Annotated in this window: 204 protein-coding genes, 3 tRNA genes, 3 rRNA genes and 1 pseudogene (2 of these 211 running past the window's edge); 65 read left to right on the plus strand and 146 right to left on the minus strand. The window is 53.1% G+C overall.

The features are described 5' to 3' along the window. Positions 1-383 carry the 5' portion of a DinB family protein gene (locus G9Q38_RS11630; RefSeq protein ID WP_166131116.1) on the minus strand. It extends 163 nt beyond the left edge of the window, so 383 of the gene's 546 nt are visible here — the first part of the coding sequence; its start codon is at positions 381-383; its stop codon lies beyond the left edge, outside the window. 65 nt (positions 384-448) lie between these two features. Here G9Q38_RS11630 and G9Q38_RS11635 point away from each other — a divergent pair, with 65 nt between their 5' ends. From G9Q38_RS11635 to G9Q38_RS11650, 4 genes are read left to right on the plus strand one after another with little or no spacing between them, the layout of a single operon-like run. Continuing rightward, positions 449-772 (plus strand): YnfA family protein, encoded by a 324-nt coding sequence (locus G9Q38_RS11635; RefSeq protein ID WP_166131119.1) that lies wholly within the window; start codon positions 449-451, stop codon positions 770-772. A gap of 8 nt (positions 773-780) precedes the next feature. Continuing rightward, positions 781-1,806, plus strand: a complete 1,026-nt coding sequence (locus G9Q38_RS11640) for a lysylphosphatidylglycerol synthase transmembrane domain-containing protein (protein ID WP_166131121.1) — start codon at positions 781-783, stop codon at positions 1,804-1,806. Positions 1,807-1,810: 4 nt separating this feature from the next. Next, positions 1,811-4,030 carry a glycosyltransferase gene (locus tag G9Q38_RS11645; RefSeq protein ID WP_166131124.1) on the plus strand — a complete coding sequence of 740 codons (2,220 nt, stop codon included), beginning with the start codon at positions 1,811-1,813 and terminating at the stop codon, positions 4,028-4,030. Positions 4,031-4,062: 32 nt separating this feature from the next. Then, a complete protein-coding gene (locus G9Q38_RS11650; RefSeq protein ID WP_166131126.1) occupies positions 4,063-5,028 on the plus strand; it encodes a zinc-binding metallopeptidase family protein in 966 nt (321 codons plus the stop codon). Here G9Q38_RS11650 and G9Q38_RS11655 read toward each other — a convergent pair. From G9Q38_RS11655 to ilvD, 4 genes are read right to left on the minus strand one after another with little or no spacing between them, the layout of a single operon-like run. Beyond that, entirely contained in the window at positions 5,025-8,114 is a 3,090-nt protein-coding gene (locus G9Q38_RS11655) for an efflux RND transporter permease subunit (RefSeq protein WP_166131129.1), read from the minus strand. The genes G9Q38_RS11650 and G9Q38_RS11655 overlap by 4 nt on opposite strands. Continuing rightward, positions 8,107-9,324 (minus strand): efflux RND transporter periplasmic adaptor subunit, encoded by a 1,218-nt coding sequence (locus G9Q38_RS11660; protein ID WP_166131132.1) that lies wholly within the window; start codon positions 9,322-9,324, stop codon positions 8,107-8,109. Before G9Q38_RS11660 ends, G9Q38_RS11655 begins: the two co-directional genes overlap by 8 nt. After that, positions 9,321-10,721, minus strand: coding sequence for an efflux transporter outer membrane subunit (locus tag G9Q38_RS11665; RefSeq protein ID WP_166131134.1), 1,401 nt, complete (start codon positions 10,719-10,721; stop codon positions 9,321-9,323). The genes G9Q38_RS11660 and G9Q38_RS11665 overlap by 4 nt, the downstream gene beginning before the upstream one ends. Before the next feature lie 2 nt (positions 10,722-10,723). Beyond that, positions 10,724-12,406: a dihydroxy-acid dehydratase gene (gene ilvD, locus G9Q38_RS11670; protein WP_166131137.1), complete on the minus strand. Its 1,683-nt coding sequence runs from the start codon at positions 12,404-12,406 to the stop codon at positions 10,724-10,726. A gap of 182 nt (positions 12,407-12,588) precedes the next feature. On the opposite strand from ilvD, the gene G9Q38_RS11675 reads away from it, so the two are divergent. Next, positions 12,589-13,602 (plus strand): serine hydrolase domain-containing protein, encoded by a 1,014-nt coding sequence (locus tag G9Q38_RS11675; protein ID WP_166131140.1) that lies wholly within the window; start codon positions 12,589-12,591, stop codon positions 13,600-13,602. Positions 13,603-13,607: 5 nt separating this feature from the next. Here the strand turns inward: G9Q38_RS11675 and G9Q38_RS11680 are convergent, their stop codons facing one another. The 8 genes from G9Q38_RS11680 to G9Q38_RS11715 form a co-directional block, all read right to left on the minus strand. After that, the gene (locus G9Q38_RS11680) at positions 13,608-13,925 is read right to left on the minus strand and encodes a hypothetical protein (protein WP_166131142.1); all 318 of its coding nucleotides are present in this window, start codon (positions 13,923-13,925) and stop codon (positions 13,608-13,610) included. 17 nt (positions 13,926-13,942) lie between these two features. After that, a complete protein-coding gene (locus G9Q38_RS11685) occupies positions 13,943-14,926 on the minus strand; it encodes a tetratricopeptide repeat protein (RefSeq protein WP_166131145.1) in 984 nt (327 codons plus the stop codon). Between the two features lie 126 nt (positions 14,927-15,052). Then, positions 15,053-15,505: an SRPBCC family protein gene (locus G9Q38_RS11690; RefSeq protein WP_166131147.1), complete on the minus strand. Its 453-nt coding sequence runs from the start codon at positions 15,503-15,505 to the stop codon at positions 15,053-15,055. Positions 15,506-15,589: 84 nt separating this feature from the next. Then, on the minus strand, positions 15,590-15,958 hold the full coding sequence (locus G9Q38_RS11695) for a YciI family protein (protein WP_166131150.1): 369 nt from the start codon (positions 15,956-15,958) through the stop codon (positions 15,590-15,592). Beyond that, entirely contained in the window at positions 15,955-16,767 is an 813-nt protein-coding gene (locus tag G9Q38_RS11700; protein WP_166131153.1) for a VOC family protein, read from the minus strand. Before G9Q38_RS11700 ends, G9Q38_RS11695 begins: the two co-directional genes overlap by 4 nt. 38 nt (positions 16,768-16,805) lie before the next feature. Beyond that, positions 16,806-17,177 carry a DUF1428 domain-containing protein gene (locus G9Q38_RS11705; RefSeq protein ID WP_166131155.1) on the minus strand — a complete coding sequence of 124 codons (372 nt, stop codon included), beginning with the start codon at positions 17,175-17,177 and terminating at the stop codon, positions 16,806-16,808. Between the two features lie 78 nt (positions 17,178-17,255). After that, positions 17,256-18,509 carry an RNA polymerase sigma factor gene (locus G9Q38_RS11710; protein ID WP_166131158.1) on the minus strand — a complete coding sequence of 418 codons (1,254 nt, stop codon included), beginning with the start codon at positions 18,507-18,509 and terminating at the stop codon, positions 17,256-17,258. A 3-nt stretch (positions 18,510-18,512) separates the two neighbouring features. After that, positions 18,513-19,190: a type 1 glutamine amidotransferase domain-containing protein gene (locus tag G9Q38_RS11715; RefSeq protein ID WP_166131160.1), complete on the minus strand. Its 678-nt coding sequence runs from the start codon at positions 19,188-19,190 to the stop codon at positions 18,513-18,515. A 171-nt stretch (positions 19,191-19,361) separates the two neighbouring features. Here G9Q38_RS11715 and G9Q38_RS11720 point away from each other — a divergent pair, with 171 nt between their 5' ends. Further along, entirely contained in the window at positions 19,362-21,128 is a 1,767-nt protein-coding gene (locus G9Q38_RS11720) for a monovalent cation:proton antiporter-2 (CPA2) family protein (RefSeq protein ID WP_205962295.1), read from the plus strand. On the opposite strand, the gene G9Q38_RS11725 is transcribed toward G9Q38_RS11720, so the two are convergent. The 15 genes and pseudogenes from G9Q38_RS11725 to G9Q38_RS11790 all read right to left on the minus strand — a co-directional run bounded on the left by G9Q38_RS11725 (position 21,080) and on the right by G9Q38_RS11790 (position 38,602). After that, a complete protein-coding gene (locus tag G9Q38_RS11725; protein WP_166131163.1) occupies positions 21,080-21,646 on the minus strand; it encodes a dihydrofolate reductase family protein in 567 nt (188 codons plus the stop codon). The two genes, G9Q38_RS11720 and G9Q38_RS11725, sit on opposite strands and share 49 nt — an antisense overlap. A 21-nt stretch (positions 21,647-21,667) precedes the next feature. Next, positions 21,668-23,254: a glutamine-hydrolyzing GMP synthase gene (gene guaA / locus G9Q38_RS11730; protein ID WP_166131165.1), complete on the minus strand. Its 1,587-nt coding sequence runs from the start codon at positions 23,252-23,254 to the stop codon at positions 21,668-21,670. A gap of 82 nt (positions 23,255-23,336) precedes the next feature. Next, positions 23,337-24,800: an IMP dehydrogenase gene (gene guaB / locus G9Q38_RS11735; RefSeq protein ID WP_166131168.1), complete on the minus strand. Its 1,464-nt coding sequence runs from the start codon at positions 24,798-24,800 to the stop codon at positions 23,337-23,339. A gap of 61 nt (positions 24,801-24,861) precedes the next feature. Next, positions 24,862-28,896 carry a phosphoribosylformylglycinamidine synthase gene (purL, locus tag G9Q38_RS11740; protein WP_166131171.1) on the minus strand — a complete coding sequence of 1,345 codons (4,035 nt, stop codon included), beginning with the start codon at positions 28,894-28,896 and terminating at the stop codon, positions 24,862-24,864. 40 nt (positions 28,897-28,936) lie between these two features. Continuing rightward, the gene (gene greB / locus G9Q38_RS15300) at positions 28,937-29,497 is read right to left on the minus strand and encodes a transcription elongation factor GreB (protein ID WP_228276230.1); all 561 of its coding nucleotides are present in this window, start codon (positions 29,495-29,497) and stop codon (positions 28,937-28,939) included. A gap of 102 nt (positions 29,498-29,599) precedes the next feature. Further along, positions 29,600-29,893 (minus strand): annotated as a pseudogene (locus G9Q38_RS15305) (DUF192 domain-containing protein); the annotation flags it as partial. A 3-nt stretch (positions 29,894-29,896) separates the two neighbouring features. Then, positions 29,897-30,799, minus strand: a complete 903-nt coding sequence (locus G9Q38_RS11750; protein WP_166131176.1) for a type II secretion system F family protein — start codon at positions 30,797-30,799, stop codon at positions 29,897-29,899. Beyond that, a complete protein-coding gene (locus G9Q38_RS11755) occupies positions 30,796-31,641 on the minus strand; it encodes a type II secretion system F family protein (protein WP_166131179.1) in 846 nt (281 codons plus the stop codon). The genes G9Q38_RS11750 and G9Q38_RS11755 overlap by 4 nt, the downstream gene beginning before the upstream one ends. Before the next feature lies 1 nt (position 31,642). Continuing rightward, positions 31,643-33,394 (minus strand): TadA family conjugal transfer-associated ATPase, encoded by a 1,752-nt coding sequence (locus G9Q38_RS11760; protein ID WP_166131183.1) that lies wholly within the window; start codon positions 33,392-33,394, stop codon positions 31,643-31,645. Then, a complete protein-coding gene (locus G9Q38_RS11765) occupies positions 33,384-34,724 on the minus strand; it encodes a type II and III secretion system protein family protein (protein ID WP_166131186.1) in 1,341 nt (446 codons plus the stop codon). The genes G9Q38_RS11760 and G9Q38_RS11765 overlap by 11 nt, the downstream gene beginning before the upstream one ends. Further along, positions 34,725-35,720: a Flp pilus assembly protein CpaB gene (gene cpaB, locus G9Q38_RS11770; protein ID WP_166131189.1), complete on the minus strand. Its 996-nt coding sequence runs from the start codon at positions 35,718-35,720 to the stop codon at positions 34,725-34,727. Then, positions 35,717-36,235, minus strand: a complete 519-nt coding sequence (locus G9Q38_RS11775; RefSeq protein WP_166131192.1) for a hypothetical protein — start codon at positions 36,233-36,235, stop codon at positions 35,717-35,719. Before G9Q38_RS11775 ends, cpaB begins: the two co-directional genes overlap by 4 nt. Next, positions 36,232-37,011, minus strand: coding sequence for a hypothetical protein (locus G9Q38_RS11780; RefSeq protein ID WP_166131195.1), 780 nt, complete (start codon positions 37,009-37,011; stop codon positions 36,232-36,234). The genes G9Q38_RS11775 and G9Q38_RS11780 overlap by 4 nt, the downstream gene beginning before the upstream one ends. Then, entirely contained in the window at positions 37,011-38,333 is a 1,323-nt protein-coding gene (locus tag G9Q38_RS11785) for a hypothetical protein (protein WP_166131198.1), read from the minus strand. The genes G9Q38_RS11780 and G9Q38_RS11785 overlap by 1 nt, the downstream gene beginning before the upstream one ends. Then, entirely contained in the window at positions 38,330-38,602 is a 273-nt protein-coding gene (locus tag G9Q38_RS11790; RefSeq protein WP_166131201.1) for a hypothetical protein, read from the minus strand. The genes G9Q38_RS11785 and G9Q38_RS11790 overlap by 4 nt, the downstream gene beginning before the upstream one ends. A gap of 186 nt (positions 38,603-38,788) precedes the next feature. On the opposite strand from G9Q38_RS11790, the gene G9Q38_RS11795 reads away from it, so the two are divergent. From G9Q38_RS11795 to pcaCD, 7 genes are all read left to right on the plus strand, one after another. Beyond that, on the plus strand, positions 38,789-39,478 hold the full coding sequence (locus G9Q38_RS11795) for a TetR/AcrR family transcriptional regulator (RefSeq protein WP_166131203.1): 690 nt from the start codon (positions 38,789-38,791) through the stop codon (positions 39,476-39,478). 68 nt (positions 39,479-39,546) lie between these two features. Beyond that, positions 39,547-40,551: a Rieske 2Fe-2S domain-containing protein gene (locus G9Q38_RS11800; protein WP_166131206.1), complete on the plus strand. Its 1,005-nt coding sequence runs from the start codon at positions 39,547-39,549 to the stop codon at positions 40,549-40,551. Then, positions 40,548-41,759 (plus strand): FAD-dependent oxidoreductase, encoded by a 1,212-nt coding sequence (locus G9Q38_RS11805; protein WP_166131209.1) that lies wholly within the window; start codon positions 40,548-40,550, stop codon positions 41,757-41,759. Before G9Q38_RS11800 ends, G9Q38_RS11805 begins: the two co-directional genes overlap by 4 nt. After that, complete coding sequence (locus G9Q38_RS11810; protein WP_228276126.1) at positions 41,756-42,766, plus strand: ABC transporter substrate-binding protein; 1,011 nt, start codon at positions 41,756-41,758, stop codon at positions 42,764-42,766. The genes G9Q38_RS11805 and G9Q38_RS11810 overlap by 4 nt, the downstream gene beginning before the upstream one ends. Positions 42,767-42,906: 140 nt before the next feature. Beyond that, positions 42,907-44,544, plus strand: coding sequence for a methyl-accepting chemotaxis protein (locus tag G9Q38_RS11815; protein WP_166131211.1), 1,638 nt, complete (start codon positions 42,907-42,909; stop codon positions 44,542-44,544). 82 nt (positions 44,545-44,626) lie between these two features. Further along, on the plus strand, positions 44,627-45,994 hold the full coding sequence (gene pcaB / locus G9Q38_RS11820; protein WP_166131214.1) for a 3-carboxy-cis,cis-muconate cycloisomerase: 1,368 nt from the start codon (positions 44,627-44,629) through the stop codon (positions 45,992-45,994). A gap of 33 nt (positions 45,995-46,027) precedes the next feature. Further along, positions 46,028-47,293, plus strand: a complete 1,266-nt coding sequence (gene pcaCD / locus G9Q38_RS11825) for a bifunctional 4-carboxymuconolactone decarboxylase/3-oxoadipate enol-lactonase PcaCD (RefSeq protein ID WP_166131217.1) — start codon at positions 46,028-46,030, stop codon at positions 47,291-47,293. Here pcaCD and G9Q38_RS11830 read toward each other — a convergent pair. Further along, positions 47,259-48,242, minus strand: a complete 984-nt coding sequence (locus G9Q38_RS11830; RefSeq protein WP_205962296.1) for a LysR substrate-binding domain-containing protein — start codon at positions 48,240-48,242, stop codon at positions 47,259-47,261. The genes pcaCD and G9Q38_RS11830 overlap by 35 nt on opposite strands. A 108-nt stretch (positions 48,243-48,350) precedes the next feature. Here G9Q38_RS11830 and pcaH point away from each other — a divergent pair, with 108 nt between their 5' ends. From pcaH to G9Q38_RS11845, 3 genes are all read left to right on the plus strand, one after another. Further along, on the plus strand, positions 48,351-49,091 hold the full coding sequence (gene pcaH / locus G9Q38_RS11835) for a protocatechuate 3,4-dioxygenase subunit beta (RefSeq protein WP_114420817.1): 741 nt from the start codon (positions 48,351-48,353) through the stop codon (positions 49,089-49,091). Then, positions 49,091-49,723 (plus strand): protocatechuate 3,4-dioxygenase subunit alpha, encoded by a 633-nt coding sequence (pcaG, locus tag G9Q38_RS11840; protein ID WP_166131220.1) that lies wholly within the window; start codon positions 49,091-49,093, stop codon positions 49,721-49,723. The genes pcaH and pcaG overlap by 1 nt, the downstream gene beginning before the upstream one ends. Positions 49,724-49,936: 213 nt before the next feature. Next, positions 49,937-51,688 (plus strand): cytochrome c/FTR1 family iron permease, encoded by a 1,752-nt coding sequence (locus tag G9Q38_RS11845; RefSeq protein WP_166131222.1) that lies wholly within the window; start codon positions 49,937-49,939, stop codon positions 51,686-51,688. Positions 51,689-51,691: 3 nt separating this feature from the next. On the opposite strand, the gene G9Q38_RS11850 is transcribed toward G9Q38_RS11845, so the two are convergent. Beyond that, the gene (locus G9Q38_RS11850; RefSeq protein WP_166131225.1) at positions 51,692-52,489 is read right to left on the minus strand and encodes an IclR family transcriptional regulator domain-containing protein; all 798 of its coding nucleotides are present in this window, start codon (positions 52,487-52,489) and stop codon (positions 51,692-51,694) included. 106 nt (positions 52,490-52,595) lie between these two features. On the opposite strand from G9Q38_RS11850, the gene G9Q38_RS11855 reads away from it, so the two are divergent. Together G9Q38_RS11855 and G9Q38_RS11860 are read left to right on the plus strand one after the other, a co-directional pair. Next, complete coding sequence (locus G9Q38_RS11855; RefSeq protein ID WP_166131227.1) at positions 52,596-53,294, plus strand: 3-oxoacid CoA-transferase subunit A; 699 nt, start codon at positions 52,596-52,598, stop codon at positions 53,292-53,294. A 10-nt stretch (positions 53,295-53,304) separates the two neighbouring features. Then, positions 53,305-53,967, plus strand: coding sequence for a 3-oxoacid CoA-transferase subunit B (locus tag G9Q38_RS11860; RefSeq protein WP_114420822.1), 663 nt, complete (start codon positions 53,305-53,307; stop codon positions 53,965-53,967). Between the two features lie 22 nt (positions 53,968-53,989). On the opposite strand, the gene G9Q38_RS11865 is transcribed toward G9Q38_RS11860, so the two are convergent. Then, positions 53,990-54,892, minus strand: a complete 903-nt coding sequence (locus G9Q38_RS11865) for a helix-turn-helix domain-containing protein (protein ID WP_119442865.1) — start codon at positions 54,890-54,892, stop codon at positions 53,990-53,992. 307 nt (positions 54,893-55,199) lie between these two features. Between G9Q38_RS11865 and pobA the strand changes: the two genes are divergently transcribed. After that, on the plus strand, positions 55,200-56,381 hold the full coding sequence (gene pobA, locus G9Q38_RS11870; protein ID WP_166131230.1) for a 4-hydroxybenzoate 3-monooxygenase: 1,182 nt from the start codon (positions 55,200-55,202) through the stop codon (positions 56,379-56,381). Positions 56,382-56,477: 96 nt separating this feature from the next. On the opposite strand, the gene ppa is transcribed toward pobA, so the two are convergent. The 11 genes from ppa to recA all read right to left on the minus strand — a co-directional run bounded on the left by ppa (position 56,478) and on the right by recA (position 66,393). Continuing rightward, the gene (gene ppa / locus G9Q38_RS11875) at positions 56,478-57,014 is read right to left on the minus strand and encodes an inorganic diphosphatase (RefSeq protein WP_166131233.1); all 537 of its coding nucleotides are present in this window, start codon (positions 57,012-57,014) and stop codon (positions 56,478-56,480) included. Positions 57,015-57,075: 61 nt separating this feature from the next. Then, entirely contained in the window at positions 57,076-58,575 is a 1,500-nt protein-coding gene (locus G9Q38_RS11880) for a heme biosynthesis HemY N-terminal domain-containing protein (protein WP_166131236.1), read from the minus strand. After that, positions 58,572-59,840 carry a uroporphyrinogen-III C-methyltransferase gene (locus G9Q38_RS11885; protein WP_166131238.1) on the minus strand — a complete coding sequence of 423 codons (1,269 nt, stop codon included), beginning with the start codon at positions 59,838-59,840 and terminating at the stop codon, positions 58,572-58,574. The genes G9Q38_RS11880 and G9Q38_RS11885 overlap by 4 nt, the downstream gene beginning before the upstream one ends. 25 nt (positions 59,841-59,865) lie before the next feature. Continuing rightward, a complete protein-coding gene (locus tag G9Q38_RS11890) occupies positions 59,866-60,690 on the minus strand; it encodes a uroporphyrinogen-III synthase (protein WP_166131241.1) in 825 nt (274 codons plus the stop codon). A gap of 12 nt (positions 60,691-60,702) precedes the next feature. Next, positions 60,703-61,656 (minus strand): hydroxymethylbilane synthase, encoded by a 954-nt coding sequence (hemC, locus tag G9Q38_RS11895; protein ID WP_166131243.1) that lies wholly within the window; start codon positions 61,654-61,656, stop codon positions 60,703-60,705. A 5-nt stretch (positions 61,657-61,661) separates the two neighbouring features. Further along, complete coding sequence (locus G9Q38_RS15335) at positions 61,662-61,790, minus strand: hypothetical protein (RefSeq protein ID WP_255455236.1); 129 nt, start codon at positions 61,788-61,790, stop codon at positions 61,662-61,664. A 74-nt stretch (positions 61,791-61,864) separates the two neighbouring features. Further along, positions 61,865-62,746, minus strand: a complete 882-nt coding sequence (gene sucD, locus G9Q38_RS11900) for a succinate--CoA ligase subunit alpha (RefSeq protein WP_166131246.1) — start codon at positions 62,744-62,746, stop codon at positions 61,865-61,867. A gap of 21 nt (positions 62,747-62,767) precedes the next feature. Then, positions 62,768-63,928 (minus strand): ADP-forming succinate--CoA ligase subunit beta, encoded by a 1,161-nt coding sequence (sucC, locus tag G9Q38_RS11905; protein ID WP_166131249.1) that lies wholly within the window; start codon positions 63,926-63,928, stop codon positions 62,768-62,770. Positions 63,929-63,965: 37 nt separating this feature from the next. Then, entirely contained in the window at positions 63,966-64,538 is a 573-nt protein-coding gene (locus G9Q38_RS11910; RefSeq protein ID WP_114420832.1) for a DUF2889 domain-containing protein, read from the minus strand. Between the two features lie 162 nt (positions 64,539-64,700). Further along, positions 64,701-65,261, minus strand: coding sequence for a recombination regulator RecX (gene recX / locus G9Q38_RS11915; protein ID WP_166131251.1), 561 nt, complete (start codon positions 65,259-65,261; stop codon positions 64,701-64,703). Positions 65,262-65,295: 34 nt separating this feature from the next. Beyond that, on the minus strand, positions 65,296-66,393 hold the full coding sequence (gene recA / locus G9Q38_RS11920; protein ID WP_166131254.1) for a recombinase RecA: 1,098 nt from the start codon (positions 66,391-66,393) through the stop codon (positions 65,296-65,298). Positions 66,394-66,752: 359 nt separating this feature from the next. On the opposite strand from recA, the gene G9Q38_RS11925 reads away from it, so the two are divergent. Continuing rightward, the gene (locus tag G9Q38_RS11925; RefSeq protein WP_166131257.1) at positions 66,753-67,652 is read left to right on the plus strand and encodes a recombination-associated protein RdgC; all 900 of its coding nucleotides are present in this window, start codon (positions 66,753-66,755) and stop codon (positions 67,650-67,652) included. Here the strand turns inward: G9Q38_RS11925 and G9Q38_RS11930 are convergent. Together G9Q38_RS11930 and G9Q38_RS11935 are read right to left on the minus strand one after the other, a co-directional pair. After that, entirely contained in the window at positions 67,649-68,944 is a 1,296-nt protein-coding gene (locus G9Q38_RS11930; RefSeq protein WP_119442855.1) for an aspartate carbamoyltransferase, read from the minus strand. The two genes, G9Q38_RS11925 and G9Q38_RS11930, sit on opposite strands and share 4 nt — an antisense overlap. Positions 68,945-69,119: 175 nt before the next feature. Further along, on the minus strand, positions 69,120-69,731 hold the full coding sequence (locus G9Q38_RS11935; protein WP_166131259.1) for a SecDF P1 head subdomain-containing protein: 612 nt from the start codon (positions 69,729-69,731) through the stop codon (positions 69,120-69,122). Between the two features lie 124 nt (positions 69,732-69,855). Between G9Q38_RS11935 and G9Q38_RS11940 the strand changes: the two genes are divergently transcribed. Then, positions 69,856-69,993 (plus strand): hypothetical protein, encoded by a 138-nt coding sequence (locus G9Q38_RS11940; protein ID WP_158536691.1) that lies wholly within the window; start codon positions 69,856-69,858, stop codon positions 69,991-69,993. 52 nt (positions 69,994-70,045) lie between these two features. Further along, positions 70,046-70,124, plus strand: a tRNA-Ile gene (locus G9Q38_RS11945). A gap of 49 nt (positions 70,125-70,173) precedes the next feature. Here the strand turns inward: G9Q38_RS11945 and G9Q38_RS11950 are convergent. Then, on the minus strand, positions 70,174-70,353 hold the full coding sequence (locus G9Q38_RS11950) for a transposase (RefSeq protein WP_255455260.1): 180 nt from the start codon (positions 70,351-70,353) through the stop codon (positions 70,174-70,176). 53 nt (positions 70,354-70,406) lie between these two features. On the opposite strand from G9Q38_RS11950, the gene G9Q38_RS11955 reads away from it, so the two are divergent. Together G9Q38_RS11955 and G9Q38_RS11960 are read left to right on the plus strand one after the other, a co-directional pair. Further along, positions 70,407-71,114, plus strand: coding sequence for an ankyrin repeat domain-containing protein (locus G9Q38_RS11955; RefSeq protein ID WP_228276127.1), 708 nt, complete (start codon positions 70,407-70,409; stop codon positions 71,112-71,114). A 196-nt stretch (positions 71,115-71,310) separates the two neighbouring features. Then, positions 71,311-71,478, plus strand: a complete 168-nt coding sequence (locus G9Q38_RS11960; RefSeq protein ID WP_166131261.1) for a hypothetical protein — start codon at positions 71,311-71,313, stop codon at positions 71,476-71,478. A gap of 137 nt (positions 71,479-71,615) precedes the next feature. Here G9Q38_RS11960 and G9Q38_RS11965 read toward each other — a convergent pair whose 3' ends face one another. The 5 genes from G9Q38_RS11965 to G9Q38_RS11985 form a co-directional block, all read right to left on the minus strand. After that, a complete protein-coding gene (locus tag G9Q38_RS11965; RefSeq protein ID WP_166131264.1) occupies positions 71,616-71,777 on the minus strand; it encodes a hypothetical protein in 162 nt (53 codons plus the stop codon). 107 nt (positions 71,778-71,884) lie between these two features. Continuing rightward, the gene (locus G9Q38_RS11970) at positions 71,885-72,121 is read right to left on the minus strand and encodes a putative hemolysin (protein ID WP_166131267.1); all 237 of its coding nucleotides are present in this window, start codon (positions 72,119-72,121) and stop codon (positions 71,885-71,887) included. A gap of 451 nt (positions 72,122-72,572) precedes the next feature. Beyond that, positions 72,573-78,935: an autotransporter outer membrane beta-barrel domain-containing protein gene (locus tag G9Q38_RS11975; protein ID WP_166131270.1), complete on the minus strand. Its 6,363-nt coding sequence runs from the start codon at positions 78,933-78,935 to the stop codon at positions 72,573-72,575. A gap of 105 nt (positions 78,936-79,040) precedes the next feature. Further along, the gene (locus G9Q38_RS11980) at positions 79,041-79,736 is read right to left on the minus strand and encodes a response regulator transcription factor (protein WP_166131272.1); all 696 of its coding nucleotides are present in this window, start codon (positions 79,734-79,736) and stop codon (positions 79,041-79,043) included. Positions 79,737-79,771: 35 nt separating this feature from the next. Continuing rightward, positions 79,772-81,739, minus strand: coding sequence for a sensor histidine kinase (locus tag G9Q38_RS11985; RefSeq protein ID WP_166131275.1), 1,968 nt, complete (start codon positions 81,737-81,739; stop codon positions 79,772-79,774). A 154-nt stretch (positions 81,740-81,893) separates the two neighbouring features. Between G9Q38_RS11985 and G9Q38_RS11990 the strand changes: the two genes are divergently transcribed. Genes G9Q38_RS11990 through G9Q38_RS12005 form a run of 4 tightly spaced genes read left to right on the plus strand, consistent with a single transcriptional unit; the run spans position 81,894 to position 86,219 of the window. Continuing rightward, the gene (locus G9Q38_RS11990) at positions 81,894-83,063 is read left to right on the plus strand and encodes an ABC transporter ATP-binding protein (protein ID WP_166131278.1); all 1,170 of its coding nucleotides are present in this window, start codon (positions 81,894-81,896) and stop codon (positions 83,061-83,063) included. Positions 83,064-83,065: 2 nt separating this feature from the next. Beyond that, entirely contained in the window at positions 83,066-84,136 is a 1,071-nt protein-coding gene (locus tag G9Q38_RS11995) for an ABC transporter substrate-binding protein (protein ID WP_166131280.1), read from the plus strand. 3 nt (positions 84,137-84,139) lie between these two features. Beyond that, positions 84,140-85,384 (plus strand): ABC transporter permease, encoded by a 1,245-nt coding sequence (locus G9Q38_RS12000; RefSeq protein ID WP_166131283.1) that lies wholly within the window; start codon positions 84,140-84,142, stop codon positions 85,382-85,384. A gap of 4 nt (positions 85,385-85,388) precedes the next feature. Beyond that, entirely contained in the window at positions 85,389-86,219 is an 831-nt protein-coding gene (locus tag G9Q38_RS12005) for an ABC transporter permease (protein WP_166131286.1), read from the plus strand. 18 nt (positions 86,220-86,237) lie between these two features. Here the strand turns inward: G9Q38_RS12005 and G9Q38_RS12010 are convergent, their stop codons facing one another. The 6 genes from G9Q38_RS12010 to G9Q38_RS12035 form a co-directional block, all read right to left on the minus strand. Beyond that, positions 86,238-86,936: an RES family NAD+ phosphorylase gene (locus G9Q38_RS12010; protein WP_166131289.1), complete on the minus strand. Its 699-nt coding sequence runs from the start codon at positions 86,934-86,936 to the stop codon at positions 86,238-86,240. Beyond that, positions 86,936-87,322, minus strand: coding sequence for an MbcA/ParS/Xre antitoxin family protein (locus tag G9Q38_RS12015; RefSeq protein ID WP_119442844.1), 387 nt, complete (start codon positions 87,320-87,322; stop codon positions 86,936-86,938). The genes G9Q38_RS12010 and G9Q38_RS12015 overlap by 1 nt, the downstream gene beginning before the upstream one ends. Positions 87,323-87,529: 207 nt before the next feature. After that, the gene (locus G9Q38_RS12020; RefSeq protein WP_114420849.1) at positions 87,530-87,739 is read right to left on the minus strand and encodes a cold-shock protein; all 210 of its coding nucleotides are present in this window, start codon (positions 87,737-87,739) and stop codon (positions 87,530-87,532) included. A gap of 97 nt (positions 87,740-87,836) precedes the next feature. Beyond that, on the minus strand, positions 87,837-88,541 hold the full coding sequence (locus G9Q38_RS12025) for a potassium channel family protein (RefSeq protein WP_199532495.1): 705 nt from the start codon (positions 88,539-88,541) through the stop codon (positions 87,837-87,839). Then, entirely contained in the window at positions 88,534-89,862 is a 1,329-nt protein-coding gene (locus tag G9Q38_RS12030) for a TrkH family potassium uptake protein (protein ID WP_166131292.1), read from the minus strand. The genes G9Q38_RS12025 and G9Q38_RS12030 overlap by 8 nt, the downstream gene beginning before the upstream one ends. A 60-nt stretch (positions 89,863-89,922) precedes the next feature. Then, a complete protein-coding gene (locus G9Q38_RS12035) occupies positions 89,923-90,816 on the minus strand; it encodes a LysR family transcriptional regulator (protein ID WP_166132399.1) in 894 nt (297 codons plus the stop codon). A 162-nt stretch (positions 90,817-90,978) separates the two neighbouring features. On the opposite strand from G9Q38_RS12035, the gene metE reads away from it, so the two are divergent. Beyond that, positions 90,979-93,273 carry a 5-methyltetrahydropteroyltriglutamate--homocysteine S-methyltransferase gene (metE, locus tag G9Q38_RS12040; RefSeq protein ID WP_166131294.1) on the plus strand — a complete coding sequence of 765 codons (2,295 nt, stop codon included), beginning with the start codon at positions 90,979-90,981 and terminating at the stop codon, positions 93,271-93,273. Here the strand turns inward: metE and G9Q38_RS12045 are convergent. From G9Q38_RS12045 to G9Q38_RS12075, 7 genes are all read right to left on the minus strand, one after another. After that, positions 93,229-95,001 carry a methyl-accepting chemotaxis protein gene (locus tag G9Q38_RS12045; RefSeq protein ID WP_166131297.1) on the minus strand — a complete coding sequence of 591 codons (1,773 nt, stop codon included), beginning with the start codon at positions 94,999-95,001 and terminating at the stop codon, positions 93,229-93,231. The two genes, metE and G9Q38_RS12045, sit on opposite strands and share 45 nt — an antisense overlap. Positions 95,002-95,168: 167 nt before the next feature. Continuing rightward, positions 95,169-96,539: a group II intron reverse transcriptase/maturase gene (gene ltrA, locus G9Q38_RS12050; protein ID WP_166130386.1), complete on the minus strand. Its 1,371-nt coding sequence runs from the start codon at positions 96,537-96,539 to the stop codon at positions 95,169-95,171. Between the two features lie 464 nt (positions 96,540-97,003). Continuing rightward, on the minus strand, positions 97,004-97,990 hold the full coding sequence (gene dctP / locus G9Q38_RS12055; RefSeq protein ID WP_166131300.1) for a TRAP transporter substrate-binding protein DctP: 987 nt from the start codon (positions 97,988-97,990) through the stop codon (positions 97,004-97,006). 84 nt (positions 97,991-98,074) lie between these two features. After that, positions 98,075-99,367 (minus strand): metal-dependent hydrolase family protein, encoded by a 1,293-nt coding sequence (locus tag G9Q38_RS12060; protein WP_166131302.1) that lies wholly within the window; start codon positions 99,365-99,367, stop codon positions 98,075-98,077. After that, complete coding sequence (locus tag G9Q38_RS12065) at positions 99,364-100,434, minus strand: hypothetical protein (RefSeq protein ID WP_166131305.1); 1,071 nt, start codon at positions 100,432-100,434, stop codon at positions 99,364-99,366. The genes G9Q38_RS12060 and G9Q38_RS12065 overlap by 4 nt, the downstream gene beginning before the upstream one ends. 11 nt (positions 100,435-100,445) lie before the next feature. Next, positions 100,446-101,606, minus strand: a complete 1,161-nt coding sequence (locus tag G9Q38_RS12070; RefSeq protein WP_166131308.1) for a M24 family metallopeptidase — start codon at positions 101,604-101,606, stop codon at positions 100,446-100,448. Positions 101,607-101,636: 30 nt separating this feature from the next. Further along, positions 101,637-102,548 (minus strand): branched-chain amino acid transaminase, encoded by a 912-nt coding sequence (locus G9Q38_RS12075; RefSeq protein WP_166131311.1) that lies wholly within the window; start codon positions 102,546-102,548, stop codon positions 101,637-101,639. Positions 102,549-102,670: 122 nt separating this feature from the next. Here G9Q38_RS12075 and G9Q38_RS12080 point away from each other — a divergent pair, with 122 nt between their 5' ends. Further along, positions 102,671-103,582: a LysR family transcriptional regulator gene (locus G9Q38_RS12080; RefSeq protein ID WP_166131314.1), complete on the plus strand. Its 912-nt coding sequence runs from the start codon at positions 102,671-102,673 to the stop codon at positions 103,580-103,582. 23 nt (positions 103,583-103,605) lie between these two features. Here the strand turns inward: G9Q38_RS12080 and G9Q38_RS12085 are convergent, their stop codons facing one another. After that, the gene (locus G9Q38_RS12085) at positions 103,606-103,905 is read right to left on the minus strand and encodes an I78 family peptidase inhibitor (RefSeq protein WP_119442831.1); all 300 of its coding nucleotides are present in this window, start codon (positions 103,903-103,905) and stop codon (positions 103,606-103,608) included. Positions 103,906-103,937: 32 nt separating this feature from the next. On the opposite strand from G9Q38_RS12085, the gene G9Q38_RS12090 reads away from it, so the two are divergent. Then, positions 103,938-104,831, plus strand: coding sequence for a pirin family protein (locus G9Q38_RS12090; protein WP_166131317.1), 894 nt, complete (start codon positions 103,938-103,940; stop codon positions 104,829-104,831). Here the strand turns inward: G9Q38_RS12090 and G9Q38_RS12095 are convergent. Both G9Q38_RS12095 and G9Q38_RS12100 read right to left on the minus strand, forming a co-directional pair. After that, complete coding sequence (locus tag G9Q38_RS12095) at positions 104,795-105,565, minus strand: alpha/beta hydrolase (protein ID WP_166131320.1); 771 nt, start codon at positions 105,563-105,565, stop codon at positions 104,795-104,797. The two genes, G9Q38_RS12090 and G9Q38_RS12095, sit on opposite strands and share 37 nt — an antisense overlap. A 166-nt stretch (positions 105,566-105,731) precedes the next feature. Then, on the minus strand, positions 105,732-107,378 hold the full coding sequence (locus G9Q38_RS12100) for a Na+/H+ antiporter (protein WP_166131323.1): 1,647 nt from the start codon (positions 107,376-107,378) through the stop codon (positions 105,732-105,734). Between the two features lie 132 nt (positions 107,379-107,510). On the opposite strand from G9Q38_RS12100, the gene G9Q38_RS12105 reads away from it, so the two are divergent. Further along, positions 107,511-108,974, plus strand: a complete 1,464-nt coding sequence (locus tag G9Q38_RS12105) for an MFS transporter (RefSeq protein ID WP_166131326.1) — start codon at positions 107,511-107,513, stop codon at positions 108,972-108,974. Between the two features lie 21 nt (positions 108,975-108,995). Here the strand turns inward: G9Q38_RS12105 and G9Q38_RS12110 are convergent, their stop codons facing one another. Both G9Q38_RS12110 and phrB read right to left on the minus strand, forming a co-directional pair. Next, positions 108,996-111,155 carry a TonB-dependent receptor domain-containing protein gene (locus tag G9Q38_RS12110; protein WP_166131328.1) on the minus strand — a complete coding sequence of 720 codons (2,160 nt, stop codon included), beginning with the start codon at positions 111,153-111,155 and terminating at the stop codon, positions 108,996-108,998. Positions 111,156-111,229: 74 nt separating this feature from the next. Next, entirely contained in the window at positions 111,230-112,711 is a 1,482-nt protein-coding gene (gene phrB, locus G9Q38_RS12115) for a deoxyribodipyrimidine photo-lyase (protein WP_228276128.1), read from the minus strand. Between the two features lie 112 nt (positions 112,712-112,823). Here phrB and G9Q38_RS12120 point away from each other — a divergent pair, with 112 nt between their 5' ends. Genes G9Q38_RS12120 through G9Q38_RS12130 form a run of 3 tightly spaced genes read left to right on the plus strand, consistent with a single transcriptional unit; the run spans position 112,824 to position 114,616 of the window. Then, entirely contained in the window at positions 112,824-113,345 is a 522-nt protein-coding gene (locus tag G9Q38_RS12120; RefSeq protein ID WP_166131331.1) for a thermonuclease family protein, read from the plus strand. A 9-nt stretch (positions 113,346-113,354) separates the two neighbouring features. Beyond that, positions 113,355-114,368: an LLM class flavin-dependent oxidoreductase gene (locus G9Q38_RS12125; RefSeq protein ID WP_166131333.1), complete on the plus strand. Its 1,014-nt coding sequence runs from the start codon at positions 113,355-113,357 to the stop codon at positions 114,366-114,368. An 8-nt stretch (positions 114,369-114,376) separates the two neighbouring features. Then, positions 114,377-114,616 carry a DUF3820 family protein gene (locus G9Q38_RS12130; RefSeq protein WP_166131336.1) on the plus strand — a complete coding sequence of 80 codons (240 nt, stop codon included), beginning with the start codon at positions 114,377-114,379 and terminating at the stop codon, positions 114,614-114,616. On the opposite strand, the gene G9Q38_RS12135 is transcribed toward G9Q38_RS12130, so the two are convergent. From G9Q38_RS12135 to G9Q38_RS12155, 5 genes are all read right to left on the minus strand, one after another. Next, on the minus strand, positions 114,617-115,348 hold the full coding sequence (locus G9Q38_RS12135) for an ABC transporter ATP-binding protein (protein WP_166131338.1): 732 nt from the start codon (positions 115,346-115,348) through the stop codon (positions 114,617-114,619). After that, the gene (locus G9Q38_RS12140) at positions 115,338-116,078 is read right to left on the minus strand and encodes an ABC transporter ATP-binding protein (protein WP_166131341.1); all 741 of its coding nucleotides are present in this window, start codon (positions 116,076-116,078) and stop codon (positions 115,338-115,340) included. Before G9Q38_RS12140 ends, G9Q38_RS12135 begins: the two co-directional genes overlap by 11 nt. Further along, a complete protein-coding gene (locus G9Q38_RS12145; RefSeq protein ID WP_166131344.1) occupies positions 116,075-117,067 on the minus strand; it encodes a branched-chain amino acid ABC transporter permease in 993 nt (330 codons plus the stop codon). The genes G9Q38_RS12140 and G9Q38_RS12145 overlap by 4 nt, the downstream gene beginning before the upstream one ends. After that, a complete protein-coding gene (locus G9Q38_RS12150) occupies positions 117,064-117,933 on the minus strand; it encodes a branched-chain amino acid ABC transporter permease (protein WP_114420870.1) in 870 nt (289 codons plus the stop codon). Before G9Q38_RS12150 ends, G9Q38_RS12145 begins: the two co-directional genes overlap by 4 nt. A 90-nt stretch (positions 117,934-118,023) precedes the next feature. Then, on the minus strand, positions 118,024-119,247 hold the full coding sequence (locus G9Q38_RS12155; protein WP_166131348.1) for an ABC transporter substrate-binding protein: 1,224 nt from the start codon (positions 119,245-119,247) through the stop codon (positions 118,024-118,026). 227 nt (positions 119,248-119,474) lie between these two features. Here G9Q38_RS12155 and G9Q38_RS12160 point away from each other — a divergent pair, with 227 nt between their 5' ends. Continuing rightward, the gene (locus G9Q38_RS12160) at positions 119,475-121,004 is read left to right on the plus strand and encodes an MDR family MFS transporter (RefSeq protein WP_166131351.1); all 1,530 of its coding nucleotides are present in this window, start codon (positions 119,475-119,477) and stop codon (positions 121,002-121,004) included. A gap of 76 nt (positions 121,005-121,080) precedes the next feature. Here G9Q38_RS12160 and rpoD read toward each other — a convergent pair whose 3' ends face one another. From rpoD to ndk, 19 genes are all read right to left on the minus strand, one after another. Then, positions 121,081-123,381, minus strand: a complete 2,301-nt coding sequence (gene rpoD / locus G9Q38_RS12165; protein WP_166131354.1) for an RNA polymerase sigma factor RpoD — start codon at positions 123,379-123,381, stop codon at positions 121,081-121,083. A 291-nt stretch (positions 123,382-123,672) separates the two neighbouring features. Then, complete coding sequence (dnaG, locus tag G9Q38_RS12170) at positions 123,673-125,646, minus strand: DNA primase (protein ID WP_166131357.1); 1,974 nt, start codon at positions 125,644-125,646, stop codon at positions 123,673-123,675. Beyond that, positions 125,643-125,855, minus strand: coding sequence for a 30S ribosomal protein S21 (gene rpsU, locus G9Q38_RS12175; RefSeq protein ID WP_114420875.1), 213 nt, complete (start codon positions 125,853-125,855; stop codon positions 125,643-125,645). The genes dnaG and rpsU overlap by 4 nt, the downstream gene beginning before the upstream one ends. A 53-nt stretch (positions 125,856-125,908) precedes the next feature. Further along, on the minus strand, positions 125,909-126,454 hold the full coding sequence (locus G9Q38_RS12180; RefSeq protein ID WP_114420876.1) for a phosphoribosyltransferase: 546 nt from the start codon (positions 126,452-126,454) through the stop codon (positions 125,909-125,911). A gap of 87 nt (positions 126,455-126,541) precedes the next feature. Further along, a complete protein-coding gene (locus tag G9Q38_RS12185) occupies positions 126,542-127,837 on the minus strand; it encodes an adenylosuccinate synthase (RefSeq protein ID WP_166131359.1) in 1,296 nt (431 codons plus the stop codon). Positions 127,838-127,936: 99 nt separating this feature from the next. Beyond that, on the minus strand, positions 127,937-129,100 hold the full coding sequence (locus tag G9Q38_RS12190; RefSeq protein ID WP_166131362.1) for an ATP phosphoribosyltransferase regulatory subunit: 1,164 nt from the start codon (positions 129,098-129,100) through the stop codon (positions 127,937-127,939). Between the two features lie 169 nt (positions 129,101-129,269). Further along, positions 129,270-130,169 carry a protease modulator HflC gene (gene hflC, locus G9Q38_RS12195; protein ID WP_166131365.1) on the minus strand — a complete coding sequence of 300 codons (900 nt, stop codon included), beginning with the start codon at positions 130,167-130,169 and terminating at the stop codon, positions 129,270-129,272. Between the two features lie 12 nt (positions 130,170-130,181). After that, positions 130,182-131,543, minus strand: a complete 1,362-nt coding sequence (hflK, locus tag G9Q38_RS12200) for an FtsH protease activity modulator HflK (RefSeq protein WP_166131368.1) — start codon at positions 131,541-131,543, stop codon at positions 130,182-130,184. Further along, positions 131,518-132,615 carry a GTPase HflX gene (gene hflX / locus G9Q38_RS12205; protein WP_166131371.1) on the minus strand — a complete coding sequence of 366 codons (1,098 nt, stop codon included), beginning with the start codon at positions 132,613-132,615 and terminating at the stop codon, positions 131,518-131,520. Before hflX ends, hflK begins: the two co-directional genes overlap by 26 nt. A 76-nt stretch (positions 132,616-132,691) precedes the next feature. Beyond that, positions 132,692-132,931, minus strand: a complete 240-nt coding sequence (hfq, locus tag G9Q38_RS12210) for an RNA chaperone Hfq (protein ID WP_114420882.1) — start codon at positions 132,929-132,931, stop codon at positions 132,692-132,694. A 71-nt stretch (positions 132,932-133,002) separates the two neighbouring features. Next, entirely contained in the window at positions 133,003-134,100 is a 1,098-nt protein-coding gene (hisC, locus tag G9Q38_RS12215; RefSeq protein ID WP_166131374.1) for a histidinol-phosphate transaminase, read from the minus strand. Continuing rightward, complete coding sequence (gene der, locus G9Q38_RS12220) at positions 134,097-135,548, minus strand: ribosome biogenesis GTPase Der (protein ID WP_166131377.1); 1,452 nt, start codon at positions 135,546-135,548, stop codon at positions 134,097-134,099. The genes hisC and der overlap by 4 nt, the downstream gene beginning before the upstream one ends. After that, on the minus strand, positions 135,545-136,705 hold the full coding sequence (gene bamB / locus G9Q38_RS12225) for an outer membrane protein assembly factor BamB (protein WP_370523892.1): 1,161 nt from the start codon (positions 136,703-136,705) through the stop codon (positions 135,545-135,547). The genes der and bamB overlap by 4 nt, the downstream gene beginning before the upstream one ends. A gap of 1 nt (position 136,706) precedes the next feature. Continuing rightward, entirely contained in the window at positions 136,707-137,342 is a 636-nt protein-coding gene (locus G9Q38_RS12230; RefSeq protein WP_166131383.1) for a YfgM family protein, read from the minus strand. Between the two features lie 7 nt (positions 137,343-137,349). After that, positions 137,350-138,639, minus strand: coding sequence for a histidine--tRNA ligase (hisS, locus tag G9Q38_RS12235; protein ID WP_166131386.1), 1,290 nt, complete (start codon positions 138,637-138,639; stop codon positions 137,350-137,352). A gap of 34 nt (positions 138,640-138,673) precedes the next feature. Next, the gene (gene ispG, locus G9Q38_RS12240; RefSeq protein ID WP_166131390.1) at positions 138,674-139,957 is read right to left on the minus strand and encodes a flavodoxin-dependent (E)-4-hydroxy-3-methylbut-2-enyl-diphosphate synthase; all 1,284 of its coding nucleotides are present in this window, start codon (positions 139,955-139,957) and stop codon (positions 138,674-138,676) included. A 3-nt stretch (positions 139,958-139,960) separates the two neighbouring features. Then, positions 139,961-140,458 carry a helix-turn-helix domain-containing protein gene (locus G9Q38_RS12245; protein ID WP_119516366.1) on the minus strand — a complete coding sequence of 166 codons (498 nt, stop codon included), beginning with the start codon at positions 140,456-140,458 and terminating at the stop codon, positions 139,961-139,963. After that, the gene (rlmN, locus tag G9Q38_RS12250) at positions 140,455-141,609 is read right to left on the minus strand and encodes a dual-specificity RNA methyltransferase RlmN (protein WP_166131393.1); all 1,155 of its coding nucleotides are present in this window, start codon (positions 141,607-141,609) and stop codon (positions 140,455-140,457) included. The genes G9Q38_RS12245 and rlmN overlap by 4 nt, the downstream gene beginning before the upstream one ends. Positions 141,610-141,612: 3 nt before the next feature. Then, the gene (gene ndk / locus G9Q38_RS12255) at positions 141,613-142,038 is read right to left on the minus strand and encodes a nucleoside-diphosphate kinase (RefSeq protein ID WP_166131396.1); all 426 of its coding nucleotides are present in this window, start codon (positions 142,036-142,038) and stop codon (positions 141,613-141,615) included. 190 nt (positions 142,039-142,228) lie between these two features. Here ndk and G9Q38_RS12260 point away from each other — a divergent pair, with 190 nt between their 5' ends. Further along, entirely contained in the window at positions 142,229-145,078 is a 2,850-nt protein-coding gene (locus G9Q38_RS12260) for a valine--tRNA ligase (protein WP_166131399.1), read from the plus strand. 21 nt (positions 145,079-145,099) lie between these two features. On the opposite strand, the gene trmD is transcribed toward G9Q38_RS12260, so the two are convergent. The 13 genes from trmD to G9Q38_RS12325 all read right to left on the minus strand — a co-directional run bounded on the left by trmD (position 145,100) and on the right by G9Q38_RS12325 (position 158,512). Then, on the minus strand, positions 145,100-145,849 hold the full coding sequence (trmD, locus tag G9Q38_RS12265) for a tRNA (guanosine(37)-N1)-methyltransferase TrmD (RefSeq protein ID WP_166131402.1): 750 nt from the start codon (positions 145,847-145,849) through the stop codon (positions 145,100-145,102). An 8-nt stretch (positions 145,850-145,857) separates the two neighbouring features. Beyond that, positions 145,858-146,472, minus strand: a complete 615-nt coding sequence (gene rimM / locus G9Q38_RS12270) for a ribosome maturation factor RimM (RefSeq protein WP_166131405.1) — start codon at positions 146,470-146,472, stop codon at positions 145,858-145,860. Positions 146,473-146,479: 7 nt separating this feature from the next. Next, positions 146,480-146,734: a 30S ribosomal protein S16 gene (rpsP, locus tag G9Q38_RS12275; RefSeq protein WP_114420965.1), complete on the minus strand. Its 255-nt coding sequence runs from the start codon at positions 146,732-146,734 to the stop codon at positions 146,480-146,482. Positions 146,735-146,832: 98 nt separating this feature from the next. Next, complete coding sequence (locus G9Q38_RS12280) at positions 146,833-147,084, minus strand: sulfurtransferase TusA family protein (protein WP_166131408.1); 252 nt, start codon at positions 147,082-147,084, stop codon at positions 146,833-146,835. Further along, positions 147,081-149,702: an alanine--tRNA ligase gene (gene alaS / locus G9Q38_RS12285; RefSeq protein ID WP_166131411.1), complete on the minus strand. Its 2,622-nt coding sequence runs from the start codon at positions 149,700-149,702 to the stop codon at positions 147,081-147,083. Before alaS ends, G9Q38_RS12280 begins: the two co-directional genes overlap by 4 nt. Before the next feature lie 58 nt (positions 149,703-149,760). Further along, positions 149,761-150,708 carry a xanthine dehydrogenase accessory protein XdhC gene (xdhC, locus tag G9Q38_RS12290; RefSeq protein WP_166131414.1) on the minus strand — a complete coding sequence of 316 codons (948 nt, stop codon included), beginning with the start codon at positions 150,706-150,708 and terminating at the stop codon, positions 149,761-149,763. Continuing rightward, positions 150,701-153,049 (minus strand): xanthine dehydrogenase molybdopterin binding subunit, encoded by a 2,349-nt coding sequence (xdhB, locus tag G9Q38_RS12295; protein ID WP_166132401.1) that lies wholly within the window; start codon positions 153,047-153,049, stop codon positions 150,701-150,703. The genes xdhC and xdhB overlap by 8 nt, the downstream gene beginning before the upstream one ends. After that, entirely contained in the window at positions 153,049-154,506 is a 1,458-nt protein-coding gene (gene xdhA / locus G9Q38_RS12300; RefSeq protein WP_166131417.1) for a xanthine dehydrogenase small subunit, read from the minus strand. Before xdhA ends, xdhB begins: the two co-directional genes overlap by 1 nt. An 88-nt stretch (positions 154,507-154,594) precedes the next feature. Continuing rightward, a complete protein-coding gene (locus G9Q38_RS12305; RefSeq protein WP_166131420.1) occupies positions 154,595-155,119 on the minus strand; it encodes an ureidoglycolate lyase in 525 nt (174 codons plus the stop codon). A gap of 1 nt (position 155,120) precedes the next feature. After that, entirely contained in the window at positions 155,121-156,170 is a 1,050-nt protein-coding gene (gene alc / locus G9Q38_RS12310) for an allantoicase (RefSeq protein ID WP_166131423.1), read from the minus strand. Positions 156,171-156,289: 119 nt separating this feature from the next. Next, positions 156,290-156,811, minus strand: coding sequence for a 2-oxo-4-hydroxy-4-carboxy-5-ureidoimidazoline decarboxylase (gene uraD / locus G9Q38_RS12315; protein ID WP_166131426.1), 522 nt, complete (start codon positions 156,809-156,811; stop codon positions 156,290-156,292). Beyond that, positions 156,812-157,738, minus strand: coding sequence for an allantoinase PuuE (gene puuE / locus G9Q38_RS12320; protein ID WP_166131429.1), 927 nt, complete (start codon positions 157,736-157,738; stop codon positions 156,812-156,814). A 9-nt stretch (positions 157,739-157,747) separates the two neighbouring features. Then, positions 157,748-158,512 (minus strand): GntR family transcriptional regulator, encoded by a 765-nt coding sequence (locus G9Q38_RS12325; protein ID WP_166131432.1) that lies wholly within the window; start codon positions 158,510-158,512, stop codon positions 157,748-157,750. Positions 158,513-158,617: 105 nt separating this feature from the next. Here G9Q38_RS12325 and uraH point away from each other — a divergent pair, with 105 nt between their 5' ends. Together uraH and G9Q38_RS12335 are read left to right on the plus strand one after the other, a co-directional pair. Continuing rightward, positions 158,618-158,968 (plus strand): hydroxyisourate hydrolase, encoded by a 351-nt coding sequence (gene uraH, locus G9Q38_RS12330; protein WP_166131435.1) that lies wholly within the window; start codon positions 158,618-158,620, stop codon positions 158,966-158,968. A gap of 39 nt (positions 158,969-159,007) precedes the next feature. Next, positions 159,008-160,270, plus strand: coding sequence for a urate hydroxylase PuuD (locus G9Q38_RS12335; protein ID WP_166131438.1), 1,263 nt, complete (start codon positions 159,008-159,010; stop codon positions 160,268-160,270). A 44-nt stretch (positions 160,271-160,314) separates the two neighbouring features. On the opposite strand, the gene G9Q38_RS12340 is transcribed toward G9Q38_RS12335, so the two are convergent. From G9Q38_RS12340 to G9Q38_RS12375, 8 genes are all read right to left on the minus strand, one after another. After that, complete coding sequence (locus tag G9Q38_RS12340; RefSeq protein ID WP_166131441.1) at positions 160,315-161,388, minus strand: type II secretion system protein; 1,074 nt, start codon at positions 161,386-161,388, stop codon at positions 160,315-160,317. After that, positions 161,351-161,947: a type 4 pilus major pilin gene (locus G9Q38_RS12345; protein WP_166132402.1), complete on the minus strand. Its 597-nt coding sequence runs from the start codon at positions 161,945-161,947 to the stop codon at positions 161,351-161,353. Before G9Q38_RS12345 ends, G9Q38_RS12340 begins: the two co-directional genes overlap by 38 nt. A 67-nt stretch (positions 161,948-162,014) precedes the next feature. Then, positions 162,015-163,118: a type II secretion system F family protein gene (locus tag G9Q38_RS12350; protein WP_166131445.1), complete on the minus strand. Its 1,104-nt coding sequence runs from the start codon at positions 163,116-163,118 to the stop codon at positions 162,015-162,017. Further along, positions 163,115-164,818, minus strand: coding sequence for an ATPase, T2SS/T4P/T4SS family (locus tag G9Q38_RS12355; protein ID WP_166131448.1), 1,704 nt, complete (start codon positions 164,816-164,818; stop codon positions 163,115-163,117). Before G9Q38_RS12355 ends, G9Q38_RS12350 begins: the two co-directional genes overlap by 4 nt. After that, positions 164,815-165,345 carry a hypothetical protein gene (locus G9Q38_RS12360; protein ID WP_166131451.1) on the minus strand — a complete coding sequence of 177 codons (531 nt, stop codon included), beginning with the start codon at positions 165,343-165,345 and terminating at the stop codon, positions 164,815-164,817. Before G9Q38_RS12360 ends, G9Q38_RS12355 begins: the two co-directional genes overlap by 4 nt. Then, a complete protein-coding gene (gene pilO2, locus G9Q38_RS12365; RefSeq protein WP_166131454.1) occupies positions 165,329-166,636 on the minus strand; it encodes a type 4b pilus protein PilO2 in 1,308 nt (435 codons plus the stop codon). Before pilO2 ends, G9Q38_RS12360 begins: the two co-directional genes overlap by 17 nt. A gap of 8 nt (positions 166,637-166,644) precedes the next feature. Further along, positions 166,645-168,258: a hypothetical protein gene (locus G9Q38_RS12370; protein WP_228276129.1), complete on the minus strand. Its 1,614-nt coding sequence runs from the start codon at positions 168,256-168,258 to the stop codon at positions 166,645-166,647. Then, positions 168,255-169,073 (minus strand): TrbG/VirB9 family P-type conjugative transfer protein, encoded by an 819-nt coding sequence (locus tag G9Q38_RS12375; protein WP_166131456.1) that lies wholly within the window; start codon positions 169,071-169,073, stop codon positions 168,255-168,257. Before G9Q38_RS12375 ends, G9Q38_RS12370 begins: the two co-directional genes overlap by 4 nt. 520 nt (positions 169,074-169,593) lie before the next feature. Here G9Q38_RS12375 and G9Q38_RS12380 point away from each other — a divergent pair. From G9Q38_RS12380 to G9Q38_RS12390, 3 genes are all read left to right on the plus strand, one after another. Next, positions 169,594-169,875 (plus strand): hypothetical protein, encoded by a 282-nt coding sequence (locus G9Q38_RS12380; RefSeq protein WP_114420911.1) that lies wholly within the window; start codon positions 169,594-169,596, stop codon positions 169,873-169,875. Positions 169,876-169,954: 79 nt separating this feature from the next. Further along, positions 169,955-170,149: a hypothetical protein gene (locus tag G9Q38_RS12385; protein WP_166131459.1), complete on the plus strand. Its 195-nt coding sequence runs from the start codon at positions 169,955-169,957 to the stop codon at positions 170,147-170,149. A 64-nt stretch (positions 170,150-170,213) separates the two neighbouring features. After that, positions 170,214-170,573, plus strand: a complete 360-nt coding sequence (locus tag G9Q38_RS12390; protein WP_114420913.1) for a hypothetical protein — start codon at positions 170,214-170,216, stop codon at positions 170,571-170,573. Here the strand turns inward: G9Q38_RS12390 and purB are convergent. Further along, positions 170,570-171,946, minus strand: coding sequence for an adenylosuccinate lyase (gene purB / locus G9Q38_RS12395; RefSeq protein ID WP_166131462.1), 1,377 nt, complete (start codon positions 171,944-171,946; stop codon positions 170,570-170,572). The two genes, G9Q38_RS12390 and purB, sit on opposite strands and share 4 nt — an antisense overlap. Before the next feature lie 176 nt (positions 171,947-172,122). Here purB and G9Q38_RS12400 point away from each other — a divergent pair, with 176 nt between their 5' ends. Next, on the plus strand, positions 172,123-172,743 hold the full coding sequence (locus tag G9Q38_RS12400) for a glutathione S-transferase (protein WP_166131465.1): 621 nt from the start codon (positions 172,123-172,125) through the stop codon (positions 172,741-172,743). A gap of 7 nt (positions 172,744-172,750) precedes the next feature. On the opposite strand, the gene mnmA is transcribed toward G9Q38_RS12400, so the two are convergent. From mnmA to aroG, 3 genes are read right to left on the minus strand one after another with little or no spacing between them, the layout of a single operon-like run. Continuing rightward, positions 172,751-173,875: a tRNA 2-thiouridine(34) synthase MnmA gene (gene mnmA / locus G9Q38_RS12405; protein WP_166131468.1), complete on the minus strand. Its 1,125-nt coding sequence runs from the start codon at positions 173,873-173,875 to the stop codon at positions 172,751-172,753. Between the two features lie 2 nt (positions 173,876-173,877). Then, a complete protein-coding gene (locus G9Q38_RS12410; RefSeq protein WP_166131472.1) occupies positions 173,878-175,302 on the minus strand; it encodes an FAD-binding oxidoreductase in 1,425 nt (474 codons plus the stop codon). A 26-nt stretch (positions 175,303-175,328) separates the two neighbouring features. After that, positions 175,329-176,405: a 3-deoxy-7-phosphoheptulonate synthase AroG gene (gene aroG / locus G9Q38_RS12415; RefSeq protein WP_166131475.1), complete on the minus strand. Its 1,077-nt coding sequence runs from the start codon at positions 176,403-176,405 to the stop codon at positions 175,329-175,331. Between the two features lie 296 nt (positions 176,406-176,701). On the opposite strand from aroG, the gene ehuB reads away from it, so the two are divergent. From ehuB to ehuA, 4 genes are read left to right on the plus strand one after another with little or no spacing between them, the layout of a single operon-like run. After that, positions 176,702-177,562: an ectoine/hydroxyectoine ABC transporter substrate-binding protein EhuB gene (gene ehuB, locus G9Q38_RS12420; protein ID WP_166131478.1), complete on the plus strand. Its 861-nt coding sequence runs from the start codon at positions 176,702-176,704 to the stop codon at positions 177,560-177,562. A gap of 18 nt (positions 177,563-177,580) precedes the next feature. Continuing rightward, a complete protein-coding gene (gene ehuC, locus G9Q38_RS12425) occupies positions 177,581-178,255 on the plus strand; it encodes an ectoine/hydroxyectoine ABC transporter permease subunit EhuC (protein ID WP_166131481.1) in 675 nt (224 codons plus the stop codon). Continuing rightward, a complete protein-coding gene (gene ehuD / locus G9Q38_RS12430; RefSeq protein ID WP_166131484.1) occupies positions 178,239-178,931 on the plus strand; it encodes an ectoine/hydroxyectoine ABC transporter permease subunit EhuD in 693 nt (230 codons plus the stop codon). The genes ehuC and ehuD overlap by 17 nt, the downstream gene beginning before the upstream one ends. Next, positions 178,928-179,692, plus strand: a complete 765-nt coding sequence (ehuA, locus tag G9Q38_RS12435; RefSeq protein ID WP_166131487.1) for an ectoine/hydroxyectoine ABC transporter ATP-binding protein EhuA — start codon at positions 178,928-178,930, stop codon at positions 179,690-179,692. Before ehuD ends, ehuA begins: the two co-directional genes overlap by 4 nt. A 70-nt stretch (positions 179,693-179,762) precedes the next feature. Here ehuA and thpD read toward each other — a convergent pair whose 3' ends face one another. From thpD to G9Q38_RS12470, 7 genes are all read right to left on the minus strand, one after another. After that, positions 179,763-180,683: an ectoine hydroxylase gene (gene thpD / locus G9Q38_RS12440; protein ID WP_166131490.1), complete on the minus strand. Its 921-nt coding sequence runs from the start codon at positions 180,681-180,683 to the stop codon at positions 179,763-179,765. Positions 180,684-180,702: 19 nt separating this feature from the next. Then, positions 180,703-181,098: an ectoine synthase gene (locus G9Q38_RS12445; protein ID WP_114420924.1), complete on the minus strand. Its 396-nt coding sequence runs from the start codon at positions 181,096-181,098 to the stop codon at positions 180,703-180,705. Then, the gene (gene ectB / locus G9Q38_RS12450; protein WP_166131493.1) at positions 181,095-182,405 is read right to left on the minus strand and encodes a diaminobutyrate--2-oxoglutarate transaminase; all 1,311 of its coding nucleotides are present in this window, start codon (positions 182,403-182,405) and stop codon (positions 181,095-181,097) included. Before ectB ends, G9Q38_RS12445 begins: the two co-directional genes overlap by 4 nt. 92 nt (positions 182,406-182,497) lie before the next feature. Further along, on the minus strand, positions 182,498-183,046 hold the full coding sequence (gene ectA, locus G9Q38_RS12455) for a diaminobutyrate acetyltransferase (RefSeq protein ID WP_166132404.1): 549 nt from the start codon (positions 183,044-183,046) through the stop codon (positions 182,498-182,500). After that, positions 183,046-183,591 carry a MarR family winged helix-turn-helix transcriptional regulator gene (locus tag G9Q38_RS12460; protein ID WP_370523862.1) on the minus strand — a complete coding sequence of 182 codons (546 nt, stop codon included), beginning with the start codon at positions 183,589-183,591 and terminating at the stop codon, positions 183,046-183,048. The genes ectA and G9Q38_RS12460 overlap by 1 nt, the downstream gene beginning before the upstream one ends. Before the next feature lie 329 nt (positions 183,592-183,920). Further along, positions 183,921-185,378: a metalloprotease TldD gene (tldD, locus tag G9Q38_RS12465; RefSeq protein ID WP_166131499.1), complete on the minus strand. Its 1,458-nt coding sequence runs from the start codon at positions 185,376-185,378 to the stop codon at positions 183,921-183,923. Positions 185,379-185,437: 59 nt separating this feature from the next. Next, positions 185,438-186,256, minus strand: a complete 819-nt coding sequence (locus tag G9Q38_RS12470) for a carbon-nitrogen hydrolase family protein (protein ID WP_166131502.1) — start codon at positions 186,254-186,256, stop codon at positions 185,438-185,440. Between the two features lie 140 nt (positions 186,257-186,396). Between G9Q38_RS12470 and G9Q38_RS12475 the strand changes: the two genes are divergently transcribed. After that, positions 186,397-186,765, plus strand: coding sequence for an H-NS histone family protein (locus G9Q38_RS12475; RefSeq protein WP_166131505.1), 369 nt, complete (start codon positions 186,397-186,399; stop codon positions 186,763-186,765). Position 186,766: 1 nt separating this feature from the next. On the opposite strand, the gene G9Q38_RS12480 is transcribed toward G9Q38_RS12475, so the two are convergent. Continuing rightward, a complete protein-coding gene (locus G9Q38_RS12480; protein ID WP_166131508.1) occupies positions 186,767-187,399 on the minus strand; it encodes a DUF4136 domain-containing protein in 633 nt (210 codons plus the stop codon). 71 nt (positions 187,400-187,470) lie between these two features. Between G9Q38_RS12480 and pepN the strand changes: the two genes are divergently transcribed. Continuing rightward, entirely contained in the window at positions 187,471-190,167 is a 2,697-nt protein-coding gene (gene pepN / locus G9Q38_RS12485; RefSeq protein ID WP_166131511.1) for an aminopeptidase N, read from the plus strand. Positions 190,168-190,210: 43 nt separating this feature from the next. Then, positions 190,211-191,221, plus strand: a complete 1,011-nt coding sequence (locus G9Q38_RS12490) for a class 1 fructose-bisphosphatase (protein ID WP_166131514.1) — start codon at positions 190,211-190,213, stop codon at positions 191,219-191,221. Positions 191,222-191,249: 28 nt separating this feature from the next. Here G9Q38_RS12490 and G9Q38_RS12495 read toward each other — a convergent pair whose 3' ends face one another. Beyond that, positions 191,250-192,743 carry a helicase HerA-like C-terminal domain-containing protein gene (locus tag G9Q38_RS12495; RefSeq protein ID WP_166131515.1) on the minus strand — a complete coding sequence of 498 codons (1,494 nt, stop codon included), beginning with the start codon at positions 192,741-192,743 and terminating at the stop codon, positions 191,250-191,252. Positions 192,744-192,875: 132 nt separating this feature from the next. On the opposite strand from G9Q38_RS12495, the gene G9Q38_RS12500 reads away from it, so the two are divergent. The 9 genes from G9Q38_RS12500 to G9Q38_RS12540 are packed head-to-tail and all read left to right on the plus strand — an operon-like array spanning position 192,876 to position 200,478. Continuing rightward, positions 192,876-193,610, plus strand: a complete 735-nt coding sequence (locus G9Q38_RS12500; protein WP_166131518.1) for a YebC/PmpR family DNA-binding transcriptional regulator — start codon at positions 192,876-192,878, stop codon at positions 193,608-193,610. Positions 193,611-193,661: 51 nt separating this feature from the next. Further along, positions 193,662-194,951 (plus strand): phosphoribosylamine--glycine ligase, encoded by a 1,290-nt coding sequence (gene purD, locus G9Q38_RS12505; protein ID WP_166131521.1) that lies wholly within the window; start codon positions 193,662-193,664, stop codon positions 194,949-194,951. Between the two features lie 25 nt (positions 194,952-194,976). After that, positions 194,977-195,885 carry an oxygen-dependent coproporphyrinogen oxidase gene (gene hemF / locus G9Q38_RS12510; protein WP_166131524.1) on the plus strand — a complete coding sequence of 303 codons (909 nt, stop codon included), beginning with the start codon at positions 194,977-194,979 and terminating at the stop codon, positions 195,883-195,885. After that, positions 195,876-196,472, plus strand: a complete 597-nt coding sequence (gene nadD, locus G9Q38_RS12515) for a nicotinate (nicotinamide) nucleotide adenylyltransferase (protein ID WP_166131527.1) — start codon at positions 195,876-195,878, stop codon at positions 196,470-196,472. The genes hemF and nadD overlap by 10 nt, the downstream gene beginning before the upstream one ends. 35 nt (positions 196,473-196,507) lie before the next feature. Continuing rightward, positions 196,508-196,906, plus strand: a complete 399-nt coding sequence (rsfS, locus tag G9Q38_RS12520) for a ribosome silencing factor (RefSeq protein WP_166131530.1) — start codon at positions 196,508-196,510, stop codon at positions 196,904-196,906. Next, the gene (gene rlmH / locus G9Q38_RS12525; RefSeq protein ID WP_166131533.1) at positions 196,903-197,373 is read left to right on the plus strand and encodes a 23S rRNA (pseudouridine(1915)-N(3))-methyltransferase RlmH; all 471 of its coding nucleotides are present in this window, start codon (positions 196,903-196,905) and stop codon (positions 197,371-197,373) included. The genes rsfS and rlmH overlap by 4 nt, the downstream gene beginning before the upstream one ends. A gap of 29 nt (positions 197,374-197,402) precedes the next feature. Continuing rightward, on the plus strand, positions 197,403-198,839 hold the full coding sequence (gene pyk, locus G9Q38_RS12530) for a pyruvate kinase (RefSeq protein ID WP_166131536.1): 1,437 nt from the start codon (positions 197,403-197,405) through the stop codon (positions 198,837-198,839). Between the two features lies 1 nt (position 198,840). Beyond that, positions 198,841-199,446, plus strand: a complete 606-nt coding sequence (locus G9Q38_RS12535) for a Maf family protein (RefSeq protein WP_166131539.1) — start codon at positions 198,841-198,843, stop codon at positions 199,444-199,446. A gap of 39 nt (positions 199,447-199,485) precedes the next feature. After that, on the plus strand, positions 199,486-200,478 hold the full coding sequence (locus G9Q38_RS12540; RefSeq protein ID WP_166131542.1) for a serine hydrolase: 993 nt from the start codon (positions 199,486-199,488) through the stop codon (positions 200,476-200,478). A 70-nt stretch (positions 200,479-200,548) separates the two neighbouring features. Here G9Q38_RS12540 and rrf read toward each other — a convergent pair. The 5 genes from rrf to G9Q38_RS12565 form a co-directional block, all read right to left on the minus strand. Further along, positions 200,549-200,661, minus strand: a 5S ribosomal RNA gene (rrf, locus tag G9Q38_RS12545). Positions 200,662-200,856: 195 nt separating this feature from the next. Then, positions 200,857-203,742 (minus strand): 23S ribosomal RNA (locus G9Q38_RS12550). Positions 203,743-204,180: 438 nt separating this feature from the next. Beyond that, positions 204,181-204,256 (minus strand) — tRNA-Ala (locus G9Q38_RS12555). 12 nt (positions 204,257-204,268) lie between these two features. After that, a tRNA-Ile gene (locus G9Q38_RS12560) sits at positions 204,269-204,345 on the minus strand. A gap of 103 nt (positions 204,346-204,448) precedes the next feature. After that, a 16S ribosomal RNA gene (locus G9Q38_RS12565) occupies positions 204,449-205,987 on the minus strand. Together the 16S, 23S and 5S rRNA genes with 2 tRNA genes alongside form the textbook arrangement of a ribosomal RNA operon. Before the next feature lie 764 nt (positions 205,988-206,751). On the opposite strand from G9Q38_RS12565, the gene rng reads away from it, so the two are divergent. Next, positions 206,752-208,215 (plus strand): ribonuclease G, encoded by a 1,464-nt coding sequence (rng, locus tag G9Q38_RS12570; RefSeq protein ID WP_166131545.1) that lies wholly within the window; start codon positions 206,752-206,754, stop codon positions 208,213-208,215. Positions 208,216-208,239: 24 nt separating this feature from the next. Here rng and G9Q38_RS12575 read toward each other — a convergent pair whose 3' ends face one another. Both G9Q38_RS12575 and msbA read right to left on the minus strand, forming a co-directional pair. Beyond that, a complete protein-coding gene (locus tag G9Q38_RS12575) occupies positions 208,240-208,650 on the minus strand; it encodes a hypothetical protein (protein ID WP_166131550.1) in 411 nt (136 codons plus the stop codon). 53 nt (positions 208,651-208,703) lie between these two features. Further along, on the minus strand, positions 208,704-210,482 hold the full coding sequence (msbA, locus tag G9Q38_RS12580) for a lipid A export permease/ATP-binding protein MsbA (RefSeq protein ID WP_166131553.1): 1,779 nt from the start codon (positions 210,480-210,482) through the stop codon (positions 208,704-208,706). A 162-nt stretch (positions 210,483-210,644) separates the two neighbouring features. Here msbA and G9Q38_RS12585 point away from each other — a divergent pair, with 162 nt between their 5' ends. From G9Q38_RS12585 to G9Q38_RS12595, 3 genes are read left to right on the plus strand one after another with little or no spacing between them, the layout of a single operon-like run. Then, complete coding sequence (locus G9Q38_RS12585; RefSeq protein WP_228276130.1) at positions 210,645-211,571, plus strand: glycosyltransferase family 9 protein; 927 nt, start codon at positions 210,645-210,647, stop codon at positions 211,569-211,571. Further along, entirely contained in the window at positions 211,568-212,332 is a 765-nt protein-coding gene (locus G9Q38_RS12590; protein WP_166131559.1) for a YdcF family protein, read from the plus strand. The genes G9Q38_RS12585 and G9Q38_RS12590 overlap by 4 nt, the downstream gene beginning before the upstream one ends. Positions 212,333-212,334: 2 nt before the next feature. Next, the gene (locus G9Q38_RS12595) at positions 212,335-212,589 is read left to right on the plus strand and encodes a YkgJ family cysteine cluster protein (RefSeq protein WP_166131562.1); all 255 of its coding nucleotides are present in this window, start codon (positions 212,335-212,337) and stop codon (positions 212,587-212,589) included. Here the strand turns inward: G9Q38_RS12595 and G9Q38_RS12600 are convergent. Genes G9Q38_RS12600 through hrpA form a run of 8 tightly spaced genes read right to left on the minus strand, consistent with a single transcriptional unit; the run spans position 212,562 to position 225,662 of the window. Next, positions 212,562-213,728 (minus strand): glycosyltransferase family 4 protein, encoded by a 1,167-nt coding sequence (locus tag G9Q38_RS12600; protein WP_166131565.1) that lies wholly within the window; start codon positions 213,726-213,728, stop codon positions 212,562-212,564. The genes G9Q38_RS12595 and G9Q38_RS12600 overlap by 28 nt on opposite strands. Next, positions 213,721-214,428 carry a polysaccharide deacetylase family protein gene (locus G9Q38_RS12605; protein ID WP_166131568.1) on the minus strand — a complete coding sequence of 236 codons (708 nt, stop codon included), beginning with the start codon at positions 214,426-214,428 and terminating at the stop codon, positions 213,721-213,723. Before G9Q38_RS12605 ends, G9Q38_RS12600 begins: the two co-directional genes overlap by 8 nt. A gap of 23 nt (positions 214,429-214,451) precedes the next feature. Next, on the minus strand, positions 214,452-215,567 hold the full coding sequence (locus tag G9Q38_RS12610) for a glycosyltransferase (protein WP_166131571.1): 1,116 nt from the start codon (positions 215,565-215,567) through the stop codon (positions 214,452-214,454). Further along, entirely contained in the window at positions 215,564-216,325 is a 762-nt protein-coding gene (locus G9Q38_RS12615) for a glycosyltransferase family 2 protein (RefSeq protein WP_166131574.1), read from the minus strand. Before G9Q38_RS12615 ends, G9Q38_RS12610 begins: the two co-directional genes overlap by 4 nt. Beyond that, a complete protein-coding gene (locus G9Q38_RS12620; protein WP_166131577.1) occupies positions 216,322-217,173 on the minus strand; it encodes a polysaccharide deacetylase family protein in 852 nt (283 codons plus the stop codon). The genes G9Q38_RS12615 and G9Q38_RS12620 overlap by 4 nt, the downstream gene beginning before the upstream one ends. Beyond that, positions 217,173-218,282: a glycosyltransferase family 4 protein gene (locus G9Q38_RS12625; RefSeq protein ID WP_166131580.1), complete on the minus strand. Its 1,110-nt coding sequence runs from the start codon at positions 218,280-218,282 to the stop codon at positions 217,173-217,175. Before G9Q38_RS12625 ends, G9Q38_RS12620 begins: the two co-directional genes overlap by 1 nt. Beyond that, complete coding sequence (gene dnaE / locus G9Q38_RS12630; protein ID WP_166131583.1) at positions 218,279-221,770, minus strand: DNA polymerase III subunit alpha; 3,492 nt, start codon at positions 221,768-221,770, stop codon at positions 218,279-218,281. Before dnaE ends, G9Q38_RS12625 begins: the two co-directional genes overlap by 4 nt. Before the next feature lie 25 nt (positions 221,771-221,795). Next, positions 221,796-225,662, minus strand: a complete 3,867-nt coding sequence (gene hrpA / locus G9Q38_RS12635) for an ATP-dependent RNA helicase HrpA (RefSeq protein WP_166131586.1) — start codon at positions 225,660-225,662, stop codon at positions 221,796-221,798. A gap of 78 nt (positions 225,663-225,740) precedes the next feature. On the opposite strand from hrpA, the gene argA reads away from it, so the two are divergent. Next, positions 225,741-227,093: an amino-acid N-acetyltransferase gene (gene argA / locus G9Q38_RS12640; RefSeq protein ID WP_166131589.1), complete on the plus strand. Its 1,353-nt coding sequence runs from the start codon at positions 225,741-225,743 to the stop codon at positions 227,091-227,093. A gap of 68 nt (positions 227,094-227,161) precedes the next feature. After that, the gene (locus G9Q38_RS12645) at positions 227,162-227,434 is read left to right on the plus strand and encodes an oxidative damage protection protein (RefSeq protein WP_114421872.1); all 273 of its coding nucleotides are present in this window, start codon (positions 227,162-227,164) and stop codon (positions 227,432-227,434) included. An 87-nt stretch (positions 227,435-227,521) separates the two neighbouring features. Here G9Q38_RS12645 and phoU read toward each other — a convergent pair whose 3' ends face one another. The 5 genes from phoU to G9Q38_RS12670 all read right to left on the minus strand — a co-directional run. Then, on the minus strand, positions 227,522-228,244 hold the full coding sequence (gene phoU / locus G9Q38_RS12650; RefSeq protein WP_114421871.1) for a phosphate signaling complex protein PhoU: 723 nt from the start codon (positions 228,242-228,244) through the stop codon (positions 227,522-227,524). Between the two features lie 76 nt (positions 228,245-228,320). Further along, positions 228,321-228,998 (minus strand): ribose-5-phosphate isomerase RpiA, encoded by a 678-nt coding sequence (gene rpiA, locus G9Q38_RS12655; RefSeq protein ID WP_166131592.1) that lies wholly within the window; start codon positions 228,996-228,998, stop codon positions 228,321-228,323. Positions 228,999-229,001: 3 nt separating this feature from the next. Next, on the minus strand, positions 229,002-229,358 hold the full coding sequence (locus G9Q38_RS12660) for a Spx/MgsR family RNA polymerase-binding regulatory protein (protein WP_166131596.1): 357 nt from the start codon (positions 229,356-229,358) through the stop codon (positions 229,002-229,004). Next, positions 229,355-230,158: an ABC transporter permease subunit gene (locus G9Q38_RS12665; RefSeq protein ID WP_114421868.1), complete on the minus strand. Its 804-nt coding sequence runs from the start codon at positions 230,156-230,158 to the stop codon at positions 229,355-229,357. Before G9Q38_RS12665 ends, G9Q38_RS12660 begins: the two co-directional genes overlap by 4 nt. Further along, positions 230,155-230,686: the 3' portion of an ABC transporter permease subunit gene (locus G9Q38_RS12670; RefSeq protein WP_114421867.1), read on the minus strand. The gene runs 383 nt beyond the window's last position; only the last 532 of its 915 coding nucleotides appear in the window; its start codon lies off the right edge, out of view — the gene reads right to left on this strand; the stop codon is at positions 230,155-230,157. The genes G9Q38_RS12665 and G9Q38_RS12670 overlap by 4 nt, the downstream gene beginning before the upstream one ends.

The following is a 230,686-nucleotide window of genomic DNA, read 5'->3' on the forward strand; positions in this document are numbered from 1 at the left end:
GCAAAGTCCATGTCTTTAGGCTGCTGATCGAGCAAGCTCACGTAATGCAACCGTTCCGGCAACGGGTTACCCTGCAACCCCAGCGCCCACTGTTCAATCTCCTTATCTGTTTCGCTCCGTGCCTGATGAAGCTCATTGAAATCAGTGAATAATTCGGCGCTTAAGCTTTTAGCCGCATAAGGTCGACCCACAAAACGTGCAAACCACATTTGATCGCACAACAATAAATGATTCAGGGTTCCATGAATCGATTTGAAGAACAAACCGGTATCGGCTTTACGTTGCTCATCGCTTAACGCTGAGCAGGCATCATATAAATTGTCGTTCATCCACTGGTTGTACTGCGCCATGGTCAATGCATAAGTATCAATACCGAATGCCATGCTGTCTCCTGTTAATCCGTTATGCTTGCACATTTATACATTCTATCGTTATCCGGGTCGTATTTATGCTGAAAACAACCGGCTTGTTTATTGTGACTGCCCTGGCGGAAATTATTGGGTGTTATCTACCGTATTTATGGCTGAAAAAGAGTGGACCAATTTGGTTGTTGATCCCCGCAGCGATTAGCCTGGCTTTCTTTGCCTGGCTACTCACGCTGCATCCGGCGGCAAGCGGGCGCATTTACGCGGCGTACGGCGGTGTATATGTCGCAACGGCATTGGTATGGCTTCGGGTAGTTGACGGCGTTCCCCTGACCACCACCGATTGGGTGGGTGCCACCGTAGCGCTGGCAGGAATGGGTATTATGGTGTCAGGCTGGGAAGGGTGAAAATTCGCGTGATTACATTACCTTTCAACCGATTAAAAGTAGCCGGCTTTGCAGTGCTGTTTGTCGTGCTCAGCGCGCTGGTACCCCTTACTATTCAACAGGAATTAAACGGCAAGGCCGACCAGCTTTGGAGTGCCCTGTTCAGCCCATGGATGATTGTCTCAGCCTTGGCGCTGCTGACAGTTTATTATTTAAGTGATGCGCTCAGGTTGTGGTTCACCCTGCGCGCCCTTGGCCAACATCAGCGTTTGCGCGCCATGTTCCCTTTGGTGTTCATTAATATACTGTTTTCCAATATTACGCCCATGGCAACCGGCGGGGGCGTCGTACAGGTGTGGTTTTTACATCGGCGCGGAATACATATCGGTGCCGCAACGGCGGCAACGACATTACGCACGCTGCTGGCCAGCTTAATGATTTTCCTGCCGGCACCTTTTCTCATGATCGGCATCGACCACCTTATCGATAACCCGGCAATCAGCACCTGGGGCCCCTGGATGGGGCTGTTCGCTGCGCTCTATGTTGCCTTCTTTTTTGTCGTGCTCTTGCGTTTGCGCTGGTTTATGCATGCCGGTGCCACAATGCTGGCAATTTTGCGGCGAACTCATTTAATTAACGCAGCTCGTGAGCGTCGGTGGCGGTTTCGTCTAAGACGGGAAATAATTCGTTTTGATTACAGTTTTCGGGCTTTTTTTAAAGCCGGTCGGACGGATCGATTGGCGGCACTGATATCAACGGCTACATTTCTGGTTTCTCTTTTTTCCTTCCCGGCTTTACTCATGTGGGGCCTGGGATATCCAGTCGATTACCCGTTGATTCTGGCGCTGATGCTTGTCAACACGTTTATCATGTATTTTGCCCCTACACCTGGAGCAGCCGGCATTGCCGAGGGCGTATTTGCAATATTGTTCTCCACGCTGGCAGGGTCGGGCGAGTTACTGATTCTGGTATTGGGATGGCGGTTTCTTACCGTTCACCTGGGCATGTTAATTGGCGTACCCATTACGTTATATGCTCTGGGTCGCAAAGGTTAATGCCATGAATAGAAGAACACTTCATTGGTTGTACTGGTTCAGCGTCATGCTGGCGATTGCGCTCGTGGCGTATCAAGTCTACCTCAATTTCTTCGAAAAAGACTTCACAGCCGAACACACTATTCAAATTGAAAAAATAGAAAGCGCCCTGAAAGATCGTGAATCGTACCGTTTTGCCGTCCTGGGCAATATCAACAACTCGGTTGGTATTTTCGAACGAAAAATTATTCCCTTGCTAAATAAAGAGAAGTACGACTTCGTTGTGTCTGCGGGTAATGCCGTATCAAATGGCGGCGAAGACAAATACCGTGCGATTTATCGTACGTTATCGCGCTTGAATATGCCCTATTTGCTGGCCTTCGGACCTCAAGAGGAAAGCCGGATCGGCGGATTTCGCTTTTACGATCACTTCGGCCCCTACCACTTCAGCTTTAAAGCAGGAAACAGCCGCTTTATTTTTCTGGACAGCACCGGCACCACCGATTTTGGCTGGCAACGCCGCTGGTTAAACAAGGAGTTAAACAGCACGCAAGAGCCGAACCGCTTTGTGTTCAGCGCCCACCCGTTCTATCCGGTCGACAAGGCGGGTTTATTCGGCTTGACCGATGAATATCTGCTTGCCGATGACGCAGAACGTACACGTATTGCCGCGCTCATTGAACAGTTCGGTGTCGACGCCGTATTTTCCACCAATTTACCCCAGTTCGACCGCCAAACCCATAATGGCACGCATTACATTATTACCGGTGGCGCCGGCGGGTTAATCATTGATAATGAGCGCAGCCATCATCATTTTGTTTCGGTGGATGTTGAGGGCGGTCAAGTCACTATTGAACAACGGCAGCTCAACATTGCGCAGCCACCGTTTTGGCGCACCCTGGAAAGCTTCTGGTTTTTTGTTCATTCCCTGTTTTATGTCGGTTATCTCAACTTTATTCTGCTGGTAACCATTGTCGTTGCAATTGCCATTTGGTTACGCAACCGAATTTTTACGGAACAAGACTACTACCCCAATTTTGACATGGACCCCGACGCGCTGAAAAACGCCCGACTGCGCATTGTCATGTTTACCAATAATTATTTGCCGTTCATTGGCGGCGTACCCATTTCCATAGAACGACTGCGTCAAGGCCTCCTAGAGCAGCGACACAAAGTACTTGTTGTTGCACCGGCGTATCCCAAAGCCAACAAAACAAAGCATGGAATATTGCGTGTGCGTACCCTCATTCCTTTCGGAAAAGGCAAAAGCTTTCGTTTGGCAAATATATTCTCACCCGCACTGTATAAACAGGTGTTGCGTTTTAAACCCAACATCATTCATGTACACCATCCATTCTGGCTTGGCAGCGCAGGGCTCTTTATTGGTCGGCGTTTGAATATCCCGGTTATCTACACCTACCACACCCGGCTGGAGCATTACGCCCACTATGTTCCCCTGCCAAGCGCTTTGTTTCGGAACCTGGCGTCGCACGCTATCGTGCGCCGTTTCGCAAATCGATGTGACGGTGTCATCGTCCCAACCGAATCGGCTGAAGAGTATCTGCGTACCATTGGCGTAAAGCGACGTGTTCTGGTTCAACCCACCGGTATCGATTTGCAAAAATTCGATGGCGTCGCCGAAGATCGCATTAATGTATTGCGCCAGGAGCACGCGCCAAATGGCGAACGTATTCTAATCAGTATTTCCAGGCTGGGAAGGGAAAAGAATATCGACTTTTTGCTGGACGCCATTGCATTATTAAAAGAAAGTAAGTTGCCGCCGTTCAAGCTATTAATTCTTGGCGATGGCCCTGAAAGAAGCCGCATTCAGGGAAAAATTAACCAGTTGGGGCTGCGTAGTTCGATTTCTCTACTGGGGTCTGTACCACCCGAGCGCGTTCCGGAGTATTGCCGGGCAGGCGACTTGTTCTTATTCGCTTCGCGCTCAGAAACCCAGGGCATGGTCATACTAGAGGCGATGGCGTCGGGCATGCCGGTTGTTGCCGTGCGTTCAAGTGGTATTGACGATATTGTTGAGAACGGTGTGAATGGTTTTAAAACGCCGCCAAGCAAGCAACAATGGTGTGAACGTATTAAACAAATTTTAGACGACGAGCCTTTGCGCAAGCAGCTTTCACAAAACGCAAAGCTAACGGCCTCGAAATACAGTATTACGTGTTTCAGTGAACATGTGCACCGTTTTTACGCTCAAATTTTGACTGCTGCACGACAGAATGAAAAGTAGGTATGCTGGTACTCATTTGGAGGCTGTAACACATGCGTGTATTTTCCAATCCAGTCGGTTCGGGCTCTCTTTGGTTTGATAACCTGACCACTGCCGACGGCACCCCCGTTGCCTACGACCCGCAAGCACGTGCATTTCTACCGATGCCCCCTTTTTGTGCAAACCGCGAGCGGATTAACTGCAACTGGATTGCGCCTGAGCAAGGCGCCCTTTGTCGATCATGTGCCATGACGACGCTGACGCCCGACCCAAACATCCCCGACGCCATTTTCAACTGGGCGCTCACCGAAGCGGCCAAACGCTGGGTACTCGATAACCTGGGTCGATGGCATTGGTTCAGGCCGGAAGACCCTGGCACACGGCCCGTTTTCCATATGCTCGCCGAAGGCCTGATTCCTGTGCTTATGGGCCATGGTGACGGTGTCGTGACCATAAGCGTCGCCGAAGCTGATCCGGTGGTGGGTATTACCCGCCGCCAAACCCTTGCTGAACCTTACCGGACCATGATGGGTCACATGCGCCACGAAATTGCACACATGCTTTGGTGGCGGTTAAGTTTGCGCGACGATTTTCTTGAGGCCTTTCGTGCTATGTTTGGCGACGAACGCGCCAATTACACCGCCGCGCTTCAACGTTATTACAACGAAGGCCCACCGTCCGACTGGACCCAGCACTTTCTAACCTCTTACGCTACTTCACATCCGCATGAAGACTGGGCCGAGACGACAGCGCATTTATTACACCTGACTGATATTACCGACAGCTTCGTCGCGGCCGAATTGTCTTCCCCGGAATTACCAACTGGAGGCTGGGACCCCTACGCGGAACCAGATACCAACCGTCTGATACATATCGCCGCATCGCTGACGGTAGGCGTCAATCACGTTAACCGCTCAATGGGCTTGTCGGATCTTTACCCGTTTGTACTGTCAACCACCGCGCGCAATAAACTTGCTTTTGTGCATGATTGGTTGCGCCGTGGAGCTCAAGGCCTTTAATACGCCTTAATATCTTCCAGAACCAAGTACAGACAAGGCACCAGAAACAGAATCAAAGCGGTGGCAAACACAATACCAAACCCCAGTGACACCGCCATAGGAATAATATAAGTGGCCTGAAGCGAAGTTTCAGCAATAATGGGCGCAAGACCACCAAAGGTAGTCAATGTTGTCAGGACGATGGGTCGGAAGCGACGCAACCCCGCTTCGTAGATCGCCTGGGCCGGCCCCAAGCCCGCGTTTTGACGTCGGTTGGCATATGACACCATGATGAGCGAGTCATTCACCACGACGCCTGACAATGCCACAATGCCCATGATACTGACCAGTGAAAGCTCCATCCCCAGAATCATGTGGCCGATAATTGCCCCCACTGCGCCGAAGGGTATCGCCAATATCACCACCAAAGGTTGCAGATAGCTGCCGAAAGCGACTGCCAGCAATGCAAAAATAGCGATCATGGCCAGCCCGAAGCCGCCCCAAAGCGCCGCGGTGGATTCTCTGAGATCAGCCTGGCTGCCCTGAAAGCTCCAGGTCAGCCCTGGGAAATCCGCGCGCAGTTGCGGCAGTATTTCGGTTTGTACCAGTTCCAGCACCTGACCAACTGCCGGCTTGGGTTCGACATCCGTACCGACGGTAATGATCCGCCGACCGTCTCGACGATCGATCGAGCGAAAAGAGGTGCTAACTGTGATCTCTGCCACATCAAGTAACGGCACCTCCTGACCCGAAGGCGTACGAATCACCAAGTTGTTCAAGTAATAAAGATCCTGGCGCTGAAACTCCGGCAAACGCACCCGAATTTCATTTTCATTAATGCCGCGCAACTGACGCAAGGCAATACTGCCGTAGAAAGCATCCCGCAGTTGTCGGCCTATGTCGGCGCCTGTAAGGCCCAACGCCCGCCCTTCTGCTGTAAGACTAATATCGAACTGCGGTTTGCCGGGGCTGTAATTGTCGTTGACATTGCGGGTCTGATTAACTTGTTCCAGCTCTTCAACAAACCGTTGGCTGGCCTGGGCAAGGATATCGATGTCGATATGGCTTAGGTCGACGCTAATGTCATCACGCCAACTGCCCGGTCCTTGCTCGGCCTCGAAAGTGATTTGATCCACACCTTTAAAATCGCCCAACTCGTTGCGCCACAGGGCAATGATCTCGTTGACCGTCATATCACGATCCTGCTCCGGGCGCAGCACCAGTTCAACGTCGATAAACTGCTGTCCACCTCGCACATTCGTCTTGATGCCTTCGACATTGCGACTCAGATTATTCGCTTCGAACAGGCGTTGCGTGTCTTCAGTTATTGCCATGGCCAGCTCGCCGGCCTGACGAGCGGTCGTGCCAACCGGCAGTCGAACCGCCGCTTCGATTTCATCGGCCGGCGCCTCCGGCATCATAATCATGCCCATATGGTCGCTGGTGGCATAGGCGCCCGAGACGACCATAATGGTAAAGGCAGCGCTAAGCGTGAAATAACGAAACCGTAGCGCCATATCCAACAGTGGCCGGTAAACCCGGTTAACCAACGCCTCGAACCCCTGGGAAAACGCACGCTGTACACGATGCATCCCGCGACCATAAACAGTAACGCTGCCGCGTCCACTGCGAGCCAGATGCGCAGGCAGAATAAACAGAGCCTCCACCAGGGAAATCGCCAGCACCAGTATCACCACCATACCCAACGGCCACCAGAACTTGCCTGTTGTACCGGGTATGAACAGCAATGGCAGGAAAGCGACGATATTAGTAAGAATACTGAAGGTCACCGGGCCGGCAATATCGCGCGCGCCTTTAATGGCGGCCTCCATGAAACTCATACCCTTCTCACGGTACTCGTAGATGTTCTCTCCCACGACGATCGCGTCGTCAACCACAATACCCAACACCATGAGAAAGCCGAACATGGAAATCATATTAATACTGACCCCCATCGCCGGCAGGAACAATACACTACCAACAAAGGAAATGGTCATCCCCATCATGATCCAGAATGCCAGCCGATATTCCAGAAACAAGCTGAGGATCACCATGACGATGATCATGGCCATAACGCCATTACCAAGCAGCATGTTCATTCGCTCTTCAAACTGCTTGGCCCGGTTACTGTCTATGCGAACATCAACCCCCTCCGGTAGCGTGACAGACAGTTCAGCCATCACCTTTTCAACTGCATCGGCAATCTCCAGGGGCGACTGCTCACCCGTGCGGAAGATTTCAATCTCCACCGAATACTGGCCGTTAAACCGAGAATGAAACCCATCTTCCTCGAACCCATCGCGAACGGTGGCGATATCGCCAAGCGTAACCGTACCTCCCGAGTCCGCATTCAGGATCACAATGTCTTCAAACGCGTCAGCCCATTGCTTGCGCTCCTTAAGCCTTAGCAGAATATCGCCCTCTTCTGTGGCCATGGACCCTGCAGGAGTGTCGCGGCTGGACTGTTCGATTAGGCGGGCTACATCGGACAAAGTCAGGTCGTACTTTCGCAATGTCTCCTGGCTGATCTCGACACTGGTCATGTAATCGGGCACATCGTCGATGACGGCCTGCGTGATGGCGTCTTCCGAAAGTAACCGGTTGCGCACCTGCTCACCAAGCTGACGCAGTGTCCAGATATCCACATCGCCATATATCGTCAGTTCCATGACGTCCTGGGTTGGTACGACCAGTTGTACCCTTGGCTCCTCAGCCTCTTCAGGAAAGGTGCGTACACGATCCACCGCTTGCTGAATGTCCTGCAAGGCCTGCATCTGGTTACTGCCGGCAACCAGTTCCAGTAGGATGGTGCCGGTATCCTCACGGGCCGTAGAGGTCATCTCTTTAATGCTTTGGATACCCTGCACCGCCTCTTCGACGGGCAACAGAATACCCTTCTCCACTTCCTCGGGCGCGGCGCCAGGGTAATTAACCGTGACCTCGACAATATCCAGCTGAAATTCTGGAAAGACCTCTTTTTGCACCTGCAAAGCCATCCAGAAGCCGCCCACCAGCAACAGAATCATCATCAGGTTGGCGGCAATAGAGTTACGGGCCATCCACTCGATGGGGCCGACCCAACCCTTTCGGCCTGATTCGTCACTCATCGCGCTCACCTTCCAACCTTAATCGGGCTCCGTTGACGACAGAAGCCAAATCATTGGTGATAATCTGATCGCCATCCGCAAGCCCGGCACTAATGTAAGCGTATTCTTGATCCCGAAAGGCAATGTCGACATTGCGTATGGATAGCCGGTTGTCCTCCATGACCCAAACCGTGTCATTACGACGCACCAGATTTCGGTCAAGGCGAATCACGCTTTCCAACGGCCGTCCTTTTATCACCACCCGCACTTGAGTGCCGAGGATCAGCGGCGGTTTGCCTGCTGACTGCTCCAGCGCAAGCGGATCCTCCACCGTAATCAAGACCCGGGCCATGCGGGTATTGGCGTCCAGGTCACCCACCAGTTGCTGCAGTTCCCCTTCACGGGTTACCCCAGCCGGCCAGACCGTATCATGGCGCAAGGTAACCGGCGATTTCGGAGAATTGGGGTCATCGTTAAAATCCAACCACTGAAGCTTGGAAAGCGGAACGGTGGCCTCTACCCAGTATTGTTGGGTTCCCACCAACCGGCCGAGGGCCTGGCCGGGACTCACCTGTGAGCCTTCGGTGACCTCACGGCTGAGCACCCGGGCAGGGAAAGGCGCACGGATATCGGTTCGACCCAGATCCAATTCAGCCTGCCGCACAGCTGCTTCGGCCGCCATTATTTCAGCCTTCGCCTGTGCCATTTGCGGCTGGCGAAGCACCAGTGCTTTACTGCCGGGCTCTATCTCTTCGCCCAATAACTGGAATTCTTGCAAAGCGACAGCTTGCTGGCCCTCCTCAAGCGCCAAATTCGCTTGCGCCTGCTGAAGCTCACTACGACGTTGATCAAGCACAGTGCGATAATCTGCCGGATCGATTCTTAGTAACACCTGGCCTTCATCAACCCGATTTCCGGGGGAAAACGCTTCGGCCTGCTCGATGACCTGGCCACCTACCCTTGAGCTCAACGTTATTTCCTGGGCAGGCATCACCATACCCATTACCTCTACTGACGGCCTGAAATCAGCGCCGCTAACCGTTTGAACATCAACCAGCATCGCGGTTTCACGGACGGTGTCCGAGCGGGTGGCAGAGGGCTCCGTTTCGAAAATCAGCCAAATCAGGACGACACCCGTAAGCAGAATCAACAATGTTATAAAGCCGGTTTTTACGGGGCCGGCCCTGTGCGCTTCGGGACGGACAACATTTTCATCGACGGGGTGGCTCATAAAGAGTCATTCTCCGAATTTGTGGCATTCTGATTGTTGGATGGCTGTTCTAGGGTTTCGATACTGCCCGCCAGCGCCCGATACAGCGCGACCCGGCTAGAGAGCGACTGCTGACGGGTCGCCAGCTGTGTGCGCCTGAGGTTTTGCTGTTCCTGCAAAGCGTCCAGCACTTCGATATAACTGACGGCGCCATTCAGGTAGCGGTTACGCAACTGCCGGTAGGTCGCGTCAGCTAATTGAATTCGCGTTGCTAGATTTTCCAGGCGTCGGCGTTGTTCTTGCTCTCGGGTCAACGCATCTTCAACCTCTTGAATGGCGGTGAGAACCGCCTGGCCATATTCTCGCACCCGTTCCTCGCGCAAGGCCTGCGAGCGCCGCACCTCCGCTCGACGCTCTCCCCCATCCACCACCGGCATCACCAGATTGCCGGCCAAGGCAAGCAGCCAGTTATAAAAAAGGTCGCCGGAGCCGCGCGACTGAGAACTCAGTGATACATCGATGGAAAAACGGGGGAAGCGATTACTGATCGCGGCGGCCAATTCGCGATCTGCGGCCTGAATCAACCACCACGCCTGTTGCAGGTCTGGGCGCCGCTGAACAAGCTCAGCGGGTATCCCGGTTTCAGGCAACTCCGGGAGTGTGGGTAAAGCACCGTCGTCAGGTAACTGAACCCGGCCCGGCGATTGCCCGACCAGCACAGCCAGTTGATTTTCAAGGACACCGATCTGTGCGTTCGTTTCGTTAATACGATCAGCCGACGCCGCAACCAACTGGCGTTGACGCAAGACATCTGCACTGCTGCTCAGGCCTACGCCAAAGCGGGTTTCTATTACCTTGAGTACAGTACGATTAGTTTCAAGCTGACGCTGCGCCAGATCACGTTGCGCCCGCTGTTCCAATAACTGAAACCACGTATTGGAAATTTCCCCGCTCAGGGAAATGGCCGCCGCCTGGTAGTCTGCCAGACTCACCGACGCACGAAATTGATCTGCTTCTGTCAGAGACTGCACTCTACCCCACAGATCGACCTCATAACTCGCGCTTAGCCCAACACTAAAGAGGTTGGCGTCGGTATTGTCAGGCCCTTCTTGCCGTTCAGCGCTGCTAGTCGCGTCAAGTGACGGATACAACAAGGCTTCCTGGCGGCGGGCTACGGCCCGCGCCTGAAGCAAACGTTGATAGGCGGCCTGAAGACTCAAATTATCGTCCAGTGCCCGTCGCACAAGCTGATTCAAGTGCCGATCGTCAAACGATTTCCACCATGTATCGGAGACAGGTTGTTGCCCTGTCTCTGAAAATGAATCGGGCAGTGTCGTTGGTTGGTTCAACACAGGCTGTCGGGTAGAGCACGCAGCAAGAAACAACACCAGAATAAGGGGAAATAGCCGGTACGACATAACTATGTGTCGGTCACCGCACCACGGCTGGCCGTACCAACCAATTTTGCATATTTACCCAACACCCCACGCGTGTAGCGCGGCGCAGGCGGCCTCCAGGCGGCACGGCGTTGGGCGAGTTCTTCATCGGAAACGTCTACCTGAAGCAGCAGATGGTCCGCATCGATCGTGATCAGATCCCCTTCCTCGATGAGCGCAATGGTGCCGCCAACATAAGCCTCCGGCGCAACATGGCCGACCACCATCCCCCAGGTGCCGCCGGAAAAGCGGCCATCTGTGATCAGGCCAACGCTGTCGGTGAAACCCTTGCCGATCAATGCCGAAGTGGGGCTAAGCATCTCGCGCATGCCGGGGCCACCCTTGGGGCCTTCATAGCGAATAACAATGATGTCTCCATGGCGAATCTGGTCGGCCATAATTGCAGCCATTGTCTCGTCTTCTGAGTTGAACACCCGGGCGGGGCCCGTAATACTGCGCTTTTTTAACCCTGTGATCTTGGCCACACCACCCTCGCCGGCGAGGTTACCCTTAAGGATAGCCAAATGTCCTTGCGCATACAGTGGTTGATCAAATGGCCGAATGACTTCCTGACCGGTAGGCGGTACCTCGGGAATATGCTCAAGATTTTCGGCCACAGTGCGGCCCGTCATCGTTATGCAGTCGCCATGCAAAAGCCCGTTTGCCAATAGTACTTTCATCACCTGAGGGATACCCCCGGCTCGGTGTAAATCAACAGCAACAAACCGCCCCGAGGGCTTCATATCACACAGTACCGGAACCTTCTTGCGAATGATTTCGAAATCGTCAATCGTCAACGGTACGTCGGCTGCCGAGGCGATCGCCATCAGGTGCAGCACTGCATTGGTTGATCCACCGGTCGCCATGATTATTGCGATGGCGTTTTCCAGCGCCTTTCGGGTAACAATATCGCGTGGTTTGAGGTCGCTCTTGATCGCGTTTACCAACGCTTCAGACGATGCGGCGACCGAATCCGCTTTTTCCGGATCGGGGTTGGCCATGGTTGACGATGAAGGCATCGACATGCCCATGGCTTCAATCGCGGCCGACATGGTATTGGCGGTGTACATGCCACCGCAGGATCCATAGCTTGGGCAAGCGTTTCGCTCGATGCCGTCATAATCTTCCTTGCTCATCGTGCCGGCACTATAAGCGCCGACGGCCTCGAATGACGAAACGATGGTGAGTGGGACGCCTTTCCATTCGCCCGGTTTAATCGTGCCGCCGTAACAGAAAATAGCGGGGATGTTCATGCGTAGCATGGCCATCATCGCGCCGGGCATGTTCTTGTCACAGCCTCCGACTACTAACACACCGTCCATGAACTGGCTTTGCGTAGCGGTTTCTATGGCATCGGCAATCACTTCGCGCGACACCAGGGAATACTTCATTCCTTCTGTACCCATGGCAATGCCGTCGGTAACCGTCGGGAAACCGAACGTTTGCGGCATGGCGCCTGCCGCCTTAAGCGCGCCTTCCGCGCGCGCCGCCAATGGGCCAATGCCGGCGTTACACGGGTTCATCGTTGAATGGCCGCTGGCCACACCCACAATGGCCTTGTTGAAATCAGCATCGGTAAACCCGACGGCGCGCAGCATGGCACGGTTAGGGCTGCGGGATATGCCCTCGGTGATTGTTTTGGAGCGGCGGTTGAGCGGTGAATTCATAAAGATTCCCCTGATTCAGATGGAAAAAGGATACCCCCCTTTTCACCTACGTTCAGCGTTTAGCGATGAAATTCCGGGGCAACCATTAGAGTAACCTAGTGATCGTGTTATTTTTTGGATAGCGTTGTTTTGCGCGACTGAACGTGCGACCGCGTCTCAATCCTAAAAGGACTCACAAGCTTATGTCGTCACTCGCAAACCGAACCGGTGTCCTGCTGCTGATTTTTCTATTCCCGCTTGTTTGCGCAGCAAGCGAGCGGGACTGGCGCGTCGACATGAAGAATGACGCGGAACAACTGACACGCTTACATTCTTTAGTCATCATGCACCAGGGGCAGGAGGTAGCAGCAATGGACTTCAGCGGTACCGGCCTGGATACGCCGGTCAATATCAAGTCCTTATCCAAGACCGTACTGGCTGCACTGGTGGGCATCGCTATTGAAAAGGATGTATTCGAAGGCGTGGATCAGCCTGTGGTGGATACGCTTGGAGATCAGGTGCCAAATGCTGCAACTGACGGGGTCGAGCACATCACCCTGGGGAATTTACTGTCAATGCAGGCCGGCTTGCAGCGCACCTCGGGTGGCTATTACGGCGATTGGGTAAAAAGTAATAATTGGGTCGATTATGTGCTAACCCGCCCCTTTGTCGATGAACCTGGCGGACGCATGCTTTATTCCTCGGGTAATACTCATCTGCTCTCCGCTGCGCTCACAGAAAGCACGGGTCGAACGACGCTGGATTTGGCGCGAGACTGGCTAGGTGAGCCCCTTGGCATTACATTCCCGCCGTGGGACCAGGACCCTCAAGGCATCTACCTTGGTGGCAACAATATGATGCTTTCGCCACGCGCGCTGGCGCGTATTGGCGAGCTCTACCGCAGCGCTGGGAAGGTGGGGGAACGACGACTGTTTTCAGAACGTTGGGTAGATGAGTCCTGGCGTGGCCGAGGCCGCTCCGCCTATACCGACCACCCTTACGGTTACGGCTGGTTTCTGCACCCGCTCGCGGGTGAACCAGGTTATTACGGGCGCGGTTACGGCGGGCAGTTGCTTTATGTCATTCCCTCGTTAGAACTGACCGTGGTCATGACATCGGATCCGACACCGCCTTCTCCCGGTTCACGCTACTTAAGGCGCCAAGTTCAGTTGCTGGAAAAGCATGTTATTCCCGCCTTTCGCAGTCGCCTCAATTAAATTCATCACGCGCTACTCTGGCCTGGGCTTAAGAACCCAGCGGTCATCCGGCTATAAGGACGCTGAGCCAGGCGCTCGTTGACCAATGACTGGTGAATATCTCGGGCCCCACCACGACTCGCCGCTTCGATCAGCGTAAGGTCGATAATATCTCGCTGTGCATGGCTGCCTCCGAAAACACCACAAAAGTGGCGAACAGGTAGTAGAATTTCCACCGCTTTTCCGTCATTTTCATGCCAGAACGCTGTAAAACCCTGCACCAGCGGTAGCCCAATACGGTCGATCCACTCAGCGCAGGGAGAGTCTGCTGCGGATTGCTGCATTCGCATAACCAACGCATTCAGTTCAGAATCAAGTCCAGCGCCAAGAAATGCCATCGCCGCGTGCCAATCGTTAAAGGGATAGGTTTTTCCATCGGCATGATTACGCCAGACTTGCGCCAACTCTTTCCAGCGATCACCCACATCAACGTTACAAAGATGCAACCGCCACAAAAGCGCTGAAGCGTCGACCATTTCGAGCGCCCCGGGCTTTTACTATCACGAACGGCGCTGTCGTAAAGCGCTAAAGCTTGATCTGTTTGGCCAAGATCAAGATGAAATACCGCCCGATGCCACCAATTATGAACTTTGAAAAAATTAAGCTCACCGCTCCAGTATGGTTCACGGGCGAGCATCCAGCCAATACCGTCTTCGGGCCGTCCTTGCATTTCCATTACATGTGCCACGGCATGATGCGCCCAACAATCCAAAGGCTCCAGGGTAAGCGCGTTGCGACCGGTATCTTCCGCCTGCGCGTAGTGCCCATCTTCCTCAAGCCCAAACGCATACATGCCGAGCACCACCGAATAACCTGGCATCTGCTCAGACCAAAGGGGCATCGCCCGAGCGATGCGTTCGCGCATGTTGCGCGAATCAGCGCAGTAAAAATCCAACAAATGGCCCGTCTGCAACGCCAAAAGATCTCGCGGAAAATACATATTGTGCAAATTAAGCATCTGCGCTGCTTTAACCCAGTGTCCTGAAGACAACACCCTTGCCGCATCAAATAAGGAGCGTTCCCGACTGTTCATTTTCAGGTTGTGCGCCGTGGATAACTGACTAGTCGCCAGCTCGAATGCCGCCGGCTCTGATGACAACGCCAACATCAGCGCTTTGGCGATATGGGCCATAGGAAAATCCGGCGACACGGCTAAGGCACGATCAAGCAACGCAATCGGATCTCCGTGATACAGATTAAAAGCCGCAATTGCCTGTTCGTATGCATCCAGCGACTCACAGTTGGCGTTGGTCACTTCGTTACCCTGCATATCGCTGGTCATCATGACCTCCGGACGCAATTCACTTAAGCAAAAATTCTAAATCGCTTAGTTCCAATGGCATATCGTCCACATACCCGAGGCCATGATTCTTTCATAACAACCCTGGTTAGGGCTGTTTGCACGTGCTTCTTAGTCAGAAATGTTCGGCTCAACCAGTTTAGCCAGTTGGGCAAGAGACTCCTGCCAACCTAAATAGCAGGCCTCAATGGGAATGACAGAAGGAATCCCTTCCTGAACAATCCATAACTCGGTCCCGCATGACACCGGTTTGAAGTCAATCGTGACTTGCATTTCACCAGGAAGATTGGCGTCATCAAAACGATCGGTATGGCGAATACGTTCATTTGGCACCAGTTCAACGAAATTAACGGTAAATGAGTGGCTGTCGCCCGTACCAAAGTTGATGAACGACATTCGATAGCCGCCGCCAAGACGCACATCCATTTCATGAATCGTGCCTGTAAACCCGTATGGTGGTAGCCAGTACTCCAGCGCCTGTTTATCAGTAAATGCTTTATAGACGCGCTCAACCGGGGCCTTCAGGACGCGGTGCAAGCGAACGGTGCCGGTTTCTTCAGACATGTTTAATTCTCCCAAATATTAAGTTCGCGGCGTTTACTTGATAACGCGCTGATTCATTCACTAAAACTGCTTTTTTGCTCGTTATTAACGGTTGTTGTCTTGCGCCATTAGCTCCCGCACCGGGCGTATTTCCACACTGCCGTAGCGCGCCGGGGGAATCTTTTCCGCCAATCGAATGGCTTCATTCATATCCCGGGCTTCGAGCATGTAAAACCCGGCCAATTGCTCTTTGGTTTCGGCAAAGGGGCCGTCGGTAATGAGGGGTTTGCCATCGCGCATTCGCAACGTTGTAGCCGTTTCCGTTGAAAGCAAAGGCGCACCGTCCAGAAAATGACCACTTTCGGTTAAGTCGGCCACACACGCCATACACTCACGGTTCAGGGCGTCCCACTCTTCCTGCGACTTTTCCTGCATGGACTTTTCGTTGTAATACACCAAACATAAATATTTCATTTGGATGCTCCTGAATGATTTTCTCTGCCACCAACCAGTGCGAAGACGGCGCCTTGTGGATCGAGCCCCTTCACAATAAAGTCGCCGCCGGGGATGGCGTCGGGGCCATGAAGAACCCGCCCACCGTTATTGTTAATCTCGTTGAAAGCGGTATCGATATCGGCGCAACGAAAATAGTAATGCCACATTGGCACCGGCATCTCTTCGGGTTTAGTCATCACCGCGCCAATAACACCGTTATGACGGATGAACTCGTACTTGCCCAGCGGCCCCATTTCCATTTCGTCGTCTTTCGTCCAGCCAAATTGTGTGAAATAAAACGCTTTCGCTGCTTCAGGGTCGGTTGTAAGTAACTCGTTCCAGGCACAGTGCCCCACCCGTGGCTTGTCGGCGGCAAAAGCCAGGCTGGTCTGATTACCGGCGCCTCGCATGACGTAAAACGGCACCCCTTGTGGATCTGCAACCATGGCAAGACGGCCGACCTCTGGAATATCGGTCGGCGGCATGTGTACAGTGCCGCCGTCGGAAACCATATTGGCAACGGTTTGGTCAACATTGTCGACGCCGATATAACCTAGCCATATTGGCCTGGCGCCACCCTGGCGCATCTGTTCGGTTAATTGCATCACGTCGCCCACCTCGCGGCGCGCGCCGGTTTCATCATGAATGCTCAAGATGCGGTAGTCGATCTCGGGGTGACCGCTATTGGCCGCTTCCCAACCGAGTAGCTTGCTGTAAAAATGGATTGCGGCATTACTGTCGTCGGTTAAAAGTTCGTACCAGATAAATTCGCCGTGTTTGTTTGGCATGGCATTTTCCTTATTTTCAGAGGCTGATCAGCGATAGCCTATGCTTCCAGTGCCACTACGGGCGCAAAACCGCCGAAGACGACCCGAATACGATCAAAAGGCATGGGGTTGGTTTGCGGATCCAGGCGCGGATCACTCTTCATGGTTGTCTTCATTTTCTCCATGCCGGCATCGCGCGTTGCCTTGTCCGGCCACTCTATCCAGGAAAACACCACAGCCTCGTCGCCTGTGGCCTGCACCGCGCGACGAAAATCCGTAATTTTGCCGTCAGGTACATCGTCTTCCCAACATTCAAAAACACGAACGGCGCCCCATTCCATAAAGACTGCGCCTGCGGTTTTCGCATGCTGAATGAATTTGTCTTTGTTGGCTTTGGGTACCGCCAGAATAAAACCGTCGATATAACTCATGGGTAAGTCCTCCTTAATTAGCCGGTGGTTTACCTCTTAGTCGTTTACGCTTATGGAAAATCGACAGCTTTGCTATTTTTATTTTTGCTTTTGAAGTGTTGCCAAACGTTGCTGTATCAATCGCCGTTCCGGTGCCTGCTGGGTTAACCCCAATGCCTGTCGATAACAATGGGACGCTTCTTCAGGCCGATTCAGTCGGCGAAACAGATCGGCCCGAGCGGCATGCAATAGATAGTAGCCCTGCAAATCTTTATGATCCGCCAGTTCATCGATGGCTTTCAACCCTGCAAGCGGCCCATCACGCATTGCAATGGCCGCAGCGCGGTTAAGTGCCACTACCGGGGAAGGATTAACTTTAAGCAGAACGTCGTAAAGGCCAACTATTTGAATCCAATCGGTATCTTCGGCGGCAGACGCCTCTGCATGCACGGCGGCAATTGCCGCTTGCAAGGCATATTCGCCGACCGGCCCCGTTCGCAGCGCCTGCACCACCAGATCGCAACCCTCTTTAATCTGCGTTTGGTTCCAGCAGGTTCGATCTTGCTCTTCGAGCGGAATCAGATCCCCGTTTTCATTGGTGCGACCATCTCGCCTGGCATCATGCAACAGCATCAGAGCCAGCAAGCCCATCACCTCGGGGTCGGGCAATAAACCTAACAACAGGCGACCCAATCGAATCGCTTCTGTGGACAAATCGGGTTGCGTTAATTGCGTGCCGCTTGAGGCGGTATAGCCCTCGTTAAATACCAAATACACCACCGACAACACCGCCTCCAGCCGCGCGGGTAAATCGTCTTGCTCGGGCACTGCATAGGGTATTGCGGCACCGCGGATTTTATTTTTCGCCCGCACAATGCGTTGCGCCAACGTGGGTACAGGGACCAGAAAGGCAGCCGCAATGGCTTCAGTGGTTAAGCCGCACACTTCCCGCAGTGTTAGCGCCACGCGAGCCTGCATGGCCAGGCTGGGGTGGCAGCAGGTAAAGATCAATCGCAAACGATCATCTTCAATGGTGTCAGTTACGTCGAATGAATCAGCTTGTGTTTCGGTTTCCAACGTGTACGCTAGCTGCACCAGATAATCATCAAGACGGGCGTTTTTACGTATTCGGTCGATCGCCTTGAAACGCCCTGTCGAAACCAGCCAGGCTCGCGGGTTGTTGGGAATGCCGTCGCGCTGCCATTGCGACAGCGCTACAACAAACGCATCTTGCAGGGCTTCCTCGGCCAAATCGAAATTACCGTGCAACAGTCGAATCAGGGTAGCCCGCACCCTGCTCGATTCTTGTTTATAAAGATCGGCGATACGTTGTTCGACCGAAGATGTTTTCATGTTTTATTGAAGGAGTTTAAGCAATTGCCTGGCAGCGGCCTCTGACGAAGCGGGATTTTGCCCGGTCACGAGTTTGCCGTCGACGACAACGTAAGCATCCCAATCCGGCCCTTTCTCATAGACCCCACCATTCGCTTTAAGCATGTCTTCGACAAGAAACGGAACAACGCCTGTAAGCCCCACCGCCTCCTCCTCGGTGTTGGCAAAGCTGGTTATCCGGCGGCCTGAAACCAGCGACTTTCCGTGAGCATCTTTCGTATGCCTGAAGATGGCCGGTGCATGGCATACCGCCGCAAGAGGACGATTCCCTGTGACAAACGTTTCGATGATGCGTTGACTGTGCGCATTTTCCGCGAGGTCCCAAAGTGGGCCGTGTCCGCCCGGGTAAAAGACGGCGTCAAAACTATCGACATCCACCTCGGCCAGCCTTACGGTATTGCCAAGCGCTTTCTTTGCTGCATCGTCGCTATTGAAACGTTTGGTCGCTTCGGTTTGTGCATCAGGAGCGTCGCTTTGCGGATCAAGCGGCGGTTGCCCACCTGCAGGGGATGCCAACGTGATTTGTGCGCCGGCATCAACGAACACGTAGTAAGGGGCTACAAACTCTTCCAGCCAAAAGCCGGTCTTCTTGCCGGTGTCGCCCAGCCTGTCGTGGGAGGTCAGTATCATGAGAATTTTCATAGCGTCGCCTTGGGTGAATCAACCTGGAGGAGTTTCCTTGCACTTAAGATTGTGCCAGTTCCCCGGGTCGACCACAAAATCAACGATACCGACATCACTTTTGTGCTTCAATTGGATTTTCGTTTGTAACGAGCGATTTTTCTGGAAGCACAATATTAGAAAGGTAACGCAATGGCTGAAGCGAGCCTAGGACAGATAATTGGACCTGCCGTCGTCCTGATGGGCGCAGCAGTGGTTGCCGTACCCTTGTTTCGGCGGCTTGGGCTTGGTTCCGTTCTGGGCTATTTTGCCGCCGGCCTGCTTGTGGGCCCATCGGTTCTGGGCGTATTTACGGATGCCGAGTCGATCCTGCATTTTTCAGAACTTGGTGTGGTGATGTTCCTGTTCGTCATCGGATTGGAACTGCGCCCGACCAAGCTGTGGGCAATGCGAGGTCAAATATTCGGGCTGGGCCTTGTTCAGGTCGCTGCCGCAATCATTGCCCTTGCTTTAACGGGCATCTTAATCTTCGACTTTACGGCACCCGTTGCATTTATTGCCGGTGCAGGCTTTGTTCTTTCTTCAACCGCCGTCATCATGTCGGTGCTGCAAGATCGGGGGGAAATTTCGAGCACCGAAGGTCAAAAATCCGTTGCGATTCTCCTATTCGAAGACCTCATGATCGTGCCGCTTCTGGCGGTGGTGGCTTTCCTGTCACCCCTGTCAGATGGGCAGGCCCGATGGACTGACATCCTGCTGGCGCTTTCTGCGCTACTGGCACTGCTGATTGTTTCCCGTTGGGCGCTGAACCCGTTCTTCGCGCTGCTGGCGCGAACCCGGACACGTGAAGTATTAACGGCAGGCGCCCTGCTGGTGGTTCTTGGCGCGGCATTGCTCATGGACTTTGCCGGTCTTTCAATGGCGATGGGCACGTTCCTGGCAGGGGTCATGCTGTCGAACTCGAGCTACCGGCACCAGATCGAAAGCGACATCGAACCGTTCAAGGGCCTGTTCATGGGCCTGTTCTTCCTGGCAGTCGGCATGTCGTTGAATTTATCCATCGTTGCGCAGGAGTGGCGGCTTCTACTGCTCATGCTGATTGCGTTCACAATCGCCAAAGGCGCCGTGGTCTATGCCGTTGCCCGCCTGTTCCACAGTGCCAGGCACCAGGCATTACACCGAACATCCATGTTTCTGCAGGGCGGGGAATTCGCTTTCGTGCTCTATGCCGCGGCAACGTCGGGTGGCGTGATCGATGCACGGGAAAACGTGATGTTCGCGACCGTTGTCATCTTGTCCATGGTCATGACCCCACTGCTCATGATGGTGGCCGACCGTTTTCTGCGCAAGGAAGTGTCAATGGACGGCGTCGACGTGGCCTGCAATTTGGAAGGTCGCATTCTCGTCATCGGCTTTGGCCGTTTCGGTCAGATCGCATCACAGATACTGCTATCCCGAGGTGTGAATATTTCCGTGATCGACAAAGACCCTGATCGGATCCGTGATGCAGGACGATACGGATTCAAAGTATTTTTCGGTGACGGTGCCCGACTCGACACCCTGCACCACTCAGGCGCAAATGAAGCCAATGCCATCATGATTTGCATCGACGATCCAAAAACAGCGGTGCGAATCGTGGAATTGGCTCGACACGAGTTTCCTCAAGCTAAACTGCTGGTACGAAGCTATGACCGTGGGCACGCAATTGAACTGATTCGCGCCGGTGTCGAATATCAGATTCGAGAAACGGTTGAGTCTGCCTATTTAATGGGAGCGCAAGCGTTGAGGGCGTTGAATTATGCCGAGGTCGACATTGAAGAGGCCGCCGAGGATATTCGCAGCAGGGATGCCCAGCGCCTGTCGGAACAAGTACAAGGCGACCTGATGTCCGGCCGCGATCAACTGCATTTTCAGCCCGTTCCGGAACCGCTAAGCAAACCGCCCGCCCCCAAACGATAAGTAGATTGCACCAGTCCTGACGGAAAGCTGCGACTGGATACCAACGTCAGATCAATGTCTTGCGACAGTGACCCGAATAAAGGCCGTCCGGAACCGATCAGCACGGGAACGCAGGTGATCACCATATCATTGATCAGCCCATCCCTTAAAAATGATTGCACCAGCCGCCCGCCATCAACATAGACCCGCCGCACATTTTTCTTTGCAAGTTCCGCCATGGTGGATCTGGGCGAACTGTTAGAGAAGCGAACCTTGCCTTTAAGCGCATCGGGCACGGGAGTATTGGCCAATTGTTCAGACAGCACCAGTACCGGTTTATGGTAGGGCCAGGGGCCCAAGGTCAAAACCTTCTCGTAGCTGCCTCGCCCCATAACGATCATGTCTTTGTCGGCGATGAAGTCTGTATAGCCGTGATCTTCTGTTGGATCATCGCGCTCCAATAACCAATCAATGTCGCCGTCTTGCCGAGCGATATAGCCATCCAGACTAATGGCAATAAAAACATGTGCAGTGGTCATGCGTATCCCTATTAGCCGAATTCACTCCCACTCAATCGTCGCAGGCGGCTTACTCGACACATCATAAGTCACCCGGTTGATCCCCCGCACCTCATTAATAATGCGGCTGGATACCTTCTTTAGCAACGAATAAGGCAATTCCGCCCAGTCAGCCGTCATGAAGTCAGATGTTTGCACCGCGCGCAGCGCCACCACGTAGTCATAGGTGCGACCATCGCCCATGACCCCCACCGATTTCACCGGCAGGAAAACGGCAAAGGCTTGCGAGGTTAAGTCATACCAGTTCTTGCCGCTGTTGCTGTCTTCGGCCTTGCGCAGTTCTTCAATGAAAATAGCATCGGCGCGGCGTAGCAAATCGGCATACTCCTTGCGCACTTCGCCCAGAATGCGAACACCCAGGCCGGGGCCGGGGAATGGGTGGCGGTATACCATGGCCGGCGGCAAACCCAGTGCCACACCCAGCTTGCGAACCTCATCTTTGAATAGTTCACGCAAGGGTTCCAACAATTTCAGGTTCAGGGTTTCCGGCAATCCGCCCACATTGTGGTGCGACTTAATGGCCACGGCTTTACCGGTTTTCGCACCCGCCGATTCAATCACATCGGGATAGATGGTGCCCTGGGCCAGCCAGCGGGCATTCTTCAGGCGCGAGGCTTCCGCCTGGAACACTTCCACGAACTCGCCACCAATTATCTTGCGCTTGGCTTCCGGGTCGGACACCCCCTTCAGCTTACCCATGAATTGGTCGGTGGCATCGACATGAATAATCTTCATACCGAAATGATCGCCGAAGGTTTGCATGACCTGCTCGCCTTCGTTCAAGCGCAGCAAACCGTGGTCAACGAACACGCAGGTGAGCTGGTCGCCAATGGCTTTATGAATCAGTGCTGCCGCAACCGACGAATCCACCCCGCCAGACAGACCCAGAATCACTTCGTCGTCACCCACTTGTTCACGAATTGCCTTAACCGCTTCTTCAACGTAGTCGGGCATGTTCCAGTCGCCGGCGCACTCGCAAATTTCCCGCACGAAACGCGACAACATGGCGGTGCCCTGCAAGGTGTGCGTGACTTCCGGGTGGAACTGAACACCGTAAAACCCTTTTTCCTCATTGGCCATCCCGGCGATGGGGCAGGAATCGGTTGACGCCATGAGTTTAAAGCCGGGTGGCAATTCCGTAACCTTGTCACCGTGGCTCATCCATACGTGCAACATGCCATGGCCTTCGGGCGTAGAGAAGTCCTGAATCCCTTCCAGCAAGCGCGTATGGCCGCGGGCGCGTACTTCCGCATAGCCGAATTCGCGATGATCCGACCATTCCACCTTGCCGCCCATTTGCATGGCCATGGCCTGCATGCCATAGCAAATGCCCAGCACCGGGACATCGGCTTCAAACACGGCCGGCGGCACTTTCAGCGATTCTTCATGGTAGGCCGACGCATGGCTGCCCGACAAAATAATGCCTTTCAGGTTCGAATACGATTGAATGAAATCGTTATCGACATCGCCGGGATGAATTTCGCAATAAACGCCGGCTTCACGCACCCTGCGCGCGATCAACTGGGTTACCTGGGAGCCATAATCAAGAATAAGAATACGCTGGTGCATAATTGGGCAAGATGGTTAGAAGTAAAACGGTGTCATGCGACACCGTGAAATAAAAGTTCAGGTAACCCGTACAACGCGAATGCTATGAATCAGCGCGGTAGTTGGGTGCTTCTTTGGTGATCTGTACATCGTGAACGTGCGACTCGCGAAAACCCGCCGCCGTAATTTCAACGAACTCGGCTTTCTGATGCATTTCTTCAATGGATGCGCAGCCGCAATACCCCATGGAAGCACGCACACCACCCACCAATTGGTAAATAATGGCAATAACGCTGCCTTTGTACGCCACGCGCCCTTCAATACCTTCCGGTACGAGCTTGTCGGCGTTGTTGGCCGGGTCTTGAAAGTAGCGATCGGCCGAACCCTGTGCCATGGCACCCAGGCTGCCCATGCCGCGATACGCTTTGTAAGAGCGCCCCTGATACAGCACCACTTCGCCGGGTGATTCTTCGGTACCGGCAAACATGGAACCCATCATGCAGGTGGAAGCGCCGGCGGCCAGCGCTTTGGACACATCACCTGAAAAGCGAATACCGCCGTCTGCAATCAGCGGAATACCCGTGTCTTTCAAGGCTTCGGCCACGTCGGCAATCGCGGTAATTTGCGGTACACCCACACCGGCAACAATCCGTGTGGTGCAAATAGAACCGGGGCCAATGCCCACTTTCACGCCATCGGCGCCGGCATCGGCCAAATCACGCGCCGCTTGCGCCGTGGCAATATTGCCGCCGATAACCTGCACCTTGGGGTAAGTTTGTTTCACCCAGCGAACGCGCTCAAGTACACCGGCTGAATGGCCGTGTGCGGTATCCACCACCAGCACGTCGACACCGGCTTTCACCAGTTTTTCAACACGCTCCTCCGTGCCGTCACCCACACCCACGGCAGCGCCTACGCGCAACTGTCCTTGGCCGTCTTTGCTGGCGCTGGGGTGTTCCGTGTTCTTAACGATGTCTTTAACCGTTGCCAGCCCAGTGAGTTCAAAACGGTCATTCACAATCAGCACGCGCTCAAGCCGATGCTTGTGCATCAGTGCCTGGGCTTCATCCAGCGTGGCACCCTCTTTCATGGTGACCAGCCGTTCTTGCGGCGTCATGATGTCGCGCAGTGGCACGTCGAGCCGATCTTCAAAACGCAGGTCGCGGTTCGTAACGATGCCCACCACTTTGCCGCCTTCCACAACCGGCAAGCCGGAAATACCGTGCTTGCGTTGCAACTCAACGGCATCGCGCACTTTCATGTTGGGGGTAACGGTAACCGGGTCGATCACAATACCGAATTCATGACGCTTCACACGCGCCACTTCGTGGGCCTGTTCGTCCGCAGTCAGGTTCTTGTGAATAATGCCAATTCCGCCCTCTTGTGCCATGGCAATGGCCAACCGCGCTTCGGTCACCGTATCCATGGCGGCCGAAACCAGCGGGATATTCAGGCTGATGTCACGGGTAAGACGGGTGGCAAGAGACGTATCACGGGGGAGAACTTGGGAGTAGGCCGGCACCAACAACACATCGTCGAAGGTGAGCGCTTTTTTGATAAGACGCATTCAATAACTCCGTACACAAAGCAAAATTATACGACGCAAGGTTAACCCTAACCAAACGGCCCTAGCCTAAACGCATACGCGCGTTGCGGAACAGACGCAGCCAGGGTGTAAATTCACCCCCGGTGTCGTGATTTCCCCACCGTGTGGGCGCCCAGGACATCATGACATTACGCGTCACGCGCTCGGGGTGCGGCATCATAATGGTGAAACGACCATCTTCAGTAGTAACACCAGCCACGCCGCCGGGGCTGCCGTTCGGGTTGTACGGATAGGTATCCGTGGCAATGCCCTGGTTATCCACATAGCGCATGGCCACGTTTACATCTTGAATACTGCCCTGACGCTCGAAATTGGCAAAGCCTTCGCCGTGCGCGACCGCAATTGGTGCTTGCAAGCCCGCCATACCTTGCAGAAATAGCGAAGGCGATTCGGGAATTTCCACCATGGTTAAACGGGCTTCGTATTTTTCCGACTGGTTGCGGGTAAAGCGAGGCCAATTTTCCGCGCCTGGAATCATATCGGCCAGGGCCGCCATCATTTGGCAGCCATTGCACACGCCCAAACCAAACGAATCTTCACGCTCAAAGAAACGGGTGAATTGTTCAGCCAGGTTGTCATTGAAACGAATGGTACGCGCCCACCCTTCCCCGGCGCCCAGCACGTCGCCATAGCTGAAGCCGCCCACGGCCACCAGGCCGGTGAAATCGGCCAGGTCGGTGCGCCCGGCCAGCAGGTCAGTCATATGGACATCATGCGTTTCAAACCCGGCCTTGTCGAACGCCCAGGCCATCTCGATATGACTGTTGCAACCTTGTTCGCGCAAAATAGCCATGGCCGGCCTTGCGCCTTTGGAGATATACGGCGCAGCGATGTCTTCCTGAGGGTCGAAGGCCACCTTGGGCTGAAAGCCTGGGTCTTCCCGGTTTTGCCAAACGTCGAATTCCGCTTGCGCGCATTCAGGATGATCGCGCCGGTTCATAATACGGCGGCTGACCTCGCTCCATTGTTGTGCCAGATCGCGCCAACCCTGCTGGTATATGCATTTGCCATCACGGAAAATCTGGATTTCGTCTGCCTGATTCAAGCCGCCGATAACGTGGCTGTAGGGCGACAGGCCCTTTTCGCGCAATTTCTGTAAAACCGTATTACGCTCGGCCAACGGCACCTGAATAACAGCACCGGCTTCTTCATTGAACAAGGCTTTCAGCGTGATTTCATCACGCTGCACCGCGACTTGTTCAGGACGAATTTTGTAATCACCCCAATCAGCCGCATACGGATCAATCGTAAGCATGTCCAGATTCAGTGACACCCCAGTGTGCCCGGCAAACGCCATTTCACAAATCGTGGCCCACAAACCGCCGTCAGAGCGGTCGTGATACGCCAGAATATGGTTGTCGTCGGCCAGCAAACGAATGGCTTCGAAGAAGGCACGCATCATGACTGCGTCATCGATATCCGGCACCTCGTTGCCGACCTGGTTGAACGAGTGCGCCAACACAGAGCCACCCATGCGTTGTTGACCTTTGCCCAGGTCAATCAGAATGAGTGCCGTATCGCCGGCGTCGGTTCTTAACTGAGGGGTCAGGCTACGGCGTACGTCGGCCACCGGCGCAAATGCCGTGACGATCAGCGAAACAGGCGCCATGACTTCGCGATCCTGCTCATCTTCACGCCACGAAGTGCGCATCGACAATGAATCTTTACCCACGGGAATGGACAAGTCGAGCGCCTGACACCATTCACTCACGGCTGAAACCGTATCGTACAACGCGGCGTCCTGCCCTTTTGAGCCGCAAGCGGCCATCCAGTTGGCGGATAGTTTGATGTCGGTTAAGGCACGCACATCGGCCGCCACCAAGTTGGTCAGCGCTTCGGCCACCGACATACGCCCCGACGCCGGCGCGTTCATGACTGCAATGGGGGTGCGTTCACCCATCGCCATCGCCTCGCCCCGTGTGCTTTCAAAATCACTTAACGTGACCGCGCAGTCGGCCACCGGCACCTGCCACGGGCCCACCATTTGATCCCGGCTGCTTAGGCCACCCACGGTACGGTCACCAATGGTAATCAAGAATGTTTTATTGGCCACTGTTGGGTGTCGCAACACACGTTGCGTAGCCTCTTCCAGCGTAATCAGCGGTAAATCAACGGCGGGGGTTTCGAGTGTTTCGCGTTGCACATCACGCGTCATACGGGGTGGTTTACCCAAGATGACGTCAATAGGCACATCTACCGGATGTGGCAGGTCTTCCCCCAGCGTCACTTTCAACTGACGCTCTTCGGTTGCCACCCCCACCACCGCATACGGGCAGCGTTCTCGTTTGGCCAGCGCATCAAAGCGATCAAGGTCCTTAGGCGCAATAGCCAGCACGTAACGCTCTTGGGCTTCGTTACTCCAGATTTCAGCCGCCGACAAGCCACTTTCTTCCAGATGCACCTGGGTTAAATCGAACACAGCACCGCGCTCAGCGTCGTTCACCAATTCGGGGAAGGCATTCGACAACCCCCCTGCGCCCACATCGTGAATCGCAATAATAGGGTTGGCCGCGCCCAATTGCCAGCAGCGGTCAATGACTTCTTGCGCGCGCCGTTCAATTTCCGGGTTGCCCCGTTGTACGGAATCGAAATCCAGTTCGGCGGTGTTCGAACCTACCCCCATACTCGACGCTGCACTGCCCCCCATGCCAATGCGCATGCCCGGGCCACCTAACTGAACCAACAACGCGCCAGGGGGAATGGGATCTTTGTGTGTGAGACGGTCGTCGATATAGCCCAAGCCACCGGCAATCATAATGGGCTTGTGATAACCCCAACGAACGTCGGCAACGGTTTGTTCATAACTACGGAAATAGCCCAACAAATTTGGGCGACCGAATTCATTATTGAATGCGGCGCCGCCCAAAGGGCCGTCAACCATGATGTCCAGCGCACTGGCAATACGGTCGGGGCGACCATGGGTGTCTTGCTCCCAAGGCTCAGGCGCCTCTTCGAAATGCAAATGCGAAACCGTAAACCCGGTAAGACCGGCCTTAGGCTTGGAGCCACGCCCCGTGGCCCCTTCATCGCGAATTTCGCCACCTGCCCCGGTTGCGGCGCCGGGAAAGGGTGCAATCGCCGTGGGATGATTATGCGTTTCCACCTTCATTAAGGTGTGCACCGTGGCAGAATGAGAGCCATAAACCATAGCGCCGTTAGACGACGCCACGTGAAAGAGCGTGGCCTTGCCACCTTCCATAATGGCGGCGTTATCGGAATAGGCCACCACGGTGCCGGCCGGTTGCGCCGCATGTGTGGCACGAATCATGCCGAACAAGGTGTTGTTCTGAGGTTCGCCGTTAATAACCCACTGCGCATTGAAAATCTTATGACGACAGTGTTCGCTGTTCGCCTGGGCGAACATCATCAGCTCAACGTCGGTCGGGTTACGTTTCAGGCCCTTAAAAGACTGTTCCAGGTATTCAATTTCGTCATCGGAAAGCGCCAGACCCAATTCTTTGTTCGCCTGTTCCAGCGCCGCCCTGCCGTGTTCCAGCACGGGGATCAACGCCATGGGTTTGCCGGGTAGCGAGGCAAATAAAGCCTGCCCTTCAAACTGCGCGTCTACAACCGTTTCGGTCATGCGGTCGTGCAAACAAGCTGCAATTTGGGCCAGTTGCTCTTCCGAAACAGACTGTGTGCCCAGTAACCCTTTCGCAGGCTGAATTACATAACGAATCCCGCGTTCAATGCGCCTCACAGCGTGTAACCCACAATTGTGCGCAATGTCGGTTGCTTTGCTGGCCCAGGGGGAAACCGTACCCGGACGGGGAATGACACGTAATATCAGGGTGCGTTTATCTTCACTGAAAGCCGGTTCTTGAACGCCGTAATCGAGCAACTGGGTTAAACGCGCCTCACCGGCGGAATCAAGCGGCTGATCGACCCAAACAAAATGCTCGTAAAAGCCGTCGATATTGGCAACAGGCAACTTCAGACGGGAAAAAGTTTGCAGCAGGCGTTCGCGACGAAAATCAGACAGAACAGAAGAGCCGAGGAAATGCAAAAAGGAATTCACAGTGAGACGCGCTTGTTCAAGAGGAGAAGAAACACGCATTTTAACGCGCTTGCCCCTGCCTGCCTGCAAGCGGCGAAACCTAAGCCGGTTCGGGGTAAATGACTTCCAGAATATCAAGCTCATCAAGCCCGGCCGGGGTGCGCAAAGTAATGGTGTCGCCCTCCCGCGCTTTAAGCAACGCACGTGCAACCGGAGATATCCAGCTAATCATGCCGTTAAGCGGGTCGGCTTCGTCTACCCCCACAATGGTGACCCGGTGGTCTGTACCCGCTTTATCGCAATACAGCACAGTAGCACCGAAGAAAACCTGATCGCGATTAGGTTGCAAAGCCGGGTCTACGACCTCGGCCGCTTCAAGCCGCTTGGTTAAAAAACGAATACGGCGATCGATTTCGCGCAAACGTTTCTTGCCATAGATATAGTCACCATTTTCCGAACGGTCACCGTTCGACGCCGCCCAGGAAACCACCTGAACGACATTAGGGCGCTCTTCGTTCATTAAATGGGCCAATTCGGCACGCAAGCGCTGATATCCCGACTTGGTCATGTAATTTTTGCTGCCCTGAGGCAAGGCAATGGCTTCCGGCCCCAAGTCGTCGTCATCATCGTGATCGGATTCTTTAACAAATGCTTTATTCATGGTGGAAGGCACACTAAAAACAACACGCGGCAAACCTTTCGAAGGTTGACCCAGGAACACAGAACGGCCCGGCACAAACGCCTGAGGACGACGAGCACAATACCCGGCATTCAGTTCGATAACCGAGCGCGCCCGCCGGCATATGGAAACACGCGCAGGTGCCACATTGTGCACGATTTTCAGCACGCGGTTCCGCGAACAAAGAAATACCAGATCGAGTGGGTAACGCATACCAAAAGTATGCACCGCCCACGTGTCGAATAACCACATCGCCTCATGTGATTTGAGTCTACGGCGAAACAGCAGACCCCGCAATCGCTGCATGAGGCCGGTTGCTTTGTATACACGCAATGTTTCAATAGGGGCGCGCATCATCCTAATGCCTTGGCAGAACATGCGTCATACGACACCCGCAAAAAATTTTATTGCGATCGGAAAGCCAATAATTAAAAACGTACAAGGAAAAATGCACACCACCATGGGGAACAGCATTTTTACCGGCGCCTGCAAGGCCATTTTTTCTGCCCGCAGGAACCGCTCGGCACGACGCTGATCGGACTGAGCACGTAAGACTGGTGCCAGATTCATGCCCATCTGTTCGGCTTGCTCCAAAGTTTGCACCCATTGCTTGATTTCCGGTAAACCCGATCGATGCGCCAATGAGCTCAACGCCTCATGACGTGGTGTACCTGTACGCAATTCAGCCAGCGTAATTCGCAACAATTCAAGCAATGGGCCCGACGGCCCATGTTGTGACGCCTGTTGCAACGCGCCTTGCAAATTCAACCCTGCTTCTACGCAAAGCGTGACCATGTCCAGCAAAAAAGGAAAGTCCACCAACATCCGGCGTTGTCGATGGGAGGTTAAACGCTTTAAAAAATAGCCCGGTGCGGCCGCACCGGCTCCGCCGGTTGTTAAAGCCGCCAACCACGTTTCAAACGCTCCGGACAAACCCAAGATGCGCCCTACCACGAACCCGATTACCACGCCTACACCCAAACCCAGTAAGCGATAGGCTGTGATTCGCTCCGGTGTCCATGAACCGGACAACCCGGCGCGCTGCAAACGCAGCATGAGTTTCTTGCGCCCACGCCACCCCAACAACTGCCGCCCCAGTGGTTCCAACGCAACCACCCAGGGATCGAGGTAGCGTAACAATCGTGCAACGCCCTGCCCGCTTTCTTTTGATGAAAAAGCAGAATTGGCGTTTTGCTGAACAGTGTCAGCCCAAGGCCGAAACAACCACCATGTCGACACCGCCAGGCTCAGGCCCGCAAACAAACAGCTTAACCAGAATGTCATACCTGAATCCTGACGATCTTACGAATAAGGAAAATGCCACTTATTTCCAGCACACTGACCAACATCAGCACGCCCCACCCAAGAGGCGTGTGCCACAACACCTGCATGGCGTCTGGCTCGAGCCCGGTTAAAACCAGACCCAGCAGCAACGGCAAGCCTGCCATCACCCAGGCTTGCATTCGGCCCTGTGCAGTTAAGGCATCAATGCGGCCAAGCAAATGTAAACGTGCGCGTAAAGTGTGGCCGATACGTTCAAGCGTTTCGGCAAGGTTTCCCCCGGTATGCAAGGCAATAGTCAACGCGGACACAAGTAATTGTGTGCCTTCACCGGGCATACGCCGCCGCAAACTGGATAATGCTTGCTCCAGCGGCACCCCCACTCTTTGTTCTTTCAGCACCAGCCCCAATTCCTGGGCTAACGGCGCAGGCGATTGCGTCACTATCGTTTGCAGTGCCGACTGCAAACCAGCCCCGGCACGCAACGCACCTGCCAGACTTAATAGAAGATCCGGTAATTGACATTCGAACCGAGCGTGGCGGCGTTGACGCAGCCAGCGCATTAACCAGGGGGGGCAAAATAATGCAACACCGCTGATAATCAATGTCAGGGCAATACTTTGCATCAGTCCGTATGCCACCAATCCTAACGCCGCGGCCACAAACACCGTTAAAAACCAAAGCTGCACAGGATCCAGAAATAAAAAAACTTCACTCAATTGAATATGCGCCTGGTCGGTAAAGCCGGCGCGATAACGTGAATAAGCAAACCTCAGCCCCGCTTGCACGAACCAGGCCACACCAGTAAAGGCAATCCCCGTAAAAATAATGGTTAGCGTCTCCATGTTATGCGCCTTCGTTCGACAGCACACCGGTACTTTCATTGGCGATAGTGCGGGCGCTAAAAACCGCCGGTTCAAGGCCCGCATCATGCTGCATCTGTGCACTAAAACATTCCGGAATCAATCCACATCCTTGAAACACAGGCGGATTGCCTGGTTGAAATTCAAATAGAGTTTGCGTTTGAATGCGCCCGCTTTCAATGCCGGTGACTTCGACAATGGCAGTAATCAAGCGACGACCTGAGGCCAAGCGCGCTTGCTGCACGATTAAATCGATGCTACCTGCAATATGCTCACGCACTGCTGCCAGAGGCAGATCCATACCCGCCATCAGAATCATGGTTTCCAAACGACCCAATGCGTCCCGGGCAGTATTGGCATGCAATGTCGTTAACGATCCTTCATGCCCTGTGTTCATGGCGGCCAGCATGTCGAACGCTTCCGCCCCGCGACACTCGCCCACCACAATACGGTCGGGCCGCATGCGAAGTGCGTTGCGCACCAGGTCACGAATATCAATTCGACCGCGCCCCTCCAAGTTCGCCGGACGTGCTTCCAGGGTAACCAAATGCGCATGGGCCAGCTTTAACTCGGCGGAATCCTCAATCGTAACGATTCGTTCACCGTCAGGAATGCCGTTCGACAATACATTCAGCAGTGTTGTCTTGCCCGAACCCGTCCCGCCGGACACAAGAATATTGCGCCGGTATGTCACACAGGCCTGCAGAAAACGACTCATGGGTTCGCTCAGCGCCCCAACCCGCAGAAGGTCTTCCATCGCCAAGCGGCGCTCGGGAAATTTGCGAATGGTTAAACTGGCACCCCGCAAGGCAATGGGCGGTATCACCGCATTCACCCGCGATCCGTCTTTCAACCGGGCGTCCACCATCGGCGCGCTTTCGTCTATACGGCGGCCAATGGGCGACACAATGCGATCAATGACAGCCAATACGGCTTGCTCACTGCTGAATACAGTGGCATGACGTTGCAGTTTCCCGGATCGTTCAACAAAAATTTCATCGTGACGATTCACCATAATCTCCGTGATTCCACGATCGGACAGCAAACTTTCAAGCGGCCCCAAACCCACTGCTTCGTTCACGACATCGTTCACAAGCTGCGCCCGTTGCGTTACCGGCAGCACACTCTGTTCTGCGTCGACCAAACGCGTAACGATGGCACGAGCCTCGTCACGCAATGCCGTATCGCTTAACGCGGAAATGTCACGCCGCCGCAAATCGAGTGCTTCCAGCAACAAGCGATGCAATTTTTGTCGTTGAAGCAGCAAGCGTGATTGAACGATTGAAGCGTCCGGCAGAACCACTGTGTCAACATCGGATTCTGAGTCGATAGCCGGCTTGGCGTTCGGACCGACGTCTGTATTTGTTATGGCTGGCCCAGTTTCCACCTTGTTTCGCGGCTGAGTCGGCGTTACGGGCGCTTCATACCTTAAAGCAGGTTCGAGAGTAATACGCCCTACTTCGATAAGGCATGGGCCAATAATGATCTCGTCGCCATTCTGCAAAGCCGTTTGCGGACCCGCGCGCTTACCGTTGACCAGCGTGCCGGCCAGTGAGCCTGAATCTTCCAGATGTGCCGTATCCCCGACGCCAATAATACGGGCATGTTGACGTGCAACACGCCACCCTTTCAAACACAGTCCTGAAGCGGCATCCCGACCAATTATTAAGGGCAGATCGTAATGTACTTTCTGCGTTCGACCATCTTCATAGTGAATAGTAAGTTCAATTTTCATATTGGGAATTGGCCCATGTCGGCATAGGAAGTGGGTCTTCTGACGACACCAACGGCATATTCATTACCGGCGCCTCGGGAAAAGCCATATCAACATGTGCCCGCCCCTTTCTTATCCGTTCCGCCAACTGTATCTGGTTAGCACCCACCACACGAGGTGTCACAAAAATTGCCAATTCGGTCTCACGTTTTTGATAGCGCGTTGAGCGAAACAGTTCGCCCAGAATGGGAATACTGCCTAAACCGGGCACCGCATCAACGTTTTCAGACATCTCACGTGACAGAAAACCGGCCAACACCAAAGTTTGCCCGGATCGAACATTGAACTCAGTGGCTGCACGTCGTGTTTTAAGAGACGGCCCAGTGGGAATGGACAGTGCTGGGTCAATTGAGCTGACTTCGACCTCAATATGTGATCTAACTACGTCGTTGCCTTCGATTTGCGGCGTAATACGCAACGAAACCCCATAAGGCTTGAACGCCGTGTTGGTGTTGCCATTGGCGTCAACCGTTGAATAAGGAACTTCACCGCCCGCTAAAAACTCGGCCGTCGCCCCGCTGCGAGCCAATAACTGAGGCTGTGCCAGCACCACCGCCTCCCCGGTTTGCGCCATGGCTTTAACGCGTGCCGACAATAAGGCATTGGCGCCAAAGTAACCCGCCGCCACGGTAGCCGGAAAAGGCAACGTTAAAGGGTTTTCCGCCGGGCGCATTTCCAACCTTGAGGACGCGCCCTCCCAGGCCACGCCCGCGCTCAAACCGCCCTGTGTTTCCGTATCCCAGCGTACACCCAACTCCCTTAACTGAGACCGAGGCACCTCGACTACTTCCACATCGAGCAATACCATGCGGTCCCACCCAACATGGCTCGTGAAATCAACAAGCTGGGGGTAACGCTCCGCAAGTTCCGCCAGACGTCGGCGATCGCCATCCGATAAATCATCTCCTTCTACCACTAACTTGTCGCCCACCGCGGAAACCTGTGCGTTGGGAATGCGCTCAAGCACCAAGCGCAACTCTTGCTGAGTCTGTCGCGCGCCTTCAGGCGCTACATCGACTTGGTAGCCATGACGCACACCATTGGCCGACCAGATTTGCAAAGCACTAGACCCGGCATTGCGCGCGAAAACAATCACTTCTTTTTCCTCGGTTGTAACCGCATTCAACACATGACCATCGCCGACGGCAACACGTGCAACGTCTGGAACGGCCAGTACACGGACCTCCCCGACCTGCAATTTAAGCAACGTCTCGGTTGCCCCATAGGCAGGCCGGGCCTGTAACGCAATAAACAAGATCACACTGATTAACGGTAAATAACGCAAAAACATTCAAGGCTCCTGTTCAGGCTCAAGGGACGGTTCTGCATTACTTGCCCGCCAGGCACTCGTTAACCCAGGCACATAGGGCAAATCAAACAATCCACTGGTTTGTGGGTTCTTCGGAGGTGAGGGTTGCAAACTGGGTAAACCACGCGCTTTGGTGTTTCCGTAGATAACCGGTGCACGTTTACGGGCGAAGGTATAAGGCGCCGGGCGGGCCACGCCCAGCAAACTGGCCAGATCCCCCCGCACCGCACGTTGCGACGCATGAATGTCATCCTGGCGTCGAAGGACTGCGGTAATCGTTCCCCCTTGACGCGCCGCCACCAGCTTCACAGCATCTTCCGGCGAGGTATCCAGGGTGACGGTGGAAAAGCCTCCCAACCGCGAAACACCCGAACCCGCGGTGTACTCATCTTGCGCGAGCCCATTCCCCACCTGCTGCACCTGAGTACCCGTGGCTAATACCAAAACGCCTTGCAGTAACGGTGCAGTGATCCGTCGCCGCTGATAATCAAACGACACATACAAGTCAATTAAGTCTCCCGGGCTGAGTAGACCGGAAACCGAATTAATTACATCAACCGGCAACGTAATTGCCCGACGCCCTTTCTGAAGACGTGAAGAAAATGGCGCAGTTGACTGCAAACGCGTGTGCGCCTCAAGAACGGGATCTCCTGCCTGCAAATCGACCCGCAACGCCCGTCCCACCAGCAGCATATGTGTTTCCGGCGAAACGCTATCACTGGAAACAAGATGGGCGGGGTACGCACGAGTAGCCAAATGCTCAGATTCAATAATGACGCCGGCGGCCAAAGGGCGGGCTGCCACGACCCGTTGCACCATGGGCACAGCCGCCTGTTCCGCCAATTGGCGCTCCCGGCTATTCAGATGCTGCTTCGCCGTTAAAGCGGCCAGCACGCCGGAACCAATCGCGACGGCTAGAATGACCCAGGTGCGCAAAGAAATCGCACGCCGGCGCATAAATACAGGATGGTTCATCATGGCAGCTCCTGTGACGGCGCTTGCCTCAAACTTGAATAGGCCCTGGCCCAATCGTTCAAGATCGCAGCATGATCTGGGTTTATCGGCATATTGTGCGCCTCTGGTTTAAACGGTAAAACAGACAGCGTGCCTTGCACCTCCCTTTCCGCTGCATTCAAATGCAAAAGCCAATGACGCTCTTGCCGCCAGCCGGACAGCAGGACTTGATTGGCGCCAAACAAAATTAGCTCAAATGGAGAGTCTTTTCCGGTGAAAGCGTCAAGAACGGATGCAAGCCGGGCGCGCACCGTTACACGACTGAAATGGAACAACACCCCCTGGACCGCTATGGACTCAACAGGAGACCAACGCGCATCAGGCAAGCCGACGTACGCAATAAAACGCTCGACCTCAGTGCGTGCAGACGATGCGTCTAACCAGTTTGACGGCGTCGCCCAGCCGACCTGCAAGGGCATTAACATGCCCGCCATCCAAATATAGAAATGCCATTTAAGAGACCGATTGACGTATTTCATGGCCTCCCCTTTCCTGACGGCCACCAGGGTAAACCAGACGGAAATGAAGGGGCATGGTCTTGCAAATGAAGTGACGGCACCTCATGTTGCCAGGGCTTTAACCAGTCGAACGTGGGCTCCGGACGTGACCACGGGTCATCCAGCGGTTGCAACCGTGCCCCCATCGACTGCCCGACATAACGCGACGCCTGCTCCGTTTGTGCCCACGCCAAACCGGAAGCCCGAACCCGTCGAACTACATGTCCGTCATCGCTTGCATGCCCTGTGTTCACCGCGATAAAGGATTGTCGTTGAAGATGTTCAGGCTGATTCGCGATGCCGGTTTTGGGGGAGACAGTGACCGTCACTTCACGCACCCCGGTATCGGCCAATGCCCATTGCCAGCGTAAAGTTGAAGCCAACGCGTTGGCCCCGCCGGGCTGCGCCAACTCGGGCAGCGGCGTACCAAGCTCGCCGCTCAATCTAACAGCCCGTTCATTTGCCAACCACGAGCGACCACGTAAATCTCTCCATTGTTGCCCCAAACCGGAAAAGTAAACATGAGGTGAGGCGGCGAATTGAACGTGATCCGTATTTGCTTGACGGGCCAGGTCGAAAGCCGCATAGCGACTGGCGTTCGACGCTTGCAAAGCCAGATCTTGTAAGCGAATCAGCCACCCCGACATCACCCATAACAGCAGCAAGGCGGCCATGACCACCACGCCTTCAGTCAATGCCTGCCCTTCGTTTCGTCGCACGCAAAAGAACAGCGCTGCTGGAGGGAGAAAGCGCGCCATTAGAGCCCTCCCGACACGGGACCTTGCCGCGCCAGCCAATAAGGATTAAATAAGTTAGCCTTTTCATGACGGGCATCGTCACGCGGAGTCGGCCGTTCAAAATACGATTCGGCCGCACTGCTAACGGTGTATCGCAAGTTGTCATAACCAACGCGCTGAAGCTTCACCGAGAAACGAACACGACCCGATTGAGACGACGTAAATGGCGACCCGACTCCCTCATTAACCCCAAGTAATAACGGGCGCACATCGAAATAGCTCGCATAACCTCGGGTGGGCCAAACAACGCGTGAGGCGACCGCACGCGAATTCGCCATGGGGTTATCTTGTCCGGTGAAAATATCCCAATTGGTGGCGTCGGCCACCCAGCGCCAAAAATCCTGCGATGAGAAGTTGTCGGGCGGATTATTGACGTGCGGTGCGGAAAGTTTGCTGGTGCTTCTTGAGGCCAACCAACCCCAGCCCATTGCATACTCACGGTAATAACAGCCTATCCAACGGTTCGAGCGCAAAGCATGATAAGACTGAGTATCAGCCGCCTCCCAACGACCACTTGAATCAAGCACTGTGTTGCCGCGGCGACGCAATTGATGGCGCCTGGTCGGGCAACGCAGGCTTACTAGCCAGGCATTACGCGCAGTATGGTTGCGTTCCTGCAAAAAACCGTAGCCACCGGTAATTTGCTGCATAAAAGGATGTAGTGACGGCGCAGCGCGACGTTCCAGCCACTGGTTAACCGGTGGTGCCGTAATGGTTAAATCATATTGCGCATTTGCGTAATACCGGTTTAGAACCGCCTTGATCGCCGCCTCGCGCGTACCCGCCAGCGTTGAGACCACTTGTGACTGAACCACCGCCAATGTGTCGTGCACGCGGGACTCATGCTGCATAAAGCGCTGCCCCAGTTGGCCGCTTTGCATCGCTTCGCGCTGCAACCCACGGGCAGCCGATGAAGCGGCGTAAGCTGTTCCATGCTTTACACCAAACAACATACCGATAAGAAAAGCCGGCGGATTTGCGCGCAGACGCTGTTGCGCCTGATGTCCACCTAATTGGGCCCATGAAGCCAGCGTTACCAGATGTCCCATCGCAAGGTGATGCCCCACCATGGCCCGATTTGATAACGCCAACAAATTCAACGCGCGTGATTGCACGACCGCTCCGCTATAAGCAGCCGTATCTAATGCGTGAACCTGCCGGGTGCGTTCGGCCAAGACCTGCCCCAGCGAAAAATAATGCAGCAATGCCACCACCGCAACGCCACAGAGCAGCAAGCCCAACACTATGGCCTGGCCTTTTTCCGCTTTGAAATGCGTTTTCACTGACCCGCCCCGGCGTTACCCGTGAACGACTTGAGAGTTTTGGCTTCGCTTTGCAATGCACCCGCCTGGGCTGCACTTTGCGCCATTTGCGACTGTGCCGTCCCGTCTTCACCAGCCAGTTCTTGCGCCATTGCGGCCGTTTGCGCCCGAATGACCTGACCGAACGTTTGATACACCGCAATGGCGGCCACCGCCACCAACGCAACAATAATGATGTACTCAGTCATTCCCTGACCGCGCTCTCGGGCATGGCGGCAAATCGTTTTCATCTGGCTCTCCGGTCATCAACGAAGCTCCAGTCTGGCGATACTTGGTTAGCCCAACAATTCGCAAAAGCCGAGGCAGATAAAACCGTCGCGCTCCTATTGCAGACCCATTAATTATCTTATTAATGAATTATTTAATCACGTAGAATGAAATAAATTCCCTTTCTCAAGATAATTTCGTACAAAACTATGGCAACACAATCACCCCGTAAACCCCGTAAACCGCGTGCAAAGGGTCGGCCCGACGCCGTAGATGGTGTGGGCCCCGAAGCCCTGTTGGACGCAACCATTGAAGAACTGCGCCACACCACCCCCCAAGCACTTACCCTGGCCGCTGTGGCGCAGCGCGCGGGCGTTCACCCAGCCTTAATTCGTTATTACTTTGGCAGTAAAGACGGCCTGCTGACGCGCGCCACGCAGCGGCTGGTCGAAGGCGAGCATGAAACCGTACGCCCTTCGGTACAAAGCCACGCGCCGCTGCAAGACAAACTGAAATCGCGCCTAACCGGCATGATCGACCTTATTGAGGCCAACCCACACTTTCATCGTCTTGTGCTCGACCAAATCTACGGGAAATCGGCACAAAACCCGGAAAACGAGTTACTAAGCCGGGTCACCGCCCGGGGTTTAACGCTTACCGTGAGCATGTTGCACGACACGCCAAACACCCCCGTTCGTGCTGTCGACCCGCGTTTTCTACACGTTGCACTCATTGGGTTAACCGAGTTCTTTACCTCTGCCGAGCCGCTTCTGCGGGAGCTTTTCGGCCCGAACACCCCGCCCGAAGAAATTAAACAGCGTTATATCGACTTTCTAACAGACTTAATTCTGAACGGCGTTCAAAGCGAACCGGACAAACCTAGCGCTAACCCGAATTGACCCGTTTTTGCGACAGCATCATAATTCACGCTTTAGTGAATTAATAACTTTTAAGTTGAAACGAAGTCATGATGCTGAAAAACGTCTGGTATGTTGCATGCACCAGCCAAGAACTCCAGGCCGGCGCCACTCTTGCACGCGTCATCTGTAACGAGCCGGTTGTATTGTTCCGAACCGATAACGGCAGCCCATCCATCTTGCGCGATGTCTGCCCGCACCGTTTGGCGCCGTTATCAAAAGGCACGGTTGAGAACAACACTCTGCGCTGTATTTATCACGGCATGGCCTTTAACGGGCAAGGCCAATGCGTCTCCATTCCTTCGCAAGACGCCATCCCCCCGCGTGCTCATGTGCGCAGCTACCCATCACAAGAACGTTATGGATTGATCTGGATATTTCCTGGGAATCCTGAGCTCGCTTCGGATACAGCGCTTCCCCACCGTCCGTGGCGCGAATCAAGTCATTGGAATATCGACGTTGTTCAATACTTCAATGTACAAGCCAACCACAGTTACATGAGCGACAACCTTTTGGATTTGTCTCATGTGGCCTTTTTACACTCGGCGTCAATAGGGTTCGACGCCCGACGGTTGGGTAACGACCCCCTGGAAGTTCACACCGAAGGGCAATGTGTGCGTACCCAGCGTATTTTTCACAACACCCAACAGGCCCCGGCACATAAGGCATGGCACGAACTGGCGGCGCCTATTACCCGCACCCAGATGGCGGAATGGACGCCTCCCGGCAACGTGACAGTCCTTGTTCGCAACGAAAACGAGTCCGAACAGGTCGACCTCAGGGCCGATCATTTCATTACACCTGAAACCGATACCTCTCATCACTATTACGTGGCGCTTTCACGTAACTTTCGTGTGAACGACACCGCGTTCTCGGAACAGCTCGATCACGACACCCGTATCGTTCACATGGAAGACGTCGACATCACGCAAGCACAACAGCGCAACCAACAATGGGCGGCGAACGATCCCCCAATGGGCTTGAAAGCCGACAAAGCAGTGCGTGAAGCCCACGCAATTATGGCTTTGCTGGCGCAGGCGGAGGCCGGCCAATGAATCCGCAACCTATAAAAAAAGTACTTATCGTGGGCGCCGGCATTGCCGGCTGCTCCACCGCCATTACCTTGGCCGAACTGGGGTTAAGCATTACGCTTATTGAAAAACAAGACCAATGGCGTTTTCAAAGTTCCGGCATTTTCGTTTACAGCAACGGCCTGCGAGCCCTACAGCAGGTAGGCGTGCTGCCGCAAATACTGGACGCCGGTTTCGCCATTCCCGATGGCAAAAACATTTATCTGGATCACACCGGCGCACCCATTACCAACGTGTTTTACCCCAGCGTCTCGCCCGGCATCCCGCCTATTTTGGGCATTAAACGCAGCGAAATTCACCGCATTCTGGCAGGCAAGCTGGCCACTTTGGGCGTGAATATCAAACTGGCCACCACTGTTACGCGTTTGAACGCTTTGGACCCGTCCGCTCCGGCAAATGTCGTATTTAATGACGGCAACGAAGAAACGTTCGACTTGGTTATTGCCGCCGACGGCATTCGCTCTCAAATTCGCCAACTGATTTTCCCTGAAATATCCCCCCGAAATACACATTTCGGAGTCTGGCGCAGCGTACATGCGCGCCCTGCCCATTTACGCGACAAATACATGCAAATGGGTATCGGAAAACGACTGGGCATTATGCCTATTAGCGATGACAAGCTCTACATTTTCGGCACCGTGCCGGAGCCCGGCAACCCTTGGTTCGATCCACAAGACTGGCCGCGCATCATGCGCGAAAAATTCGCCGAATTTCAAGGCCCGGCACGTACCTTCCTTGACGAGGTTTCGGAACATACGGAAGTGCTCTACACCGTCGTTGAAGAGGTCGCCGCCGACCCCCCCTGGTATAAAGGCCGGGTCTTATTGCTAGGCGATGCGGCACACGCCTCCACGCCTTTCATGGGCCAGGGCGGCGCCATGGCAATTGAAGATGCGGTTGTTCTAAAAACACTTCTACAACAACATCAATTTCAAACATCGGTTCTGGAGGCATTCGGCACCGCCCGGTACCCGATTTGCCGTTTTGTTCAGGATGCCTCACGTAAAGTGGGCGAAGCCGGTGCCATCGAAGACGCCGCCAGTTGTCTGGCGCGCAACCACAACATGCAGCAAAAAGCACAACTACAAGTTGATCAGTTTTACCAGCAACTCGAAACACTTAACCCATTTAAAGGCGTAACGCCAAACCATCACCAGGAGACGACACAATGATCCAAAACCTGAAACGACTGCAACGCGGGGCCGCCATGGCACTGCTCACCACTTTTGCAACCATGGGGCTGGGCACCTCCAACGCCGCAGCCGGCACCACAGAAATGACTTACCTGTTACCAGCCCCTGCCGGCGTAATCGCATTTGCACCACTGATGCTGGCCCAAAACAAAGGCTATTACGACGATGAAGGCCTGAAGGTAAATTTCGTCACGGTGAAAGGCGGCGCCGATGTTGGCAAACAGCTGGGGGCCGGCAATGCCGAGCTCGGTGGCGCATTGGGCGATACCCCCATTATTTTGCGCCAGAACGATATCCCGGTTAAAGGCGTTGCCTTGCTGGGTGGCGGCGCCCTTCATCAAATGATGATGCGTAAAGACGCCAACATTAACGCCCCGGCCGATCTGAAAGACAAAAGCATTACGGTGATGTCGTATCAAGACACCTCGTTCTATGCCACGCTGGCCGTGCTGGCCCAAGCAGGCCTGACGCGTGCCGATGCCGATATTCAAGCGGCCGGCCCGGTAGGAATCTGGCAATTGGTTGCGTCGGGCAAAGCACAAGGCATGATTGGCGCCCCGGAAAACGGCGCGATGGTCGAAGCCGAAGGCATTCCCATGACCTGGCAATCCACCGGCGAATATTTCCCCGGCATGGCTCAGGCCGTATTGGCCTCTGAAGAAATGATCGCCAAGAACCCGGCGCTCGTGCAAAAATTTGTCAACGCCACCCTTAAAGCCTTTAAAGAAGTGCGCGATAACCCAGCCCAGGCCGCCAAAGAGTATGTGTCGTTCATGCCTTCGTACAAAGGCAGAGAAGCGTTTGTTGAAAAGGTGCTTACCTATTACGCCAACAACGTATATGCAGACCAGGAAACCGTTGGCCGCTTCGACCCCCAACGTGTATCCAGCCTGCAAGACTTTTACCTTGACCAGGAAATTATCCGCAACCGCATCGACCTGAACAACCTGTTTACCAACGAGTTCGTTCAAAACGCCGGCCAGTAACACCGAAACTAAACAATTCGGTTCAGCAGTCGTTAACGCCCTTGCCAGTGTGTATCTGGCAAGGGCGTTTTCTTTGCGCCCGTCAACCCGTCGTGTCATAAAAGGCGCGCATTGCGCCTGCAACATCAGAGTAATTATTTATGCGCAAAAATCTGCCGGTGACCAATGTAGAAACTGTTGTACGCGAAGATCAGTACCTGATCTCAAAAACCGACATGAAAGGACGCATTATTTATGCAAACCCGGCTTTCATCGAAGTCAGCGGCTTCACGCGCGACGAACTGATCGGCAAAGCGCACAATATTATTCGTCACCCCGATATGCCGCCCGAAGCTTTCGCCGATCTGTGGGAAACCCTGAAAGCCGGCAAGCCCTGGCTGGGGCTGGTAAAAAACCGGCGCAAAGACGGCGGTTTCTACTGGGTTCTAGCCAATGCCTACCCGGTAGTGGAAAACGGTGAGGTCACCTGCTATGCCTCGGTGCGCATCAAACCCAGTCAGGAACAGGTTGAGGCCGCTGAAGCGTTTTACGAAGCGATTAACCAGGGCAAAGCACGTTGGCACACCGTCCGCCAGGGCCAAAAAGTACCCAAGGGTGTACTTCGCCTGGTCGATTGGGTCGGCCGGCCTTTCAGCCGCAGTTTGCGATCCGGCATATTACGCACCAGTGCCATGGGCGTCGCTGCTATTGCCATCAGCGCGTATTACGCGGCAACGGGAGGAATTCCGGCATCTCATCAATACTATGCCTGGCCCGTTATTGGCCTACTAACCGCCGGCATGCTGGGGTATGGCTGGATCATCGCACAACGCATGCTTACCTCGTTAAACGACGCGGCCCGCCAGGCGCGTCAAATTTCCGCCGGTAACCTCACCCTTGAGCTCGAAGAAGGCCGGAGTCAGGAAGTCAACAACTTGAATTTCTATCTCGACATCATGCGCAAAAGTCTGATCAGCATTGCCAATGATGTTCAAAGTGGCATTACCGCCACCGGCCATACGGCGCAAGTTTTATATGCCAATAACGCCCATTTGTCGGCCCGCACGGAAGATCAGGCCGCCTCATTGCAGGAAACCGCCGCCGCCATGGAAGAAATTACGGTTACAGTTAAACAAAACACCGACAACGCCCACTTGGCCAATCGTCTGGCCGACGAAAGCATGGCAATTGCCCAGCGCGGGGGTGAAGTGGTGTCGGAAGTCGTTCAAACCATGAACGGCATCAGCGAAAGTTCAGGGAAAATCTCAGATATCGTCACCCTTATTGAAGGAATCGCTTTTCAAACCAATATCCTTGCCCTTAATGCCGCAGTTGAATCAGCACGTGCGGGGGAAGCCGGCAAAAGCTTTGCCGTTGTAGCCGGGGAAGTTCGCAACCTGGCACTGAAAAGTTCGCAGGCAGCCAAAGAAGTAAAAGGTTTAATCGACAACTCCAATGCACGCATCACCGCCGGCTCGCAACAAGCTGCCCGCGCCGGCGACACCATGCAGGAAATTGTTGAGTCGGTAAGGCGTGTTACCGACATCATGAACGAGATCACCACCGCGTCCGTAGAACAATCCACCGGGCTAAGTGAAATCAATCAGGCCATTGGCCAAATGGATGGGGTCACACAACAAAATGCCAATCTGGTTAATGATTTAAGCCAAACCGTACGCACACTTTCAGCGGAAGCCGACAACCTGGCCGAAGCCATTGCCGTTCTGAATACCGGCTTAAGAAGCCAGGGTCGACCCGCCATGGTGGGTTCCGACGAGCTGCGTTTGAGGGCTTCATAACCCCAACGCAGCAGTCTCACTCGCAACGCCGTACAATATCGGGGCCATAAAAGATGGCCCCGATTGTCTTTCTGGAGTGTCCGTGAGCCTGCCGTTATTTGAAAGCTTTCTTACCACCACTGAAATGAGTCAGGTTTTTGACGACGCCAATGTCGTTCAGGCCATGCTCGACTTCGAAGCCGCCCTGGCTCAGGCACAAGCCCAGGAAGGGTTAATCTCAAATGAAACGGCCGCACTTATTTCGAACCACTGCAAAGCAGAAAAATTCGATATTCCGGCACTTGTCATCGCGGCGCGGCGTGCCGGCAGCATGGCGATTCCACTGGTTAAAGAGCTAACCCTGTCCGTCGCCGGTGAAAACAAAGAAGCCGCCACTAAAGTGCATTGGGGCAGCACCAGCCAAGACGTCATCGACACCGGTTCGGTTTTGGTGACCCGTCAAGCGCTGAAGATTATCGATAACGACCTTGCGCCGCTATGCGCGCGCCTGCTTGATCTGGCCGAAGAACACCTGCGCACCCCGGTATTGGCCCGCACACTCATGCAGCCGGCCCAAACCACCACTCTGGGCTTCAAAATGGTGAACTGGGCGGCACCGCTGATCCGCAGCCGCCAGGCATTAATAGACCTGGCCGAGATGTCGTTACAGGTACAACTTGGCGGCGCAACCGGCACACTTGCGGTCATGGGTGAGAAAGGCCCCGCCGTTGCCCGGCGCGTCGCACATATTCTGAAATTAAGTCCCGCACAAGGCAACTGGCACACGCAACGCGACAACTGGATACGCCTCGGGCTGGAAGTGGCCATTCTAACGGGTAGCCTGGGCAAAATCGGCAAAGATCTGAGCCTGATGTCGCAGGGCGAAGTGGCCGAGCTGGCCGAACCCACAGGAAAAGGGCGCGGCGGCTCTTCGGCCATGCCGCACAAACGTAACCCGGTATCGGCCATGGTTGCCCTTGCCGCCGCAGCACGCACCCCCCAAAAAGCCGCAACACTGTTAGCGACTCTGCCGCAAGAACATGAACGTAGCCTGGGCAACTGGCAAGCAGAACTGGCAGAATGGCCCGGCCTGTTCCTAAGCGCCCACGGTTCAGTCAGCGCCTTGCGTGAGGCGTTTTCTGGTTTGGTTATCGATGCCGACCGCATGCGACGCAATATCGACAATTTACAAGGTCTTATTTTTGCCGAAGCCGTTTCGATCTATCTGGCCCAAGCCATTGGGCGGCCGGCGGCTCACCAACTTATGGAAGAACTTACCGGCCAAACATTGGCACAGCAATGCCATTTAGCCGATGTTGTCACTGAAACTGTACAAAAAGATCCCAACCTGTCCGGAAAGCTGGATGTCGACATCGTGAAAAGTCTGTTTGACCCTGTTAAAGCCAGCGTTTCAGCGCAGCAACTCACCTCGGCGCGGCTAGACGAATTGCGACAACAACTGCGCACTTAAACCAAAACTCACTCGCTATCTGGAAAGAACATCATGACTTTTGATCCTATCCGTCACGACTTCGAACGCGGCCTTAAAAATCGCCGCGAAATCCTGGGCGACGCCTGGGTCGATCGCTCTTTCGAGCGTGCCAACAACTTCAACGCGGAATTTCAGGAACTCATCACCCGATTTGCCTGGAAAGAAATCTGGGGCCGTCCAGGACTCGACAAGAAAACACGTCGCGCCATGGTATTGGCCATTACCATGGCGCTGGGCCGTTGGGAGGAGTTTGAGTTGCATGTGCGTGCAGGCCTTCAAGGCGGTGCGCCCGATACGCGCCTGACGCCGGACGAACTCAAAGAAATTCTTATTCAAACCGCCATCTATGCCGGTGTACCCGCGGCTAATACCGGCTTCAGCCATGCGCAGGCTATTTTGAAAGAAATCGGTGATGAAATTGGCTATGCCCTCACGCCCACTAACCCAGGCGACACCTGTCACCCCGGCTATGGCCACGAACGCGTCACCAAAAGCAAGCCAGCCTTGCATTACAGCGTTCGCCCCGCACGCAATAACCACACGCAACAAAAACAAACCATAGTATTGAGCCACGCACTCGGGTGCGACCTTACTATGTGGGATCGCCTGGCCACGACCCTCTCGGCCGACTTCAACGTCGTCACCTACGATCATCGTGGGCATGGTGCCTCCGATGCGCCGGCCGGCCTTTACTCAATGGCTGAACTGGCCGACGACGCTGCGCGCCTGGTGGAGGAACTGGATTGCGGTCCGGTAATCTGGATTGGCCTTTCCATGGGTGGGATGGTCGGCCAGGAATTAGCGATCCGCCGTCCGGAGCTCATCAGCGCGCTGGTAATTGCCAACTCCACCTCAGCCTACCCCGATAATGTCCGCGAAGTTTGGCAACAGCGCATTGCAACCGTTCAGGCTCAGGGAATCGAAGTGATCGCCGACGCGGTAATGGAACGCTATTTTCACGAACAATTTCGCCGTGAGCGGCCGGCTACCGTCGCCACGTTCCGCCGTCGGTTGATTACCACCGATGCAGAAGGTTATGTGGGCTGCTGCAACGCAGTGGGGACCGTCGACACCACGAATCGTTTAAACCAAATTAACGTTCCTACGCTGGTTATTGCCGGTGAACTGGATCAAGGCGCACCGGTTTCCATGTCGGAAACCATCACCAACGCCGTTCCCGGCGCAAAGCTTGTGGTCTTGAAAGACGCCTCGCACTTGGCGGTTGCCGAACAGCCTCAGGCTTTTACCGACGCCGTGCAGGCTTTTCTGGCGCGTTAAACGTTAACGCACCCTCTTTACGCCGGTTGGTATTGCGCAAAATACGAATCAACCCCTGTCCGGGCGCGTTCAGGGGTGCTTCGCTGCGGTATAACAACCCTACCGGTTCTTCCGTGCCCTCGAACGACAACGGCAGCACAGCCAGTAAACCACGCTGCAGATCATCGCGCGCCGCACCGGCCGGCGTGAACCAAACCGCATCTGACTGCAACACCACTAAACGGGCAACCGATACCGCCAGCGTTTCCAGACGATGCTCGGGCAAATGCATGCCGCGTTCCTTAAGATACGTCTCGGTATTATGACGTGGAACCGTTCCTGCAGCTGACACAACCAACGGATGCGCCACCACCTCCGACAATAAGGTTGCTCCTGCCGCATTTAACAAAGGATGGTCGACACGCACAACGGCTATCAACGGTTCTGCGTACAAAAATTCAAACGACACCCCCACCATCATTTGAGGATCCGCCATTCGCCCCACGGCAAGGTCCACTTCGCCCGCTTTCAGCTTTTCCAACAACAAATTATTTGTTGCCACCTGCACCTGCAAACGCGCCTGCGGATACTGCATACGAAAATCGGCCAGCGCCGCCGGCAACAGATCCGGCGCAACTGTCGGCAAAGCGCCCACGGATACCGACTCCTGGCTACCCGAAAAACCCCGGGAGAGCGATCGCTGTGCGCCCTCCAGCGCCTCCAGCATGGAAACGCAGTAAGACAAAAGCAGTTCCCCGTCGGGAGTTAAACGAGCACCAAAACGCCCTCGCTTTACCAGTACGGTATCCGCCATCTGCTCAAGCTCAACCAACGTTTTTGAAACAGCCGGTTGACTTAAATTGAGTCGTTCCGCCGCTTTGCCCAGATTACGCTCTTGTGCCACCGCCACAAAGCATTGAATATGGCGCAACCGGACACGGTTAAGAAAATAGTCTTTATTCATAACCATAGGTTATCCAATAATGTGCAGGATTTCAATTTACCGTGCTGATAGTCCGGCGCTATCATGACGCTACTGTGCTGTGAGATCACCCACACAGAACCAAGGAGAAACCTGATGACCACGCCTACCGAACAATTCGGCGAGTTCCTGATGCGCGACCGCACATGGCACCCGCCTGCCTACACGCCCGGTTATAAAACCAGTGTATTGCGTTCGCCCCAAAAAGCCCTGATTTCCATTGAAAACGACTTGTCTGACATTACCGGCCCCCTGTTCTCGCGAGATGAGCTGGGCGCACTGGACAACGACCTGATCATGAACTACGCCAAAGACGGCCTACCCATCGGAGAGCGCATTCTGGTGCATGGTTACTTGCGCGATGAAAACGGCCGCCCTGTGCCCAACGCCCTAATTGAAGTATGGCAAGCCAATGCGTCCGGTCGCTATCGCCATAAAAACGACAAATACATTGCACCCGTCGACCCCAACTTCGGCGGCTGTGGCCGCTGCATTACCGACGAGAACGGCTACTATTTTTACCGTACCATCAAACCAGGTCCTTACCCTTGGCGTAACGGCATCAACGACTGGCGGCCCGCGCATATTCATTACTCAATTTTCGGCAGCGGTTTTGCTCAGCGCCTGATTACCCAAATGTATTTCGAGGGTGACCCCCTCATTCCACATTGCCCCATCGTGCGATCCATCCCGAACGAAGACGCCGTGCGCACGCTCATCGCCCAAATGGATCGGGGCGCATTTGTTGCTCTGGACAGCATGGCCTACCGATTCGACATCGTCGTACGCGGCTCTCGTGCCACGCTGTTTGAAAACCACATTCAAGGAGGCAAATAATGCATCCGAGTACGCCCGTCTATCTGAAAGAAACCGCCTCGCAAACGGCCGGCCCCTACGTTCACATTGGTCTGGCACCCAAACAGGCCGGTTTCGACATTTTTGAGAATAACTTCGGCAATGTGCTGGTGACGCCCGAAACCAAAGGTGAGCGCATTCGTGTTGAAGGCCGCGTATTCGACGGCAGCGGCGCCATTGTGAAAGACGTGTTGCTGGAATGCTGGCAAGCGAACGCAGCAGGTCGCTACAACCATCCGGCCGACAAGCAGGAAAGCAAACCCATCGATCCGACATTCCGTGGTTGGGGCCGCGCCTGTTCCGATTTCGAAAGCGGCGTTTATCACTTCGATACCATCAAACCGGGCTCCGTTACCGGCCGTCACGGCAAACCCATGGCCCCCCACATTAACCTGTGGATCGTTGCTCGTGGCATTAATATTGGCCTGCAAACCCGTATGTATTTTTCCGACGAGGCCGACGCAAATGCAGCCGACCCCATTCTGAACGGAATTGAATGGGTGGAGCGTCGTAAAACCCTGGTTGCCCAACGCAACGAGAAAAACGGCCAGGTTGTTTATACCTTCGACATTTACCTGCAAGGGCCCAACGAAACCGTATTTCTTGACGCCTAAAAGTTTGAAGCACCGCTAATATCTCATTTTTGGTGCCTTAAACGTCTTTGCCTTATCGGCCTTGCTTTTGTTTGCAAGGCCGATTTTTTATTTGCATGCCGAACCGCTACGTTGTCCGAAGCGACCCATTACCATAGGTGCAAATCAAACCTATTTTGCATTATTAAATAATTGAGAATTATAATCATTATCTTTATAAGCTATTAGGTTGGTATGACGCGCCCGCTGGATTTTCGTTGGTTTTTTCGTGCACTGCTTCTTTCTTGTATTTTCTTTTCTGCTATTGCCTTAGCCCAAGATGTTCAAACACAAAGCCGCCAGCTGTGGCAATTGCTTGACTACATCGCGGTCGACTATCCCGGCGCGGTAAAAAACGGGCAAATCATCTCCGAAACCGAATATGCGGAGATGAAAGAATTCGGCGAGGTCGCTCAGTTTGAATTGCATAATTTGCCCGCTCATCCCGATAAGGCGGGCCTGCTTGATCAGGTCAAAACACTCCAACAAAAAATTCAGAATAAAAGTGCACCCACACAGGTTGCTCAAGCGGCCCGGCAATTGGCACAAGGCGTGCATAATGCCTACCCTTTTCCAACGGAACCTGAAATACCGCCCGATTTAACGGTGGGTCTAAAGTTGTATCAGGCAAACTGTGTTCAGTGCCACGGGGCCTCGGGTAAAGGCAATGGGCCTTTGGCGGCACAATTAGACCCAACACCCACGGATTTCACCGATGCAGCACGTGCCGCCCAGCGTAGCAAGCTGGCGCTATACCAGGTTATTAGTAATGGGGTCGACGGCACCGCCATGCCCAGTTTCGATGCGTTAAGCGACCAAGAACGATGGGCACTGGCTTATTTTGTTGCCGATTTTGCATCATCCTCCAATCAGGAAAACGCCTCGGGTCGGCTTTCACTGGCTCGCAGCCAGTTGAAAAAAAGCCTGAAAGCGCTTGAGCAAGGTCAGCAAGACACGGCCATTAAGTTGGCATTATCGGCTTACCTGGACGGCTTTGAAACAAATGAAGCGGCACTGGCAATACGCAACAATGCCTTAATGCGCCAAATCGAATCGGGAATGATCACTTTTCGTACCCAAGTCAGACGAAATGACATCACAGAAGCCAGAAGTACGGAAGCGCAGTTGCAAAATTGGCTGATCGACGCGGAAGCGGCGCTGAGCCCTTCAAAAGCAGATTCCGGTGCAACGTTCATCGCCGCTTTTACCATTCTGGTACGCGAAGGCCTGGAAGCGCTGCTGATTGTGGTTGCCATGCTGGCATTTTTGGTGAAAGCCAACCGGCGCGACGTAACGCCTTATGTGCATGCGGGCTGGGTCAGCGCTTTATTTGCCGGCGGAGCAACATGGCTGGCGGCAACGACCCTTATTAGCATCAGTGGTGCAGGCCGAGAACTTACGGAAGGCTTATCATCGCTCTTTGCCGCAATCGTCTTATTGTCGGTGGGGGCCTGGATGCATCACAAAAGTGTTGCCAACCGTTGGCAAACCTACCTTCAAAACAAGCTAAGCCACGCGTTAACACGCCGCACAGCGTGGTTCCTGTTCATTTTGGCTTTTATCGCCGTGTACCGCGAAGTATTTGAAACGGTTCTGTTTTACGCTGCGCTATGGCAACCAGAGCAAGCCTGGGCGTTCAGTGGCGGCATTTTGGCCGGTGTCATTGTTTTGGCTGTTATAGCAGGAACCTTGTTCAAAGGCAGTCAACGGTTGCCCATAGGTCGTTTTTTTTCCGCCAGTTCAATCATTGTGGCGCTATTGGCAATTGTGCTCACGGGCAAAGGCATTGTGGGGCTTCAAGAGGCGGGCGTCATCAACATTACGCCCATTCAATTCATTCGGGTTGACCTGTTGGGTATTTATCCCAGTGCTCAAAGCATTGGGGCCCAAGCCGTAATGTTAATAGTGATACTGTTTACCTACTGGATCAACACCCGTACAAAGTAACCTTTAGGCACCCTGCGCAGGCGCGCCGAGCAGCATATTAATGCGCGCCGCAGCCGCCAATAATTGCGGCAAACATTGGTCCAGCAAATAAGCGGCATCGGCTTTATCGGCCTGGCCGCTTATATTAATAGCGGCCACCACACGGCCGGAGATATCGCGAATGGGTGCCGCCATTGACACCAAACCCGGCTCAAGCTCCTCACGCACCAAACACCAACCCTGCGCGCGCACTTGCATTAACGTTTCAAATAATTGATTGGAGTCGGTAATGGTGCTGCGCGTAAAAGCCGTTAGGGTCATAGCGGCCAATCGCTCTTGTAAAAGGTCGTCAGGCAGGCCGGCCAACAGCACACGCCCCATTGAAGAACAATGCGCCGGCAGACGACTACCTACGCCCAGATTGATCGACATGATCTTGTGGGCCGGCACCCTCAGTACATACACTACTTCGTCGCCGTCCAAAACCGCAGCCGAACTGGATTGTCGCAAACGCTCAACCAAACCTTCCATCACCGGTTGCGCCTGGCTCCATACCGGTAGTGAAGTTAAATAAGCAAAACCTAATTCCAACACTTTAGGTGTGAGCCTGAACAACCGCCCTTCCGACGACACATAACCCAACGCCAACAACGTATGCAAAATACGCCGGGCGCCGGCGCGGGTAAGCCCCGTTCGGGCCGCCACGTTCGACAAGGTTTGTGCCGGCGCCTCGGCCCCGAAACTTTTCAATACCGCCAAGCCTCGTGCAAACGATTGCACGTAGTTGTCGCCCGGTTTATTGTGATCTGGCAAAGTTGACAAGAGACGTCCTGCTGATTAAGCTTTCGGTAGATAGTTCTATATACGAATAAAAGTTCATTATACGAACATTTACTCTTCTTATCTATATTCTGTTCGTAGGGAAAACATGATTAACAAAATCTCACCCTCGGTCGAAGAAGCGCTGGCCGGTATTTACGACGGCGCCACGATCATGATTGGTGGTTTTGGCGGAGCAGGCCAACCCGCCGAACTCATCGACGGCCTTATCGCCCAAGGCGCCAAAGACTTGGTTATTGTGAACAACAACGCAGGGAACGGCGAAGTTGGGTTGGCCGCACTGTTGAAGGCGGGCCGCGTACGCAAAATTATTTGCTCTTTTCCGCGCCAGGCGGATTCCTACGTATTCGACGAGCTCTATCACACCAAGAAAATCGAATTGGAACTGGTCCCCCAGGGGAACCTGGCCGAACGTATTCGCGCCGCAGGTGCCGGTATTGGCGCTTTTTTCACCCCCACCGGCTTCGGCACGGAATTAGCCGACGGCAAGGAAACCCGTGAAATCAATGGTCGTCAATATGTGCTTGAATATCCCATTCATGCCGACTTTGCGTTAATCAAGGCAGAAACCGGCGATCGCTGGGGCAACCTGACATATCGGAAAACCGCTCGTAATTTCGGCCCCATTATGGCCACTGCGGCCAAATGCACCATTGCGTCGGTTCACAACATTGTCGAACTGGGCGAAATCGATCCGGAAGTCGTTGTCACGCCCGGTCTCTTCGTCAAGCGCATCGTGAAAGTCCCACGCACGGCCACCGGCCCTGCCGGCTTCAAACAGGACTAAGGAAACTACCATGAGTGAACAAAATACGCTTCCAAGCTGGTCTCGCGATGAAATTGCCGCGCGCGTGGCGCAAGACATCCCCGACGGTGCCGTCGTTAACCTGGGTATTGGCCTGCCCACCAAGGTAGCCAACCACCTGCCCAGCGACCGCGAAGTCATTCTGCACAGTGAAAATGGTGTGATTGGCATGGGTCCCGCTCCGGCCGAAGGACAAGAGGACTACGATCTTATCAACGCCGGCAAACAACCCGTTACCCTGCTTCCAGGTGGTTGTTTTTTTCATCATGCCGACAGTTTCGGCATGATGCGTGGCGGCCATCTCGATGTATGCGTGCTGGGTGCGTTCCAGGTCTCGGCAACAGGTGATCTTGCAAACTGGAGTACCGGCGCACCCGATGCCATTCCAGCGGTTGGCGGTGCCATGGACTTGGCAATCGGCGCCAAGAAAACTTATGTCATGACGGAAATGCGCACCAAAAAAGGGGAGCCCAAGCTAGTGGAAAAATGCAGCTACCCCTTAACCGGCATTGGTTGCGTCAGCCGCATTTATACCGACGTGGCCGTGATCGACCTGGGCGCAGACGGCGCCAAGGTCATTGACATCATCGACGGCATGACCTTCGAGCAATTGCAAACGCTTACCGACGTGAAATTGCAAGACGCGCGGAAATAAAAAAAGCACCCGTCACAGGCCGCTACTCAACCAGAGTTGCGGCCTGTTTTCTGAATAATTTGGGTGATACGCCCACATGTCGTTTGAAAAACCGGGTGAAATAAGCGGGATCACTAAACCCCAATGTATATGACACAACGCTAATCGTCATCGACGTATACACAAGGCTGCGCTTGGCCGCTAACACGACACGCTGGTGAATCAACGCCAGAGCCGACTCTCCGGCCCACTGCCGGCACAACACATTCAAATAAACCGGCGTAATCCCGATTTTCCGCGCATACCGTTCAACCGACCACTGCTCGGGGTAGTGTTCTTCTATAAGCTGATTAAACTGGCGAAAATACTCTCGGCCGCGATCAACCTCCTGTACCTGCCCCAGCCGCCCGCGTACTGTACGCCGGCTCAACCACACAAAAATCGTCAGCAACAAAGACTCTAGCAATACATTCCGATGCAAGCCGCTTCTGCGGTACTCCTGGTCGAGCGTGTTAAACGCAAGATCGATCACTGCATCCTCTTGCGCATCAAGAGAGTAAATGCCCGCACCCAATGCACCCACGTCGACATCCCCCAAAAATCGACCCAGGCGCTCAAGCAACGGGAAAGCCAGCGTTACGACGTGCCCCTTGGCGTTGGGCGAAAAGCGAAAGCCGTGCACACACATTTGCGGCACCAACACAACTTGCCCCTGCATCATTTCATGATATTGGTCATCAAGACAAACGCGCGCCTCCCCTTCTTTCAGGTAAAGCAATTGCGTTAACCCATGATGTTGATGCAACTTGATTTCCCAGTCGTGCTGGCGACTGCGATCGGCGATTAATTCGCAATGCACCATATCGGGTGTAGGCCATTGCTCTCTTTCACCATAAAGCTGATAAACGGGAACACGAGGCGCGGCGGGAGAGGATAGGTAAGACATAAAGCGACTGATAACAGAAATAGGGACAAAATGTCGCCACAAAATATATAAGGCCCTTAAATTCAATAATACAAGGAAGCCTTTATAAAAACATTGAATAAACTTAATTTTTCAATGTTTTAGCGCTCATGAAAGAAAAATTATTTTCCAAAAGTGCAATTATTATACGAAATTATCCATTCTCAAGCGCCGACTTTCAGCGCAACATAACACCAACGGCCTATTCCTGCGGCCAATTCGAACATTTGAATCAACGTGGTCCGTTACACGCGTTCTTACCTGCGGATTCATGTAAAAGGAGCTTTTAATGAAAACACAAGTTGCCATTATCGGTGCCGGCCCCTCCGGTTTATTGTTGGGCCAATTGCTGCACCTGCAAGGCATCGACACCGTCATACTAGAGCGCCGCTCGCCCGAGTACGTGCTAAGTCGGATTCGCGCCGGTGTTTTGGAGCAAGGTACCGTAAACCTGTTGCGTGAAGCCAAAGCAAACCATCGCATGGACAAGGAAGGCATGATTCACGAAGGGGTGTTCCTTTCCTTCAATAACCAGCTAAAGCGAATTGATTTCACCAAATATGCCGATGGTAAAACCGTCATGGTCTATGGGCAAACAGAAGTCACCCACGACCTGATGGATGTTCGCGCCGAAACCGGTGCAGTCAGTATTTACGAAGCCGAAGACGTCCAATTACATGATTTTTACTCCGACAAGCCACGTGTCACGTTCGTTAAAGACGGGGAAAAAGTTGAATTGGAATGTGATTACATTGCCGGTTGCGACGGCTTTCACGGCGTATCGCGCCAATCTGTCCCGGAAGACCAGATCAAAACATATGAACGTGTTTACCCTTTCGGCTGGCTGGGCATCTTGTCTCGCACCCCACCGGTAAACGAAGAACTTATTTACGCCAACCATCCCAATGGTTTCGCCCTTTGTAGCCAACGTAACGCCAATTTAAGCCGTTATTATGTGCAGGTTCCACTGGAAGACAAAGTTGAAGACTGGTCTGACGACCGTTTCTGGGAAGAACTGAAAACCCGTATACCCAAAGAGTCCGCCGACGTTCTGGTAACCGGTCCTTCCATTGAAAAAAGCATTGCCCCGTTACGTAGCTTCGTAGCCGAACCCATGACCTACGGTCGACTTTTCCTGGTGGGTGATGCCGCGCACATTGTGCCGCCCACCGGTGCCAAAGGCTTGAACCTGGCGGCCAGTGATGTCTCTACCCTGTACCGCGTCCTTACCAAGGTATACAAAGAAGGTCGTACCGATCTGGTTGGTAAATACTCCGAACTGGCGTTACGCCGAATCTGGAAAGCCGAGCGCTTTTCATGGTGGATGACGTCGATGCTGCATCGTTTCAACGACGACGCCTTCGGCCAGCGCATGCAATTGGCCGAATTGGATTATTTCACCAACTCCGACGCGGGTTTGCGTACCATTGCCGAAAACTACGTGGGCCTGCCCTACGAGCCGGTAGAATAAAAAGCGTCATACAAAAACCCCCGAAGGTTGGATACATGTCCAACCTTCGGGGGTTTGTTAATGCGCCAGGTTCTTTATGAGCCTGATTTCTATATTTTACTTTGAGCCGGCCGTATAGCGCGCCGCACTTTCAGTAATTTCCTTGCGTGCGGCCTCGACACCTTCCCAGCCACGCACTTTCACCCACTTGCCTTTCTCAAGATCTTTGTAGTGTTCAAAGAAATGCTGAATACGGCGCAGATCTTCTTCCGGCAAGTCTTCCGGTTTTTGAATGTGTCGATACGGTGGGTAGAGTTTATCAACCGGGACAGCCAATAACTTGGCGTCACCACCCGCTTCGTCGTCCATGTTCAGCACACCAATGGCACGACAACGAATAACCGCACCAATTTGAATGGGAAACGGGGCAATAACCAGCACGTCAACCGGGTCGCCGTCGTCGGAAATGGTTTGCGGAATATAACCATAATTCGCAGGATAATGCATGGCGGTCAGCATGAAGCGATCAACAAACACCGCGCCGCTATCCTTATCGACCTCGTATTTAACCGGGTCGGCATTCATGGGAATTTCAATAATAACGTTGAACTCGTCGGGCAGGTTAGAACCTGCTGGAACACGATCTAAACTCATGTTTTAAACACCTGTGAATCAATGAACAGAAATAAAAATCGAAAGCAAAAAGAATGAAAGCTCAAGAGCCACGCCGGGTAGGACGATCAGACGTTTGCGAAAGGTCGACACCCGGGATGGGCGCGCTATCGAAATACTCGTGATAATCAGGGTCTTGCGGGTTTGGCTCAGACGTTTTGGCCGAACCAGCGGCAGAATCCGTTGAACCGACAGGCTCTTCAGACTCAAGATAGTCCGCAGCACTGGCAGCCACCGGAACCTCACCGAAAGCAGCTGCCTCGGTCGAAGAAGACTCCAGGTCCTGCACATCGATCAGGGTTGGATCACCCCGTGTATCTGCAGCGGGCAATACAGTACTACCGGGCAATACCGGCAACACCCCAGCTACACCTGACGCTAAACGCCAATGCTTCATTGCGTCGGCCTGCCGCCCCAGACGATCGTACAGATTACCAAGCAAAGCGTGAATGCGAACATCACTGCGAATCGCCATGCTACGCAGCAAATAACGTTCGCCCGAACCCCAGAGCTGGCCGGTAAGACACAAGTTACCCAAGGCAGCCAACAAGGCCGAGTTGTCGGGGTGGTTTTTCAACCAGCCTTCCGCTTTATTGATTCGACGAGAGACCTGATCAGCGGGGGCTTGGGAATAAGCATTCAACAAACGCGGCTCAAGTTGCTCATTCAGCGCTGCTTCCAATATTTTGCCCGCCTCATCGGCATGACCCGCTTGCTGTTGAACATGCGCGGCTGCCAACGCTATTTCAGGCAAGGTTTTCTCGTCGCCACGTAATTCGGCCCATACCGAGCGGAACCCTTCCGGCCCAGCCGCCCGCAGTCGTTCGGCAACAGACTGCGCAATAAGAGGCTGCGCCTTTTGTTTATCAATGGCGCCGCGCCGCAAAAGTTGTCGCGTTAGCTCAAAAACCTGATCCGCATTGTTCAATTGCTGATGCGCCTGCAGCAACAATCGAGTGGCATTCAAATGTTTTGCGCCGGTATCCTGATATGGCTGCAACAACGTTAACGCTTCCTGAGCACGATGTTGGTCGAGATACATTTCTGCCACGGCGGTAGCCCAAGATTCTTTCAGGCGCGAATCCGTCCCCACTGCCGAACGGGCTAATGTAAGGGCTTCATCACGGCGCTGCATTTGCCCCTGTTGATGACATGCCCGGGCCAGTGCAAGCCCAGCCAACACCCGCGTGTTGGCTGACCGCGTGCGAGCCAACAAGCGCGACAACTCTTGTTCGGCCTGTGGATAACGCCCCTCCAGCACATGCAACCATCCGCTCTCAAGCAGTTCGTGATCACGCTTGCGTGCACGCAAACCACGCCACTCACGGAAGCGTTCCGGGCCGGATAACAACCATGACAAACCTCGAAACAGCAGATACAGCACCACAAATGCAGCCAACAAGAGCAAGGCAAAGAGCGTCAGCGACATTTCAATTCGCCATGGTTGCGCAATAATGAGAACGTTCCCGCTATGCTCGCGCAGCACTACCCCCAGCCCAACGGCCAAAGCCAACAGTAATAGCATCCAGAACCAGGCTCTCATTGGGTCTCCTCGTTCTGATCAGAAGTTTCCGTTAAAGTCTGGGCACGCTCATGACGCAGAACCTCGATGGCTTCCAGGGTATTGCTTAAGGTGGGAAGCTTTGTATCGACAGGCGTTTCAATAAGTCGCGTAACCTGACGCACGGCACGTTGAGTTACGGATGACTGATTATCGTAATAGGTTTCCAGCGCCGTTAGCACGGCCTGCAACTCAGAGCGCCAGATTTCAGGTTGACGCATCATGAGGGCCAATTGCGCCGTCATGACTCGTAAACGCAAAGCCTGACGCAATTGCGTTGCCTGATCAGGTGAAATCAACAACGCCGCTTCGTTATCAACCCGACGAATATCAAAAAATCCAGCCAGATCATGACGAATCACCGCCCACGCCTCACGAGACCAAGTCGCGGTACTGTCCCAACTGCGTTCCAGCCAAGAGGCATTGGGATCTGCACCTGCTTCAGTACCCGAAGCTGAATCTGACGCCGCATCGCGCGGCGCGTTGCCAATTGCATTTGACGAAGCGGAAATACCATTCAACCCATTTGCCTGCACCGCCGATTCGGGAACGGCCTCATCGGGCACAAGCAATGGCGCCTGCCCAAGCAAACCATTAAGCTGATCAAGCTGGCGCGACAACACACTGACGTCGATTGTGGCTACCGCCCGCAGACGGTCAATATCGCCGTTCAGTGTTTGCTGCAATGAAGCAAGCGCCGGACGATTGGCACGCGCCAGGCGCGCCTGTGCCGCTTCCAGGGCCACCAACGAATTAGCCACATTTCCACCGAGCAACAACTGCTGATTGGCGATGGAAACAAGGTGATCAATGTCGTTCAAAAGCAATAAATCGGAACCGCTGTCCGTCATGATCTGGAAGGCCTGATCGAGGTCTGACACCTGACCTTGCATAGCCGCCAGCGACGACTGCATTTCGCGAACCCGCTCAGCTTGAGCTTGCGCGCTACTTTGCGCCTGCCGCGCCAATTCGCCCGCCTGCTGCGAGGCTGTTGTACTGCGCTGAATTTGGGCCATCAGGTCGCCCAGGAGCTTTTGATGCGTTTGATGTTGCCACCAAACAAAACCACCTAATGCAACGGCGACCAACAAAACCAAGACGAACAAACCCGGCCACACCGACTTGCCACTGCGCTTTACTGCTGCAGCGCGCGGCGGTTTGCCTGATTGCGCGTCGGGCTTGACGCCCGCCGACTGCTTGTCATCGTGTTGCTTTTCATTCTGCGAAGCGTTCTTTGATTCTGTCATGGCTAATATTCTTATTCCGGCCTTATTAAAGAGTGGCTGAAAGCATGATGGCCCGAAGCATGGATTCGTCGTCGGGAGCACATAGTTTAACCCCGGGCATGACTTGCGCGTCGGGAATACTGCGTAACTGTGATTGTAAACGTGCAGCAACGCGTTCGTGTATCACCACGAAGCGCATGGCTCCCAGTAAGTATGCCAGATCACCGGCTTTCAGATTAGCGCAAAACGCATCAACCGCCTCGGTACTGGTCAGCAACACGGTTAATCGTCCCCCCTCATGCACGCAATTCTTCAGTGCCTGCAGGCCGGTGTCAGACCAATTAACCGGATGTCTTTGGTACACGGCATAGCGATCAACCCGAATACCACGGGAGCTTAACTGTTCAGCAAGCCAGTTGCGCCCAGCCTGCCCCCTTACGATGACGGCCTTCGACACCGAGGACAAATCGGGTTCAAGCGTGGCCAGCAAACCTTCGGAATCGAAAGTGTAACCCTCGACCGGCGCCACAACCCTGGCCGAACGAAACAAAGGCTCATTGCGCAGGCGTGCAGCCGTTGAAGGGCCCACCGCCGCCAACGTGACTGAACCCAAATCAACCTGGCCGCGGGCGCCCGCCAACATCGCTTTTAAACGGGCGACATAAAAATCGACCGCATTGACACTAACAAAAACCATCAATTGATAGTCATCAGGCCACACAAACGATTCCACATCGTAAGGTAACGCCGACACGGCCAACACCGGCATATCAAGAACGTTGAATCCAGCCCCTCGCAAACTGGCCGACAGTATCTGGTTACGCCCCGCCGGCCGGGTTAAAACAATGCAGGAACGGGGGCGACCAGACATAAAACGACTCCGTCAGGTTTGCGGTGCGGCGTTTCCACCATCAGCCAGTCGGGCAAGAATGGGTTGAGCCCCTTTTGCCATGAGTTCCCGGGCAACGCTTTCACCCATTTGAAGCGCTTCATGTACCGGCGCGGTACCTGATGCACGAATAACGACCGTACCATCCGGCTCAGCAACCAAAGCATCCAGATGCACGGTGTCACCACTTAGTTCGGCGTAGGCGGCCAGTGGAACCTGACACGACCCACCTAAAACACGCGATACGGCGCGCTCGGCAACAGAACATGCCGTTGCTTTTGAGCATGCCAGCGGCGCCAACCATTGGGCCAGATCATGCCGTTCGGCCAAAATTTCGATACCCAGAGTACCTTGCCCTGCCGCAGGCAGGCTTTCCGACGGTTCCAGGCAACAACGAATACGCTCATCCAGCTTCAAACGCCGCAAACCGACGGCTGCCAGGATAATCGCCCCGTACTCGCCGCGATCGAGCTTGCCCAACCGCGTATCAAGGTTGCCTCGCAAAGGCTTAACGGTTAAATGCGGATACGCAGCCCGCACCTGAGACTCGCGTCGTAGGCTGGATGTGCCCACTACCGCGCCGACAGGCATATCTGCCAGGCTGCTGTACTCATTCGACACAAACGCATCGCGAGGATCATCGCGCTCCAAAATAACCGGAAGCGCAAAAGGATGAGTCAGCTCAACCGGCACGTCTTTCAACGAGTGCACCGCCAAATCGGCACGGCCGTCAAGCAGCGCCGTTTCGAGCTCTTTGACAAACAGGCCCTTGCCCCCCACTTTCGACAAAGTACGATCAAGAATTTGGTCGCCACGCGTGGTCATTTCCAGCAACGAAATCTCGCACAACGGGTAACGCTGCTGAAGCAAAGCACGCACATGTTCCGCCTGCCACAACGCCAGACGACTGGCACGGGTTGCAATAACAAGTTTTTCAGGGGTGTGCATACGACTCACGAAATAAAGTACGAGGAAACCAGCCAGCCCAAAATGCCCAGCACGGCCAAAATTAACAGCCCCTGCAACAAGGTGATACCCGGCCCCTTGCCGTCTTTGTCGTTGGGTGATTTAAACAGGCCCATAGACTTCCTTCCCCTTTCCAATTAACCAAAAAGGCCCGCCCTGAGGCGAGCCTTTTACCAAACTGCCAAACCGATTAAAGAACCGATTTAAGCAATTTACCCATTTCAGATGGGTCGCGGGTGGTACGAATGCCGCACTCTTCCATGACTTCAAGTTTTGCATCGGCCGTATCGGCACCGCCGGAAATGAGCGCACCCGCGTGCCCCATACGTTTTCCGGGAGGCGCGGTAACACCGGCAATAAAGCCAACAACCGGCTTCTTCATGTTGTCTTTTGCCCAAAGCGCTGCATCGACTTCATCGGGGCCGCCAATTTCACCGATCATGACAACCGCGTCGGTGTCAGGATCTTCGTTGAACATTTTCAGAACATCAACGTGCTTCAGGCCGTTGATGGGATCACCACCAATACCTACAGCCGTAGATTGACCCAGCCCCAGTTCGGTAAGCTGCGCCACGGCTTCATAAGTGAGTGTCCCGGAACGAGACACGACACCAATGCGCCCTTTACGCGAAATATGACCCGGCATGATGCCAATCTTCAGCTCGTCGGGTGTAATAAGGCCCGGGCAGTTTGGACCCAACAAGAGGGTTTTCTTGTTTTCGGCGCGCATGCGGTTACGCACTTCCAGCATGTCACGAACCGGGATGCCTTCTGTAATGCACACCACCAGATCGAGATCGGCGTCAACGGCTTCCCAAATGGCGGCAGCGGCCCCTGCAGGCGGCACATAAATAACGGAAACCGTTGCACCTGTGGCTTCCTTGGCGTCTTTAACGGTACCGAAAATAGGTACGCCTTCGAACTCTTCTCCGGCTTTCTTGGGGTGCACCCCGGCAACAAACGCATTCTTGCCATTGGCGTACTCACGGCACATACGGGTATGAAACTGACCCGTTTTACCTGTCATACCCTGGGTGATGACTTTTGTGTCCTTGTTGATCAAAATCGACATTTAAAAATCCTCGGCAAATTCTTATTTCGCGGCAGCGACAACTTTGGTTGCGGCTTCAGCCATGGTGTCAGCACTGATAATGGGCAAGCCCGACTCAGCCAGCAATTTCTTGCCCAACTCTTCGTTGGTACCCTTCATGCGCACCACCAGCGGTACGCTTAGGTTCACCGCTTTGCAAGCTGCAATCACACCTTCAGCGATCACGTCGCAGCGCATAATGCCACCGAAAATGTTAACCAGAATGGCTTTCACTTCCTTGTTCTTAAGCATGATCTTGAAAGCTTCCGTCACTTTCTCGGCCGTTGCACCACCACCAACATCGAGGAAGTTGGCAGGCTCACCACCGAACAGCTTAATGGTGTCCATTGTGGCCATCGCCAAACCGGCGCCATTCACCAGGCACCCGATATTACCTTCAAGTTGAATGTAAGCCAGATCAAATTTGCTGGCTTCAACTTCTGCAGGATCTTCTTCGTCGAGATCGCGGTAAGCCACAATTTCAGGGTGGCGGAACAACGCGTTGGAGTCGAAGTTGAACTTGGCGTCAAGCGCGATAATGTCGCCCGAACCAGTAAGAATAAGGGGATTGATTTCAGCCAAAGAAGCGTCGGTTTCCCAATAAGCCTTGTACAACTTCTGGAACTCGGCTGCCGCCCGGGCAACTGAGGCGTCGGGTACACCAATACCACGTGCCAGTTCAGATGCTTCCGCTTCCGTTAATCCGGTTTTGGGATCGACAAACACTTTCAGGATGGCGTCGGGGTTCTTTTCCGCAACTTCTTCAATTTCCATGCCACCTTCGCTGGACGCCATCACGCAAACGCGCTGAGAGCCGCGATCGGTAACAATACCGACGTAGTATTCTTTCTTGATGTCGGCGCCTTCCTCGACCAGCAAACGACGTACTTTCTGGCCTTCAGCACCGGTTTGGTGGGTAATCAGTTGCATGCCCAGAATTTCGGAAGCCAACTGACGCACTTCGTCGATAGAGCGTGCCAGCTTTACGCCACCACCCTTGCCGCGACCGCCTGCGTGAATTTGGGCCTTTACGACCCAAACCGGACCGCCTAATTTTTCAGCGGCTACAACCGCTTCATCGACGGAAAATGCAGGAAACCCGCGCGGCACTGTCACGCCAAATTGCTTTAGCAGTTCCTTGCCTTGATACTCGTGAATTTTCATTTGTTACCTGTCAGAACGTGGAAAATAAAAACTTGATTCAGGAATCGGAACCCTCTTCAGGCTCGATATACCATTCGGGATAAAACTTCTTTGTCATGGGGCTGTCGAGCCGTAAAGCGTGACACCCCCCAAGCTGGAAAGGCTTTTTCTTCTGCGCTTCGGGAGATTTTTCCTTTCGGCGACGCCCTGCCATAGACTGCACTGCGACCGTAGGCAACACATAGGACATTTCTGTCATGTGCGTGCAGCCCGCGGTACGCCCGAAACGCGCCTTAACGGCATGACGAAACCCCCGCAACAAATTCAGGCCGACAAGATCACCGTAATTAGGTGCAATCGAAGCACAATATTCGTTATAAGGGGCCGCATCGTAAGCAGCCTGTGCCGCCGTAATAGTGAACTCTTGGTTAAAAGTTACCCTTAGATGCATATGGTGCACAGGTTGCCCCGCCTTATGAATCACCCCACCATGTTTGGGGAAGTCGTAGCCTTTGATATCGATCAGCTCGGCTTCAAGATCCCACAGGCCATCTTCCCGGGCGAACGCATCGACACGGATGGTACGTGTGTGCAGGCGCTCACGATTTTGTTCGGAGTCTGGCAAAGGCATGAGAGGTGAAAATCAATAATGAAATTAAGGCGGTAAACTTTTCAAGTATAACGTACCCGACCCGAACAGGTACAACCAAAGGTTTGTACATTTGCGCTGCAAGACTTGGATATTTTCGCTTTGAGGCCTGGCCCGCTGTTAATTAAAGCTGATGCGCTGCAACTAGTCGCCAGTAGGATCAAGATTATTTAAATCGCCCAAAATTTTACCTAATGCTGCCGCGGAAAAGCCTCGCGACGCCATAAAACGAATTTGCCGTGCCTTTTCCCTTGGAGAAGCAGGCGGCACACCAAACTTTTTTTCCCAGACCGCTTGAGCGCGCTGCAGTTCAGTATCAACAAGTTGTTGGCGAATGGATTCAAGCTGACCCGAATCAAGCCCATGCTGTCGCAACTCGTGCATGACCGCAACCGTACCCTTCCCCGGAGCCCGGCGATTTACCAGACTTTGGGCAAAACGCTCGTTCGACAACCAATTGCCTTGTTCAAGCTCGTTCAGCACCAGGTCGAGCTCGGCAGGATCGTCTGGGCTGACATGAGGAGCCAACTTGCGAGCCAACTCGTGACGGGAATGCTCGCGCCGAGATAAATATCCAATGGCGCGCACCTTCAAAGAAGGCCCAGTTTTTGAGGATTTACCACTTTCCGGTGAAAAGCGCTCGTCAGAAGGGAGGCCGGCCTGCGCAGACGCGCCGGATTGCCCGGAAAAATCGCGTTTTCGCATAGCCTCCCCTTAACCCTTAACTTACACCCAATGTTTAAGCCAGATCGGCCTCGGAACCTTCGGTATCACCGGTAGGAGAATCACCCGATTCCGTATACGCCTTGGCCTGGGCACGCGACACAATACCCATTTGTTCCCGCACACGGTTTTCGATTTCAATTGCCATTTCGGGATGCTCTTTCAGGTACTCGCGAACATTATCTTTACCCTGGCCAATACGGGTACCGTTATAGCTGAACCAGGCCCCGGCCTTATCGACGATACCCGCCTGCACGCCCAGATCGATAATTTCACCTTCGCGAGAGATGCCGGCCCCATACATGATATCGAACTCGGCCTGTTTGAACGGCGGCGCGATTTTATTCTTGACCACTTTCACACGGGTTTCGTTGCCCACGACCTCGTCGCCCTTCTTGATTGAACCGGTGCGGCGGATATCAAGACGAACTGTGGAATAGAACTTAAGCGCATTCCCCCCGGTGGTGGTTTCGGGATTGCCAAACATGACGCCGATTTTCATGCGAATCTGGTTAATGAAAATAACCATGCAATTGGCGCGTTTGATATTAGCCGTAAGCTTACGTAAAGCCTGGCTCATGAGACGAGCCTGCAAGCCAGGCAGGGAATCGCCCATGTCGCCCTCGATTTCCGCCTTGGGAACCAGCGCGGCCACCGAATCGATTACCACCAAATCGACCGAGCCTGAGCGCACAAGGGCATCTGTAATTTCAAGTGCCTGTTCACCCGTGTCGGGCTGCGAAATGAGAAGATCGGACAAATTCACGCCCAAACGGCTGGCATACTGAACATCGAGAGCGTGTTCAGCGTCGACGAATGCACAAGTGCCGCCTACTTTTTGCATTTCGGCAATCACCTGCAGAGTAAGCGTGGTTTTGCCGGAGGATTCCGGGCCGTATATTTCAATAACGCGACCACGAGGCAACCCGCCCACGCCCAGCGCGATATCGAGCCCCAGCGAACCAGTGGAAACGACCTGGATGTCGTGTTCGACCTGGTTATCGCCATAGCGCATGACCGACCCTTTACCGAACTGCTTTTCAATTTGCGATAAGGCTGCGGCCAGTGCTTTGGCCCGTTCGGCGGAAGCGGCTTTGCTTTGTTTGGCGTCCATGTAGTTTCCTTGGCAAAAAAGTGAATTATTGCATTAAATTATACTGTATAAAAAAACAGATAAACAAGTTAATAATCTGCAACCGTTACTATGCCGTTTTCGCTTTGCGCTTACAATCGCCAACCGGATGAAAATGTCTGCCTCGCAACTTCAAGTAAAGTCTTAAGTTACGGTAAAGTTCACTGAATGACTGCTTGCCTTGCGGCAAAACGGGACGACATTGAAACAAACACATAAAAATAAAATATTATGATGTAATTTATTAAGTAATATTCATAAATAATTGAATTATTGATAAATTTTCAATTTTTTTTAATTGTTTTGGTTCTAATTTAAGTTATTTGTTAAAAAGATACTGTATGTGGTTTAAAAATATAAAGATTTTCCGGCTTTCAACCCATTTTAGTCTGTCGGCTGAAGCCATCGAAAGCGTCCTGGAAAAGGCACGCTTTACCCCGGGCAGCAGCCTGGACATGGTCAGTATGGGTTGGGTGTCGCCCACCGATGAAGGCGGCTTGGTTCACTCTCTGGCCGGCCAGTATCTTATTAGTCTGCGGGTCGATAAAAAACTACTGCCGTCATCAGTTGTCAACCAGGTCGCACGAGCGCGCGCCGCCGATATTGAAGAGCAGCAAGGGTACAAGCCCGGCCGCAAGCAAATGAAGGAAATCAAAGAACGGGTAACGGAAGAGCTATTGCCCAAAGCCTTCAGCGTGCACCGCGATACCCGTGTGTGGATCGATACCCGCAACCATTGGCTGGCTATCGATGCCGCCGCCGGCGCCAAGGCCGATGAAGTCATCGGCATGCTGGCGAAAGCGCTTGACCCCTTCCCAGCCACGCCCCTGTACACCGAAATTTCACCCGCCTCGGCCATGACGCAATGGTTACTGGAAAACGACGGTCCAGGCGCTTTCACGATCGACCAAGACACGGAATTGCGTTCAACCAGCGAAAACCGGGCCACTGTGCGCTATGTGCGCCATAGTATTGAGACCGACGAAGTGCGCAAACACGTCCAAAACGGCAAGCAATGTACCCGTTTGGCCATGACCTGGGCGGATCGCGTCTCGTTCGTGCTAACCGATGCACTAGACATCAAGCGGATATCTCCACTTGATGTCCTTAAAGAGAACCAGGAGGCGTTAAGTACTGCAGATGCCGATGCGTTCGACACCGATTTCGCCCTAATGACCGGGGAACTGGGCAAAATGCTGAACGACTTGGTCGACGCACTGGGCGGCGAGAAAAAAGTTTAATCAATACCGTGGAACACGCTGTCGTCGGGCCCAATATGCGTAGGCGGGCTCCAGGTCACGTCGCGTAGCGAGTGCTGTACCAGCGTTTCCACCCCCAGCAACACCGCAAAAATTGCCATCCGTACTGGAATTCCGTTATCTGTCTGACGGAAAATCGCCAAGCGCGAATCGTCGTTCAAGTCCACACTTAAATCATTGGCTCCTTCACGACTGTCACGCGGCAACGGGTGCATCACAATGACATCAGGCCCGCAGCACTGGTCCACCAGCGCTTTGTTCACCTGAAAATCGGCTGTGTAGCCTTCCAGGTCTTCACCCGAGAACCGCTCTTTCTGCACACGGGTCGCATAAATGACGTCAACCCCTACCAAACCCTCGCGCAATGAGTGTGTTTGCTCAATCACATGATCGGTGCCTTGCGTTACCTTATCGATAATATCCTGGGGCATTTCCAGCCCCCGCGGCGCAATTAATGTGAATTTCAGCCCTTTGTACAAAGCCAGCAACTTAATAAGCGAATGCACTGTGCGGCCGTACTTTAAATCTCCCACTACTGCAATATGCGCACCGTCGAGCAGTTTCCCCAAGCGCGAAAATTCCGTAAGAATGGTGTACAGATCCAATAACGCCTGGCTGGGGTGCTCACCCGGGCCATCCCCCCCATTGACCACTGGAATATTGGTGGCCTGCGCAAATTCCGCCACCGAACCTTGATCGGGATGGCGAATAACCATGGCATCAACGTAACCACTCATCACCCGACTGGTATCGTAAATAGACTCGCCCTTTGCCATAGAGGAGAACGTAAAGCCTGTGGTATCGCACACCGACCCGCCCAAGCGACAGAACGCCGCACCGAAACTCACCCGGGTTCGCGTACTTGCCTCGAAGAACAAATTACCCAAAACCGCCCCTTCCAGTACGCGCGAAACTTTCTGGCGACGTGCAATGGGTTGCATTAAATCAGCGATGCGAAACAACTCCTCAACCGACTCGCGTGTGAACTGATCCACCGACAGCAACTGATGCTTGCCCTCTACGGCAATACGATCACGCAGGGGACCGAACTGTGCGCTTTGCGCATATTTGCGCATTAAGGATTCATTTTCAACAATTTCGGTTACGAAACGCCCCACCACCTCGGGCATTGAACGCGCTTCTTGAGACCCTTCCGGCAACAACCATGTATCTAGCGCTCGGCGCTTTACCCCAATACGCGCCGCAAAAACGTCGCGCGTTAAATTCAAACGACGCATGGCATCGCGCAGAAAAACCTGTTGAGAAACAGACATGGGAGCCCCTTCCAATATAAATATACGCAAAGCGTATATTTTATTTTCTTGGGCGACAGATATCGATAATTTTTTGCATCTTTGGAAAAAAACAACGCCGGCCCGCTTTCGCGTGACCGGCGTTCATCTTATTTCCTGCAATGTAACAGCCTAACGGCTGCGATTTCAGTAACGACTAATTCGTCGTGGCCGCAGGTGTTAACTGTGCAGGAGGGTTACTTTCTTCACCCTCTTGCGCGCCGGCAATCGCCCGTGCAGCAGCGGTTGCATTGGCTTCACTACCCACGCCGAACACCAACTGATCGGTAGAAACTTGTGTGCTGTAACCCGGTGCGGCCAACATAGTGCGCCCCACGACCAATGCCAAACGCTTGTTTGGATTCGCGGCCGTAATGTTTTCAACCTTTTTACGACCAAGCTCAGATAGCCCTAACGCCAATAAACCATCACCTTGACGGCTCGTTCCCGCGCGCACATCAACCAAATCTTCACGCGTAATTACAGGCTGTGGATTAATGTAGAGCGTGCCCGACTGAATTTGAACAGCCCGCCAGCCGGCTTGCTCTTGTGTATCGGCCAGGAATACAGCCACTGGCGCACCTTGACGCGCAGCCTGCAGTGCTTCACTTTGTTGTTGTGATGCAGCCGAACCCGGTTCAGGCGCAGTGGTGGAGGGTGTTGTTGATGGCTGGGTTGACGTGGAGTCGCCCGGCATGGTTTGGCATGCAGCCAACGCCAGCAAACTCAAAGGCAATACAAGCCGACCCAATTTTTGTACGGTTTTCATGTTACCCCTTCCTTTATTGATGCTCGGCCCCCGATTTTAGCAGTTTGACCGGTATATAATTGGCGCTGCACTTAAAGTTAACCATTAAACAATTTATTACAGATTCACTCCGGAGGCCTTCAGTATGGCGAACGACACCCCGAAATTCTCTCCCGGCCTGGTCACTGCCGTTGTCACTCTTATATGGGTTGCGGTATTTATCGGGTTCATTGTTGTTGGCATGGAAGGTGTTGCCCAGCAAGCAGCGATGCTTGGCAATTAAATAAAGCGTCTTTTTTAGCAGCCCGTGTTTATGCCATAATAACGGGCTTCGTGCCCCTCTAGCTCATGCTTGGTTAGAGCAGCGGACTCATAATCCGTTGGTGCCGTGTTCGACTCACGGGGGGGGCACCAAGATTTCCTGGCTCGGCTCTACCCCACAAAAGGGGGGATGCAGCATTCATTAAACACGGTTAATCACACCGTTCCAACCGCACTGGGCCAAGACCCTCATGCGGTAATTTTCAAAATTCCTGAATCCATACGCTCTGCGCGAGATCATCTCCATCTTTGTATGGAATCCTTCGGTGATGCCATACGATTTGGAAAAATAGCCCTGTACAGATTGCTCTGACTGGGCTATTTTTTTGAACTGTAACTAACAAACGCTTAGCTTGATGTTTTTGTGGGAAAAATATGCGCCTAACTATTGAAATGGCAAGCAACCTGGGCAGGTTTTGCAACAAACTAGCAACGGCAGCCATCCTGGCTCTAGTATTTTTCTCACCTATTACCCTTGCCAATCCTATGGATCAATACCCTCTACATACAGCAGCGAAGCAGAACAATGTTAGTGAAGTAGAGCGGCTACTCTCTGCAAGCAGCCCAATCGAGGCGCGCGATCAAACTGGGGCGACTCCTTTGGTGGCCGCAACCAAAGCAAACGCGATTGACGCAGCTAGAGTACTCATTAATGCTGGTGCCGATGTAAATGTAAAAGACAACATTCAAGATAGCGCATACCTCTACGCAGGAGCCAGAGGACACCTTGAGATTTTGAAAATGACATTGGTAAACGGAGCCGACCTTAAAAGCACCAACCGCTTTGGCGGGACAGCGTTAATCCCAGCCGCGGAACGAGGGCACGTCGAAACAGTACAAACACTTATCGATGCCGGCGTGGCTGTCGACCATGTTAATCGACTTGGCTGGACAGCCTTGATTGAGGCCGTGATTTTGGGTGACGGAGGAAAACGACATCAAGAAATCGTAGCCATCTTGCTCAAGGCCGGCGCAAACCCAAACTTGGCTGACCGAGATGGCGTCACTCCGCTACAACACGCCCAAAAGCTCGGCTTCAAAGAAATTGAAGACATACTGCTGACATACCAAACCACCAAATAACAATCTCAGTGTTCAATTACCGACGAGGAAACAAAGCCATGAAAACCGTTCGTTTAGTCGTCGGAACCAGGCACTGCCAATAGAACCTATTCACCATTGAGATCAAATTAAGGCAAAAACAATTGCTAAATGACGCTCATGGTTTCCAACAATTGGGATCCCACCTTAAGTTACTTTGACTTTGCAAAGGAGACGCATGATGCAAGAGGGATTGGCCGGACTAGGCACAATAGTATGGCTCTTCGGAGTACTGATCGTAATTCTTTGGATCGCCCTGCCCTTTGCGGTGTTCGGCATCAAAAAAAGGTTGGATGAAATCATTAAGCAGTTGAGAATACTTAACCGGCAAGGCGGCCGGGAGTGATAAACCCAGGCCGATTCACTCCAATAGTTCGTCAATCTTAAAAAAGCACCCAACCTTAAATACCCCCTAAAGTATCGATCTTCGTGCTATCTTCTCGACAGACTGATCCTACCGACTTAGCGCTATAAGTCGCCCTCTCAACAACCACAAAGAGTCTGTATATGGATACGATCAAGATACTTGCTTTTGGATGTTTTTTCGGCGTCGTCGGTTTTGGCCTGGGTCGCCTGCGCCTTCATGCCGCCAACAAACGTATGGGCGCCAAGCAGAAACGCGCTAACAAATAAGTATCCATCCATACCCCGGTTATCCACACAAACTGTGCATAACCCACTGGAAAACTTGGTAGCAACCGAAAAAGGCTGTGATATGACGCCAGGTTACGTGTCATGGATCAATAATCACGCTACTCCTGCGGATGATCTCGCCTATAGAGTTTCCACTCTTCGATTCGAGTCCCGTCGGAAAGCACACAATACGTCACATCTCCGTTAGCATGCTCTTGAATATCCAAGGTGCCCCCACGCTCAATGCAATAAACAGAGGCAGGGTTTGGCATGCCAATCGCAAGCGTTGGATCAGGCCCCGACACCGTACACCCGGCAAGTAAAACTGTTAACGTTACAGCGCCAATTCTGTACATGAGCACTCCTTTTTTTAATTAAGTGCGATTGTACTTCGTGCCCTGCTCTTTACCGCATGTATGCAACGGGTGCCGCGCTCATCGTGCAAACACACAAAAGAAACGGGTGTGCAAAAAACAATTGCACACCCTGCTTCAAAATCTCACGACACGGTACCGGCTTTACCTTCCCCTGGGAGCACTGCGCCCGACCGGCTTGCGATCTTGCACCGCACTCCCCTTTTTAGGCATAGAGCCTTTGTCCTGGTTAGGCCAACCGGCCTCATTCAACGCCGGCGCAGGGCGTTGCGGTTTCTTCGGAGATTTACCTTTCTTGTCCATTTCGACCTCCATTGGTCAATGGATGGCCAGACGAAATTGCCGCGGCCATACGCAGAGCATATGCCAGTTATGGCAATAAAGCTTGTCCTACTTTTTTCCTGGGCCAAACGACCAGTTATTTAACACCGAATTAAAAACGATAGGTTAGCCGTGCATTCAGGTTCTGAGAACGATAGCCACCGCCCGCCTGCAGACCATATTCGGCGCTAAAGCTAAGATTATCTTCACGTGCAAACTCCACGCCCAGGCTTAAGCGGCCCAAAACAGAGGGTGTGTCTTGTTCAGACGTAAACGTTCCGCTTGATATTAAGGCTTGATTAAAGCGATTTTGACTGCTGTGCTTGGCATCGGAATACATTCTCACGCCGACGCCGGCATATGCCCGCATCAACGTTTCCGGGCCCACATCGAAAGACGCTCCCGTTTCAAGGGTGGGGCTGAACACGATTTGTGTCTGCTTGGCCGAACCCACCTCTAACTGCAGCGGCCCTGAATCCGACTCGGTAAATGAAGGGCTGCGGCTGTGTAATACATCCACATCCACCAACGGTCGCAGATAATAATTGTTGAAACTCATGTTGTATGCCGCACGTAAACGGACGCCCAACAAGGTTGTGCGAGAGCGGCTGCTATAGGTGGCGTTCAAGCCCCGAGACGCGCCGCCCGACCCAAAATCAACTGTACGGTCATTGTGGAATCGGCCATGCGCTGCCATCACCGCACCGGAAAACGTCCAGTTCCCCACATCGCGAGACAAGGAAACCGTTGCATCGAACGTATTGCCCTTGCTGCTGAACCCCGTGGAGGTGAGCCGGTTGCGGTTCACGCCAAAGGCCGACCCTAGGGTCACCACGTTGTTAAGCGCGCGTTGTGCGCCCATACGCACCCCGCCACCCTCGGAGCTGAATCCCAGGTTTTCAGATTGTTCAGTCTGACGCGTGTGATTACCCGTAGCTTCAGCCCACACACAACCCTGCGCACGGTGACGTACCCCCATGCCGTCACGCGGGCATCGCAAGGCGTCATTGAAACCATCAAAAGAGGAAGCGACCATCTGCTGGGTTTGCGCCTGAAACTGCTGACCACCCAACTGCTCCAGCGTTTCCTGATATTCCTCGCTTGATTCAACATGATGCAAATGGGCAAACAATGCCGCTTTGGCGATATCGGCTCTTTGCCAACCACGGGCAAGATAATCAGCTAGGCTGGCGGCCGTGCCCGTTAAATTCAAATGCACGCCATTGAAATTGGCGGTCGGGCCTGCCGAGAGGCCCGTTTTGCTCGCCACGGGGACCCAGTCGTAAATCAGGGAGTCGGCAAAGCGACCGGTAAAGTTCAAATTCGTGGCATCAATAAATGAATACGACCCGGGCAACAGCGTGTTTGCATAAACCTGGACCTCTCCACCAAGATTGGCCGTGCCGTCGACGATGAGTTTGTCATGCTTGGCACCACTGGCCGCTGCATCAACCGTAAACACCAGCCGCCCACCTTCATATTGATGCATAGTGCCATAAAGAGTGGTGGTGGAAACAGACTGCTCGGTCCCCACCTGCAGGGTGCCGTAATTATGCAGACTGTTGTTCCCCACCCGGTAAATATTGCCCATTTCCAACGTGCCGGTATGCTTATTGGTGAACGTGCCTGGCGTGGAACCCATGTCGACACTACCCGTTATAACGCCGGAATTATTGATATTGGTTAAGCCATGATCCGTTTTAATCGCGTATCCGCTTGAGGTGTTGCCGGACAATACCCTGCCATTGACGTTAATCGTGTTTGCAAAGCCCGAATCTTTTACCGCACCGCCCATCACCATAACGCCCACGCCGTCCAGATGATTCCCGGTAATCGGGCTGTTCCCCGTATGTCCGCCGATGACATCGCCATCTACCTGCACAGTGATGCCTTTTTTATCATGATTGGCATATTGGCCGGAGCTCTGGGCCAATATGCCAATGCCACCGGTTGCATCAGTGAAAACAGACGCATTATTTTCAACTGTGATGGTAATGGCGCCACCATAACCATCACTGACTGAATTGTTTTTACCGTCGAACACCAATTTATCACCGTCGCTGCGCAACCCACCCGCTGAACCCAGACTTTGAGCCACGATACCGTGCGCGTTGGCAACCGACGTCATGCCTGTACCCACATTAATATTGGACCCCGACCCGACCGTTATATTGATATCTCCACCGTGTTGCCCACTTTTGCGAGAGGAAGATATCCCGGTATTTTCAAATGTCACCTCACCCGCCAGGTCGGCCAACACACCACCGCCAGACCCAACCGACTGCGCCAATACACCCCAGGCGCCATGACCGCTCGTGTTAACGGTAACGTCGCGCAAATCAACCAGAATGTCACCGCCGGTACCGCCGTTGATCCCGCTAATGGTGGCACTCTCAATATGCTCGTTATGGGTGGTAATGTAACCGCCGCCACCTCCAATTGACTGGGCCATAAAGGCGGGGCTGCGGTTACCGCTAGTTGTATATGTACCTGCACCTGGAAGCAACGAGACGGAACCGCCATCACTCCAGGCGCCACCCTGAGGCGAAATATTCAACTTGTAGCGCTGTTGCCGATTCACAAACCGCTTCGGCACATCCGTAAATGGCGTGTCGGACGTCGCAGTCTCAGCATTCGTATGGCAAGCGCTGGTGGCTTGTGATGTACTTAATCCGCTATTCGTACAACCCATGGTAGCCGTGCCCCCAGCGCCACCCACGGATTGGGCAAAAATGGCGGCGGCATCGTCACCAGCAGTGGTTATCCAAGCCCGTTGGGAAGCGGGCTTGGAAGGAGCGCCATAATAAATTTCGCCCCCCTTACCGGATGCTCCTGAACTACTCGGCGCTTTACCCAACGTAATCGCTGGCACATCGGCGCCTGCCAATTTTTCACCAAGGCCGAAAATCGAGCCTTCATGCCCTACGCCACCGCCACCGCCTACCGACTGCATAAAAACAGCATGCGACGCATAGCCGGCCGTCGTAATAAAATTATCACGCTGATTGCTGCCAAAATTGCCGGTATGCACGGAAACCGCACCACCATCACCGGCAGCACCGCCACCACCCCCTACATTGATACCCAGGGAAAAATCAGCACCGGTCAACGGGCTTAACTCCGCATCGGCGTCCAGAATGGCGTCGCCTGTAGCTTCACCTGCTTCACCACCACCACCCCCTACTGATTGGGCAAAAATACCGTAGGAACGATGGCCTTGCGTAACGATTTGCGCACCTTTTTCCAGCGTCACCTCGACATCGCCGCCATTACCGCCGGCGCCCCCTGTGCCGCCTACAGCCAACGAAACGGAATACGATTTCGGGAACTCATGCTCCTTTTTCTCCCAATTCACAACACGGCTGGCAATCCACAAAATGGTGCCTTTCGCATCCATGATTTTATTGACATCGTCAATAATGGTTTCAGCCAAATCGGGCAGAATACTTTTTGCCGGGTCGGCATTACCAGCCATACCGCCACCCCCGCCAATGCTTTGCGCCACAATCCCATGAGAACTGCCGCCTAAGGCAATAGGAGTGGTCAATGCCGTTTTGCCTGAATCAGTTTGATATTGCACCTGGTAACGTCCGCCCGTTGTGATTTTGCCGGAATGCGAAACCGATACATTGCCACCATGATGCCCGGATCCGCCATCACCGCCCACAGAAACTTTCGTCGTAAGTTTGCCGCCAATGCCCTGGCTACCTGCATTTCCTGCCACACCACCACCGCCGCCCACGCTTTGCGCAACCAAAGCAGGCGCGCCCGAACCCAGGGTACTTAGAACGGCATCACTATGAGTGGTCGCCGTGATACTGCCGCCCGTAGCACCGCTGCCCCCATTGCCGCCGGCACTTAAATCCAGTTGGTAATTTTTTTCTTCCAACGGAATGGCCACCACGCTAGCCGCATTACCCACACCACCGGCACCGCCGCCGCCACCAATCGACTGCGCAAGAATCGCCAAAGCCCCATGACCGCGTGTGGCTTGGGTACCGGATAAACCCAGGACAATGGCGCCGCCTTTTCCACCCGCGCCACCGTCACCGCCTAAGCCCAACGTAGTATTCATGGTGAATTCATTGTTGGCCAGAATAGCCGCTGCACCTGCTGTGGCATCACCCCCGACGCCACCGCCACCCCCTACGCTTTGCAATACAAAGCCGTGGGAAAACGCACCGCGAGTGGTCATGTTGTTGGCAAGGTCAAAATTAATTTTGCCGCCATTGCCGCCCATGCCGCCGGTACCGCCAACCGCAATGCCCACGTTAATATTGGGCACTTCCGGAATCGACAACGTAGAAAAGGCATCGGCCGTAGAGGCGCCCCCAACACCACCGCCGCCGCCAATACTTTGCAGCAGCATGCCAATGGCATCGTGCCCCGTTGTAATAACGTCGCCGAAAGACGAAGCCGCCGACGTGTCACTAACGCCTTTAATATCGCCGCCGTTACCGGCATGGCCGCCATCGCCCCCCACACCCAGGGCCACGTTTAAACCGACACCGCCATCGTAACTGTGCGCCGCGCCACCCTTGCCACCACCGGAGCCAATGGTGTGCGCCACCACCCCGTGGGCGTGCCGCCCGGACGTGATAATGGTGCTGGTTTGATCTGACCCAGATGCCTTCAGACCTCCAAACTCAAGCGCTCCCCCGTTACCTCCAATACCGCCTCGGCCACCAATCGATGTCGACACAGGGGTCCCCATTGAATAAGAACTGGAATGCCCTCCGTTTCCGCCCCCGCCACCAATCGATTGCAGCACGACGCCTTGGGCGTAAGAACCTTCAGTTTTAATAATGGCGCCGTTCTGCTGTGAAAAACTAACTGTACCAGCGTCACCCCCATGACCGCCGTGCCCCCCTACGGCCACAAACAGGCCTCTGGCATTTCCGCCGTTACCACCACCGCCCGCAATAGATTGCATTAACAAACCCGTTGCGCCGGCACCTTTTGCGGTAATTTGGCCGCCATCGCCCTTATACGTTACCGCGCCGGCCGTACCACCCGCACCGCCGGAGTCACCAATAAACGACAACACGCCACCACTGGCACTGGCCCCATTGCCGGCGATCGACTGCGCCAGCACACCAATAGCGCCGCTGCCCAGTGCCGTAATACTGCCTTTGTTTTCTATAGTGACATTACCCACCTTGCCTGGACTCGACATCGAGCTGGGGGCCGTACCTAAAAATGGCTGGCTGCTCCAACCCACCGCACTGTTAGCCAGAATGCCGATCGTCGTATCCGTTGCGGTTACGGTGTCTGTCGTGTTCCCAACTGACACGGAACTGCCGGCGTCGAGCGATACCAGCACATCTCGATAGCTGTTACCCGATATGCGAAAGCCTTTACCACTGCTGGGATTCTGGGCCGTACTGGTAGCAACAAGCCCAATTGTGTTGGTGCTGCCAAGGTTAACGTGTGCCGCTTCCAGCTTAAGGGTCACGTTGCTGCCGCCGCCCGACGGGGAAGCGTGCAGATCGCTAATGTCAGACTGCGTGGCCGCACCCACGCTGGCGGCAACCAGGCCAATTGAGTAAGGCTTACTTCCTTTAATCGTTCCTTGGAAGGTGACATCCACAATGCCGCCCTTGCCATTACTGCCGGCACCACTGATGTAATTATTAATCGTGCCTTTACCGCCTTGCGACAAGGCCAGCAGCCCCACCATGGGAGAATTTGCAGAGGCATTGACATTCAATGTTAAGTTGTCGGCAGAGTGAACAGACACATTGCCGCCAAAAGCGCCATGCAACGCCACGGTGCCCTCATTAGTAGCCTGCCCGCCTTTGGACATGACCGTCACCAAAGCGCCGCCTGCTTCCCAAGGAAGGCTGCTGCTTCCCTGCGCCAAATTGCCTGAACCAGTAATAGACGAAGTGCCATACGACTCATAGGAGACGGCTCCACCATCATACCCACTGCCCACGCCATCTGAATGGCTGCCATCGGCCCCTTGCGATCGGAAGTGATAAACGCTGGTTGGACCGTTATTACCCGTCGCATCGAACTTGCCGTCGTCAAGCGACGCTTCAACCCGGATACTTTGCACCTCGATATCAAGATTAGGCCCCACACCACCGGTCGTATGATGTGAGTTCTGAACGCCACTACCAATGATGGACACGTAGTGATGCTGAGGTTTGCCTGTTAAGCGCGCAATCGAAACGTCGTTATATAAATTTGACAGCGTTGCACTCATCGACAAAGGCGCTTTTGCCGGGTCGTTTTGAAAAGTCAACCACTGCTTTTGAAAATCAGAGTTTTCATTCAGCGCCAACGTCGCAGAAAACCCTGAATTGACATCAATATTAGTATTCGGCGCAACAATTAAATTGTTAATCATCCACTGAAGCGAAGCGACAGACTCATCCGTTTCCACCTTGGCCGTCCCCGCCTGCACGCCGGCCGCATACGCAAACAAAGACATCAACACAACATTGGGCAACAACAACGGCTTTTTCATTCACATTCCAGCAACGATTTGCTGGAATGTGCCACAGCATGCACTCTAACGTCAGTCTCAATTATCTCAATTGTCTCAACGTGTGGTAACGACGACAGCGCGCAATTAATCCACCAGGAACACAATACCCTTGCCGAACACCACCCGAATCGGCAAAGGAAACTGCGCCTTGCGCGCCTTATTTCGCAAACGGCTTAACACTACGTCAATGCGGTGCGTGTCGGGCTCTTCATGAAAGCCGAAAAGATGTTCGTGCAAATACGTTTTATCGCACACTTCATTGGGATAGCGCATCAACGTTTCCAACAAGCGCGTTTCTTGCTCTGTTAACCGTAAATTTTGTCCTTGAGGCGCCACCAAGAACGAATCACGCAACGCCCACGCTAATGTTTCACTATTGCCGGCGCCGCCAAGATCGCTCTCGTGCGTTAATCGTTGCCACAACCGCGCCAGCACAATCGCCAAATCGGCAAAGTTCACTGGTTTCACCAAATAGGCATCGGCACCGAGCGCCAGTCCGCGTGCTCGATCGGCTTGAGCACCACGCGCACTCATCACCACCAAACCGTACGCCCCCAGTCCACGTAAATACTCCAGCACACTAAAGCCGTCTTCTCCCGGTAAACCAATATCGACCAACACAATATCCACCGGGGCGGCATGCAGGTGCCTCCAAAATGCCTCTGCACTAGGCACGGCCCAAACCGAAAACCCCTTCGACTCCAGGAAAAAAACCAGTTCCTCCTGAAGCCCCACGTTATCCTCAATAATTGCAATCCGTGCCTGACGCCCTGCCTTCACCCACTCACTCCCCTTTAGGTTCTTGTCCGGCCTGCCTATTCACCGGGTATAAACAACTTAAAACAACTGCCTTCAACGGAACTGTGTGCCAGCACCAAATCACCGCCGTGTGCTCGCGCGATCTGGCGCGCAACATATAAGCCCAGGCCGGTGCCACCAGGGTCTTCCCCACCGCCCGCTTCGTCTTTCGATGCATGACGCCGATAACGTTCGAAAATAATATCGGCATCAGCGGCGGCCACACCTTTACCCCGGTCGCGAACCGAAATGCAGACAACACCACCTTCAATATCGGACGTACACATCGTCACATCGATATCCACCGGCCCTTGTTCACTGTATTTGACCGCATTGTCGAGCAAATTCGACAATGCGATACGCAACATCGCCTGGTCGGCAAAAACCGAAATATCAAAACGCAAATTATGTTGGCGTTCCTCACCATTCACCGACAAACGCCACCGATGCCGCTCAGACCGATCCACTACCTCGGTGGCGGATCGCACCATATCCAGCACATTCACTTTATCGCGCTGCAACGTTAGCCGGTCCGCGTTCAAACGCGAATCAGCCAAACAATTGTCGGTAAGCTGAACCAACCTATTCGTGGCCAGCCGCATATTGCGGTATCGACGCCGGCGCTGTACGTCGGAAATAGACTTCAATTGCAAATTCTCTAGCGCGCTTGAAATAACCGCCAACGGATTGCGAAACTCGTGCGCGACCATGCCAATAAACTGGCGTTGGTGAAAGCTGGCTTCGCGCTCGATATCAAGCTCACGCGCCAACTGAACGCGACTTTGCGCTTCCCGTGACTCTCGTCGTACAAGCAAGGCCACCCAGGCAAGTATCGTGAACATATTAACCATAATCACGTACTGCCATATGCCATACACCGTTTCATCGTACGGAATCCAACCGAATAACGACGCCAATGCCAGCAAACCGGAAATGACATACAGCATAGGCATTAAGCCCACCACCAACGTCATCACACCGCTTTGTGCATCGCGCCAAATCGTCCAGGCACTGATAGCTAACACGACGGCAGTCACAATAAATACAACACCCTGAATATTGATGGCCAAAGCATAAAAATCAAACGGAATACTAACTTGCAAAAAAAGATTCAAACCAATAATGAACCACATCAGCCGATTCAAGCGTGGATGATGCTTGCGCAAATCCAGCGCCTCGGTGGCCAGCCAAAGCAGGCTTGTATACGTTAGCAGGGTAAGAATACCGGTTAAATAGTGCTGAATCAGTGCAAAGTGCGGGCGCAGCATCCAATCGACAAAACCCTGTATGCAGGCCACAAGCCAATAAGATAACGAGAACGCCAGCAGCGCCCACACCAATCGTCGACGCAAATAAATGGCTGCAATCAGCGCCAAAATACTTGAGAACGCCGCCAAACCGAAATAAAAGCCCCAGAATGCGGTACTTCGGGTTGAGGCTTGAACAAAAGCGCTGGGCGACCACAACGACGCCTGCAACAATACAGCGCTGGTACTTTGCACTCGCACCAGCACTTCATACCCAGCTTGATCGTCCAGCGCCGGTAAAACATAGACAGGAAAACGATAGTCAATTTCCCCGCGGGCTTGGGGCCACCGATCCCCCGTTTGGCGAACCACCCAAGGGTGCGGATTTTCGACTACTTGTGGCCCAGCGCTGGGCCGATAAAACAAGGTGACGTCATCCAAAAAATTGGGCCGTAACTGTAACCAACGCGCCTCGCTACCTACCGGAGCGAAAAAACGGACCCACAATGCCGAACGTGTGTATCCCAAGGATAAAACGTGATTACTGGTTTTGATTTTCTCGTATGGCAATGCCAGGAACTCATCCACCGCAAGCGATCCGTCGACATCTTCATACCACTGAAATGCAATGCCTTGCCCCAAGGTGGTCTGCGCAACGGCGACCTGCCCCCATGCCGAGGCAAAGGCGAAACATGCCAAGATCAATAGGGTGTTGAGGACTTTGCCAATAAAACGCATGGCGCACTATACCGCGTACCCGTCACGCATACACGAAATACAGGGGAAACCCTTGTGCCCAACCTGGGGCGGTAGTGCTATCCTGCACAGCAACAAATCAACCTGAAGACCGTGCACCAAAGCGCGGCATCTCCGCGCATAACTCAACGTTCCGATGCAACATCCACAAGCGGCAACCGACCCTTTTCTAACTTTTCGCAACGTCAAGAAAACCTACGATCAAAAATCACTGGTCGTAAAAGATTTCAATCTGGAAGTAAAAGAAGGCGAGTTCGTCACCCTTCTTGGCCCATCCGGCTCCGGTAAAACCACGGTGTTAATGATGCTGGCGGGCTTCGAGAATGTCACCAGCGGCAGTATCAGTATTAACGGCATACCAATTACCGCCACCCCACCTTACAAGCGGAATATTGGCATGGTGTTTCAGAACTACGCCCTGTTTCCCCACATGACGGTAGCCGAGAATCTGGCTTATCCGCTAAAAGTGCGCAAACTGCCCCGCGCCCACATCAAGCAGAAAGTGACTGAGTATCTCAAGCTCATTGAAATGGAAGATTTCGGTAACCGCCATCCTGGTCAGTTATCCGGCGGGCAACGCCAGCGGGTTGCGCTTGCCCGCGCATTGATATTCGAACCCGCCCTGGTCCTGATGGACGAACCCCTCGGCGCGCTTGATAAGAAGCTGCGTGAACAAATGCAGTTCGAAATTACCCGCCTTCATCAAAAGTTGGGGTTCACCGTAATTTATGTCACCCACGATCAGGTTGAAGCGCTTACCATGTCGAACCGGATTGCGGTCTTCAACCGCGGTAAGGTGCAACAATTTGCCGAACCCAGTGCGCTCTATGAACGCCCCGCCAATGCTTTTGTGGCCAGTTTTATCGGTGAAAACAATCTCATCCCGGCCACCATTCAAAGCATTCAACCTAACGGTATCGTGCAAGCAAAACTGGCAAACGATACCGTTATTTCCGCAGTGAACGGCAACTGCTCTGACAAAGGTTCGACCTGCATTATTTCTGTTCGCCCGGAAAAGCTGCGAACAGCGCAACTCGAAGACCAAGAAACGCCCAACCTCACAACGGAAAATCGGCTCGCCGTCACCTTCGTCACGCGTCACTACGTCGGCGACTTCATGCGTGACTTTTTCTCTTTACCCGAAGGTGCCGTCGGCTCCCTTGGTACCGACACCACTATCACCACAAAAACGCTGAACGGCCTTAATGCTCCGTCTTTTCGCGAGGGGCAAACCACAGAACTGTGCTGGCAACAAGCTGATTGTTTTGCATTCCAACCTGACTCATCCTCTCTTCAAGGAGATTAAACATGAACAGAACGCTGAAAACACTGTTGGGAACAACGGTATTGGCCGGCCTCGTTATCGCCGGCCAGGCGCACGCACAAGAGCGACCCCTTACCGTCGTCTCGTTCGGCGGCGCCTATGGGGCAGCGCAAAAGAAACATCAGGTTGACCCTTACGCCGCTGAAACCGGCAAGAAAGTCGTCATGGAAAGCTACGCCGGCGGCGTGGCGGAAATGACAGCGCAAGTGCAATCAGGCAACATTCAATGGGATGTAGTCGACATTGAGTCGATCGATCTGGAGCGTGCCTGCGCAGAAGGCCTGCTGGAGGTCATCCCGCGCGACATCCTCTTACCAGGTGACGACGGCACACCGGCCAAAGAAGATTTCTTCCCTGTTACGCTGGAAAATGAGTGCGGCATCGGCGTCATGTTGTGGGGCAACATCTTCGCCTATAACAACGAAACCGTCGGCAACGTGAAGCCCACCACCCTGGAAGATTTTTTCAACGTAGAAAAAATTCCCGGCAAACGCGCTCTACGTAAGCGCCCGCAAGTGAACATGGAATGGGCGTTGTTGGCCGACGGTGTCGCTCCGGAAAAGGTCTACGACTTACTGGCCACCCCTGAAGGCCAGGCCCGCGCCTTTGCCAAATTGGATACGATTAAAGACCATGTGGTTTGGTACGACAGTTGGTCGCAGGCTCCGCAGTTGCTGAACGACGGCGGCGCCGTGATGGTGCAATCGGCTAACGGCCGTATCTACAACGCTATTGCCGATGAGAATCGGCCTTTCACCATTGTGTGGGACAACACCTTGTTTGATATGGATGTCTGGTCGATTTTAAAGGGGTCGCCCAACAAAGAGCAGGCACTTGAGTTCATTGCGTTCACCACACGCACCAAACCACTGGTAGGTTTCCAAGACGTGGCTTACGGCCCTGCGCGTAAATCCTCTCAGGCACTGGTCGACCCGGATGTGTTACCGCATTTGCCCAGCAGTCATCTGGATAAAGGCATGAAGGCGAATAACGTATTCTGGGCCGACTACGGCGAATCTCTAACCGAAAAATTCAACGAGTGGTTGCTGAAATAAGTCATGCATCAAAACCCAGGCGGCCTTTCGGCCGCCGAAATACATACCGAGAGAAAGGAACAGCAACGACGACGGCGCAATAGCTTGCTGCTGGTGGTACCTATTTTGCTGTTTCTTTTTTTCGCCTTTGTCGCGCCGATTTCCAGCATGCTTCACCGAAGCATCTACAACCCCACATTGGTTGAGCTGATACCCGACACGGTTAATGCACTATCCAATTGGGACCGTACGGGGACGCCAAAACCCGAAACGCTACTCACGTTCAGTATTGAATTACAGCAATTGGCAAAAAAGCGTGAGTCAGGCCGCCTGGCTTCCGCCGTTAACCGGTCTTACCCCGGCGCCACCAGCCTAATTAACGCCACGGCACGCAAATTACGCAACGTCGACCCCAATCAACTGGCGCAAACCGGGCACCTGGCCTTACTTGATACCGACCCACGCTGGAGTGAGACCAAGCTATGGCAAGCCATTGACCGGCTTGGAGCCAAATACCGGATAGACAACTACCTAACCGCGCTTGACCTTGAGCGCGACGCGCAAGGCAACATTCAAAAGCGTCAATCATCCAACATTTACATTGACCTCTACAGTAAAACGCTCAGTATGTCGCTGATTATTACGCTGCTGTGCATTGCGCTGGGCTACCCGGTGGCCTACTGTTTGGCCCACGCCCCTGCCCGGGTTGCAGGTGTTTTACTGGTAATGGTGTTATTGCCGTTCTGGACCTCCTTTCTGGTGCGCACAACCGCATGGATCGCCCTGCTGCAAACCAATGGTGTAATCAACTCTTTACTGCAAAGCGTGGGCATTATTGACCAACCACTTGAGCTGCTCTACACCTCCTTGGCCACTATTTTGGCCATGACACATATTTTGCTGCCGTTCATGATTCTGCCGCTGTACAGCGTTATGAAAGGCATCGACCCCAGCCATGTAAAGGCCGCGCTGTCTTTAGGCAGCCCCCCGTTTTCCGCTTTCGTGCGCGTATATCTGCCCCAAACCGTGCCGGGGCTCAGTGCCGGCTCATTACTGGTTTTCATCACCGCAGTGGGCTACTACATCATTCCGGCATTGGTAGGCGGCACCGACGGCCAAATGATTTCCAACATCATTGCATACCACATGCAGCAATCAAATAATTGGGGGCTGGCTTCGGCACTGGGTTCGCTGTTACTGGCGGTTATTGTGATTCTGTATTGGCTTTACGACCGCCTGGTTGGCGCCAGTAATCTGAAACTGAGCTAGTCAAATGACAGAAGCCACCTATTATTCCTGGCAGCACCGTTTAAGCGTCTGGCTTTTGCGCCTGGGTGCCGGGTTGGTTTTGTTTTTCCTGTTGCTGCCCATTGCGATTGTCATTCCGCTGTCATTCAACGCGGAACCCTTTTTTACTTTCACCGAGGGTATGCTGCGGCTTGACCCTGCCGCCTATTCACTGGAGTGGTATCGCACCATTGCCGACAGCGCGAAATGGAAACTGGCCATACGCAACAGCTTCTTAATTGGCCTATGCGCCACCTTTATCGCTACTACCTTGGGTACCCTGGCTGCGGTAGGTTTGGCCAGTTCCACCATGCCGTTGCGCCGCGCTATTACGGCACTGCTGCTTTCGCCCATGATTGTGCCGCTCATTATTGTGGCTGCGGGCATGTTTTTCTTCTACACCCGCTTTAACCTGGTGGCCAGCTTCTGGGGGATTGTTATTGCCCACGCCGCCCTGGGTGTGCCTTTCGTTATTATTACCGTTACCGCCACCCTTAGCCAATTCGATCAATCGCTTTACCGGGCCGGCCTAAGCATGGGTGCTTCGCCATTCAAGGTATTTTGCACCGTTATCGTTCCCCTGATTCGCCCAGGTGTTATTTCCGGCGCCCTGTTCGCCTTTGGCATTTCGTTCGACGAAGTCATTGTGGTGCTATTCCTGGCCGGGCCCGACCAAATCACCATTCCACGCCAAATGTTTTCCGGCCTGCGCGAACAAATTAACCCCACTATTCTGGCTGTCGCCACCCTGTTGATTGTATTTTCCGTTACGCTACTGGCCACCCTTGAAGTGTTGCGGCGACGCATGCCGAAATGATGGTTTGAACGCGAATGCCTAAATCGAAAACCACACCGTATCCGGATCGCGGTACACATTCACGCGCCCATTCACCCGATGGTAAGTTAAATAACAATAATCGCGCGGCTTACTTAACACTTTGGGCGTAAAAACCGCCGCATTCGTTCCAATATATCGCGCCGACGATGTCCACACCCCTGGGTACCCCTGGCGATGCAGCTTATTACCCAAAAACTGGCAATCGCCATAGTCGTTTGCTGTTAATTGAGGCCACGTCTTCGCCATAGGCAGTAAATTCACCAGTGCCGCTTCACAATGCACCCAATAAACCCGGCGCTCTATCTTGACGTCGTTAATGTTTTGAAAACCCGCATCAGCCAACAACCCATTCTGCCAGTGATAAACCGTTTCATACACGGTCGTTTCCAGCAACTCACTGCCATACCAAACACCAAATTTGCCTGCGCTAAAACGACTTTGGCCGATATGATCAAAGGGAAACTGAATGGCGGAAAAATGGGCGGCGTCTTCGAACGGACGATCAATAACAGGCTGCTCTGACTCATAAAACGGTGGCTTGAACGCAAGCTCCAGGTTAATCGCCGAACGCCAATCCTCCGGATGATCACTTAAGTCGTCAAACAGATCCTGCCCTTGGCGCAACGAGACAATATTTCTAAATAAATCCTGCTCAACATTTTTGAGTGTCAGACCGTCTAAGTCGGCAAACGCCATTAACGGCCCCGCTGAACGTCGAGATAAGAACGTACCTGATGTAAGCCCATAATGCCGTACTTCTCAGCAACGGTAACAGGTGATAAACCACCAAAAGCCCGGTTGGCCTGCGTCATCCAGGTATACGCCAACTGACGGTTATGCGGGAATAATAAACGCAACGACTTATGAATACCCAGCAAAATACCTGCCCGTTCGAGCTTGTCGCGATCGTTGGCCAATGGTTTGCCCGAGCGGTAATCAGACAGCAAACCGCGATTGGTGGGCGAATAACCCAACAAACCCAGCATTTGCGTACTGTTTAAACCCCAGTGGTCAAATAGCTTCATGAGCATGACGCTAATTTTGCTGCGGTCGACCCCGTGCGTACTGTGATCTGTTTGCATACAAAACCTTTATTATTTAACCCGTACAATTGTTATTATAACAACACAATATGTTATTTAAGCAACAACTCAGACGTCTCTACTTGAAACACACATAAGGTAAACAACAAGGTCACACAAATAGCCCTATTCCCAAAACAAAACGCCTCCTGTTTCAGGAGGCGTTTTTTATCGCGAGCGACCCGTTTTTACAAACGGGTGGGGCGATTAAAGAATTTGAATATTTGAAGCCTGAGGACCTTTCTGGCCTTCAACTGCTACAAACGACACACGCTGGTTCTCTTCGAGAGATTTGTGGCCTGTGCCCTGAATTTCGCTGTAATGTGCGAAAAGGTCTTTACCACCGGATTCCGGCATGATGAAGCCGAAACCTTTTTCGTTGTTAAACCATTTCACAATACCAATTTCTGTTTTCAATTTAATAGTCCTAAGATAAAAGGGAAAAAATTATCCCCATACGCACTTTGGACCTATTTCGCACATAATGCCAGCACTGTTACAAAATAACACGCTGTTATTTGTCTTTCCTGCGTTCAGTATCGTTTGCGAATTGCTGAATCTTACGGGTTGGCCCCGACACAATGAGCAAGTCATCAGGCAAAATTCGCGTTTCAGGAACCGCGTGCTGGAAATCCGTTTGGGCCCGTTTAACACCGACCACCGTTACACCGAATTTCTCGCGCACCCGCGAGTCGAACAACACTTGATTATGGGTTGATTCCGGCGCCCGGATTTTGGCAATGGCAAAGCCATCATCAAACTCAATAAAATCCATCATCCGGGCCGTAATCAAATGCGCAACCCTTTCACCCATGTCAGCCTCGGGCGACACAACGTGATGCGCCCCGATTCTACGGGCAATCTTGCCATGCTCCGGCGTTAAAGCTTTGATCCAGATATCCTTGATACCCAACTCGGTCAGCGCCATCAAGGTCATCAAACTGGCGGACAAATCTGAACCGATCCCAATAATGGCGTGCGAAAAGTCGGCAACGCCAAGCTGGCGCATAGTGTTCACATTCGTTGAGTCGGCCTGCACCGCGTGTGTCAGCATATCGGCCCACACCTGAACCAACTCGGGGTCACGGTCGATTCCCATGACATCATGCCCCAAACGGGTCAAGGCATCGGCAACCGAACTGCCGAATCGGCCCAAGCCTATAACAACAGCACTGTCACCTTTGGAAAACGAAAACTGTTCGGTAAATAAACTAGCCAACAATGGGATGCTCCTCAGCGTAACGATATGGCATGCGGCGTTTGCTTAAGACGATCGAGGTTGCCAGTGTAATCGTACCGACACGCCCAAAATACATTAATGCGGCCAAAATAACTTGGGCTTCAGATGGCAAATCGGCCGTAATACCGGTAGACAACCCCACCGTACCAAAAGCGGATACGACCTCGAAAATAACCTGGTCGGTAGGCAGATCCGTCATGCGCAGAATCATCACTGTTGCAGTCACAACCAGGGCACTGCCTAAAACCAGAACGGTCACCGCTTGCCTTTGTGCCTGCGGCCCCACCCGGCGACCAAACGCTTCACTATCGTTCAACCCGCGAATTTCGGCAATCACAATCAGTACCAAAATAACGACCGTGCCGACTTTAACGCCACCAGCCGTACCGGCACTGCCTCCGCCAATAAACATTAATAAATAATGCAGCGCCCAGCTTTCATGATTAAGTAAGCCAATATCCAGCGCATTAAACCCTGCTGTGCGAGCCGAAACCGACATAAACGCCGCTGACCACAGTTTATCCATAAAGGACAACGCCCCCAGAGTTTGTTCGTTATGCCACTCGAAAGCCAATAACCCCAGAAAACCAACCAACAATAGAACACCTGTGCCCAACAAAGTCAGCTTTGTGTGCAAAGACCAGTGCCTGGGATCGCGGATTTTCATCCGTAAATCATGTAAGACCGGAAAACCAATGCCGCCCACCATGATTGCAACCATAATGGGCAACAATATCAATGGATCAACGGCGAATCTCATCAAACTATCGGGGTAAATTGAAAAGCCCGCGTTATTGAATGCGGAAATTGCATGAAACACACCATTCCAGGCCGCTTCTGCGAAAGACATGGGGTATGCAGCGTAAAAACGCGTGGTGAGGAAAACTGCCGTAATCACTTCGACCACCACGGTCACGACAAAAACAAGTTTAGCCACACTGCCGATGTCACCCAGGCCCAGCGAATGCGTTTCCACTTGTGTCACCAGCTTGGTACGCAGGCGCAACGAACGATTCACCATTAAACCCAGCAAGGTGGCTGCCGTCATCATGCCGAAGCCGCCAATCTGGCATAAAAACAGAATGATCACCTGGCCAAACATCGACCAATACGTACCCGTATCCACAATGACCAAACCGGTCACACACACCGCCGAAACGGCGGTAAAAAAAGAAACCAGCAACGACCCCGACTCCGCAGTTGCGTGCGACACAGGCAACATCAGCAACAGCGTTCCGGCAAGAATCGCGACCAGGAAACCAAACGCAACGGCCCTGGCCGGATGAAGTAGAAATCTCATGGAAATTGAGTAACGATGAATGTGCGGGCATTTTACGCCCGAATCATTCGCTGAAAGTACTTACGCCGTTAATGTGTATTTTCCCGCCAACGTCATAAATGCTTTCAAATAGCCAATACTCAAATCGGAGTCGCGAACCCCCAGATGAATCTGTTTATGAATTCCTTGCTGCCCCAAGCGTATCGGCACTACATCGAACTGCGCGGCATTTTCGTCTACCAGCCAACGGGGCAAGGCGGCAACGCCACGCCCACACGCCACCATTTGCAACATGATGTCTGTAGTTTCAATTTCCTTATGCCGTCGGGGTGCCAACCCCGCTGGAAGTAGAAATTGCGAATAAATATCAAGGCGCTCGATGGAAACGGGGTACGTAACCAACGTTTCGCTTGCCAGGTGACTCGGTTCCACATAATCCAAACCACTTAGCGGATGATCGCTTCCCACCACAAGGACCTGTTCATAATCAAAGACAGGCGCAAAATGGAGCCCGCTCTTATAAAACGGATCCGGTGTCACCAACATATCAATTTCATGGCTGAATAACGCGCCAATGCCACCAAACTGAAACTTCTGCCTTACATCAATATCCACATCGGGCCATTGCTGCATATAAGGCGAGACCACCTTTAATAGCCACTGATAACAAGGGTGACACTCCATTCCAATGCGCAACTGGCCTCGTTCGCCCAGGGAAAACTCCCGCAGCCGGTCTTCTGCGTCGAGAAACTGTGGTACCAGTCGATTCGCCATCCCCAACAAATACTCGCCCGACTGCGTCAGCCGCAGACTGCGCCCTTCGCGATGCCATACCGCGACGCCCAATTGGTTTTCCAATTTACGTATGGCATGACTTAAGGCCGACTGTGTGAGATGCAGATGATCGGCCGCCGCTGTTAAAGAGCCATGCTCATTCACCGCCCGAATAATTGCCAGATGGATACGTTCAATAATCGCCATGCATGAACAAAATTCATTGATTTATGTAGAAATACCATTTTACTTCATTGATCAAAAAACCAACAATAAACCCCTCATCACCGGGCAAGACTGAAGCCGACACATCATTCGAACAATTGACCATTCACACGCATGACTACATTGCACAACTCAAACATGACTCAGCACAAAGTAACAACGCACAACCTTGGCTTTCCCCGAATTGGCCCAAATCGCGAACTGAAGTTCGCCTTGGAGGCATACTGGAAAGGTGAGTCAAGTGACAATGAACTAGATCGTACCGCCGCTCAATTACGCACCCAAAACTGGCAATGGCAAAACAAACTGGATTGGGCACCTGTAGGCGAATTTTCCTTCTACGACCACGTTCTGGACACCAGCTTTATGCTGGGTAACATTCCCGAACGGTTTCGTACATTGCCGGAAAAGGAACTTGACCGCTATTTTCAAGTGGCCCGGGGTCGGGCCGCCGGTGAAATGACCAAATGGTTCGACACCAATTACCACTATATCGTGCCCGAATTCAATCGCAGCACGCTTTTTGCATTGAACGCGACTTCGTTGTTAAAGCAGATTGAGCAAGCGCAAACGGAAAATGTGCGTGCCAAGCCCGTTATTCTCGGCCCGGTTACGTACCTTGCACTGGGCAAATCCACCGACGGGGTGAATCCACTGGATTTGCTTGAGTCTTTATTACCCGTGTACGGCGAGCTGTTAAATATGCTGGCAGCGAAGGGAATTGAATGGGTACAAATTGACGAACCCATATTAGTGACCGAATTAGCACCTGAGTGGGCGAACGCATTAAGTATTGCCTATCACACCTTGAAAAGTGCGCCCATCAAAATACTACTGGCAACCTATTTTGGCAGCTTGCAGGAAAATGCCTACTTGGCCGCCAACCTGCCGGTGGCGGGGTTACATATTGATGCCGTGCGCGGCCGGCACGATATTACGCCGCTACTGAACCTGCTCCCCCAGCACCGTGTTTTGTCGCTTGGTGTTATCGATGGGCGCAACATCTGGAAAACCGACTTAAACGCAACCCTTGATTGGCTTGAACCTATTGCTCAGCAGTTGGACGACCGGCTATGGCTGGCGCCGTCATGCTCCCTACTCCATGTTCCTGTAGATCTGCAGAAAGAAACGCAACTTGACCCAGATCTTTTCACCTGGCTTGCGTTCGCCAAACAAAAGCTGCTGGAATTACATATTTTGACTGAGGCACTGAATAACGGGAGACACGCCGTAGCATCGTTATTGCAGGAAAATCAAACAGCGGTGGAATCACGCCGTCAATCCAGCCGTGTTAACAACCCCGTCGTGAAACTGGCATTGGCCAACCTTGATCCTGACGCCGGCACGCGTCAAAGCACCTATAAGGAGCGTATCGCAAAACAATCCACACGGTTGAACCTGCCGCTTTTCCCAACGACAACCATTGGCTCTTTCCCCCAAACCAAAGAAATACGGCGTCAACGCAAAGCATTTCGTCAAAAAGAAATTGACGTCATTACATACGAAGCAGCCATGCAAACTGAAATTGCGTCTTGCATTAAAGCGCAGGAGGCACTTGAACTCGACGTGCTGGTTCACGGCGAAGCGGAACGCAATGATATGGTCGAGTATTTCGCAGAGCACCTTGAGGGCTTTGCATTCAGCCAATATGGTTGGGTTCAGTCATACGGATCGCGATGCGTTAAACCGCCGATTTTATATGGCGATATTCAACGCCCCAAGGCCATGACGGTCGAATGGATTCTTTACGCACAATCATTAACGCAGCGCCCGGTAAAAGGCATGTTAACCGGCCCCGTCACGCTGTTGAACTGGTCTTTCGTACGAAACGATCAGCCGCGTGCCATTACGTGTCGCCAACTTGCCCTGGCCATGCGCGAGGAGGTCTTGGATTTGGAGCGCGCCGGCATCAAGATCATTCAAATTGACGAAGCAGCCTTACGTGAAGGACTCCCTTTAAGAAAATCACAATGGCAAAGTTATTTGAATTGGGCGATTGAAGCATTTCGTCTTTGCGCCAACAGCGTGCAAGACGAAACGCAGATCCACACACATATGTGCTATTCGGAATTCAACGACATTATGCCGTTTATCGCCCAAATGGATGCCGACGTCATCACCATTGAAACGTCGCGATCCAATATGAAACTCTTGGAGGCGTTCAAAGACTTCAGCTACCCCAATGAAATCGGGCCCGGCGTGTATGACATTCATTCACCCGCCATACCCAACACCGCTCAGATGACCGCGCTAATGGAAAAGGCTGCGCAGTACATTCCCGCAGAACGCTTGTGGGTCAACCCCGACTGCGGTTTGAAAACCCGCCAGTGGGACGAAGTAAAACCGGCTTTGCGCGCCTTGGTGCAGGCGGCGCAAAGCCTGCGTCAATCAATACCCCAGAGCCAGGCGTGGGCCGGATCCCCGGTCGTCTGACCCTTCAGGCGAGTCGGCGTCGTCAACCCAGTCATCTTCGCTTAATTCGGCGTCTTCTCCCTTGCGGGAAGACGCTTTTTTTGCTCCACGCGACGATGTGTGGCCATCCTTACTACTGGAACCAGGCGAAGCATCATCGCTGCCGGAGCTCGCACTGGTGTCAGTTTTCTTCCAGCTTAGATCCTCTATCAGGTTCACTTTAAATGTGGACACCAAACGGGATAAATCGGCCGCCTGCGCCTGCATATTCTGTGACGCCACCGAGGCCTCTTCGACAAGGGCCGCATTTTGCTGGGTAACCTGATCCATTTGCATGACCGCTTGATTCACCTGCTCAATGCCCGTGCTTTGCTCTTCGCTGGCTGCAGCGATTTCTTCCATTATGTCGACCACTTGCTTAATGCTGTCGACCGTGTCTTTCATTGACTGCCCCGCCTTTCCAACCAAAAGATTACCCTGGTTTGTGGCGGCGACCGACATTTCAATAAGCTCTTTAATTTCCTTGGCCGCCTGCGCGCTGCGTTGCGCCAGCGAACGCACCTCGCTGGCAACAACCGCAAACCCTTTACCTTGCTCTCCTGCACGCGCAGCTTCTACTGCAGCATTCAACGCCAGAATATTGGTTTGAAAGGCAATACCATCAATAACGGTAATAATGTCGGCGACTTGTTTGGCTCGCTGATCGATACTGCTCATGGTTTCAACCACCTGGCCGACCACGTCGCCGCTTTCAACCGCCACCTTCGACGCCGAACCTGCCAATTGATTCGCTTTACGTGCGTTGTCTGTATTGAGCTGTACGGTCGTTGTGAGCTGCTCCATGGTCGCGGCGGTTTCGGCCAGGGAACTGGCCTGCTCTTCAGTACGCGAGGATAAGTCGGTGTTACCCGATGCAATTTCACCGGATGCCGTGGCAATCGATTCAGACCCCGACTGCACTTTACTGATCACGCCCACCAGATTTTGGTTCATCATGCGCAAGGCCTGCAGCAACTCAGCTGTTTCATCCTTGCCACGCACCTCAACCTGACGCGTTAAATCACGATTGGAAATGGCCTTGGCATAACCTACCGCTGTTTGTAAAGGACGCACAATAGAACGAGTAATGCCAAACGCAAACAACACACCCAAAATCAGTGCAACAACCCCCACGCCAAACACAATTTTGATGGCCAACTGATTATCGGCATCCAGTTGCGCCGCAGCGTCATTCATGTGTTTCTGTTGGAACTCCAATAACGCACGTACGCTTTTTTCATATTCGGCGCGCAAACCAGGGACCGTTTTTTGCAACATGTTGTCGGCGCGTACAAAATCGCCGTCGCGCTGGGCCTGCAAAGCCTCGTCATTCGCTTTACCAAACGCAGCGCGCTTGCGCTGGGTGTCCTGAAATAAAGCCAGGGCCTCCGGGTCGCTGAGCATTAACTGCAATTCTTTTTGAATTTTTGTGCTCTCTGCACTACCTTTTTCAATAGCGGTTTCAAACTCTTTACGTAAACCCGGGTCGTATAACAAACCCAAAATTTGCATTTGAATGCTGTTTTCGTTCATCACGCTTAACCAGCGAGACACCAGGCGCTCCTTAGCTACCCCGCGCTCCGTAATTTCGCCGGTGGCCTGTGCGCCCGCATTCATGCGCATTAACGACACCGCCATTAGAATGGCCATAAATACAAGCATCAGGCCAAAACCTAATGTGAGCCGCGTACCAATTTTGAACCGATTCACCGTCCCCTCCTGTAAGAAGCTATCAAAACTTTTTCTGCAAACAGAATTAACGACAATGACCCGGTTTTCTTTAGGTCAATCGGCATAGGGGGCAGTTCTAGTGAACTGCACCCCTGCCACACCACCCGGCATGCGGGTCCGCACCGGGCGGTTCGAGAAGTTGAGGCTTAAGAGAGTCTGGGAACACCGAGTCGGTCGAAGTGGGCAATTGGCAAGGCCGCATTGAGTGACCCGCCACTATTGCGCCACCAGCTGCGGGAATTTGCCGCCACCCATCGGGCGACAGTAAAACTCACCCCCAAGGCGCGCAACTCCCGGAACATCGTCTTGCCTCGTTTCCATTGCCTGAGCTGAATGGCCCTTAACCGATGACGAATCCACTTGTCCAGCCCACGCCAGACCTGGTGGACTTGCGCCAATCGGAAGTAGCCCTTCCATCCCAGGATATACACTCGGAGCCGATCAACCACCTGCTGCATACTGCGCCCGCCCGAGCGGCGCGTCAGTTGCCGCACACATTGCTTGAACGTGGCGAGCGCTTTGGTCGCCACCCGACGCTTGACCTCCCCTTTAGGGTCCACCCAGAAGCTATAGCCCAGAAACTTGCGGTCGGTAAACACGCTGGCGACCGCGCTTTTGATCTCGTTGACCCTCAAGCGCAGCCGGGCGTATAGCCGCCGCAGTAAGCCCATTACCCGTTCACCCGCGCGACGGCTGTGAACGTAAACGTTGCAGTCATCAGCGTAACGCACGAAGCAGTGACCCCGGCGTTCTAACTCCTTGTCCACCTCATCGAGCAGCACGTTGGCCAGCAACGGCGAGAGCGGCCCGCCTTGCGGCGTACCCTCATACCGTTGGACGGCCACGCCGCCATCCATAATGCCGCTATTCAGATACGACCGAATCAGCCGGATCACGCCAGCATCCGCCAGGCGTTTCTGTAGGCGGTCAATCAGAATGTCGTGGTTGACCCGGTCAAAGAACTTCTCCAAGTCCACGTCCACCACGATACGGCGACCGGACTGCACGTACGAATGCGCGGCCAGAACCGCGTCATGCGCACGGCGCCCCGGCCTGAAGCCGTAACTGTGTTCGCTGAAAGTGGGGTCAAGCAAGGGTTGCAGTACTTGCAGCAGCGCCTGCTGGATCAGACGATCCGTCACCGTCGGGATACCCAGCTCGCGCTGGCTACCGTCAGGCTTGGGAATCATCACCCGTCGTACCGGACTGGGCCGGTACGTTCCCGCAAGCAGTTCGGCACGAATGACAGGCCATGTGGTCACCAGGCGACGGGCAGTCTGGTCTATGTCCAATCCGTCCACGCCGGCTGCGCCTTTGTTGGCCCGCACCCGCTTGAACGCCGCTTGCAGGTTCTCTCTTGTCAGCGCCGCTTGCAGCAGCGCCAACCCTGTACTCTCATTCCCATATCGCGGGCAGCCCATTTCCTCGCTGACAGGACCACCAGCGGCTTCACCGCTGACTACGCCCGCCCGCTCCACTAACGTGGACATCTGAGGCAATACGAATTGCATCGACATGTCGAGTCATACTCCTTCTCGTTTGGTCCTTCGTCGCCTCGTTCCCGGCCTTAGCGGCCCTGCTACTACGACTACTATGACCTCTGCTGAGTCCTCGCTCCGGCTCGACGCCGTTACCCTTTCAGGATCAAGGCGAGGGTTCCCCAGGTAAGAACGCACTCCTTCACTGCACAACCGCCGGATTTACGCCACCTCGCCTTGATCACAACAGCTTCACGGCTTTTTGCCCGCTCGCCCTGCTTGATGACGCCTTCTATCCGATTCTTGTTCATCGGCTCGCAGCTTATGCTCCACGCTTCCTCCCCACGCTCGGTCACCCTCACGCAGTTGCGCTTCACTTCATTCGCTGTGATCAACTTATGGCGGGACTTGCACCCGCAGGAGTGCGCCCATGCTGGGCGCACAAAAAAGCCGGCCCGAAGGCCGGCAAACTTACTACCCGGAAACAACACACAACGAAGACTTTAATTTTGAACGGTTAACAGCTCTTTCAAACGCTTGGCTTCTTCCGGAGGGGCTTGCGACTCAACCTGCTCCCAACCGGTACGACGCGCGGTTTCAAGCCAGGTTTTGGCATCAGCCTCGCTGAAAGTAATGGTTTTGATACCGGCCTCAGCCTGCCCGGCCTTTTCTTTTGCGTTTTGGGCATCTACATTTGCCGCCAGTTCCTGTTCAAGCTCAACTGCCATCTTGCTCAGAAAAGCTTTCTGCTCTGCCGACAGCTTGTTCCAGCTATCCAGATTCACCAACGCATTTACATCCACTGTATAAAAACCGGGATCAACGCGATAATCGGTAACCTCATCCCAACTTAGATCCAATACGCCCTGCAAAGGCCAACCGTAGCCCTGCACCACGCCACGTTCCAACGCCGTATACACTTCGCCGGGCGGGGTTTGCACCAATGACGCGCCCAATGCCTCAAAGAATGAGCGATACGTTGGTGATACACGCAAGGTCAACCCTTTCAAATCAGGTTTTTCCAGTGGGTTACCGGCCAAATACAGGTGGTACTCCTGCTGATCGGCGGTACGTGCCAAATACCAAACGTTCATATGTTTGTTATGAAGCTCGTTAATGTATTCCCACGCACCATTTTCGCGTTGTTCCGCAATAGGAATTTCAGCCAAACGCAACGCATCGGCCGCCGGCATAAGGCTTAAGTAAAATGCACCCGGCACATTGGCCATATCGACAATACCTTTGGAAACGGCGTTGCCCAACTCAAACGGAGGCATGGTTTCAGGGCCGCCAATAATGTCGATTTGAACCAGGCCTTTGCCGTTCTCATTCACCTTTTTCACGAACGCCTCAAAAGGTCGCGAAAAGGCCGTATTCGCCGTGAACGCACTCACGGCCCTTAAACGTGCTTCTTCTGCTGATGCAACGCCGGCGGCCAAAACCCCCGCCCCAACCAGCAACGCACATAAAGATTTCTTGAACAACTTCATTTAACCTCTCCTTTGTAGATTTACGATCTCACCTAAGCGAACCACCAGACCTGTCGCGCTTGCTTGCGAATTCACACACACCGTTCACGCATCAAAGAAACGACTCCCAATCACCGCCTGGTCACCAAACGCCGCGCCCACCAAGAACTGGCTGGCATCACGATCCATTACCAAACGGCCATTCAGCACAACTTTGCGAATCGCTGCCGGCGCCCGCAAAATCGAAATATCCACAAGAGGATCACCTTCCACGACAATGAAGTCGGCACATTTGCCCACTTCCAACGTGCCCACAAGATGGTCCATTTTCAGCATGCGCGCGCTATCACGCGTCGTGACCTGAATCGCTTCCATTGGCGTCATGCCCATTTCCACGAAATACACCAACTCATCCAAATTGCTTCCATGCGGGGTATAGGGCACGCCGGCATCGGTACCCATCGCCAACTTCACACCTGCCGCGCGAGCCTGCTTGAAGGACGACACATGGGCATCAATGGCCGACTGAGCTTTGTCGACCATATCTTGCGACAACCCTCCGGCCAGGCCATGCGTGACTACATTGCGGATAGGCGTTGAGGTGGCAACCAGCCACGTACCATGACGCAACATTAAATCGATGCCTTCAGGGTCAATGAAGTAACCGTGTTCAATCGAATCCACGTTTGCCAAGACTGCATTTTTGATGCCTTGCGCCGCGTGCGCATGGGCCGCCGAAATTTTGCCGGCGTTGTGTGCCTCATCCGTCGCGGCACGCATTTCATCCACGCTCATCTGGGCATTACCAATGGCTCCGCCCGGGGTCAAAATGCCGCCGGTCGCAATAAGTTTGACGTTATCGGCACCGGCCTTTAAACGTTGACGGGCTGCTTTTCGCACCCCATCGACCCCGTCCACTTCCTGGCCCAGAAACCGCCAGCCATGCCCTCCGGTCATGCATAGGGCTTCACCGCTCAGAAGCAAGCGCGGTGTAACGCAAAGACCTTCCGAGGCCGCACGCCGTAAAGCAAAATCCACATTCCCCTGCGTGCCGCAATCACGTACCGTCGTCACACCGCCATGCAAAGTTCGCAGCGCGTTTCGACTTGCGCGCAAAAAAGCCAGCATTTTCTCTTCATCAGTGGAAATCGGCCCCACCTGCGGCGTGGCGTCCATCGTTAAATGAACGTGGCAATCGATCATGCCCGGCAAGATGGTGTGTTCGCCCAACTCAACCATTTGGGTTTGTGCCTCCGTTCGCACGGCATCCGGCAGAGCACCTTTTTGCACGTCAATAATGCGGCCGTTTTCCACCACCATGTAACCGCTAAACACCGCACCCATGCCATCAATAATCCGGGAGCTGGTATACGCCTGTCTTAATTTAGCTAATGTCATGCTTTTACCCCCTGCCGGAGGCCGGCGTTCGTATACCCCCCACCTAATGCACTGTGTAATGTCACATCGCTCGCCTTCATATCGAAGCCGCCTCCCAGCTTTTTCAATTGCGCGTTGCGAAATACGGCCCAGGCCAGAGCAATATCAGTACTGGCAATACCACAAACCGCAACGAAGAAAGGGCCTCTCAAAGCACCGGACAACTTACTGCCATCTTGTGCCACCAGATCCTGAACAGCCAACACCTGGTGCGCGTCTACCGACACATCGGGACGGTGCGCGGCCAGCAACTTGTGCAAAAACGCCGGGCTGTCGGCCACAACCGTTCCCGCCTTATCCCAAACGTCGGTTTGCCACGCGTGCGTTAAATCAAGCGGCACGTAAATAGCATGTGGGGCCAACCACTGAGCTTCGATGGGCTTGCTGACGACGGGGGGTAAAGATGAAATCACCACATCGCAATCAGCCACGGCGTCACGCACGTCATCAACCGGTTCCAGCGACCAAGGCCCCTCCCGCGCCATTTCCTCGCAAAACGCTTGCCGTGAAACGGCACTGCGCGAGGCTACCTTCACATGTTTTAAGCTTGGAAACACCTCACCAAATACACGCAACGACCACCTGCCAAGGCCACCGCACCCCACCAACCCCAAACTGATCGGATCGCGCCCTCTGGTTTGAATTACCTGTGCCATCACCGCAGCACAAATCGTGGTGCGTAAGTAGGTCACCAACATCCCTTCCATCAAACATACGGGCTGGCCATGCTGGGGATCATTCAAAACGATCAAGCCCGACGAGTCGGTTTTTCCGGCATGCATAAAAGCACTACCGGGGTAATACGACACCCACTTCAAACCCGCCATGCCGGCTTCATCATCACCTACCCACGCCGGCATCGCATCCAAAAACGTCCCAGGACGGTCCGGCCGAACACCGATTTTCAATGGAACATCAACGCGACCCCGGCCTTCCTCCTCGTAGGTACGACGAATAATCTTCACGATATCCGTAATACTGGGGCTGGATTGCCTTACATCCTCAACACTTAACAAGCGAATGGTCATTCAGCCCCCGGTCACTCAATCACGATTAACCGGCCGCCGGTGTCATCGGACAGCAAACGGCAACCTGTGGCCGTCACCGCCACTTGTTCTTCCGGATTCACCAAGCCATCCACGCTTTCCAGCTTGGGCTCAGGTGTGAGTACCATTCCTTCTGCAAGCAAGGTTTCATCTACCGCCGACATCGACGGCGGCTCAGACTCCAGCCCAATACCATGGCCGATACGTTTAGCCGGATGGTCAGCATAATCGCGCCAACCTTTAACCTGGGCCATGCGCTTGCTGGAAAACTCGAACAACTCCGTCATTGACACGCCCGGTTTCATGCGGTCGATCACTTCAAACATGATGTCCCACATTTCCTCATGCTCATGGCGTTGACGCTCAGAAGGTGTGCCAAACACGGCCCGACGCGTAATATCCATTTGATACCCCTGGAAGGCAGGCCCGCCATCCAGGTAAAGAATATCGCCCTTCTGGAATGTACCGCTCGGCCCGTTCGCGCCCATGGCCATCGGCGGGCCCGAATCGATATCGGCCCCAAATTCAAGATAGCGTTGCAAAATACGTTGCTGTACTTCACGCGGCGTCATACCAACCTGGACTTCTTCCAACACCGCATACCAGGCTTTCTGGCCAATCACGCACACGTGCTCAAGACAGGCGACTTCCCATTCCGACTTGATCATGCGGCAACCCCACACAATCTCGCTTGAGTCAACAAACTCAGCTTGCGGCGCCTGCTCACGCAACAAGGTAAAGTCGTTTAAGGGTATCCCCAACCAGGTATTACGCCCCATTTCAATTGCCAGGCGCCCGTTGGTTAAGCCCCGATCCGCCAGTACGCCATGAATGCCCCAATCGGTACGTGGTTCACGCGTAAACGGCACATCGGGGTAAATCACCTTGTCTTGCACCCAGGAGGGAAAGGGCTTGTTGTACAAGCGCGCAAACATCTGGGGGCCGGACCAGGTAATAAGCGCCGGCTCGCCCGAAGCCGGCAAAATAAAGATAGACGGCCGTGCCTTCATCCAGGCAGGCACACGGTTACCGGTGAAATAACCGTAAGTGACCGGATCTGTCACAATCAACGCATCAACATTGGCTTTTGCCATAAGCGAACGTGCTTTCGCTACGCGGTTGGCGTGCTCATCAACGGGCATTGGCAACGTCATGCCATCTCCTTAAAACTCAATTTCCGTTGTTTAAACGTAAGTAAGCCAATCGGTGTGGCTATTCGAACGGCCTTTCACCAAATCGAAATATGCGTCTTGCAATTGCTTGGTAACGGGGCCACGCAAGCCATCGCCAATGGGGCGACGATCCAATTCAACCACCGGCGTCACCTCTGCTCCGGTACCCACAAAAAACGCTTCCTGTGCGGTATGAACATAGTCTCGCGAAAACGCCTCTTCGCGCACTTCAAAGCCCATCTCGCGCGCCAGCACAATCACCGTGTCGCGCGTAATTCCGTCTAGTAAATGCGTCAGCGGCGGTGTCACCAATACCCCATTGCGCACCACGAAAAAATGCTCAACCGACCCTTCGGCCACTTGCCCGTTTGCATCAAGCAACAATGCCTCGTCGTAGCCGTCACGCCGGGCGTCGGTGCGCGCCATTTGAAACAGCAAATAATTGCCGCACGCCTTGGCTTTGGACATATGGGTATTAATGTGATGGCGGATATAACTGGACGTTTTCACGCGGCTACCGCGCTCCAGCGTACCTTTACCCACGTACTCGCCCCAGAACCAGGTGGCAATCAAAAGGTTCACTTGACAATCCTCATACGCCAGGCCCATGCCACCTTCGCCTATGTAGGCAAGTGGGCGTATGTAACACTCGTCCGCGCCGTTGGCGCGAATAATTTCGCGTGTGGACTCCACTATTTCGTCTACGCTGTAAGGCACTTCGAAACCGAGAATCTTGGCCGAATTGCGTAAACGAATTAAATGATCATGCAGGCGGAACACGGCCGGACCCTGCTCTGTTTTGTAGCAGCGAATCCCTTCGAAAACGCCAAAGCCATAATGCAAAGTGTTGCCAATAACGTGCGATGTTGCGTCATCCCAGCCAACGACCTTGCCGTCAATCCAAATGTAATCTGCCTTTTCCATGCATCCTCCGAAACAATCCATGCAGTATGGGAGGACAGCAAGATATCCGTCAATCTAATGGAACTTATTAAATAAATAAAATAGACTTATTTGATAGAAGCAAATGAATACACTAGGAAAACATGAAAATAGATCAGATTGACCTGAATTTAATGCGCGTGTTTCGCGCAATCTACGAAGAGCAAAGCCTTACCATTGTCGCGGACCGACTCGGGCTAACCCAGCCGGCCATCAGTTATTCTTTGGCACGATTACGCGAATTACTGGGCGACCCATTGTTTATTCGCAAACAACAGAAAATGCTACCAACGCAAGCGGCAGAACGGCTTGCGCCCCCCATTATTGCCGCTCTGGAAAGCCTGCACGATGCCCTGCAGAGCCATACCGCATTTGATCCATTAACGAGTCAACGCACATTCCGTTTGACAATGTCAGACATCGGCGAGATGGTATTTCTCCCCCCTTTGTGTGAACAATTGGCCCAAGCTGCACCGCAAGTACGTCTTGAGGTTGACCCTGTTTCGATGGAAGACCTGGTGAACTCGTTGCGGACCGGCACAATCGACTTGGCGGTGGGCCACCTGGTCAATTTAAATCCTTATACGCAGCACACGATTTTGTTTCACGAACCGTATTCATGCATGGTGCGAGCCAACCACCCGCTGGCACGCAAGAAAACTCTTTCCAAAGAAGATTTTCTGGCTTCATCGCATGTGCTGGTTGGATCCAACTCAAACGCTCACCGTATGTTTGAGGACTCATTAAAAGCGCAAGGCGTAAAACGTCAAGTGGCACTTCAAATTCCCCATTTCACCGTGTTGCCGGATATCCTGCGTCGCAGCGACATGGTCAGCTCGCTGCCCAGCCGCATCGCACGCGAATTTAATCGGAAAAAAGAATTTCGGGTTTTCGAATTACCATTTAAAGTGCCGACCGGCGACGTTGCCATTCATTGGCACGCGCGCCACGAACATAACCCAGCGAATCGCTGGTTAAGAGAAAAACTAATCGCTCTTTTTAAAGAAGAGGATTAAATAATCGGACAGTTAAATAGGCCTTAACCGCACACGACCTTTTCAACACGACCCGAATCATCGATATAAACGTTCATTCGATCAGGCCGGTAATCCGGCGTCATAGGCGTCGTTGGGCGCAGTACACGCGTCCCGCTGGGCAGACTGCTTCGATTAACGGAGTCTGCCGAGGTTCCCACAAGATTCTGGAACTGGGCCGCCGCGCACTCCCCCGAAGTTGAACCGCCGGACGACATTGGAGAATCGCCACCACTACCCAAACCACCCGAACTCTGGCAAGCTGCCAATATAACGGCCAAAGGGGCCAAAAAAAGCAAACGCATTTTTCCTCCTTATGTAACGCCATACTTATATCATGACAGAGAATTCGCCTCCCAGCCCTAACCTGATCCAATCCCGTGCGCATGAACTAAGCCCTGGGTTTTCCATTCGCCGCGCCCTTCCAACACGCGAACAACGCATGATCGGCGCATGGTGTTTTCTCGACCATATTGGCCCTGTCGAATTCGATGCTGATCAGGGCATGCATGTCGGTGCCCATCCACACATTGGCCTACAAACATTCACCTGGATGGTAGAAGGGCAAATTCGTCATCGCGATAGTCTTGGTTACAACCAGGTTATCCGCCCTGGGCAAGTTAATTTAATGACCGCCGGAAAAGGTGTTTCGCACACTGAAGACTCACTACCGGGAGAAAAGAGGTTGCATGGCGCTCAATTGTGGATCGCTTTGCCACCGGAAAAAGAAGCCATCGAACCGGCGTTTCATCACTATAGTCAACTGCCCGAATGGCGTTTTGGCGGTTTGCACTACACCTTGTTGGCTGGACAGTTCCAAAACCAAACGTCACCGGTGGCCGTCCACACACCATTGTTAGGGCTCGATATTTTTGCACCAAACGGCGGCGCCTCAGCGATTCTGCAATTGAACCACGCATTTGAGCACGGAATGATGGTGTTAAATGGCGAAGTGCAACTGCCGTGTGGTGAATCGATAAAGCCGGGCGTTCTGGCTTATTGGCCACCAGGGGTGTCTACCCTTAATCTGTACCTAACCGCAGGCACACGCCTCTTGTTTATTGGCGGTGAACCTTTCCCGGAGCCGGTCAGGATATGGTGGAATTTCGTCAGTGGCGCATCAGACAACCTACGCCAGGCTGTACTCGACTGGAATCGGTTTCACACACGTTTTGGGGTGGTACCGGGGCAAAATCACCGTCGGCTGACTTCTCCGGCATACCCCACATGATTGAATCCCGGCGCGACATCGGCCAATAAACCGAACGTGCCGACAGGATCCGTTAACATCGCCAAATGACCCGTGTTCAATGTGTGAACAGACCACCCCGGATCATGATTGAATTTATCGTAAAACTGCTGAAACGGCGTTCCGTCATAAGCAGCGGCCATTACATAAGAATGGGGGATAGCCGGGCGCTCAGCCAAAGCCTTAGAGGGTTGCAGAAAAGTTTGCAGCGGCTGGCACACCAAACGTTTTTGTACGCGTTCACACAGCTTTTCGTCTGTCACACCAAACGCTTTCAACGGGAAAGGCGGCACGCGCTGGTCGGGCCATGTTCGCTCGCGAAATACGCGCCCTTTTTCACCGGCATAGTCAGCCAGACACTTACCCGACTCCGGCACGAAGGCATCGAAATACATGACCGCACCAATACGCTCGGGGATGCGGGCCAAAACATTACTCACCACCATGCCGCCGTAACTCCACCCTACCAGGACCACATCATTCAATTGCTCCATGCGAATTAAATTCACAATGTCATCAGTGTGAGTATCAAGCGTGATGCCCTCGTGCGCCAAATGAGCCCTATCTCCCAAGCCCGTTAAAGAAGGTGTATATACCTCGTGCCCCATGTAACGCAGTTCAGTGGCCGTCTCCTTCCATACCCAACCACCATGCCAGGCACCGTGAATCAACACGTAAGTACGCGGTCGTTTTACCGGAATATGAGATGCTGCCATGGGGAACCCCCTTTTATTTCAGGATGCCGTACGAGAAGTTATCGCAGCTTACGTTAATTCAACAACCAATTAAATTTTGAGTTAAAACGAATGTGTATAAATAAACATACTACTGAAAAAACTTGAAAAACAACAGTAATGGCGCATAAATACAAACCAAGCGACCTTAATGTCGATTACGCACTTCTTCCATATCCAGGCGTGCCACCATTTCCCGTGCCAGTTCATCGGAAATTTTGTGCTGCCTTGCCAACGCAAAAATACTTTGCCGCGCGGCATCAATAACCGCCAAACGCATACGCTGTTCAACCCGCTTTTCGTGCGCCAGCCACTCATCCGGCAACCCTAGCTCCGACACGGCGGAAACGGCACGAATGTCAGCTAACAAACGCTCGGCCACACTAGACAGAAGATCTTGCTCGCGCGCATCGGGAAACTCCGACGTTAGCCGGTCCACCTCTTCTTGAAGAGCCCGTTCAGCCGCCTCTCGTGCCGTTTGTACCGCCAAATATTCCTGCTGTTCGCGCTTGATACCACTGGATTGATGGCGCAACATTTTCACCACCGGCGGCATCAGCGCGCTAGCCAAAACCAAAGAAGTAATGATCACTGTTGCTGCTAACAGAATGGCTAAATCACGCGCAGGAAACGGGGTGCCGTCGTCCAAAGCCAAAGGCAGGGTAAGCACACCGGCCAGGGTAATCGCACCACGCACTCCTCCTAGCGTCAAGACCATCATCATGCCTGCCCCCACTTCGGGAAAAGGAATACCGCGTCGCCGTTTACGCCAACCTTCAAAACGCACCGATGCGTATACCCAACCAAAACGGAAAACACCCAGCACAATACAAATAACCAGCGCATAAACCACCAGCCATAGCGGGTTATGGTGCCCCGTCTCGGCAATGGCCTCGACCGCACCGGTATATATTCCCGGTAACTGCTCGCCCAGCAACACAAACATTGTTCCGTTCAGAGCGAACTGCACCACATTCCATGTGCTTTGCCGATGCATGCGAGTTAATGCACTGGACGATCCGCTTAGTTCCACGTAACTCATCGTCACGCCTGCAGATACCGCAGCCAAAATGCCCGAGGCACCGATATACTCCGCCACGAAATAGGCGGCAAACGGCACCATTAAACTCAGTAATACTTCGGCGCCCGGCTCCTCGCCAACCCGCCTCACTACAGCGGTGCGCGCACGCGACAGACCCCACGTCACCACCACGCCCGTTGCCAACCCTGCCGCAGCCACCCAAATAAACGATAACGCCGCATGCGATATAGAGAAAGTGCCGGTTACCACCGCCGCCACGGCTGTACGAAACGCCACCAGGCCAGTCGCATCATTAAATAGCGACTCTCCTTCCAGAACCGACATTAAGCGTTTGGGCACCGGTACCTTGCGTGTAATGGCCGAGACCGCCACTGGATCGGTTGGCGACACAATAGCCGCCACGGCAAACGCCACCGCGAGCGGCATGGCTGGAATCAGCCAGTGCAAAATGAATCCCAGCCCCAGTACAGTTAACAACACCAAGCCAAAAGACAGCTGAATGATGCCGCCTTTTTCACGCCAGAGTCCTTCCTTGGGGATACGCCAGCCATCCAGAAACAAAAGGGGCGGCAAGAACAAAAGAAAGAAAACATCCGGATCCAGCTCCACCCCTTCTTCGAACACACCGGCAATCACAAAACCCAGCGCAATTTGAATCAGGGGCAACGGGATGCCTGCCGGCAACATACGTGCCAAAGCGCCGCTCATTCCAACGGCAGCCATCATGGCCAATGCAATGTCAAGACTTTCCATGTTGTAACCAAAACTCCGGCAGCGTTTCTGCGGCCACATTGTCGCACAACACATCTTTGCCAAAAACGGTTATGGTCGCTGTTGATTGCACTCATTGCACAACACGACGTTCTAACCTTAAGCTTGGCCAATATGAACCAAAAACGATCCCGCGGCCAAAAAGACATCAAACCTGACCCCGCCCGATGGCGGGTTTTACAGGTTATTCTCATCTCGCTCTTCATGTCCCTCATGGCCATCAGTATCATCAACGTGGCCCTACCCTCCATACAGCATGGGCTCCAGACATCGCAATCCGATATTCAATGGGTACTATCGGGCTATGCATTGATGTTTGGCGTCGTATTGGTCAGCGCCGGACGCGCGGGCGACATTATGGGTCGTGGCGGCTTCTTCCTTATTGGTGTCGCAATTTTTACGCTGGCCTCAATCGGCGCTGGGCTGGCACCCGACGCTGCGTGGCTGAACGTCGCGCGCCTTTTTCAGGGGCTGGGCTCAGGCATGCTAAGCCCACAGGGCATCGGCATGATCCAGCAATACTTTCAGGGTAACGAGCGGGGTCGTGCATTTGGTTATTTAGGTACCGTAGTGGGGTTCTCCGTGGCATTCGGGCCGGTTTTCGGCGGCCTTTTAATTTACCTGGGTGGCCCCGACCTGGGCTGGCGTCTTACGTTTCTCATTAATGTACCCTTCGGAATAGCGACGCTTATTCTGGGCTGGCGCTGGTTTCCGCGCCCGCTTATACAAAAGCGCGGCACCGAGATACTAGCCCACAACCCAGGCGGCCTGCTGCGTGCGCTTGACCCCATTGGTGCTGCGCTACTTGGCCTGGCCGTATTAGCCGTGCTCTTTCCTTTCGTCCAGTTTCGTGGCTCACCGGCCACGTGGATACTGTTACCCTCGGGCTTGCTGCTGGTGTTTGCGTGGGTGAAATGGGAGCAATGGTATGCGCGAACCGGCAATAGCCCCATGGTAGACCTGTCGATCTTTTCCATTAGCAGCTTTACTAATGGTGCCCTTATTATGACGCTGTACTTCCTTGGCATGACCAGTGTATGGGTGCTGATAGCGTTATATGTTCAATTGGGTGCCGGCAAAAGTGCGCTGGAAGCCGGCCTGGTCGGCCTGCCATCGGCACTTGTTTCAGCCTATGCCGCAAACTGGGCGGGAAAACGCATCATCCAGTATGGCCGCCAAATTGTCATTGGCGGCATAATTCTGGCCATGACCGGTCTAACACTCAGTATGCTGGTCGCCGTTTTGCACGCCTACAATCTGGCCACTGTCTGGTGGCTACTGTTAACCCTTACCTTCGTCGGCCTGGGGCAAGGTTTGGTTATTAGCCCTAATCAGGCGCTTACCTTGGCGGAAGTGCCCCTCGGCCACGCCGGTAGCTCCGGTGCCATTATGCAAACGGGCCAGCGCATTGGTTCTTCCATTGGCATCGCCATCATTACCGCGGCTGCGTTTTTTGCGTTAAACCTGTCGTCCTCATGGACAGTGGCCGTGGTGGTGGGTTTGGGCCTGATTGTTTCAGTGGTGTCGATTACGCTGGTGATATCGATTAAAGATTTGCGTAGTCGACAACGCCGTTAACGAAACTACCAAAAGACACCCTTAAAACATAAATCCCGCCTGAACCCCAGCCGTCCAGTTTCGCCCCGGCGCGGGTTCGTAATACCGGCCATTACCTTCGTTCACGATTACTGAGCCGGCATAATCTTTGTCAAACAAATTATCCACGCGGGCAAAGGCCGATACTTCCCACGGACCGGCCAACCAGGTATAGCCAGTGCTTAAGGCAAACACGGCATACGATGGCGCCGATTCGGTATTGCCGTCATTCACCGCAATATTACTTAGAAAACGCCCTTCCACCCCTGCGCGCCAACCAGTGGGGGGTATCCACCCCAGCGCGGCAAACACCGCATGTTCGGCAATACCGGGAATGCGATTTCCCGCTTGCAGGTACTGGGCCGGCGTGGTTGGGTTCGAACAGAGGCCGGAAACGCAATCGTCCTGGTAACGGGCATTAAGCCATGTGTAGGCCACATCGGCACGCCAATGCCGCCCCCATTCGTTCAGGTAAGCCAATTCAAACCCGGTGCGTTTGGTGCGACCGGCGTTCTGGTAACTGGTGCGGCCATTGACACTGCCCGCCGATACAATTTCATCACGCGTGCGCGTTTGAAATACGGCGGCGGTAAGCAAACTGCTTTCTGTGGGCATGGTTTTAAAGCCCACTTCAAACGTGGTGCTATAAGCAGGTTGCAAGCCAAAGTTCAACCCCGCCCCGCCATCGGTGCGATACGACAGTTCGTTAAAGGTAGGCGTTTCAAAGCCGCGCCCGGCGGAAACATAGATTTGGGTATTATTCGACACCGCATACGCCAGTGAGCCCACGGGCGAGAACGCCTGGTAACGCGCGCTGCCGCTGTCATCATCATTTACACCTTGAAGAAAACGGTCGGTCGAATCGAAGTGCACCGTGCTGTAACGCGCACCCAGGTCTAGCGTAAAACGTGGGGCAAATTCCCACGAGGTTTGAATATACGGGTCTAAATTCCATACGGTATTGCGCTCGTTCCGGCGCAGTTCGCCTTGCACACCCAGTTGCCGGCCTTGGGGCGTATCAATGTAATTTCGATACCCCTTGCGCCCTTCCTTCATGGCATCGTAAGCCACGCCGACAATAAGAGTGAACGGTCGGTTAGCCAAAGAAAGTTGGGTAGTCAGGCGCAGGTCGGTGCCGTAGTAATCGCGGGTTAAATCAATCACGCCACCGGCTTGCAAAGGGTTCTGCTGCGCGAAATCAGGAATGGCTAAATATTGAACGGTATGGCGTCGCCCCGCATACACCAGCGCCGTTAATTCATTATCGGCATTCAGTTGGTGTTCGTACCGTAAGCCTCCCTGCATTTGGCGCACGGTTTTACGCGTGTTGTATGCCAAGGCGTTGGGTACCACACTGCGTGGATTTTGCTCGAAGTCTTGCCGGGTCAGACCCAACGGATCGTCGGCCTTCAAATCAACATAGTTCGCTACCAGGGTTAGCCGGTTGCCCGAGGCAAAATCAAACCCTAATTTCATATTCATTAAATTCTTACGCGCACCGCTGTGATCCCGGTAGCCCTGCGTGGTGAAGCGGTTGGCGCTTATTAGATAATCCATTTCTGTTTCATCCAAATCCAGCATGCCGCCGGCCTTCAAGCCATAACGATAAGTGCCGTAACTACCAGCAGAAAAGTCGCCGCTGATGCTGGGCGGGTACTCACCCCGTTCGGTGTTGATCACCATTACCCCGCCCGAAGCATTACCATACAGCGCCGAAAACGGCCCCCGCAGAACCTCTACCGATTCAATCGACGCAATATCAATATTCGACGTTTGCCCCTGGCCATCCGGCATGGTGGCAGGAATGCCGTCGACATAAAGCCGCACACCTCGCACCCCAAAGGTTGCGCGTGCCCCAAACCCTCGAATGGAAACCTGAAGGTCTTGCGCATAATTCTGACGGTTCTGAATTTGCAATCCCGGCACGCTTGAAAGCCCTTCGGATAAATTGATTTGCGGCTGATCCCGACGCAGATCGTAACCCTCAACAACAGAAATGGATGCGGGCGTGTCAAGGATTTCGGTTTCGAGGCGTGTGGCCGTCACCACAACCGGGTCGAGAACGGTGGCGGAAGTAGATTGCGTTTGGGCGGGTGCTTGTGCTTGAGCGATGGAACCTGCATGAAGCAGAAAAGCCGTTGCCAAAATTCTGTATATCTTCATACTTTTTCGCACCCCCTGTTCCCACACGTCACTTAACTGCGGGTTAACTCCTCATTGCCAGATAATGTTCGCACTTAATTACTTTTCAGGTTTTTAAATGCATTAATCGCACGCTGCCGCGTTACTTTTAAATCCACCATCATTGTTGGATAACCACACCCTTCCCGAGTTAAAGGTGATGGGTTGTGAATTTCCCTGGCGTCGACCTGTTTTAGCTCCGGCACCCACTGACGAATAAATGCGCCCTCGGGGTCGAACCTTTCCGACTGGCTCACCGGATTAAACACGCGAAAATACGGCGCGGCGTCGGCTCCCGTCGATGCGCTCCATTGCCAGCCACCATTGTTTGCCGCCAACTCCCCATCGATCAAATGCTTCATAAAATAACGCTCTCCCAGGCGCCAATCAATAAGCAAGTTCTTGCTTAGAAACATGGCCACCACCATACGCAGGCGATTATGCATCCAGCCCGTACCGTTCAACTGGCGCATGGCGGCATCCACAATCGGTACGCCGGTTTCACCCTTGCTCCACCGCTCGAAATCTTCCGGCGCGTCACGCCACACCACAGCTTCCGTTTCCGGCTTCATGGCGCGATGCATCGACAACGTCGGATAGCTCACCATTAAATGCAGGTAAAACTCGCGCCAGAGCAGCTCGTTAATCCAGGTCAAAATACCGGCTCGGCCGGTTTCCAGCTCGCCCTGGTTAGCCAGTAAAGCGGCGTAGAGGCACTGCCTGGCCGAAAGAATGCCCGCAGCCAGATACGGCGATAGCCGGCTGGTACCCGGTTTGGCGGGGAAATCGCGATCTTGCTTGTAGTCCGCAATGCGGGTGTTGATGAAGTCTTCCAGGTGAGCATGTGCTGCTTGAGATGAAGCCGGCCAACACGTGTTGGATATTGCCGGCCCGGTCGTTTCAGCCCAGGCTTTCAGGGCACTGGGGGCGGGAAAGCCTTTGTTAGAGGCCAGAAGCGCCGTGCTTAACGGCGCTTGCGGGTTGGGAACGGATAACGGAGAAATGCCGCCTATTGTCGATCCGGCGTTGCCCCCTTCCATTAAACGCATTCGACACGCCTTTGCAAAAGGCGTAAATACTTTATACGGACCGCCCGAACCCGTTTTTACCGACCCCGGGGCTAACAAGAACTGCCCGTCAAAACCATGCATCGCAATACCCGCGCCCCGCAGACGTGTATACGTGGCACGATCCCGACGGCGCTCATTCACCCCCACCTCGCGGTTGCAATACACGGCCTCCACGTGCCACTGCGCACAAAACTGTGCCACAGCCTCTGGTACCTCGGCCCAGGTATTAACATGTAGCCCAACGAATGGCACATTCAACGCAGCAAGTTCAGTTTCCAGTTCCGCCAAAGCACGATGCCAAAAATTCAGTTTAATCGGCGCATCATCATGCATACGCCACTGCTCCGGACTCACAATATAAAACGCGACGGTCGGGCCTGCCTGCATGGCTGCAGCCAATGCAGGTTGATCGGCTACTCGCAAGTCGGTGCGAAACCAGCAGGCTGAAATTGCTTGAGTTGTGCGCACACCGTATCCTTTTCAATCGTCAATTATCGACTTGAATGTTACAAGAACGACATAAAAAAACACAGGCGCGTGAACCGTTACACTACGGCTTTATTGTCTCTAGAAGTGAAGTATGAAGTATCGGGCACAATGTTTTTTTCTATTGGCGGCTGCACTGTTTTCATCCGCGGCCGCAACGGCGGCAGGCCGTGTTCCCAGCAATGAGGAAACGCGGAACAAAACGGTTCAGTGTGAAGTGACCTCGGTGCACGATGGCGACAGCATGCGCGCGCGCTGCCCAGGTATGAAAGACACGGTGCGGATTCGCATTCACCAGATTGATGCGCCTGAAATCGGGCAGGCTTATGGCAAAACCTCCCGCGACACCTTACGCCGCCTGTGCGTGCGCGGCCGTACCGCCGCATTTAGTATTGTGGGTAAAGATGATTACGGCCGTTTGCTGGCCGGTGTTGAATGCCGGCAGAAAGATGTCGCCACCACCATGCTGGAATCGGGCGCAGCGTGGGTGTATCGACAGTATCAGCACGATAAGATGCTGGTGCAGATGGAACAGCGTGCGCGGGAAGCAAAGCGCGGTTTGTGGCAAAACCCGAACGCGCAAGCACCCTGGGAATATCGGCGCGACCGGCGCTAAAATAAACAGATGACAAAGTATTCGATTCTTGATCTCGTGCGTATCCGCGAAAATGGAAACGCAAAAATATCGCTGAACAATGCACGCAACTTGGCACGCCAGGCAGAGCAATGGGGCTACACCCGCTTCTGGATGGCCGAACACCACAACATGCCGGGCATCGCCAGCGCTGCAACTTCGGTGGCCATTGGACATGTAGCGGAAGGCACCGAAAAAATACGCGTCGGCGCAGGCGGCATCATGCTGCCAAATCATTCCCCGCTGGTCATTGCAGAACAATTCGGCACACTTGATGCCCTCTTTCCAGGCCGTATCGATCTGGGCCTGGGCCGTGCGCCCGGCACCGACCAACTCACTCTGCGCGCCTTGCGTCGCCACCCAGGCAGCGCCGATAACTTTCCCCAAGATGTTCTGGAATTACAGGCATTATTAGGCCCTGTTCAGCCCGACCAACGTATCCGTGCTGTGCCGGGTGCCAATAGCCATGTACCTTTATGGATATTGGGTTCCAGCACGTTCGGCGCCGCCATGGCGGGTGAGTTCGGCCTGCCCTATGCGTTTGCTTCGCACTTTGCGCCCGATTATCTATATACCGCACTGGAAACCTACCGTTCGCGCTTCAAGCCTTCCGAACAGCAAGCAACGCCATACTGCATGATGGGCATCAACATTATTGTGGCCTCCTCAAACGAAGAGGCCGAATTTCTGGCGAGCACGCAGCGTATGTCGGTAACGAATTTACTACGTGGTGATCGCGGTTTAAGCAAACCCCCTATCGCCGATATCAATACATACTGGTCTATCGATGAACGGGTGCAAGCACAACGCATGCTGGCCATGTCGGTTGTCGGCTCACCCGATACCGTACATGAAAAACTTGAAGGTATTCTGACGCAAACGCGCGTGAACGAACTCATGATCGTATCGGACATATACGATCACTCATTGCGATTACAGTCCTATGAATACATAGCGCAAATTATGCAGGCGCTGAACGAAAAGAAGCAGGTTAATGAAGCGTAAAGCGTGAAATGCACCCCGACGACCTGGAAAAACTCGTTACCTGGCAAATGCCCTTCGGCAAATACAAGGGCCGCTTGCTGGCCGACTTGCCGGGGCACTATCTGAACTGGTTTGCACGCACGGGGTTCCCGCCCGGAGAAATCGGGCGTCTGCTTGCCTTACTGCAGGAAATGGATCACAACGGCTTGAAGCCCCTGCTTAATCCGTTGCGAGATAAGTCAGTTAACCCCGAGGGCCGCGGACTTTAATTAAAGCCCTAAATATGCCTGGCGAACGCGATCGTCCCCCAGCAAGGCTTTGCCGTCCCCTTCCAGCGCGATGTTACCTGTTTCCAGCACGTATGCACGATCACATAACTCAAGCGACTCCACCACGTTTTGTTCTACCAGCACTACGCTAAAACCACTGTCGTGCAAGCTGCTGACGACGCCGAACATTTCTTCGGTCAGAATGGGTGATAGGCCCAACGAAGGTTCATCGAACATCACCAAACGCGGATTCGCCATAAGTGCACGGCCAATCGCCAGCATTTGCTGCTCTCCGCCCGAAAGGGTGCCCGCCAGTTGTTTATATCGCTCCGCCAAACGTGGAAAGGTTTCGTAAACACGATCCAGGTTCTGTTTACGATCGGCCTGCGCACGACGCAATGTAGCACCTAAGCGCAAATTTTCCACAACACTCAGGCTGGGGAATATTTGCCGCCCTTCCGGTACCTGTGCAATACCTAATTCACAAACACCGGTGCTATCAAGACCGGTAATATCCTGCCCTTCAAACACAACACGCCCTTGCGCAGCCTTCACCATGCCCGCTATGGTGCGAATCAAGGTCGTTTTCCCCGCGCCGTTCGCCCCCACTACTGAAACAATTTCACCGGGAAGAATATGCAAACTTACGTCGGCTAACGCTTCGGCTTCTCCGTAACGTACTTTCAAGTTTTCAACTGCAAGTATAGGCGCCGCGTTATTTTCAATGGCCATGTTTCGCCCCCTTGCCCAAATAACTCTCAATCACTCTCGGATCGCGCGTCACCGCATCGGGTGTCCCTTGGGTAATTAACTCACCATGGTGCAAAACGGCAACGTGATCGGCGATCGACATCAAAATTCGCATAACGTGCTCTACCAACACAATCGTTAGACCCTCACCGTTCAGCTTGCGCAAAACCGCTATTACCTCGTCGGCTTCTGTAGGTCGCAGGCCGGCCATCACCTCATCAAGCAGCAATAAACGTGGTTGGGTGGCGAGTGCTTTGGCCAATTCCAGCATCTTGCGGTCGGGTAAAGTTAGGTGCATGGCTAGAATATCTTTTTTGGCGCCAAGCCCAATCTGATCAAGCGTACTCGCCGCCAAATCGCGCGCCTCATCTAACGAAGGTGCACGCAGCAGAGCGCCAACCATCGCGTTATCAAGCACGGTCATCTCTTGCAGCGGACGCACGACTTGAAAGGTTCGGGCAATACCCAATTCGCAGATTTCCTCGGGATTCAGGCCGTCGAGCGAGCGACCATCAAAAACCACGCTTCCTTGCGTTGGTTTCATTGCACCGGCAATCATTTGAAAACAAGTCGTTTTACCCGCTCCGTTAGGCCCGATCAGACCCATGATCTTACCTTCGGGAACATCGAAGCTTACCTGGCTTACCGCAGTCAAACCGGCAAAACGCTTAGTAATGCCCTGAACCTGAAGTAATGGTTTGGGTTGACTCATGACGACGCCCCCCCCTTCATCCATCGTTCAATTCGCTTTGCAACAGGCGGCCAAATGCCATCCGGCAAAAACACAATCACCATCAAGATCAACACACCATAAATTAATGTGTTCAAACCAAAAATCCCCATTGATTGCGCCGCGTGATTTGAAATCTCATTAATGGGAATCACAAAAAACGCCCCTATGATCGGACCAAACAACGTGCCCATCCCACCGATAATAGGCGCAATAATAATTTCAATTGAAAAGCGCATACCCATCATCGTGTCGGGAAACAGGCTACCGCTAAGTAACGCATAGAAAGAACCACCCACACTGGTCATGGCGGCACTAATCATGACAGCCAGAATTTTTAGGCGTAACGCTCGCACACCAATCGCGCGCGCTGCATCCTCATCTTCCCTGATCGCCCGCCAAAAATAACCCAAGCGAGACCGAATCAATAATGCCGTTCCCCAGAAGCCCAGAATACTTAGCACCAGAAAACAAAAGTAATAGAACGTCGTACCGCCGCGTAAACTAAGCAACGGATGTGTGTCTTGCGCGACACGCAGAAAATACCCGGCATTGCCCCCTACGAACGACCAGTTTTCGAACGACAAACGACCCATTTCGGCAACCGCAATCGTTAGCAAGGTGAAATAAATACCTTTTACAGCGAAGCGAAAACCCAGCCAGGCCACAAATGCGCCCACGACGGCACTGATTGCTGCACCAATCAGGATACCCAGCCATGGCGACAGGCCGAAAGTGCCCACCGACACGGCGCAGGCATATGCCCCCAAACCAATATATAAACCGTGCCCCAGCGACAACTGCCCAACATACCCCATCATCAAGTTCCAAGCCTGCCCGAAAAAAGCAAACATCATGATCAGGGTAAGCACAGCGACGATGGAATCGGATGTGACGACAGGTAGAAAAGCCATAATGGCGAAGAACGCAATAGCCAGCCCACCCCACATTCGGGTTGTTGCATTATTCATCGTTGCTTTACTCCAAATAAACCTTGCGGACGCAACAACAGCACCAGAATCATCAACCCATAAGAGAACATGGCTTTCATGGCCGGATTAATGAGTAGTGCTGCGACACTTTCCGATACTCCGATCAGAATGCCGCCCACTAAGGCGCCCATCAAACTTCCCATTCCCCCAATAATGACAATAATGAAAGCCAGTAGGGTTAGTTCACCAGCCAGATAAGGCTGTGTGTCAAAAATGGGGGAAATCAATGTACCCGCTACACCTGCACACGCCACACCGATACCTGCGGTGACCGCATATAAGCGATTTACCCGCAACCCGATCGCCTGAGCGCCGGTTTGGTTATCAGCGGCGGCCCGAATAGCGGAGCCTGTTGTGGAGTAACGCAGAAAAAGCAGTAATAGGGCAATCATCACCAAAGCCACTGCAGCACCATATAAGCGAACCGCATCCAGACGCAAGCCGAAAACCTCGTACGTTTCAAAGCTTGACGGGTCGGCGATAGAACGCGCATCGGGGCCGAACACCAGCATGTGTATGCCGGTAATGATGAGTGCCAGACCTATAAATAAAATGAACTGAGCATGATGCGGGCGCCGAATGAACCGGTTGATCAAACCGATTTGCAAGACATAACCGACACAAAACATGATGATTGCGGACAGCGGCACGGCCATAACCGGCGTAATATCGAGCGAAAGCCAAAGCAAATAGCCGATATACATACCCAGCACCACAAGTTCACCGTGGGCAAAGTTCACTACCCGCATCACCCCAAACATAATAGTGAGGCCCAGCGCAATAAGCGCATAAACAATGCCGATGAGAACGCCGCCTGCAATCACATTGGCGTACAAAGAATACATGGAAAACCTTTCAGGCTTGGAACAAACAAACTAAACAGAGCCCCTTCACGGAAGGGGCTCCATCCAAAGCACCGTCATTTGAACGCGAAATCAGCGTTCGTTGAACGGACGCATCGGATACACCACCTCAGCCACTGCGGCTTCGGCCGGACCAACTACCGTCGGCTCACTATTTTGATTTTGCAGCAAAGCAACACCAATGTTGGGGTTTTGGCCTTTCTCGTTAAACTGAATCGGACCGCCCCACATAACGTGGTCTTTAATATCGGTGGTTTTAAGTGCCGCGTGAATGGCGGCTGCGTCATTCGACTTGGCCCGACGCAAGGCGTCTGCCACAATATCAACCGCCTCGTAAGAAAATCCCACATTCAACTCAAAACGGTTTTTGCTGTCCATTGCCTCAAAGCGTTTGGCCAACTCCACCGCGCGCGGATTCTTCACATTCAACCATGGCACACACACCATGTAATCGTCGCCGTACTTACCCAATGCATCAGTAAACGCTTTTTCGTAAGGCCCAGGACTTCCCGGGCCGATAATGGCTTTGGGGTTGTATTCTTGCTTTACCATTTCGCGAACAATCATAATTGCATCGTTGACACGGGTAATCGGCAATAACAACTCAGCGCCGGTCGCCTTGGCTTTTGCCACTTCAACAGACAAATCTTTGGCACGAACGTCGTAGCCGATCGTATCCAGAATTTCGATTGGCAAGTTCTGTTTCGCCCACTCAGCCTGCATGGCTTTCAGTGCCGACTGCCCGAATGTGTCATTCACATAGAGCACCGTCGCGGTTTTAGGTGGGTCGTCGGTTTTGGCGGCCAGTTCCCGAATACGCTGCACCGCATTGGAAACCAATTGCGTGGCCGGCGTGAAATTACGGAAAATCTGCGTAAAACCTTGCTCGGTAATTTGAGGCGCCGAAGCGATATTGATGACCAACGGTACCTTGGCTGCCTCGCACGCCTGAGCGGCGGAAATGGTCGCACCAGTATCCCAGCAGCCAATCAAAACCGAGCACCCCTCACGAATCAACTTTTCGGCAGCCACACGACCGTTTTCAGCCTTGGATTCGGTATCTGCGTAAATCAACTCCATAGCCGGGCCGTTACGTTCTTTGTTGATCATGCCGGCAAACTCAACCCCGCGCCGGGACGCCTGCCCCGGAAACGCCAAAACACCGCTGGTGGGTAGAATGACACCAACTTTGGTGGGATGATTGTTCGCCCAGCTAAAACGCATGGGCAGTGCGCTCATTACCGCAGCGGCCCCGGCCGACTTGATAAGTGACCGGCGAGAGAAACGTGTATTCATAGCGACCTCCTGGCGGATCCAAATTAAAAAAACAGAAGAAAAATCGAAATGTGTTTTAAATATGAAACGGTAATTTATTTATAAAACGTGCTGCTATGATAGCGAAGAGGTTCCCGAGGGGCTACGCGGAAAAACCCTTATTGATGTATCAACATAGCTTAGAATAGCGCTTTTCTGTCTACTATTTCGCTTCGACTCAAACGTCACAAGCTCACCATTTACCCTATATGTCGGATTCATCGAGCACCATTACTTTCACTCACCACGAAGCCAAACGCGTTGTACTCGGCTTGCTGGTCGCCATTTTTCTCGGCGGTCTTGAACAAACGATTGTGGCAGTAGCCCTACCCTTGATGTCGGCCGATTTAAGCGGCGTAGAGTATTTGGCATGGGTCATTTCAGGCTATTTGATTGCCATGACGGTTGCCACCCCCATTTATGGAAAGTTGGGTGACATATACGGGCGCCGTCTTATGTTGTTCAGCGCCATTGTCATTTTCTTGCTGTCATCCGTTCTATGCGCCATGGCAACCACCATGCCGGTCATGATTCTGGCCCGCGTCATTCAGGGGGTGGGCGGTGCCGGCTTATTGGCTGTGTCGCAAACAATTGTGGGCGATATTATTTCCCCGCGTGATCGTGGCCGCTATCAGGGATACATTAGCACCGCCTTTGCCATTGCCAGCGTAACGGGTCCGGTCGTCGGCGGACTGCTGACCGAATACATATCCTGGCGCTGGATTTTCTGGATCAATGTTCCGCTATGCGTGCTGGCCTACCTCACTGCGCGCCGTGCTCTAGACAAACTCCCCATTCCGAAACTGCGCCGCAGTATTGATTACCTGGGCGCCTTGCTGCTTACTGTCGGGTTAGCCATCCTGCTCATTGCCATCAGCCGGGTGGGTCATGGCACCGCAATCACCGAAAGCCTGAATCTGCTTTTATACAGCGTTTCAGTCGCTGTTCTGGCCTCGTTCATATGGCAGGAAAAAAGAGCACCCGACCCGGTTATTCCACTGATGCTTTTGCGAAATCGCGCTGTGGCAGCGTCCAGCCTCATGCTCTTTATCGCTTTCATTCAAATGATTTGCATGACAATCCTGATTCCATTGCGTCTACAAATGCTAACCCACGCAGGTGCGGATGAGGCCGCAGTACAATTACTGCCTTTATCGCTTTCAATTCCCGTTGGCGCCTGGATCGCGGGCTCACTCATGGCGAAGCTGGGACACTATCGGCGTCTGCAACTAGCCGGCACGGTCATTCTTCCGATCGCCATGGCTGCAACAGCGTACACCCCGGCCGACAGCACGCTACTGATTATCCTTTGCACATCGCTGGGTGGTTTTGCCATTGGTTTGCTACTCCCTACTTCCGCTGTGGCGGCGCAGAACGCCGTGGAGCATCGACACTTGGGTGTTGCAACCGGCCTGATTTCATTCTCCCGGTCACTCGGAGCTGCCATCGGCATCGCAGTACTCACAGCCGTATTATTTGCGCTACTGCAACAGTACACGCCTGCAGGGCTGTCCTTGTCTGTCTCCGCAACCGACGTCATTGGTGAAATGGTAGAAGGCGCTTTGCAAACGGCCACGCCTGAAGAAAGGCAAGCAATGGTGGAAGCTGGTGTCCTCGCATTCCGCCATGTTTTCCTGCTTAGTGCCGCCATCGCCCTGATTGGCATTGTGGCCTGCCTAAGTGCGCCAGACCGCCGCTTAAGTGAGAAAAAGCCCGAAGTTGAATCGCATCACTACTAATATGCTGCAATAAAAATGGCGGTGTGCGTTGAGCACACCGCCATAATCACTTTGTTACCCAATCAAGCCCCTGAACTTACTGCCCTTCCAGGAAGCTGCGAAGCTTATCGGCCCTGCTGGGGTGACGTAACTTGCGTAACGCTTTCGCCTCTATTTGACGAATACGCTCACGCGTCACGTCGAACTGCTTACCGACTTCCTCAAGCGTTTGATCAGTGCTCATTTCAACACCGAAACGCATGCGCAGCACCTTGGCCTCGCGTGGCGTTAAGGAATCAAGCACCTCTTTGACAACGTCACGCATCGAGCCGTGCAAAGCCGAATCAGAAGGCGACAAGTTCGCCAAATCCTCAATGAAGTCACCCAAATGGGAGTCGTCATCGTCACCGATAGGCGTTTCCATGGAGATGGGCTCTTTGGCAATTTTCAGTATCTTGCGGACCTTGTCTTCCGGCATATCCATTTTTTGCGCCAAGGTGGCCGGATCGGGCTCAGCACCGGTTTCCTGCAGAATCTGGCGATTGATCCGGTTCATTTTATTGATGGTTTCAATCATGTGTACCGGAATACGGATAGTACGTGCCTGGTCGGCAATGGAGCGTGTAATAGCCTGACGTATCCACCATGTCGCGTAAGTAGAGAACTTATAACCGCGACGGTACTCAAACTTGTCGACCGCTTTCATCAAGCCAATATTGCCTTCCTGAATGAGATCCAGGAACTGCAGCCCGCGATTCGTATATTTCTTGGCAATAGAAATAACCAACCTCAAGTTTGCCTCGGTCATTTCACGCTTGGCTTTACGCGCCTTGGCTTCGCCCGTAGCCATACGCTTGTTGACGTCTTTCAGATCTTTCAGGGGTAATACCACGCTAACCTGAAGGTCGATAAGCTTTTGCTGTGTTTCATGAACAGCAGGCACGTGGCGCTCCAATGTTTCCGAATAGCCATGGCCGGCAGCCACCTCTTCCAGAACCCAGTTCAAATTGGTTTCATTGCCAGGGAAAGCCTTAATGAAATAAGTACGCGACATGCCGGCGCGATCGACACAGATGTGCAAAATCTCACGCTCAAGTTTACGAACCTCAGCAACTTGGGTGCGCAGTCGATCAGCCAGTTTTTCCACCATTTTGGCCGTGAAGCGGATGCCCATAAGCTCATTAACGATGGCTTCCTGGGCCTCTTTATAAGCCGAGGAGCCATAACCTTCGTTCTCGAAGGCCTTGCGCATCTTGTCGAACCATTGATTGACTGCATCGAACTTCTTCAATGATTTAGTGCGCAACAATTCCAATTGCTTGCTGCTCATGCCGCCGGCCGGACCGTCGTCATCTTCGTCTGCGGAGACGCCGGAACCGGCATACTCTTCACCATCTTCGTCAATCAGGCCATCGACGATTTCATCGATTTGCGCCTGACCATCGCGTACACGCTGAACATGCTCCAGAATTTCATTCACAGTTGTGGGGCAAGCGGCAATTGCCATCACCATGTGCTTCAAGCCGTCTTCGATACGTTTGGCAATTTCAATTTCACCTTCGCGTGTGAGCAGCTCAACCGTGCCCATTTCGCGCATATACATGCGAACAGGGTCGGTGGTACGGCCAAAATCGGAATCGACCGTGGTAAGTGCCGCTTCCGCCTCGTCCTCTACGTCGTCATCGCTGGAAGCAACGGGTGCGTTGTCATTCAAAAGCAACGACTCTGCATCAGGCGCCTGATCGTAGACCGAAATGCCCATGTCGCTGAAAGTACTGATGATGCCGTCGATTGCTTCGGCATCCACCAAGTCGTCAGGAAGATGGTCGTTAATTTCACCGTAAGTTAAGTAACCACGCTCTTTACCCAGTTTAATCAGAATCTTCAAACGATTGCGACGCGCTTCTTGTTCTTCAGGCGTCAGGTTACGGGCCGGCGTATCTTTCTCGCCTTTGGCACGTTTGCCTCCACGCTTGGAAACCGGCTTAAGGTCAGGAATAACTTCGGCTTCGACATCCATATCGTTATCGTCGAAAGCACCATCGTTGTTAGCCGCCTTGGCCGGACGACCGGGGCGACGCCCGGTAGGCGCGGCGCGGGCTTTACGTTTCTTCGGCTCAGTGCCCTCGGTTTCGGGCTTGGCCTTACGGCCCGCCGTCTTGCGGGCCGGCTTATCGACCGCAGCAGCCTTAGTTGCCTTCTTTACTTCGACTGCCTCGGCTTCGGGGTTGGCCGCCGCCTTGGAGCCACGTGCGGCAGTTTTGCGCGCAGGCTTCTTATCTGTTCCTGCTTTTACCGTGGCCTTGCTTTCACTTTTTGTGGCGGCCATAGTTTTAGGCTTGCGGGTTGCCGACGTCAATTCAACATCGTGCAAGGTTTTGTCAGTCGCTTTGGTCATATTCGCTTCCGAAGACGCACCAACCGTCATTGGACCGCTTATTGGCCAATGCGTGATGCTCAAAAACAGGGTTTTCTACACCTGGCTGCCCGTTGTTTTTGTTGCTTTCTTCAATAAACACGCCCATTAATAATTAATGCCTGACCACATTCGGGTTACAGGTTGCACAAAAGGCCATATTGTGAAGAACGCGCTAAAAACGCGTGGGAAACTAGTAACGTGTAAAACCCTTTATTTTACAATAGTTATTCAAATTCAAACAGTTAAAACGCGTGAAATATTGCGGCCGGATCAGGATCCCGACAATTTTGCCAGCCGCCGGGTCAGGAGTTGATAACGTTCACGCGAAACGGCATCCGGCAAACCTGCCGCGATCAGTTCCGATTGTTCCGCACGAATCACATCGACCTCAACTTTATGCATTGCATCGTTCCATTCAGCCATGGGTTCGGGTAAGTCGGTTTGTGTCAAAACATCGGTTGAGATCGAGCGCAACACTTCCGCCAGATCGGATTCCGGATCGGCCGCCTGCAAGACTGCGCCCACATGACGCGCCCCGCTACTTCCAATCAACTCAATTAGCGCTCTTACCATACTTAGATGAGGGCCACGCGCCAAAGTTTCAAGTTGTTGATCACCCAAGGCATGCACCAGCTCAGGATGCGCCAACAGCAACCGCAACAGCCGCTTGGCCAATGGCGTAACTGCACGTGTACGGCTTCTTGGCGAGCCACCGGCTTTCACCCGACCCGACACACGTGACGCAGAAGCCGACAAACCCGACTCAGAGGCTCCCGACGTGTTTGCGCCGACATCCATATCATCCATAAAGCCGGGCGGCTCCGTAGGGAAATGATCAAATACGGGTTCAAAATGCGTATCGTCGGCATGATGTGTTTGCGACGACTTGTTATGCCGTTCCGGCACGCGTGCCGCATTCCGCCACTGCTCAGCCTCCCTCGCTGCGTGCTCACTTGCCTCCAGATGTGCCGCCAGCTCTTCCGGGGTCAGCTTCACTTGCTGCGCAAACTCACGCTCAATTTGCACACGCAACGTTGTTTCACGCGGCAACTGCAGCAATAAGGGGCGCGCTTCGTGTACACATGCAGCCCGCCCTTCTGCTTCGTTCAGGTTATGTCGTTGAGCCAATTCGTCCAACATAAAGCGCGATAACGCCGGCGCGCCGGCAACCGTGTCGCGAAACACTTGAGCGCCATGCTCGCGCACGAAAGAGTCCGGATCATGGTTACTAGGCAGAAATAAAAAACGTAGGGAAACATCATCGCGCAGTAAGGGCAAACAAGTTTGCAAAGCGCGCCAGGCCGCTCTGCGCCCGGCGCCATCCCCATCAAAACTGAAGACAATCTTGTCAGCCACGCGCAGCAACTTTTGGATATGCTGTTCGGTTGTAGCAGTACCGAGTGTCGCCACGGCATTTTCAACGCCCTGTTGCGCCAACCCCACCACATCCATGTAGCCTTCCACCACCAGCACATGACCTTCGCGCCGAATCGCGTCGCGTCCTTCCCACAACCCGTAAAGTTCCTGGCCCTTTGAGAAAATAGGCGTTTCAGGTGAGTTAAGGTATTTGGGCTCGCCCTTGCCAATAACGCGCCCGCCAAAACCAATCAAGTGGCCTCGGGCATTACGAATGGGAAACATCACTCGTTCGCGGAAACGATCATAACGACGACCGTCGTCCGCCTCTACCACCAAACCAGCTTCGACCAACAAAGGGTCTTCATAATTACTGAAAACTGTCGCCAGCCCCCGGCGATCATGACCGGACCAACCCAAACCGAAGCGCGCAGCAATTTCCCCCGACAGGCCGCGATCTTTCAGATATCGGATCGCCGCCTGTGACGCCTTTAACGACTGCAGATAAAATCGCTGTGCGGATTCCAGCGCCAATTGATGGCGCGATACCTCTTCCTTGCGCCGTCTGGATGCCTCACGCGACTGAGGAGAACGTGGGGCTTCCGGTACCGTCATCCCTACGCCGCCCGCCAACGAACGGACCGCTTCCGGGAAACTGGCCCCGGTATGTTCCATTAAAAACGTGATTGCCGACCCATGCGCACCGCAGCCAAAACAGTGGTAGAACTGCTTGGTGGGACTAACAGTAAAAGAAGGAGATTTTTCGTTGTGGAAAGGACAGAGACCAAGCAAGTTGGCCCCACCTTTCTTCAATTGCACGTACCGCCCGACGACGTCGGCTACATCAACCCGGGCGAGTAGTTCCTGTACAAAGGACTCGGGGATCAATACAGACGAGGAGGCAGTTGCTGGCTACGCAAACGCTTATAGTGGCGCTTTACGGCAGCAGCGTGCTTACGCTTACGCTCGGCCGTTGGCTTTTCATAAAATTCACGCGAACGCAGCTCGGTTAACAAACCGTTTTTTTCAATAGTGCGTTTGAAGCGACGCAATGCGGCTTCAAAAGGCTCGTTTTCTTTTAAGCGAACAGTTGGCATAAAGTATTCGATATCCGGTACAGGTTAATTAAGCCCTAAATTCTACCATGTTTTCAGGAATTGCGAACCCCTTTTCGCACCCAGGCTTCCAATTGATGCGGACGCAAACTATCGTAATCCTCAAAAGGCTGATGAATCCAGGGGTTCGTGGGTAGCTTGTCGACGTAATAATCGGGGTGGGCTTTGGCGTGCCCTTTCCACCACAACACGGCACTGCGCAACTCGGTAATGTCGGGGAACTGCTCACGCAAATGCTCGCCTACGCGAATAAACGTCATACCGGTATCGACCATGTCGTCGACCAGCAGTACTTTGCCGTCAAGTGTGCCGCGGGTAATCGTAATAAACTGGGCAATGTCGAGCTTGCCCTGTTGCGTACCGGCTGCTTCACGATAACTGCTCGTCGCCAGTATGCCCAAGGGTACGTCGAAAATGCGCGAAAGAATATCACCTACCCGCATACCCCCGCGCGCCAGGCAGATAATTTTCTCAAATTCCCAACCTGACTCATGAATCGTTAGAGCAAGACGGTCGATTAAAGCGTGGTATTCATCCCACGATACCCAAAGATCACGGTCGGTGCTGGGAGGCAAATTCATGAAAACAGTTCCTGTGTAGCGAAAAGAGTCCGTAATAATAAACCCACACAGTCTTCAGGAAAAGACCTGTGCAGGTTTAAAAAGTGATTAGTTTTTGAACGGATGGCGCAGCACAATGGTTTCCATGCGATCAGGACCAGTTGAGACCATGTCGATAGGAACATCGCACACTTGGGCGATACGCTCAAGATAACGACGCGCGTTAACAGGCAGCTCGTCGTATTGGGTTACACCCACTGTGGAGTCTTGCCAGCCGGCCATTTCCTCTAAAACCGGCTCCGCTTCGGACGCGGCCTGCGCCCCTGGCGGCAAAGCATCGAGAAACTGGCCCTTGTAGCGATAACCGACCCCAATACGAATGGTTTCCAGGCCGTCCAGGACATCGAGCTTGGTGACACACAAACCTGAGATGCCGTTAATCATGACTGACCGTTTCATCGCAGCGCCATCGAACCAACCGCAACGGCGCGGGCGACCGGTAACCGAGCCAAACTCATGCCCGACTTTGGCAAGATGAGAGCCTATATCGTCGTGCAGCTCTGTAGGAAACGGACCTGAACCCACACGCGTAGTATAGGCTTTTGCAATGCCCAAAACGTAATTCAACGACTGCGGCCCGACACCCGCACCTGCGGCAGCTGCACCGGCAATACAATTGCTGCTTGTCACAAAAGGGTACGTACCATGGTCGATGTCGAGCAAAGCACCCTGCGCCCCTTCAAACAACAAGGTTTGACCGGCTTTCTGAGCCCCATGCAAATTGGCGGAAACGTCAGCCACCATGGGTTTGATTTGTTCGCCCAACGCCAGCGCCTGATCGCGCACTTCGTTAACCGAAACGGCCTCAGCGCCCAAATATTGCGTTAGTACGAAGTTATGGTAATCAAGCGCCTCTTCAAGCTTGGCATCGAAGACATCCAAATCGTAGAGATCTTGCACGCGAATGGCTCGGCGCGCGACCTTATCTTCATAAGCCGGCCCAATCCCCCTTCCGGTCGTGCCAATTTTTCCGTCACCCTTACGTTTTTCACGGGCCTGATCAATAGCAATGTGATACGGAAGAATCAGCGGGCAGGACCACGAGATTTGCAGGCGCGAACGCACATCGATACCCGCCTCTTCAAGCTCACCGATTTCTTTCAGCAAGGCATCCGGCGACAACACTACCCCATTACCAATGTAGCAAGTCACGCCGGCGTGCATAATACCCGAGGGAATCAGGCGCAAAATGGTTTTGGTGCCGTTAATCCATAAAGTATGGCCGGCATTATGCCCACCCTGGAAGCGCACCACGCCATTGGCGGATTCAGCCAGCCAATCAACAATCTTTCCTTTGCCTTCGTCACCCCATTGGGTGCCGATTACCACGATATTCTTGCTCATGTTGCGTAATAAAATAAAAGCCGTGTTGGCTTGAAAATTAAATAATGCGCCGCCTTCGAATCAAACCCGGGCCGGCGCCCTAAACTTACTGATTCCTGGCTAAACGACCGACTCAACCTGCCACTGGCCATTGGACAGCACCAATTCACGATCGATATTAAATTCGTCGAGTGAGTGCGATTGCCCCGGCAAGACCTGAACCACGATTTCACCTGCTTCGCGTAACTTGCGAATAGCCTGTATCAGCGCTGCATCGGTTCCCCAGGGCGCTTGAATGGCAGTCGCCAGAGGAGCCGGCTCTAAGCCTGACGACAGCTTACGTAAGTCCAGACTAAAACCCGTTGCCGGGCGCGCCCGACCGAAAGCTTTACCGACGCCGTCATAGCGGCCACCACGGACCACTGCGTTATGCCAGCCCTGGGCATAAACAGCGAACACCACCCCGGTGTGATACGCATAACCGGTGCCGATGTCAGCCAGATCGACACTAAAGTCATAATCGGGTAACGCCTGAATAAGTGTTTGCATATCGTGCACCGCTTGCTGGATAGCGGGCAATGACGGCAGGCTGCGTAACGCCCGCTCAAGCACCGACACACCGCCATAAAGGCCTGTCAAAGTAAGCAGCGCCTCAACCAGGCCGCCCCGAACTTGCCCGGCCTGTGCACATAACGCTTGAATGCCGGACTGATCTTTTGCTGCCACGCATTCTGACAACTCTGCTTCGATTTCAGCCAAGGCGGGGTCGGCCGCCACAATAGCGCGAAAAATGCCTGGATGCCCAAGATCGAGTCGCGGACGCGGCACACCCGCACGCTGCACGCTTTCGAGTGCCATTTGAATGATCTGGATATCGGCCTCGACACCCTCATGACCAAATACTTCAGCACCAATTTGTAAAAGCTCACGATCAGACAGAAGATCTGCCGGACGCGCATGCAATACAGTACCGCAGTAGCACAATCGCGTCACGCCGGTGCGATTCAGCAAATGCGCATCTATGCGGGAAACCTGAGGGGTGATATCGGCACGAACTCCTAATGTACGACCCGATAGCTGATCAACCAACTTGCATGTACGCAAATTTAGATCGGAACCTGAGCCGGACAAAAGAGAGTCAAGATATTCAACGAGCGGTGGCGCCACTAACTCGAAGCCGTGGGAACGGTATAAATCAAGTAATTCGCGGCGCAACTCTTCGATACGACGTGCTTCTGCAGGAAGGATATCTGCCAGATTTTCCGGCAATAACCATTTCGACATTTTTTAGCGCCCTGATGAACCTGGGTATGGCGTTAATCAAACAAAAAGCGACTTGGGGCGTAAGCCCGCCAAGTCGCTTGCGGATGGTAATTCAACTTACGGCGTATTGTAGCGTGTTGAGACCATTTTTCAAAGTGAAGGTGACACTTGGGAAGTAAAGGCAACCGCCCTAACGGCTGCCCGCTCCTTCTTGGGCTTGTCCACCTTGCGGATTACCCCAGAACCGGAAGAAATCGGTATCCGGGCTAATCACCAGCGTGTCGTTTTTGTTGGAAAACGCGGACCGATAACTTTCCAAACTACGGTAGAAACTATAGAAGTCAGGATTCTTGCCGTAGGATTCCGAATAAATTGCAGCGGCATCGGCATCACCTTCACCACGAATATTCTGGGCGTCAGCATAAGCCTTGGCTAAAATTTCTTCGCGCTCACGATCGGCCTGGGCACGAATTCGTTCACTTTCCGCTGAACCAGTGGCACGCAAACGATTGGCCTCTTCTTTACGCTCGGCTTCCATCCGACGATAAACCGATTCCGAAATTTCGGGCGAAAAATCGATGCGGATAAGACGAACATCAACCACATCAACACCCAACGGTGCCGCGCGACGCGCCACATTAGCCAAAATCTCATCCATGATGTCACCGCGTTCGCTGGACACCACCTGCTTCACCGTGCGCACGTTCACGGCTGCGTTCAAAGCATCGCGAATTTGCGCGCTAAGGCGCTCTTCGGCGGCTGTTTTATTCAAACCGAAAGTGACATAGTACTGTCGTGGATCGCTGATACGCCATTTGGCATAAGAATCAATAAGCAAATTCTTCTTTTCAGCCGTTTGAATACGCTCAGGGTCTTGCGATTCGATGGTTTGAAGTCGTTTGTCGAGCCGGACGACGTTTTCAAACGGAGGGGGCAGCTTGAAATACAAACCGGGTTCAGTGATGGTGTCGCGCACTTCACCCAAGGCAAAAACCAGCGCGGCATCGCGTTCACGCACTATGAAAACACAAGAGGAGGCAACGGCCAATAAAATGACCAGACCAACCAGATACGGGAAAAAACGTGGCATGGGGTGGCCTCCTTAGCGTGACGAATACGGACTTGTCAGCAAATTCGACGAATTGCTGTAGGGGCTACCCCCACCAGAGGCGTTACGCCCCCCACTACCGGAAGTACTACCGGACGAACTGCCACTCCCCTCGGACGACTGGCCGGCAGAGCCTGCCGCCATACCAGCTGCAGGATCGGGCGAAGCCGTGCTTGAGTTGGAGCGAGAGGCTTGCTGCATAATTTTATCAAGTGGCAAATACAACATATTGCTGGCCGACTGATTGTCGATAAGTATCTTTGATGTGTTTTCAAGTATCGTTTGCATGGTGGCTAAATACATACGATCGCGGGTGACTTCCGGCGCCTTGGCAAACTCAGTTTCAATTGCAGCGAAACGTGCGGTATCACCCTGCGCCGTACCGATCACTTGCGCGGTATAGCCTTGTGCATCGAAAACCATACGATCAGCACGACCTCGTGCCTCGGGAATAATGCGACTGGCGTAGGCGTTTCCTTCGTTAATTAAACGTTCGCGGTCCTGACCTGCTTTAACGGCATCATCGAACGCCGCTTGCACTTGTTCCGGCGGCTGGACGTTCTGTATGGCAACAGTACTAACTTGCACACCGGTTTTATAGCGGTCGAGAATGTCCTGAGTAAGCTGCTGAACACTATTGGCAATTTCGGTACGACCGGAATACAAAACGACATCCATAGGCCGCTGGCCGACCACTTCGCGCATGGCGGTTTCGGCAGCCTGACGAACAGAGTCGTCGGGGTCGACTGTTTCAAACAGGTAGTTGGGCGCACCTTCCGGCATGAGGCGATATTGCACTACGTATTGCACATCGACGATATTTTCGTCGGTCGTAAGCATAAGAGATTCGTTCAGCACCTTGTTGCCAACGCTTCCGCGATAACCCACTTCAAAGGTACGCAACTGCGCAATATTTACAGGCTGTGCTTCTTCAATGGGATATGGCATATGCCATTGCAAACCGGGATTCAGTGTTTTCGTGTATTTACCAAATTTGGTCACCACGGCAACCTGCCCTTCCTGCACAATAATAAAGCCGCTGGAAAGCCATAAACCAACCAATACAATGGCGATAAAGACAAACAGTTTTGGAGAACCTTTAGGCAGTTGAACCGGCCCACCACCGTTGCCGCCACCGCCCATGTTGCCCCCCCCTCGACGCTTACGGCCAAACAGTGAACCTATTTTGCCGTTGAAATCACGCCAGACCTCGTCGAGGTCGGGAGGGCCACCATTATTGCCCTGGTTATTACCGGGGCGATTCTGATTATTGGGCTGCGACGAGTCATTGCCATCGCCTTTTCCGCGACCCCAGCCCGGGTCGTTCAAATTAAATATTTTCGACATTAAACGCATTGTTTCCTGCGACTTGACCTGATTCAACGATAGCCTGACGCAGACCATCAAGGCCTGCACGCGTCAGCGCACTAACGAACACTCGCACAATGGTACCATGTTCATCACGCCCCACCCGCGGTTCATAACCGGCTGCATCGATTTTATTGTAGACAAGAATCCGGGGAATTTCGCCTGCCCCAATATCTCCCAGCACTTTATTTACTTCGGCAATTTGCTCATCACGCTGCGGGCTTGCTGCATCGACCACATGCAATAGCAAATCGGCCTGGACAGTCTCCTCCAATGTAGCGCGAAAAGCCGCGATCAGCGTTGGAGGCAAATCGCGAATAAACCCAACCGTATCAGACACCACCACCTGCCCAAACCCGTCGATCCAGAGCTTGCGGGTGGTGGTATCGAGCGTGGCAAACAATTGATCGGCTTCGTATGCGCCGGCACGTGTTAAAGCATTGAATAAGGTGGATTTTCCTGCGTTGGTGTAACCCACCAACGAGACCGACATGGTGCCGCGCCGGGTACGTGCGCGCCTTTGCGTGTTTCGCTGCTTTTGCGCTTTGGCCAAACGCTCTTTCAACAACTTAACCTTGGCGCCGATCATGCGCTTGTCCATTTCCAGTTGAGACTCACCGGGACCACGCATGCCTATACCCCCGCGCTGACGCTCAAGGTGGGTCCACATGCGTGTTAGGCGTGTCACCAAATGCTGAAGCTGGGCCAACTCAACCTGCAACTTACCTTCATGGCTTTGCGCACGCAACGCGAAAATATCCAGGATAAGTGCAACACGATCAATGACCCTGCGCTTGAGGGCCCGCTCAATATTGCGCTGTTGTGCCGGCGACAAAGGTTGATCGAACAGTATAATTTCGGCCTCACTTGAATCGGCCAATAATGCGGCCTCATCAAGTTTGCCTTTGCCAATGAAGTACGCGGCATCAGGCCGTTGACGGCGAGCAACCAAATGACCCACAATCTCGGCGCCGGCACCTTCGGCAAGCATCACGAACTCATCGGAATGAGCCTGGAAATCCGGGTTGCCCAGATCAACACTGATAATTAAAGATTTCATTCAAACATAAAGAAACGAAAACCCGCCTGCACAGTGTGCATGGCGGGTTTTACTGAGACCAACAGAAACGGCTGACTTATTCGGCAGCAGCGTCATCAACCTGCAAATTAACCGGACGTGCCGGCACAACGGTGGAAATGGCATGCTTATATACCATTTGCGTGACGGTATTGCGCAGCAGCACCACGTATTGATCGAAAGACTCAACCTGACCTTGCAGTTTGATACCGTTCACCAGATAAATGGAAACGGGAACATGTTCCTTACGAAGTGCGTTCAAAAACGGGTCTTGTAATGTTTGCCCTTTGTTGCTCATTGGCTTTACTCCAATTGTGTTGTTATAGAAATACCGCAAGCTGTAACTGTACAGGGTTTTCCCGTAAATCGCTATGCTGACGATGGGTGGGAGGTTGTAATAATTGTTTTCAACACCTTGCACAGGCGCGCGTTATCTTCAGGGGTTCCCACTGATATACGCAAATACTGCTGTATTCGTTCAAGCGGGAAGTGCCGCACTAAAATATGCTGTTTGCGTAACGCCGCAAACAAAGACGCAGCGTCATGCTGGGGGTGGGTTGCAAAAACGAAATTGGCCGAGCTGGGCAACACCTGAAAGCCCAGTTCAGTTAAACTCCGGGTCAAGGTGTCGCGCGCGTTGATCACCGCATTGCAGGCTTCACGAAAATAATCATCGTCTTGCACCGATGCAATTGCACCAGCCAGCGCCAAAGAATCAAGTGGATAAGAGTTAAAACTGTCTTTGACACGCTCCAGCCCTTCCACAATAGGCGGATTCGCAACCACATAACCTACTCTTAATCCAGCCAACGCACGCGACTTTGAAAAAGTATGTACGGCCACAACATTGTCGTACTGTTCCAGTAAGGCCACCGACGATTCGGCCCCAAAATCCACATAGGCCTCATCGACCACCACCGGAATATCCGGATTCGCCTTGGCGATAAAGGCGATGTCCTGCAATGGTAATGCCCGTCCGGTGGGTGCGTTCGGATTGGCAAAAATAATCCCTGCGGCTAAATCTCCATCTGCCCGCGGCAAATAGTCATTTGGCCGTATAGACAGATCTTTCGAAAGAAGGATCAACTCGGGGGTGATACCAAACAACTTGCAATAGCTGCGGTAAAAGCTATAGGTAATATCCGGCATACGCAGCGCCCGACCCTGGCGTCGAAACAAAGCATTGAACAAATGGGCCAATACTTCATCCGATCCGTTCCCGACAAAAATACAATCAGGTGTTACGCCATGATGTTCCGCCAACACCTCACGCAAAGCCGTGGCTTTGGGGTCTGGATATAAACGCAAGCGATTATCGGCGGCCTCTTTGATGGCCGCCAGCGCTTTGGGCGACGGGCCCCACGGATGCTCGTTGGTATTCAGTTTCAGCAGGTCGACAACCCGCGGCTGCTCTCCCGGCACATAAGGCGACAAACCGGAAACATGATCACTCCAGAACCGACTCACTTGGCCCCCTGTTGAATATACGGGTTTTGAGACGATTTGAACTCAATGCGTAAAGGCGTGCCTTCCAGCTTGAACTCCGTGCGGAAACGCGTTTCCAGATAGCGCCGATAAGAATCGGGAATGGCATCCAGCGCGTTACCATGAATAATAATAAGCGGTGGATTCTGCCCGCCTTGGTGCGCATACCGCATTTTAGGCCGGAAAATACCTTTGCGCGGGGGGGGCTGTTGCTCGACTGCAGCATGCAGAACACGCGTAAGGCGCGGCGTAGGCAGCTTGGCAAATGCCGCTGCATGGGCTTGCTTTACCGATTTAATGAGCGGTTGAATGCCCCGCCCTTTTAATGCGGAGATGGTATGGACCTTGGCAAACGACAGGAACCGCAATTTACGCTCAAAGTCGCGCTTGATACGATCGCGGGCGTGATCGTCAAGCCCATCCCACTTGTTAATGGCAATCACCAGCGCCCGACCGGTTTCCAAAATAAAGCCGGCGATATGCGCGTCCTGATCGGAAATTTCCGTATGGGCATCCAGCATGAGAACCACCACATTGCATGCCTCAATAGCCTGCAAGGTTTTAATGACGGAAAACTTTTCCACTGCCTGGAACACTTTTCCGCGACGCCTCAATCCGGCTGTATCGATTAAGGTATAAGCCGTGCCGTCTTTCTCGAATTCAATTTCTATCGCGTCGCGCGTAGTACCCGGCAAATCGAAGGCGATGACACGCTCTTCGCCGATTAAAGTATTGATGAGCGTCGATTTACCCACATTCGGCCGACCGACAATGGCCAGCTTGATGCGATGATGTTTATCTTTTTCAGTACCGGCTTCAGCAACATCGTCAACGACAACATCGACGTCGTTGATTTCTTTTTCGTCGGCCTCAGACGTCCAATCGGACGCTTCCTGGACGCTTTCCTGGTCAGCAACACCGTCATCAAGGAATGAAAGCGCGTTGTCGATCAAGTCGACCACGCCATCGCCATGCGAAGCAGAAATAGGGTACGGTTCACCCAAGCCCAATTCATAGAATTCCGCAGCGGCGGACCCATGTTTCATGCCTTCGGCTTTATTTACCGCCAACAAAACACGTTGACCCGCACGGCGCAACAAACGGGCAATTTCGTGATCGTGTGCGTTAATACCCGCCCGAGCATCTACAAGAAAAATAACCACATCGGCCTCGGCAATGGCTTGCTCTGTCTGGCGCGCCATTTCCACCATAATGCCTTCTTTCGCGATTGGCTCAAAGCCACCGGTGTCTACTACCAGATAAGCATGATTGCCCAGGCGGCCTTCACCGTAATGACGATCACGTGTTAAGCCGGCGAAGTCGGCTACGAGCGCAGCACGCGACCGTGTAAGACGGTTGAATAGTGTGGATTTGCCCACATTGGCGCGCCCAACCAGCGCGACAACGGGTTTGAACAACGTGTTTTTCAATTGACACCAACAAGTACGAGATTACCGCCGTCGGTTTGCACCAGCACCCCTCGCGGCGTGCTTACCAACGGCGACACAATAGGTCCACTGCCAACCTGCACACGGCCCAATAAATCGCCATTCACTCGCGATAGGAAATGGACATATCCATCGAGGTCGCCATAGGCAACAGCTTGGGGCACCACTGCCGGACCGGACAGACGCCGATTGCGCAATTGTTCCTGCTTCCAGCGCTCGGTGCCATCGTTCAGACTAAAGGCGTACGCCACATCGCGCTGGTTAGCCGCATACACTTGCTGGCTGTCTGCCACAATACCCTGGGAAGTCGAGAAACGCTGCTCCCAGATAGGCACACCACCCTGAGAAACGTCGAAACATACAATACGCCCCTGATACGATGCAGCGCAAAGCAAAGGCCCAAGCGCCTGCGGTTTACCCACCACATCGTTGATACGCTCAAGGTCGGTTGCACCGCGCGCCGAAGAGACATTACCTTCCCACTGCACAGCCCCATTACGGGCATCAATCACAATCACGCGACCATTGGGCAGACCGGAGATCACCACGCCCTCGATAATCAGCATTTGCATGCTGGTTTTTAAGGCCAGTGCCGGGCCGGGGCGCTGCAAACTCCAAAGCAAATCACCTGTATTAGCATCAAAAGCCTGAATACGGTAGTCGCTACTGCGCACTGCCACAATACCCTCACCTACTGCCGGTGGAATAAACACCTCGCTACTTGCCTTGGCACGCCATTTTTCCTGGCCTTGATCGTTAAAAGCCACGACCGTGCCGTCGGGGCCCGCTACCGCCGTGGTCACGCCGTCGGAACCCGCACCAGCCGACAAGGGAATATCTGCATCGGCACGCCATTGAACGGCACCACTGCCCAGTGCAACTTTAACCACCGACCCATTGGGCGCTGCCGCGTACACCGACTCGCCCACCAACTGGGGAACAAAACCAGGGCCGGAACCACTACCAATCGATACATTCCAACCGGCCGCTGCTGAAATTTGGGCAGGATACTCAGTAAGAGGAGTAGGTTCGTAACGTGGGTCACTGGGAGAAAACCAGGAGCAACCCGCCAAGACGAACGACGTCATCACGACGCCCGCACCCTTTTGCCAACGGCGAAAACCTGCTTTGCGCATTATCTTAGTCTCCCAGGGCGTCTATTTTGAGTTCAATAATTTGTATCATGGGATCATCGCCCAAGATTTCCACCGCACTTTGCCATGCTTGTCTGGCCTCATCCGGCTTACCTTGCGCCGCAAGAATATCGCCACGACGATCGGCATAAAGCGCTGCGAACGCCTCCGACGGGTTCTCCAATGCTTTCAACGCGGCGTCATATTCTTTTTGCTGCAACAAAACACCAGCCAGACGCAAACGTGCCAACGGCACCAACGCGGCATCGCCACTTTGTTCGATGACCCAATTCAATTGTTCCTTGGCCCCAGCGTAATCATCACGCTCCTGCAATACGCGTGCCGCCACTAATGCGCCTCGCGAGGCATAACCCGATTTGGGAAAATCTTCGCGCAATGTTTCGCTGGCCGCCCGCACACGGGCCAACGACTCTTCGTTTTGTTCGTTCGTGGCTGCCGTTTCAAGGGCCTCGAAATAACCCATGGCCTGCTTGGCCTGATTAGTTTCATACCACTGCCAGCCGCGCCACCCCGCGAACGATGCCGCAATAACAACCAAAACAGTTACTATAAGCGTGCCATAGCGCTCCCACCACTGCCGGATTGCGTCTAGTTTCTCCTGTTCTTCCAGATCGTATGCCATTCTTTCTTTAAACCTTTTGTTTTATTGCGTCTACCAGGCGATTTGCGGGAATCGTTTCCTGTTGAATATCGTTTTCAATTAAATCAGCGCGCAGCCATTTTATGCTGACCTCATTATTCTGATGCTCTTGCTCACCAATAATGACGGCCACAACCGCTCCACTGGCGTCAGCGCGCTTGAATTGCGACTTAAAACCACTGGAGCCGGCATGGACAATAACGCGCAAGCCGGCATCGCGCAACTGCTCAGCCAACGTTGCCGACATGCGCTGAGCCGGTTCCGATTGATAAATCATATAAACCTGACACTCCGGCGTATCAATAACCGGGCGGTTTTGCGACCACAAGTCAAGCAAGCGCTCCATCCCAATAGCGAAACCCACCGCCGGCGTAGGTTTTCCCCCCAGCAGTTCAACCAAGCCATCGTATCGGCCACCACCGCATACGGTGCCCTGTGCACCGAGTTGATCGGTAACCCACTCAAACACGGTAAGGTTGTAGTAATCAAGACCGCGTACCAACCTTGGGTTAAGAGAATACGCGATACCGGCATCGCTCAAGCGCTCACAAACTCCGTCAAAATGCGCACGAGTCTCTTCACCCAAAAAATCAAATAAACGTGGGGCGCCATTGGCCATCTCCTGCATGGCTGGATTTTTTGTGTCCAGCACACGCAAAGGATTGGTATACATACGACGCCGCCCTTCTTCGTCCAGCACGTCCACGTGTTGTTCAAGATAGGCCACTAAAGCTTCGCGATGCCGCAGGCGTTCATCAGCCTGGCCTAGCGAGTTCAACTCCAGACGCACATCGTTCAGCCCCAACGTTTTCCACAAGCGCCCCAACATGACAATAAGCTCAGCATCAACATCGGGGCCTTTCAAACCCAGCGCTTCAACATCAATTTGATGAAATTGACGATAACGCCCGCGTTGCGGCTTCTCGTGGCGAAAAACCGGCCCCATGGAAAACACGCGTTGCGGTCGGTCGTAGACCAGATTGTGCTCAATCGTGGCACGCACGATACCGGCGGTAAACTCGGGTCGCAGCGTGAGTTTCTCATCGTTGAGCGCATCGGTGAAGGAATACATTTCCTTCTCGACAATATCGGTTACTTCACCGATACCGCGCGCGAACAAACGCGTGTGCTCCAGCACCGGGGTACGAATATTACGATATCCGTATGCCGCCAACCACTCGCGGACGATTTTTTCCAACTGCTCCCACTGCGCACTGCCATCGGGCAATACATCTTTCATGCCCGTAATGGCATGGACCTTCTGAAATGACTGCGACATACCTGCTCTTGTTTTAATTAGACACAAAGCGCGATCACGCGCCGGCGCCGTAACGTTGTTCTACGTAATGCTCGACGATGGCCTGGAATTCCTGCGCAATGTGATCACCTTTCAACGTTACAGTGCGTCGACCATCAACATACACCGGAGCCGAAGGGATTTCACCTGTGCCCGGAAGACTGATGCCGATGTCGGCATGCTGGCTTTCACCCGGCCCGTTTACCACGCAGCCCATGACGGCTACATTCATCCTTTCCACGCCGGGATAACGCGTTCGCCATACCGGCATTTGCTCACGCAAATAAGCCTGAATGCTGTCGGCCAGATGCTGGAATACTGTGCTGCTGGTACGGCCACACCCTGGGCACGCCACCACCATAGGTGTAAACGCGCGCAAACCCATCGTTTGCAAAATTTCCTGAGCCACAACCACTTCCCGGGTACGATCCCCCCCCGGCTCAGGCGTAAGCGAGATGCGAATAGTATCGCCAATACCCTGCTGAAGCAAAACCGCCAGGGCAGCCGTGGAAGCCACGATGCCTTTGCTGCCCATACCCGCCTCGGTTAAACCCAGGTGTAAGGGGTAATCACAACGAGAAGCAAGACTCTGATATACGGCGATGAGATCTTGCACATGGCTGACTTTGCACGACAACACGATAGCGTTGCCGGGCAGGCCCAGCGCTTCAGCCCGCTGCGCATTACTGATAGCTGATACCACCAACGCCTCACGCATCACTGCCTGGGCACTCCAGGGCTCATGACGACGGCTGTTTTCATCCATCATTCTGGCCATAAGTGCGCTGTCGAGGCTACCCCAATTAACACCAATGCGAACAGGTTTGTTGTAGCGGCATGCCACTTCAATCATCTGAGCAAAATTATCTTCACGCCGGTTGCCCGCACCCATATTGCCCGGGTTAATGCGATATTTCGACAAAGCCTGGGCGCATTCGGGAAATTGGGTTAACAATTTATGGCCGTTGTAATGGAAGTCACCCACCAACGGCGTATCAATACCCATGCGATCGAGCTGCTGCCGAATGGCCGGAACCTCGCGAGCGGCGTCGGGTGTATTGACCGTGATACGGACAACCTCGGAACCTGCTTGCGCCAGCTCTTTCACCTGAATGGCGGTCGCAATGGCGTCGGCCGTATCGGTGTTTGTCATTGACTGCACCACGATCGGTGCATTCCCGCCCACACTCACTACGGTATTGCCCCACTGCACGCTGACTTGCCGGGTATTTCGACGCGGTGCCGGCCCAACGGCAAGGGGCGCGTCTGCGCAGGGCGGCAAAGAGGAGGGTTGATTCATGAATTACAGAGACTTAAGCCACTCAAAAGCCAGCCACGATTCGGGAACCCAGCCTTGATCAACGGCATAAAAGCCGGCTACCACAAGCAACGCCACAATAATCAGGAACCACACCCAAGGAAAGCCTCCCCCTTCCGCTTGCGACGGCAGGTCGGTTGGGGTGAAAGCAGCCCCGCCCTTTGCCGGCTCTATTGCAGAACGCGGCGGCGTTGCAGATGCAACCTGGCTTTCCAGCATCACCAGCATGGCATCTACATCGGCCTCAAGAAAACGAGCATAGTTCTTGACCAAGCCACGCAAAGGCACACCTGTAGGCAGAATATCCCACTCTTCGTTCTCAAGCGCCTGAATCTGGCGCGTTGAAAACTTGATTCGGCCGGAAGCTTCGGACAGCGTAATACGTTTGGACTGACGCAGCGTTTTGAATGCCGAACCAATGCCTTCACGCAGCGGTATAACGGACGCGGATTCAGCGTCTTCTTTAAGCAGAGGTTGAGTCATGCATGCTCCTCTTTCATGAGAATGGTTGCACGATGGGGCAGCCTTTCGTTAATACGTGTTCTGTCTTTTACATCGCCGGCCAACTGACCGCAGGCCGCAGCGATATCATCGCCACGGGTTTTACGAACAGTTGTAACCAAACCCGCGTCGATTAAACGCTGGGCAAACAAACGGACCCGGGTGGCCGGCGAGCGCTTCAGGCCCGATTGCGGAAAAGGATTAAACGGAATCAAATTGAACTTGCAACGCACCTGACGCGCAATATCAATAAGCTCCTGGGCGTGCTGGTCGGTATCGTTTACACCGTCGAGCATAATGTATTCAAAGGTGATGAAGTCCCGCGGTGCGTATTCCAGATAACGATTGCAGGCATCCAGGAGTTCCGACAGCGGGTGCTTGCGGTTCAACGGTACAAGTTTATCGCGCAAAGCATCGTTGGGCGCGTGCAATGATACCGCCAATGCAACCGGGCAATCTTTGGCCAGGCGATCCATAAATGGCACCACACCCGAAGTACTAACGGTAACGCGACGACGTGACAGGCCATAGGCGTTGTCGTCTAGCATTAAGTGAAGGGCGCCTACAACCTGGTCGTAATTCAGCAGCGGTTCGCCCATACCCATCATGACCACATTGGTAATGACGCGGTCAGCCGGGTTTTTAGCCTCATCCGAAACACGAGCGGCATCGCGCTCGGTTTCAAGTTCACGTTTGGCATGCCAGAGTTGACCGATAATTTCAGCAGTGCTTAAGTTACGGTTGAACCCTTGATAACCCGTGGAACAAAAGGGGCAACCCACGGTGCAACCCGCCTGGCTTGAAATGCATAAGGTGCCTCGGTCATTTTCCGGAATGAAAACCGTTTCCACGGCATTACCCTGGCCAACGTCGAACAGCCACTTGCGTGTACCGTCGGATGAACACTGGCGGGTTTGCACCAGCGGCGCACCGATACGGCAATGTTGCGATAGCTGTTCACGGAAACTACGGGCCAGGTCAGACATGTTGTCGAACGAGCCGGCCCCGCGCTGGTGCACCCAGCGCATAAGTTGACGGGCACGGAACGGCTTGCCGCCCCACTGCGCGACCAGCGCAGTAAGTTCGGCTGGGCCCATACCCAAAACGTCGATCGGTTCGTTCGGTTCTGTCATAATTTAACGGCTGTGAATGTTGCTTTCGGGAAAGAAGAAAGCAATTTCAACGGCTGCAGTTTCAGGGGCATCGGAACCATGCACGGCATTGGCATCAATGCTTTCAGCGAAATCGGCGCGAATGGTACCGGCGTCCGCTTTCTTGGGATCGGTTGCACCCATCAGGTCGCGATTTTTCTGAATGGCGTTATCACCTTCCAGCACCTGCACGAAAACCGGGCCCGAAATCATGAAATCGACCAGGTCTTTAAAGAACGGGCGTTCGCTGTGAACGGCATAAAAACGCTCTGCTTCCGAGCGGGACAACTGCTTTAACGATGCTGCAATAACTTTCAAACCGGCCTGTTCAAAACGGGCTACGATTTGGCCAATCACGTTTTTCGCGACGGCGTCGGGTTTGATAATGGAAAGGGTGCGTTCGATTGCCATAAAATATCCAAAGATTAAAAACGGTTTTTCCAATAAAAACAAGAACTTTGCTAGAGTTTTTGTTAACCGTTCATTTTAACACGCCCAAAAACCACCACTCCATCATAAAATAGAGGGTTTTAGCCATTTTGTAACAGAAACGGCATTTTGCCTGCCAATTCATCCATTTATTCGTTTTTCACTGTTTTATATGACCTCTTCCTCCACTAAGCAAGACCTCGATCAACTTCCCAAAAGCTTCGAACCGCAAGAAATCGAATCGCGCTGGTACCCGGAATGGGAGCGACGCGGTTACTTTAAAGGGGGTCAACATGTGGAACCCGTTGCCTCTCGGGCAAGTGAACCCTATGCCATTCAGTTCCCACCGCCAAACGTAACCGGCACGCTGCACATGGGGCATGCGTTTAACCAAACAGTCATGGACGGTCTCGTGCGTTACCGCCGTATGCGCGGTGACGACACGGTGTTTATTCCGGGCACCGACCACGCCGGCATCGCCACCCAAATTGTGGTTGAGCGCCAGCTCGATGCCCAGAACGTGAGCCGCCACGACCTTGGGCGCGAAAAATTCCTGGAGAAAGTCTGGGAATGGAAGGAACAATCAGGCAATACCATCACCAGTCAATTCCGCCGGCTCGGTTCATCGGCTGATTGGGATCGCGAATATTTCACCATGGATGACAATTTGTCACGCGGGGTGGTAGAGACATTTGTGCGGTTGTACGAACAAGGTCTTATATACCGCGGCAAGCGTCTGGTGAACTGGGATCCGGTTTTGGGCACTGCAGTTTCCGACCTGGAGGTCGTCAGTGAAGAGGAAGACGGATTTCTATGGGAAATTGCATATCCACTGACGCAGCCGCACGGGGATCAAACTCATGTCGTTGTCGCGACAACCCGACCCGAAACCATGCTGGGCGATGCCGCTGTCATGGTGCACCCCGAAGACGAACGCTACGCGCATTTAATTGGCAAAACCGTTTCACTGCCATTATGCAACCGCGAAATTCCTATTATTGCCGATGAATACGTCGACAAAGAGTTTGGTACCGGCGCGGTTAAAGTTACGCCGGCGCACGACTTCAACGACTACGCCGTTGGACAACGCCATGCTTTGCCACAGATCAGCATCCTGACGTTAGATGCCAAAATCAATGACAACGCGCCCGAGGCCTATCGTGGCAAAGACCGTTTTGACGCACGTGAACAGGTCGTCGCCGACCTGGACGCCCTGGGTCTGTTGAAAAACGTTAAAAAACACAAGCTTATGGTGCCACGCGGCGACCGCACGCAGACCGTTATTGAACCCATGCTAACCGACCAATGGTTCGTGGCCATGAGCAAACCCGCTCCGGAAAATGCCCTGCACCCCGGCAAAAGCATTACCGATGTCGCCCTGGAGGTTGTCGCCGACGGTCGTGTGCAGTTCTTCCCGGAAAACTGGAGCACCACCTACAACCAATGGCTCGAAAAAATACAAGACTGGTGTATTTCGCGTCAATTGTGGTGGGGTCATCAAATTCCCGCCTGGTATGCCGAAGACGGCCGGATTGTCGTGGCACGCAATGAGCAGGAGGCGAACAATAAAGCGGCGGCGGCCGGTATTACCGGCCCCCTAACCCGAGACCCGGACGTACTAGACACCTGGTTTTCGTCGGCCTTGGTACCCTTTACCGACTTGGGCTGGCCCGAACAAACACCCGATTTGGCACGCTACCTGCCTTCCAGCGTATTGGTTACCGGTTTCGACATTATTTTCTTCTGGGTGGCCCGCATGGTCATGATGAGCATGCACCTCACCGGGCAAGTTCCCTTCCGACATGTTTATGTGCACGGTCTGGTGTGCGACATGGAAGGCAAGAAGATGAGTAAGTCAAAAGGCAATACCATCGACCCCGTTGACCTTATCGACGGAATCGATCTGGAGTCGCTGGTGGCCAAACGTACAGTCGGCCTGATGAACCCACGCCAGGCTGCCGGCATTGAAAAACGCACGCGCAAAGACTACCCCGAAGGCTTCCCTGCCTACGGCACCGATGCACTGCGCTTCACCATGGCCGCTTATGCAACACTAGGTCGCAATATCAACTTCGACCTTAAGCGCTGCGAAGGCTACCGCAATTTTTGCAACAAACTCTGGAATGCCTCGCGTTTTGTCTTGATGAATACGGAAGGACATAACCTGGCGGGAGACAGCGGCGACGAATTGCAATTTACCGATCAATGGATTGTCAGCCAATTACAACGCCTGGAGGCCGATATCGAAAAAGGCTTCACCGATTACCGTTTCGACTTCGTGGCCAACAAGTTGTATCACTTTGTTTGGGACGAATATTGCGACTGGTACCTGGAGCTGGCCAAAGTTCAATTACAAACCGGCACGCCCGCCCAGCAACTGGGTACGCGTCGCACACTTATTCGTGTACTGGAAACCGTGTTGCGTTTGGCTCATCCCATTATTCCATTCATTACTGAAGAACTTTGGCAGAAAGTATCGGTGGTTGCAGATAAACGTAGCGTCGAACAGGAAACCAGTGTAAGCGTACAACCCTATCCCGTCTCGGAGCCTGGCAAAATCAACAAGGTTGCTGAAGAACAGGTGGCCGAGCTGAAGGCTCAAGTGGAGGCGGTACGTGCGCTTCGCGGTGAAATGAATATTTCCCCGGCCCAACGTGTCCCGTTGGTAGCACGCGGAGAGCCGGCTGCTCTGGCGCGTAACCATGCTTATTTATCGGCCTTGGCCAAGTTAAGCGAAGTGGATATTGTGGATGCCCTGCCTGAGTTGGGTGCGCCTGTTCAAGTGGTCGGAACCACCGAACTAATGCTAAGGGTGGAAATTGATGTGGTGGCCGAGCGCGCCAGACTGGGCAAAGAAATTGAACGCTTAACCAATGAAATCAGCAAAGCCAACACAAAACTTTCAAACGACAATTTTGTTCAGCGCGCACCCGAAGCGGTGGTCCAGCAAGAAAAGGACCGCATGGCGCAATTTACGGAAACACTTGAGAAGGTAAAAGAACAGTTCAACAAGCTGAAGTAAGCGTGTTGGAAGCAGGCACGCTTAAAATAATAACGATTTTAGAAACGCTTCATCGGCCTTGGAAAGCAGGCCGTTACGGCGCGCCGCCTCGATAAGATCGGGGCGGCGCTGTGCGGTTATCTTCAGTGATTGCCGTCTGCGCCATTGCGCAATATTAGCGTGGTGTCCCGACAATAACTCAGCCGGAACCGACTCACTTTCGTACACTTCCGGCCGGGTGTAATGAGGGCTGTCGAGCAACCCGGTCAGATCCTCGTGAAACGAATCCTGGCGCGCCGAATCAGCATCATTCAATACGCCCGGCAACAGGCGTATAACGGAATCTATAACAGCCAATGCCGGGATCTCGCCGCCCGACAATACAAAATCGCCAAGTGAAATTTCTTCCGTTACGCAGCGATTGATGAAACGCTGATCAAGCCCTTCATAGCGCCCACAGATGAGAATAGCGCCCTGGCTATGTGCCAATGCTTGAGCACGACTCTGCGTAAATGGCTTGCCGGCAGGCGATAACAGAATGACTGCGGGGGTATCTTTACGGGCGCTTCGCGCCGCCGTCACGGCTTTTTCCAGTGGCTCTGCCATCATGACCATACCCGGCCCACCACCATAGGGGCGGTCATCAACTGTGCGATGGATGTCTTGGGTAAAGTCGCGTGGATTCCATAATTGCAACGCCCACTGTTCACGTCGATGCGCGCGTCCGGTTACGCCCAAATCGCGCACAACCGAGAACATATCGGGGAAAAGTGTAATAACGTCGAAACGCATCGCTGTCCCTACCAGTCGGCAGGCCAGTTACTGTACAGACTTTTGTTTTGAAGGTCGACCGTATGCACATGGGCCTGCACAAATGGCACTAACACCTCCTGAACACGACCTTTTTCATTCAGAAGGCGCTCCAGCACGCCGCTTTCCGTTTCGCAAGCCCGAGCTACGCGCAAGACACCATGGGCTCCGTTATCGATGACTTCGATAATTTCGCCGAGCAATACCGTTTCAGAACCGTGTTCACCATATAAGCGACAACCGATAAGATCTATCCAATAATACTCATCGTCCTCGGCTTCAGGAAACGCACTGCGCGGCGCCCATACGGTATAACCCTTCAACGCCTCTGCTTGATTGCGATCGCTAACAGAACCAAGCTGCGCAACGACGCTATCTGTGTGAAAGCGCGAGGTTTGCACACGGTAGCTTGTACCCGGGTGCGAAAAAGCGCCCTGCTTCCCAGGCGGGACGGGCGCTTTTAACCACCAAACGGAGGTACCCAGCAATACGTCTGCTTGAGCCGAATGGGGCTGGATCTTCACCCAGCCTTTTACACCATAGGCTGAAACGATACGGCCAAGCTCGACCAAGTCGCGCGGCGCCGCTTCGGCAGACTGTGCCACTGCAGTATTAGGCTGCAGCCTGTTCGGAGTAGGTTTTCACCAAACGCTGAACGGCAGGCGACAACTTGGCACCATTGGATGTCCAGTATTCAACACGGTCTAGGGCAATGCGCAGGTTTTCCTGGCCTTCACCGCCTACCGGGTTGTAAAAACCAATACGTTCAATAAAACGACCATCACGACGATTACGTGAGTCGGCTGCTACTAAACTGTAAAACGGACGCTTCTTCGAGCCACCACGGGCTAGACGAATCACCACCATAGGTAATCCTTTGAAAATGTTGTGGAAAACAAAAGATTCTAGCATTTTTTCTTTGCTTATAGCAAACAGAAAAAGCCAAAACCACCAAAAATAGTTATTTAACGCCGCGCCATGAAATGCAGAGCACTATCGGCCCCGGAGACTTGTGCCACAAGCGCATTTCCGGTTTGACGGGCAAAGGCCTGAAAGTCGCGCACCGCGTTGGGGTCGGTGGTAATCACTTTCAAAACCTGACCACTTTCCAGTTGCGCCAGGGCCTTCTTGGCGCGCAAAATGGGCAACGGGCATTTTAACCCAGTTGCGTCCACTTCCAATTGAAATTCCGGTAAAGATTGTTCCGAACCGCTCATGCCACCCGTTCCCGCACCCACGCCTCTACACTTTCCAACGCTTTAGGCAACGCCTGAACCTCGGTGCCGCCGCCCATGGCCATGTCGGGACGGCCACCGCCCTTGCCGCCTACCTGGCCGGCTACCAGCCCAACCAGATCTCCGGCTTTAACCTTGCCGGTTAAATCATTTGTTACACCGGCCACTAGGCTTATTTTGTCGCCATCTACCGTAGCCAATACCACAATGCCCGACTTAAGGCGTTGTTTCATATCGTCGACCATGCCGCGTAAAGCCTTGGCCTCCACCCCGGCCAACTGCCCCACCAACAAACGGCCACCACCGTTTAGCTCGATCGCTTGCGATAGTAAATCGTTACCCGCTGATGAGGCCAGCTTTTGCTGCAGACGCTGCACTTCCGCTTCGGCCGCTTTAAGCTGCCCTTGCAGCATGGAAATGCGCTGACCCAGCTCCGCAGGTTGCGTTTTCAATTGGCCGGCCGCATTTTGCAATGTCGCCTGGGTTTGCTGAACCCAGTTCACCGCGTTATCGCCTGTAATGGCCTCGATACGGCGCACACCTGCCGCCACACCACCTTCCGACACCACTTTGAACAAACCGATATCACCAGTGCGCGACACATGAGTACCACCACAGAGCTCACGTGAAAAACCAATATCAAGAACGCGAACCTCATCGCCGTACTTTTCACCAAACAAGGCAACCGCTCCGCCCTGCACGGCATCATCGTAAGACATAAGTTGTGCCGCAACCGCTTTATTTTCAAGCACCTGAGCATTCACAATCTGCTCAATTTCGGCAATTTCCTTTGCACTTACCGGGGCATCATGCGCAAAATCGAAACGGGTTTTTTCATGATCGACCAAAGAGCCACGTTGCTGTACGTGTTCACCCAATACATCGCGCAAGGCTTTGTGCAGCAAATGCGTGGCAGAATGGTTGCGCATGGTGCGAGCACGGCGCACGGCATCTACTGTTGCACGAACCGAATCACCCACCGCGAGCCGCCCCTGCTTGAGTCGTCCATGATGGCCGAACACTTGCGGTTGCACTTTCTGTGTGTCGTGCACTTCAAACAACGCATTATCGGTTTCCAGTAGTCCGGCATCACCCACCTGACCACCTGATTCGGCATAGAAAGGGGTAATGTCGAGCACCGCGATGGCATCTTGATCAGCCTCAATTTCATTCACCGCTGTACCGTTAAGGTACAAGGCTGTAATTTTGCCCTGCGCTTGCAGGTTTTCGTAGCCATCAAAGCGGGTATCGACCCCTTCGTAGCTCAACCCTTCCACGGCTTTGAATTTGCCGGCGGCACGCGCTTGTTCGCGCTGGCGTTCCATTGCTTGTTCGAAGCCGCTTAAATCGACGCCCACTTCCCGCTCGCGGCAGATGTCGGCGGTAAGGTCTACCGGAAAACCGTAAGTGTCGTAAAGCGTGAACAGTGTTTGGCCGTCGAGCACTTCTCCATCTTTAAGGCCAGACAGCGCGCCTTCCAGAATTTTCATGCCGTTTTCAAGCGTCTCGCTGAAACGGCTTTCCTCTTGACGCAATACTTGCTCCACCCGGGCTTGCTGGGCAGCCAACTCAGGGTATGCATCGCCCATTTGCTGTACAAGATCGGCGACCAATTTGTGAAAAAACAAGCCCGACTGACCCAACTTATGCCCATGCCGCAGGGCACGCCGTACAATGCGGCGCAGCACGTAACCCCGGCCCTCATTGCTGGGTATCACGCCGTCTATTACCAAAAAGCTGCAGGCACGAATGTGATCAGCAATCACTTTCAGCGAGTTGTTACCCAGATCGGCCGTATTGGTTTCACGCGCGGCGGCTTTAATAAGCGCCTGAAATAGGTCAATTTCGTAGTTCGAATGCACATGCTGCAAAACCGCAGCGATGCGCTCCAGCCCCATGCCGGTGTCAACACACGGGCTGGGCAACGGGTTCATATTGCCTTGCGCGTCGCGCTCGAACTGCATGAACACCAGATTCCAGATTTCAATGTAACGGTCACCGTCTTCATCCGGCGATCCGGGTGGACCACCCCACACATCCGGACCGTGATCGTAAAAAATCTCGGAACAGGGGCCGCATGGGCCGGTGTCGGCCATTTGCCAAAAGTTGTCGGAAGCGTACCGAGCGCCTTTATTATCCCCAATGCGCACAATACGATCTTTGGGCACATTCACTTCGTTGGCCCAAATGTCGTAGGCTTCATCGTCTTCTTCGTAGACCGTCACCCACAGCTTATCGGAAGGCAGCCCGTAAACCTGGGTCAATAGCTCCCAGGCATACATAATGGCGTCGCGTTTGAAATAATCGCCGAAGCTGAAATTACCCAGCATTTCAAAAAACGTATGGTGGCGCGCAGTGTAGCCTACGTTTTCCAGGTCGTTATGCTTGCCGCCGGCACGCACGCAGCGCTGTGAACTGACCGCACGCGTATAGCCGCGGGTTTCCTTGCCGGTAAAGACATCTTTGAATTGCACCATACCTGCGTTGGTAAAGAGCAATGTGGGGTCGTTGGCCGGAATTAACGGCGACGACGGCACCACCTGATGGCCTTTCGATTCAAAGAATGACAGGAATTTTTGACGTATTTCAGATGTCTTCATTTGCTGTGCAGCGTAATTGTTTGGCAAGAGTGAATGCAACCAGCGCAAGATTATAGACTTAGTCGAGCGAGAGCAACTGCGCAACAGCGGAAACAGCAATCACTTCCGGCAGTTTACTGGAGGTTTTCACCAGCCCGATGGGGCACTGCATACGCGCCACCATCGCTTCGGGAAACTGCCGACGCAAGCGCGATACGAAACGGGCCTTCTTGGTGGCCGAACCAATGAGCCCCAAAAAGCGAAACGATTTGCGCGCCATGATCTCCTGCACAATTTCAAGATCGAGCGCATGGTTGTGGGTTAACACCAGCCAACATGCATCGTTTGGCAAATCCCGCACGTCTTCTGCGTCTCCCTGCAGGCATTGCACATTGGCAGGAACCTGTTCGGGCCATAAGTCGTCGCGCGGGTCGAGCCAGATAACGTTCACCGGCAACGTACCCAGCACATTGATAATGGCGCGCCCGACATGACCGGCACCGCAAACGACAACCGTTAGGGACGCCGCCATGATACGGTCTTCCAGAACGCCTTGATCGTCGTCCCAACGCGCTTCGTCAACGTTAAACCCGGCAGCGGCTTGTTCCGATAAGTGAATTTGCACTGGATCTGCGTCATTAAACGGCACCCGTCGGATAACCGAGCGCCGCTGATCAAGCGCAGCCTCTACTTCATTGCACCAGGCCAGATCGGCTGCATCCAGACGTTCGAATGCCAGCCACACAACACCGCCACAACACTGCCCCAGGCTGGGCCCTAGCGCATAACGCTGCACTTTACGTTGCGGCGCTGCCGTACCGGCCAATGTTTCCCGGGCCAGTGCGATGGCCTGATATTCCAGATGCCCCCCACCGATCGTGCCCCACGTTTGTGTCTCGTTTACCCAAATTTTGGCTCCGCCACCCCGTGGGGCGGAGCCCGCCGAACGCAATACTGTTACCAGCACTGTCGGCTTGCCCGCCCGCAACCCCTCAACCGCTTCGGGCTGCCAAGCCGGGTTAGCCATGATCGGCGGCAACCTCGACGGCTTGCCCCAATTGCGAGGCCGGGCATCCGCCCACCGATTCCAGTGCTTTAAGTACGCATTCGGCCGTGGCTGGGGCATCCATAAGCGGCACTGCCTTGCGGTCGCCGGCCGCATGAACCGCATCACGAATAGCAAAGAAGACCGACAAAGCCAGGGGCAGTGGCGGCTCCCCCATGGCTTTGGATTGGTAAATACTGTCTTCGCGATTGTTGTTTTCGAAGAACGCCACATTGAATTGTGCCGGACAATCGGACACCGACGGGATTTTGTAGGTAGACGGCGCATGTGTCATTAAGCGGCCTTTGTCGTTCCACCAAAGTTCCTCTGCTGTCAACCAGCCCATACCTTGAATAAAGCCCCCTTCTACCTGACCCAAATCGACAGCAGGGTTAATGGGGCGCCCTGCGTCGTACAAAATATCAGCACGTACCAACCGGTTTTCGCCGGTAAGAGTGTCGATAATGACCTCGGCGCAGGCAGCCGCATACACAAAATAATAGAACGGGCGGCCGGTTAAGGTTTCCGTATCATAATGAATTTTCGGGGTACGATAAAAACCCGAAGACCACAACGGAATACGATTGGCGTGAGCCGTCTGCACGAACTTGGCAAATGGCACGCGAGCCTTGTCGCCACACTCTACATGGTTGTCGACAAAAGCCACTTCAGCAGCATCACAACCATAATGATCAGCCGCGAAATCAGCCAGCGCAGCCTTGATTTTGCGCACAGCCACCTGCGCCGCTTTACCGTTCAGGTCAGTACCCGTTGAAGCGGCGGTTGCCGAAGTATTGGGCACTTTCGATGTATCGGTTGCCGATGAACGAACATGCTTCAGGTCAACCCCCAGCTCCTCGGCCACGACCTGCGCGACCTTGGTATTCAGACCTTGACCCATTTCGGTACCACCATGGTTCACCAACACCGAACCGTCGGTATACACATGCACCAAGGCACCGGCCTGGTTTAACTGCGTCAGCGTGAAGGAAATACCAAATTTCACGGGTACCAGCGACAAGCCTTTCTTCAGCACCCGGTTGTTTGCGTTGAAGGCATCGACCTCTTTGCGACGCTCGCGGTATTGCGAGGTTTTTTCCAACTGGTCGACCAATTCATGGATGACATTGTCTTCCACCTTCATTTGATATGGGGTGATATTGCGATCGGTGCGGCCATAAAAATTAAGCTTGCGCACATCGAGCGGATCCCTACCCAGCTTGGCAGCGATATCTTCAATTACATACTCGATAGCCATAATGCCCTGCGGGCCGCCAAAACCACGAAACGCGGTATTCGATTGCGAATTGGTTTTTACCCGCAAAGACAAAATGTCGAACGTATCCAGATAGTAAGCGTTGTCGGAATGAAAAACCTGGCGGTCAGCCACCGCACCGGATAAATCGGCTGAATAACCGCAACGCAGTTGCTGGACGAATTTCACAGCCGTAATTTGGCCGTCGTCGGTATAGGCAACGTCGTACTCAACGCGGAAGTCGTGCCGTTTACCGGTAATCATGAAGTCGTCGTCACGGTCGGCGCGAATTTTTACCGGGCGGCCTGTTTTTTGGGCCAGCATGGCTGCGTTCACGGCGAACTGCCACGATTGGGTTTCCTTGCCACCGAACCCCCCCCCCATGCGGCGGCACTGCACTTTAATGGTGTGCGAAGGCTGGTGCAACACATGGGAAATCATCAGCTGCATTTCAGTGGGGTGCTGCGTCGACGCGAACAACTGCATCTCACCGTCTTCACCGGGCACCGCGTACGATACCTGCCCTTCCAGATAAAACTGCTCTTGCCCACCACAATAAAAACTACCTTGATGGCGATGTGGGCCGGCATTCAGCTTGCCTTCCATATCGCCCTGAGCGATGCGTACCGGAGGTAAAACGTAAGACTCTTTCTCTGCGCCTTCCTGCACATCAAGCACAGGATGCAAATCTTCATACTCAACTTCGGCCAACTTCACCGCTCGACGTGCCAAGTCGTAGGAAGTGGCTGCCACGGCGAACATGGGTTGCCCGTAGTACTCGACCACGCCGTCGGCCAATACCGGCTCATCCGCTTTAGCCGCGCCGATATATTTATCACCGGGAACATCTTCAGCTGTAATCACCGCCACCACGCCCGGCGCCGAGCGCACTTTCGACAAATCGAGTTTCGTGATGCGGGCATGAGCACGTTCAGACAGGCCAAACGCGCCATATAGCGTACCCTGCCACTCGGGGATGTCGTCGGTGTACTGAGCACGACCGCTTACGTGCAAGTGAGCACTCTCGTGAGGAGCGACTGTGCCGACTGTTCGATATTTACTTTTCATCATACGACCTCCGTGCTGATGCGCGTGGCGGTTTCTCCCGAGCTTTCAAGATAGAACCGGTATATAAGATTGCGTGCGGTTTGCAGGCGATAATCGCTGGTGGCCCGCATGTCAGTTAAGGGCTGGTAATCTTGCCCCAGCGCAGCCATAGCTGCAGCAACGGTTTGCTCATTCCAGGGTTGGCCAACCAGAGCTTTTTCCGCTTCGTACGCACGACGCGATGTGGCCGCCATGCCTCCGTGTGCGATACGTATCGAAGCTACTGTGTCGCCATCCAGCTGAATGGCATAGGCACTGCATACCGCCGAGATGTCCTGGTCAATTCGTTTTGAAAGTTTGTAGGTTGCCACCTTGATGGCCGGGTTACGCAGAGGCACCTTAATGGCTTCCAGGTATTCGCCCGGCTCGCGGTCTTGCTTGCGGTAATCCAGATACAAATCCTCAAGTGCCAGCTCGCGACGGCGATCACCCTTGCGCAAGACCACCCGGGTTTGCAGGGCAATTAACAACGGGGCAGTATCACCAATAGGCGAACCATTGGCAACATTACCCACCAATGTGCCCGAATTACGAATGGGCATGGAAGCAAACCGTTTCCATAACTCGGTGGCTTCGGGGTACTGCTTGGCCAGTGCCTCGTAACCTTCGTTCAATAGCACCGCAGCGCCAATAACCAGATGGTTATCCTCTTCTTTGATATAGGCCGCATCAGCCACATTACCTAAATAAATGACCTTGGAAAAATGCTTTAGCTGCTTGGTAACCATTAAGCCCAGGTCGGTGCCGCCGGCCAGCAAGGTCGCATCGGGGTGTTCATTGAACAATTGCGCCAATTGGTTGCTGGTTGTGGGTGCCCAATAGGTTTTATCGGGTGTTTCAATAAGCAGTGGCTCTTGGGTTTGATCGTGCAGTTCCTGAAGCTGTTGCTTAAGCGTTTCAAGCGCCTGATCGGCTTCCGGATACTGCCCCATATTCATGGTGGCATCGATAATGGGCCGATACCCGGTGCAACGACATAAATTGCCCGACAAATTATCCAGCACTTCTTCGCGGCTTGGCCGCACCTGGCCTTTGCGGTACATGGTGTACATCGACATGATAAAACCGGGCGTGCAGAAGCCGCATTGCGAGCCATGGTAATCCAGCATGGCTTGCTGCACCGGATGCAATGGCTCGCCGTGCGCCGCCAAGCCCTCTACTGTCCACAGTGCTTTGCCGTCTAGGGTGGGCAAGAAGCGAATGCAGGCATTAATGGCGCGAAATGCAACCTGACCGTCTTCCAGCGAGGCTTCGGTTACGGTACATGCCCCGCAATCCCCCTCGGCACAGCCTTCTTTCGTACCCACCAGCCCCGCCTGGTTGCGTAAGTACTGCAGCACGGTTTGGGTGGGGGATTCAGGCACCACGGTATGCAACTGCCCATTCAAATAAAAACTTACTGTGTGTCTTTGCGTCATTCTTTCATCTCCGGTGAGGATCGGCTTTTAAACCGACCCCGCCGTGCAAACGTGAAGCCCGCACGGCGGCTTCATTCTTATTATTGGATCAGACGGGTGCCGGCTCTGCAAACGTGCCGTCTAATGTATAAACCTGGTTCAAATTACATTCATCGCAATTGGGTGCAGAACCAATTCGATCAACCACAATAAAATTGCCGCCTGGCCCCAAATTGAGCAAAGGGTGATGCCACACCCCGGCGTGATAATTCACCCCCTGATCGCCATTTACATAAAAAGCTTGTAAACCGGTTTCATCCGGGCGATCGTTCGCACCACCGGGGGCCACCACGGCAATAAAAGCGTTGCCGGAGGTGGGAATCCAGGCCTGGCTGCCCAACGGATGGCGCTCGAGCATGGCCACTTCAATGGGAAACGCAAATGCCTGTCCCACCGTCATGCTGATTCCGGGCTCACCGTCGTCTCCTTTCACCTGGATCTTCCCTAGATGATGATAACGCTGAGTGGTGCCGCTGTTAATGGGGAAAGCGTCACCCTCGCGTGTTGAAATGACATCGCCAAAAGGCGCGAACGCCTCTTTGGTTAACGGTTTTAACTTTAATACCTGTGGCACATTAACCCCCTTTCTTGGCCAGGCGACCCCAAATGCGCAAGCGGCTAACCCCGCCGTCGGGGTGCATATTCAATTTGACATGCGTCACTGCGCCAAGTTCTTCCAGTTGGTCACGCTCGAAAAAATGCTGCTTGTCGGGCCCCATTTTTTGTTCGCGCAGCAACACCGGCCAGAACATGGCCTGTGTGATCGTCGATTGATCAGTACCGTACGTGACATTAGCGGCCTGAATGGAAACACGATCGGGGTAGTTCCCTTTGAAGTGTGCGGTGTCGACTTCGATCTTTTCAACGATAACAGGATGGCCCAGCTCGACCACCACCCAGTCGTAACCGGGTTCGCGGCGGCGGCGGGTTTCCCAGCCGTCTCCCATGTTCACCCCGCGGCCGGGCATCACCAAGCGGAACGGCACGCCGAAGTGGGCGTCGTTAAAGCCCACAATGCGGCCGCCATTGGCCAGTGCCGATACCTCATACAATGCATCGGGGTCTTTCGATGTCCAGTCGGTTGCCGGCTGGCCATACACACGGAAACGGGCCACCCCACCATCGGGGTAGATATTCAAACGACAGTGAGTCCAGCGACGATCGTCATTAAACTCGATGAAGTGGTGAGTACTGGGCGACAGAGTGGTGGAAGGCACAATTTCCGTCCAGACAGTCGACTCGTCGGGGGTATCTTCACAATAGCAGGCCAGCACGGAAGCCGCCGGTGGATAATTACCGGTGAAATGACTGGTGTCGATATCAATACCTTTAATGACACCCGAAACACCCAGTTTGATAACGGCATAATCATGCCCACCGTCACGGCGGCGGCGCGTTTCCCAGCCGTCCATCCATTTACCGTGGTCGTCGAACTTACCCACAATAAAAACGGGTTCGGCCGACTGCAGCATGCGATTGGCTTCACCAAACCATTGATCGGAGCATTCAATTACTTCGGCACCGAAGTCATCGAGCGCCAGATTCGCATAACGATTCACAAACTCCGGAAACTCAACGCTTGGGGCGTTAATGACCGTACCAACGGGCATATGAGGCGCTGCCATGACTACACTCCTGACAAAACAAAAATTAGAAAACCGATTAACGGATTGATTAAAACAACTGTTCTCCGGCATTTTTTGCCCGCCGGACGGCAATCACTCGTCAAACAAGCCTATTGGGCTTAAGCAGTAGTTACCAGGTCGTTCAGACGGAAACCACCAATTTTGTAGATTTGCTGCAAGCTTTCACGCTTTTCATCTTCAACCGAAAGCTGCAAACGTCGTTCAAATTGCTGAATAATGCCGGCACGGTCATAACCTTTCACAGCCAAAATAAAAGGAAAGCCAAACTTTTTGTTATAGGCTTCATTTAACTCGGTGAGGCGGGCATATTCCTGTGGCGAGCACTGATCAAGGCCGGCACCGGCCTGTTCCGACGTGGACTCCTCAGTGAGTTCGCCCCGTACTGCGGCCTTACCGGCCAGCTCCGGGTGAGCACGAATCAATTTGAGTTGAGCTTGTTCACCGGCCCCTTCAATTTGCTTCACCATAGCGGCATGTAATTCCGCTACGCTTTTATAGGGCCGAGCGCTAACGGCACCTTCAGCCACCCACGGTGAGTGTTCGAAAATACCCCCCAAAAGCTTGACGAAATCAGCTTCCGGCAATTGATTTAACTCAGAAAGTGAAACTTTTTTGGTCATTCAAACCTCTTGAAATGGATGATGCTCAACCCAGTGACGCGCAATATCGGCACGGCGACATACCCAAACACGATCATGACGCTGGATATAGTCGAGAAAACGTTGTAAAGCCACAAAACGCCCGGGACGCCCGATTAGGCGGCAATGCAAACCCACCGACAACATTTTGGGCGCTTCTTCCCCTTCTGCATACAACACGTCAAAAGCGTCTTTCAAGTAACTGAAGAAATGCTCACTGGTGTTGAAGCCCTGCGGTGTTGCAAAACGCATATCGTTGGTATCAAGCGTGTAAGGCACCACCAAATGAGGCTTAAGCGTCCCGTCTTGCCGTTCAACTTGTGTCCAGAATGGCAGGTCGTCCCCATAGTAATCAGAGTCGTAAAGAAATTGCCCCTCTTCCACGACCAGACGGCGGGTATTGGGGCTATCGCGCCCGGTATACCAGCCTAACGGGTGTTCGCCCAATAAGGCGGTAATGACCTCTACACAGCGCTGCATGTGCTCGCGCTCGATTGACTCAGGCATAGACTGATAATGAATCCAGCGATAGCCATGGCAGGCAATCTCGTGGCCCAGCTCAACAAACGCCTGCGCTACTTCAGGGTGACGCTCAAGGGCCATGCCGACGCCGAAAACCGTTAAAGGCAATTTACGTTTTTCGAACTCACGCAAAATACGCCATACGCCGGCACGCGAACCATATTCGTATATGGACTCCATTGACATATGGCGATCGGGATACGCCGCCGCCCCGACAATTTCCGACAGAAATTGTTCGGAAGCCGGATCGCCGTGCAACACACAGTTTTCACCGCCTTCTTCGTAATTCAGCACAAACTGAACCGCAATTTTGGCCTTGCCAGGCCATTGTGCATGTGGCACATTGCGACCATAACCGATCAGGTCACGGGGATACTCAACGGGCATGCAAGCTCCTTAACGTTTTACGGTAAATACCGACCAGGGATCGGGCTTGCGAGTTTGGGTTTCCTCAACCCTATGCTCGCAATCTTCCAGGTGGTGACACATGGCCGCTATTGCCCCTTCGCGGTTGCCGGCCAGTAATAAATCTAGAATCTGGTCGTGCTCCATATACGAGCACGTGCTTGAACTGGGGGTGTCGTGAAACGCAATAATCAGTGTGGTCCGGCAACACAGCGCGTGCATGAACTCAGTAAGAACATGGTTTCCCACCAGACGTGCCATCTTTACGTGAAACGCGTTCGACAACCGCAACCAGCTAATTCGATCACCTGTTTCAAACGCCTCCTTTTCCTGGCGCACCATTTCCCGCAAAGGTTCCAGACGCGCGGACAAATCAGACATTTGCAGCAACTTGTCGATCAAAACACACTCCAGCGTTCTGCGTGCCTCGAAAACCTCTCGTGTTTCCGCTGGATCTGGTTGCCATACATATGCGCCCCTGTTCGGCAACAACACGACAATTTTGTCGTGCCCCAACTGTGCCAGCGCCGCGCGCACGGTTGCACGCGAGCAACTGAAAATATCGCACAACGCCGATTCGGTCAGTTTTGCGCCAGGAAGCAAGCGCCGATCCATGACGGCATCGAAAATTTCTGCGTAAACGCGGTCCACCTCAGAGACCCGCCCTATTTTTTGGCCGCGCCTTTCAAGCAGCGAAGACGCACGCGGGGCGGTACTTTCCCCTTGCAGATCATCGTGTTGGTCTAAATAAAGCATGCCCTTATTCGCCCCGGTCGTTGCATTTCACAAAATCACGTCTTGACAATTATTGGCTCTTAAAACAAAATCGTCAACATAAATTGTTAACAATTTGGAGGATTCATGGGAAAACTATCCACCCACGTACTCGATACCATGCATGGAGGCCCGGCCAAAGGCGTCAAAATTGAGCTGTACGCCGCCGGCGAAACCCGGAAACTCCTGAAAACAGACACGACCAACGCCGACGGTCGTTGCGAAACCCCGTTACTCGGTCCCGATGAAATTCAGGCGGGGGTGTACGAACTCGTTTTTCACGCGGGCGATTACTTCGCAGCCAGAGGCGTGGTGATGCCCAATCCTCGGTTTGTCGATCAAGTTGTTATCCGGTTCGGCGTCGCGAACCCTAAAGAAAACTATCACGTCCCCTTGGTGGTCACTCCTTGGACATACTCCACTTATCGCGGTAGTTAATGCACGCCTCACCCGTCCCCAACCTCGGAAAATAAAATCATGGAAGCCTACCTGGTCGAATTCGGAAACTTGCTGTTGCGTTGGTTGCATGTTATTGCCGCCATAGCCTGGATTGGTGAGTCAATCTACTTCGTCATGCTCGACAATAGCCTGAAAACGCCCACCGACGATGCGGTAAAAAAGCGCGGTGTGCTGGGTGAAATGTGGGCTGTGCATGGCGGCGGCTTTTATCACAACCAAAAGTACATGACCGCACCAGCCGAGTTGCCGAAAGACCTGCATTGGTCGTTTTGGAAGGCTTATACCACCTGGCTGTCGGGTTTTGCCCTTTTCGTCATCATGTATATGTCGAACCCGGCTTTTTATTTAGCCAACCCATCCAGCCCATGGGAATGGGTGCGAGAACTATCAGGGTGGCAAGTTAACGTTATCGCCATTCTCTTCCTGATCGCCGGATGGGTCGTTTACGACCAGCTTTGCCGGCGCATCAGCCCCAACATGGAGCGCGACGGCATATTAAGTATTGGCGTCGCCGTCATGATGGTTATTGTTGCTTACCTTAGCGTACATGTTTTTCAGGGGCGCGCAGCTTTTCTCATGACGGGTGCGGTCATGGCCACCGCCATGTCGGCTAACGTGTTCTTCTGGATTATCCCCGGTCAACGTCGCATGGTTAACGCCATGAAAAAAGGCGAAGCGCCGAACCCCCTGGACGGCAAGCGGGGCAAACAGCGCTCGGTTCACAACACCTATTTCACGCTGCCTGTTGTGTTCCTGATGCTAAGCAACCATTATTCATTCACCTACACCAGCCCATACGCCTGGATCATCATGAGCCTGTTCATTTTTTCAGGTGCGACGATTCGCCAGTATTTTGTGTTGCGGCATCTGGGCCAAAACAAAATTGCATATCCAATAGTCGGCGTAGCGTTGCTTATTTTGATTGCATTCCTGGCCGCACCGGCGAGCAAGCAGTCTACGAGCGGTAATCAAGCCACCACGAACTCACAAGCCGCAGACCTAGTCACCCAGGGTACGGCCGGCAATGTACCCATAGCAAATGGCGAAATGGCTCGGGTAATGGAAATCGTGGAAGCCCGCTGCGTGCAATGCCATGCAGCGCAGCCCACACAAGCGGGGTTCGCGTCGGCACCTGCCGGTCTTGCCCTGGAAACAGAACAGCAGGTAATGGCCAATCCCGCACTCATCAAACAGGTCACTGCTAGTGGCTACATGCCTTTGGCCAATATGACGAAAATGACCGACGAAGAGCGCGAATTCATTGCCAACTGGACCCCGTGATCTCCTCTGAAGCAAATAATCTAAAACCACTTGCCGGCTGAAACTTAACCAACACACATATAACCCCGGGTTCGACCCGCGCCTGCATCAATGCCGCTGTCTGCAATACGCACTGCGGTATAACTAGTGGGACAAGTGCAGGCGCCGGTTACCGGGTTCATGGTATCCATGGTGCAACCGGTCGAGCTATTCACCGAGAAACCGCCTCCGCCCACCCCGCCGGCCGACACCCAGCGCATTCCGCGACACACAAGCAATCCACCAAAATTTTCCCGGGCCACCAAACCGTCCTCTGAACAAGGCGCCTGCGCAAAAGCCCGATACCCCAACCATAATGTATCGGCCGCTCGCAAGGATTGCTCAGTCGTAACCGTACCTTGAACCGAAAGTGCTGCCTGAAACTGGGGATCCCGTTCATCCTTCACCTTCAGAAAATCCATGGCCTGGGTTTGTTCAACCGTCACGGCCATAGCCACCGCGCCAGCCGGCAACGCCGTCATGCCCATTTCCGGGGGATTCAAAAACTCAAAACTTGCACCCGCAATCCGGTTTGGTGTAGCGGCAAACACGGCCCCCCCTTCGCCTCGCGCGGCAAGTAACCATTGAGCTTGCATGGCGGCATAATCAGCGGAACCGATTTCAGGCATCAATGCCCCATCTGTATAAATTAGCGCCTGTAAATCACAGTCTTGCCCAGGGCAGGCGCCGGAACGAAGAATATGCAACGCCAGCGCCGGACCAGATGCGAATCGCGCAGGAAATCCCTGGGGCAACAATGCCTGGTTAATAAGCTCAGAAATCGTGGGCCGAGCCCAATTTTCGTAACCCTCCGCATTCAATGCAGTCGCACTTTCAGCCATACGAATCGTCGAACCATGCCTAGCCAAATAATGCGTTGCCGCTGTTTTGGCAGTTCGCATCCAGCTTGCCGACGACTGTGCGACCGAATCGTTTATGCGGTTAACCCACATGTCAGCAGCCCATACGGCCAACAGTGTTGAGATCAAGGCGGCAACTATCAGTTCCAGCAGCGCAAACCCGCGATGATCAGTTTCACGCCGCAATGCCTGAGCATTGGACCTAACCTGCGATGAACACAAAATCATTAACATCGCCATGTTCGCACTCCGACTCAGTTTCAATAGCGCTATACGGTGTAGACGCATCTTTAATCGTCACTCCCGCAACTGTCATCGTCTCGGACACCCTCTGCATAATCGACGCAATCGACGGACAAGCCACGTGACTGACATTCGACAAAGAAATTGAAAATGCCGCCCCCATATCTTCAGCCTGCACACTGACGACCCCATCTGTCCCCAGGCCGTGAGCGACAACCGTAGTCGCGTCCGAGCCGGAAACAGAAAACAGCCCAGAATCTCCCACCATTCTGGCAAAGCTGGCTGTGGTAATCGCGTTATATGGTTCGGCACTTCCTGATGACGCATTCACCCGGGTATGTAAAACGAAACGCGCCAGTTCCTCTCCGACCTTGGGAACTTTATTCTCAACTAAATAATTGCCGATGGCCGGAATACCGATAATAGCCAGCAACAGAACAATAGCGGTGACAACCGCAACTTCCACCAGAGAAAAACCACGTTGAAAACGCAGTCCCGACGGCGTTAAACCACCTGCCTTCGCTGATGATCTCGAGCAGAACAGAGAAAAAGTCATTGCATTCGACATAAAATCACTCCTGTAAGAATAAAACCGCCAATTGATTAGGCACTACGAAAGAAACTCAATGGGCCGAGTAATAAACCATCAGCGCCCGACGCAAGTCATCGATTGCGGCGTAATGCCAAAGACCCAGCGCCAACAACCCTATTGCGCACGCCAAAAGCACCAACCAGCGCAAACCTGCGATCTGAAGACGAACCGTTCCCAGCATTTGCTGTTCAAGCCTTTGCCGCGTCAAAATCAACGCTTGCGCTAGACTACGCGCCATGGTCATGTCTTCCAGATACCAAAGCAGTTCTCGATCGAGCAGCCCTGTATCGAGCGATCGGGCACCCACGACCCCCGCATCAATCCGGGCCAGCATCCGGCACAAATGTTCCTCCATCCACCGCGTTGAGCCGGCTCGCAAGGCCTCAATGGCCGTGCGCAACTGCACCGAACCTTTCCCATCTGCCTCAAGCAAAACGACCAATACAGCCAAAAAACGCATGGTTTGCACCAGGCGATACAATCGCCACAACAAACTGGCGTCCAAGATCACCCTAAAAGACCCGACCAGGTTGGACAGTGACCAAACAACGAGCCACACGAAAATGCACAGGAAAACGGGCACAAACCACCAAAACTGCTCGACGTATTCCGCGAATCTGAACAAGGCATTTGCAGTCGCCCCGTAGTATTCATGGGGCAAGCTACTGAAAACCTGCTGCAACCTCGGTACCGTAAATAGCGGCATAGCAAGAGTCATGCCAAGCAGCACTAATACGGCAATCAACGCAGGCAACACCCCCGCCCACATCATGCGGCGTATCGATTCAATTAATCGGCATGCGTGTGCCAGATCACTCAAACTGTTAATGAGCGGGCGGTTCCCGGAACGTTGCGCAGCACGCAGTACCACACATTCCGCTGCTGGAAAGTATCCTTCCCACGTTTCCGATACGTCTCCACCTGTAAGCGGGTAACGTTGTGCCCAATGAGCAGACAAACATCCACGAGCCGTTCTCAAACCATAACGATCCGCGTCTCGTTCAAAAATTTCTTTTAGCGTCACGCGGCCTTGCGACCCCGTTAACAAGCACGACAAGTACTCGTAGTAATCGGCACGCTGATGATGAAAACGCCACGTCATGAATTTCAACATGTTGTTATGTGCAAACCTCATGTATTACACCTGCGCATCTGTCGTAATCGGCGCTCTGTTTCAAATGCATGAAAACGCGTTTCGATGTCACGAGGATCTACCAAACCCTGAAATACTTTTTGCATAGCGATGGCAAACGCGCCATCTTCCTGGGATATTTGCAAAGTGCCATAGTTCGCCGACCTCAATGCCTGGTAGTACCCATGAGTCAGTGCAGGCTCCAAACAATGTGCGGCGACGGTACGCCCTGAATAACCCGATAACTCAGGTAAATGGCGATTAATGCAGTTGGAACAACCATTGGGGTTGCGGAACTTCAACGCACTAATACTTCCTTCAAACAAATGCTGAATCAGATCCAACATTGCAACGGGGGGTGTTTTTATTTTCGTGGCGGGTAATGCACACTCCCGACAGAGTGTCGGCAACAGCACCTGATAAACGAGCATTTTCAAGACACCCGGGGTGGCCAGGAAGTCTCGCGGCACACCAACAGAAGCCGATGCCAACCGCTCTCCCGCAAGCAAAGCAGAGGCTGCGTGAGTGGTGCTATAGACACTTACGCCGGAACTCGCCAGGTCAACGAAAGCCCTGCCTGTTTCCAAGTCACGAATTTCGCCCAACAATACATCCGTCATGGCTGATCGTTTCAATGCCATTAGTTTTGTGGCAAAACGACTACCAGAAAGTGTGTCGACATCGCGCGCAATTGCGCTTTGAACCGCACGAGGTATTAAATACTCAACGGGATCCTCCAGTGTCATCACTTTGCGATGTGCGGGAATAGCCGCCATCAAAGTGGCCAGCGTAGTTGACTTGCCCGACCCTACACTCCCTGCGAATAGAATCGCGCCGCCTTCGGAGGTAGCCACCCGCTCTATTTGATTGACCTGATCCGGCAAATACCCCAGTTTCAACAAATCATTCTGAGGCGCAATCTGATCGCGCAACAATAAACGTAAACACACGCTGGGTCCGCGCTCGGCAGCCATGGAGGCCCAGCGTAATAACACCCGCCTCCCTCCAACTACTCGACTCATGGCCCCCTGTTGTTCTGCCAGTGGATCGAACACCGCTCCATTTCCTGCCCGAATGTCCATCCAGGCAACTGCAACCATATCCATCAAGTTAGCAGTTGATATCCCGCAGAAACGTTCGGGCATCACGTAACGACCGGCAATCGTGAAGCGCACCTCCGACTCGGGAGCATCCAGAAAGATATTGATGTGCACATCACTGGCCTGATTAACCACACCCCATTCGACCATGTCCTGAAAGGCGGCGGCCAGCGTCGTCGTCCGATATGCACCGTCAACAGCATTATTGAGCACGGCAACCGCTCCCAGCGCTTGCCCACGTGCAATTGCCATTAACATAGTTGCCGAGACGACATAACGTTGCGGCTCGGCCAGTTCGTAACCGCTCGCACTTAACCGCCGGGCCAGCTCATCCGCCTGGTCGCCGGCCACGTCGGCAGCCAGTGCCAGCAAAACCACTTTATTATCGGCACGTTGAACGGGGCAGATCCGATTAGCTAAAGCATCAATGTCCAAGTCTTTAACCAGCGTTCGCACGAGCGCCGGCGACAAGGCCCTTAATGCATCAAAATTAGATAATTCAATCGCACGGCTCACATCAAACCGCTCGAAACAGACAGGCTCCGATACCTCAAAGCCCGGTAGAACCGCATACTTGCGCTTGCCTCGCATGAACAGACTCATGGCGTATCCCCTGAATCGGTATCCATACACACGCGTTGCGACTTTCCCTTGCGCATCAACGTTAGACAACGGCCCTTCATCCCTACAAGACGATAAACAGTTTCGCCAGACGTCACCCCCACGGGCAATGCTTTTCCATTGATGTAAGTTAAGGTGCGTGTACCTGCCTGTACTTCAGCCACCAGTTTGCTGCCAGTACCGTAAAGCGCTGTCATACGCACTTTTGAATGAGGTAATTCCAGACGAGACTCCCTACCACCGGGCATTTTTCTTGTCTGCTCCAAACGGGCCGACTGTTGGCGCGCATGAGCCAGCGCCAAGGCCATTTCCATTCTCATCAACGCACGCACAGATACCAATTCCTCAGTCAACGCGTTGTTATCGGTTTTCTCCGCAACCCCAACGGTTTCACCCAAGTCAATCGTCTGCGCATTTGCACAAACACTCAATAAAAGCCACAAGGCCAACACAATCGATACGCATCGCTTCAGAAAGCACGCGGAAAACAAGTCATTCAACACGTTCATGAAACTCCCCCTCAAGTAACAAATGCAACTGACTGGCGCGTGCGCCCGGAACAATCTTGTCTTTAAGGGAAAGACGTGCGCGTGACCAACGGATTGCATTCAAATCGGCTAATAACAAAACATACGAACGCAGTGGCCCCGAAAGTTGAAGGGAGCGAGACTGGTAGGTCGTTAATCCGTCAGGTCGCGGCAAAACGTTTCCCTGAGGATCTATGGGTGCTGCTATCGCAAACGGCTTGGCTTCTCCCCATATGATGCGGTCAAAAGCAATGCTTGAGCGTTGCAGAATGCCCAACCAGGTTTTACGACTTTCTGCCGCAGTTGCGATATGCATCTGAGCGAGTGTCAGTTCAAGGTAAGGAACAGACCAAATAGCCGAAACCCGATCCAGATCACGCGGCTCCAACGTCCAGGAAGCCGGCAAAGCAGACTCGAGCGCCTGAACATCCGTTGCAGGATGGCGGCGAAGAAACTGCGCGACACAATGCCAAAGTTGCCGCGCAGGCAGGCACTCAACTTGTTTTAACCGCCACCCCGAAGGCGTCACGGCCACCCCATAAAGTGCCTCCAGCAACCGTTGTGTTCCTTGAACTCCATGCACAAAAACCCGATCCAAGGCCGCTTCCTGAGCCGCACGCCACCGACGCTCATGGCTTTGCGTCGTTGCCGCCAATATTTCTGAGTCCGCAGCCGATTCGGTCGCGCTGAAACTTGCAAAAATCACGAGTCCCACGACTAAGGCGACAATCGTGACCGAGATCCAGACGGACACTCCAACCCATGTTCGACGGCGCGCTTGCAGCATGCTGGCCTGCCCTGCATGTTGAGCCAAGAGCCCTAGACTCGGCGCGTCTTTATCGCGGCCCGATTGCAAATAGGCCATCCGGGGATAAGCGCGACGCAACTCCACCACAACTGCATCGAATGACTCGGGGTCAGATGCAAGAATATCGGTGCGTATCACAACAACACCTTCGTGAACCGCCACAAGCCACCAACAATCCGGTGCCAAGTTCAAACACACAACCCACGTACCGCTCTGATACAAAGTAGCCACATTCTGTGCGGCGGAGAAAACCACTTCTCTATTCATGCCCGAGGCTTTGCGTCGGGAAATATTGGCCAACCCAACCGCCGCCGTCTTATCGGACGCCAAGACAAAATGACTGGCCCGATAACGACCCGCCCTGCGCCGAGCTTCCCGTCTGCCCAACGATTCAATCAGCGGCAACCATTCCAGCCCAAATGCCAAGGTTTTCCCCGCAACAGACTTAAGAAGAGATTCTTTCATCGTCTCACCTAGAACCCTTCTTCTACCTGTGCGGTAATCACAATGACCGTTTTAAGACGTTGCCGTGATGCCTTGTCGTTGCCGCCCAATACCAAAGGCATACCCGGATTAAGACGACGCAAGTCGGCGCTCTCCTGAGTGCGATCAAAACCTGAGACCAAAACTGGTTGCCCCGGACGCAACGCCAGTTGTTGAACTGTTCCATTGCCATCGATTGTGACTTGCTGCAGTTGCAACGGGTTACTTGAGTCACCAAAGGTGACAGATTTAAGCGGCTGGGCGACGGTGTTGTCGTACGCCAAAGACAACAAAATCTGGCCGTCCTCTTGCGCATCGGGCACGAGCGTCAACAATGAGCCCACCGTCTCTTCTTTTTGACTGATAGAAACAGTCGGCAGCGTTGCATCAAGATAGTTGCCTGATACGGAACTTTCAACCCTGTCTATATACGAGAAGGTAGTACGCACAGCATGAGTCACCGGACGTCTGTTAAGGGTTAAAACCGGCACACTGCTGCGCCGGATGACTTTCCCCACTTTTCCCAAAGCGCTTACGATCGCCTCACTGCCACTAAACGGGCCTTTACGTATGCCCAGTCCCAACTGAGCCATGTCAGCCGCGATAGCACCCGGCGCAGCAGCGGCAGCCGCTACACGGGCACTGGAAAAAACAATGTTCCAGTCAACACCGGCCTCTACCGAATCGTTGGTCATTAACGTAATTTCTTCAAAAATAAGCCTCACGCGACGCGTAAGAGCCCTATTTTCTTTTTCAAGATAACCGGCGACCTGCTGAAGGACTTGAGGCGTATCCGTAACCACAACCAAGGCACTTCCCCCTTCGTGCGCAACTGCCACACCTGCCTGAGTTAAAAATGGCTGAATACGTGCCTCAACGACCTCCATTACGCTAACTGCATCGCTCTGGAGCTCCGTACGCGAACTACTGGCAAAGCCACTGTCTCCGGATTTTCGCCCTGCACCCAGCGCTGCTTGTGCCTGGACGGCAAGTGTGAGCGCGCGAACATTAAAGACGCGTGTCTCAGTTCGATAGAATTCAATCCGTTCGTGCTCATAGCGCCAGTAAACGCCAAGCGCTGCAGCGACACGATCAAGAATACGTGCCAGTGGTTCTGATTCGCCTGACAAACTGACCGTTTGCCGATTCAGGCCAACGCGTGTCTGTGCGCTGTCCGCCCCTGACAAGCGCTGCGTAAACAAATCATTTGACAGCAAAGCCTCTGGGTGGACATAAACGGGAATGCCAGTAGCCCGGGTAATACGCCGTGCGACCCTTGTCAGCCCAATCGGTCCGTCGGAAAACAATAAGGTTGTTCGGACATGGCTGCGCAACGCTGCGGGTAACGTCACTTCACGCGCCAAAGGTAAAGAGCGCCCTGCAAGCCAGGGACGATCGACATGTTGAGCTTGCTCACGCAACTGCGGACTACTGACCATTTGCGCAAATGCGTTATGGCTTGCCGTTACTTTGCTGTCGGTTTCGACAGCTGACAAAGCGACTTTTTGAATCGCATCACCTAGTGCACACCCTGTCAGGATGAACGCCGATAAAGGAAAGGCAGTCGATATGGCAACAAGACGAAAAAGTTTCAGACGACTCATGATGCACTCATCGTCTTTCGGGCACGATCACACGGTTGCGCAAACGGCACTATGCGCAACACACGATTAGAATAGAAGCATGGCTGTAAAGGTCTGTCCCCCAATTCGCTCGAAGCAACCAAACTACGCACGGCTTCTTCAAACGAGGTATCGAATTGCGCGCTTCCCACTATGGGGATGTCGACATCAACCGCCCAGTGCTCAGGCCCGAAGTCCCATTGCGCAAATCGTGCCCACTGCGCTAGAGCCTCACGCATGGTGCCGTCGGCCGGACCTACCTTGAAAGTATTTACGGGCTTGGTGTCGCCCCTTTCAACCGGGATGACAGGCTTAAGCGGCTCGGTCGCGGCGATCACTTCGACCGGGATGGCCGGCACATCTGGCACCACGGAAGTCGCCGCCTGCTCGGCCATGAGAGAGTTCTCTACACCCGTATCTCCTGCCACCTCGGCCTGCCGATACACATGGCCTTGAACATGACCACCGTGAATCACAAGATGTGACCACACACCTGGCAATATCACGTACGGCCCGGATTGACGGTAAGTGAGTAAAGTGTCCTCCTCGCCTCGTCTTGCAAATACCGCGGGGACCGGCGTACCAGACGGGAACTGCAACCAGGTTTGGCGACCATCATCAAAAGCCTGTAGGGGCGTAACCCGTTTATCTCCTTTGATGACCCACTCGAAATTGAATTGGCCTACGGAGGCGGGTGTGTCAAATGCCCTTGCCCATTGCGACACCTGGGCGCAACCGGTTGTGATCATCAACAATAGAAAAACGCTGTACCGGAAAAAAATGCCGAAACTGACCATGCTTGTTCTCCCTTCGAAGCCCGCGCACCACGCACTGACTCGCAAGAACACATCGTCGGCCCGGTCAGCCTTCAGCACCAGTCTGAGATTTACGAATAGATGAATTCGACACGCCGTCCAAAAGCGTTTAAATTTTCCCCAAAATCAATTATTTTATTTTTAAATCAATTGGTTACTTGAAAAATAAAACTATTGGAGCAACAGAGCGATTGGCTTCCATCGTCGGGAAGATAGTGACAAACAAATCACAATAAATTTTGTTTCATTTAGCAACACACGGGGCGCCAACACTTTGGTACGCTTGACTGCGCCCAAAAATAAAACCCATGGGCGCACCAGTTTCATCGCAGCATTATTATTCTTAAAAAACACTTTCATGCGTGTTACCTTTGCGCTTTTGAAGAGCTACCTATAACCAAGCAAAAGCCAGCGCAACACGGTCTCGCCAACTGAATCAGAAAATATTTCGGCTTCGTCTTTGCCAACTGCTTTTCTGATTCGCATGCTCAGGAGACGCATCATGAAAAAACTGGTTGAAGAGTTCTGGGGGCGCGCACTGAAAATTGCGCATCATTACGAATCCGATCAACTCACTTTTGCAGATTTAACCGGGCTGGTTGACGATTATTCGGCAGCCTTTCATGAATCCCTTTCCGGCATACCCGACTCCGACCGTCTGGCATGTTGCTCGTTGCTTGAACAACGCCTGTTTAGCAGCGCCAATAATAAGTCGCACACAGACACGGTTAACTCAGCTTTGGCCGAATTGGCCGGCTCTGTCAACCGTATTCCAATTTACTAACACCATGAAACCCTATCCCTTCCAGCGGCATTTCCCGATTTCCACCCCCCAAGCTTGGAAATGCCGCTAGAATGGGGGCATGAAAGTCGGTATTGTTCTCTTTAGCATCTTTACCATGGCCGCCACCGCTTGGTGGCTGCTCCGCAGTAATCGCCATTCGCGTCTGTCGTTCAAAGAAAAACTGCACATCGTCGGGCAAAGTCTTGCAACCGGCGTTGCGGTTTACTTCGCATTGCTCTTACTCGCAGTTATCTATTTGTCGGTTACCGGTTAAAAGACACGAAGGGCATCGAGGTTTTACAATAAGCCTACGTACATACAAAGAGAATGGTTTTATTTTGAATCCGACACCAAACGAATCTTGGGGCTTTTTGCATCCTGAATGTTTTGGCCAGAAAGCATTGCTGTTTTTTAGCTGGGACCTGGCCAAAACCATTGAGCAGCAGTTTCATCTGCATGCCCAATCAGCCCCTGAAGTCCAACTTTACGAAGCGCAAAAAGCGGTAGATCGCCTGTTGAAGCAATATCAGCAAATTCAGGCCAACCCCGATGCCTTCGAAGGACAGCATATTACTTTGCAACTCGAAGAAACCGACGCTGATGAGGCGCCGATTCTGGCACTGCACACGTCACCGCAACTTGAAGAGCGCATTTTGGCGGCGCAAGCACAAATGCAAACGCCGCCCACAGTGAACTAAATCTTGCGCGCCAGTTCGGCCGCCAGTCCGATATAGTTCCTGGGAGTGAGTGCCAACAGGCGCCGGCGGGCCTCCTCGGGCAGGTCGAGCGCCTTAATAAATTCCGTTAATGCTTCTTGAGTAATACCCTTACCCCGCGTCAGCGCTTTCAATTGTTCGTAAGGCTGAGGCAGGCCATAACGCCGCATGACGGTTTGTACCGGCTCAGCCAAAACCTCCCAACACGCATCAATATCGGCATCGATCGCTGCAGCATTTAGCTCCAATTTATTCAAACCCCGCAAGCATGCCTCCCAGGCAATGATGCAATAGCCAAAAGCCACGCCCAAATTACGCAACACCGTTGAGTCGGTAAGGTCTCGCTGCCAGCGCGACACCGGAAGCTTCTCAGACAAATGACGTAAGGTAGCGTTTGCCAGCCCGATATTACCTTCGGAGTTTTCGAAATCAATTGGATTAACTTTATGAGGCATGGTCGATGAGCCCACCTCGCCCTCTTTAAGCTTTTGCTTGAAATAACCCAGGGCAATATAACCCCATACATCACGATTCAAATCAAGCACAATCGTGTTGGCGCGTGCAAGTGCATCGAACAATTCCGCCATCCAGTCGTGCGGCTCAATTTGAATTGAAAATGGATTCTGCCGTAAACCCAGATCGCCCAATACACGAGCGCTAAATGCACACCAGTCAATTTCAGGATAAGCGCTTATATGAGCGTTGTAATTACCTGTTGCGCCATTCATTTTGGCAAGAGGTTGTACCCGCTCGATATTGACCAGCGCTTGCTCCAGGCGCGCAGCAACATTAGCAAACTCTTTACCCACTGTGGTTGGGCTGGCCGGTTGCCCATGAGTACGCGACAACAAGGGTTGATCGGCGTAAATGTGAGCCAGTGCTTTCAACTTGTCCAATACAGCCGTCAAATGCGGCACCATGACCTGGTCGCGCGCACGCGTCAGCATCAAGGCGTGCGAGGTATTATTGATATCTTCCGACGTGCAGGCAAAGTGAATGAACTCGGCGGCACGAGACAACTCTTCATCGTCGGCCACTTTTTCCTTAAGCCAATACTCAACCGCTTTTACGTCATGGTTCGTCACGAGCTCAATGTCCTTAATGCGTGCCGCATCGCTTTCGGAAAATGTAGCCACCATAGCAGCCAGGCGCTCTCGTGCCGAATCGGAAAATGCAGGTAGCTCAGGTAAACCGGCGTCAGACAAACCAGTTAACCACGCAATTTCCACTTCAACCCTATGGGCCATGAAGCCCGCCTCGGATAATAAGCCCCGCAACGCATTCGCCTTAGCCGCATAGCGGCCATCAAGCGGTGAAAGAGCATTCAATTGACTAAGTTGATCGGCGATTTGCATAGCGGCCCAAGTATAAAAAAACAAGGCGGGATTTTACCACCCCACCCATTTCTGTTGGGTTAATAAAACAGAATCTGCAACGAATCACAAACCGCGTCAATTCGCGCATGCAGGAAATCATTATTCCTGCACCAGCCTGCTATACTTTTCCGACCTTTCAACTACCTGATTGCGCCATGAAACTTATTGGTTCACTGACCAGTCCTTATGTACGTAAAGTTCGCATCGTAATGGCCGAGAAAAAACTCGATTTCGAGTTCGTGCCGGAAGATGTCTGGTCTCCCGATACCAAAATTCAGCAATGGAACCCTTTGGGCAAGGTACCCTGTCTTTTAACCGACGACGGCGGCAGTATCTTTGACTCCCGGGTCATCGTCGAATATCTCGATACGCTCTCACCGGTTGGTCGTTTGTTGCCACAGGGGAACCGTGATCGGACAGCAACAAAATGTTGGGAAGCCATTGCCGATGGGTTGCTTGATGCCGGCGTCACTATTGTGGCAGAGGGGCGCCGACCGGAACAATTGCGCAGCGAAGACTGGATCAAACGCCAACTCAGTAAAATTGACGGCGCTCTGGTCTCCATGGAGCGGGGTCTTGAGGGCAACGGTTACTGCATGGGCGTAAATTTCAGCCTGGCCGACATTGCGGTGGGCTGTGCACTGGGTTTTCTCGACTTTCGCATGCCGGAAAAAAGCTGGCGTGAATCTCACCCTCAGTTGGCACAGCTCTACACCAAATTGCAAGCACGCCCGTCTTTTTCCAGCACGGTACCGCAATTACCCCAGCAGGTTTAGCTACAAACTAAGCGGTAATAATACCGCCGCCCAAACAGACGTCGCCGTCGTATAGCACCGCCGATTGACCTGGGGTAACGGCCCACTGCGCCGCGTCAAAATCCAACTCGAAAGAGTCCTGTTCCTCGTCAGAAAGAATCACATCACACGGCGCATCAGCTTGTCGATAGCGGGTCTTGGCCGCGTACTGGCCCTGTACAGGGGGTACACCGGCAATCCAGCTGGCCTCTTGTGCCTGCAAATGATGCTGCAACAACCAGGGATGATCATGCCCCTGCACAACATAAAGCGTGTTGTTTTCCATATCTTTGCGCGCGGTATACCATGCCGGCGCCACCCCGTCGGGGTTTTGGCGACCCTTAACACCACCGATTCCCAATCCTTTACGCTGGCCCAGAGTATAAAAAGCCAAACCCTGATGCCGACCCAACACTTTGCCGTCAGGCGCTTTAATGGGGCCTGGCTGTGTGGGAAGATAACGATTCAAGAACTCACGGAATGGGCGCTCGCCTATAAAACAGATTCCAGTCGAATCTTTCTTGGCGGCATTGGGCAAACCCAGTTCCTGCGCAATTCGGCGCACTTCGGTTTTTTTGATGTCCCCCAACGGAAACATGGATCGCGACAATTGACTCTGCGTTAAGCGATGCAGAAAGTAACTTTGATCTTTGGTGTGATCCAAACCCTTCAAAAGCTGCCACTCCGGCCCTTGCGGGCCTTCTATTTTACGTACACGTGCATAATGCCCGGTAGCAATCCTTTCGGCACCCAACGCCATAGCATGGTCCAGAAACGCCTTGAATTTAATTTCAGCGTTGCATAAGACATCGGGGTTAGGCGTTCGGCCGGCCGAATATTCACGCAGAAAGTCGGCAAACACACGGTCTTTATATTCCGCCGCGAAATTTACCGCCTCAATTTCAATATCCAGCAAATCAGCGACACTGGCGGCATCAAGCCAATCCTGACGCGTTGAGCAATATTCGGAGTCGTCGTCGTCTTCCCAATTCTTCATAAAAAGACCCACAACGTCGTAACCTTGCTGTTTTAAAAGCCACGCGGAAACCGACGAATCCACACCGCCCGACAGGCCAATCACAACGCGCTCTTTTTTGGCAACAGTATCCGACATGCTTAGCCCTGCATGCTCTTGGCGGGCAACATTTTGCCAGGGTTCAGAATATTATTGGGGTCGAACGTTTTCTTCAGACCAGCCATCAATGCCAGGCCATTTTCACCATGCTCCAGCTGCATGAATTCAATTTTGTGCAGGCCGATTCCATGTTCACCGGTACACGTACCCTGCATCCGAATAGCACGTTCGGCCAGGCGGCGATTTAGCGCCTGCGATTCTTCCCACTCGGATGGATTGTCAGGATCGAGTAACATCATGACGTGAAAATTACCGTCTCCCACATGGCCCAATATGGTATAGGGAAACGGCGCTTGATCGAGCTCGTGCGCCGTTTCAAGTACGCAATCGGCCAAACGCGAAATAGGCACACAGACATCGGTCGTACTGGCGACCGACCCAGGGCGCAATTGCAAACCGGCGAAGTAAGCATGGTGGCGGGCCGTCCAGAGTTTGGAACGTTCTTCGGGCAACATAGCCCAGTCGAAATCACGGCCACCGTTGTCGCGCGCAATGTCCTGAACAGCCTCGGCCTGTTCCTGTACCGAAGCCGGACTGCCGTGAAACTCAAACAACAGTAACGGCGATTCACGCAAATTAAGCTTGCTGTAGGCGTTAGTGGCCTTCACAGCCCATTCATCCATAAACTCAACCCGAGCCACTGGAATACCCATTTGAATAATTTGAATCACACTTTCCACTGCCGCAGACAGCGTGGGAAAGTTACAAATTGCTGCAGAAATGGCTTCGGGTTGCGGATATAACCGCAGGGTAATTTCGGTGATAATGCCCAGTGTCCCTTCGCTACCCACGAAAATGCGGGTCAGGTCATACCCCGACGCGGATTTGCGCGCGTGGCTGCCGGTGCGCACAATACGGCCGTCGGCCATTACAACCTCAAGCGCCAACACATTTTCCCGCATGGTGCCATAACGTACAGCATTGGTGCCCGAGGCCCGCGTCGCGCACATTCCGCCAATAGTGGCATCGGCACCCGGGTCAATCGGAAAAAACAGGCCTGTATCGCGAATCTCTTCATTCAATTGTTTGCGTGTCACCCCGGGCTGCACGGTAACCGTTAAATCTTCCGGATTCACCTTTAGAATGGCATTCATTCCGGTTAAATCCAGGCTAATGCCCCCTTCTACCGCAAGCACATGCCCCTCAAGGGAAGAGCCTACTCCAAATGGAATAAGTGGCACCTTGTGCTCGTTGCATAATCGGGCAACATATGCGGCCTCTTCTGTGCTTTCGGCAAACACAACTGCATCCGGCACCATCGGCTGATACGGTGATTCATCAGTACCATGGTGCTCACGCACCGACTGCGCCACACTGAAACGACTTCCGAACCGGGAAGCCAGCGCATCCAATAAAGTTTGTGGCACAGGTCGACGTTCACAAGAAAGTTCCAAGCCGATACTCACACGTTCTCCCAGGTTTGTTCGTACCGTTACGCATCCAGCGCGCTGGCCACAACCTCACGGCGCTTGCGTACAGCACCAGCCAGGCGCTCCAGCATTTGCACAGATGTTTCCCAATCAACACAGCCATCAGTAATGCTTTGACCGTATACCAGCGACTCACCAGCCACAAGATCCTGCCGCCCCGCCACCAGGTGACTTTCAATCATGACACCGAAAATACGCTCTTCACCGGACTCAAGTTGTTGCGCCACATCATCGATTACCAGCGGCTGATTGCGGTAGTCTTTATTGCTGTTGGCGTGACTGGAGTCGATCATGATACGAGGCCGTAACCCGGCTTTGGCCAAATAAGTGGAAGCGTCTTCAACGTGTTCGGCATCATAATTCGGCGCTTTCCCGCCACGCAAAATCACATGACAGTCTTCATTCCCTTCGGTGGAAACAATCGCAGAATGACCGCCCTTGGTAACAGAGAGAAAATGATGCGGCTGGGAGGCTGCCTTAATCGCGTCGATCGCGATCTTGATATTGCCGTCCGTCCCGTTTTTGAAGCCCACTGGGCACGACAGACCCGATGCCAGCTCACGGTGAACCTGACTTTCAGTAGTGCGTGCGCCAATCGCGCCCCAAGAAACCAAATCGGCAAAGTACTGGGGGGTAATCATATCCAGAAACTCGCAACCTGCAGGCAAACCCATACTGTTGATTTGCAGCAGCAACTCACGCGCTGTTCTCAGGCCAAGATTGATATTGAAACTCCCATCTAAACCCGGATCGTTAATCAGCCCTTTCCAACCTACTGTAGTACGAGGTTTCTCGAAATACACCCGCATGACCACTTCAAGTTCACCCTTGAACTGCTCACGCTGTGCCTTCAGGCGATTCGCGTACTCAAGCGCCGCTTCAGTGTTATGAATAGAACAAGGCCCGATAATGACCACCAGGCGATCGTCGGAACCATGCAATATGTTATGGATTGCCTTGCGACTGGCATAAACGGTTTCCGCCGCCGTATCAGTAGTGGCGAATTCACGCATCACATGAGAAGGCGGGCTAAGCTCTTTGATTTCACGAATGCGCAAGTCGTCGGTATTGTGTGGCACTTTGGATACTCCTACAAAAAAAGCCGCCTAGCGACAGGGCTGGCGGCTTTTTGGGAAATTTTTGTTTGCTACCGAGTTTGAAACAAACTCTTCTTCCCTTCCCCCACCAGACGCGCCGGGAAAGTATAAAAATAAAAGAAGAAAAACTCGGAAGTGCGGTTCATAGTGCGCTTATGCTAGCACAAAATACCGCCCGGCGCCAAGCACCTGCAAACGTCATCATTTGAGTACGAATTATTTTATGCGCTATCATTTCAGTATTGATGATCGACATCGAAACAAACAGGACATCAGGCATGAAACCCACCCGACTTCTTGCCACTGGCCTGATTGCCAGTGTTTTGGGCCTCTTGGGCGTCACGACAGCCCAGGCGATTACGCTTCAGGAAATCAAAGAAAGGGGCGAAATTCGCATTGCCATTGCCAATGAAATTCCTTACGGCTTCATGGATTTATCGGGCAATGCCAAAGGGGTAGGGCCCGAGGTAGCCCAACATATTGCCAAAGCGCTCGGCATCAACAACATTAAATGGGAAACTGCGGCTTTTGGCTCCCTGATTCCCGGCTTAAAAGCAGGCCGTTTCGACATGGTTGCGGCGGAAATGGCCATTTTGCCGGCGCGCTGCCGGCAGGTTTTATTCTCCGAGCCGAATACCTCCTACGGTGAAGGCTTACTAGTTGCCCAAGGCAACCCTATGAAACTGAATGCGTTTGAGCAATTTACCGAAGGCGACCTGAAGGTCGCCATTATGGCAGGCGCCGACCAACTTGAAATTCTGCAGGCACTGGGGGTGCCCGGTGCTCGTATGGTAACCATTGCCAATAATGCTGACGCGATCTCCACAGTGGCAACCGGGCGTGCCGATGCTTACGCCGCCACCAGCTTAACCGTGGCTGAACTGGCGGCAAAAAGTGACAAGGTTGAGTCAGCCGAACCGTTCAACGACCCCATTATTAATGGAACAGCGGTACGTAGTTGGGGTGGGTTTACCTTTGCACAAGGCTCGGAAAAACTGCAAAAAGCCGTAAACGACGCTTTGACACAGTTTAAGAAAACCGACCAATGGAAGGCTATTTTGCAAAATTACGGCTTTTCATCTGCCGACATAAACGAATCCTTTCAAAAAACCACGGCACAGTTATGTAAAGCGTCGTGATTTTTAGCCCTGGATCGCATGGAATGGCTTAATTATCTACCTCCTTTAATGGAGGGCGCCTGGGTCACGGTTCAACTGACCGTCTATTCAACCGTTTTGGGCGGGTTGATCTCATTTGCTCTGGGTATCGGCCGCCTGGCGTCACATGCCGCCATTCGCCTGCCGTCCATTGCTGTTATCGAGATCTTTCGGGGCACTTCGCTTTTAGTGCAATTGTTCTGGTTATATTTCGCCCTGCCTATCTTGGGAGACACTCTGGGGGTGAACCTGAAACTGGCTCCCGTGTTAGCCGGCACCCTGGCGCTGAGCCTGAACATAGGCGCGTATGGCGCCGAGGTCGTAAGAGGCGCCTTGCAAGCCGTTCCAAAGCCACAGCTTGAAGCGGCCACGGCATTGAATTTTTCGTCGCGACAAACACTATGGCGTGTCAGCTTGCCACAAGCGATTCCTGAAATGATGCCGAGCTTCGGCAACTTGGCGATACAGAATCTGAAAGATACGGCGTTGGTCTCGCTGATCAGCTTGGGCGATCTAGCGTTCCGAGCGGAACAGATACGAAATTTCACACAAGACAGTACCACGGTCTACACCCTGCTGCTGCTGATGTACTTCGGCATGGCGTTGGTGCTGGCCGGGCTCATGAAAAGTCTGGAACTTCTGGTAGGAAGGTGGCGCCATGCTGTTCGGCATTGAGTGGAGCACAGACAGCAATTGGCAGTTCGCACTGTCTATCTTGCCGATCCTTTTGCGCGGCATGGTCGTAACCTTGCAGGCCACTGTGGTGGGCTTTGTGCTCGCCGCCATTTTCGGGCTTGTTCTGGCTACACTTAAAAGCGTACCTTTGCGTCTTGTTTCGTGGCCGGCCAAACTTATTAGCGAATTTCTGCGCGACACACCACTGCTGGTGCAATTGTTTTTTCTTTACTACGTGCTGCCGGACTACGGTATTGTGTTACCCGCCTTTCTAACGGGCGCCCTGGCTTTGGGTTTGCAGTACAGCGCGTATGCATCTGAAGTTTATCGAGCCGGGCTGGAGTCGGTCCCACGAGGTCAGTATGAGGCCGCCCGTGCGCTGGATTTGTCGTCCATCCGCACATTCCGGATCATCGTGCTGCCACAGGCCATTCCACGCATTATTCCAGCCCTGGGTAACTATCTGGTTTCCATTATGAAAGACGTCCCACTGCTGTCAGTCGTTTCCGTGCTTGAGATGCTGAATGTCGCAAAAATTATTGGTGACCGTACCTTTAATTACCTCATCCCCCTTTCTATGGTGGGTGGACTTTACCTGGTTATGACACTGGTTGCCGCCTCGGGCGTACGTTACCTGGATACGCGTCTGCCTAAACAAGGAATACCATTACGATGATTGAAACTGCCATCGAGTTTCGTGATGTTGTTAAATGCTTTGGCGACGTTACGGTACTTAATCACCTGAATTTCTCGGTAAAGAAAGGAGAAAAGGTCAGTATTATCGGCCCATCCGGCTCCGGAAAATCTACTGTTCTGCGCATATTGATGACGCTTGAAAAAATAGAATCAGGTGCGGTTTACGTCGCAGAGCAGCCTTTGTGGCATGAAGTACGTGAAGGTCGATTAGTCCCGGCCGGTGAGCGCCACTTACGTGAAATGCGCAGGGAAATGGGGATGGTTTTTCAACAGTTCAACCTATTCCCACATATGACAGTTCGGCGCAACATTACTGAAGCACCGAGACACGTTCTGGGTCTATCGAAGAACGACGCAAATGCGCGCGCCGAGGAATACCTGCAACTTGTGGGTTTAAGCGACCAGGCAGATAAATATCCGCACCAGTTGTCCGGTGGTCAGCAACAACGCGTTGCCATCGCACGTGCGCTGGCCATGCGCCCGGGTATTATGCTTTTCGATGAACCTACGTCTGCACTCGACCCTGAACTGGTCGGCGAAGTATTGGCGGTCATTCAACGCCTTTCTCAGGAAAGTGATTTAACCCTGCTGCTCGTAACGCACGAAATGCAATTTGCCCACAACATTTCCGACCGCGTGTGCTTTTTCGACAAAGGCGAAATTGTTGAAGACGGCCCTCCAGAGGTTCTTTTTACAAACCCAAAAGAAGCCCGAACACGAGAATTTCTGAAGTTGGATTAAACAAAAAAAACGTTGCGAAGGTGGACTCCTTCGCAACGTAAAAACAAACCATCATCAACGCCAGAGGCAGTTATACAACTTCTGCATTGGCTTCGAGTGGCTCGAGAGGAACATATTTTTCACGCGTCGCAATATACTCAGGACGCGGTTTCAAACCATACTTTGGCTCGTCGAGCGTATTTTCGATGCTGTTGTACACCATGAACAAATTGGCACGTGGCCACGGCGAAATATTGCTTGCCGATCCATGCATGGTGTTGCACTCGAAAAAAATCACCGAACCGGCCTTGGCCAATACCGGCTGAATGCCACCTTGCTCAACCAAGAGCTGCAGGCTGATCGGGTCGGGCACACCAAACTCTTGTTTTTTCAGCGACTGCCGGTAATGGTTGTCAGGCGTGACTCCCTGGCACGAAATGAACTGCTGATGCGAACCAGGGATAAGCATGAGCGGGCCATTGCACTCATTGTTGTCGGTTAACAAAATGGAGCAGCTGACCGCACGCATGCGCGGCATACCGTCTTCAATGTGCCAGGTTTCAAAGTCGGAGTGCCAATAAAACTCCTTCCCTTTGAAACCCGGTTTCAGATTGGCTCGGGACTGGTGGATATACACTTCCGACCCCAGTACCTGGCGGGCCACATGAATAAGACGCGGGTCACGCGCTATATCGGAAGCCATGCCGCTTAGTTCATGCATTCTAAAAATGGAACGCACGGCATCGCTTCCGGGCTCGGTGATTGCTTCGTCGAGCTTGCGAATCTCGGGATCCTCGCCCATGCGCTTGACTTCATTGAGCATGGCCTGCACTTCATCTTCATTGAACAGGTTTTCCAGCACAATGAAGCCGTCGCGGGCGTAGGTGTCGACCTGATTGGCCGTTAGCGCTTTGGCATAACTACCGTTTGCATAAACGACCGGATCCTGTCGGGCAATTATGGCTGACGTACGGGCATCACGCGAAGAATAAACATCTTGTAGTGTTGTCATACAGTCCTCCTGCAAAACTTTATGCAGCGTCTGCTGCCGCTGGATACACTCCTTTTTCGTCGTGAACTTCGTCACCCGTTAAGGGCGGGTTAAACACGCAAATAACACGCAAAGGTTCTTTTCCGCCACGCAGCCAGTGCTCGTCATGCTCGTCGAGTGCATACACCACGCCAGGCTCCAGCTTGTATTTCTTGCCATCGGCAATGGTTTCAATTTCGCCGTCACCCTCTACAACCCACACCGCTTCCAGGTGATTTTTGTAGTGGATATGCGTTTGCGTACCCGGGCGGATAACGGTTTCATGAAACGAGAAACCCATGCCGTCTTTCTTGAGCAGAACACGGCGACTAACCCAGTTGTCAGTGCGCATTTCGTACTCTGTTCCAATTACATCTTTAACGTTTTTTACAATCATCCGCGTTTACCTCCAAACTTCAATACACGTGCACTGACACCCCGTCCCTTATAGACTTCGGCAACACTGCGTTCAATAATTTCAAGACCTTTTTGAAGCTGCTCTTCGCTAATAGTTAACGCAGGCAACAGCTTCAGCACTTCATCGTTGGCACCGGAGGTTTCAATAACCAGACCGTGCTCAAACGCTTTATGCGCAATTTCATTAGCCAGATCATCGCTATCGGCCGGGGCAACCAAACCTTGAATCATGCCGCGACCCCGTACACTTAACCCTTCATTGGGATAGTTGTACACAATGTTGTCGAGCGACTTGCGAATCATCTCGGACTTCTTGGCAATTTCTTGTTCGAACTTATCGTTCGTCCAATAGGTATCCAGCGCCTCGGCAGCCGTCACAAAGGCCAGATTGTTACCGCGGAAAGTACCGCTGTGCGAACCGGGAGCCCAGATATCGAGCTCGGGCTTCATCAGTACCAACGACATCGGCAACCCATAGCCAGACAGCGACTTCGACAGCGTAACGATGTCGGGGCTAATACCGTATTTATCGAAACTGAAGAACGAACCGGTACGACCGCAACCCACTTGGATGTCATCCACAATGAGTAACATATCGTATTTGCGGCACAGCTTTTCAAGGCTGAGCAACCAACGTTTGGTTGCCACATTTACACCACCCTCACCCTGAACCGTTTCCACGATCACCGCGGCAGGTTGGTCCAGCCCGCTGCTGGGATCTTCCAGCAAACGCTCGAAATACTCGATAGTATCAATGTTATCGCCCATGTAGCCGCAATAGGGGATAAACGTGGTGTTATCAAGCCCTACACCCGCGGCATCGCGAAACTTGCTATTTGCCGTGGTGGCAAGCGAACCGCCGCTTACACCGTGAAAGCCATGAGTAAAGGAAACCACGTTCTCGCGCCCTTTAACCAAGCGAGCCAGCTTTAATGCGGCTTCAACAGCATTGGTACCTGTAGGCCCGGTAAATTGCAGTTTGTAATTCATGCCACGCGGCTTGAGCAACACTCGCTCGAACGTTTCCATGAAATGTTTCTTCGCTTCGGTGGCCATATCGAGGCCATGCACCACGCCGTCGCTATGGATATATTCGATGAGTTTCTCTTTCAGCTTGGGGTTGTTGTGCCCATAGTTAAGTGTTCCGGCACCTGCGAAGAAGTCGATATACTCACGACCGGTTTGATCGAACAGGGTCGAACCCTGCGCTTTGCTAAAAATAACTGGGAAAGATCGAATGTAGCCGCGAACTTCAGACTCCATCCGATCAAAAATATTCAAGTCCATGATTTGGTTCCTCTCGTTAAAATTAAAATTTGATGATCTCAGTAACTTAACCGGCCGGTAACCCGGCTCTTTTTACTGATCACGCGGCACAATTACTTTTCAGTAAACGGGCCAATTCGCAACAAACGCTCATCTTCATGCGCCTGCTCACCAAAATGATGCCCTTCAAACAAGGCAGTTTCATTAATTTCGGTACCTGCCTTGCGCGCCAGCGAAGCAAACATGCCACGAGACGCTGCGTTATCAGGGCCGACGGTTGTCTCTACAAACCGAATATTTTGTAAACCCGGCCGCTGCAAGATTTCTTGCAACATTGATTTGCCCAAACCCAGGCCCCGGCCACGCTCGTGTACGGCCACCTGCCAAACAAAAAGCACATCCGGCGTTTTGGGCGGGACATAGGCGGAGACAAACCCCACAACCTCATTGTCGAGCTCGGCTACGACGCAGGTATCGGTAAAGTGATGCGATAAAAGCAAGTACACATACACTGAATTGACATCAAGGGGGGGGCTTGCCGCAATAAGCGCATGAACGGCCTTGGCGTCATCCAGATTGGGCGCGCGCAATACCGGTTGTGTCTTGTTGGCCGGCTGCGCGCTGGTTCGCGACGCAACCTCTTCCTTATTGTTTGTTGTCATCATTGCTCTTCAACTTCCAGACCTGTTGCTGCCGTATCCAGGCCAGTTTCAGGTACTTCCAAAATAGGTGAAGCCAATTCACCGGCAGGCTCAGGGGGTGCAACGCCGCGTGACTCCATGAGATCGACAATACGCTCGAGAGACAAAGTAATAGTGGCTTGCTCAAGCTCGGGGAGTTCGTTCAAGGAGTCGGCCAACTTTTGCTGTAGCGGGGAAGGCGTTCCTTTTGCCAACGCTATTCCCGCTTCCGTGGCCGACACAAAAACAATACGTCGATCTTCACGCCCCCGTTCGCGACGAATCAGCCCTTTATCTTCCAGGCGATCAAGAATGCCAACCACCGTACTGGCACTCACATGCACTTCCCGGCTAATTGCCGTTGCCGTGAGCGGGCCATTTTCCGCAATGGCCCGCAAACAAAGAAGCTGAGGCGCCGTGATATTGCTAACGGCAGACAACTGGCGTGAGTGCAGCGCCACTGCACGTGTAATGCGACGTAACGCACGCAAAATGCGTATATCGTACGGCTGTACAGTTTCAGGCATATTCGTCATAGTACGAAAGACTTCACTAAAATTAATTCGTGCTGAAATCATATGAGGAATAAACATTATTGTCAACCCCGAATTAAATGAAACCCAAAAAATGCGCTCAGAATATGATTTCTTATCACCGCTTTAACGGAAGTTAAGCACATTTAAAAGAAAATAAAAAAGGGTTCACGCTTTACAATAAGCGCAAACCCTTGTAACAAAAAACAAAATCGGAGCAATAAGCGGTTTATTCAGGCAAATTATTCATTGAGGTCGAATCATTTGGGTGCGGCACAAATCATTTAATAATTAAGCAAACTAATTGAATCACCGTGTACCACTCAACCCGTTCCGCCCACGGTTAAACCATCAATTCGAATTGTGGGCATTCCAACCCCAACAGGAACACTCTGCCCTTCTTTGCCGCACGTACCCACACCTGAGTCGAGCGCCATGTCGTTGCCGACCATACCTACTTTAGTCATTGCGTCGGGCCCATTACCGATAAGCGTCGCGCCTTTCACAGGTCGCGTCACTTTTCCGTTCTCGATCAAATAAGCCTCAGACGCAGAAAAAACAAACTTACCACTGGTGATATCGACCTGCCCACCACCAAAATTCGCTGCATATAAACCTTTCTTCACTGACCTGACGATCTCTTCGGGCGGCGCGTCCCCCCCCAGCATAAAAGTGTTGGTCATGCGCGGCATAGGTAGATGCGCAAATGATTCACGCCGACCATTTCCTGTTACTGGCACCCCCATTAAACGCGCATTCATGGAATCCTGCATATATCCACGCAAAATACCATCTTCGATAAGGACATTACGCTGGGTGGGATTGCCTTCGTCGTCGATATTCAGTGAACCCCGGCGCCCTGCCAACGTGCCGTCGTCGATAACCGTGACACCTTTCGATGCCACACGCTTTCCAATGCGACCCGAGAAAATACTGGATTCTTTGCGATTGAAATCGCCTTCGAGCCCATGCCCCACCGCTTCGTGCAACAAAATGCCGGGCCAGCCCGACCCCAATACAACGGTCATTTCTCCCGCCGGCGCGGCCACCGCTTCAAGATTGGTTAACGCCTCGCCGGCAGCGCGATGTGCATAGTTTTTAAGCACGTCGTCGGTAAAGTATTCAAGCCCGGAGCGCCCACCACCACCGGCATGGCCCATTTCGCGGCGACCATTGCGCTCTGCAATCACAGTGAGGGACAGACGCACCAACGGACGAACATCGGCAACAAGACGGCCATCGCTGCCGGCCACCATAATAACGTCGTATTCCGCACCCAAACCCGCCATAACCTGAACAATAGCCGGATTAACCGCCCGCGCCATAGCTTCCACGCGTTCAAGCAAGGCCACTTTCTCGGGCGCCGGCAACGTATTTACAGGGTCGATAAAGGGATACAGACTGGTGGATGGTGTAATTAAATTACTGTCCATTTTCTGGGTGCCGCCCCCTTTGCGCCCAATGCTTTTCACCGCCTTGGCCGATGACAACAGCGCCTCGGGGGATAATGAATCGGAATACGCAAAAGCCGTCTTATCACCACTAATAGCGCGAACACCAACACCCTGGCTGATGGAAAAACTGCCGGTTTTTACAATGCCCTCTTCAAGACTCCAGCCCTCACTTCGTGTGTACTGGAAATACAAGTCGGCGTAATCGACCTGGCGTGAAAAAATCTCGGCCAGCGCTCGCGACATATGGTCTTCGTTAAGCTCCCATGGGTCGAGCAGCAACGATTTGGCTGTTGCCAGTGCCTCAATACCCGGATCCGCTACTTTCATAAATTCAGCCAATTAATATGCATTAATAAATAAATCTTCCAATATGGGAAAACACATCATCATAGTACCCGATGCTGAAGTGCGGGCAAGGCGGTTCGAACTTCAGACAAACGCGTCTGGTTAATAGCGCCCGACACCACACCAGGTCCTTCCGGCAAGCACGCCAGCACCTCACCCCAGGGATCAACCAACATGGAATGACCCCAGGTTCGGCGACCGTTCTCGTGTTTGCCGCCTTGAGCGGCACCCAGCACATAACACTGATTCTCAACCGCGCGAGCACGCAGCAGCATTTCCCAATGTGCCGACCCCGTAGTGTAAGTGAAAGCCGCCGGCACCAGAATCAAGTTCACGTTACCCAGCGCACGATACAACTCGGGAAAGCGCAAATCGTAGCAGATCGACAAACCCACCTTGCCACAGGGTGCATCGAACGATTGCGGTGCATTTTCGCCCGGCCTGATTGAAACGGATTCGTCGTAGGCTTCAGTGCCTTTTTTGAACCCAAACAAATGAATTTTGTCATAACGAGCCACGCGACGCCCTTGCGGGTCAAACACCAGTGTTGTGTTATAGATGCGGCTGGATTCCCCTGTTACAAGAGGTACGGTACCACCGACAATCCAAACACCGTGCCGCTGGGCCTGATCGGCCAAAAATTGCTGGATTGGGCCATTGTCGAGTTGCTCGCCAATATCAACTTTGTCATGATCATTTCTGCCCATTAGACAAAAATACTCGGGTAAAACAAGTAATTGCGCCCCCTTTTCCACCGCTTCGGAAATAAGTTCAGCCGCCTGCTGAATATTGTTTTTTACACTGGTTGTTGAAACTGTTTGCAGTGCCGCAACCTGAAAATCCTGCGTAAGTTCACCCATAAAACACCTTGCTCAATATTTTGTATCGGTTTTCATATTAATAAATAAATATTCTTTTTATTTATTAATAAACAAATAATAAGTTAAAATTTTCCACGTTTTTATAGTGAATAAATAATTATTACCACAAGGCAAAATTAATGACTCGTGAATCTTATGCTTCGCTACAACAGAAAATAGAAAAAGAAATTCAGAAACTGAAAAAACAGGCGGAAGCGCTAAAGGCAAAACAACGCACTCCCGTCATTAAAGATATCGTGCGGAAAATGCGTGAATACGACATCACGCCCGACGACATTACGAAAGCTTTCTCAAAAATAAAAGAAACCGGTAAACGCGCGCCCCATGTCAGCAATGGTAAATCACGCGGCGTCGTGCCGCCAAAATATCGCCACCCCGAAACCGGCGCCACCTGGACAGGGCGAGGCAAAGCACCCCGCTGGATTTCGAACGCCGAATCACAAGGCCATTCGCGCGAAACCTTTTTAATTAAACCAAACAATCAATAAACTAATCGATGGTGTAGCTTATATCGCGCACACTGCCATTATTCGCCGGAAAGCCATCGAATATCGCATTGGTTAAATAAGGCATAACGGCCGGCAGGTTATCACTTTCAGTTATTACCACTGCAGTTGATCTATATACCTCTGCGCCGTCGAGCTCATTATCTTTAATAATGACCGTCAGGCTGTTTTTAAATGTCGTCACCGGCGTATTAATAACCGGTGGCGAATAAAACATGCCGCCGCCAAAGCCATAAGGCCCTCCGTAATAACCTGCCCACGGCCCAAAGAACGGGCCCGGAAAATAGGGTTCGGCAAATTGCTGCACCCAACTCTGGCTCATTGGATTATCGTAGCTGAACGACACGACAAAACGGGCTTCAGAGGGGTTGCCTGCCTCTACCAACCCAGTGCGGCCAATCGAAGCTCGAATCATGTCTGCGAAAGACTGATACTCAAGATTACTGTCCTGGCCGGCCATCGGCACGACTGTATATTTTTGACCTGGCGCATCCCCCGGCCATTTTTCGTAGGTTGTTACACGTGCGGAAATTGACGAGGCACATCCCGCCAACATCAATAATGCCAGTAGCCCAGCAAAAAACCGACCTAACATCGGCCAACGATTTACGCCCATTTGCTTCTCCAAAACACCGCACACAACAAACATTACAATAAACCGATTACTACAATACAGCGATTAAATTTATGCGTACAGATACTGCCCCCACCATTTATCGACACGACTACCAGCCCTACGCTTATCGCGTTAAATCCACCCAACTATGTTTCGAACTGGACGAAAACGCAACTACAGTCGTTTCAACACTTGATATTGAACGCACCGGAACCTCACCCGTTCCTCTCATTCTCAATGGGGAACACCTGGAGCTCATCAATATTGAAGTGAATGGATCGCCCCTGTCGGAAAATGACTACCAATTAGACACTGAGACGCTAACGCTGTTCCCTGAAAGCACGTCATTCTCGCTGCAAATTACAAACCGTTGCAAACCAATAGACAACTCCAGCTTGATGGGCCTTTATGTTTCAGGAAAAAGTCTTTTTACACAGTGCGAAGCCGAAGGTTTTCGTCGTATCACGTGGTTTCCTGATCGTCCCGATGTCATGTCGCGTTTTACGGTCACGCTGCGCGCCGACGCCAAACGCTATCCCATGCTTTTGTCCAACGGCAATCTTATTTCGCAAACGGACCTGGCCAACGGGCGCCACGAAGCGGTGTGGGAAGACCCACACCGCAAACCATGCTACTTGTTTGCACTGGTTGCAGGCGATTTTGATTGCCGTGAGACGCACATTAAGACGGCCGAAGGTCGTGAAGCGCTACTGCAGGTCTACTGCGATAGAGGCGATTTAGGTAAAACCGAGTGGGCATTGCAATGCCTTGCGCGCTCAGTAAGGTGGGACGAACAACGATTTGGTCTGCCACTCGATCTTGATCGCTTTATGATTGTGGCCGCACGCGACTTCAATATGGGTGCAATGGAGAATAAAGGCCTTAACGTGTTTAATTCGGCTTACGTGCTGGCCGACCCCGATACCGCTACCGACGCAAGTTACGAAGCCATTGAAAGTGTTATTGGGCATGAATATTTCCACAACTGGACGGGTAACCGCGTTACATGCCGCGATTGGTTCCAACTCTCTCTGAAAGAAGGTTTAACCGTATTTCGTGATCAGGAGTTTTCAGCCGATATGATGGCGGCATCCCTTCCCGAAAAAGAGGCGGTCAGCGCGCGCGCGGTAAAACGCATCGACGACGTTGTGGCCCTTCGAACGGCTCAGTTCCCTGAAGATGCCGGTCCTATGGCACACCCCATTCGGCCCGAAAGCTACCAGGAAATTGGTAATTTCTACACCGCCACGGTGTATGAAAAAGGAGCGGAAGTCATTCGCATGCAACATACTCTGTTGGGGGAAGAAGGTTTTCAGGCCGGCATGCAAACGTATTTTCGCCGTCATGACGGGCAGGCGGTTACCTGCGACGACTTCGTCGACGCCATGGACACTGTGTATCGCGCACGCAATCCGGGTAAAGACATGTCAGTTTTCCGACGCTGGTATTCACAGGCGGGCACGCCACGCGTTAACGTGAGCATTAACCACGACACCGCAAACCAGTCGTGCAGCATTACATTATCGCAACGCTGCGAGCCTGTTGGCGTAGAAAAACGCCAGAACCCACCGGTTGAAAAACCACCGTTACATATTCCGTTTGCGCTTGGTCTGCTCAGCCCCGACGGCAGACCTATTCCACTGCAAAACGGTTCAAACACAACCGATACCCTTGTTTTAGACCTCACGGAACACACTCAAAGCTGGACGTTTAAAAACGTACCGGGCCAACCCGTTCCCTCTTTACTGCGACACTTCTCCGCACCGGTTATTGTGGAATACGATTACCGGAATGACGAGTTGGCTTTATTGGCACGCTTTGATACCGACCCTTTCGCGCGATGGGAGGCCGGCCAGGAACTGGCAACGCGCTATCTGCTTGCGCAAGTTTCTGAGAACATAGCCGATAACGCACCTGAACTGGCGTTACTGGTTGAAACATGGCAAACACTGGCAAGCGATGACACACTGAGTGCGGCCTACCTTGCACGAGCCCTTGCGTTGCCATCGGAACGCATCTTGCTTGAAAAATGCAAACCAGCCGACCCTCAAGCGATTATCACTGCACGCAACGCCTTACGGGCGGAACTGGGTGTTGCATTGCATGACATTTGGCAAAGCCACTACCAAAATCTCAGTGATACGCTCGACAAATCACGCTATGCCCCCGATCCGGTCCAGGCTGGGCAACGGGCGTTACGAAACTGCGCGCTCAGTTACCTGGTAACAGGCCAGCCGCAGAAATATCTTGATCTGGCCGTACAGCAGTACGAAGGAGCAACAAACATGACTGAGCGCATGGGTAGTTTAAGTACCATTGTGCACCAAGACTCGGTCCAAACAATCCAAAAAGCGCTTGCGTCTTTTTATGCGCGTTATGAAAACAACCCCCTGGTGATTGATCGCTGGTTTGCGCTACAAGCCACGGCCGCCTCTACCGATGTCGACACGGTGCGGTCGCTAATGTCGCACCCCGCATTCACAATGCGCAACCCGAACCGTGCCCGCGCATTATTGTTTCAATTTTGTCTGAACAATCTAAAAGGCGTGCACAGCCAAGCGGGGTATGCATTTTGGGCCGAACAGGTGCTGGCACTCGATGCAATTAATCCCGAGATTGCCGCACGCCTGGCCCGTGCATTTGATAACTGGCGCAGATTTGCACCAGCGTATCGAGACGGTATTGAAACCGCGCTTAAGCAAATTCAAGCCCATCCAACACTTTCTCGCAATGTGTCAGAAATTATTAATAAAGCGCTGGAACTTTAATTTCCTATTTTCCAATTGCCCCAAAAGGCAGGAGCCCTAAAAGATGAAACGTAAAACGCTTACTCAGTACCTGGTCGAACAACAACGCATGGAACAAGCTGTCTCGGCCGAAGTGCGCTTATTAATTGAAACGGTTGCCCGGGCTTGCAAAGCCATTGCCCACGCAGTCGGTAAAGGCGCTTTGGGCGGGGTATTGGGAAGTCTTGACAGTGAAAATGTACAGGGTGAAGTACAAAAGAAACTCGATGTTCTGTCAAATGAAATATTGCTGGAAGCGAATGAATGGGGCGGCCATCTGGCAGCCATGGCGTCCGAAGAAATGGAAACTTTGCACCGCATTCCTAACCGCTACCCCAAAGGCGAATATCTTTTACTCTTTGATCCGCTGGATGGTTCTTCCAATATCGACGTAAACGTTTCTATTGGGACAATTTTCTCGGTCTTGCAGGCTCCTGCCGACGCCGCCGGCCGCGACATAGAGGAAAGCGACTTTCTTCAGCCCGGCAATAAACAAGTTGCGGCGGGCTACGCCGTTTACGGGCCGCAAAGCATGCTGGTTCTAACCGTCGGAACGGGCGTCGTGGGCTTCACGCTGGATCGGGAAATGGGAACATGGGTGCTTACCCATGAAAACATGACTATTCCGGAAGAAACGTCGGAGTTCGCCATTAACATGTCGAATATGCGGCATTGGGAAGAACCAGTAAAACTGTACATTAACGATTGCCTGGCAGGCAGCACCGGACCGCTGGCCAAAGACTACAACATGCGTTGGATTGCCTCAATGGTCGCCGATGTCCACCGTATCATGACACGGGGTGGTATTTTCATGTACCCGCGCGATGCCCGCCCTTCGGGTCGCAAAGGCAAGTTGCGCTTAATGTACGAAGCCAACCCAATGAGTTTCCTGGTGGAGCAGGCGGGTGGCGCTGCCACCGACGGCGATACACGTATTCTTGACATTACCCCCGAAGGGCTGCACCAGCGCGTAGGCGTCATCCTTGGGTCCAAAAATGAAGTCGAACGTGTGGGTCGTTATCACCTAGAAGACTGAACCAAACTCAGTACCCGGCAACGCTCGTTCAACGCCCGCCTGTTAATGAACCCAATACACCCCTTAACAGGCGAGTAGCGGCGCGCCGGGCCATACTTTTGGCGACCGATTGCACTACGCCGTCACGGCGTCCGCCCCGAGGCCCGGTACTACCAAACAGAAAATCGCTTACAGCACCCATCACCCCACCCTCATCAGACGATGCCGTTTCAATACCGTGTTTAGCCCCCTGCCCTGGCTCCGCCTCAGCCCGCTGAGCCAGACGCTCATAAGCAGACTCTCGGTCGACGACACGTTCATACTTGCCACCTACCAGAGACGCATTACGAATTTCCTGTCGTTCCTGTGCGGTTGCCGGGCCAATCCGGCTACCCGGCGCCACCATCCAGGCTCTTTCCGTGATTGTCGGGCGCCCTTTTTCGTCGAGCAGCGAAACAAGCGCCTCCCCCACACCCAGCTCGGTAATAGCCGCCTCAATGTCCAGGTTAGGATTGACTCGCATGGTTTGAGCGGCGGCACGCACCGCCTTTTGATCTCTTGGCGTGTACGCACGCAGGGCGTGTTGCACACGATGCCCCAACTGCCCTAATACCGTGGCGGGAATATCCAAAGGATTTTGCGTCACAAAATACACACCAACAGCTTTCGAACGAATTAGCCGCGCCACTTGCTCGATCTTCTCTACCAGCGCTTTGGGTGCATCGTTAAACAACAAATGCGCCTCATCGAAAAAGAAAACGAATTTGGGTTGCTCCAGGTCGCCGACCTCAGGTAATGCTTCATAGATTTCCGCCAACAGCCACAACAGAAAAACCCCATATAATCGCGGCGACTGCATTAAACGATCAGCCGCCAATACATTCACCATGCCCTGCCCTTGGGCATTAGTGCGGATCAAATCGTGAATATCCAGCATCGGCTCTCCGAAAAACTGCTCGGCGCCTTGCGACTCCAGACGCAGCAAACTGCGTTGAATGGCACCTATTGATGCAGAAGACACATTGCCATATTGGGTACGAAGCGTTTTGGCCCGGTCGGCAACGTCTTGCAACATAGCGCGCAAGTCTTTCAAGTCAAGTAGCAGATGTCCTTCATCGTCGGCCACACGAAACACAAGATTCAGCACCCCTTCCTGCGTATCATTCAGCTCCAGCATTCGCGCCAGCAACAACGGCCCCATATCGGACACCGTCGCGCGAACAGGGTGTCCGCTCTCGCCGAATACATCCCAGAATGTCACAGGGCACCCAGACCAGGCCGGTGTGGGCAGACCCAGCTTATCCAATCGGGCTTGCAACTTTTCGCTGGGTTGGGCCGCCTGGGAAATACCGCTTAAATCGCCTTTGATATCGGCCACAAAAACAGGCGTACCGGCTTGCGAAAACGCCTGCGCCAATACCTGCAACGACACCGTTTTTCCGGTGCCGGTCGCTCCTGTGATACAACCATGTCTGTTAGCCATTTGGGGCAATAGCCGCAATTCAGTTGTGTTGTTTTTCGCAATAAGAAAGGGGGTGGCCATAAAAGCTCCTGGAAGCAGCACAATCAAGCAACTTACACAATATTAAAACGTTGCGCAGGTTTAATCTCGGCGTACCTGTCGGCACGCGTTAAAATTACAACCTTTACTTTATATAGAAAACAGATCACGCATATGGCCGGACACAGTAAATGGGCAAATATTCAGCACCGGAAAGGTCGTCAAGACGCCAAACGGGGCAAAATCTGGACCAAAATCATTCGTGAAATCACCGTTGCCGCAAGAATGGGCGGTGCCGACCCGGACAGCAACCCGCGTCTACGTCTTGCATGGGATAAGGCCACAGCCGCCAACATGCCTAAAGACAATATCCAGCGCGCCATCACCCGAGGCGCAGGAGGGGGGGATGACTCCAACTACGAAGAAATTCGTTATGAGGGCTATGGGGTAAACGGTGCCGCCGTCATTGTCGACTGCATGACCGATAACCGCATGCGTACCGTTGCAGAAGTGCGCCATGCTCTATCAAAGCATGGTGGTAATTTGGGCCAGGACGGCTCCGTTACCTTCATGTTCAAACATTGCGGACAGTTCCTGTTTGCTCCCGGCACTTCTGAAGAAAAAGTCATGGAAATCGGACTGGAAGCGGGCGCGGAAGACATCGAAACCGATGCCGACGGCATGATCGAAGTCATTTGCGAACCGGGCGATTACGCGGCTGTAAAGAACGCGTTTCACGATGCCGGTCTTGAGCCTGAATGGCAGGAAATTATTATGAAGCCACTGAACGAAGTTGAACTAACCGGCGACGATGCTGAAAAAATGCAGAAAATGATCGACGTCCTGGAAAGCCTGGATGACGTTCAGCAGGTTTACACCACTGCCGTGTTCAACGAAACAAGCGCTTGATGCAACAGGCTGTTCCCCCTATTACCGCTTACTCACTTTCGACTCCTTCTTATGAAACTTCTTGTTATTGGTAGCGGTGGCCGCGAACACGCGATCGCCTGGCGCTTGTCAAAATCACCTCGTGTACAACGAGTTTTCGTCGCTCCCGGAAACGGCGGCACCGCCACGACCGAGCTTCTTGAAAACCTTCCCTACACCAACGTTGACTCGCTTATTGAGTTTGCCCGCGAAGAGAATATTGCCTACACGGTGGTGGGCCCGGAAGCGCCGCTCGCCAACGGAATTGTCGACGCTTTTCGAAAAGCCGGGCTGAAAATTTTTGGCCCAACCCGCCAGGCGGCTCAGCTTGAAAGCTCGAAAGACTATGCCAAAGCATTCATGATCAGGCACAACATTCCCACTGCAGCCTATCAAACCTTCACCGATCCCGAGGCCGCAAAGGCGTATATCAAAGCTCAAAGGGCGCCTATTGTTGTCAAGGCAGACGGCTTGGCCGCAGGAAAAGGTGTGGTGGTCGCTACAAGCGAAAATGAAGCGCTGGATGCCGTCGAGCAAATGCTGGGCGATGGCACATTTGGCGCTGCCGGCGCCCGCGTTGTTATCGAAGAATGCCTGGAAGGCGAAGAAGCCAGCTTTATCGTGATGTGCGACGACCAGCAAGTACTGGCTATGGCAACCAGCCAGGATCACAAACGCCTGAAAGACCATGACAAAGGACCAAACACCGGAGGTATGGGAGCCTACTCCCCCGCTCCCATCATTACCCCCGCTTTGCATAATCGGATCATGCGGGAAGTTATCCAGCCCACACTGCAAGGCATGGCCAAAGACGGCATACCCTACTCGGGCTTCCTTTATGCCGGGCTCATGATTGGCCCGGGAGCCGACAATGATCGCACCATTAAGGTACTGGAATTTAATTGCCGCATGGGTGACCCGGAAACCCAACCTATCATGATGAGGGTAAAAAGTGATCTGGCCAGTGTATTCGAGCATGCGGTTAACGGCACGCTGGAGCAAGCTGAACTGGAATGGGACCGGCGTACGGCACTGGGCGTGGTCATGGCGGCACACAACTACCCCGCAACGCCGCGCACAGGTGACGTCATTACCGACATACCCGAAAACACCGACGAATGTGTTGTGTTTCATGCAGGCACAAAACTGGAAGAGGGTGTGCTGAAAACCGGGGGTGGGCGCGTGTTGTGCGTTACGGCTTTAGGTGAATCCGTTAAGCGTGCGCAAGATGCCGCCTACCAGGCTGTGCGGCAAACCCATTTCGATGGCTGCCAGTATCGCACTGATATCGGATGGCGCGCCGTGCCAACCGATACTCAGTAAGCGCCACACGTTACCAGGACCCAACATGGCTGTACCTATTTCCTCCGCTTACGATTATTTTCTCGACCTGCAATCGCGTATTGTGAAGCGCCTTGAAGACACCGGCGGCGATACTTTCCAAACCGACCATTGGAAACGTGAAGAAGGCGGCGGCGGCATCTCTCGACTGGTTGAAAACGGCAAGCTACTGGAACGCGCAGGGGTTTTGTTCAGTCATGTGCAAGGTAAAACCTTGCCCCCGTCAGCCAGCGCTCATCGCCCCGAGCTGGCTGGGCGTGCCTGGGAAGCCATGGGTGTTTCATTGGTATTGCACCCTCGCAATCCCTATATCCCCACTACCCATATGAACGTACGCGTATTCGTGGCACGCGCACCCGATAATAGCGAAGAAGATGACGTTTTCTGGTTTGGTGGCGGACTCGACCTCACGCCCTACTACCCTTTTGAAGAAGACGCCAGGCATTTTCATCAGGTCTGCGCGAAGGCGCTGGCGCCTTTCGGCCCCGACAAATATCCAGCCTACAAAACCTGGTGCGACCAATATTTTTATCTAAAGCATCGAAACGAAACTCGAGGGATTGGCGGTATTTTCTTCGACGATCTAAGCGAAAATGGATTCGAAAACAGTTTTGCCCTGGTTCAATCTGTAGGAAACTGCTTTCTCGATGCTTATATGCCCATTGTCGAAAAACGACGACACATTGCGTACGGCGGACAAGAACGCGATTTTCAAGCCTATCGACGCGGGCGTTACGTTGAATTTAACCTGGTATTCGACCGCGGCACCCTATTTGGTTTACAGTCAGGGGGAAGGACCGAATCTATTTTGCTATCGATGCCCCCGTTGGCGACATGGCGATACAACTGGTCTCCCGAGCCCGGCACTCCGGAAGCGAAACTGGCAGAATTTTTAATACCACGCGAATGGATTTAAAAAAAATAGGACTTCTCGGCGGTAGCTTTGACCCTGTACACCGCGCTCACATTGCACTGGCCGAAACAGCCAGAAAGCATCTTGAGCTCGACGAAGTACAACTGATTCCCGCTGCCGACCCCTGGCAACGCCCAGCCTTAAAAGCAAGCCGCCGACACCGCTTGAAAATGCTGGATCTGGCCATTGCGTCGTATCCGTTTCTAAACTTAAATACGGTTGAGGTCGATCGCGGCGGCAAAACCTACACTATCGATACATTGGAAGGCTTGCCCAAAACCGCCCAATATTTTTGGATCCTGGGAACCGACCAATTACAGAACTTTTGTACCTGGCATCGATGGGAAGATATTCTCGCGTACGTCCATTTGGTTGTCGCCAATCGCCCAGGAACAGAACCTGTTCCTCCCGAGCCGCTAATCAAGATGCTTGAAACGTTAAAAAAACCGCTTATATCGCTTCCTTTTGAACCTATGCCTATTGCCGCAACCGAAATTCGTGATCTGCTCGCGGACGGACAATCGGTTAACGACATGCTTGACCAGAACGTTCTCGACTACATCCGGGAACATCACCTTTACCAAGCCTAACCGCACTCGTGCGCGGGCAACCTGACCCCTTTTACATGAACATTCAGAAATTGCAACGCCTTGTCATTGACGCCCTTGAAGACGTCAAGGCCCAAGACATTCAAGTCTTCAACACCACAGAAATCACCACGATGTTTGATCGCGTGGTACTGGCAACCGGTACCTCAAACCGCCAAACTCGCGCCTTGGCTGCCAGCGTGGCCGACGCGGCTCGTGAGCACAAAATTCCCATTGTTGCCTATGAGGGGCAGGATACCGGAGAATGGGTTCTGCTCGACATAGGGGATATTGTCGTTCATTGCATGCAGCCGGAAATTCGACGCTACTACAACCTGGAAGAAATTTGGGGTGGCAAACCTGTGCGGGTAAAACTCTTGCCACAATCCACACCAGCCGGCACCCCGGTGTACGATGATGAGTTGCCTGACACATGAAGCTTTGGGTAATTGCGGTAGGTACACGCATGCCACAATGGGTTACCGACGCTTGGCATGACTACGCAAAGCGACTTCCTCCCGACTGCAGTTTAGAACTAAAAGAAATTAAACCCGAGTCGCGCACGAGCGGAAAATCTCCGGCACAACTAATGCAAGCCGAAGCCGACCGTATTCACGCCGCTCTTCCAGCTAACGCACTATCTATTGCGCTGGATGAAAACGGGCGCGACATCACCACCGCCAAACTTGCTGTTGAACTCGAGAAATGGCGCGGCAGCGGCCGTGATGTCGCTTTTCTTATTGGCGGACCCGACGGCCTGAACCCGAACTTGAAACAACGTTGTGATAGTCTTATGCGGCTCTCTTCTTTAACGTTGCCACACCCGATGGTCAGGGTGGTGTTGGCCGAGCAACTGTATCGCGCCTGGGCCATCAACACCAACCACCCGTATCACCGGGCCTGATTTACATCAGTCATTATGGGGTTGTCTTCATGCAAAAACGCCGCACGAAAATTGTCGCCACCCTGGGGCCGGCAAGCTCAAGCCCGGAAATCATTGAAAAACTGATTCTGGCGGGCATGGACGTAGCCCGGCTGAATTTTTCCCACGGCACCGTCAACGACCATCGTGAACGGGCGCAAACCGTTCGGGCCCTTGCGGCCCAACATAAAAGATGTGTCGCAATCATGGGTGACCTTCAAGGCCCCAAAATTCGTATTGCGCGCTTCAGCAACGGGCAGATTGAACTGGTTGCCGGCCAGCCGTTTACCTTATCGAACAAACATCCGCTCGAGGACGGCAATGAAAAAATTGTCGGTATCGACTACCCCACACTGATTCACGATTGCAAACCTGGTGACGAACTTCTGCTGGACGACGGCCGCGTTGTCCTTGAAGTGAATCAAGTGGACGACCACGCCGTACACACTACGGTAACTCAAGGCGGGCCACTGTCCAACAATAAAGGCATTAATCGCCGGGGCGGCGGAATCTCGGCGCCCAGCCTCACCGAGAAGGACAAAGCCGATATCCAAACTATTGCCGAACTTGAGCTTGATTATGTCGCCGTATCGTTTCCACGCCAGGGCAGCGATATTGAAGAGGCGCGGCATTTACTGGAGGCGGCAGGCAGTAAGGCCTGGATTATCGCGAAAATTGAACGCGCGGAAGCGGTGATCGATGACAACGCACTCGATGAGCTGATCATGGCCAGCGACGGTGTTATGGTGGCCCGTGGCGACCTGGGGGTTGAAGTAGGCGATGCCCGTCTTGCGGGCATACAGAAGCGAATTATCCTGCACGCCCGCACTTACAACAAACTTGTTATTACCGCCACGCAAATGATGGAGTCAATGGTAAGCAGCCCATTACCCACGCGTGCGGAGGTATCCGATGTGGCCAATGCCGTACTCGACTACACCGATGCTGTCATGCTATCGGCGGAATCAGCCTCGGGACGCTATCCGGTTGAAGCCGTGAAAGCCATGGCACGTGTATGCCTGGGTGCTGAACAAGAGCCGGGCACAACGAAATCCCAACATCGGCTTGGTGAGACGTTTACTCGTTGTGATGAAACCATTGCATTGTCAGCCATGTATGCGGCTAACCATTTTCACGGAATTAAAGCCATTGTGAGTCTTACCGAAAGTGGTCATACTCCGTTGATCATGTCTCGAATTCGGTCCGGCGTACCGATTTATTGCTACACATCGCATCCCGCTACAGAACGTCGCGTTGCCCTGTTCAGGGGCGTGTACGCTCTACCTTTCGACACGCGCAGCATGGATCGCGAACAAGTCAGCGCGTCTGCTGTTGAAGCGCTGGTTGAAAGCGGACAGTTGAATAAAGGTGAATGGGCCATTATCACCCGCGGCGACACGAATCAAGACGGCGGAACCAACACACTACGCATTGTATGCGCCGAATAGTATGACTGAACGTGAAATTTATCTTGCCTCCGCCAGTCCCAGGAGACATAAAATACTCAATCAAATGGGTATCCAGCATCGTGTTCTCATTGTCCCGCCACCGCCGGGCGAAGACGAGCCGCGTCTTCCAGGAGAATCCCCAAAGCAGTATGTCATGCGTACGGCATCAGAAAAATCAGATCGCGCCCTAGCCTGGATAAAACATCAATCTTTACCTGTTTTACCCGTTCTAACGGCAGACACCACGGTTGCGCTGGAGGACATTATTCTGGGTAAACCGAGCACATACGAAGAAGCCAAATGCATGCTCACACAACTTTCCGGCCATACCCATCAGGTTTATACCGCCGTCACGCTGGCGTTCAACGAACAACGCATCGAAATTCTGAGTACTACTGCCGTGAGGTTTGCCCATCTTGATCGGCAAGATATAGAAACATACTGCAAAACCAACGAACCATGGGGCAAAGCTGGTGCATATGGCATACAGGGTAAAGCGTCGTGGTTCATAGAACATATCAACGGCAGCTACAGTGGTGTTGTCGGTTTACCCATTTACGAAACCGGACAACTCCTGAAAAAAATGAACGAATCACAAGCCGTTTAAGCATATACGCAGCACTTAACCTTTCCAGAGGAGACCTTTATGAAACGCAGAAGCGCATTAAAAATTCTGGCGGGCAGCCTGTCAGCCCCAGTTGTTCTTCACGCCACGACGGCCAAAGCACATACAACAAGCGATCCCAAAAACAATGACGAATTTCGCCGGGCCCTGGAAAGTTTTACACAAATTAACCCTGGACAGTCAGCGGTTAGCGTCACCGTCCATGACTCCGACAGCACCTACAGGTTCGACCATCTGGGTACCAAGCCGCTATTCGTGGGGAGCGCGGTTAAAACATATATTTTGGGACAGTATCTGCTAGATGTGGAAACTGGAAAACTCGACGAAAATGAGCGGCTTCAAGTTGGCCCGGCAGTCTGGTCGCCCGGCGGCGATGTACTGGTCGACGTGCAGGGCACCATCCCCGCGCGTAACGTGCTCGAAATGATGATCGCCCACAGCGACAATACGTCGACCGATATGGCCATTAAGCAAGTTGGCCCGGCACGGGTACGGGAACTAATAAAAAAGCTAGGATTGCATCACACCCAAATACCCGACTCCACCCGTGTTTTATTTTCGTATCTGAATGGCGCCCCTTCTGGCAAAGATATGGGGTGGGAAGGCATGCAAGCCATGGAGAAAGGCGAGTCATTCGGCCCCATTCGCGATCCTATTAATCCCGATCAAACCATGATGAGCACCGCGGAGGAAATGCGCGCGTGGTACGACTATGTTCTTTCCGGCAAGCTGTTTAAAGATGAAAGCACCTTGAAAGAGTTCAAACGTATATCGGCCATGGCCAATGCCATTCCCTCCTTAATGCCCGACGGCATTATGGGTTATGGCAAGGGGGGAAGTATTGTCTGGAACGATTTCAACTGCTTTACTATCGCAGGCCAAATGGTTATTCCCGGAACACGTACTGTCAACTTCTGCTTCATTACCAATTGGTCTGGCGCCGAGTCCACTATTACACCCACGTTTGCGCAATTCGTAAAATACAGCTCGGAAATGATTCATGCTCTAGCTTAATTACCGTTTTTTCGTCCTAACAAAGTAAAACGCCCCAACATGTTTGATGTTGGGGCGTTTTGGTATAAGAGCCTGACGATGACCTACTTTCACAGATGTACATCCACTATCATCGGCGCAAAGGCGTTTCACGGTCCTGTTCGGGATGGGAAGGCGTGGGACCACCTTGCTATGGTCGTCAAGCGTAAAGGGTTGCGCTTCAAGGGTTTTGGCCTTGAAGCGCCAATGAGGTCAGAAGCAACCGTGCTTTGTATGCTGTTGCGGGTTTGATTATTTGGTTGTGTGCGTTGCGTTGGTTTTGACCATTGATTTTTGACTTTATGTCATTTAGCGGCATGCTTAACACCTAAACCTTGTATGCATAACCTGCATGGTTATAGGATCAAGCCGCACGGGCAATTAGTACTGGTTAGCTAAACACATTACTGCGCTTACACACCCAGCCTATCAACGTCCTGGTCTCGAACGACCCTTCAGGGGGGTCAAGCCCCCGGGATACCTTATCTTCAGACGAGTTTCCCGCTTAGATGCCTTCAGCGGTTATCTCTTCCGTACTTAGCTACTCGGCAATGCCATTGGCATGACAACCGATACACCAGCGGTACGTCCACTCCGGTCCTCTCGTACTAGGAGCAGGCTCCGTCAAGTATCCAACGCCCACGGCAGATAGGGACCAAACTGTCTCACGACGTTTTAAACCCAGCTCACGTACCTCTTTAAATGGCGAACAGCCATACCCTTGGGACCGGCTACAGCCCCAGGATGAGATGAGCCGACATCGAGGTGCCAAACACCGCCGTCGATATGAACTCTTGGGCGGTATCAGCCTGTTATCCCCAGAGTACCTTTTATCCGTTGAGCGATGGCCCTTCCATTCAGAACCACCGGATCACTATGTCCTGCTTTCGCACCTGTTCGACGTGTCAGTCTCACAGTCAAGCACGCTTATGCCATTGCACTATCAGCACGATTTCCGACCGTGCCTAGCGTACCTTCGAACTCCTCCGTTACGCTTTGGGAGGAGACCGCCCCAGTCAAACTGCCCACCATGCACTGTCCCCAACCCGGATAACGGGCCAAGGTTAGAACCGCAAACAGACCAGGGTGGTATTTCAAGGTCGGCTCCAAGCAGTCTAGCGACCACTCTTCTGCGCCTCCCACCTATCCTACACAAGCCGGTTCACAGTTCAATGCAAAGCTACAGTAAAGGTTCATGGGGTCTTTCCGTCTAGCCGCGGGTAGATTGCATCATCACAAACACTTCAACTTCGCTGAGTCTCAGGAGGAGACAGTGTGGCCATCGTTACGCCATTCGTGCAGGTCGGAACTTACCCGACAAGGAATTTCGCTACCTTAGGACCGTTATAGTTACGGCCGCCGTTTACCGGGGCTTCGATCAAGAGCTTGCACCCCATCACTTAACCTTCCGGCACCGGGCAGGCGTCACACCCTATACGTCCACTTTCGTGTTAGCAGAGTGCTGTGTTTTTAATAAACAGTCGCAGCCACCGATTCTCTGCGACCCCGTCATGCTCAGCGCGCAGGCGCTTCACACTACCAGGGTATACCTTCTCCCGAAGTTACGGTATCAATTTGCCGAGTTCCTTCTCCTGAGTTCTCTCAAGCGCCTTGGAATATTCATCCCGTCCACCTGTGTCGGTTTGCGGTACGGTCTCGTACAGCTAGAGCTTAGAGGCTTTTCTTGGGACCACTTCCAATCAGTTTAAGACCGTAGTCTTATCCAGCCACACCCTTGAATTTCGCGCCCGGATTTGCCTAAAGCGCCTTCTATAGTGCAGCAACGGGGACTTCCAACACCCCGATGACCTTTCGCAATCCGTCCCCCCATCGCACTGTACGACGGTGCTGGAATATTAACCAGCTTCCCATCAGCTACGCATCTCTGCCTCGCCTTAGGGGCCGACTCACCCTGCGCCGATGAACGTTGCGCAGGAAACCTTGGACTTACGGCGAGGGGGCTTTTCACCCCCTTTATCGCTACTCATGTCAGCATTCGCACTTCTGATACCTCCAGCAGCCTTTACAAGCCACCTTCACAGGCTTACAGAACGCTCTCCTACCGCGTATATCTTACGATACACACCCGCAGCTTCGGTAACTGGCTTAGCCCCGTTACATCTTCCGCGCAGGACGACTCGATCAGTGAGCTATTACGCTTTCTTTAAAGGATGGCTGCTTCTAAGCCAACCTCCTGACTGTCTTCGCCTTCCCACTTCGTTTCCCACTTAGCCAATTTTGGGGACCTTAGCTGGCGGTCTGGGTTGTTTCCCTCTTGAGTCCGGACGTTAGCACCCGGTGCTCTGTCTCCCGCGCTCATACTTGCTGGTATTCGGAGTTTGCCATGGTTTGGTAAATCGCCATGACCCCCTAGCCATAACAGTGCTCTACCCCCAGCAGCAATACGCGAGGCACTACCTAAATAGTTTTCGGAGAGAACCAGCTATTTCCAGGCTTGTTTAGCCTTTCACCCCTATCCACAGTTCATCCCCTAATTTTTCAACATTAGTGGGTTCGGTCCTCCAGCACGTGTTACCGTGCCTTCAACCTGACCATGGATAGATCGCCTGGTTTCGGGTCTACACCCAGCGACTCAAACGCCCTGTTCGGACTCGCTTTCGCTACGCCTTCCCTATTCGGTTAAGCTTGCCACTGAATGTAAGTCGCTGACCCATTATACAAAAGGTACGCAGTCACCCCATAAAGAGGCTCCTACTGTTTGTATGCACACGGTTTCAGGATCTATTTCACTCCCCTTCCGGGGTTCTTTTCGCCTTTCCCTCACGGTACTGGTTCACTATCGGTCGATTACGAGTATTTAGCCTTGGAGGATGGTCCCCCCATCTTCAGACAGGATTTCACGTGTCCCGCCCTACTTGTCTGACGCCTAGTTCCACACCGCACATTTCGCCTACGGGACTATCACCCGCTACGGTCGCCCTTTCCAGAGCGTTCGGCTATATGCAATGCTAAATCGTCAAGGCTGCTCCGGGCTCGCTCGCCGCTACTGCCGGAATCTCGGTTGATTTCTTTTCCTCGAGCTACTTAGATGTTTCAGTTCACTCGGTTCGCTTCTCTGCACCTATGTATTCAGTGCAGGATACTGCTCGCGCAGTGGGTTTCCCCATTCGGACATCAGCGGATCAAAGCTCGTTTGCCAGCTCCCCGCCGCTTTTCGCAGGCTACCACGTCCTTCTTCGCCTGTAATCGCCAAGGCATCCACCATGTGCACTTAGTCACTTGATCCTATAACCACAAAGGCTATAGGTTCCTAACTTGAGTTTACGTGTTCATGCCGTTCATCACTTCCAAAAGACTGAATCAATCAAACCACATCATCCCTAAGAATAACGTCGCCCAATCAACTCCGCTCTTGAGTCAGAACTTATTTGCAATGCAATCACAACCCGTATCTATAATCAGTCTGCCTGTCCCTGGCGAATATATGTAAAACATACACCCCAGAACACGCAGCCCACTTACAGCTACTTGTCATTGTTGCTTCTTCCTCATTGTTAAAGAACAAATACTACGGGTACTACTTATACTACCTAGCCATATCGCTATGACCAGTGCACAACATCCTGATGAATTAAGCTAAATCTCCTTAACTTCACCCAAGACCCTGTTCACTGAACACAACCACTACCTTCACAACCACTACCTGCACAACCACAGCTTCGTTGGTGGAGGATGACGGGATCGAACCGACGACCCCCTGCTTGCAAAGCAGGTGCTCTCCCAGCTGAGCTAATCCCCCCCGTAAAGCACGTGGTGGGTCAAGTTGGAATCGAACCAACGACCCCCGCCTTATCAAGACGGTGCTCTAACCGACTGAGCTACTGACCCAAGCCCTTGTATCTGCCCTAACTCTAAAACAACCGATAAGCGTGAACACTCAAACTACCACCAAATAACAGCCCACCAAGACCAAACCCCAAGCACTTCTCTTAAAGGAGGTGATCCAGCCGCACCTTCCGATACGGCTACCTTGTTACGACTTCACCCCAGTCATGAATCCCACCGTGGTAAGCGCCCCCCTTACGGTTAGGCTACCTACTTCTGGTGAAACCCACTCCCATGGTGTGACGGGCGGTGTGTACAAGACCCGGGAACGTATTCACCGCGACATGCTGATCCGCGATTACTAGCGATTCCGACTTCATGCAGGCGAGTTGCAGCCTGCAATCCGGACTACGATCGGGTTTCTGAGATTGGCTCCCCCTCGCGGGTTGGCAACCCTCTGTCCCGACCATTGTATGACGTGTGAAGCCCTACCCATAAGGGCCATGAGGACTTGACGTCATCCCCACCTTCCTCCGGTTTGTCACCGGCAGTCTCACTAGAGTGCCCTTTCGTAGCAACTAATGACAAGGGTTGCGCTCGTTGCGGGACTTAACCCAACATCTCACGACACGAGCTGACGACAGCCATGCAGCACCTGTGTTCCGGTTCTCTTGCGAGCACAGCCAAATCTCTTCGGCCTTCCAGACATGTCAAGGGTAGGTAAGGTTTTTCGCGTTGCATCGAATTAATCCACATCATCCACCGCTTGTGCGGGTCCCCGTCAATTCCTTTGAGTTTTAATCTTGCGACCGTACTCCCCAGGCGGTCAACTTCACGCGTTAGCTGCGCTACTAAAGCCTAACGGCCCCAACAGCTAGTTGACATCGTTTAGGGCGTGGACTACCAGGGTATCTAATCCTGTTTGCTCCCCACGCTTTCGTGCCTGAGCGTCAGTATCATCCCAGGGGGCTGCCTTCGCCATCGGTATTCCTCCACATCTCTACGCATTTCACTGCTACACGTGGAATTCTACCCCCCTCTGACGTACTCTAGCCTGGCAGTTAAAAGTGCAGTTCCAAGGTTAAGCCCTGGGATTTCACACCTTTCTTGCCAAACCGCCGACGCACCCTTTACGCCCAGTAATTCCGATTAACGCTTGCACCCTACGTATTACCGCGGCTGCTGGCACGTAGTTAGCCGGTGCTTATTCTGCAGGTACCGTCATCAACGCCAGGTATTAACCAGCGCCCTTTCTTCCCTGCCAAAAGTGCTTTACAACCCGAAGGCCTTCATCGCACACGCGGGATGGCTGGATCAGGGTTGCCCCCATTGTCCAAAATTCCCCACTGCTGCCTCCCGTAGGAGTCTGGGCCGTGTCTCAGTCCCAGTGTGGCTGGTCGTCCTCTCAAACCAGCTACGGATCGCAGCCTTGGTGAGCCTTTACCTCACCAACTAGCTAATCCGATATCGGCCGCTCCAATAGTGAGAGGTCTTGCGATCCCCCCCTTTCCCCCGTAGGGCGTATGCGGTATTAGCCACGCTTTCGCGTAGTTATCCCCCGCTACTGGGTACGTTCCGATACATTACTCACCCGTTCGCCACTCGCCGCCAAAGTAAGCAAGCTTACCTCGCGCTGCCGTTCGACTTGCATGTGTAAAGCATCCCGCTAGCGTTCAATCTGAGCCAGGATCAAACTCTTCAGTTTAATTCCTGTTAATTGCCATATTTCCTGTCCTTCAAAAAGACCAGGTCATACGTCGCGTACTCACTCAAAAGAAAAAAGACAGGCTTAAAAGTAAACACCAGATAAAATCCAGCATCTACCGCCTTGACTTCTTACTTCATCACTTGCGAGCACTTCTTACTACTTGCTTTGGCTCAGGCATTTAACCCTGATGCGCCACTACTTAGCAACGTAGCTTAAGTGCCCACACTTATCGGTTGTTTCGTTGTTAAAGAGCAGTTTCGCTAACCCAACCCAACCGCCCCACAACCAAGTTAAAAACACCTAACTTGCCGTGTGAAGCGCTGTTCAAGCAGCGAAGAAACGAGATTATGAAGCAGTTTTTAAGAAGTGTCAAATGAGAAGACAGAAATTTATTTCCAACCACTCTTGACCCAACACCCCGCCTCAGAGCCCCGCCCAGCCCATCAACCACACCCGCATCTTGCTCCGCAAAATACACGCCTGATTAATGACTGTCCCTTTTAAATCACCCTCTTAAATATCCCCTTAAATTAAGGGTTATCCCGAGGCCGTCTCCAAAGGGAACCGAACTGTAGCATGACTGTCATTTAGTTGCAAACGAAATGCCATTTAAATTGGCTATACGCAAAAAAAAAATGCGTGCCACATTAAATAAAACTGGCCGACGCTTCGTCAGGCAATAGAGAAGCTTCTCTTCTTGCGACGTGCGCCGATCATGGCATACTGAACGCATTCCCCAAAAATAATCACACTGGCTGAAAATGGCTGAAGACATACTCATTAACGTTACCCCTTTTGAAACCCGGGTGGCCATCGTGGAGCAAGGCGCTGTTCAAGAGCTGCATATCGAGCGCAGCATTCAGCGTGGACACGTGGGCAACCTGTACCTGGGGAAAGTGGTTCGTGTATTACCCGGAATGCAAAGCGCATTTGTCGATATCGGGCTGGAACGAGCCGCTTTCATTCACGTAGCTGATTTGCGCCAGAATCGCGCAGAACGAAATGCCGGCGGGACCCTGACCCCTATCGAAAAACTGCTTTTCGAGGGGCAATCCCTCATGGTTCAGGTCATTAAAGACCCCTTGGGCACCAAAGGGGCCAGGTTATCTACGCAAATCAGTATTGCCGGGCGGATGTTGGTGTACTTGCCTCATGAGCCTCATGTTGGCATTTCCCAAAAAATTGAAGGGGAAGAAGATCGTCTGGCACTGCGCGAACGCGTTGTACAGTTAATGCCCGACGACGAAAAAGGTGGTTTCATCGTACGCACGCAGGCCGAAGGAGCAAACGATGACGAATTAGCCGCCGATTTATCCTACTTGCGGGTGCTGTGGACCCGAATCACCACCAAAGCAAAATCTTTACCGGCTCCATCCTTGCTTTATGCCGACCTAACACTGGAACAGCGTGTGCTCCGAGACATGGTAAGCCCCGAAACCGGCTCCATTTTGGTTGATTCACGCGCTACGGCGCAGCGTTTGAATGAATGGGCAGACACTTTTACCCCATCCGTAAAGGAACGCATTTCGCACTACAGCGGCGAGCGCCCACTTTTCGATACTGCTAATGTTGACGAAGAAATAGAGAAAGCCTTGTCGCGACGCGTAGACCTCAAATCTGGAGGCTATCTGATCATCGACCAAACAGAGGCACTGACAACAGTAGACGTTAATACCGGCGGCTACGTCGGAGGGCGCAACTTCGATGACACGATTTTCAAAACCAACCTTGAAGCGGCCGTTGCCATTGCGCGGCAATTACGCTTGCGCAATTTGGGTGGCATTATCATTATCGACTTTATTGATATGGATGACTCCGAACACCGCGCATCGGTGTTGGCTGAGCTCAACAAAGCGCTAAGCAAAGACCGCACGCGTATGACGGTCAGCAGCTTCAGCCAATTAGGTTTGGTTGAAATGACACGCAAGCGCACGCGCGACTCATTAGCACATCAATTGTGTGAGCCGTGTCCAACCTGCCAATCCAGGGGGCATGTTCGTACGCCCCGCACGCTGTGTTATGAAATTTTGCGAGAAATTCTGCGAGAATCCCGACAGTTCAATCCAAAAGAATTTCGGGTTCTGGCTTCGCAGGCGGTGGTTGACCTGTTTCTTGAAGAGGAAAGCGCTCACTTGGCCATGCTGGGCGACTTTATCGGCAAGCCTGTTTCTTTGGAGGTTGAAGCCGCTTATTCACAAGAACAATACGACATTGTGCTTATTTAGCTATTAACTCGAGACAACGAAACACTATTCAGAAACAGGACACTTTTCGGGATTCAACACGATATCGAACATTTCCTGAACCTGATTATTAGTGGTGGCGTAATAACTATAAACACGACCACGGGTGAGCCCGCTGGTCATTCTGGCCAGCGACAACACCACCATTTCACTGCTGTTCGTTGCGCCGGGCCGAAACGGCTTTGTTACCCGGGCGTTGGCCGGATACAGCTCGTCGCGCGAGAACTGAACCTCGGCGTTGCACGCAGCCTGATGCTTAAAAACGGCGCGCTGAATTTGGACAAAATCCTGCTCAAGCTTGCGCTCGGCACGCAAATAAAGCGGATCCTCAATGACATCGAAGGAAAAACCCTTGTTATCCGCGGCACAACCGGCCAACGCAAGAAAACCTAATAACGCAATAAATTTTTTCATCATTTTTCCGCTGTAAATCTTTTGCCAAATTCCCCGCGCGACCTGCTTCCAATGAGTCAGGTCGCGTCACGAAACTGCATGTTGTACAACATAGCGTAGCGCCCTTCCTTGGCAAGCAGCGCTTCATGGTGACCTTGCTCAACGATTTCACCAGCATCAAGCACGACAATCATATCGGCTTTCTGCACGGTTGACAGTCGGTGTGCAATGACCAAGGTGGTTCGTCCGGCCATCAAATGTTCCAGCGATGCCTGCACTTGTCGTTCTGACTCATTATCCAATGCTGACGTGGCTTCATCAAGAATCAGAATTGGCGCATCTTTAATAAGGGCGCGCGCAATTGCCAAACGCTGACGTTGTCCGCCTGACAACTGATTGGCATTCTCACCGACCCGACTATGAAGGCCATCGGGCAGCGCACGCACAAAATCGTGCAGATTGGCGGCCTCGAGTGCTGCCCAGATTTCCTGTTCATTAACTTCACGCAATGCGCCGTAACTCACGTTCTCACCGATCGTGCCATCAAAAAGTACCACGTTCTGGCTGACGAGCGATAGCTGCGCGCGCAAACTTCGTAAAGAACATGCCCCAATAGGCTGACCGTCAATAAAAATCTCTCCCTCGGTAGGGATCACAAACCGTGGCAGCATATTCACCAGCGTTGTTTTACCGCTGCCGGAGCGACCGACCAACGCAACGGTTTGTCCGGGTTTTACCGACAACGACACATTGGTTAAAGTATCAACTTGGGCATCGGCAAAACGATGACTTACGTTCCGATACTCAATGTGACCTGTCACTGCCTTGGTAAACTCAACTTTTCCTTCATCAGGCTCCGGGGTTTGATCAATTAGACCGAATACGCTTTCGGCGGATACCAACATTCGCTGTGTCGCGCCGGCAATATTGGTTAGCCGTTTTATCGGATCGAAAATCTGCCCCAATGCGGCCATAAACGACGCGAAACTACCCACCGTCAAACCTTCGTTATTCGCCTGATATAAAGCAACGGCAATGACTGCCGCGACCGACACACCCACAAAAAATTGGGTAATAGGTGACATGGCGGCGTCGGAAGATGCCGCCCGCATGGCAAACCTGCGCAACCGACCGCTAACGTATTCGAAACGTGAGGACTCATGATCATAGCCATCGAACAACTTAACTTCTCGTTGGCCGTCAATTGCCTCGCCGACCACCCGCGTCATTTCTGCGTTCATATTGATCGTGTCGCGATTTATGCGGCGCAGACGACGAATAAAAATGCGTGAGACATAGACTGAGAGCGGCAAAACCAGCAATACAATCAATGTTAATTGCCAAGACATATATAGCAACACGGCAAACAATGACACCACGATCAGCGTTTCACGCGTAATAACCGTGATCACTTCCGTAGCCAGGCCGGAGACGTTACCCGCATCGATTGTGAAGCGATTCAACAACCGACCGGTATCGCCATTGCGAAATTCGGCGTCGGGCAACCCCAACAGTCGCTGAAACATTTCCCGCCGAATCCCCAAAAGCAGATTATTGGTTATCCAGGCCATAACGTAAGAACTGCCGAAGGTACATATCCCGCGCAGGAACATGAGTCCGACAACCAATGCGGGAATAGACCATATGTATGACGGCTTCTGCCCTGTAAAGCCTTCGTCGAGCAGCGGCTTCATAATAATGGCCAGCGTAGGCTGGGTTGCTGCGCTGATTGAAAGGAGAATAAAGGCAACCACAACCGCCTTCCAGTACTTGCCCAGCCGCACATAAATGCGACGCCAAAGGTCGAACTTCACTGGGTCGGCATGCGCAGGACCGGATGAGAAAACTGAACTCAAGAAATGACTCGCTTTTATACTATGCAACAATTGAAAAAAACATTTTAACTGCGCAACAGGAACTGGAACACGCAGGACGGCAATGTTTCTCCCACTACGACCATGACAAACCCTAAACCCACTCTTTACATAAGGCTTCCAAACTGGATTGGCGATGTTTGCATGGCACTACCTTCGTTGAATGCAATATTACAAAGTGGCATGCCAACCGTGGTCTGTGCACGCCCTTGGGCTGAAGACCTCTTGCGAGCTTATGCCATTGAAGGCTTCATCCCGATGAACGGCGCATGGAGAAAGGATCGCAAACGAGTAGCCGAACACAGGCATCAACATGGCCATGATCATGCCCTGGGTTTGCTGTTGCCCGACTCATTGTCCAGTGCATTAGTCTTCAGGTTAGCAGGATTGCAATGCGCAGGTTATCGCGATGACGGGCGCAGCCTGCTATTAAAATGGCCTTTTTCAAAACCTGTCCCGAAACCCCACGCTGTGGAGTCGTGGTTCATGCTAACCCGGTCGGCTTTGAAAGTTTGGGGTTACGCCTTAAGTACTGAAAAGCCCGGCCCAACGCTTGGCTTATCCCTCACTTCGGAACACGAGGCTGCCGCCCAGGAACTACTTACGCGCGCCGGCCTTAAACCCGGTGGCTTTATTCTCATTGCCCCCACGGCAACGGGTCGTCACAAAGGGCAAATTAAAGTTTGGCCTGGATTCGACTCCGTTACACGTATCTTGCAGGAAAAAGGTTTCAAGGTTGTCATGTGCCCGCCACCCAATGAAAAAGAAGAGGCTTTGCGCAATGCACCGACAGCATATTGTTTAAACGCGCAGGGGTTGGGTGCTTTTGCTACACTCACGCGCATGTCTGCTCTTGTTATCTGCAATGATTCGGGCGTGTCGCATTTAGCAGCGGCAGCAGGCGCCCGACAAATAACGCTGTTTGGTGTTACCGATGCCAAGCACACCGGCCCTTGGTCACCCTCAGCTGTCTGCTTGGGCGAGATGGGTCAATGGCCCGATACTGATATCGTGCTCGAGCACGTACTGCAATTTCTGAACAGTCAGTCGCCAAGTACACAACCGTCATGAATGTGACCAATTTTCTGGCCAATCTCATTATCCCGCTTAATCTTTGTATTACGCTGTTTTTTATCGCAGCCATTCTTTTTATGCTCAGATGGCGACGATTGGCATGGGGGATCGCACTATTCAGTCTGGCCTGGGGCCTGTTCTGGTCACTGCCGGCGTCCTCTTTATGGGCCGGGGGCAGACTGGAGCAATTCCATCCATACACCCCACCTGATCTGCTGCCGGACGTTGACGCCATTGTGGTTCTGGGCGGTCACACTGCCGGCGGACGTGCGAACTGGTTTGAACCTTATGACTCCGACAAGGTTACAACCCGCAGCGATACTGCGGCCCGTTTATTCAAAGCCGGTCGGGCACCCTTCATCATACTTTCGGGTGCCGCTCTGGACGGCGGCGTGAGTGAAGCCCAGGCAATGGCCAATGCTCTGAAACGCCAAGGTGTACCAGAGAACGCGCTTATATTAGAGCCCGAAAGCCTGACGACTCGGGAAAATGGCGTATTCACAGCCCAATTAATACAAGAGCGAAATTTTAAAGACATTTTATTGGTCACTTCGGCGCTGCACATGCCACGCGCCACCGCGGTCTTTGAAAATCTCGGCGTAAACGTCATCCCTGCACCCTCGCCACCGCAGATAACGGTACCCGATGACCCCGATTTTGGCTTCTGGCTCCCCGATGGACGCACCTTTGAGGCGGCACGCTCAATCATCAAAGAATATGCCGGCCTGGTCGTATATTGGCTGCGGGGCTGGGTATAACGATGAAATGTCGCTCACATTGCGGCGCATGCTGCATCGCCCCTTCCATTTCCAGCCCGATTCCAGGGATGCCACACGGGAAGCCCGCGGGAGAACCCTGCATTCATCTCGACACTGCTTTTCGTTGCACTATTTTCAACGACCCACTTCGACCACAAGTTTGTCACGATTTGCAGCCATCGGAAGACATGTGTGGTGATCACCGCGAGCAAGCTTTACGCTGGCTGGGTTATTTGGAAGATGCAACCCGCCCATGACGCTCTTGCAGAATTTCGGTATATAAAACTTCATAGCGGCGAGCCACCTCAGACCAACTATGGCGTTGGACCAGTTTCCGACCACCCCTTACAAGCTGCTCTTGCAATGTGCTCGATGCGATAAGTTGTTGGATGAACCCCGCCAGTTCTTCATTGTTTTCAGGATGCGACAGCACAAGAGCGTCAATATTCGGCGTTACGTACTGCGCGAACCCGCACCATGGACTCGGACTTAAAATAACGGGTAGCTCGTAAGACATTGCCTCGAGCGGCGCCATACCAAAGCTGTCATTCAAGGTTGGATGAACATAGGCGTCAGCACAGCTGTAATAAGGCGTTACATCGGACGTTTCATCAACAGTTTTTACGCGCTCGGCAACTGACGGCGCGTTGCGTCGTATGTAGTCGCGTGTCGAGGCGTTACCTCCGACAACCAACAACTTCACATTGGTCGGTAAATGCACAAGCGCTTGCAGAACGGTATTCAAACCCTTGCGTTGAGGATTACGTGCCACTAAGAGGCATACATAATCCTCTTGCCCCCACCCCAAGCTTTCGCGCAAAGCATGACTTTGTTCGTCGGGTAACTGAGCCGCCGGAACCACACCCGGAGCAATTACCGGATAGGCCTCAACTTCGCCTCCGTAAGCACTGTTCAGCTGCTCGGCAATCAACCCTGAAACGGCAACGGCCCGGTGTCCCGCACGTTGACGCACCCGCTTACGTTCGAGCGCTAAATACGTTTGCACCCTGGGGCTTGCAAAAGACAATAGCCACTTGATAAAGGAAATTTTACGCACGCGCCAGTTATACCGAACCGGCGTAACGTGAACGACCTCGACATCGCCACACCACCCGTTCATGTGCGAATGAACAATATCGAAACCCGACTGTGTTAGACGGCGTGCACGCACAGCAAACCACAACACGCGCAACCAACTGGGAAGCCCCTTGCGTGTCCGGATAGGTACAAAAGGCAGACGCAAACCCGACTCACCGTCGTACTCGCGCGCAAAAACCGTGATGTCGTGGCGCTGTGCCAGCTCGCGCATGAGCTCGACACCATACGCCTCAGCGCCGCCAAAGCGTCCTCCGAAACGATCAACTACAAAAGCGATTTTTAATTTATGTTCAGCCACTGCGTCGCCTGTCTTCCAAACGCGTGAGACACTTCTGTAAAAAACGAAAAATATTCGTTGACCTTGCTACAGTAACACGAGGGAGTCCGAATAAATCATCGTCGGGTCTAACCAGACCTCGCACGGTAGTCGTTGCATTGCTGTAGCCCGCTTTTCGCACCCACTCTCGAACGCCCGGCGTTTCGGAACCGTAGGGGTAACAAAATGCCCCTATTTCCGTGTTAAGCAAAGCCCCTAACTCCGTTCGCGATTGAGCGATCTGTTGATACGCGATTTCCGGCGAAACTTCGGACAGATGCACGTGATCAAGTGTATGAGACCCAACCTCCTGGCCTGCCGCTGCCCACTTGCGCATTTCGTCGACCGACATCAAAGGTGAATGCGGCACACCTTTGTGGGCGTCCCACACGTTTGCCCCGTCGAACTGGTGGACAACAAAATAATTGGTTGAAGTGAACCCCAAACGATTCAAAATCGGCAACGCGTTCTCAAAAACGTTGCGATACCCATCATCAAAAGTAATACCAAACACCTTGCCTGACGCATCGCCGCGCAAATAAGGCATGAGGTCGCGCATTGACAGTCCGCGATAGCCCAAACGACTCATCCATGTCATTTGGCGCGCAAAGTCGCGCGGATGCACCGTCAGCCCCCGATAAGGCGTCCCGCGCGGTGACGGTATACCAACTTGGTGATACATGAGAATTGGAATCATGCGGGGCATTATATCGACGCGATCGTATTTTTATAGACCTGAAGGGTTTGAGCCGTAAAGGGTTCCAGAGAGAAATACTGCTCACTGTGGCGGCGAGCCGCCTTGCCCATTTCAACCCGCAATTGCGGATTATCAGCCAAAGCGTTCAGGATCGGCACAATTGCTCGGGGCTCACGCACCGGTAGAATCCAGCCTTGCACACCGTGGGTTAAGTTTTCAGGTAACCCACCGGTATCCGTTATCAAGGTTGGCAGCCCCATTGCCATCGTTTCCCGGCAAGCATACGAGAGTGCCTCGAAGTGCGACAGCACAAAACCCACATCACATGCGCCCAGCACATCGCGTATGTCGTCAACCAGCCCCGGAAAAATACAGGCATTCTGCATTCCTGCCGCAATCACCCGACTCATACGTTCTGTATCGGGCGGATCTCCGGCGACCAATACACGGAATCGGTCGCGCAATTCGGCCGGCAACATGGCAATGGCCTCCACCAGCTCCAGCCAACCTTTTTCGGTGTCCGTCCCGCCCACACTACCCATCACAATCAAGCGCTCATGTTGATCGCCGAACCAATGCTGACGCAAAGCTGTGCGCCGAGACGCATCAACGGGCGCGTAATACTGGGTGTCGATACCATGTCGAATCGTCGTACAGGGTAGCGAGCCATATGCAGAAGCACCCAAACCCAGCGCCACGTAATCACTAACGGCAATAACATGATCAGTACCCAGATTCGCCCGAAGTCGATGCCCCAAACTGTTTATTCTGCGGTCGTTATGCCGCGTCCACACAATTTTGGGAGGCCGCGACAACCCCATTCTCGCCAACATCATATGACGATGATCGGCCGACGCGTTAACATGCACCAAATCAAAATTTTCCTGACGCAAAAAGCGGCGCAAGGCGCACACCTCACGAAACAAAACGGCGGGACGCGAAGTGAATCGCATATCGATTACATTCACACCCGAAATCTCACGAGCATAACGAAACAGACGGCTCTGCGCCGGTGTGCCTAACCATAACTCATGGTCATTTCCCAGCGTATGCAACAGATTCATAATGTACGTTACATGGCCGCCACCATTGCCATGATGAATATTGGTATACAGAATCTTCATGATGAACGAGATTTGCGCTCTGTTTGCAAATAGCGCAGTTTGCTGTATCGAAAAAAACTGCCGGCTGCCGCGGTAGCCGCAAGAATAAAACCTTCCTTGCCGTCGAGAAAACCGCGACGAATCAAATAAATTCGCACAAATGTCCAGAACGCATGGCCGGCAATACCCGGCACGGAAGTCCGGCGGCCTTTCTCAAACATCATCTGAGCGGCTGCCGACGAATAACGATTTACTTTGTCAATCAAAACTTCCATATTTGCATAGGGATAATGCAAAAAATGGCTTCGCAAAGTACCGGGAGACGTACTCGGCACAATTTTTTCATGCACGGCAGCCTCGGTAAACTTCGCCTGGCCACGACGAAACAGCCTTACAACATAATCCGGCCACCACCCGCAATGCCGGATCCATCGATCTCCGAACCACGACAACCGTGCAATTTTATATGCGTCATAGCGTGCGTTAAGCATAGTGGAACGAATTTCTTGTGCCAGTTCCGGCGTTACGCGTTCATCGGCGTCAATCGACAAAACCCAATCTTTGGTGGCCATATTAAGCACCCGATTCTTCTGTGGACCAAATCCCGGCCAATCGGTGCTTATCTCCACTCGCGCACCCAGTGACTCGGCAATTTCCCGCGTACTATCCGTACTTCCTGAATCAAGCACGATAATTTCGTCGGCAAACTGAACCGATTTGATGCAGTCGGCAATATGTGCCGACTCGTTCTTGGTAATAATAATTACCGACAGTGTCATGCCCGTTCCCGCCTTGATCGTTTCCACCGTTTCCACCCGTTGAACAGTGGTGCTACAAACGGATTACGGGCAACCCAGATGCGACGGCCCACCGATTCGCCGGTTGTGTTGCGCACCGCGAAACGGTGAATACATTCAGGGTTACTGGAAGGTTTGTTTTGCCCAAACGCCAACGTGGTATACAAATAACGATACCCTGCTTGTTTGGCCAGTTGCACGTAATCTTCGTCGAAATAACCTTGAGGCCAGCATAAATGCTCGGTGGCATAGCCCAGGCGGGCGGCCAGGGTTTGGCGCGACCGGGTCAGTTCTTCCATCATGTGCAGGTTTTTGTTGGCCTTATCGTCACCCAAGTCCCAGCGTGTGTGCGTATCTGTATGGCTGTGAAACTCAAAAGTGCCCGACTCCACCATTTCGTGAATCTCGCTCCAGCGCAAAACGACGTCATCACCGTGTCCTGCGTTAATCCGGCGTTCACATTCATGATGATCGGGCGTATCAGGCAAATGGCCTGCACGGCCTTGGCATGGCCTCACCGGTCCATCGTGAACCCACGACGTAACCAGGAAAATCACCGCATTAAACCCCCATTTCTGAAGGATGGGATAGGCCCATACCCAATTATCCAGATAGCCATCGTCAAACGTAATCATCACTGATTTTGCTGCGAGAGGATGACCATTTAAATAATCAACATACTGCTGGGTGGTAATGGATTGATACCCATGCCACTTCAACCATTTCAACTGATTTTCAAAATTCGAAGGTGAAGTGGTAATGGGCCCCGCACTAGGGGACACATGGTGATACATCAAAATCGGAATGCTGGACGCGTCGCCAAATAACATTATGAAGAACTCCAGTTTCGCCGGCCCAGCCAGTTCAAATACGCCTGCTCCGTTGAGCTTGCCATTGTCGATAAATCGTACCGATGAGCCTCATGCACAAAGCGCCGGCCTGCCACGCCCATTTGTCGTCGCAGCGCGGGGTTATCAAGCAGCTTTTGTAAAGCACTGGTTAATGCCGCAACATCGCGCAGCGCAAACAGAATGCCTGTCTCGTTTTCAAGCATCATTTCGGGTACGCCACCTACCCGTGTACCAATAACGGGCAAACCACTAGCCTGAGCTTCCGCAAAAACCGTTCCGGTCGCTTCCGTTTCCGTCGCCAAGGCAAAAATATCCGAACCATTCAGAATTTGCGGCACATCTTGACGTGTGCCCAGGAAATGAACACGCCGCGCCAATCCCTTTTCCTGCACTATGTCTTGCAAAGCCTCCATTAATGGCGAACCTGATCCCACCAGGACCAAATGGACGTTAGGTCGGGCACGAATCAAAGGCTCAACCGCTTCCAACAGAACACGATGGCCTTTTTGTTCACGCATCACCGCCACGGAAACAATGACCACGTCATTTTCCGCCAACTTCAATTCACTGCGAAGCGTTGAACCCGTCGGCCAGTTGTTTAAATCGATACCGGGATACACGACTTTGACCTTATCGGGTGCGGCCCCTCGTTCAATCAAGTGGTTACGCACGTATTGACTGCATGCAATAACGGCATGCGGCACCACTGTATAAGACAGCAAAGAACCTACCCGTTTGGCCAAGTGGCGCGAACGCACTACTAGAGGCACAGCCGCCAAACGAGCCGCGACCCCCACCAACATGGTGTCACGGCGACTGTTGGTATTCACAACGTCGAAACCCTGTTCAATGAACAGGCGCCGCAGGCGCATGACACCCTTTACATAATTAACGAACCCATCAGTTAACAAGGTATGAACCACAAAGCCGTTATCTTGCAAGCGCTGCGCCAGTTTTGCATGCGGCTGGCAAATTGCTTGAACGTCATGTCCACGCTCCCGCAAACCGCACATAACTTTGAAAATATATTGCTCTTGCCCCCCAAAACTGGTGGCCGCCTCAGAAAAGGCGATTCGTAAACGGGTCATTGGTAGGCAATCTCCACAGCGTCGGGTGACACCCACCCATTTAACTGATCAAAAAGCGCGTCGGCCATACGCACACGCCAGGACTCACCCAAACGAACACGGCAGGAAAAATCATGCTTGACCAATTGCAACTCCACCGCAACCCCGGTCACACCATTTTCAGGCTCCGCCCTGAATGGATTCAAGACTTTCTTTAAACGTTCAACATCGGCGTTGCCGTTCAAGGTGATGCGCAACGCCTGAGCGCGCGATTCACGAGCCAATTGCAGGTCGTATAGGGCGTCAGCCGAAACACGCAACCCGCCGGAATATTCATCCGGGCTCACCTTGCCGTGCACGATAATAAGCTGGTCTTCACGCAAACGATGGCGATGTTGCTCATAAAGCTCGTTGAAGATCGCCACCTCGACTTGAGCTGAACCGTCGTCCAGCAAGGCATACAACATCTTGCCACGCCGCGTCATACGAGGCCGCAGCGCCGACAAAACCCCGGCAAACCATTGCAAACCACGCGCCGGCTCTAGGCGCGCAAGCGGTTTGGGCGCAAAACGCCGTACCTCATCGCGCCAGGCGTCGAACAAGTGCGCACTGAAAAAGAAACCCAATGCCGCTTTTTCTTCTGTTAACTGGGTTTGCAAATCCCAGGGAGGGACCTTCGCCAGCTCACCCTCAACAATATCATTGCTGTCGTCATCGAAAAGAGAAACTTGATTGGCACTACGTTCAGCCTGCTCCGCCGCCTCTATGGCGTTACCCACCGTCGCCAGCAGCGCCGCCCGGTTGGCTGAGATCGTGTCGAAAGCGCCGGCTCGAATCAAAGCTTCAATAGTGCGCCGGTTCACGGCATGGCGGTCGATACGCCGACAAAAGTCAAACAGGCTGGTGAAAGCCCCCCCTTCCTCACGCGCCCGGATAATTGCCTCTACCGCACCCTGCCCTGTGCCTTTTACCGCCCCCAATCCATAACAAATAGTGCGCGGCGGCTTTGACTGCGCGGTCCAGTTATCCTGAACCGGTTCAAAACGGTAGTTCGACGTGTTGACATCCGGGGCTTGAACTGTGACCCCATTGGCCAAGGCGTCTTTCCAGAACACCTGCACTTTGTCGGTGTCATCCATATCCGACGACAACGTTGCAGCTAAAAATTCGGCCGGATGATAGTGTTTCAGCCAAGCCGTTTGATAGGCGATCAGCGCGTAAGCCGCAGAGTGACTCTTGTTGAAACCGTAACCCGCAAATTTTTCCATTAAGTCGAACAACTTAACGGCCAAATCAGCGTCATAACCTTTTTCAACCGCCCCTTTCTGGAATATCTCGCGATGTTTGGCCATTTCCTCGGGCTTCTTCTTACCCATGGCCCGACGCAGCATATCGGCGCCGCCCAACGTGTATCCCCCGATAATCTGAGAGATCAGCATGACTTGTTCCTGGTACACAATCACGCCGTAGGTGCTTTTCAACACGGGTTCCAAATCGGGATGAAAATAATCCACCTCGGCACGCCCGTGTTTGCGGTTAACGAAATCAACCACCATCCCGGACTCCAGAGGACCGGGCCGATACAACGCCAGCATGGCGATCACGTCTTCGAACGTATTCGGTTTTAAACTGCGCAACAATTCTTTCATGCCACGCGATTCAAGCTGGAAAACCGCCGTTGTGTTGCCCTCGCTGAGCAACTGATAAGTGGGTTCGTTATCAAGCGGCAAAGCCATAATATCGAAATCACGCTTATCTTCATTAAAGCGCTGCACGTAACGTACGGCCCAATCGAGAATCGTTAAGTTTCTTAAACCCAGAAAATCGAATTTGACCAAACCGGCCGCTTCAACATCGTCTTTATCGAACTGCGAAACCGCACTGGCATCTTCACCGGGCTGCGCGTACAGAGGACAAAAATCGGTTAATTTACCCGGCGCAATCAGCACACCCCCCGCGTGCATGCCGACATTGCGCGTGAGCCCTTCAAGCGGACGTGCCAGGTCGATAAGCGCACGGACCTCTTCATCCTGATCGTACCGCTCTTTAAATGCCGGCTCGCCCGACAAAGCGCGTTCCAACGTCCATGGATCGGCGGGACTAAAGGGAATAAGCTTTGATAAGCCGTCGCACAAGCTATAGGGCATTTCAAGCACACGTCCCACGTCGCGGACAACCGCTTTCGCGCCCAGAGTGCCGAATGTGGCGATCTGGCTGACGGCTTCACGACCATACTTTTGCTTGACGTAATCAATCACCCTCTCGCGATTATCCTGGCAAAAGTCGATATCGAAGTCGGGCATGGATACCCGCTCGGGATTGAGAAACCGCTCAAAAAGCAAGTCGTAACGAATAGGATCAAGATCGGTGATCCCCAGTGAATAGGCTACGAGCGAACCGGCGCCCGACCCCCTGCCCGGCCCCACGGGTACGCCATTTTGCTTACCCCAGTTAATAAAGTCGGCAACGATTAAGAAATAGCCTGGAAAACCCATATCAATAATGGTTTTACATTCCAGGCGCAAACGCTCGAGATATGTTGGATAACGCTGCTCTCGTTCGGTAGCGTCGGGGTACAAAAACGCCATGCGCTGTGCCAAACCTTCTTCCGACAACTGAACCAGGTAGTCATTTAGCGACATCCCCTCAGGCGTTGGAAAATCCGGTAAACGAGGCTGCCCCAACACCAGTGTTAAATTGCAACGCTTCGCAATTTCAACTGCATTCTGCAACGCACAAGGCACGTCGGAAAAACGACGTGCCATTTCCTCGGTGGAAAGCAAATACTGTTCTTCAGTGAAACGGCGGTGCCGCCGCGGATTGGCTAATTGCTCACCTTCGGCAATACAAACGCGCGCCTCGTGAGCGCGATACTGATGAGGCTCGATAAACTGTACTGGATGGGTCGCCACGACCGGCAAATCAAGTTCTGCGGCAAGCTGCAATGCCGCTTGGACATAGGCCTCATCGCCATCCGCCCCAGTACGTTGCAACTCGATATAAAAAGCATCGGGAAAACGACGACCCCAATATTGCGCCAATACCCTGGCCTCTGCATCGCGACCGGCCTCCAGGGCTTGACCGACATCACCGGCGCGCCCGCCGGAAAGCATAATCAGGCCTTCAACACTGTCTAACCACGCACGCCGGACTTCTGCACGGCCTGCATATTGGTTTTCAAGCCAGGCGCGCGTAAGAATTTCACAAAGTGCCAAATAACCCGCCTGATTGCGAACCAGCAATAACGCCCGATGAGGCTTATCGCGATCAGCCTCGTTTTCGATCCAGATATCGCAACCGGCAATCGGTTTAACACCCTTGGCACGCGCCGACTTATAGAATTTGATCAGGCCAAATACATTACATAAATCGGTCAGCGCAACAGCCGGCTGGCCAAAGCCCGCCACTTTTCCAACAAGCTCAGGGATTTGCACAATGCCGTCCACCACCGAAAACTCGGAGTGAACACGCAAGTGGACGAAAGAAGGGGGCATAACGGTTTCTGTCATGAACGAATTGTACCCACAGACCCGGTTATCGGTGCATGGCCGACCAGGCTTTTTGTAAGCGTTTCACAGATACCGGCATCGGTGTGCGCAATGTCTGTGCAAACAACGAAACGCGTAACTCCTCAAGCATCCAGCGGAAATCAGCCAATTGAGCATCAGGCGCACCTTTCAAGGCATTCAAGGCACGCTGGTATTGCGTTAACAGCGGTGCCATATCAGCCATCAATTGCCGATCACGCTGCGGATCGGATTTAAGCTTGTCGATCCGCATTTGCACCGCCTTCAGATAACGGGGGAAATGCACCAATTTTTCGTAAGGCGTATCGCGCACAAACCATTTACTCATCAGAGCCGATAACTGACTCTGCAAATCGGCATAAGCGTCTGTATGCGGCTTAGCCTGGACCAGTTTTTTTTGCACCGCCGACCATTCAATTAAAATCTGCCCCGTCAGGCGGGCAATTTCCTGCGCCAGTAATCCTAAACGCGAACGAGCCGACTCATGCTTTTGCTGGAAAGCCTCACACGAGCTGGGCCATGGTTCAACCATGCATGCCTGTTCAATGGCCAGGTCAATAATCTGATCACGCAGCTCATCTTGTGTGCCAAGACTAATGTAAAGCATGCTCATACGCGTAAGATCAGTTAAATTCTTCTGCAAGAACTTAACCTGGTCTTTCAAAGCCAGACGAAACAACCGCCGTAATCCCAATCTATGATGAGAACGCGCTTTGGCCGGGTCATCGAACACATCGAGATCGCAATGGGTTTGCTTGTCAACGAGCGCAGGATAACCAATCACCGACTCACCCTTGCGGCGAATTTCCATTAATTCGGGCAGCTCACCGAAAGACCAGTCGGTAATATTCTCCTGCGCAAGCGCTTGCGCCACCGATTCGTCGCGCACAGCCATCTTCTGAAAAGACGCTTGCGCCTGGCGGCCATGTTCTGCCTTAAGCTGGTCAAGATTGCGCCCTCCGGACAACATGCGCCCTTGTTCGTCGACCACCTTGAAATTCATCAGCATATGAGTGGGCAATGTCTCTAATTTGAAGTCGGTTCTCTGCGGCCTGACCTTCACGTTCTGCCACATGTCATCTGCGATGGCATCCAGCAGACCCATGTCGGGATCACGCACCTTTTCGAACCAGCGCTCGTAAAAATGCGTTGCATAATCAGGTAGCGGCACGCAATGCCGACGCAGCTTCTGAGGCAGTGATTTAAGTAATAACTGCACTTTTTCTTTCAGCATGCCGGGAACAAGCCATTCACAACGCTGAGCGTCGATTTTATTCAAGGCAAACAGCGGTACTGTCAACGTCACGCCATCGCGAACCGATCCCGGCTCAAAGTGGTAATCAAGCGACATTTCAACACCGTCCCACTCCACCTTTTTCGGAAAAACATCAGTGGTAATGCCGGCCGCCTCATGACGCATCAGGTCGTCGCGAGTGAGCAACAAGGCTTTGCGCTTGTCATCGCTGAGCCCCTTGAACCATTTTTCCAGTGTCGCCGTTTGAAATATTTCGGCAGGAATCTGCTGATCATAAAAAGCATAAATGAGGCTATCGTCCACCAGGATGTCAGGACGACGCGTCTGGTGCTCAAGCTTTTCGATGCGCTCGATCAATTGGCGGTTCTGTCGGACAAACGGCACGGTGGTATTCAATTCGCCGGTCACCAGCCCTTCACGAATGAAAATTTCACGCGCATGCACGGGGTCAATTTTTCCGTAATGCATTTTCCGGCCGTTATAGACCATCAAGCCGTAAACAGTGCCCCTTTCATTGGCCACCACCTGCCCGCTTTTCTTCTCCCAGCGAGGATCCGACCAGGTTCGACGCACCAAATGCGCACCGACACGCTCAATCCAGCCGGGCTCGATACGCGCCACGCACCGGGCGAAAAGCTGCGACGTTTCCACCAATTCGGCAGCGACAATCCAACGCCCCCCTTTGCGCCCCAGTGTTGAACCCGGATGAATCAAAAACCGAATATCCCGCGCCCCCAAATAGCGCTGCCCTTCTTCGGCTTTCAGCCCAATATTGCCGAGCAGGCCGGCCAACAGGGCTTTATGCAATTGTTCGTATGTCGCTTCAGTCTGATTGACGCGCCACCCCTGTTCGCCAACTAGCGCAGCCAATTGACTGTGAACGTCATGCCATTCACGCAAACGTAAAGGCGATAAATAGTTTTGACGCAGCAACGCCACGAGTTTTTTCTGCGATGCTTTATGACGGACTTTGTCTTCATACCAGGACCAAAGCTTTACGTAAGACAGGAACTCCGACTTGGTATCTGCAAATTTCTGATGTGCGTTTTGCGCCGCGTCTCGTTCAGCCATTGGACGGTCGCGCGGATCCTGAACTGATAATGCCGCAGCAATAATCAGCATCTCGGCCAAACACTGTTCGTCACGCGCAGCCAGCACCATGCGGGCAATACGCGGATCCACGGGCAAACGAGCCAGTGCAGCGCCCACACGCGTGAGCTGGTTCGCCTCATCGAGCGCGCCAAGCTCTTGCAGCAGGTGATAGCCATCAGCCACCGCCCGACCGGTTGGCGCCTCAACAAACGGAAAAGTTTCAATATCGTCCAGCTTGAGTACTTTCATCCGCAAAATGACAGACGCCAGCGAAGAGCGGAGAATTTCAGGATCGGTGAAAGCGCTGCGCCGTTGAAAACTCTCTTCATCGTACAGTCGGATGCACACCCCCGGCCCGATCCGACCACAGCGCCCCGCCCGTTGATTGGCAGATGCCTGACTAATGGGTTCGATGCGAAGTTGCTCGACTTTATTGCGCCAGGAATATCGCTTGATACGCGCCAAACCACTGTCAACCACATAACGGATGCCCGGTACGGTAAGTGAAGTTTCCGCGACGTTGGTGGCCAACACCACGCGCCGCCGATTGCTTTGTGGGCGAAAAATCTGCTCTTGTTCAGCCTGGGACAAACGTGCAAACAGCGGCAATACATCTAGACGGCCACCATGATGCTTACGCAAAGCATCAGCCGACTCACGAATTTCACGCTCGCCCGGCAAAAAAACCAATACATCGCCGTCACCATAACGGGCGCACTCGTCTACCGCATCAACAATGGCATCAATCAGATCGCGTTCCTCATCGGAGCCAAGGCGCGAACGCGCATCGTCTCGCGCAGCAGAATCCTCATCATGATCGCGAACCGGACGATAAAGGATATCAACCGGATACAAGCGGCCGGACACTTCCACGACAGGGGCAGGTTTGCCGTCCGTTGCAAAATGACGCGAAAACCGCGCTGCATCGATGGTGGCCGACGTGATAATGAGCTTCAGATCAGGTCGACGCGGCAAGAGTTGCTTTAGAAAACCCAGCAGAAAATCAATATTCAAGCTGCGCTCGTGTGCCTCATCAATAATAATGGTGTCATAGCGACGCAGCATGGGATCACGTTGGGACTCCGCCAGCAAAATGCCGTCGGTCATGAGTTTGATTGCGGTATTGCGTGAGCTTCGATCATTAAATCGAACTTGATAACCCACCCAATCACCGATTTCAGTATTCAGCTCTTGGGCCACCCGTTTGGCAACCGACGTCGCCGCCAGACGGCGCGGCTGAGTATGCCCGATGATCTTTTCACCGCCGCGACCCAACTCTAAACACAACTTGGGTAACTGCGTGGTTTTCCCCGAACCCGTCTCACCGCATACAATCACAACCTGATTACCTTGAATGGCTTCGGCGATTTCCTTGCGGCGAGCACTAACCGGCAGATCTTCAGGATAATGAATGGGTGGCAACGGGCGTGGCGAACGCCGCTCCGTACCATTCTGATGAGCGGAGGTGCGAGGGCTTCGGCCCTTGAAAGTGTCTTTGTTTCCCGACAAACCGGATAAGTCCTGCATGAAATTTCTTATAACAGCGCAACCGGTCATTATAATTTTGACCTGATACAACACAAACTGCTTTCTATATTATTTCTTATGGCCGAACCCGAAGACACCTTCTCCGCCCAAGACGCCGCCCAATTTGCCCCCGCACAATTTGTGCGCTGGTTCCGCGAAGTGGCGCCCTATGTCCATAATTTCCGCGGTAAAACCTTTGTCGTGGCGTTTGGCGGTGAACTGGTCAACGACGGCGCACTGAATAATCTGATTCAAGACTTATCACTACTCTCCGCGCTAGGGGTGCGGCTGGTGCTGGTGCATGGATCCCGGCCGCAAGTGAATGAGCAATTAAAACTCAAGGGCCTTGACGTTCGGTTTGGGCGCAATAACCAGCCGACCAATGCCGCTGCGCTGGAATGTGCGAAAGAGGCAGCAGGCGAAATCCGGCTTGATATTGAGGCCGCATTCAGCCAGGGGCTTCCAAACACCCCAATGTCGAATGCGCAAATTCGCGTTATTTCCGGCAATTTTGTCACCGCCCGCCCCATTGGGGTCATCGAAGGTGTGGATTATTTACACACCGGTGCGGTACGAAAGCTGGATTCGGACGCGTTGCGTTCCGTTCTCAACCAGGGTGCCATAGTTTTGTTGTCGCCGTTAGGCTTTTCGCCTACGGGGGAAGCCTTCAATCTGGCCATGGAGGATCTGGCAACCAGCGTAGCCATTTCCCTGCGTGCGGAAAAACTCATTTTTCTGACTCAAAATCGCACTATCCGACATGAAGACGGTACAGTCGATACCGAACTGGCGCGTGAAGATGCCGATGCCCTGCTGGCCGGCGGCGCACTCGACGAAGACACCGCCACTTTCCTCAGCCACGCCTCCCGTGCCGTTAAAAGGGGCGTCGCCCGAGCTCACCTGCTGCCCTACACACTTGATGGCAGCGTACTGTTGGAAATCTTTACACACGATGGCGTGGGCACCATGGTTGTGGAAGACACGCTGGACGACTTGCGCCCCGCCACCATGGATGACGTAGGGGCGATTGTGCGTTTAATCGATCCGCTGGAAGCCGACGGCACGCTGGTTCCACGCGGCCGCGCCGTTATCGAGCGCGACGTTGAGCAATTCACCGTCCTGGAGCACGACGGTGTCATCTACGGTTGCGTTGCCATGATTCCCTACCCCGACGACCGCATGGCCGAAATGGCTTGTTTAATCGTGCACCCTGAATGGCAGGGCGAAGGTGAAGGCGAAATGCTGTTGCGACACGCTGAATCCAAGGCCCGGGCTGCAGGGGCACGCAGGTTGTTCGTACTTACCACGCGCACGTCACATTGGTTTATCAAACGCGGCTTTGTACAGGGCGGCGTTGCCGACCTGCCAAGAGAGCGTCAGGCACATTACAACCGCTCGCGAAACAGTCTGGTGTTCATCAAAAAGCTCTAGAATGCGCACCACATCACGACTGGGTACAATGTTGCATGTTGCTAAATTAATCAGTAAGAGGCGCACCTATGACACGTATGGTTCAATGTGTAAAACTAAAGCGCGAAGCCGAAGGGCTACCCGCGCCCCCTTATCCCGGGGAACTGGGTGTACGTATCTGGCAAAACGTTTCCAAAGAGGCTTGGGAGCAATGGGTGCAAACCCAAACCCGCCTGGTAAATGAAAACCGGCTCAATCTCGCGGATATCCGGGCACGCAAATATTTGGCACAGCAAATGGAAAGGTTTCTTTTCGAAGATGTCGATGTTGAAGCACAAGGCTTTGTGCCGCCTTCGCAGTAATTGAAACGCCCCAAAGTAAAAAAGTCACGTTCATAACGTGACTTTTTTTTGCTAAACGGAATGTATCCAAACTAGTGCCGATCGGGGTTAGTCTCCTTGTTTTACCAGAGGTTCGCCGCGGGCCACGCGCTCTGTGGCTTTTACGCCAATGTGGCGTACATCGTCTCCGTGGACCATATAAATAACACGTTCAGCCATATTTTTGGCGTGGTCACCAATTCGCTCAAGAGAGCGGGCGATGAAAATAAGATCGATAGACCGGGAAATCGTGCGCGGGTCTTCCATCATATAAGTGATTAAATGGCGTAAGGAGGCTTTCCACTCCTTGTCGACCTCTTTATCGTTGCGTACCACCGTCGCTGCATGAATAGGGTCTTCACGGGCAAACGCATCGAGCACATTACGAATCATGTTCGTAACCTGAGTGGAAATGTGCCGTAACTCAACCGCTGGAATGTACTGGCCACCCGCCTCATGCATCCGGCGCGCCATTTTTGCGATTTTGTCGGCCTCGTCGCCGCACCGCTCCATATCGGTAAGCATTTTTGAAACCGACAGCAATAGACGCAAATCGACGGCTGTGGGTTGATTGCGCGCAATAAGCAACCCAATTCGCTCGTCAATTTCGACTTCCAACCGGTTTACTTCTTTCTCACGATCATGAACCGTATCGGCGAGCGTTACTTCTTTGTTTACCAGTACATTCATCGCCTCGCCAATCATGGCCTCAACCAGGCCCCCCATTTGCAAGAACGAAGAGCGAACGTTCTCGAGCTCGGCGGAAAACTGTTTGTTGGTGTGTTCGGTCATGATTGAACCTCTGGTTTCAATAACGCGGATAAAAATTGTACTGCTACCTTACCCGATAATTATGACGTGATTATGACTAAGCGGGCTTACGCTGCTCAACACCCGCTTGAGTTGAAATTAATGCAACGCCGGCGCCTGCTATGGCGAACAAACCACACGTTACCACCCCTGGAATATTATTTACCTGCGCCTCCAAGGCTTTCGGGTCGGTAATACGCAAACCCGCTACGTCGAGGATCTGGCAACCATTGTCGGTGGTAAAGCCTTCCCGCAACTTAGGCCGCCCACCAAGTGCCGCCATTTGTCGGGCCACTGCTTCGCGGGCCATGGGAATGACTTCGACGGGCAAGGGGAAAGCACCCAGGTAATCGACACATTTCGACTCATCGGCAATACATACGAACTGATCGGCAACCGAGGCCACGATTTTTTCTCGGGTTAATGCTCCGCCGCCCCCTTTTATCATGTGCAAGCCGGCGTCAATTTCATCGGCACCATCGATATAAACCGGCACATGGCTGATGTCATTCAGATCGAACACTTCAATACCGTGGCTTTGCAGGCGTGTGGTGCTGCGTTCGGAGCTTGAAACCGTACCTTTGAAACGGTTTTTATACTGGGCCAGTTGATCGATAAACAAATCGGCGGTTGACCCCGAACCAATGCCAATAACAGTGTCGGGCTTTAAATACGGCAGCACATAATCGATTGCTGCCACTGCGACATTTTCTTTTAACTGTTGTTGTGTTAGCAAACCTTACCCCTTTAGCTCAACATATTTTTTCTCGGAAAACCCCAACACAATATTCGGTGCCAGGCCCACGGCAACGGGTCGTTTCACTAATGTTGGATGGTCGGCGACAAGGGCCAGGTAGTCTTCTTGAGATGCCGGACTTTTTTGACTTTCCGGTAAATTTCGCCATGTCATTGAGGCCCGATTAATGAGTTTGTCCCAGCCTGCCTGACCAGCCCAGTCTTTTAAAGTCTTGGCGTCAACAGGTTGTTCACGATAATCAATAAAAGTGTACGGCACGTCATTGGCGTCCAGCCATTTCATGGCTTTCACACAAGTGCTGCATTTTTTCAGCCCGTATAAAACAACGGATTCACTCATTTAGACTCCCCTCGCCATTGCAGGCGATTCGCCACAATAACGAATAAACCAACAATCAGAATAAACAACGTCGCCAACGCATTGATTTCAGGTTTCAAACCCAGGCGAACGCGCGAGAACACCTCCAGCGGCAGCGTGGTGTAACCCGGCCCAGAAAGGAACGAGGCGATAACCACATCGTCGAGCGACAAAGTGAAGGCTAACAGCCAGGCCGCCAACAACGCCGGGGCAATCAACGGCACGGTAATCAGGAAAAACACTTTCAACGGCGTGGCGCCCAGATCAAGTGCCGCTTCTTCCAGTGAACGATCAAGGTCTCGAATGCGTGACTGCACCACCACGGCGACGTACGCCACACACAAAGTGACATGCCCGACCCAAATAGTGAACATGCCATTACCTTGCGGCCAGCCAATAAGCTGACTCATTTCCACAAACAGCAACAGCAATGAAATACCCAGCACAACCTCGGGTATAACCAAAGGCGCACTCAGCATGCCTATATACAACGTAAAACCCCGAAAGCGCCCCATACGAGCCAAAACATAGCCCGCCCAAGTGCCAATAATGACTGCGGCAGTGGCGGTCAACGCCGCAATTTGCAACGACAACAACGCAGCGCTAAGCAAAGCGCGATCATTGAATAGCTCAACATACCAACGCAACGAAAAACCAGACCAGGTTGTCATTAACGAAGAATCGTTAAACGAGAAAACCATCAGGCAGGCGATGGGCACATACAAAAAGCCGTATCCCACAAACAACGCCAATGCCCTGAACCAACGATTGGGTTGAATCATTTGCGTTCACCCCCATTCATTTGGCTCATTTGATTCTTCTGGAAAATAACCAGCGGAATTAACAGAATGGCCACCATCACCACCGTAACGGCGGCTGCCATGGGCCAATCGGTATTATTGAAGAACTCCGTCCACATCACACGCCCCATCATGAGCGTATCGGCACCACCCAGCAGCTCTGGAATAACGTACTCCCCCACAGTGGGAATAAACACCAGCATGCCACCGGCAATCACGCCCGGCAACGACAGCGGCAGCGTGACGCTTAAAAAGGCTTTCCAGGGTTTCGCACCCAGGTCGTAAGCGGCTTCCAACAGCCGCACATCCAGCTTTACCAGGTTGGCGTAGAGCGGCAAAATAAAGAACGGTAAATAGGCATAAACGAGGCCGATATAAACTGCCAGATCGGTTCGATAAATTTCCAGCGGTTCACTAATAACGCCCAACCAGATCAAAAAGTTGTTCAGCAGGCCATCGTTGCGCAGAATCCCGACCCAGGCATAAACACGCAACAGCAATGATGTCCAG

Origin of the sequence: Pusillimonas sp. DMV24BSW_D, assembly GCF_011388195.1 — a bacterium.
Lineage (GTDB): Bacteria > Pseudomonadota > Gammaproteobacteria > Burkholderiales > Burkholderiaceae_B > Neopusillimonas > Neopusillimonas aestuarii.

What these genes read in the sequence shown, in the direction of transcription:
- G9Q38_RS11635 (WP_166131119.1), top strand. Translation starts at nt 449, where the DNA reads ATGCTGAAAACAACCGGCTTGTTTATTGTGACTGCCCTGGCGGAAATT.
- G9Q38_RS11645 (WP_166131124.1), top strand. Translation starts at nt 1,811, where the DNA reads ATGAATAGAAGAACACTTCATTGGTTGTACTGGTTCAGCGTCATGCTG.
- G9Q38_RS11650 (WP_166131126.1), top strand. Translation starts at nt 4,063, where the DNA reads ATGCGTGTATTTTCCAATCCAGTCGGTTCGGGCTCTCTTTGGTTTGAT.
- G9Q38_RS11655 (WP_166131129.1), bottom strand. Translation starts at nt 8,114, where the DNA reads ATGAGTGACGAATCAGGCCGAAAGGGTTGGGTCGGCCCCATCGAGTGG.
- G9Q38_RS11660 (WP_166131132.1), bottom strand. Translation starts at nt 9,324, where the DNA reads ATGAGCCACCCCGTCGATGAAAATGTTGTCCGTCCCGAAGCGCACAGG.
- G9Q38_RS11665 (WP_166131134.1), bottom strand. Translation starts at nt 10,721, where the DNA reads ATGTCGTACCGGCTATTTCCCCTTATTCTGGTGTTGTTTCTTGCTGCG.
- ilvD (WP_166131137.1), bottom strand. Translation starts at nt 12,406, where the DNA reads ATGAATTCACCGCTCAACCGCCGCTCCAAAACAATCACCGAGGGCATA.
- G9Q38_RS11675 (WP_166131140.1), top strand. Translation starts at nt 12,589, where the DNA reads ATGTCGTCACTCGCAAACCGAACCGGTGTCCTGCTGCTGATTTTTCTA.
- G9Q38_RS11680 (WP_166131142.1), bottom strand. Translation starts at nt 13,925, where the DNA reads ATGCAGCAATCCGCAGCAGACTCTCCCTGCGCTGAGTGGATCGACCGT.
- G9Q38_RS11685 (WP_166131145.1), bottom strand. Translation starts at nt 14,926, where the DNA reads ATGATGACCAGCGATATGCAGGGTAACGAAGTGACCAACGCCAACTGT.
- G9Q38_RS11690 (WP_166131147.1), bottom strand. Translation starts at nt 15,505, where the DNA reads ATGTCTGAAGAAACCGGCACCGTTCGCTTGCACCGCGTCCTGAAGGCC.
- G9Q38_RS11695 (WP_166131150.1), bottom strand. Translation starts at nt 15,958, where the DNA reads ATGAAATATTTATGTTTGGTGTATTACAACGAAAAGTCCATGCAGGAA.
- G9Q38_RS11700 (WP_166131153.1), bottom strand. Translation starts at nt 16,767, where the DNA reads ATGCCAAACAAACACGGCGAATTTATCTGGTACGAACTTTTAACCGAC.
- G9Q38_RS11705 (WP_166131155.1), bottom strand. Translation starts at nt 17,177, where the DNA reads ATGAGTTATATCGACGGTTTTATTCTGGCGGTACCCAAAGCCAACAAA.
- G9Q38_RS11710 (WP_166131158.1), bottom strand. Translation starts at nt 18,509, where the DNA reads ATGAAAACATCTTCGGTCGAACAACGTATCGCCGATCTTTATAAACAA.
- G9Q38_RS11715 (WP_166131160.1), bottom strand. Translation starts at nt 19,190, where the DNA reads ATGAAAATTCTCATGATACTGACCTCCCACGACAGGCTGGGCGACACC.
- G9Q38_RS11720 (WP_205962295.1), top strand. Translation starts at nt 19,362, where the DNA reads ATGGCTGAAGCGAGCCTAGGACAGATAATTGGACCTGCCGTCGTCCTG.
- G9Q38_RS11725 (WP_166131163.1), bottom strand. Translation starts at nt 21,646, where the DNA reads ATGACCACTGCACATGTTTTTATTGCCATTAGTCTGGATGGCTATATC.
- guaA (WP_166131165.1), bottom strand. Translation starts at nt 23,254, where the DNA reads ATGCACCAGCGTATTCTTATTCTTGATTATGGCTCCCAGGTAACCCAG.
- guaB (WP_166131168.1), bottom strand. Translation starts at nt 24,800, where the DNA reads ATGCGTCTTATCAAAAAAGCGCTCACCTTCGACGATGTGTTGTTGGTG.
- purL (WP_166131171.1), bottom strand. Translation starts at nt 28,896, where the DNA reads ATGCGTGTTTCTTCTCCTCTTGAACAAGCGCGTCTCACTGTGAATTCC.
- greB (WP_228276230.1), bottom strand. Translation starts at nt 29,497, where the DNA reads ATGAATAAAGCATTTGTTAAAGAATCCGATCACGATGATGACGACGAC.
- G9Q38_RS11750 (WP_166131176.1), bottom strand. Translation starts at nt 30,799, where the DNA reads ATGACATTCTGGTTAAGCTGTTTGTTTGCGGGCCTGAGCCTGGCGGTG.
- G9Q38_RS11755 (WP_166131179.1), bottom strand. Translation starts at nt 31,641, where the DNA reads ATGGAGACGCTAACCATTATTTTTACGGGGATTGCCTTTACTGGTGTG.
- G9Q38_RS11760 (WP_166131183.1), bottom strand. Translation starts at nt 33,394, where the DNA reads ATGAAAATTGAACTTACTATTCACTATGAAGATGGTCGAACGCAGAAA.
- G9Q38_RS11765 (WP_166131186.1), bottom strand. Translation starts at nt 34,724, where the DNA reads ATGTTTTTGCGTTATTTACCGTTAATCAGTGTGATCTTGTTTATTGCG.
- cpaB (WP_166131189.1), bottom strand. Translation starts at nt 35,720, where the DNA reads ATGATGAACCATCCTGTATTTATGCGCCGGCGTGCGATTTCTTTGCGC.
- G9Q38_RS11775 (WP_166131192.1), bottom strand. Translation starts at nt 36,235, where the DNA reads ATGAAATACGTCAATCGGTCTCTTAAATGGCATTTCTATATTTGGATG.
- G9Q38_RS11780 (WP_166131195.1), bottom strand. Translation starts at nt 37,011, where the DNA reads ATGGCGCGCTTTCTCCCTCCAGCAGCGCTGTTCTTTTGCGTGCGACGA.
- G9Q38_RS11790 (WP_166131201.1), bottom strand. Translation starts at nt 38,602, where the DNA reads ATGAAAACGATTTGCCGCCATGCCCGAGAGCGCGGTCAGGGAATGACT.
- G9Q38_RS11795 (WP_166131203.1), top strand. Translation starts at nt 38,789, where the DNA reads ATGGCAACACAATCACCCCGTAAACCCCGTAAACCGCGTGCAAAGGGT.
- G9Q38_RS11800 (WP_166131206.1), top strand. Translation starts at nt 39,547, where the DNA reads ATGATGCTGAAAAACGTCTGGTATGTTGCATGCACCAGCCAAGAACTC.
- G9Q38_RS11805 (WP_166131209.1), top strand. Translation starts at nt 40,548, where the DNA reads ATGAATCCGCAACCTATAAAAAAAGTACTTATCGTGGGCGCCGGCATT.
- G9Q38_RS11810 (WP_228276126.1), top strand. Translation starts at nt 41,756, where the DNA reads ATGATCCAAAACCTGAAACGACTGCAACGCGGGGCCGCCATGGCACTG.
- G9Q38_RS11815 (WP_166131211.1), top strand. Translation starts at nt 42,907, where the DNA reads ATGCGCAAAAATCTGCCGGTGACCAATGTAGAAACTGTTGTACGCGAA.
- pcaCD (WP_166131217.1), top strand. Translation starts at nt 46,028, where the DNA reads ATGACTTTTGATCCTATCCGTCACGACTTCGAACGCGGCCTTAAAAAT.
- G9Q38_RS11830 (WP_205962296.1), bottom strand. Translation starts at nt 48,242, where the DNA reads ATGGTTATGAATAAAGACTATTTTCTTAACCGTGTCCGGTTGCGCCAT.
- pcaH (WP_114420817.1), top strand. Translation starts at nt 48,351, where the DNA reads ATGACCACGCCTACCGAACAATTCGGCGAGTTCCTGATGCGCGACCGC.
- pcaG (WP_166131220.1), top strand. Translation starts at nt 49,091, where the DNA reads ATGCATCCGAGTACGCCCGTCTATCTGAAAGAAACCGCCTCGCAAACG.
- G9Q38_RS11845 (WP_166131222.1), top strand. Translation starts at nt 49,937, where the DNA reads ATGACGCGCCCGCTGGATTTTCGTTGGTTTTTTCGTGCACTGCTTCTT.
- G9Q38_RS11855 (WP_166131227.1), top strand. Translation starts at nt 52,596, where the DNA reads ATGATTAACAAAATCTCACCCTCGGTCGAAGAAGCGCTGGCCGGTATT.
- G9Q38_RS11860 (WP_114420822.1), top strand. Translation starts at nt 53,305, where the DNA reads ATGAGTGAACAAAATACGCTTCCAAGCTGGTCTCGCGATGAAATTGCC.
- G9Q38_RS11865 (WP_119442865.1), bottom strand. Translation starts at nt 54,892, where the DNA reads ATGTCTTACCTATCCTCTCCCGCCGCGCCTCGTGTTCCCGTTTATCAG.
- pobA (WP_166131230.1), top strand. Translation starts at nt 55,200, where the DNA reads ATGAAAACACAAGTTGCCATTATCGGTGCCGGCCCCTCCGGTTTATTG.
- ppa (WP_166131233.1), bottom strand. Translation starts at nt 57,014, where the DNA reads ATGAGTTTAGATCGTGTTCCAGCAGGTTCTAACCTGCCCGACGAGTTC.
- G9Q38_RS11880 (WP_166131236.1), bottom strand. Translation starts at nt 58,575, where the DNA reads ATGAGAGCCTGGTTCTGGATGCTATTACTGTTGGCTTTGGCCGTTGGG.
- G9Q38_RS11885 (WP_166131238.1), bottom strand. Translation starts at nt 59,840, where the DNA reads ATGACAGAATCAAAGAACGCTTCGCAGAATGAAAAGCAACACGATGAC.
- G9Q38_RS11890 (WP_166131241.1), bottom strand. Translation starts at nt 60,690, where the DNA reads ATGTCTGGTCGCCCCCGTTCCTGCATTGTTTTAACCCGGCCGGCGGGG.
- hemC (WP_166131243.1), bottom strand. Translation starts at nt 61,656, where the DNA reads ATGCACACCCCTGAAAAACTTGTTATTGCAACCCGTGCCAGTCGTCTG.
- G9Q38_RS15335 (WP_255455236.1), bottom strand. Translation starts at nt 61,790, where the DNA reads ATGGGCCTGTTTAAATCACCCAACGACAAAGACGGCAAGGGGCCGGGT.
- sucD (WP_166131246.1), bottom strand. Translation starts at nt 62,746, where the DNA reads ATGTCGATTTTGATCAACAAGGACACAAAAGTCATCACCCAGGGTATG.
- sucC (WP_166131249.1), bottom strand. Translation starts at nt 63,928, where the DNA reads ATGAAAATTCACGAGTATCAAGGCAAGGAACTGCTAAAGCAATTTGGC.
- G9Q38_RS11910 (WP_114420832.1), bottom strand. Translation starts at nt 64,538, where the DNA reads ATGCCTTTGCCAGACTCCGAACAAAATCGTGAGCGCCTGCACACACGT.
- recX (WP_166131251.1), bottom strand. Translation starts at nt 65,261, where the DNA reads ATGCGAAAACGCGATTTTTCCGGGCAATCCGGCGCGTCTGCGCAGGCC.
- recA (WP_166131254.1), bottom strand. Translation starts at nt 66,393, where the DNA reads ATGGACGCCAAACAAAGCAAAGCCGCTTCCGCCGAACGGGCCAAAGCA.
- G9Q38_RS11925 (WP_166131257.1), top strand. Translation starts at nt 66,753, where the DNA reads ATGTGGTTTAAAAATATAAAGATTTTCCGGCTTTCAACCCATTTTAGT.
- G9Q38_RS11930 (WP_119442855.1), bottom strand. Translation starts at nt 68,944, where the DNA reads ATGTCTGTTTCTCAACAGGTTTTTCTGCGCGATGCCATGCGTCGTTTG.
- G9Q38_RS11935 (WP_166131259.1), bottom strand. Translation starts at nt 69,731, where the DNA reads ATGAAAACCGTACAAAAATTGGGTCGGCTTGTATTGCCTTTGAGTTTG.
- G9Q38_RS11940 (WP_158536691.1), top strand. Translation starts at nt 69,856, where the DNA reads ATGGCGAACGACACCCCGAAATTCTCTCCCGGCCTGGTCACTGCCGTT.
- G9Q38_RS11955 (WP_228276127.1), top strand. Translation starts at nt 70,407, where the DNA reads ATGCGCCTAACTATTGAAATGGCAAGCAACCTGGGCAGGTTTTGCAAC.
- G9Q38_RS11960 (WP_166131261.1), top strand. Translation starts at nt 71,311, where the DNA reads ATGATGCAAGAGGGATTGGCCGGACTAGGCACAATAGTATGGCTCTTC.
- G9Q38_RS11965 (WP_166131264.1), bottom strand. Translation starts at nt 71,777, where the DNA reads ATGGATGGATACTTATTTGTTAGCGCGTTTCTGCTTGGCGCCCATACG.
- G9Q38_RS11970 (WP_166131267.1), bottom strand. Translation starts at nt 72,121, where the DNA reads ATGTACAGAATTGGCGCTGTAACGTTAACAGTTTTACTTGCCGGGTGT.
- G9Q38_RS11975 (WP_166131270.1), bottom strand. Translation starts at nt 78,935, where the DNA reads ATGAAAAAGCCGTTGTTGTTGCCCAATGTTGTGTTGATGTCTTTGTTT.
- G9Q38_RS11985 (WP_166131275.1), bottom strand. Translation starts at nt 81,739, where the DNA reads ATGCGTTTTATTGGCAAAGTCCTCAACACCCTATTGATCTTGGCATGT.
- G9Q38_RS11990 (WP_166131278.1), top strand. Translation starts at nt 81,894, where the DNA reads ATGCAACATCCACAAGCGGCAACCGACCCTTTTCTAACTTTTCGCAAC.
- G9Q38_RS11995 (WP_166131280.1), top strand. Translation starts at nt 83,066, where the DNA reads ATGAACAGAACGCTGAAAACACTGTTGGGAACAACGGTATTGGCCGGC.
- G9Q38_RS12000 (WP_166131283.1), top strand. Translation starts at nt 84,140, where the DNA reads ATGCATCAAAACCCAGGCGGCCTTTCGGCCGCCGAAATACATACCGAG.
- G9Q38_RS12005 (WP_166131286.1), top strand. Translation starts at nt 85,389, where the DNA reads ATGACAGAAGCCACCTATTATTCCTGGCAGCACCGTTTAAGCGTCTGG.
- G9Q38_RS12010 (WP_166131289.1), bottom strand. Translation starts at nt 86,936, where the DNA reads ATGGCGTTTGCCGACTTAGACGGTCTGACACTCAAAAATGTTGAGCAG.
- G9Q38_RS12015 (WP_119442844.1), bottom strand. Translation starts at nt 87,322, where the DNA reads ATGCAAACAGATCACAGTACGCACGGGGTCGACCGCAGCAAAATTAGC.
- G9Q38_RS12030 (WP_166131292.1), bottom strand. Translation starts at nt 89,862, where the DNA reads ATGAGATTTCTACTTCATCCGGCCAGGGCCGTTGCGTTTGGTTTCCTG.
- metE (WP_166131294.1), top strand. Translation starts at nt 90,979, where the DNA reads ATGACTCAGCACAAAGTAACAACGCACAACCTTGGCTTTCCCCGAATT.
- ltrA (WP_166130386.1), bottom strand. Translation starts at nt 96,539, where the DNA reads ATGTCGATGCAATTCGTATTGCCTCAGATGTCCACGTTAGTGGAGCGG.
- dctP (WP_166131300.1), bottom strand. Translation starts at nt 97,990, where the DNA reads ATGAAGTTGTTCAAGAAATCTTTATGTGCGTTGCTGGTTGGGGCGGGG.
- G9Q38_RS12060 (WP_166131302.1), bottom strand. Translation starts at nt 99,367, where the DNA reads ATGACATTAGCTAAATTAAGACAGGCGTATACCAGCTCCCGGATTATT.
- G9Q38_RS12065 (WP_166131305.1), bottom strand. Translation starts at nt 100,434, where the DNA reads ATGACCATTCGCTTGTTAAGTGTTGAGGATGTAAGGCAATCCAGCCCC.
- G9Q38_RS12070 (WP_166131308.1), bottom strand. Translation starts at nt 101,606, where the DNA reads ATGACGTTGCCAATGCCCGTTGATGAGCACGCCAACCGCGTAGCGAAA.
- G9Q38_RS12075 (WP_166131311.1), bottom strand. Translation starts at nt 102,548, where the DNA reads ATGGAAAAGGCAGATTACATTTGGATTGACGGCAAGGTCGTTGGCTGG.
- G9Q38_RS12080 (WP_166131314.1), top strand. Translation starts at nt 102,671, where the DNA reads ATGAAAATAGATCAGATTGACCTGAATTTAATGCGCGTGTTTCGCGCA.
- G9Q38_RS12085 (WP_119442831.1), bottom strand. Translation starts at nt 103,905, where the DNA reads ATGCGTTTGCTTTTTTTGGCCCCTTTGGCCGTTATATTGGCAGCTTGC.
- G9Q38_RS12090 (WP_166131317.1), top strand. Translation starts at nt 103,938, where the DNA reads ATGACAGAGAATTCGCCTCCCAGCCCTAACCTGATCCAATCCCGTGCG.
- G9Q38_RS12095 (WP_166131320.1), bottom strand. Translation starts at nt 105,565, where the DNA reads ATGGCAGCATCTCATATTCCGGTAAAACGACCGCGTACTTACGTGTTG.
- G9Q38_RS12100 (WP_166131323.1), bottom strand. Translation starts at nt 107,378, where the DNA reads ATGGAAAGTCTTGACATTGCATTGGCCATGATGGCTGCCGTTGGAATG.
- G9Q38_RS12105 (WP_166131326.1), top strand. Translation starts at nt 107,511, where the DNA reads ATGAACCAAAAACGATCCCGCGGCCAAAAAGACATCAAACCTGACCCC.
- G9Q38_RS12110 (WP_166131328.1), bottom strand. Translation starts at nt 111,155, where the DNA reads ATGAAGATATACAGAATTTTGGCAACGGCTTTTCTGCTTCATGCAGGT.
- G9Q38_RS12120 (WP_166131331.1), top strand. Translation starts at nt 112,824, where the DNA reads ATGAAGTATCGGGCACAATGTTTTTTTCTATTGGCGGCTGCACTGTTT.
- G9Q38_RS12125 (WP_166131333.1), top strand. Translation starts at nt 113,355, where the DNA reads ATGACAAAGTATTCGATTCTTGATCTCGTGCGTATCCGCGAAAATGGA.
- G9Q38_RS12130 (WP_166131336.1), top strand. Translation starts at nt 114,377, where the DNA reads ATGCACCCCGACGACCTGGAAAAACTCGTTACCTGGCAAATGCCCTTC.
- G9Q38_RS12135 (WP_166131338.1), bottom strand. Translation starts at nt 115,348, where the DNA reads ATGGCCATTGAAAATAACGCGGCGCCTATACTTGCAGTTGAAAACTTG.
- G9Q38_RS12140 (WP_166131341.1), bottom strand. Translation starts at nt 116,078, where the DNA reads ATGAGTCAACCCAAACCATTACTTCAGGTTCAGGGCATTACTAAGCGT.
- G9Q38_RS12145 (WP_166131344.1), bottom strand. Translation starts at nt 117,067, where the DNA reads ATGAATAATGCAACAACCCGAATGTGGGGTGGGCTGGCTATTGCGTTC.
- G9Q38_RS12150 (WP_114420870.1), bottom strand. Translation starts at nt 117,933, where the DNA reads ATGTATTCTTTGTACGCCAATGTGATTGCAGGCGGCGTTCTCATCGGC.
- G9Q38_RS12155 (WP_166131348.1), bottom strand. Translation starts at nt 119,247, where the DNA reads ATGAATACACGTTTCTCTCGCCGGTCACTTATCAAGTCGGCCGGGGCC.
- G9Q38_RS12160 (WP_166131351.1), top strand. Translation starts at nt 119,475, where the DNA reads ATGTCGGATTCATCGAGCACCATTACTTTCACTCACCACGAAGCCAAA.
- rpoD (WP_166131354.1), bottom strand. Translation starts at nt 123,381, where the DNA reads ATGACCAAAGCGACTGACAAAACCTTGCACGATGTTGAATTGACGTCG.
- rpsU (WP_114420875.1), bottom strand. Translation starts at nt 125,855, where the DNA reads ATGCCAACTGTTCGCTTAAAAGAAAACGAGCCTTTTGAAGCCGCATTG.
- G9Q38_RS12180 (WP_114420876.1), bottom strand. Translation starts at nt 126,454, where the DNA reads ATGAATTTGCCTCCCAGCACCGACCGTGATCTTTGGGTATCGTGGGAT.
- G9Q38_RS12185 (WP_166131359.1), bottom strand. Translation starts at nt 127,837, where the DNA reads ATGAGCAAGAATATCGTGGTAATCGGCACCCAATGGGGTGACGAAGGC.
- G9Q38_RS12190 (WP_166131362.1), bottom strand. Translation starts at nt 129,100, where the DNA reads ATGTCGAAATGGTTATTGCCGGAAAATCTGGCAGATATCCTTCCTGCA.
- hflC (WP_166131365.1), bottom strand. Translation starts at nt 130,169, where the DNA reads ATGCCACGTTTTTTCCCGTATCTGGTTGGTCTGGTCATTTTATTGGCC.
- hflK (WP_166131368.1), bottom strand. Translation starts at nt 131,543, where the DNA reads ATGCGTTTAATGTCGAAAATATTTAATTTGAACGACCCGGGCTGGGGT.
- hflX (WP_166131371.1), bottom strand. Translation starts at nt 132,615, where the DNA reads ATGAAATCTTTAATTATCAGTGTTGATCTGGGCAACCCGGATTTCCAG.
- hfq (WP_114420882.1), bottom strand. Translation starts at nt 132,931, where the DNA reads ATGAGCAACAAAGGGCAAACATTACAAGACCCGTTTTTGAACGCACTT.
- G9Q38_RS12230 (WP_166131383.1), bottom strand. Translation starts at nt 137,342, where the DNA reads ATGGCATACGATCTGGAAGAACAGGAGAAACTAGACGCAATCCGGCAG.
- hisS (WP_166131386.1), bottom strand. Translation starts at nt 138,639, where the DNA reads ATGTCGCAGTCATTTCAGAAGGTCCATGCCATTACGGGCATGAAAGAT.
- ispG (WP_166131390.1), bottom strand. Translation starts at nt 139,957, where the DNA reads ATGAATCAACCCTCCTCTTTGCCGCCCTGCGCAGACGCGCCCCTTGCC.
- G9Q38_RS12245 (WP_119516366.1), bottom strand. Translation starts at nt 140,458, where the DNA reads ATGACTCAACCTCTGCTTAAAGAAGACGCTGAATCCGCGTCCGTTATA.
- rlmN (WP_166131393.1), bottom strand. Translation starts at nt 141,609, where the DNA reads ATGACAGAACCGAACGAACCGATCGACGTTTTGGGTATGGGCCCAGCC.
- ndk (WP_166131396.1), bottom strand. Translation starts at nt 142,038, where the DNA reads ATGGCAATCGAACGCACCCTTTCCATTATCAAACCCGACGCCGTCGCG.
- G9Q38_RS12260 (WP_166131399.1), top strand. Translation starts at nt 142,229, where the DNA reads ATGACCTCTTCCTCCACTAAGCAAGACCTCGATCAACTTCCCAAAAGC.
- trmD (WP_166131402.1), bottom strand. Translation starts at nt 145,849, where the DNA reads ATGCGTTTCGACGTTATTACACTTTTCCCCGATATGTTCTCGGTTGTG.
- rpsP (WP_114420965.1), bottom strand. Translation starts at nt 146,734, where the DNA reads ATGGTGGTGATTCGTCTAGCCCGTGGTGGCTCGAAGAAGCGTCCGTTT.
- G9Q38_RS12280 (WP_166131408.1), bottom strand. Translation starts at nt 147,084, where the DNA reads ATGAGCGGTTCGGAACAATCTTTACCGGAATTTCAATTGGAAGTGGAC.
- alaS (WP_166131411.1), bottom strand. Translation starts at nt 149,702, where the DNA reads ATGAAGACATCTGAAATACGTCAAAAATTCCTGTCATTCTTTGAATCG.
- xdhC (WP_166131414.1), bottom strand. Translation starts at nt 150,708, where the DNA reads ATGGCTAACCCGGCTTGGCAGCCCGAAGCGGTTGAGGGGTTGCGGGCG.
- xdhB (WP_166132401.1), bottom strand. Translation starts at nt 153,049, where the DNA reads ATGAAAAGTAAATATCGAACAGTCGGCACAGTCGCTCCTCACGAGAGT.
- xdhA (WP_166131417.1), bottom strand. Translation starts at nt 154,506, where the DNA reads ATGACGCAAAGACACACAGTAAGTTTTTATTTGAATGGGCAGTTGCAT.
- alc (WP_166131423.1), bottom strand. Translation starts at nt 156,170, where the DNA reads ATGGCAGCGCCTCATATGCCCGTTGGTACGGTCATTAACGCCCCAAGC.
- uraD (WP_166131426.1), bottom strand. Translation starts at nt 156,811, where the DNA reads ATGACCAAAAAAGTTTCACTTTCTGAGTTAAATCAATTGCCGGAAGCT.
- puuE (WP_166131429.1), bottom strand. Translation starts at nt 157,738, where the DNA reads ATGCCCGTTGAGTATCCCCGTGACCTGATCGGTTATGGTCGCAATGTG.
- G9Q38_RS12325 (WP_166131432.1), bottom strand. Translation starts at nt 158,512, where the DNA reads ATGCTTTATTTAGACCAACACGATGATCTGCAAGGGGAAAGTACCGCC.
- uraH (WP_166131435.1), top strand. Translation starts at nt 158,618, where the DNA reads ATGGGAAAACTATCCACCCACGTACTCGATACCATGCATGGAGGCCCG.
- G9Q38_RS12335 (WP_166131438.1), top strand. Translation starts at nt 159,008, where the DNA reads ATGGAAGCCTACCTGGTCGAATTCGGAAACTTGCTGTTGCGTTGGTTG.
- G9Q38_RS12340 (WP_166131441.1), bottom strand. Translation starts at nt 161,388, where the DNA reads ATGGCGATGTTAATGATTTTGTGTTCATCGCAGGTTAGGTCCAATGCT.
- G9Q38_RS12345 (WP_166132402.1), bottom strand. Translation starts at nt 161,947, where the DNA reads ATGACTTTTTCTCTGTTCTGCTCGAGATCATCAGCGAAGGCAGGTGGT.
- G9Q38_RS12350 (WP_166131445.1), bottom strand. Translation starts at nt 163,118, where the DNA reads ATGAGGTTTGCACATAACAACATGTTGAAATTCATGACGTGGCGTTTT.
- G9Q38_RS12355 (WP_166131448.1), bottom strand. Translation starts at nt 164,818, where the DNA reads ATGAGTCTGTTCATGCGAGGCAAGCGCAAGTATGCGGTTCTACCGGGC.
- G9Q38_RS12360 (WP_166131451.1), bottom strand. Translation starts at nt 165,345, where the DNA reads ATGAACGTGTTGAATGACTTGTTTTCCGCGTGCTTTCTGAAGCGATGC.
- pilO2 (WP_166131454.1), bottom strand. Translation starts at nt 166,636, where the DNA reads ATGAAAGAATCTCTTCTTAAGTCTGTTGCGGGGAAAACCTTGGCATTT.
- G9Q38_RS12370 (WP_228276129.1), bottom strand. Translation starts at nt 168,258, where the DNA reads ATGAGTCGTCTGAAACTTTTTCGTCTTGTTGCCATATCGACTGCCTTT.
- G9Q38_RS12375 (WP_166131456.1), bottom strand. Translation starts at nt 169,073, where the DNA reads ATGGTCAGTTTCGGCATTTTTTTCCGGTACAGCGTTTTTCTATTGTTG.
- G9Q38_RS12380 (WP_114420911.1), top strand. Translation starts at nt 169,594, where the DNA reads ATGAAAAAACTGGTTGAAGAGTTCTGGGGGCGCGCACTGAAAATTGCG.
- G9Q38_RS12385 (WP_166131459.1), top strand. Translation starts at nt 169,955, where the DNA reads ATGAAAGTCGGTATTGTTCTCTTTAGCATCTTTACCATGGCCGCCACC.
- purB (WP_166131462.1), bottom strand. Translation starts at nt 171,946, where the DNA reads ATGCAAATCGCCGATCAACTTAGTCAATTGAATGCTCTTTCACCGCTT.
- G9Q38_RS12400 (WP_166131465.1), top strand. Translation starts at nt 172,123, where the DNA reads ATGAAACTTATTGGTTCACTGACCAGTCCTTATGTACGTAAAGTTCGC.
- mnmA (WP_166131468.1), bottom strand. Translation starts at nt 173,875, where the DNA reads ATGTCGGATACTGTTGCCAAAAAAGAGCGCGTTGTGATTGGCCTGTCG.
- ehuB (WP_166131478.1), top strand. Translation starts at nt 176,702, where the DNA reads ATGAAACCCACCCGACTTCTTGCCACTGGCCTGATTGCCAGTGTTTTG.
- ehuC (WP_166131481.1), top strand. Translation starts at nt 177,581, where the DNA reads ATGGAATGGCTTAATTATCTACCTCCTTTAATGGAGGGCGCCTGGGTC.
- ehuD (WP_166131484.1), top strand. Translation starts at nt 178,239, where the DNA reads ATGCTGTTCGGCATTGAGTGGAGCACAGACAGCAATTGGCAGTTCGCA.
- ehuA (WP_166131487.1), top strand. Translation starts at nt 178,928, where the DNA reads ATGATTGAAACTGCCATCGAGTTTCGTGATGTTGTTAAATGCTTTGGC.
- thpD (WP_166131490.1), bottom strand. Translation starts at nt 180,683, where the DNA reads ATGACAACACTACAAGATGTTTATTCTTCGCGTGATGCCCGTACGTCA.
- G9Q38_RS12445 (WP_114420924.1), bottom strand. Translation starts at nt 181,098, where the DNA reads ATGATTGTAAAAAACGTTAAAGATGTAATTGGAACAGAGTACGAAATG.
- ectB (WP_166131493.1), bottom strand. Translation starts at nt 182,405, where the DNA reads ATGGACTTGAATATTTTTGATCGGATGGAGTCTGAAGTTCGCGGCTAC.
- ectA (WP_166132404.1), bottom strand. Translation starts at nt 183,046, where the DNA reads ATGACAACAAACAATAAGGAAGAGGTTGCGTCGCGAACCAGCGCGCAG.
- G9Q38_RS12460 (WP_370523862.1), bottom strand. Translation starts at nt 183,591, where the DNA reads ATGCCTGAAACTGTACAGCCGTACGATATACGCATTTTGCGTGCGTTA.
- tldD (WP_166131499.1), bottom strand. Translation starts at nt 185,378, where the DNA reads ATGAAAGTAGCGGATCCGGGTATTGAGGCACTGGCAACAGCCAAATCG.
- G9Q38_RS12470 (WP_166131502.1), bottom strand. Translation starts at nt 186,256, where the DNA reads ATGGGTGAACTTACGCAGGATTTTCAGGTTGCGGCACTGCAAACAGTT.
- G9Q38_RS12475 (WP_166131505.1), top strand. Translation starts at nt 186,397, where the DNA reads ATGACTCGTGAATCTTATGCTTCGCTACAACAGAAAATAGAAAAAGAA.
- G9Q38_RS12480 (WP_166131508.1), bottom strand. Translation starts at nt 187,399, where the DNA reads ATGGGCGTAAATCGTTGGCCGATGTTAGGTCGGTTTTTTGCTGGGCTA.
- pepN (WP_166131511.1), top strand. Translation starts at nt 187,471, where the DNA reads ATGCGTACAGATACTGCCCCCACCATTTATCGACACGACTACCAGCCC.
- G9Q38_RS12490 (WP_166131514.1), top strand. Translation starts at nt 190,211, where the DNA reads ATGAAACGTAAAACGCTTACTCAGTACCTGGTCGAACAACAACGCATG.
- G9Q38_RS12495 (WP_166131515.1), bottom strand. Translation starts at nt 192,743, where the DNA reads ATGGCCACCCCCTTTCTTATTGCGAAAAACAACACAACTGAATTGCGG.
- G9Q38_RS12500 (WP_166131518.1), top strand. Translation starts at nt 192,876, where the DNA reads ATGGCCGGACACAGTAAATGGGCAAATATTCAGCACCGGAAAGGTCGT.
- purD (WP_166131521.1), top strand. Translation starts at nt 193,662, where the DNA reads ATGAAACTTCTTGTTATTGGTAGCGGTGGCCGCGAACACGCGATCGCC.
- hemF (WP_166131524.1), top strand. Translation starts at nt 194,977, where the DNA reads ATGGCTGTACCTATTTCCTCCGCTTACGATTATTTTCTCGACCTGCAA.
- nadD (WP_166131527.1), top strand. Translation starts at nt 195,876, where the DNA reads ATGGATTTAAAAAAAATAGGACTTCTCGGCGGTAGCTTTGACCCTGTA.
- rsfS (WP_166131530.1), top strand. Translation starts at nt 196,508, where the DNA reads ATGAACATTCAGAAATTGCAACGCCTTGTCATTGACGCCCTTGAAGAC.
- rlmH (WP_166131533.1), top strand. Translation starts at nt 196,903, where the DNA reads ATGAAGCTTTGGGTAATTGCGGTAGGTACACGCATGCCACAATGGGTT.
- pyk (WP_166131536.1), top strand. Translation starts at nt 197,403, where the DNA reads ATGCAAAAACGCCGCACGAAAATTGTCGCCACCCTGGGGCCGGCAAGC.
- G9Q38_RS12535 (WP_166131539.1), top strand. Translation starts at nt 198,841, where the DNA reads ATGACTGAACGTGAAATTTATCTTGCCTCCGCCAGTCCCAGGAGACAT.
- G9Q38_RS12540 (WP_166131542.1), top strand. Translation starts at nt 199,486, where the DNA reads ATGAAACGCAGAAGCGCATTAAAAATTCTGGCGGGCAGCCTGTCAGCC.
- rng (WP_166131545.1), top strand. Translation starts at nt 206,752, where the DNA reads ATGGCTGAAGACATACTCATTAACGTTACCCCTTTTGAAACCCGGGTG.
- G9Q38_RS12575 (WP_166131550.1), bottom strand. Translation starts at nt 208,650, where the DNA reads ATGATGAAAAAATTTATTGCGTTATTAGGTTTTCTTGCGTTGGCCGGT.
- G9Q38_RS12585 (WP_228276130.1), top strand. Translation starts at nt 210,645, where the DNA reads ATGGCACTACCTTCGTTGAATGCAATATTACAAAGTGGCATGCCAACC.
- G9Q38_RS12590 (WP_166131559.1), top strand. Translation starts at nt 211,568, where the DNA reads ATGAATGTGACCAATTTTCTGGCCAATCTCATTATCCCGCTTAATCTT.
- G9Q38_RS12595 (WP_166131562.1), top strand. Translation starts at nt 212,335, where the DNA reads ATGAAATGTCGCTCACATTGCGGCGCATGCTGCATCGCCCCTTCCATT.
- G9Q38_RS12605 (WP_166131568.1), bottom strand. Translation starts at nt 214,428, where the DNA reads ATGTATCACCAAGTTGGTATACCGTCACCGCGCGGGACGCCTTATCGG.
- G9Q38_RS12610 (WP_166131571.1), bottom strand. Translation starts at nt 215,567, where the DNA reads ATGAAGATTCTGTATACCAATATTCATCATGGCAATGGTGGCGGCCAT.
- G9Q38_RS12615 (WP_166131574.1), bottom strand. Translation starts at nt 216,325, where the DNA reads ATGACACTGTCGGTAATTATTATTACCAAGAACGAGTCGGCACATATT.
- G9Q38_RS12620 (WP_166131577.1), bottom strand. Translation starts at nt 217,173, where the DNA reads ATGTTATTTGGCGACGCGTCCAGCATTCCGATTTTGATGTATCACCAT.
- G9Q38_RS12625 (WP_166131580.1), bottom strand. Translation starts at nt 218,282, where the DNA reads ATGACCCGTTTACGAATCGCCTTTTCTGAGGCGGCCACCAGTTTTGGG.
- dnaE (WP_166131583.1), bottom strand. Translation starts at nt 221,770, where the DNA reads ATGACAGAAACCGTTATGCCCCCTTCTTTCGTCCACTTGCGTGTTCAC.
- hrpA (WP_166131586.1), bottom strand. Translation starts at nt 225,662, where the DNA reads ATGCAGGACTTATCCGGTTTGTCGGGAAACAAAGACACTTTCAAGGGC.
- argA (WP_166131589.1), top strand. Translation starts at nt 225,741, where the DNA reads ATGGCCGAACCCGAAGACACCTTCTCCGCCCAAGACGCCGCCCAATTT.
- G9Q38_RS12645 (WP_114421872.1), top strand. Translation starts at nt 227,162, where the DNA reads ATGACACGTATGGTTCAATGTGTAAAACTAAAGCGCGAAGCCGAAGGG.
- phoU (WP_114421871.1), bottom strand. Translation starts at nt 228,244, where the DNA reads ATGACCGAACACACCAACAAACAGTTTTCCGCCGAGCTCGAGAACGTT.
- G9Q38_RS12660 (WP_166131596.1), bottom strand. Translation starts at nt 229,358, where the DNA reads ATGAGTGAATCCGTTGTTTTATACGGGCTGAAAAAATGCAGCACTTGT.
- G9Q38_RS12665 (WP_114421868.1), bottom strand. Translation starts at nt 230,158, where the DNA reads ATGATTCAACCCAATCGTTGGTTCAGGGCATTGGCGTTGTTTGTGGGA.